At 55.6% G+C, this 230,003-nt stretch carries 219 protein-coding genes, 1 tRNA gene, 3 pseudogenes and 1 other annotated feature (1 of these 224 running past the window's edge); of the genes and pseudogenes, 120 read left to right on the plus strand and 103 right to left on the minus strand.

Translation table 11 applies throughout. From position 1 onward, the window contains the following. The first annotated feature begins 404 nt into the window (after window positions 1-404). Window positions 405-1,106 carry a FadR/GntR family transcriptional regulator gene (locus PGR29_RS16475; RefSeq protein ID WP_087858855.1) on the plus strand — a complete coding sequence of 234 codons (702 nt, stop codon included), beginning with the start codon at window positions 405-407 and terminating at the stop codon, window positions 1,104-1,106. 13 nt (window positions 1,107-1,119) lie between these two features. After that, on the plus strand, window positions 1,120-2,517 hold the full coding sequence (gene mdtD / locus PGR29_RS16480; protein WP_087858856.1) for a multidrug transporter subunit MdtD: 1,398 nt from the start codon (window positions 1,120-1,122) through the stop codon (window positions 2,515-2,517). Here the strand turns inward: mdtD and rbsR are convergent. The 7 genes from rbsR to kup all read right to left on the minus strand — a co-directional run bounded on the left by rbsR (window position 2,514) and on the right by kup (window position 10,420). Further along, window positions 2,514-3,506 (minus strand): ribose operon transcriptional repressor RbsR, encoded by a 993-nt coding sequence (rbsR, locus tag PGR29_RS16485; RefSeq protein ID WP_087858857.1) that lies wholly within the window; start codon window positions 3,504-3,506, stop codon window positions 2,514-2,516. The genes mdtD and rbsR overlap by 4 nt on opposite strands. Window positions 3,507-3,509: 3 nt before the next feature. Beyond that, entirely contained in the window at window positions 3,510-4,442 is a 933-nt protein-coding gene (gene rbsK, locus PGR29_RS16490; protein WP_183269082.1) for a ribokinase, read from the minus strand. A 98-nt stretch (window positions 4,443-4,540) separates the two neighbouring features. Beyond that, the gene (gene rbsB, locus PGR29_RS16495; RefSeq protein ID WP_015368990.1) at window positions 4,541-5,431 is read right to left on the minus strand and encodes a ribose ABC transporter substrate-binding protein RbsB; all 891 of its coding nucleotides are present in this window, start codon (window positions 5,429-5,431) and stop codon (window positions 4,541-4,543) included. A 27-nt stretch (window positions 5,432-5,458) separates the two neighbouring features. Then, window positions 5,459-6,424, minus strand: coding sequence for a ribose ABC transporter permease (gene rbsC / locus PGR29_RS16500; protein WP_316424925.1), 966 nt, complete (start codon window positions 6,422-6,424; stop codon window positions 5,459-5,461). 5 nt (window positions 6,425-6,429) lie between these two features. After that, window positions 6,430-7,935, minus strand: a complete 1,506-nt coding sequence (gene rbsA / locus PGR29_RS16505; protein ID WP_015368992.1) for a ribose ABC transporter ATP-binding protein RbsA — start codon at window positions 7,933-7,935, stop codon at window positions 6,430-6,432. A 10-nt stretch (window positions 7,936-7,945) separates the two neighbouring features. Then, entirely contained in the window at window positions 7,946-8,365 is a 420-nt protein-coding gene (rbsD, locus tag PGR29_RS16510) for a D-ribose pyranase (RefSeq protein ID WP_087858858.1), read from the minus strand. A 186-nt stretch (window positions 8,366-8,551) separates the two neighbouring features. Then, complete coding sequence (kup, locus tag PGR29_RS16515; RefSeq protein WP_015368994.1) at window positions 8,552-10,420, minus strand: low affinity potassium transporter Kup; 1,869 nt, start codon at window positions 10,418-10,420, stop codon at window positions 8,552-8,554. Between the two features lie 217 nt (window positions 10,421-10,637). Here kup and ravA point away from each other — a divergent pair, with 217 nt between their 5' ends. Next, window positions 10,638-12,137 (plus strand): ATPase RavA, encoded by a 1,500-nt coding sequence (gene ravA / locus PGR29_RS16520; RefSeq protein WP_087858859.1) that lies wholly within the window; start codon window positions 10,638-10,640, stop codon window positions 12,135-12,137. Further along, complete coding sequence (gene viaA / locus PGR29_RS16525; RefSeq protein ID WP_015368996.1) at window positions 12,134-13,582, plus strand: ATPase RavA stimulator ViaA; 1,449 nt, start codon at window positions 12,134-12,136, stop codon at window positions 13,580-13,582. The genes ravA and viaA overlap by 4 nt, the downstream gene beginning before the upstream one ends. Before the next feature lie 3 nt (window positions 13,583-13,585). Here viaA and asnA read toward each other — a convergent pair whose 3' ends face one another. Beyond that, complete coding sequence (asnA, locus tag PGR29_RS16530) at window positions 13,586-14,578, minus strand: aspartate--ammonia ligase (RefSeq protein ID WP_047044566.1); 993 nt, start codon at window positions 14,576-14,578, stop codon at window positions 13,586-13,588. Between the two features lie 152 nt (window positions 14,579-14,730). Here asnA and asnC point away from each other — a divergent pair, with 152 nt between their 5' ends. The 26 genes from asnC (at window position 14,731) to PGR29_RS16660 (ending at window position 42,209) form a co-directional block, all read left to right on the plus strand. Next, the gene (gene asnC, locus PGR29_RS16535) at window positions 14,731-15,189 is read left to right on the plus strand and encodes a transcriptional regulator AsnC (protein ID WP_015368998.1); all 459 of its coding nucleotides are present in this window, start codon (window positions 14,731-14,733) and stop codon (window positions 15,187-15,189) included. Between the two features lie 98 nt (window positions 15,190-15,287). Beyond that, window positions 15,288-15,728: an FMN-binding protein MioC gene (mioC, locus tag PGR29_RS16540; RefSeq protein WP_087858860.1), complete on the plus strand. Its 441-nt coding sequence runs from the start codon at window positions 15,288-15,290 to the stop codon at window positions 15,726-15,728. Between the two features lie 383 nt (window positions 15,729-16,111). Continuing rightward, the gene (gene mnmG / locus PGR29_RS16545) at window positions 16,112-18,001 is read left to right on the plus strand and encodes a tRNA uridine-5-carboxymethylaminomethyl(34) synthesis enzyme MnmG (RefSeq protein ID WP_015369000.1); all 1,890 of its coding nucleotides are present in this window, start codon (window positions 16,112-16,114) and stop codon (window positions 17,999-18,001) included. Between the two features lie 112 nt (window positions 18,002-18,113). After that, a complete protein-coding gene (rsmG, locus tag PGR29_RS16550) occupies window positions 18,114-18,737 on the plus strand; it encodes a 16S rRNA (guanine(527)-N(7))-methyltransferase RsmG (RefSeq protein WP_087858861.1) in 624 nt (207 codons plus the stop codon). Between the two features lie 616 nt (window positions 18,738-19,353). Continuing rightward, window positions 19,354-19,734 (plus strand): F0F1 ATP synthase subunit I, encoded by a 381-nt coding sequence (gene atpI, locus PGR29_RS16555; RefSeq protein ID WP_015703918.1) that lies wholly within the window; start codon window positions 19,354-19,356, stop codon window positions 19,732-19,734. 8 nt (window positions 19,735-19,742) lie between these two features. Continuing rightward, window positions 19,743-20,558: a F0F1 ATP synthase subunit A gene (gene atpB / locus PGR29_RS16560; protein WP_015369004.1), complete on the plus strand. Its 816-nt coding sequence runs from the start codon at window positions 19,743-19,745 to the stop codon at window positions 20,556-20,558. 48 nt (window positions 20,559-20,606) lie between these two features. Continuing rightward, window positions 20,607-20,846 carry a F0F1 ATP synthase subunit C gene (gene atpE / locus PGR29_RS16565; RefSeq protein WP_000429386.1) on the plus strand — a complete coding sequence of 80 codons (240 nt, stop codon included), beginning with the start codon at window positions 20,607-20,609 and terminating at the stop codon, window positions 20,844-20,846. Window positions 20,847-20,900: 54 nt separating this feature from the next. Continuing rightward, window positions 20,901-21,371 carry a F0F1 ATP synthase subunit B gene (gene atpF / locus PGR29_RS16570; protein WP_004107293.1) on the plus strand — a complete coding sequence of 157 codons (471 nt, stop codon included), beginning with the start codon at window positions 20,901-20,903 and terminating at the stop codon, window positions 21,369-21,371. 14 nt (window positions 21,372-21,385) lie between these two features. Further along, entirely contained in the window at window positions 21,386-21,919 is a 534-nt protein-coding gene (gene atpH / locus PGR29_RS16575; RefSeq protein ID WP_015369005.1) for a F0F1 ATP synthase subunit delta, read from the plus strand. A 12-nt stretch (window positions 21,920-21,931) separates the two neighbouring features. Further along, window positions 21,932-23,473: a F0F1 ATP synthase subunit alpha gene (gene atpA, locus PGR29_RS16580; protein WP_015369006.1), complete on the plus strand. Its 1,542-nt coding sequence runs from the start codon at window positions 21,932-21,934 to the stop codon at window positions 23,471-23,473. A gap of 50 nt (window positions 23,474-23,523) precedes the next feature. Next, on the plus strand, window positions 23,524-24,387 hold the full coding sequence (gene atpG / locus PGR29_RS16585; protein ID WP_015369007.1) for a F0F1 ATP synthase subunit gamma: 864 nt from the start codon (window positions 23,524-23,526) through the stop codon (window positions 24,385-24,387). Window positions 24,388-24,413: 26 nt separating this feature from the next. After that, window positions 24,414-25,796, plus strand: coding sequence for a F0F1 ATP synthase subunit beta (gene atpD / locus PGR29_RS16590; protein WP_015369008.1), 1,383 nt, complete (start codon window positions 24,414-24,416; stop codon window positions 25,794-25,796). Window positions 25,797-25,816: 20 nt separating this feature from the next. Then, a complete protein-coding gene (locus PGR29_RS16595; RefSeq protein WP_015703917.1) occupies window positions 25,817-26,236 on the plus strand; it encodes a F0F1 ATP synthase subunit epsilon in 420 nt (139 codons plus the stop codon). Between the two features lie 705 nt (window positions 26,237-26,941). Then, window positions 26,942-28,312, plus strand: a complete 1,371-nt coding sequence (gene glmU / locus PGR29_RS16600) for a bifunctional UDP-N-acetylglucosamine diphosphorylase/glucosamine-1-phosphate N-acetyltransferase GlmU (RefSeq protein ID WP_015369010.1) — start codon at window positions 26,942-26,944, stop codon at window positions 28,310-28,312. 185 nt (window positions 28,313-28,497) lie between these two features. Next, the gene (gene glmS, locus PGR29_RS16605) at window positions 28,498-30,327 is read left to right on the plus strand and encodes a glutamine--fructose-6-phosphate transaminase (isomerizing) (protein ID WP_087858862.1); all 1,830 of its coding nucleotides are present in this window, start codon (window positions 28,498-28,500) and stop codon (window positions 30,325-30,327) included. 166 nt (window positions 30,328-30,493) lie between these two features. Further along, window positions 30,494-31,393 carry an AraC family transcriptional regulator gene (locus tag PGR29_RS16610; RefSeq protein WP_087858863.1) on the plus strand — a complete coding sequence of 300 codons (900 nt, stop codon included), beginning with the start codon at window positions 30,494-30,496 and terminating at the stop codon, window positions 31,391-31,393. Window positions 31,394-31,445: 52 nt separating this feature from the next. Next, window positions 31,446-33,203, plus strand: a complete 1,758-nt coding sequence (locus PGR29_RS16615) for an amidohydrolase (protein WP_316424928.1) — start codon at window positions 31,446-31,448, stop codon at window positions 33,201-33,203. 305 nt (window positions 33,204-33,508) lie between these two features. Further along, a complete protein-coding gene (gene pstS / locus PGR29_RS16620; RefSeq protein ID WP_015369012.1) occupies window positions 33,509-34,549 on the plus strand; it encodes a phosphate ABC transporter substrate-binding protein PstS in 1,041 nt (346 codons plus the stop codon). Between the two features lie 125 nt (window positions 34,550-34,674). Further along, window positions 34,675-35,634 (plus strand): phosphate ABC transporter permease PstC, encoded by a 960-nt coding sequence (gene pstC / locus PGR29_RS16625; protein ID WP_015703914.1) that lies wholly within the window; start codon window positions 34,675-34,677, stop codon window positions 35,632-35,634. Further along, window positions 35,634-36,524: a phosphate ABC transporter permease PstA gene (gene pstA, locus PGR29_RS16630; RefSeq protein WP_015369014.1), complete on the plus strand. Its 891-nt coding sequence runs from the start codon at window positions 35,634-35,636 to the stop codon at window positions 36,522-36,524. The genes pstC and pstA overlap by 1 nt, the downstream gene beginning before the upstream one ends. 46 nt (window positions 36,525-36,570) lie before the next feature. Beyond that, window positions 36,571-37,344 carry a phosphate ABC transporter ATP-binding protein PstB gene (gene pstB, locus PGR29_RS16635; RefSeq protein ID WP_015369015.1) on the plus strand — a complete coding sequence of 258 codons (774 nt, stop codon included), beginning with the start codon at window positions 36,571-36,573 and terminating at the stop codon, window positions 37,342-37,344. 49 nt (window positions 37,345-37,393) lie between these two features. Continuing rightward, window positions 37,394-38,119 carry a phosphate signaling complex protein PhoU gene (gene phoU, locus PGR29_RS16640; protein WP_004145007.1) on the plus strand — a complete coding sequence of 242 codons (726 nt, stop codon included), beginning with the start codon at window positions 37,394-37,396 and terminating at the stop codon, window positions 38,117-38,119. A 166-nt stretch (window positions 38,120-38,285) separates the two neighbouring features. Beyond that, complete coding sequence (locus PGR29_RS16645) at window positions 38,286-38,486, plus strand: hypothetical protein (protein ID WP_316424932.1); 201 nt, start codon at window positions 38,286-38,288, stop codon at window positions 38,484-38,486. A 110-nt stretch (window positions 38,487-38,596) separates the two neighbouring features. Further along, complete coding sequence (locus tag PGR29_RS16650; RefSeq protein WP_113374102.1) at window positions 38,597-40,231, plus strand: carbohydrate porin; 1,635 nt, start codon at window positions 38,597-38,599, stop codon at window positions 40,229-40,231. Between the two features lie 42 nt (window positions 40,232-40,273). Continuing rightward, complete coding sequence (locus tag PGR29_RS16655) at window positions 40,274-41,440, plus strand: alpha/beta hydrolase-fold protein (RefSeq protein ID WP_087858867.1); 1,167 nt, start codon at window positions 40,274-40,276, stop codon at window positions 41,438-41,440. Window positions 41,441-41,489: 49 nt separating this feature from the next. Next, a complete protein-coding gene (locus PGR29_RS16660) occupies window positions 41,490-42,209 on the plus strand; it encodes a glucosamine-6-phosphate deaminase (RefSeq protein ID WP_316424936.1) in 720 nt (239 codons plus the stop codon). A 69-nt stretch (window positions 42,210-42,278) separates the two neighbouring features. Here PGR29_RS16660 and yieH read toward each other — a convergent pair whose 3' ends face one another. Then, window positions 42,279-42,944 (minus strand): 6-phosphogluconate phosphatase, encoded by a 666-nt coding sequence (gene yieH / locus PGR29_RS16665; RefSeq protein WP_015369020.1) that lies wholly within the window; start codon window positions 42,942-42,944, stop codon window positions 42,279-42,281. 170 nt (window positions 42,945-43,114) lie between these two features. Between yieH and PGR29_RS16670 the strand changes: the two genes are divergently transcribed. After that, window positions 43,115-44,452, plus strand: a complete 1,338-nt coding sequence (locus tag PGR29_RS16670; RefSeq protein ID WP_015369021.1) for an NCS2 family permease — start codon at window positions 43,115-43,117, stop codon at window positions 44,450-44,452. 45 nt (window positions 44,453-44,497) lie between these two features. Here PGR29_RS16670 and PGR29_RS16675 read toward each other — a convergent pair whose 3' ends face one another. From PGR29_RS16675 to PGR29_RS24995, 10 genes and pseudogenes are all read right to left on the minus strand, one after another. Then, window positions 44,498-45,064, minus strand: a complete 567-nt coding sequence (locus tag PGR29_RS16675) for an NADPH-dependent FMN reductase (RefSeq protein WP_045378124.1) — start codon at window positions 45,062-45,064, stop codon at window positions 44,498-44,500. A gap of 37 nt (window positions 45,065-45,101) precedes the next feature. Next, window positions 45,102-45,686 (minus strand): 4'-phosphopantetheinyl transferase family protein, encoded by a 585-nt coding sequence (locus tag PGR29_RS16680; protein WP_183269086.1) that lies wholly within the window; start codon window positions 45,684-45,686, stop codon window positions 45,102-45,104. Window positions 45,687-45,995: 309 nt separating this feature from the next. Further along, window positions 45,996-46,955, minus strand: coding sequence for an HTH-type transcriptional regulator YidZ (yidZ, locus tag PGR29_RS16685; protein WP_063414963.1), 960 nt, complete (start codon window positions 46,953-46,955; stop codon window positions 45,996-45,998). Beyond that, entirely contained in the window at window positions 46,924-48,108 is a 1,185-nt protein-coding gene (locus PGR29_RS16690; RefSeq protein WP_047065769.1) for an MFS transporter, read from the minus strand. The genes yidZ and PGR29_RS16690 overlap by 32 nt, the downstream gene beginning before the upstream one ends. Before the next feature lie 196 nt (window positions 48,109-48,304). After that, entirely contained in the window at window positions 48,305-49,669 is a 1,365-nt protein-coding gene (gene mnmE, locus PGR29_RS16695) for a tRNA uridine-5-carboxymethylaminomethyl(34) synthesis GTPase MnmE (protein WP_087858872.1), read from the minus strand. 140 nt (window positions 49,670-49,809) lie between these two features. Continuing rightward, entirely contained in the window at window positions 49,810-51,456 is a 1,647-nt protein-coding gene (yidC, locus tag PGR29_RS16700; protein ID WP_015369027.1) for a membrane protein insertase YidC, read from the minus strand. A 2-nt stretch (window positions 51,457-51,458) separates the two neighbouring features. Next, window positions 51,459-51,716: a membrane protein insertion efficiency factor YidD gene (yidD, locus tag PGR29_RS16705; protein WP_015703903.1), complete on the minus strand. Its 258-nt coding sequence runs from the start codon at window positions 51,714-51,716 to the stop codon at window positions 51,459-51,461. After that, on the minus strand, window positions 51,680-52,039 hold the full coding sequence (gene rnpA, locus PGR29_RS16710) for a ribonuclease P protein component (RefSeq protein WP_015703902.1): 360 nt from the start codon (window positions 52,037-52,039) through the stop codon (window positions 51,680-51,682). The genes yidD and rnpA overlap by 37 nt, the downstream gene beginning before the upstream one ends. A gap of 15 nt (window positions 52,040-52,054) precedes the next feature. Continuing rightward, window positions 52,055-52,195 carry a 50S ribosomal protein L34 gene (gene rpmH / locus PGR29_RS16715; RefSeq protein WP_015369029.1) on the minus strand — a complete coding sequence of 47 codons (141 nt, stop codon included), beginning with the start codon at window positions 52,193-52,195 and terminating at the stop codon, window positions 52,055-52,057. Window positions 52,196-52,412: 217 nt separating this feature from the next. Further along, window positions 52,413-52,463 (minus strand): annotated as a pseudogene (locus tag PGR29_RS24995) (hypothetical protein); the annotation flags it as partial. Between the two features lie 351 nt (window positions 52,464-52,814). Between PGR29_RS24995 and dnaA the strand changes: the two are divergent. The 13 genes from dnaA to PGR29_RS16780 all read left to right on the plus strand — a co-directional run bounded on the left by dnaA (window position 52,815) and on the right by PGR29_RS16780 (window position 68,642). Continuing rightward, window positions 52,815-54,215 (plus strand): chromosomal replication initiator protein DnaA, encoded by a 1,401-nt coding sequence (gene dnaA / locus PGR29_RS16720; protein ID WP_015703901.1) that lies wholly within the window; start codon window positions 52,815-52,817, stop codon window positions 54,213-54,215. A gap of 4 nt (window positions 54,216-54,219) precedes the next feature. Beyond that, window positions 54,220-55,320: a DNA polymerase III subunit beta gene (gene dnaN / locus PGR29_RS16725; RefSeq protein ID WP_045378110.1), complete on the plus strand. Its 1,101-nt coding sequence runs from the start codon at window positions 54,220-54,222 to the stop codon at window positions 55,318-55,320. 138 nt (window positions 55,321-55,458) lie between these two features. Next, on the plus strand, window positions 55,459-56,532 hold the full coding sequence (gene recF / locus PGR29_RS16730) for a DNA replication/repair protein RecF (RefSeq protein ID WP_045378107.1): 1,074 nt from the start codon (window positions 55,459-55,461) through the stop codon (window positions 56,530-56,532). 28 nt (window positions 56,533-56,560) lie between these two features. Beyond that, a complete protein-coding gene (gyrB, locus tag PGR29_RS16735; RefSeq protein ID WP_087858873.1) occupies window positions 56,561-58,975 on the plus strand; it encodes a DNA topoisomerase (ATP-hydrolyzing) subunit B in 2,415 nt (804 codons plus the stop codon). 202 nt (window positions 58,976-59,177) lie between these two features. Further along, window positions 59,178-59,990 carry a sugar-phosphatase gene (yidA, locus tag PGR29_RS16740; protein WP_015369035.1) on the plus strand — a complete coding sequence of 271 codons (813 nt, stop codon included), beginning with the start codon at window positions 59,178-59,180 and terminating at the stop codon, window positions 59,988-59,990. A 156-nt stretch (window positions 59,991-60,146) separates the two neighbouring features. Further along, on the plus strand, window positions 60,147-61,160 hold the full coding sequence (locus tag PGR29_RS16745) for a hypothetical protein (RefSeq protein WP_316424945.1): 1,014 nt from the start codon (window positions 60,147-60,149) through the stop codon (window positions 61,158-61,160). Continuing rightward, window positions 61,157-62,305, plus strand: coding sequence for a BamA/TamA family outer membrane protein (locus tag PGR29_RS16750; RefSeq protein ID WP_410477036.1), 1,149 nt, complete (start codon window positions 61,157-61,159; stop codon window positions 62,303-62,305). The genes PGR29_RS16745 and PGR29_RS16750 overlap by 4 nt, the downstream gene beginning before the upstream one ends. A 233-nt stretch (window positions 62,306-62,538) precedes the next feature. Beyond that, window positions 62,539-63,228 (plus strand): D-galactonate utilization transcriptional regulator DgoR, encoded by a 690-nt coding sequence (gene dgoR / locus PGR29_RS16755; protein WP_015369039.1) that lies wholly within the window; start codon window positions 62,539-62,541, stop codon window positions 63,226-63,228. Further along, on the plus strand, window positions 63,225-64,103 hold the full coding sequence (locus PGR29_RS16760; protein WP_316424947.1) for a 2-dehydro-3-deoxygalactonokinase: 879 nt from the start codon (window positions 63,225-63,227) through the stop codon (window positions 64,101-64,103). Before dgoR ends, PGR29_RS16760 begins: the two co-directional genes overlap by 4 nt. Next, complete coding sequence (locus tag PGR29_RS16765; protein ID WP_316424949.1) at window positions 64,087-64,704, plus strand: 2-dehydro-3-deoxy-6-phosphogalactonate aldolase; 618 nt, start codon at window positions 64,087-64,089, stop codon at window positions 64,702-64,704. The genes PGR29_RS16760 and PGR29_RS16765 overlap by 17 nt, the downstream gene beginning before the upstream one ends. Next, entirely contained in the window at window positions 64,701-65,849 is a 1,149-nt protein-coding gene (gene dgoD / locus PGR29_RS16770) for a galactonate dehydratase (protein ID WP_016946147.1), read from the plus strand. The genes PGR29_RS16765 and dgoD overlap by 4 nt, the downstream gene beginning before the upstream one ends. Window positions 65,850-66,026: 177 nt before the next feature. After that, window positions 66,027-67,364: an MFS transporter gene (locus PGR29_RS16775; protein WP_045395955.1), complete on the plus strand. Its 1,338-nt coding sequence runs from the start codon at window positions 66,027-66,029 to the stop codon at window positions 67,362-67,364. Between the two features lie 51 nt (window positions 67,365-67,415). Then, the gene (locus PGR29_RS16780; RefSeq protein ID WP_316424952.1) at window positions 67,416-68,642 is read left to right on the plus strand and encodes a DUF3748 domain-containing protein; all 1,227 of its coding nucleotides are present in this window, start codon (window positions 67,416-67,418) and stop codon (window positions 68,640-68,642) included. Between the two features lies 1 nt (window position 68,643). On the opposite strand, the gene PGR29_RS16785 is transcribed toward PGR29_RS16780, so the two are convergent. Continuing rightward, window positions 68,644-68,973 (minus strand): YceK/YidQ family lipoprotein, encoded by a 330-nt coding sequence (locus PGR29_RS16785; protein WP_162750188.1) that lies wholly within the window; start codon window positions 68,971-68,973, stop codon window positions 68,644-68,646. Between the two features lie 233 nt (window positions 68,974-69,206). Continuing rightward, window positions 69,207-69,281, plus strand: a sequence feature (ROSE (Repression Of Heat Shock gene Expression) occurs in the 5'-region of heat shock genes and acts as an RNA thermometer to modulate expression.). Between PGR29_RS16785 and ibpA the strand changes: the two genes are divergently transcribed. From ibpA to PGR29_RS16815, 6 genes are all read left to right on the plus strand, one after another. Continuing rightward, window positions 69,275-69,688: a small heat shock chaperone IbpA gene (gene ibpA, locus PGR29_RS16790; RefSeq protein ID WP_015703892.1), complete on the plus strand. Its 414-nt coding sequence runs from the start codon at window positions 69,275-69,277 to the stop codon at window positions 69,686-69,688. Its footprint overlaps the feature before it by 7 nt. A gap of 116 nt (window positions 69,689-69,804) precedes the next feature. Beyond that, a complete protein-coding gene (ibpB, locus tag PGR29_RS16795; protein ID WP_015369047.1) occupies window positions 69,805-70,233 on the plus strand; it encodes a small heat shock chaperone IbpB in 429 nt (142 codons plus the stop codon). A 123-nt stretch (window positions 70,234-70,356) separates the two neighbouring features. After that, a complete protein-coding gene (locus tag PGR29_RS16800) occupies window positions 70,357-72,018 on the plus strand; it encodes a putative transporter (protein WP_316424955.1) in 1,662 nt (553 codons plus the stop codon). Window positions 72,019-72,118: 100 nt separating this feature from the next. Next, window positions 72,119-72,466 carry a YidH family protein gene (locus PGR29_RS16805; protein WP_015369053.1) on the plus strand — a complete coding sequence of 116 codons (348 nt, stop codon included), beginning with the start codon at window positions 72,119-72,121 and terminating at the stop codon, window positions 72,464-72,466. After that, window positions 72,456-72,818 (plus strand): DUF202 domain-containing protein, encoded by a 363-nt coding sequence (locus PGR29_RS16810; RefSeq protein ID WP_271032432.1) that lies wholly within the window; start codon window positions 72,456-72,458, stop codon window positions 72,816-72,818. Before PGR29_RS16805 ends, PGR29_RS16810 begins: the two co-directional genes overlap by 11 nt. Then, window positions 72,815-73,303: a regulator gene (locus tag PGR29_RS16815; RefSeq protein WP_316424957.1), complete on the plus strand. Its 489-nt coding sequence runs from the start codon at window positions 72,815-72,817 to the stop codon at window positions 73,301-73,303. The genes PGR29_RS16810 and PGR29_RS16815 overlap by 4 nt, the downstream gene beginning before the upstream one ends. Here the strand turns inward: PGR29_RS16815 and dsdA are convergent. Both dsdA and dsdX read right to left on the minus strand, forming a co-directional pair. Further along, window positions 73,300-74,628, minus strand: a complete 1,329-nt coding sequence (dsdA, locus tag PGR29_RS16820) for a D-serine ammonia-lyase (RefSeq protein ID WP_316424959.1) — start codon at window positions 74,626-74,628, stop codon at window positions 73,300-73,302. The genes PGR29_RS16815 and dsdA overlap by 4 nt on opposite strands. A 16-nt stretch (window positions 74,629-74,644) precedes the next feature. After that, window positions 74,645-75,982: a D-serine transporter DsdX gene (gene dsdX / locus PGR29_RS16825; protein WP_045389052.1), complete on the minus strand. Its 1,338-nt coding sequence runs from the start codon at window positions 75,980-75,982 to the stop codon at window positions 74,645-74,647. Window positions 75,983-76,205: 223 nt separating this feature from the next. Here dsdX and dsdC point away from each other — a divergent pair, with 223 nt between their 5' ends. Then, window positions 76,206-77,129, plus strand: a complete 924-nt coding sequence (gene dsdC, locus PGR29_RS16830) for a DNA-binding transcriptional regulator DsdC (protein ID WP_213794868.1) — start codon at window positions 76,206-76,208, stop codon at window positions 77,127-77,129. A gap of 35 nt (window positions 77,130-77,164) precedes the next feature. On the opposite strand, the gene emrD is transcribed toward dsdC, so the two are convergent. From emrD to PGR29_RS16855, 5 genes and pseudogenes are all read right to left on the minus strand, one after another. Then, window positions 77,165-78,349, minus strand: coding sequence for a multidrug efflux MFS transporter EmrD (gene emrD / locus PGR29_RS16835; RefSeq protein WP_047044642.1), 1,185 nt, complete (start codon window positions 78,347-78,349; stop codon window positions 77,165-77,167). 175 nt (window positions 78,350-78,524) lie between these two features. Further along, a complete protein-coding gene (locus PGR29_RS16840; protein ID WP_047046121.1) occupies window positions 78,525-79,358 on the minus strand; it encodes a DMT family transporter in 834 nt (277 codons plus the stop codon). 67 nt (window positions 79,359-79,425) lie between these two features. After that, complete coding sequence (locus PGR29_RS16845) at window positions 79,426-79,872, minus strand: GNAT family N-acetyltransferase (protein ID WP_087858886.1); 447 nt, start codon at window positions 79,870-79,872, stop codon at window positions 79,426-79,428. An 89-nt stretch (window positions 79,873-79,961) separates the two neighbouring features. After that, complete coding sequence (gene tisB / locus PGR29_RS16850; protein ID WP_004145059.1) at window positions 79,962-80,081, minus strand: type I toxin-antitoxin system toxin TisB; 120 nt, start codon at window positions 80,079-80,081, stop codon at window positions 79,962-79,964. Between the two features lie 370 nt (window positions 80,082-80,451). Beyond that, window positions 80,452-80,620, minus strand: a pseudogene (locus PGR29_RS16855) (hypothetical protein). 12 nt (window positions 80,621-80,632) lie between these two features. Between PGR29_RS16855 and ivbL the strand changes: the two are divergent. The 9 genes from ivbL (at window position 80,633) to nepI (ending at window position 89,920) form a co-directional block, all read left to right on the plus strand. Beyond that, on the plus strand, window positions 80,633-80,728 hold the full coding sequence (gene ivbL / locus PGR29_RS16860) for an ilvB operon leader peptide IvbL (RefSeq protein WP_016162016.1): 96 nt from the start codon (window positions 80,633-80,635) through the stop codon (window positions 80,726-80,728). 104 nt (window positions 80,729-80,832) lie between these two features. After that, window positions 80,833-82,521: an acetolactate synthase large subunit gene (gene ilvB / locus PGR29_RS16865; protein WP_316424964.1), complete on the plus strand. Its 1,689-nt coding sequence runs from the start codon at window positions 80,833-80,835 to the stop codon at window positions 82,519-82,521. Between the two features lie 3 nt (window positions 82,522-82,524). Then, complete coding sequence (gene ilvN / locus PGR29_RS16870) at window positions 82,525-82,812, plus strand: acetolactate synthase small subunit (protein ID WP_016162014.1); 288 nt, start codon at window positions 82,525-82,527, stop codon at window positions 82,810-82,812. A gap of 150 nt (window positions 82,813-82,962) precedes the next feature. Next, entirely contained in the window at window positions 82,963-83,556 is a 594-nt protein-coding gene (uhpA, locus tag PGR29_RS16875; RefSeq protein ID WP_015369064.1) for a transcriptional regulator UhpA, read from the plus strand. Between the two features lie 17 nt (window positions 83,557-83,573). After that, window positions 83,574-85,058 (plus strand): signal transduction histidine-protein kinase/phosphatase UhpB, encoded by a 1,485-nt coding sequence (gene uhpB / locus PGR29_RS16880; protein WP_213317703.1) that lies wholly within the window; start codon window positions 83,574-83,576, stop codon window positions 85,056-85,058. A gap of 11 nt (window positions 85,059-85,069) precedes the next feature. After that, window positions 85,070-86,398, plus strand: a complete 1,329-nt coding sequence (locus tag PGR29_RS16885) for an MFS transporter (RefSeq protein ID WP_015369066.1) — start codon at window positions 85,070-85,072, stop codon at window positions 86,396-86,398. Between the two features lie 145 nt (window positions 86,399-86,543). Then, window positions 86,544-87,935 carry a hexose-6-phosphate:phosphate antiporter gene (gene uhpT, locus PGR29_RS16890; RefSeq protein ID WP_316424967.1) on the plus strand — a complete coding sequence of 464 codons (1,392 nt, stop codon included), beginning with the start codon at window positions 86,544-86,546 and terminating at the stop codon, window positions 87,933-87,935. A gap of 136 nt (window positions 87,936-88,071) precedes the next feature. Next, window positions 88,072-88,524, plus strand: a complete 453-nt coding sequence (locus PGR29_RS16895) for a DUF1198 family protein (protein WP_004901545.1) — start codon at window positions 88,072-88,074, stop codon at window positions 88,522-88,524. A 211-nt stretch (window positions 88,525-88,735) separates the two neighbouring features. Then, on the plus strand, window positions 88,736-89,920 hold the full coding sequence (gene nepI, locus PGR29_RS16900; protein ID WP_316424969.1) for a purine ribonucleoside efflux pump NepI: 1,185 nt from the start codon (window positions 88,736-88,738) through the stop codon (window positions 89,918-89,920). A 5-nt stretch (window positions 89,921-89,925) separates the two neighbouring features. Here nepI and phnX read toward each other — a convergent pair whose 3' ends face one another. Together phnX and phnW are read right to left on the minus strand one after the other, a co-directional pair. Further along, window positions 89,926-90,735: a phosphonoacetaldehyde hydrolase gene (gene phnX, locus PGR29_RS16905; protein WP_032715343.1), complete on the minus strand. Its 810-nt coding sequence runs from the start codon at window positions 90,733-90,735 to the stop codon at window positions 89,926-89,928. 9 nt (window positions 90,736-90,744) lie between these two features. Next, window positions 90,745-91,848: a 2-aminoethylphosphonate--pyruvate transaminase gene (gene phnW, locus PGR29_RS16910; RefSeq protein WP_213317683.1), complete on the minus strand. Its 1,104-nt coding sequence runs from the start codon at window positions 91,846-91,848 to the stop codon at window positions 90,745-90,747. Between the two features lie 141 nt (window positions 91,849-91,989). Here phnW and phnR point away from each other — a divergent pair, with 141 nt between their 5' ends. The 5 genes from phnR (at window position 91,990) to phnV (ending at window position 96,679) form a co-directional block, all read left to right on the plus strand. After that, window positions 91,990-92,709, plus strand: a complete 720-nt coding sequence (gene phnR / locus PGR29_RS16915) for a phosphonate utilization transcriptional regulator PhnR (protein WP_213794865.1) — start codon at window positions 91,990-91,992, stop codon at window positions 92,707-92,709. Window positions 92,710-92,887: 178 nt separating this feature from the next. Then, window positions 92,888-93,901: a 2-aminoethylphosphonate ABC transporter substrate-binding protein gene (phnS, locus tag PGR29_RS16920; RefSeq protein WP_315711936.1), complete on the plus strand. Its 1,014-nt coding sequence runs from the start codon at window positions 92,888-92,890 to the stop codon at window positions 93,899-93,901. 5 nt (window positions 93,902-93,906) lie between these two features. Further along, complete coding sequence (phnT, locus tag PGR29_RS16925) at window positions 93,907-95,019, plus strand: 2-aminoethylphosphonate ABC transport system ATP-binding subunit PhnT (protein ID WP_316424974.1); 1,113 nt, start codon at window positions 93,907-93,909, stop codon at window positions 95,017-95,019. After that, a complete protein-coding gene (phnU, locus tag PGR29_RS16930) occupies window positions 95,019-95,879 on the plus strand; it encodes a 2-aminoethylphosphonate ABC transporter permease subunit (RefSeq protein WP_087858896.1) in 861 nt (286 codons plus the stop codon). Before phnT ends, phnU begins: the two co-directional genes overlap by 1 nt. Before the next feature lie 2 nt (window positions 95,880-95,881). Further along, the gene (phnV, locus tag PGR29_RS16935; RefSeq protein ID WP_316424976.1) at window positions 95,882-96,679 is read left to right on the plus strand and encodes a 2-aminoethylphosphonate ABC transport system, membrane component PhnV; all 798 of its coding nucleotides are present in this window, start codon (window positions 95,882-95,884) and stop codon (window positions 96,677-96,679) included. 57 nt (window positions 96,680-96,736) lie between these two features. On the opposite strand, the gene PGR29_RS16940 is transcribed toward phnV, so the two are convergent. The 3 genes from PGR29_RS16940 to PGR29_RS16950 form a co-directional block, all read right to left on the minus strand. Further along, window positions 96,737-98,116 carry a carbohydrate porin gene (locus PGR29_RS16940; RefSeq protein ID WP_316424978.1) on the minus strand — a complete coding sequence of 460 codons (1,380 nt, stop codon included), beginning with the start codon at window positions 98,114-98,116 and terminating at the stop codon, window positions 96,737-96,739. A 279-nt stretch (window positions 98,117-98,395) separates the two neighbouring features. Beyond that, window positions 98,396-99,721 carry a PTS cellobiose transporter subunit IIC gene (locus PGR29_RS16945; protein WP_015703869.1) on the minus strand — a complete coding sequence of 442 codons (1,326 nt, stop codon included), beginning with the start codon at window positions 99,719-99,721 and terminating at the stop codon, window positions 98,396-98,398. 11 nt (window positions 99,722-99,732) lie between these two features. Beyond that, entirely contained in the window at window positions 99,733-100,047 is a 315-nt protein-coding gene (locus tag PGR29_RS16950) for a PTS sugar transporter subunit IIB (protein WP_015369080.1), read from the minus strand. A 293-nt stretch (window positions 100,048-100,340) separates the two neighbouring features. Between PGR29_RS16950 and PGR29_RS16955 the strand changes: the two genes are divergently transcribed. After that, window positions 100,341-101,291 carry a LacI family DNA-binding transcriptional regulator gene (locus PGR29_RS16955; protein ID WP_020077647.1) on the plus strand — a complete coding sequence of 317 codons (951 nt, stop codon included), beginning with the start codon at window positions 100,341-100,343 and terminating at the stop codon, window positions 101,289-101,291. A gap of 45 nt (window positions 101,292-101,336) precedes the next feature. Here PGR29_RS16955 and PGR29_RS16960 read toward each other — a convergent pair whose 3' ends face one another. The 3 genes from PGR29_RS16960 to tnpA form a co-directional block, all read right to left on the minus strand. Next, the gene (locus PGR29_RS16960) at window positions 101,337-101,627 is read right to left on the minus strand and encodes a YicS family protein (protein ID WP_015369086.1); all 291 of its coding nucleotides are present in this window, start codon (window positions 101,625-101,627) and stop codon (window positions 101,337-101,339) included. 101 nt (window positions 101,628-101,728) lie between these two features. Then, the gene (locus tag PGR29_RS16965) at window positions 101,729-102,631 is read right to left on the minus strand and encodes an EamA family transporter (protein ID WP_045375196.1); all 903 of its coding nucleotides are present in this window, start codon (window positions 102,629-102,631) and stop codon (window positions 101,729-101,731) included. Between the two features lie 133 nt (window positions 102,632-102,764). Beyond that, the gene (gene tnpA / locus PGR29_RS16970; RefSeq protein WP_316424980.1) at window positions 102,765-103,175 is read right to left on the minus strand and encodes an IS200/IS605 family transposase; all 411 of its coding nucleotides are present in this window, start codon (window positions 103,173-103,175) and stop codon (window positions 102,765-102,767) included. Window positions 103,176-103,221: 46 nt separating this feature from the next. Between tnpA and PGR29_RS16975 the strand changes: the two genes are divergently transcribed. After that, window positions 103,222-104,313 carry an RNA-guided endonuclease InsQ/TnpB family protein gene (locus tag PGR29_RS16975; protein ID WP_316424982.1) on the plus strand — a complete coding sequence of 364 codons (1,092 nt, stop codon included), beginning with the start codon at window positions 103,222-103,224 and terminating at the stop codon, window positions 104,311-104,313. A 13-nt stretch (window positions 104,314-104,326) separates the two neighbouring features. On the opposite strand, the gene PGR29_RS16980 is transcribed toward PGR29_RS16975, so the two are convergent. Further along, window positions 104,327-105,232, minus strand: a complete 906-nt coding sequence (locus PGR29_RS16980) for an AraC family transcriptional regulator (RefSeq protein WP_316424985.1) — start codon at window positions 105,230-105,232, stop codon at window positions 104,327-104,329. Between the two features lie 116 nt (window positions 105,233-105,348). Between PGR29_RS16980 and PGR29_RS16985 the strand changes: the two genes are divergently transcribed. Continuing rightward, window positions 105,349-105,885, plus strand: coding sequence for a carboxymuconolactone decarboxylase family protein (locus PGR29_RS16985; RefSeq protein WP_316424986.1), 537 nt, complete (start codon window positions 105,349-105,351; stop codon window positions 105,883-105,885). 19 nt (window positions 105,886-105,904) lie between these two features. On the opposite strand, the gene PGR29_RS16990 is transcribed toward PGR29_RS16985, so the two are convergent. Next, window positions 105,905-106,375 (minus strand): nuclear transport factor 2 family protein, encoded by a 471-nt coding sequence (locus PGR29_RS16990; protein WP_316424987.1) that lies wholly within the window; start codon window positions 106,373-106,375, stop codon window positions 105,905-105,907. Then, entirely contained in the window at window positions 106,375-107,004 is a 630-nt protein-coding gene (locus PGR29_RS16995) for a pyridoxamine 5'-phosphate oxidase family protein (RefSeq protein WP_316424988.1), read from the minus strand. The genes PGR29_RS16990 and PGR29_RS16995 overlap by 1 nt, the downstream gene beginning before the upstream one ends. A 39-nt stretch (window positions 107,005-107,043) precedes the next feature. Between PGR29_RS16995 and PGR29_RS17000 the strand changes: the two genes are divergently transcribed. Further along, complete coding sequence (locus PGR29_RS17000) at window positions 107,044-108,015, plus strand: LysR substrate-binding domain-containing protein (RefSeq protein ID WP_316424989.1); 972 nt, start codon at window positions 107,044-107,046, stop codon at window positions 108,013-108,015. On the opposite strand, the gene PGR29_RS17005 is transcribed toward PGR29_RS17000, so the two are convergent. Continuing rightward, window positions 108,012-109,505 (minus strand): MDR family MFS transporter, encoded by a 1,494-nt coding sequence (locus PGR29_RS17005; protein ID WP_015369093.1) that lies wholly within the window; start codon window positions 109,503-109,505, stop codon window positions 108,012-108,014. The genes PGR29_RS17000 and PGR29_RS17005 overlap by 4 nt on opposite strands. Before the next feature lie 80 nt (window positions 109,506-109,585). Here PGR29_RS17005 and PGR29_RS17010 point away from each other — a divergent pair, with 80 nt between their 5' ends. Next, window positions 109,586-110,233: a TetR/AcrR family transcriptional regulator gene (locus tag PGR29_RS17010; protein WP_316424990.1), complete on the plus strand. Its 648-nt coding sequence runs from the start codon at window positions 109,586-109,588 to the stop codon at window positions 110,231-110,233. 158 nt (window positions 110,234-110,391) lie between these two features. Here the strand turns inward: PGR29_RS17010 and PGR29_RS17015 are convergent, their stop codons facing one another. Next, the gene (locus PGR29_RS17015; RefSeq protein ID WP_316424992.1) at window positions 110,392-110,808 is read right to left on the minus strand and encodes a GNAT family N-acetyltransferase; all 417 of its coding nucleotides are present in this window, start codon (window positions 110,806-110,808) and stop codon (window positions 110,392-110,394) included. A gap of 288 nt (window positions 110,809-111,096) precedes the next feature. Between PGR29_RS17015 and eefA the strand changes: the two genes are divergently transcribed. The 6 genes from eefA (at window position 111,097) to nlpA (ending at window position 120,271) form a co-directional block, all read left to right on the plus strand. Then, entirely contained in the window at window positions 111,097-112,221 is a 1,125-nt protein-coding gene (eefA, locus tag PGR29_RS17020; protein WP_316424994.1) for a multidrug efflux RND transporter periplasmic adaptor subunit EefA, read from the plus strand. Then, entirely contained in the window at window positions 112,221-115,328 is a 3,108-nt protein-coding gene (eefB, locus tag PGR29_RS17025; RefSeq protein ID WP_316424996.1) for a multidrug efflux RND transporter permease subunit EefB, read from the plus strand. The genes eefA and eefB overlap by 1 nt, the downstream gene beginning before the upstream one ends. 3 nt (window positions 115,329-115,331) lie before the next feature. After that, the gene (gene eefC / locus PGR29_RS17030; RefSeq protein ID WP_113374072.1) at window positions 115,332-116,696 is read left to right on the plus strand and encodes a multidrug efflux RND transporter outer membrane subunit EefC; all 1,365 of its coding nucleotides are present in this window, start codon (window positions 115,332-115,334) and stop codon (window positions 116,694-116,696) included. Window positions 116,697-116,912: 216 nt separating this feature from the next. After that, window positions 116,913-117,815 carry an N-acetylmuramic acid 6-phosphate etherase gene (murQ, locus tag PGR29_RS17035; RefSeq protein ID WP_015369100.1) on the plus strand — a complete coding sequence of 301 codons (903 nt, stop codon included), beginning with the start codon at window positions 116,913-116,915 and terminating at the stop codon, window positions 117,813-117,815. 24 nt (window positions 117,816-117,839) lie between these two features. Next, the gene (murP, locus tag PGR29_RS17040; RefSeq protein ID WP_213794226.1) at window positions 117,840-119,273 is read left to right on the plus strand and encodes a PTS N-acetylmuramic acid transporter subunit IIBC; all 1,434 of its coding nucleotides are present in this window, start codon (window positions 117,840-117,842) and stop codon (window positions 119,271-119,273) included. Between the two features lie 188 nt (window positions 119,274-119,461). Then, window positions 119,462-120,271, plus strand: coding sequence for a lipoprotein NlpA (gene nlpA / locus PGR29_RS17045; RefSeq protein WP_316424997.1), 810 nt, complete (start codon window positions 119,462-119,464; stop codon window positions 120,269-120,271). Here nlpA and PGR29_RS17050 read toward each other — a convergent pair whose 3' ends face one another. Continuing rightward, window positions 120,272-120,814, minus strand: coding sequence for an NUDIX domain-containing protein (locus tag PGR29_RS17050; RefSeq protein WP_020077657.1), 543 nt, complete (start codon window positions 120,812-120,814; stop codon window positions 120,272-120,274). A gap of 167 nt (window positions 120,815-120,981) precedes the next feature. Between PGR29_RS17050 and PGR29_RS17055 the strand changes: the two genes are divergently transcribed. Together PGR29_RS17055 and PGR29_RS17060 are read left to right on the plus strand one after the other, a co-directional pair. Then, window positions 120,982-121,761: an MBL fold metallo-hydrolase gene (locus tag PGR29_RS17055; RefSeq protein ID WP_045375223.1), complete on the plus strand. Its 780-nt coding sequence runs from the start codon at window positions 120,982-120,984 to the stop codon at window positions 121,759-121,761. 21 nt (window positions 121,762-121,782) lie between these two features. Beyond that, entirely contained in the window at window positions 121,783-122,736 is a 954-nt protein-coding gene (locus PGR29_RS17060; RefSeq protein ID WP_113374112.1) for a GlxA family transcriptional regulator, read from the plus strand. On the opposite strand, the gene PGR29_RS17065 is transcribed toward PGR29_RS17060, so the two are convergent. The 3 genes from PGR29_RS17065 to PGR29_RS17075 all read right to left on the minus strand — a co-directional run bounded on the left by PGR29_RS17065 (window position 122,733) and on the right by PGR29_RS17075 (window position 125,250). Beyond that, window positions 122,733-123,782: an NAD(P)-dependent alcohol dehydrogenase gene (locus PGR29_RS17065; RefSeq protein WP_015703849.1), complete on the minus strand. Its 1,050-nt coding sequence runs from the start codon at window positions 123,780-123,782 to the stop codon at window positions 122,733-122,735. The two genes, PGR29_RS17060 and PGR29_RS17065, sit on opposite strands and share 4 nt — an antisense overlap. A 157-nt stretch (window positions 123,783-123,939) precedes the next feature. Continuing rightward, window positions 123,940-124,242 carry a putative quinol monooxygenase gene (locus PGR29_RS17070; protein WP_015369108.1) on the minus strand — a complete coding sequence of 101 codons (303 nt, stop codon included), beginning with the start codon at window positions 124,240-124,242 and terminating at the stop codon, window positions 123,940-123,942. Beyond that, on the minus strand, window positions 124,243-125,250 hold the full coding sequence (locus PGR29_RS17075) for a zinc-binding alcohol dehydrogenase family protein (RefSeq protein WP_316425000.1): 1,008 nt from the start codon (window positions 125,248-125,250) through the stop codon (window positions 124,243-124,245). It lies immediately after the preceding gene. 498 nt (window positions 125,251-125,748) lie between these two features. Here PGR29_RS17075 and PGR29_RS17080 point away from each other — a divergent pair, with 498 nt between their 5' ends. Further along, window positions 125,749-126,945: a hypothetical protein gene (locus PGR29_RS17080; protein WP_316425001.1), complete on the plus strand. Its 1,197-nt coding sequence runs from the start codon at window positions 125,749-125,751 to the stop codon at window positions 126,943-126,945. Between the two features lie 282 nt (window positions 126,946-127,227). Here PGR29_RS17080 and PGR29_RS17085 read toward each other — a convergent pair whose 3' ends face one another. Both PGR29_RS17085 and PGR29_RS17090 read right to left on the minus strand, forming a co-directional pair. After that, window positions 127,228-128,265, minus strand: coding sequence for a virulence RhuM family protein (locus PGR29_RS17085; RefSeq protein ID WP_316425002.1), 1,038 nt, complete (start codon window positions 128,263-128,265; stop codon window positions 127,228-127,230). A gap of 234 nt (window positions 128,266-128,499) precedes the next feature. Further along, on the minus strand, window positions 128,500-128,787 hold the full coding sequence (locus tag PGR29_RS17090) for a SymE family type I addiction module toxin (RefSeq protein WP_316425003.1): 288 nt from the start codon (window positions 128,785-128,787) through the stop codon (window positions 128,500-128,502). 127 nt (window positions 128,788-128,914) lie between these two features. Here PGR29_RS17090 and PGR29_RS17095 point away from each other — a divergent pair, with 127 nt between their 5' ends. Genes PGR29_RS17095 through PGR29_RS17105 form a run of 3 tightly spaced genes read left to right on the plus strand, consistent with a single transcriptional unit; the run spans window position 128,915 to window position 131,250 of the window. Continuing rightward, window positions 128,915-129,085: a YlcI/YnfO family protein gene (locus PGR29_RS17095; RefSeq protein WP_200782394.1), complete on the plus strand. Its 171-nt coding sequence runs from the start codon at window positions 128,915-128,917 to the stop codon at window positions 129,083-129,085. Between the two features lie 21 nt (window positions 129,086-129,106). Continuing rightward, entirely contained in the window at window positions 129,107-130,618 is a 1,512-nt protein-coding gene (gene dgt / locus PGR29_RS17100) for a dGTPase (RefSeq protein WP_200782395.1), read from the plus strand. After that, complete coding sequence (locus PGR29_RS17105) at window positions 130,618-131,250, plus strand: hypothetical protein (protein ID WP_200782396.1); 633 nt, start codon at window positions 130,618-130,620, stop codon at window positions 131,248-131,250. Before dgt ends, PGR29_RS17105 begins: the two co-directional genes overlap by 1 nt. Window positions 131,251-131,378: 128 nt before the next feature. Here the strand turns inward: PGR29_RS17105 and PGR29_RS17110 are convergent, their stop codons facing one another. The 4 genes and pseudogenes from PGR29_RS17110 to PGR29_RS17125 all read right to left on the minus strand — a co-directional run bounded on the left by PGR29_RS17110 (window position 131,379) and on the right by PGR29_RS17125 (window position 133,959). Beyond that, entirely contained in the window at window positions 131,379-132,290 is a 912-nt protein-coding gene (locus PGR29_RS17110) for a sce7725 family protein (protein WP_200782398.1), read from the minus strand. Beyond that, the gene (locus PGR29_RS17115; RefSeq protein ID WP_316425004.1) at window positions 132,242-133,138 is read right to left on the minus strand and encodes a sce7726 family protein; all 897 of its coding nucleotides are present in this window, start codon (window positions 133,136-133,138) and stop codon (window positions 132,242-132,244) included. The genes PGR29_RS17110 and PGR29_RS17115 overlap by 49 nt, the downstream gene beginning before the upstream one ends. Before the next feature lie 426 nt (window positions 133,139-133,564). Next, a pseudogene (locus PGR29_RS17120) lies at window positions 133,565-133,711 on the minus strand (hypothetical protein); the annotation flags it as partial. 153 nt (window positions 133,712-133,864) lie between these two features. Beyond that, window positions 133,865-133,959 (minus strand) — tRNA-Sec (locus PGR29_RS17125). 291 nt (window positions 133,960-134,250) lie between these two features. Here PGR29_RS17125 and PGR29_RS17130 point away from each other — a divergent pair. From PGR29_RS17130 to PGR29_RS17140, 3 genes are all read left to right on the plus strand, one after another. Next, window positions 134,251-135,645 (plus strand): glycoside-pentoside-hexuronide family transporter, encoded by a 1,395-nt coding sequence (locus PGR29_RS17130; protein WP_271032701.1) that lies wholly within the window; start codon window positions 134,251-134,253, stop codon window positions 135,643-135,645. 12 nt (window positions 135,646-135,657) lie between these two features. Further along, window positions 135,658-137,976 carry an alpha-xylosidase gene (gene yicI / locus PGR29_RS17135; protein WP_316425006.1) on the plus strand — a complete coding sequence of 773 codons (2,319 nt, stop codon included), beginning with the start codon at window positions 135,658-135,660 and terminating at the stop codon, window positions 137,974-137,976. Window positions 137,977-138,123: 147 nt separating this feature from the next. Further along, the gene (locus tag PGR29_RS17140) at window positions 138,124-138,846 is read left to right on the plus strand and encodes a MurR/RpiR family transcriptional regulator (protein ID WP_316425007.1); all 723 of its coding nucleotides are present in this window, start codon (window positions 138,124-138,126) and stop codon (window positions 138,844-138,846) included. A 256-nt stretch (window positions 138,847-139,102) separates the two neighbouring features. Here the strand turns inward: PGR29_RS17140 and PGR29_RS17145 are convergent, their stop codons facing one another. The 4 genes from PGR29_RS17145 to PGR29_RS17160 all read right to left on the minus strand — a co-directional run bounded on the left by PGR29_RS17145 (window position 139,103) and on the right by PGR29_RS17160 (window position 145,534). Beyond that, on the minus strand, window positions 139,103-140,482 hold the full coding sequence (locus PGR29_RS17145) for a glycoside hydrolase (RefSeq protein ID WP_316425008.1): 1,380 nt from the start codon (window positions 140,480-140,482) through the stop codon (window positions 139,103-139,105). A gap of 13 nt (window positions 140,483-140,495) precedes the next feature. Continuing rightward, window positions 140,496-142,055 carry a PTS transporter subunit EIIC gene (locus PGR29_RS17150; RefSeq protein ID WP_316425009.1) on the minus strand — a complete coding sequence of 520 codons (1,560 nt, stop codon included), beginning with the start codon at window positions 142,053-142,055 and terminating at the stop codon, window positions 140,496-140,498. A 228-nt stretch (window positions 142,056-142,283) separates the two neighbouring features. Next, entirely contained in the window at window positions 142,284-143,981 is a 1,698-nt protein-coding gene (locus tag PGR29_RS17155) for an AsmA family protein (protein WP_316425010.1), read from the minus strand. A 161-nt stretch (window positions 143,982-144,142) separates the two neighbouring features. Further along, the gene (locus PGR29_RS17160) at window positions 144,143-145,534 is read right to left on the minus strand and encodes a nucleobase:cation symporter-2 family protein (RefSeq protein WP_015369129.1); all 1,392 of its coding nucleotides are present in this window, start codon (window positions 145,532-145,534) and stop codon (window positions 144,143-144,145) included. Window positions 145,535-145,820: 286 nt separating this feature from the next. On the opposite strand from PGR29_RS17160, the gene gltS reads away from it, so the two are divergent. Then, on the plus strand, window positions 145,821-147,023 hold the full coding sequence (gene gltS / locus PGR29_RS17165; RefSeq protein ID WP_015703819.1) for a sodium/glutamate symporter: 1,203 nt from the start codon (window positions 145,821-145,823) through the stop codon (window positions 147,021-147,023). Between the two features lie 114 nt (window positions 147,024-147,137). Here the strand turns inward: gltS and glpK are convergent, their stop codons facing one another. Both glpK and PGR29_RS17175 read right to left on the minus strand, forming a co-directional pair. Then, window positions 147,138-148,649 carry a glycerol kinase GlpK gene (glpK, locus tag PGR29_RS17170; RefSeq protein ID WP_015369131.1) on the minus strand — a complete coding sequence of 504 codons (1,512 nt, stop codon included), beginning with the start codon at window positions 148,647-148,649 and terminating at the stop codon, window positions 147,138-147,140. Window positions 148,650-148,670: 21 nt separating this feature from the next. Then, the gene (locus PGR29_RS17175) at window positions 148,671-149,519 is read right to left on the minus strand and encodes an MIP/aquaporin family protein (protein ID WP_015369132.1); all 849 of its coding nucleotides are present in this window, start codon (window positions 149,517-149,519) and stop codon (window positions 148,671-148,673) included. Between the two features lie 438 nt (window positions 149,520-149,957). Here PGR29_RS17175 and zapB point away from each other — a divergent pair, with 438 nt between their 5' ends. From zapB to PGR29_RS17195, 4 genes are all read left to right on the plus strand, one after another. After that, a complete protein-coding gene (gene zapB, locus PGR29_RS17180; protein ID WP_020077673.1) occupies window positions 149,958-150,203 on the plus strand; it encodes a septal ring assembly protein ZapB in 246 nt (81 codons plus the stop codon). Between the two features lie 152 nt (window positions 150,204-150,355). After that, on the plus strand, window positions 150,356-151,345 hold the full coding sequence (locus PGR29_RS17185; RefSeq protein ID WP_316425011.1) for a sulfate ABC transporter substrate-binding protein: 990 nt from the start codon (window positions 150,356-150,358) through the stop codon (window positions 151,343-151,345). A gap of 169 nt (window positions 151,346-151,514) precedes the next feature. Then, window positions 151,515-152,279: a CDP-diacylglycerol diphosphatase gene (locus PGR29_RS17190; protein ID WP_316425012.1), complete on the plus strand. Its 765-nt coding sequence runs from the start codon at window positions 151,515-151,517 to the stop codon at window positions 152,277-152,279. Window positions 152,280-152,343: 64 nt separating this feature from the next. After that, the gene (locus tag PGR29_RS17195; RefSeq protein ID WP_087858923.1) at window positions 152,344-153,648 is read left to right on the plus strand and encodes an SLC13 family permease; all 1,305 of its coding nucleotides are present in this window, start codon (window positions 152,344-152,346) and stop codon (window positions 153,646-153,648) included. A gap of 98 nt (window positions 153,649-153,746) precedes the next feature. Here the strand turns inward: PGR29_RS17195 and tpiA are convergent, their stop codons facing one another. Together tpiA and PGR29_RS17205 are read right to left on the minus strand one after the other, a co-directional pair. Continuing rightward, window positions 153,747-154,514 (minus strand): triose-phosphate isomerase, encoded by a 768-nt coding sequence (tpiA, locus tag PGR29_RS17200; RefSeq protein WP_002922909.1) that lies wholly within the window; start codon window positions 154,512-154,514, stop codon window positions 153,747-153,749. Window positions 154,515-154,622: 108 nt separating this feature from the next. Continuing rightward, window positions 154,623-155,222: a DUF1454 family protein gene (locus PGR29_RS17205; RefSeq protein WP_015369137.1), complete on the minus strand. Its 600-nt coding sequence runs from the start codon at window positions 155,220-155,222 to the stop codon at window positions 154,623-154,625. Window positions 155,223-155,334: 112 nt separating this feature from the next. Here PGR29_RS17205 and PGR29_RS17210 point away from each other — a divergent pair, with 112 nt between their 5' ends. Next, complete coding sequence (locus PGR29_RS17210) at window positions 155,335-155,763, plus strand: DUF805 domain-containing protein (protein WP_015369138.1); 429 nt, start codon at window positions 155,335-155,337, stop codon at window positions 155,761-155,763. Here PGR29_RS17210 and fpr read toward each other — a convergent pair whose 3' ends face one another. The 7 genes from fpr to gmk all read right to left on the minus strand — a co-directional run bounded on the left by fpr (window position 155,764) and on the right by gmk (window position 163,633). Beyond that, complete coding sequence (fpr, locus tag PGR29_RS17215; RefSeq protein ID WP_032709404.1) at window positions 155,764-156,510, minus strand: ferredoxin--NADP(+) reductase; 747 nt, start codon at window positions 156,508-156,510, stop codon at window positions 155,764-155,766. A 95-nt stretch (window positions 156,511-156,605) separates the two neighbouring features. Continuing rightward, window positions 156,606-157,616 (minus strand): class II fructose-bisphosphatase, encoded by a 1,011-nt coding sequence (gene glpX, locus PGR29_RS17220; protein WP_271032707.1) that lies wholly within the window; start codon window positions 157,614-157,616, stop codon window positions 156,606-156,608. A gap of 51 nt (window positions 157,617-157,667) precedes the next feature. Further along, on the minus strand, window positions 157,668-159,749 hold the full coding sequence (recG, locus tag PGR29_RS17225) for an ATP-dependent DNA helicase RecG (RefSeq protein WP_020077678.1): 2,082 nt from the start codon (window positions 159,747-159,749) through the stop codon (window positions 157,668-157,670). A 5-nt stretch (window positions 159,750-159,754) separates the two neighbouring features. Next, a complete protein-coding gene (trmH, locus tag PGR29_RS17230) occupies window positions 159,755-160,444 on the minus strand; it encodes a tRNA (guanosine(18)-2'-O)-methyltransferase TrmH (RefSeq protein WP_015369142.1) in 690 nt (229 codons plus the stop codon). Between the two features lie 96 nt (window positions 160,445-160,540). Beyond that, window positions 160,541-162,661, minus strand: a complete 2,121-nt coding sequence (gene spoT, locus PGR29_RS17235; RefSeq protein ID WP_087858926.1) for a bifunctional GTP diphosphokinase/guanosine-3',5'-bis pyrophosphate 3'-pyrophosphohydrolase — start codon at window positions 162,659-162,661, stop codon at window positions 160,541-160,543. A gap of 18 nt (window positions 162,662-162,679) precedes the next feature. Then, on the minus strand, window positions 162,680-162,955 hold the full coding sequence (gene rpoZ, locus PGR29_RS17240; protein WP_000135058.1) for a DNA-directed RNA polymerase subunit omega: 276 nt from the start codon (window positions 162,953-162,955) through the stop codon (window positions 162,680-162,682). Window positions 162,956-163,009: 54 nt separating this feature from the next. After that, window positions 163,010-163,633, minus strand: a complete 624-nt coding sequence (gene gmk / locus PGR29_RS17245; RefSeq protein ID WP_045375273.1) for a guanylate kinase — start codon at window positions 163,631-163,633, stop codon at window positions 163,010-163,012. Between the two features lie 258 nt (window positions 163,634-163,891). Here gmk and ligB point away from each other — a divergent pair, with 258 nt between their 5' ends. After that, on the plus strand, window positions 163,892-165,568 hold the full coding sequence (gene ligB, locus PGR29_RS17250) for an NAD-dependent DNA ligase LigB (RefSeq protein ID WP_316425013.1): 1,677 nt from the start codon (window positions 163,892-163,894) through the stop codon (window positions 165,566-165,568). A 4-nt stretch (window positions 165,569-165,572) separates the two neighbouring features. Here ligB and PGR29_RS17255 read toward each other — a convergent pair whose 3' ends face one another. Then, window positions 165,573-166,190: a trimeric intracellular cation channel family protein gene (locus PGR29_RS17255; protein ID WP_316425014.1), complete on the minus strand. Its 618-nt coding sequence runs from the start codon at window positions 166,188-166,190 to the stop codon at window positions 165,573-165,575. Window positions 166,191-166,395: 205 nt separating this feature from the next. Further along, window positions 166,396-167,259, minus strand: a complete 864-nt coding sequence (locus PGR29_RS17260) for a YicC/YloC family endoribonuclease (protein WP_045390591.1) — start codon at window positions 167,257-167,259, stop codon at window positions 166,396-166,398. A gap of 170 nt (window positions 167,260-167,429) precedes the next feature. Here PGR29_RS17260 and rph point away from each other — a divergent pair, with 170 nt between their 5' ends. After that, window positions 167,430-168,146 (plus strand): ribonuclease PH, encoded by a 717-nt coding sequence (gene rph, locus PGR29_RS17265; protein ID WP_015369149.1) that lies wholly within the window; start codon window positions 167,430-167,432, stop codon window positions 168,144-168,146. Window positions 168,147-168,258: 112 nt separating this feature from the next. Beyond that, entirely contained in the window at window positions 168,259-168,900 is a 642-nt protein-coding gene (gene pyrE, locus PGR29_RS17270; protein WP_015703811.1) for an orotate phosphoribosyltransferase, read from the plus strand. A 94-nt stretch (window positions 168,901-168,994) separates the two neighbouring features. Here pyrE and slmA read toward each other — a convergent pair whose 3' ends face one another. The 3 genes from slmA to coaBC all read right to left on the minus strand — a co-directional run bounded on the left by slmA (window position 168,995) and on the right by coaBC (window position 171,363). Then, entirely contained in the window at window positions 168,995-169,591 is a 597-nt protein-coding gene (gene slmA, locus PGR29_RS17275; RefSeq protein ID WP_316425015.1) for a nucleoid occlusion factor SlmA, read from the minus strand. A gap of 124 nt (window positions 169,592-169,715) precedes the next feature. Further along, on the minus strand, window positions 169,716-170,174 hold the full coding sequence (gene dut, locus PGR29_RS17280; RefSeq protein ID WP_020077682.1) for a dUTP diphosphatase: 459 nt from the start codon (window positions 170,172-170,174) through the stop codon (window positions 169,716-169,718). Continuing rightward, on the minus strand, window positions 170,152-171,363 hold the full coding sequence (gene coaBC / locus PGR29_RS17285) for a bifunctional phosphopantothenoylcysteine decarboxylase/phosphopantothenate--cysteine ligase CoaBC (protein WP_308957704.1): 1,212 nt from the start codon (window positions 171,361-171,363) through the stop codon (window positions 170,152-170,154). Before coaBC ends, dut begins: the two co-directional genes overlap by 23 nt. 177 nt (window positions 171,364-171,540) lie before the next feature. Between coaBC and radC the strand changes: the two genes are divergently transcribed. From radC to mutM, 4 genes are all read left to right on the plus strand, one after another. Beyond that, on the plus strand, window positions 171,541-172,206 hold the full coding sequence (gene radC / locus PGR29_RS17290) for a RadC family protein (protein WP_045390599.1): 666 nt from the start codon (window positions 171,541-171,543) through the stop codon (window positions 172,204-172,206). Between the two features lie 217 nt (window positions 172,207-172,423). Then, the gene (gene rpmB / locus PGR29_RS17295) at window positions 172,424-172,660 is read left to right on the plus strand and encodes a 50S ribosomal protein L28 (protein WP_002436699.1); all 237 of its coding nucleotides are present in this window, start codon (window positions 172,424-172,426) and stop codon (window positions 172,658-172,660) included. Between the two features lie 20 nt (window positions 172,661-172,680). Beyond that, entirely contained in the window at window positions 172,681-172,848 is a 168-nt protein-coding gene (gene rpmG / locus PGR29_RS17300; protein WP_002922510.1) for a 50S ribosomal protein L33, read from the plus strand. A 180-nt stretch (window positions 172,849-173,028) separates the two neighbouring features. Continuing rightward, window positions 173,029-173,838, plus strand: a complete 810-nt coding sequence (gene mutM / locus PGR29_RS17305) for a bifunctional DNA-formamidopyrimidine glycosylase/DNA-(apurinic or apyrimidinic site) lyase (protein ID WP_316425016.1) — start codon at window positions 173,029-173,031, stop codon at window positions 173,836-173,838. 78 nt (window positions 173,839-173,916) lie between these two features. Here the strand turns inward: mutM and coaD are convergent, their stop codons facing one another. From coaD to rfaQ, 7 genes are all read right to left on the minus strand, one after another. Then, the gene (gene coaD / locus PGR29_RS17310) at window positions 173,917-174,396 is read right to left on the minus strand and encodes a pantetheine-phosphate adenylyltransferase (protein ID WP_015703808.1); all 480 of its coding nucleotides are present in this window, start codon (window positions 174,394-174,396) and stop codon (window positions 173,917-173,919) included. 2 nt (window positions 174,397-174,398) lie between these two features. Further along, entirely contained in the window at window positions 174,399-175,169 is a 771-nt protein-coding gene (locus PGR29_RS17315) for a glycosyltransferase family 2 protein (protein WP_213317606.1), read from the minus strand. Further along, complete coding sequence (waaA, locus tag PGR29_RS17320; protein ID WP_087858931.1) at window positions 175,169-176,443, minus strand: lipid IV(A) 3-deoxy-D-manno-octulosonic acid transferase; 1,275 nt, start codon at window positions 176,441-176,443, stop codon at window positions 175,169-175,171. Before waaA ends, PGR29_RS17315 begins: the two co-directional genes overlap by 1 nt. Window positions 176,444-176,535: 92 nt before the next feature. Next, window positions 176,536-177,525 (minus strand): glycosyltransferase, encoded by a 990-nt coding sequence (locus tag PGR29_RS17325; protein ID WP_087858932.1) that lies wholly within the window; start codon window positions 177,523-177,525, stop codon window positions 176,536-176,538. Between the two features lie 30 nt (window positions 177,526-177,555). Next, window positions 177,556-178,650 carry a glycosyltransferase gene (locus PGR29_RS17330; RefSeq protein ID WP_316425017.1) on the minus strand — a complete coding sequence of 365 codons (1,095 nt, stop codon included), beginning with the start codon at window positions 178,648-178,650 and terminating at the stop codon, window positions 177,556-177,558. A 2-nt stretch (window positions 178,651-178,652) separates the two neighbouring features. Then, window positions 178,653-179,780, minus strand: coding sequence for a glycosyltransferase family 4 protein (locus tag PGR29_RS17335; RefSeq protein WP_308957646.1), 1,128 nt, complete (start codon window positions 179,778-179,780; stop codon window positions 178,653-178,655). After that, the gene (rfaQ, locus tag PGR29_RS17340) at window positions 179,777-180,853 is read right to left on the minus strand and encodes a putative lipopolysaccharide heptosyltransferase III (protein ID WP_113374044.1); all 1,077 of its coding nucleotides are present in this window, start codon (window positions 180,851-180,853) and stop codon (window positions 179,777-179,779) included. Before rfaQ ends, PGR29_RS17335 begins: the two co-directional genes overlap by 4 nt. Before the next feature lie 111 nt (window positions 180,854-180,964). Between rfaQ and PGR29_RS17345 the strand changes: the two genes are divergently transcribed. The 3 genes from PGR29_RS17345 to PGR29_RS17355 all read left to right on the plus strand — a co-directional run bounded on the left by PGR29_RS17345 (window position 180,965) and on the right by PGR29_RS17355 (window position 183,901). Further along, the gene (locus PGR29_RS17345; RefSeq protein WP_045390617.1) at window positions 180,965-181,927 is read left to right on the plus strand and encodes a polysaccharide deacetylase family protein; all 963 of its coding nucleotides are present in this window, start codon (window positions 180,965-180,967) and stop codon (window positions 181,925-181,927) included. Window positions 181,928-182,023: 96 nt separating this feature from the next. Beyond that, complete coding sequence (locus PGR29_RS17350) at window positions 182,024-182,665, plus strand: hypothetical protein (protein WP_045386549.1); 642 nt, start codon at window positions 182,024-182,026, stop codon at window positions 182,663-182,665. 6 nt (window positions 182,666-182,671) lie between these two features. Beyond that, window positions 182,672-183,901 (plus strand): O-antigen ligase family protein, encoded by a 1,230-nt coding sequence (locus PGR29_RS17355; protein ID WP_213794208.1) that lies wholly within the window; start codon window positions 182,672-182,674, stop codon window positions 183,899-183,901. A 20-nt stretch (window positions 183,902-183,921) separates the two neighbouring features. On the opposite strand, the gene PGR29_RS17360 is transcribed toward PGR29_RS17355, so the two are convergent. From PGR29_RS17360 to rfaD, 4 genes are read right to left on the minus strand one after another with little or no spacing between them, the layout of a single operon-like run. Next, window positions 183,922-184,836 carry a sugar glycosyltransferase gene (locus PGR29_RS17360; protein WP_316425018.1) on the minus strand — a complete coding sequence of 305 codons (915 nt, stop codon included), beginning with the start codon at window positions 184,834-184,836 and terminating at the stop codon, window positions 183,922-183,924. Further along, on the minus strand, window positions 184,836-185,807 hold the full coding sequence (gene rfaC / locus PGR29_RS17365) for a lipopolysaccharide heptosyltransferase RfaC (protein WP_316425019.1): 972 nt from the start codon (window positions 185,805-185,807) through the stop codon (window positions 184,836-184,838). The genes PGR29_RS17360 and rfaC overlap by 1 nt, the downstream gene beginning before the upstream one ends. Window positions 185,808-185,810: 3 nt before the next feature. Continuing rightward, entirely contained in the window at window positions 185,811-186,869 is a 1,059-nt protein-coding gene (gene rfaF / locus PGR29_RS17370) for an ADP-heptose--LPS heptosyltransferase RfaF (protein ID WP_308957648.1), read from the minus strand. A gap of 9 nt (window positions 186,870-186,878) precedes the next feature. After that, entirely contained in the window at window positions 186,879-187,811 is a 933-nt protein-coding gene (gene rfaD, locus PGR29_RS17375) for an ADP-glyceromanno-heptose 6-epimerase (RefSeq protein WP_045390625.1), read from the minus strand. 212 nt (window positions 187,812-188,023) lie between these two features. On the opposite strand from rfaD, the gene kbl reads away from it, so the two are divergent. From kbl to PGR29_RS17395, 4 genes are all read left to right on the plus strand, one after another. Then, window positions 188,024-189,217: a glycine C-acetyltransferase gene (kbl, locus tag PGR29_RS17380; protein WP_113374040.1), complete on the plus strand. Its 1,194-nt coding sequence runs from the start codon at window positions 188,024-188,026 to the stop codon at window positions 189,215-189,217. A 12-nt stretch (window positions 189,218-189,229) separates the two neighbouring features. Then, window positions 189,230-190,255 carry an L-threonine 3-dehydrogenase gene (tdh, locus tag PGR29_RS17385; RefSeq protein ID WP_015369171.1) on the plus strand — a complete coding sequence of 342 codons (1,026 nt, stop codon included), beginning with the start codon at window positions 189,230-189,232 and terminating at the stop codon, window positions 190,253-190,255. A gap of 175 nt (window positions 190,256-190,430) precedes the next feature. Then, complete coding sequence (locus tag PGR29_RS17390; RefSeq protein ID WP_213317601.1) at window positions 190,431-191,159, plus strand: hypothetical protein; 729 nt, start codon at window positions 190,431-190,433, stop codon at window positions 191,157-191,159. A 166-nt stretch (window positions 191,160-191,325) separates the two neighbouring features. Then, entirely contained in the window at window positions 191,326-192,117 is a 792-nt protein-coding gene (locus PGR29_RS17395; RefSeq protein WP_087858941.1) for a glycosyltransferase family 2 protein, read from the plus strand. Window positions 192,118-192,123: 6 nt separating this feature from the next. Here the strand turns inward: PGR29_RS17395 and PGR29_RS17400 are convergent, their stop codons facing one another. Genes PGR29_RS17400 through gpmM form a run of 3 tightly spaced genes read right to left on the minus strand, consistent with a single transcriptional unit; the run spans window position 192,124 to window position 195,900 of the window. Next, window positions 192,124-193,071, minus strand: coding sequence for a divergent polysaccharide deacetylase family protein (locus tag PGR29_RS17400; protein ID WP_045390634.1), 948 nt, complete (start codon window positions 193,069-193,071; stop codon window positions 192,124-192,126). A gap of 3 nt (window positions 193,072-193,074) precedes the next feature. Continuing rightward, a complete protein-coding gene (envC, locus tag PGR29_RS17405; protein WP_045390637.1) occupies window positions 193,075-194,346 on the minus strand; it encodes a murein hydrolase activator EnvC in 1,272 nt (423 codons plus the stop codon). A gap of 9 nt (window positions 194,347-194,355) precedes the next feature. Continuing rightward, the gene (gene gpmM / locus PGR29_RS17410; protein ID WP_020077692.1) at window positions 194,356-195,900 is read right to left on the minus strand and encodes a 2,3-bisphosphoglycerate-independent phosphoglycerate mutase; all 1,545 of its coding nucleotides are present in this window, start codon (window positions 195,898-195,900) and stop codon (window positions 194,356-194,358) included. 246 nt (window positions 195,901-196,146) lie between these two features. Between gpmM and PGR29_RS17415 the strand changes: the two genes are divergently transcribed. The 5 genes from PGR29_RS17415 to cysE all read left to right on the plus strand — a co-directional run bounded on the left by PGR29_RS17415 (window position 196,147) and on the right by cysE (window position 199,383). After that, a complete protein-coding gene (locus PGR29_RS17415) occupies window positions 196,147-196,578 on the plus strand; it encodes a rhodanese-like domain-containing protein (RefSeq protein WP_015369178.1) in 432 nt (143 codons plus the stop codon). A 105-nt stretch (window positions 196,579-196,683) separates the two neighbouring features. Then, on the plus strand, window positions 196,684-196,935 hold the full coding sequence (gene grxC, locus PGR29_RS17420; RefSeq protein ID WP_015369179.1) for a glutaredoxin 3: 252 nt from the start codon (window positions 196,684-196,686) through the stop codon (window positions 196,933-196,935). Between the two features lie 59 nt (window positions 196,936-196,994). Next, a complete protein-coding gene (gene secB / locus PGR29_RS17425; RefSeq protein WP_015369180.1) occupies window positions 196,995-197,462 on the plus strand; it encodes a protein-export chaperone SecB in 468 nt (155 codons plus the stop codon). After that, window positions 197,462-198,481, plus strand: a complete 1,020-nt coding sequence (gene gpsA / locus PGR29_RS17430; protein ID WP_015369181.1) for an NAD(P)H-dependent glycerol-3-phosphate dehydrogenase — start codon at window positions 197,462-197,464, stop codon at window positions 198,479-198,481. Before secB ends, gpsA begins: the two co-directional genes overlap by 1 nt. 80 nt (window positions 198,482-198,561) lie before the next feature. After that, window positions 198,562-199,383: a serine O-acetyltransferase gene (gene cysE, locus PGR29_RS17435; protein ID WP_004106845.1), complete on the plus strand. Its 822-nt coding sequence runs from the start codon at window positions 198,562-198,564 to the stop codon at window positions 199,381-199,383. Window positions 199,384-199,464: 81 nt separating this feature from the next. On the opposite strand, the gene trmL is transcribed toward cysE, so the two are convergent. The 5 genes from trmL to PGR29_RS17460 form a co-directional block, all read right to left on the minus strand. Next, the gene (trmL, locus tag PGR29_RS17440; protein ID WP_113374037.1) at window positions 199,465-199,938 is read right to left on the minus strand and encodes a tRNA (uridine(34)/cytosine(34)/5-carboxymethylaminomethyluridine(34)-2'-O)-methyltransferase TrmL; all 474 of its coding nucleotides are present in this window, start codon (window positions 199,936-199,938) and stop codon (window positions 199,465-199,467) included. 119 nt (window positions 199,939-200,057) lie between these two features. Beyond that, on the minus strand, window positions 200,058-201,242 hold the full coding sequence (lldD, locus tag PGR29_RS17445; protein ID WP_113374036.1) for an FMN-dependent L-lactate dehydrogenase LldD: 1,185 nt from the start codon (window positions 201,240-201,242) through the stop codon (window positions 200,058-200,060). Then, on the minus strand, window positions 201,242-202,015 hold the full coding sequence (gene lldR, locus PGR29_RS17450) for a transcriptional regulator LldR (RefSeq protein ID WP_015369184.1): 774 nt from the start codon (window positions 202,013-202,015) through the stop codon (window positions 201,242-201,244). The genes lldD and lldR overlap by 1 nt, the downstream gene beginning before the upstream one ends. Further along, window positions 202,012-203,667, minus strand: a complete 1,656-nt coding sequence (lldP, locus tag PGR29_RS17455; RefSeq protein WP_047053583.1) for an L-lactate permease — start codon at window positions 203,665-203,667, stop codon at window positions 202,012-202,014. Before lldP ends, lldR begins: the two co-directional genes overlap by 4 nt. Before the next feature lie 300 nt (window positions 203,668-203,967). Next, the gene (locus PGR29_RS17460) at window positions 203,968-204,330 is read right to left on the minus strand and encodes a YibL family ribosome-associated protein (protein ID WP_015369186.1); all 363 of its coding nucleotides are present in this window, start codon (window positions 204,328-204,330) and stop codon (window positions 203,968-203,970) included. Window positions 204,331-204,604: 274 nt separating this feature from the next. Here PGR29_RS17460 and PGR29_RS17465 point away from each other — a divergent pair, with 274 nt between their 5' ends. Next, window positions 204,605-204,829: a hypothetical protein gene (locus PGR29_RS17465; RefSeq protein ID WP_087858945.1), complete on the plus strand. Its 225-nt coding sequence runs from the start codon at window positions 204,605-204,607 to the stop codon at window positions 204,827-204,829. Here PGR29_RS17465 and mtlR read toward each other — a convergent pair. The 3 genes from mtlR to mtlA form a co-directional block, all read right to left on the minus strand. Next, on the minus strand, window positions 204,818-205,414 hold the full coding sequence (gene mtlR, locus PGR29_RS17470) for a mannitol operon repressor MtlR (protein ID WP_020077694.1): 597 nt from the start codon (window positions 205,412-205,414) through the stop codon (window positions 204,818-204,820). The two genes, PGR29_RS17465 and mtlR, sit on opposite strands and share 12 nt — an antisense overlap. After that, entirely contained in the window at window positions 205,414-206,562 is a 1,149-nt protein-coding gene (gene mtlD / locus PGR29_RS17475; RefSeq protein ID WP_316425022.1) for a mannitol-1-phosphate 5-dehydrogenase, read from the minus strand. Before mtlD ends, mtlR begins: the two co-directional genes overlap by 1 nt. Window positions 206,563-206,663: 101 nt before the next feature. After that, window positions 206,664-208,574: a PTS mannitol transporter subunit IICBA gene (gene mtlA, locus PGR29_RS17480; protein WP_047047680.1), complete on the minus strand. Its 1,911-nt coding sequence runs from the start codon at window positions 208,572-208,574 to the stop codon at window positions 206,664-206,666. A gap of 538 nt (window positions 208,575-209,112) precedes the next feature. Here mtlA and PGR29_RS17485 point away from each other — a divergent pair. The 6 genes from PGR29_RS17485 to yiaY all read left to right on the plus strand — a co-directional run bounded on the left by PGR29_RS17485 (window position 209,113) and on the right by yiaY (window position 215,988). Further along, entirely contained in the window at window positions 209,113-209,478 is a 366-nt protein-coding gene (locus PGR29_RS17485; protein WP_087858947.1) for a DUF3302 domain-containing protein, read from the plus strand. Between the two features lie 2 nt (window positions 209,479-209,480). Then, on the plus strand, window positions 209,481-210,617 hold the full coding sequence (locus PGR29_RS17490) for an HlyD family secretion protein (RefSeq protein ID WP_087858948.1): 1,137 nt from the start codon (window positions 209,481-209,483) through the stop codon (window positions 210,615-210,617). Window positions 210,618-210,708: 91 nt separating this feature from the next. Then, window positions 210,709-211,317: a glutathione S-transferase gene (locus PGR29_RS17495; protein WP_316425023.1), complete on the plus strand. Its 609-nt coding sequence runs from the start codon at window positions 210,709-210,711 to the stop codon at window positions 211,315-211,317. A 105-nt stretch (window positions 211,318-211,422) separates the two neighbouring features. Next, entirely contained in the window at window positions 211,423-212,811 is a 1,389-nt protein-coding gene (selA, locus tag PGR29_RS17500) for an L-seryl-tRNA(Sec) selenium transferase (RefSeq protein WP_308957652.1), read from the plus strand. Beyond that, window positions 212,808-214,667, plus strand: coding sequence for a selenocysteine-specific translation elongation factor (selB, locus tag PGR29_RS17505; protein WP_316425024.1), 1,860 nt, complete (start codon window positions 212,808-212,810; stop codon window positions 214,665-214,667). Before selA ends, selB begins: the two co-directional genes overlap by 4 nt. A gap of 169 nt (window positions 214,668-214,836) precedes the next feature. Then, window positions 214,837-215,988, plus strand: coding sequence for an L-threonine dehydrogenase (gene yiaY, locus PGR29_RS17510; RefSeq protein ID WP_113374030.1), 1,152 nt, complete (start codon window positions 214,837-214,839; stop codon window positions 215,986-215,988). Window positions 215,989-216,028: 40 nt separating this feature from the next. Here the strand turns inward: yiaY and araD are convergent, their stop codons facing one another. Genes araD through yiaK form a run of 8 tightly spaced genes read right to left on the minus strand, consistent with a single transcriptional unit; the run spans window position 216,029 to window position 223,592 of the window. Further along, the gene (gene araD, locus PGR29_RS17515; RefSeq protein ID WP_213317596.1) at window positions 216,029-216,727 is read right to left on the minus strand and encodes an L-ribulose-5-phosphate 4-epimerase; all 699 of its coding nucleotides are present in this window, start codon (window positions 216,725-216,727) and stop codon (window positions 216,029-216,031) included. After that, on the minus strand, window positions 216,721-217,581 hold the full coding sequence (locus PGR29_RS17520) for an L-ribulose-5-phosphate 3-epimerase (protein WP_271032715.1): 861 nt from the start codon (window positions 217,579-217,581) through the stop codon (window positions 216,721-216,723). Before PGR29_RS17520 ends, araD begins: the two co-directional genes overlap by 7 nt. Then, window positions 217,574-218,236, minus strand: a complete 663-nt coding sequence (gene ulaD / locus PGR29_RS17525) for a 3-keto-L-gulonate-6-phosphate decarboxylase UlaD (protein ID WP_047047705.1) — start codon at window positions 218,234-218,236, stop codon at window positions 217,574-217,576. Before ulaD ends, PGR29_RS17520 begins: the two co-directional genes overlap by 8 nt. After that, window positions 218,233-219,738, minus strand: coding sequence for an FGGY-family carbohydrate kinase (locus PGR29_RS17530; RefSeq protein ID WP_316425025.1), 1,506 nt, complete (start codon window positions 219,736-219,738; stop codon window positions 218,233-218,235). Before PGR29_RS17530 ends, ulaD begins: the two co-directional genes overlap by 4 nt. A 47-nt stretch (window positions 219,739-219,785) precedes the next feature. Next, window positions 219,786-221,105, minus strand: coding sequence for an MFS transporter (locus PGR29_RS17535; protein WP_316425026.1), 1,320 nt, complete (start codon window positions 221,103-221,105; stop codon window positions 219,786-219,788). Between the two features lie 50 nt (window positions 221,106-221,155). Continuing rightward, window positions 221,156-222,079 (minus strand): DUF4862 family protein, encoded by a 924-nt coding sequence (locus tag PGR29_RS17540; protein WP_308957657.1) that lies wholly within the window; start codon window positions 222,077-222,079, stop codon window positions 221,156-221,158. Between the two features lie 38 nt (window positions 222,080-222,117). Then, window positions 222,118-222,582, minus strand: coding sequence for a YhcH/YjgK/YiaL family protein (locus PGR29_RS17545; protein WP_213794194.1), 465 nt, complete (start codon window positions 222,580-222,582; stop codon window positions 222,118-222,120). A gap of 11 nt (window positions 222,583-222,593) precedes the next feature. After that, window positions 222,594-223,592 (minus strand): 3-dehydro-L-gulonate 2-dehydrogenase, encoded by a 999-nt coding sequence (yiaK, locus tag PGR29_RS17550; protein WP_045390698.1) that lies wholly within the window; start codon window positions 223,590-223,592, stop codon window positions 222,594-222,596. A gap of 217 nt (window positions 223,593-223,809) precedes the next feature. On the opposite strand from yiaK, the gene yiaJ reads away from it, so the two are divergent. Beyond that, window positions 223,810-224,628, plus strand: coding sequence for an IclR family transcriptional regulator YiaJ (gene yiaJ / locus PGR29_RS17555; protein WP_045390824.1), 819 nt, complete (start codon window positions 223,810-223,812; stop codon window positions 224,626-224,628). Window positions 224,629-224,746: 118 nt separating this feature from the next. Further along, window positions 224,747-225,235, plus strand: coding sequence for a 4Fe-4S binding protein (locus tag PGR29_RS17560; RefSeq protein ID WP_045390701.1), 489 nt, complete (start codon window positions 224,747-224,749; stop codon window positions 225,233-225,235). A 37-nt stretch (window positions 225,236-225,272) separates the two neighbouring features. On the opposite strand, the gene avtA is transcribed toward PGR29_RS17560, so the two are convergent. Next, complete coding sequence (gene avtA / locus PGR29_RS17565; RefSeq protein WP_015369199.1) at window positions 225,273-226,529, minus strand: valine--pyruvate transaminase; 1,257 nt, start codon at window positions 226,527-226,529, stop codon at window positions 225,273-225,275. 172 nt (window positions 226,530-226,701) lie between these two features. After that, window positions 226,702-228,732 (minus strand): alpha-amylase, encoded by a 2,031-nt coding sequence (locus tag PGR29_RS17570; RefSeq protein WP_316425027.1) that lies wholly within the window; start codon window positions 228,730-228,732, stop codon window positions 226,702-226,704. A gap of 315 nt (window positions 228,733-229,047) precedes the next feature. Here PGR29_RS17570 and PGR29_RS17575 point away from each other — a divergent pair, with 315 nt between their 5' ends. Continuing rightward, complete coding sequence (locus PGR29_RS17575) at window positions 229,048-229,875, plus strand: protein bax (RefSeq protein WP_087858963.1); 828 nt, start codon at window positions 229,048-229,050, stop codon at window positions 229,873-229,875. 43 nt (window positions 229,876-229,918) lie between these two features. On the opposite strand, the gene xylR is transcribed toward PGR29_RS17575, so the two are convergent. Next, window positions 229,919-230,003, minus strand: partial view of a D-xylose utilization transcriptional activator XylR gene (gene xylR, locus PGR29_RS17580; RefSeq protein ID WP_087858964.1) — the 3' end only. It continues 1,094 nt past the right edge of the window; only the last 85 of its 1,179 coding nucleotides appear in the window; its start codon lies off the right edge, out of view; its stop codon occupies window positions 229,919-229,921.

Below are 230,003 nucleotides of genomic sequence, written 5' to 3' on the forward strand. Positions count from 1 at the left end.
CCATGTCACTTTGAGTGCCCACACAGATTGTCTGATAAATTGTTAAAGAGCAGTTGCAACGCGGCTTTCAGCTCACCGTTGCGAGGTCCCGTATATTACGTTTTCCTCATTCAGAGTCAAGCGTTTATTTTCACTTTTCTCTGTCGGTTTTCAGCGTTGTTATTTACCGCTAAAACCCTGCTGGCCCGGCGGCTTGCTTGCCGTTGTTCCGTGTCAGTGGAGGCGCATTATAGGGAGTTCTGAGACGTTGACAAGCCCTGTTTTCAAAAAACTTTTCAACCGTCTCTTTTTTCGCCAAAGGCGGTGTTAAAACCGTAAAAAAACGCCCTTTTGCTGTTTTAACCACCGAAACAAGCCGCCAGATGGCATACTGATGAAGTAGAAAAGAGAAAGGAACGGCATTCATGTCTATAAGCGCACAGCAGCTGGCGGCACAAAAAAACATCTCCTGGGTCATCGCGGAGAAGATCGCCCAAAAAATCCTCACCGGCGAATATCCGCCAGAGAGCATCCTTCCTGGTGAAATGGAACTGGGTGAACAGTTTGGCGTGAGCCGGACGGCAGTGCGAGAAGCGGTAAAAACGCTGGCAGCTAAAGGCATGCTGCTTCCGCGTCCGCGTATCGGTACTCGCGTTCTGGCGCGCAGCAGCTGGAACTTTCTGGATAAAGAGCTGCTCGCCTGGTGGCTGACGGAAGATAATTTTGCCGAGGTGGTTAGCCATTTCCTGGTGATGCGCAGCAGCCTGGAGCCTCAGGCCTGTTTTCTGGCGGCGATAACCGGCACCTCCGAGCAGAAAGCGCAGCTCAATACGCTAATGGAAGAAATGATCGAACTAAAAAGGCATTTTATCCGCGAACGCTGGATTGAAGTTGATATGGCCTGGCATGAACATATCTATGCGATGAGCGGCAATCCGTTTCTCACCTCTTTCGCGTCATTATTCCATTCGGTATACCAGACCTATTTCACCTCGATTACGCAAAATGAAGTCGTTAAACTCGATCTGCACCAGGCTATTGTTGACGCCATTCAGGAAAGCGACGGCCCGCGCGCGCAGCTTGCCTGCCAGACATTATTGAATACCCCAAACCATACAGGTAAATAAAGAAGGAAATGGCATGACCGGGAAGAAAGGGCTGAGTATGGCCGGACTGCCGTGGATTGCGGCCATGGCTTTCTTTATGCAGGCGCTGGACGCCACTATTCTTAATACCGCGCTTCCCGCGATTGCGCATAGCCTCGGTCACTCCCCGCTGGCGATGCAATCCGCCATTATCAGCTACACCCTGACGGTAGCGATGCTGATTCCGGTGAGCGGCTGGTTAGCTGACCGCTTTGGCACCCGCAAAGTCTTTATCGTTGCCGTTAGCCTGTTTACCCTGGGCTCCCTCGCCTGCGCGCTTTCCACTTCGCTTCCCGAATTGGTTGTCTTCCGCGTTATCCAGGGGATCGGCGGCGCGATGATGATGCCGGTTGCGCGTCTGGCGCTGTTACGCGCCTATCCGCGTAGCGAACTGCTGCCGGTACTCAACTTCGTTACCATGCCCGGACTGGTCGGCCCCATCCTCGGTCCTGTACTTGGCGGCGTGTTAGTTACCTGGGCCAGTTGGCACTGGATTTTCTTGATTAATATCCCGATTGGCATCATCGGCATTCTCTACGCCCGCAAATATATGCCGGACTTCACCACGCCCCGCCGTCGTTTCGACACCAGCGGTTTTGTGCTTTTCGGTTTAAGCCTGGTGCTGTTCTCCAGCGGTATTGAGCTCTTTGGCGAGAAAATTGTCGCCAGCTGGCTGGCGCTGGCCGTCATCGCCCTGAGCGTCGTGCTCATGCTGGCCTATATTCGACATGCTCGTCGCCATCCCACTCCGCTGATTTCGCTCTCTCTATTTAAGACCCATACCTTCTCTGTCGGAATCGCCGGTAACCTGGCGACACGGTTAGGTACCGGCTGCGTGCCGTTCCTGATGCCGCTGATGCTACAAGTCGGTTTCGGCTACCCGGCCATTATCGCCGGCTGCATGATTGCGCCGACGGCCATCGGCTCAATTATCGCCAAGTCGACCGTCACGCAGATCCTGCGCTGGTTTGGTTATCGCAAAACATTGGTGGGAGTCACCATCTTTATTGGTCTGATGATCGCGCAGTTTGCGCTGCAGTCGCCGGGAATGCCGCTTTGGCTGCTACTACTGCCGCTATTTGTACTGGGGATGGCGATGTCCACGCAGTTCACCTCGATGAACACCATTACGCTTGCCGACTTAACCGATGACAATGCCAGCAGCGGCAACAGCCTGCTCGCGGTAACCCAGCAGCTGTCGATTAGCCTGGGCGTGGCCATCAGCGCGGCGGTCCTGCGCTTTTATGAAGGGTTTGACAACGCCAGCACCATCGAACAATTCCACTATACCTTTATCACAATGGGTGCGATCACCGTGGTATCAGCGTTGATGTTTATGCTGCTCAGAGCCAAAGATGGCCGCAACCTGATAACGGAGCGGCACAAGCATTAAGCTGAACCGCGAATCACCAGCTCGGGGGTAAGCTGCACGCGCTGTTGTTTTTGCCCGGGTTCCGCCATGCGGTGAATCAGCACATCGATAGCCAACTCCCCCAGTTCATCTTTGGGTTGATGAATGGTGGTAAGCGGCGGGGTCATATAGCGCGCCAGTTCAATATCGTCATACCCCACCAGCGCCATATCCTGTGGAATACGCAACCCGGCCTGATACAGCGCCTGATAAGCGCCGACCGCCATCGCATCATTACCGACAAATACCGCCTGCGGCCGTGGCGTTAACGCCAGCAGTTGCTGCATCGCAGTAAAACCGCCGCCAAATTCAAAATCGCTGGTAATGACATAACCTTCGGCGACATCCAGCCCGGCGCGCGCCATCGCCGCATGATAACCTTCCAGGCGCAGTCGCGACGGCGTCTTATCCAGCGGCCCGGCAATGCAGGCAATACGGGTATGACCGCGATCGATCAGATACTGGGTCGCCATATCGCCACCGAGCAATGAATTATCCTGAATCAGATCGCTGTCGCCGTCGAAAGGCGCCCAATCCATCATCACCGTCGGCACCGACGGATAACGCTGCATGATCTCCTGGGAAGGTTGATGCGTTTCGGTGCACAGCAGCAGCAGACCATCGACGCGTTTTTGCATCAACGTTTCCAGATTGCGGTTCATCCGCTGCTCATCGCCTTCGGTATTACATAGCACCAGGCTGTAACCGCGCTCGAAACAGCTACGCTCCACGCCGCGCACCAGCTCCGAATAAAACGGGTTGGTACTGGCGGTGATCAGCATGCCGATGGTTCGCGTCTGATTTAACTTGAGGCTACGCGCCAGCGCCGAAGGCGCGTAGTTAAGACTTTTGATCGCCGCATCAACTTTGGCGGTAATCGCCTCGCTGACAAAGCGGTCTTTATTAATGACGTGAGAAACGGTCGAGGTGGAAACGCCCGCGACGCGGGCCACATCCTTCATGGTAGCCAAGCATTACCCCTGTTGACGCAAGAATTCGTCGATCTCTTTGCGCCACGGCACAGACGGTTGCGCCCCCTTACGGGTGACGGCAATCGCGGCGGCGGCATGGGCAAAACGGATGGCGTCTGACACTTCGCGGCCTTCCAGCAGCGCGGTGACAAATGCGCCATTAAAAGTGTCGCCAGCGGCAATCGTATCGATGGCCTGAACTTTAAATCCTGGAACCCGGCGGCTTTCGCCCTCGCAGCTTAACCATACGCCGCGGCTGCCGAGAGTAATCATCACCGTACCAATTCCCTTCGCATGAAGCGCGCTGGCGGCTTTCGCGGCATCGTCGTCGCTCTCAACGCGAATACCGGTCAGCTTTTCCGCTTCGGTTTCATTGGGCGTAATGACATCCACCAGCGCCAATAGCTCATCCGAAAGTTCACGCGCCGGTGCGGGGTTGAGTACCACCGTCGTCTGATGCTGATGGGCGATTTTCGCGGCGGCCATCACGCTCTCCAGCGGCGACTCCAGCTGCATTAACAATGCCTGCGCGCTGGCGATACGTTCTTTCTCCGCCTCAACCTGAGAAACCGATAGCGCCGCATTAGCGCCGGCATGAATACCGATGACATTCTCACCTTCCGCGTTAACGAAAATTAACGCGACGCCAGTAGATTCACCAGCAACGGCGCGCACCGGCGCCACGTCGATATTATCGCTCGCTAGCTGGCGGCGGACGCGTTCGCCAATGTCGTCATCGCCGGTACAGGCAATGAAGGCAATATCCGCGCCGCTACGCCCGGCAGCCACCGCCTGGTTAGCGCCTTTACCGCCGAATGCGACCTGATAGTGGTTTCCGGTGACGGTCTCACCTGGAGTAGGGAAGGATTCAAGGTTAAGAATGTGATCGGCATTGATGCTGCCAAGGACGACAAGTTTGCCTGCGGTTTTCATCATCTTTATTCCCGGGAAAGCGCGCCACCGGACTCCGGTGGCGCATGCCCTGCTTTTCTTTTTATGTTGTCCCTCGGGCCGTTGCCGACCCGAATCGCATTTTACTGCTTAATGACCAGTTTCAGCTCAACCGGATAGCTGGCATCCACTTTTTCGCCCTTCAGCACTTTATCAGCGGTTTCGACGCCTTTAACGCCGATCTGCTCCGGCAACTGGGCGATAGTCGCTGCCAGTTTGCCACTATTTACTGCTTTTTCGCCATCCGGAGTGCCGTCAAATCCAACCACCATCACATCAGATTTTCCTGCAGTCTGCAGCGCACGCAGCGCGCCCAGCGCCATTTCGTCGTTCTGCGCAAACACCGCCTGCACGTCCGGATGCGCCGTCAGCAGGTTCTGCATCACGTTCAGACCTTTAGTACGGTCGAAGTCAGCAGGCTGGCTGGCCAGTACGTTGAACTTATGCGCCGCCACGGCCTGTTTGAAACCTTCGCCGCGCTCGCGCGCCGCAGAGGTACCTGCAATGCCTTGCAGCTCAATCACTTTCGCGCTTTCGCCGACTTTCTTCGCAATATAGTCGCCGGCCATTTTACCGCCCAGCACGTTATCGGAAGCAATATGGCTTACCACATCGCCTTTAGAAGCCTGGCGGTCAAGGGTAATGACCGGGATTTTAGCCTGGTTCGCCATCTTCACCGCATTGCCGACAGCATCGGAGTCGGTTGGGTTAATCAGCAGCAGCTTAGCGCCGCGCACCGTTAAGTCCTGTACGTTCGCCAGCTCTTTTGCCGGGTTATTTTGGGAATCCAGCACCACCAGGTTGTAACCCAGCTTATCGGCTTCTTTCTGCGCGCCGTCTTTCAGAGAAACGAAGAACGGGTTATTCAGGGTAGAGATAACCAGTGCGATGGTATCTTTCGCCATCGCGTTTGCGCTAACGGTCGCGCTTAGAGCAACAGCAGAGACCAGGGTCGCCAGTTTTTTCATATTCATAGTTAAGATGTCCTGTAGAGTTCTCAGTTACTGCTTTTTGTTATCTACCAGTACCGCCAGCAAAATCACCACCGCTTTGACGATCATCTGGTAATAGGAAGAAACGCCTAAAAGGTTCAGACCATTGTTCAGGAAGCCAAGGATCAACGCGCCAATCAGCGTGCCGACGATGCGCCCCTTACCACCGGCCAGGCTGGTGCCGCCAAGTACGACCGCTGCAATCGCGTCTAATTCATAGCCTGTCCCCGCCGTTGGCTGCGCAGAGGAAAGACGCGCCACTTCGATGATACCGGCCAGTGAAGCCAACATCCCGCACAGCGCATAGACGATGATTTTCACTCTATTCACGCTGATGCCGGAAAGCCGCGTCGCCGCTTCGTTACCGCCCAGCGCGTAAATATAACGGCCCAGGCGAGTATGGTGCAGCATGTACCAGGCCGCCAGGAAGACAATCGCCATAATCCATACCGGCGTCGGGATCCCCAGCGGGCGTCCGATACCAAACCAGCCAAATAGATCGGCGTTATCGCTAAAGCCGGTGTTGATCGGGCTGCCGTTGGTATAAACCATCGTCACGCCGCGCAGCAGCAGCATCATCACCAGGGTGGCGATAAACGCCTGCACGCGACCTTTCGCGACAATTACCCCGGTCACCGCGCCAATAGCCGCACCGAGCGCCAGCACTGCGGCAACGGCCACCAGCGCATTCACTTCGATACCGACGATAGACGCCGCGACGGCGCCGGTCAATGCCAGCAGAGAACCGACGGACAGGTCGATTCCCGATGTCAGAATGACCAGCGTCATCCCGACCGCCATGATGGCGTTAACGGAAGTCTGCTGCAGAATATTGAACAGGTTATTGACGGTAAAAAAGTTGGGGCTCATGGTCGAAACGATCGCGATCAGCACCAGCAGGGCGATCAGCGACTTTTGCTCCATCAGCCACGCTTTCGTGAAATAGCGGCGACCAGTAACAGCCTGGGTAGTCATCTTTTTTACTCCTGATTCACACGGTTAAGCTTGCCCACAGCGGCAGCCATCAATACTTCCTGGGTGGCCTGCTCGCGTGTGAATTCACCGCCGAGATGCCCTTCATGCATCACAATGATGCGATCGCTCATGCCCAGCACTTCCGGCATCTCCGAAGAGACGAGAATGATGCTCAGGCCATCGGCTTTAAACTGGTTAATCAGCTGGTAGATTTCTTTCTTCGCCCCGACGTCGACGCCACGGGTTGGTTCATCAAGGATCAGCACTTTTGGCCGGGTCATCAGCCCGCGAGCGATAGCGACTTTTTGCTGGTTACCGCCGGAAAGCAGACCTATTGCCTGCTCCATTGAAGGCGTCTTCACATTAAACAGCCGAATGAAATCACTGACCGCCTGCTGTTCATCTTTATGCTTAAGGCTGCCGCCCGCCCGGCTGAAGTAGCGCAGCGCGGTCAATGACATGTTCTCTTTGACCGACATTCCGAGCACCAGGCCATCACGCTTACGGTCTTCGGAGATATAGACAATGCCGTTAGCCAGACCATCCTGCGGTGAACGGGTGACAACTTCATGGCCATCCAGCGTCACGGAACCGCTACTACGCGGCAGCGCGCCGTACAGCACTTTCATCAGTTCAGTACGTCCGGCCCCCATCAACCCGGCGACGCCAAGGATTTCGCCCTGACGCAGGGTAAACGTCACGTTTTCCACACCGGAGCCGCAGAGATTATCGACCTTCAGACGGACCGCGCCCGGCGCCTTATCGAGATGCGGATATTGATCTTCCAGCTTACGGCCAACCATCATCTCGATCAGTCGATCCTCATCCAGCGAAGCCACTTCGCGCTCGGCAATAAATTGCCCGTCGCGGAATACGGTGACGTCATCGCAGATTTCGAAGATCTCTTTCATGCGGTGAGAGATATAGACAATGCCACGCCCCTGCGATTTCAATTCGCGAATGACGCGGAACAGCGATTCGGTCTCGGTATCGGTCAGGGCATCGGTGGGCTCATCCATAATGATGACCTTCGATTCGAAGCTCAGCACTTTGGCGATTTCCACCATTTGCTGATCGCCAATCGACAGATCGCCCACCAGCTTCTGGCTGTTAAAGCGTAAATTCAGCTTCGCCAGCAGCTTGTCCGCTTCGGCATACATCTTTTTCCAGTCGATTTTGCCAAAGCGGTTAACGAACTCGCGGCCGAGGAAGATGTTTTCTGCAATCGTTAATTGCGGGATCAGGTTGAGTTCCTGGTGAATGATGCCGATACCGGCTTCCTGTGAGGATTTTGGGCCGTTAAAGGTCGTTTCTTTACCTAACCACAGCAAAGAACCGGCATCACGGGTATAGATGCCGGTCAGTACCTTCATCATCGTAGATTTACCGGCGCCATTTTCCCCTACCAGCGCCATTACCCGGCCGGCATAGACATTCAGCGCCGCGCCCGAGAGCGCTTTGACGCCAGGGAACGCTTTATCGATCCCTTTCAGCTGTAATAAAGCTTCCATGACGGCGACCTCAGAAAGTGACGCCAGCACAGAGAATAATATTCGCAAACGGGGAACACTCCCCGCTGCGAATTACCGCCTGACTATCTGCGGTTTGTTTTTTGAACTGCTCATGACTGGTGTAACGAATTTCAATCGTATTTCCCTGGTGCTGCTGCAGCTGCTCAAGATGATTGAGCAACGTCGCGTGGAGTTGCGGATTATGGGTTTTAATCTCTTCCGCGATGACCGCCGCCTCAACCTGCATTTCCGTCGTTACGACTTCCAGTACCTGCATAAAAGAAGGTACGCCCTGAGTAAGCGCCATATCAATGCGCGCGCTGCTGCGGGGAACCGGCAACCCGGCATCGCAAACAACCAGCGTATCGGTATGACCGAGGCGGGAGATAACGGAAGAAATATCAGCGTTAAGTACGGTGCCTTTTTTCATTTTTTCTCTTTTGCTCCACTAGCGAAACGTTTCGCTGGACTAAGTATTGTCAATCAGCGAACAGAAAACCACCGGCAGAAGAGAGAAATGTGATCGCCATCGAAACGTTTCGCAAGACGTGGACAAGAAGTTACATCAAGATGTGAGAGACAAAAAAGCCCTTCGTTATTGAAGGGCTTTTTAACATCAGATTTCCACCTGCGTACCGAGTTCGATAACCCGGTTCGGCGGGATTTCAAACTGATCCGGCGCGCGCAGAGCGTTACGCTGCAGCAACAGATACAGTTTGCCGCGCAGGCGCAGATACCATGGCCGTTTGCCGATAATCAGCGACTCGTGGGACATAAAGAATGACGTTTCCATCATTCGACAGCTCAACCCTTCCAGGCCGCAGCGATGGAACACCTCTTCGACGTTCGGCGTTTCACGCCAGCCATAGCTTGCCACGACGCGCCAGAACGACGGCGACAGTTGCTCAATCTGCACGCGGCGAACGTTATGCACATACGGGGCATCTTCGGTGCGCAGAGTCAGCAGGATCACGCGTTCATGCAACACCTTGTTGTGTTTCAGGTTATGCAGTAGGGCAAAAGGGATCACGTTCAGGGCGCGAGACATATAGACCGCGGTACCCGGCACGCGCACCGGCGGCGATTTTTCCAGCGAGGAGATCATCGCTTCCAGCGAGTTGCCATGCTCATGCATTCGGCGCAGCAGACGGAAACGCTCGCTCTTCCAGGTAGTCATCACCGTAAACATCACCAGGCCCAGTGATAACGGCAACCAACCGCCGGAGACGATTTTATCGAGGTTCGCCGAGAACAGCGGAATATCGATACACAGGAAGGCCACCAGCATCAGGCCGACAAACAGCTTATTCCAGTGCCAGTTTTTGCGCGCCACGGTCGCCGACAGAATGGAGGTCAACACCATGGTGCCCGTTACCGCAATACCGTATGCCGCCGCAAGATTAGAAGAGTGCTCGAAGCTGACAATGACGATGACCACAGAAACGTACAGCAGCCAGTTAATGAACGGGATGTAAATCTGCCCGGACTCCATTTCCGAAGTATGGATAATGCGCATTGGCGACAGATAGCCCAGACGCACGGCCTGGCGAGTCAGCGAGAAGACCCCGGAAATCACCGCCTGCGAGGCGATAACCGTCGCCAGGGTCGCGATAATCAGCATCGGGATTAGCGCCCATTCCGGCGCCAGCAGGAAGAACGGGTTTTTAATGGCTTCCGGGTGCTTCAGCAGCAGCGCGCCCTGGCCAAAATAGTTAAGCACCAGTGATGGCAGCACCACCGAGAACCACGCCACGCGAATCGGTAGTTTGCCGAAGTGGCCCATATCGGCATACAGCGCTTCCACACCGGTAATCGACAGCACCACCGCGCCAAGCGCAATAAAGGAGACCGTTTTGTACTGCAGGAAGAAATGTACCGCCCAGTAAGGGTTAAGCGCCTGCAGAACTTCCGGGTTATCGAGGATACTGCGCGCGCCAAGCACCGCCAGCAACAGGAACCAGATCAGCATAATTGGCGCGAACAGCTTGCCGACCATCCCGGTACCGTGTTTTTGAATAGCAAATAGCAGGGTTAGTACAATAATGGAAATGGGGACAATCCAGGTATCCAGCTGTGGGGCGATAATTTCCAACCCCTCTATCGCCGACATCACCGATATTGCCGGGGTTATCACTACTTCACCATAGAAGAAGCTACCGCCAATCAGGCCGAGTATCACCAATACGGAGGTCATCTTTGCCGAGGTGTTGCGCCCCGCCAGCGACATCAGCGTTAAGATCCCGCCCTCGCCGGCGTTATCCGCCCGCATCACGAAGGTGATGTATTTAATTGATACGGTGAAGATCAACAGCCAGAAAATCAGCGACAGAAAGCCAAACACCGCATCGCGTTCAACGCCAAAGCCAAACTGGCCTGACAGACATTCGCGAAGAGTATACAGTGGACTGGTACCGATATCGCCGTAAACCACGCCGATTGCCGCCAGCGTTATTGCCGGCAACGATTGTTTATTATCAGTGCTCATAGACTAGTCTTTTCGTTTATAAAACAAATGTGTGCCTAGTCCCTTGGCCCACAAAAAGCGCACAGTATGCACGATTATTTGCTGAATCGTACCCCTAACTGACACCATATTAACTTAGCTCAAAGAAAATAAATCGATTCTTCAGGCTATTACCACCCCTAATCAAACATCTATACTCGACGCAATAACGACACACGACAAAGCACGCAACTCTATTATGGCTCAATCACATTTACTGGCAGAAAGAATTTCCCGACTTAGCGCCGCTCTGGAAAAAGGACTCTTTGAACGCAGCCACGCAATACGTCTGTGCCTGCTGGCTGCGCTCAGCGGCGAGAGCGTATTCCTGCTGGGGCCGCCCGGCATCGCTAAAAGCCTGATCGCCCGTCGCCTTAAGTTCGCTTTCAAGCAGGCGCGCGCTTTTGAATATCTGATGACCCGCTTCTCCACCCCGGAAGAAGTCTTCGGCCCGCTGTCGATTCAGGCCCTCAAAGATGAAGGCCGCTATGAGCGTTTAACGGCAGGCTATCTGCCAGAAGCGGAAATTGTCTTCCTGGATGAAATCTGGAAAGCCGGCCCGGCTATCCTTAATACCCTGCTGACGGCCATCAACGAACGCCACTTCCGCAACGGCGCCCATGAAGAGAAAATCCCGATGCGCCTGCTGGTTGCGGCGTCGAACGAACTTCCCGAAGCGGACAACAGCCTTGAAGCCTTATATGACCGCATGCTGATCCGCCTGTGGCTGGATAAAGTGCAGGATAAAACTAACTTCCGCTCTATGCTGGTGAGCCAACAGGATGAAAACAGCAATCCGGTTCCCGAAAACCTGCAAATCAGCACCGAAGAGTTCACCCAGTGGCAGCATGATATTGGTACCGTGAAGTTGCCGGACAATGTCTTCGAGCTGGTTTTCCAGCTGCGCCAACAATTAGATGCCTTGCCGAATGCGCCTTACGTTTCCGATCGCCGCTGGAAAAAAGCCATCCGTCTGCTGCAGGCCAGCGCCTTCTTTAGCGGCCGAGACGCCATCGCGCCTATCGACTTGATCCTGCTGAAAGATTGCCTGTGGCATAACATCGAAAGTATGAATCTGATGTCACAGCAGTTGGAATCCCTGATGACCAGCCATGCCTGGGGCCAGCAGGCGATGCTGACTAAACTGGGCGCCATCATCCAACGCCGCATTCAAATCCAGCAGCAGCACAGCGATAAAACCGCGCTTAAAGTCACGCGCGTTGGCGGCATGTTCAGCCGTAAGCCGCATTACGAACTGCCGGACGGAATTGAAGGCGAGACGTTGACGCTGCTTCTCCAGCAACCGCTGAAATTGCACGATCTCGAAGTCATTCATATCGCCTTCGAACGCGATGCGCTGGTCAACTGGCTGGAGAAAGGCGGCGAGATCCGCGGCAAGCTCAACGGTATCGGTTTTGCCCAGCCATTGACGATGGATGTCGATGCCAGCCAGCACCTGGTGGTGCGTGACGTCAGCCTGCAAGGCTCGCGCCTGTCGCTGCCCGGCAGCGAATCTCAGGAAAATATGCCTGCCGAGATCCGCCAGCAACTGGAAGCGCTGGATGACGAATGGCACCAACAACATAACCGCTTTAGCGAACAGCAAAAATGCCTGTTTATTCCCGGCGACTGGCTGGGGCGTATCGAAGCCAGCTTGCAGGACGTCGGCGCGCAAATTAAACAGGCGCGCCAGCCATGACGCTCGACATGCTGAATGTCATGCTGGCGGTCAGCGAAGAAGGGATGATCGAGGAGATGCTGTTGGCGCTGCTGGCCTCTCCTCAACTGGCGGTGTTCTTTGAAAAATTTCCGCGGCTGAAAAATATCATCGCCGCCGATATTCCGCGCTGGCGAGAAGCGGTTCGCGCGCGGCTCAAAGAGACGCAGATCCCTCCCGAACTGGACGCCGAAGTACAGATCTATCAGCAGGCTCAGCTGCTTTCAACGTCGCAATTTATCGTGCAACTGCCGCAGATCCTCGGCAAGCTGCATAAGCTCCAGTCTCCCTTTGCCGCTCAGGCGCAGCAGCTGGTGGACGATAACGCGACCTTCACCCCAGCGCTACATACTCTGTTCTTACAACGCTGGCGCTTAAGCCTCGTGGTACAGACCACCACCCTCAACCAGCACCTATTAGACGATGAGCGCGATCAGTTGCTCAGCGAGGTGCAGGAACGAATGACGCTCAGCGGGCAGCTAGAGCCGGTGCTGGTGGAAAACGACAACGCCGCTGGCCGCCTGTGGGATATGAGCGCCGGCGAACTTAAACGTGGCGATTATCAGCTGATCGTGCGCTATGGTGATTTTCTCAGCCAACAGCCGGAACTGATGCAACTGGCTGAGCAGTTGGGCAGATCGCGGGAAGCCAAACTGGTGCCGAAGAAGGATGCGCCGATGGAGGCCTTCCGCGCAATGGTTCGTGAACCGGCAACGGTTCCAGAGCAGGTCGATGGCCTGCAGCAAAGCGACGATATTCTGCGCCTGTTGCCACCAGAGCTGGCAACGCTCGGCATCACCGAACTGGAGTTCGAGTTTTACCGTAAGCTGGTGGAAAAACAGTTGCTAACCTATCGCCTGCACGGCGACGCATGGCGGGAGAAAATAACCGAACGCCCGGTAACCCGGCAGGATTTTGATGAGCAGCCGCGCGGGCCATTTATTGTCTGCGTAGATACCTCAGGTTCGATGGGCGGCTTTAACGAGCAATGCGCTAAAGCCTTTTGTCTGGCGCTGATGCGCGTCGCGCTAGCGGATAACCGCCGCTGCTATATCATGCTGTTCTCCAGCGAAGTGGTGCACTACGAGCTAACCGGCCCGCAGGGGCTGGAGCAGGCGATCCGTTTTTTAAGCCAGCGTTTTCGCGGCGGCACCGATCTGGCCAGCTGTTTTCGCGCGATCGTTGAGCGTTTGCAAAGCCCGCAATGGGTCGATGCCGATGCGGTGGTGATTTCCGATTTTATCGCCCAGCGGTTGCCGGATGAGGTGGTCAATAAGGTGGGGGAGCTGCAGCACAAACATCAGCACCGTTTTCACGCGGTGGCGATGTCGGTACACGGCAAACCCGGCATCATGCGCATCTTCGATCATATCTGGCGCTTTGATACCGGATTGCGTAGCCGTCTGCTGCGTCGCTGGCGGCGTTAATCTTTACAGCAGAGCGGCGACGCTTTCACGCACCTGCGCGGGCCATACGCCGCACTGTACCTGGCCGATATGGTCAAGCTGTAGCAACAGCATGGTTAAACGCGACTGGCCAATACCGCCGCCAATGGTCTGCGGCATTTCGCCGCGCAGCAGCGCCTGGTGCCATTCAAGTTGCAGACGGTCTTCATCGCCGGTCACCGCCAACTGGCGCTTCAGCGCCTCGGCGTCAACACGGATCCCCATAGAGGAAAGCTCAAAAGCGTCTTCCAGCACCGGGTTCCACACCAGGATATCGCCGTTCAGCCCGGCAAAACCTTCCGCTGATGGCGAGCTCCAGTCATCATAATCCGGCGCGCGAACATCGTGGCGCTTGCCGTCAGACAGTTTACCGCCGATACCGATTAAGAAGACGGCGCCAAGCTCTTTAGCGATCGCTCGCTCGCGACCTTTGGCGTCCAGATCCGGATAACGGCTCAACAGTTCCTGACTGTGAATAAAGTGGATCTGTTCCGGCAGGAATGGCGTCAGACCAAATTCCTGACTTACCGCCAGCTCGGTGGCTTTGATCCCGGCGTAGATCGCCTCAACCGTCGCTTTCAGCGTGCCGGTATGACGTTCGCCGTCGCCCATGACGCGTTCCCAGTCCCACTGGTCAACATAAACGGAGTGAATTGGGGTGAGGCGGTCTTCATCGGGGCGAAGGGCCTTCATGTGCGTGTACAGCCCTTCGCCCGCGCTGAAGTCGTGTTGTCCCAGGGTTTGACGCTTCCACTTCGCCAGTGAATGAACCACTTCGAATTGGGCGTCTGGCAGTGTTTTCACTTTTACCTGAACCGCTTTCTCGCAGCCGGATAAGTTGTCCTGCGTCCCATCACCGACGCGGCTTAAGATCGGCGCCTGCACTTCAATCAGGCCAAGCTTCTCTTCCAGCTGACGGGAAAAATGGGATTTAACGAAACTAATCTGGCGTTGTTTTGCGATGTATGCGGTTTTCATTTTTTATCACTCCTGCGTCCTGTTGATATTGATTAAGCAACAGAAATGGCACTGAATTCAATAATCAATCAATAAAAAGACGCCTTGAGTTTTGATTCATTAAATTAACAGGCTAAAATAGTAAGAATCATCAAACATCACAAGAAAAAACAATGGAAAATTATCAGATCGACAATCTGGACCGCGGCATTCTTGATGCCTTAATGGCGAATGCGCGCACTGCCTACGCCGAACTGGCCAAACAATTCGGCGTTAGCCCAGGTACGATTCACGTACGCGTAGAGAAAATGAAACAGGCGGGCATTATTACGGGGGCAAGAATCGACGTCAGCCCGAAACAGCTCGGGTATGACGTCGGCTGTTTCATCGGCATTATTCTTAAGAGCGCCAAAGACTATCCTTCCGCTCTCGCCCGGCTGGAGAGCCTGGAAGAGGTGACAGAGGCTTACTACACCACCGGCCACTACAGCATCTTTATTAAGGTAATGTGCAAATCCATCGATGCCCTACAACAGGTACTTATCAACAAGATCCAAACAATCGATGAAATTCAGTCCACTGAAACCCTGATCGTGCTGCAGAACCCGATCATGCGTACCATCAAGCCCTGATCGCTTTTTTTAATCCCACATTTTTCCACAGGTAGATCCCAGCTCGCTCACAGCGTACAATACGCCACTCAGAATAGTTGAGCGAGCGATCGGCGATCATGGCAGACATTACACTTATCAGCGGCAGCACCCTGGGCAGTGCGGAATATGTAGCAGAACATCTGGCGGAAAAGCTGGAAGAAGCGGGCTACAGCACTGATATCCAGCACGGTCCGCTGATTGACGATCTGCAGGCTGAAGGGATCTGGTTAGTTATCTCTTCTACCCACGGCGCCGGCGATATTCCGGACAACCTGGTCCCCTTCTATGAAGCATTGCTGGAGAAGCAGGCCGATCTGTCCGCCGTTCGCTTTGGCGCGGTGGGCATCGGTAGCCGCGAATATGACACTTTTTGCGGCGCAATCGACAAATTAGAAGCGGCATTGAAAGCCAGCGGGGCAAAACAGATCGGCGAAACGCTGAAAATTAATGTCCTCGAACACGAGATTCCTGAAGATCCGGCCGAGGTTTGGGTGGGATCCTGGAAAGATTTACTCTGAGTTTTGTAAAGATCCACACTTTCTTCTGTGGATAAACCTGCTCAAAAGCTTGGATCAACCGGTAGTTATCCAAAGAATAACCGAAGTATGCTTTTTGAGCTGTGTATAACCCTTCATTCTGATCCCAGCTTATACGGAACAGGATCACCGATCATTCACAGATTGTGATCCTTCTTAAGCGTTTGATCTTAAATCGTGGATCCGACTTATCCACAAAGAGAGTCGATCCTAATAAGAGATCACAATAGAACAGATCTCTAAATAAAAGATCTTCTTTTTAATACTCAGGATCCCGGAGTCTTTCTCGAAAGAGCAAAGTTGAGTAGAATCCACGGCCCGGGCTTCAATCCATTTTCAAACCGCGTTATGCGAGGCAGATCACCATGTTTTATCAGGATCCTTTTGACGTCATCATCATTGGCGGGGGTCATGCAGGCACTGAGGCCGCGATGGCAGCAGCGCGAATGGGCCAACAAACCCTGCTTTTGACACACAATATCGACACGCTGGGGCAGATGAGCTGCAACCCGGCGATTGGCGGCATTGGGAAGGGACACCTGGTAAAAGAAGTGGATGCGCTCGGTGGTCTGATGGCGAAAGCGATCGATCAGGCAGGCATTCAGTTTAGGATACTAAACGGCAGCAAAGGCCCAGCAGTCCGTGCGACCCGCGCCCAGGCCGACCGGGTGTTGTATCGCCAGGCGGTACGCACCGCGCTGGAGAACCAGCCGAACCTGATGATCTTCCAACAGGCGGTGGAAGATCTGATTGTCGAAAACGATCGCGTCGTTGGTGCGGTAACCCAAATGGGTCTCAAGTTCCGTGCTAAGTCGGTGGTATTGACCGTCGGCACCTTCCTGGACGGTAAAATTCACATCGGCCTGGACAACTACAGCGGCGGTCGTGCCGGCGATCCGCCGTCGATCCCGCTGTCTCGCCGTCTGCGTGAACTGCCGCTGCGCGTAAGCCGCCTGAAAACCGGTACTCCCCCGCGTATCGACGCGCGCACCATCGATTTTAGCGTGCTGGCGCAACAGCACGGCGATAACCCGATGCCGGTCTTCTCGTTTATGGGATCCGCGGATCAACACCCGCGTCAGGTACCGTGCTATATCACGCATACCAATGAGAAAACCCATGACGTGATCCGTAGTAACCTCGATCGCAGCCCAATGTACGCCGGGGTGATTGAAGGTATCGGCCCGCGTTACTGCCCGTCGATCGAAGACAAAGTCATGCGCTTTGCCGATCGCAATCAACATCAGATCTTCCTTGAACCGGAAGGGCTGACTTCAAACGAAATTTATCCAAACGGTATCTCCACCAGCCTGCCGTTTGATGTGCAAATGCAAATCGTCCGTTCAATGCAGGGAATGGAAAACGCGAAGATCGTTCGTCCTGGCTACGCCATTGAGTACGATTTCTTTGACCCGCGCGACCTGAAGCCGACGCTGGAGAGCAAATACATTCAGGGTCTGTTCTTCGCCGGCCAGATCAATGGTACTACCGGGTATGAAGAAGCCGCCGCGCAGGGTCTGCTTGCCGGTCTTAATGCCGCCCGCTTCTCAGCGGAAAAAGAAGGCTGGGCGCCGCGTCGCGATCAGGCCTACCTTGGCGTGCTGGTGGACGATCTGTGCACACTTGGTACTAAAGAACCGTACCGCATGTTTACCTCCCGTGCGGAATATCGCCTGATGCTGCGTGAAGACAACGCCGATCTGCGCCTGACTGAACAGGGGCGTGAGCTGGGGCTGGTGGATGATGAGCGCTGGGCGCGTTTCAACGAGAAACTGGAAAGCATTGAGCGTGAACGCCAACGCCTGAAAACCAGCTGGGTTAACCCGCTGGCGGAAAGCGCAGCCGAAGTGAACGCTCACCTGACCGCGCCGCTATCGCGTGAAGCCAGCGGCGAAGATCTGCTGCGTCGTCCAGAAATGACCTACGAACAGCTGGTACAGCTTTCTCCGTTCGCACCGGGCCTGCAGGATCAACAGGCGGCCGAGCAGGTTGAGATTCAGGTTAAGTACGAAGGCTATATCGCTCGTCAGCAGGACGAGATCGAAAAACAGCAGCGCAACGAGAATACTTTGCTGCCGGCAACGCTCGATTACCGTCAGGTATCCGGCCTGTCCAACGAGGTTATTGCCAAGCTGAACGACCATAAACCGTCATCGATCGGCCAGGCATCGCGTATTTCCGGAATTACTCCGGCGGCAATCTCTATTTTGCTGGTGTGGCTGAAAAAGCAGGGGATGCTGCGCCGCAGCGCCTGATAGCCGTCAGAGCGCGCAAATTTGGCGGATGCAAAATCAGCGATCGCCTTTATAATTCACAGCCCGGTAGCGTTAGCGCCTCCGGGCTCATTATTTTTAGAAGGTACTCACCGTGCTCAACAAACTTTCTCGTCTGCTGGACGAAGCGGGTATTTCGCTCACCGATCACCAGAAAAATCAGCTGGTGGCTTATGTCGGGCTGCTGGATAAGTGGAACAAAGCCTATAACCTGACCTCTGTTCGCGATCCTAACGAGATGCTGGTTCGCCATATCCTCGATAGCATTATCGTTGCGCCGTATCTACAGGGCTCACGTTTTATCGATGTGGGAACAGGTCCTGGCCTGCCGGGGATTCCGCTGGCTATCGTGCGCCCGGAATCTCATTTCACATTACTGGATAGTCTCGGCAAGCGTGTGCGCTTCCTGCGCCAGGTCCAGCATGAGCTAAAACTCGATAACATCGCGCCTGTGCAGAGCCGTGTGGAAGCGTTTCCCGCAGAGCCGCCGTTTGATGGCGTCATTAGCCGCGCTTTTGCCTCGCTGAACGACATGGTGAGCTGGTGCCACCACCTGCCGGCGGCTGATGGGCATTTCTACGCGTTGAAAGGGCAGGCGCAGGAAAGTGAAATGGCAGACCTGCCAGAAGGTTATCAGGTTTGCGACGTGATTAAACTCCATGTACCCCAGCTGGAAGGGGAGAGACATTTGGTGGTCATTAAGCCAAACGCCTTATAATTTTTATCAAAAAATGTGGAAAAAATGTGGCCTGCGCATGTTACAAAAATCAAAGTTACCTGCGGGTATTATCTGGCCACTTTTAACCTTGTTTTTACTATGGCTTTTCTAGCGTTTAACTTTAGCGTGGTGGTTTACTGGCAGAATAGTCAACTTTGAAAATATCAGGGTGCTAAAAATCGATGAACTGTCAGTTCATATTGATGTTAAATTTTTATTATAAATGTCAATAAAAGGTTTTTATTGTATGTGGGGTTGTTTTACAAAAAGACCTCACTTTTTATCTTGAATATCAAAAAGATGAAAACTTACTGATTCTGTACAGATTTAATTCGATTGCGCCGAAAATGTTTATTATGTGATCTAATGCACGCTTTAATGGCCGCCTTTTCTCATTATTTGCACTTCTGGTTGATCCCTCACTGATTGACGAAATGCATGAAAAATTGCCGCTCAGAAAATAATTAAACATTTATTCACTATTTTGCTACTTAATGTTTGAAATCACGTGTTGTCACCGTATAATTTGTCCGCTTTTTGACGCTTGACTCTTGGTCTTAAAGAACGTTTTATACGACACGCGGCATACCTCGAAGGGAGCAGGAGTAAAAACGTGATGTCTATGTCGCTCGTGAGTCGAAACGTTGCTCGAAAGCTTCTGTTTATTCAGTTACTGGCAGTAATAGCAAGTGGACTGCTGTTCAGCCTCAAAGACCCCTTCTGGGGCATCTCCGCCATATGCGGAGGTTTGGCAGTCGTTTTGCCAAACGCGTTGTTTATGATTTTTGCCTGGCGCCATCAGGCGCATACACCAGCACAAGGCCGAGTGGCCTGGACCTTCGCCTTCGGTGAAGCATTCAAGGTGTTGCTGACCTTCGCCCTACTGGCGATGGCGCTGGCGGTTTTTGAAGTGGTATTTTTGCCGCTGATAGTGACGTGGGTTTTGGTGCTGGTGGTACAAATTCTGGCTCCAGCTGTAATTAACAACAAAGGGTAAAAGGCATCATGGCTTCAGAAAATATGACGCCGCAGGATTACATAGGACACCATCTGAACAACCTTCAGTTGGACCTACGTACATTCTCGCTGGTGGATCCGCACAACCCCCCAGCCACCTTCTGGACGCTCAATATTGACTCCATGTTTTTCTCGGTGGTTCTCGGTCTGCTGTTCCTTGCCATGTTCCGTAGCGTTGCTAAGAGAGCGACCAGCGGCGTACCAGGGAAATTCCAAACCTTCATCGAAATGATCATCGGCTTCGTCCATGGCAGCGTCAAAGACATGTACCATGGCAAGAGCAAGGTCATCGCGCCGCTGGCGCTTACCGTGTTCGTCTGGGTATTCCTGATGAACCTGATGGACCTGCTGCCAATCGACCTGATTCCTTATATCGGCGAACACATTTTCGGCCTGCCTGCACTGCGCGTGGTTCCGTCTGCTGACGTGAACATCACCCTGTCGATGGCGCTTGGCGTGTTCATCCTGATTATTTTCTACAGCATCAAAATGAAAGGCGTTGGTGGGTTCGTTAAAGAACTGACCATGCAGCCGTTCAATCACTGGGCGTTCATTCCTGTCAACTTAATCCTTGAAGGGGTAAGCCTGCTGTCCAAACCGGTTTCTCTCGGTCTGCGACTGTTCGGCAACATGTATGCCGGTGAGCTGATTTTCATTCTGATTGCTGGTCTGTTGCCGTGGTGGTCACAGTGGATTCTGAATGTGCCTTGGGCCATTTTCCACATCCTGATTATTACGCTGCAAGCCTTCATCTTCATGGTTCTGACGATTGTCTATCTGTCGATGGCATCCGAAGAGCATTGATTTTTACCAACACTACTACGTTTTAACTGAAACAAACTGGAGACTGTCATGGAAAACCTGAATATGGATCTGCTGTACATGGCTGCCGCTGTGATGATGGGTCTGGCGGCAATCGGTGCTGCGATCGGTATCGGCATCCTCGGGGGTAAATTCCTGGAAGGCGCAGCGCGTCAACCGGATCTGATTCCTCTGCTGCGTACTCAGTTCTTTATCGTTATGGGTCTGGTGGATGCTATCCCGATGATCGCTGTAGGTCTGGGTCTGTACGTGATGTTTGCTGTCGCGTAGTAAGTTGTTCGAAAGAAACCTAAGCCACAGAGTTAATTTAAGAGGTATTGTGCTGTGAACATGAACGCAACAATCCTCGGCCAGGCCATCGCGTTTGTTATCTTCGTATGGTTCTGCATGAAGTACGTATGGCCGCCGTTAATGGCTGCCATCGAAAAGCGCCAGAAAGAAATTTCTGACGGTTTAGCTTCTGCAGAACGCGCTAAGAAAGATTTGGACCTTGCACAGGCCAACGCGACCGACCAGCTGAAAAAAGCGAAAGCGGAAGCCCAGGTAATCATCGAGCAAGCGAACAAGCGTCGCTCTCAGATTCTGGACGAAGCTAAAGCTGAAGCAGAACAGGAACGCACCAAAATCGTCGCACAGGCGCAGGCTGAAATCGATGCCGAACGTAAACGTGCTCGCGAAGAACTGCGTAAGCAGGTTGCTATCCTGGCTGTTGCTGGCGCCGAGAAGATCATCGAACGTTCCGTGGATGAAGCTGCTAACAGCGACATCGTGGATAAACTTGTCGCTGAACTGTAAGGAGGGAGGGGCTGATGTCTGAATTTGTAACGGTAGCTCGCCCCTACGCCAAAGCAGCTTTTGACTTTGCCGTCGAACACAAAAGTGTTGAGCGCTGGCAGGATATGCTGGCGTTTGCCGCTGAAGTGACTAAAAACGAACAAATGGCAGAGCTTCTCTCCGGTGCCCTGGCGCCGGAAACGCTCTCAGATGCGTTTATCGCTATCTGCGGCGAGCAACTCGACGAAAATGGTCAGAACCTGATTCGGGTGATGGCTGAAAATGGTCGTTTGAAGGTGCTCCCGGATGTTCTTGAGCAGTTCATTCACCTGCGTGCGGCCAGCGAGGCCATCGCAGAGGTAGATGTTATTTCTGCCAACCAACTGAGTGAAGAACAGCTTGCGAAGATCTCCGGCGCGATGGAAAAGCGTCTGTCACGCAAAGTTAAGCTGAATTGCAAAATCGATAAGTCTGTTATGGCAGGAGTTATCATCCGTTCGGGTGATATGGTCATTGATGGTAGCGTACGCGGCCGTCTTGATCGCCTGGCAGACGTCTTGCAGTCTTAAGGGGACTGGAGCATGCAACTGAATTCCACCGAAATCAGCGAACTGATCAAGCAGCGCATTGCTCAGTTCAATGTTGTGAGTGAAGCTCACAACGAAGGTACTATTGTTTCTGTAAGTGACGGTGTTATCCGCATCCACGGCCTGGCCGATTGTATGCAGGGTGAAATGATCTCCCTGCCGGGTAACCGTTACGCTATCGCACTGAACCTGGAGCGCGACTCCGTTGGTGCGGTTGTGATGGGTCCGTATGCTGACCTCGCCGAAGGCATGAAGGTTAAGTGTACTGGCCGTATTCTGGAAGTTCCGGTCGGTCGTGGTCTGTTAGGCCGCGTGGTGAACACCCTGGGTGCGCCAATTGACGGTAAAGGTCCTGTTGAGCACGATGGTTTCTCGCCAATCGAAGTTATCGCTCCGGGCGTTATCGATCGTCAATCCGTAGACCAGCCGGTACAGACCGGTTACAAATCTGTTGATGCCATGATTCCAATCGGCCGTGGCCAGCGTGAGCTGATCATCGGTGACCGTCAGACCGGTAAAACCGCGATGGCAATCGATGCGATCATCAACCAGCGTGATTCCGGCATCAAATGCGTATACGTAGCTATCGGCCAGAAAGCGTCCACCATCTCTAACGTGGTGCGTAAACTGGAAGAGCACGGCGCGCTGTCCAACACTATCGTTGTTGTGGCTACCGCTTCTGAATCTGCTGCACTGCAATACCTGGCGCCGTATGCCGGTTGCGCAATGGGCGAATACTTCCGCGACCGCGGTGAAGATGCGCTGATCGTTTACGATGACCTGTCTAAACAGGCTGTTGCTTACCGTCAGGTTTCCCTGCTGCTCCGTCGTCCGCCAGGACGTGAAGCATTCCCGGGCGACGTGTTCTACCTCCACTCCCGTCTGCTGGAGCGCGCATCCCGCGTTAACGCGGAATACGTTGAGAAGTTCACCAATGGTGAAGTTAAAGGTAAAACCGGCTCCCTGACTGCGCTGCCGATTATCGAGACGCAAGCTGGTGACGTTTCCGCATTCGTTCCGACCAACGTAATTTCCATTACCGATGGTCAGATCTTCCTGGAAACCAACCTGTTCAACTCCGGTATTCGTCCGGCGGTAAACCCGGGTATCTCCGTATCCCGTGTTGGTGGTGCTGCTCAGACCAAGATCATCAAGAAACTGTCCGGTGGTATCCGTACCGCGCTGGCGCAGTATCGTGAACTGGCTGCGTTCTCTCAGTTCGCATCCGATCTGGACGAAGCGACTCGTAAGCAGCTGAGCCACGGTCAGAAAGTGACCGAACTGCTGAAACAGAAACAGTATGCACCTATGTCTGTAGCACAGCAGGGCCTGGTACTGTTCGCTGCTGAACGCGGTTACCTCGAAGATGTGGAACTGGCGAAAATCGGTAGTTTCGAAGCCGCTCTGCTGGCTTACGTTGACCGTGACCACGCTCCGCTGATGCAAGAGATTAACCAGACCGGTGGCTATAACGACGAGATCGAAGGCAAGCTGAAAGGCATCCTCGACTCCTTCAAAGCAACCCAGTCCTGGTAAAGTCTGGCGGCTTGCCTTAGGGCAGGCCGCAAGGCATTGAGGAGAAGCTCATGGCCGGCGCAAAAGAGATACGTAGTAAGATCGCAAGCGTCCAGAACACGCAAAAGATCACCAAAGCGATGGAGATGGTCGCCGCCTCCAAAATGCGTAAAACGCAGGATCGCATGGCGGCCAGCCGTCCATATGCAGATACTATGCGCAAAGTGATTGGTCACCTTGCGAACGGTAATCTGGAATATAAGCACCCGTACCTGGAAGAACGCGACGTTAAACGCGTGGGCTACCTGGTGGTGTCGACCGACCGTGGTCTGTGCGGTGGCTTGAACATTAACCTGTTCAAAAAACTGCTGGCGGATATGAAAGCATGGTCCGATAAAGGCGTTCAGTGCGACCTCGCAATGATCGGCTCTAAAGGCGTGTCTTTCTTTAACTCCGTGGGCGGCAATATTGTGGCCCAGGTGACCGGTATGGGTGATAACCCGTCCCTGTCCGAACTGATCGGCCCGGTAAAAGTGATGTTGCAGGCCTACGATGAAGGCCGTCTGGACAAGCTTTACGTTGTCAGCAACAAATTTATTAACACCATGTCTCAGGCTCCGACCATCACTCAACTGCTGCCGTTACCGGCTTCAGAAGATGATGATCTGAAACGTAAGTCCTGGGATTACCTGTATGAGCCCGATCCGAAAGCGCTGCTGGATACCCTCCTGCGTCGTTATGTGGAATCTCAGGTTTATCAGGGCGTGGTAGAAAACCTGGCCAGCGAGCAGGCCGCCCGTATGGTGGCGATGAAAGCCGCGACCGATAATGGCGGCAGCCTGATTAAAGAGCTGCAGTTGGTATACAACAAAGCTCGTCAGGCCAGCATTACTCAGGAACTCACCGAGATCGTCTCGGGGGCCGCCGCGGTTTAACCAGGTTATTTCGTAGAGGATTTAAGATGGCTACTGGAAAGATTGTCCAGGTAATCGGCGCCGTGGTCGACGTCGAGTTCCCTCAGGATGCCGTACCACGCGTGTACGATGCCCTTGAGGTACAGAATGGTAATGAGAGCCTGGTGCTGGAAGTTCAGCAGCAGCTCGGCGGTGGCGTAGTTCGTGCTATCGCCATGGGTTCTTCCGACGGTCTGCGTCGTGGTCTGGAAGTTAAAGACCTCGAGCACCCGATCGAAGTCCCGGTAGGTAAAGCGACTCTGGGCCGTATCATGAACGTCCTGGGTCAGCCGATCGACATGAAAGGCGACATCGGCGAAGAAGAACGTTGGGCTATCCACCGCGCGGCGCCTTCCTATGAAGAGCTGTCCAGCTCTCAGGAACTGCTGGAAACCGGTATCAAAGTTATCGACCTGATGTGTCCGTTCGCTAAGGGCGGTAAAGTTGGTCTGTTCGGTGGTGCGGGTGTAGGTAAAACCGTAAACATGATGGAGCTGATCCGTAACATCGCGATCGAGCACTCCGGTTACTCCGTGTTTGCGGGCGTAGGTGAGCGTACTCGTGAGGGTAACGACTTCTACCACGAAATGACCGACTCCAACGTTCTGGATAAAGTATCCCTGGTTTACGGCCAGATGAACGAGCCGCCGGGAAACCGTCTGCGCGTTGCGCTGACCGGCCTGACCATGGCTGAGAAATTCCGTGACGAAGGTCGTGACGTTCTGCTGTTCGTCGATAACATCTATCGTTACACCCTGGCCGGTACCGAAGTATCTGCACTGCTGGGCCGTATGCCTTCAGCGGTAGGTTATCAGCCGACTCTGGCGGAAGAGATGGGCGTTCTGCAGGAACGTATCACCTCCACCAAAACCGGTTCTATCACCTCCGTTCAGGCGGTATACGTTCCTGCGGATGACTTGACTGACCCGTCCCCAGCAACCACCTTTGCGCACCTTGACGCAACCGTGGTACTGAGCCGTCAGATCGCGTCTCTGGGTATCTACCCGGCCGTTGACCCGCTGGATTCCACCAGCCGTCAGCTGGATCCGCTGGTTGTTGGTCAGGAACACTACGACACCGCGCGTGGCGTACAGTCCCTGCTGCAGCGTTATCAGGAACTGAAAGACATCATCGCCATCCTGGGTATGGATGAACTGTCTGAAGAAGATAAACTGGTGGTAGCTCGCGCTCGTAAGATCCAGCGCTTCCTGTCCCAGCCGTTCTTCGTAGCAGAAGTATTTACCGGTTCCCCGGGCAAATACGTTTCGCTGAAAGACACCATCCGTGGCTTTAAAGGCATCATGGAAGGCGAATACGATCACCTGCCGGAGCAGGCGTTCTACATGGTCGGTTCCATCGAAGAAGCCGTGGAAAAAGCCAAAAAACTTTAACGCCTTAATCGGAGGGTGATATGGCAATGACTTACCACCTGGATGTCGTCAGCGCAGAGAAACAGATGTTCTCTGGCCTGGTCGAGAAAATCCAGGTAACGGGTAGCGAAGGTGAGCTGGGTATTTTCCCGGGTCACGCGCCGCTGCTCACCGCCATTAAGCCTGGTATGATTCGCATCGTTAAACAGTTCGGTCACGAAGAGTTTATCTATCTGTCCGGCGGCATTCTTGAAGTGCAACCGGGCAACGTGATCGTTCTGGCCGATACGGCAATTCGTGGTCAGGATCTCGACGAAGCGCGAGCCCTGGAAGCGAAACGTAAAGCGGAAGAGCACATCAAGAGCTCTCACGGCGACGTGGATTACGCTCAGGCGTCCGCGGAACTGGCCAAAGCGATCGCTAAACTGCGCGTTATCGAATTGACCAAAAAAGCGATGTAACACCGGCTTGAAAGCTAAAAGCCAGTCTGGAAACAGACTGGCTTTTTTTATGCTTAATACGACAGCGGTGACGTCGGACAAAACACACTCCCCCTTAATTGTTATTGATTAGTTAAATGATGAAGCGTAGACTGATTTTTGTGATGCAAATCACAAAAAAAACACTGTCAAACCGCACCTGCAATCTGGAAATCATCATGAAACTGTTCCACAAAATCATCGCCAAATTTAGCGCCCTGAGCTTCTGATCGCCGCGCTACCGTCCTGCTTTCACGCACTATCGCTCATCAAAACGACAACACATGCGATGTGAAACAACGGAAAAGAGGTCACCCGAGGGTGGCCTCTTTGCTTTTTATGCCTCTCTTTAACCACTTTCCAGCCCAAACTCATTGACCTTTCCCGCCCGGGACAGGCTAAAATTCTGTCAGGTTATAAACTTACGGTTTATCAGCGACAACGGTAAACACTGCTTTATTCAGGTAACAAAAAAACAGCAAAAGCAGTGAGATAGAAGGCCATTCTCCTCACTATCATCGTTTTTCAGCGTTAAACTGATTTGCGATGGTGAAAAATAGCGCCCTAAAATGGTGTATAGCATTGAGCCTGGACGTTTTCTCCGCGTCTCGTTTCATGATGAAAAATATGTAGCAATTTCAACGTGAAAGGCTTTTACTTTTCGTTCTAACAGCTGTCAGGATGCGTATGTCAAACAGTGCGATGAGCGTGGTTATCCTTGCCGCAGGCAAAGGGACCCGCATGTATTCCGATCTTCCTAAGGTGCTGCATACTCTGGCCGGGAAGCCAATGGTTCAGCACGTCATTGATGCGGCTAAAGATTTAGGCGCTGCCGCGGTACACCTGGTGTACGGCCACGGCGGCGATCTGCTGCGTCAAACGCTGCATGAAGATAACCTCAACTGGGTGCTGCAAGCAGAGCAGCTCGGTACCGGCCATGCGATGCAGCAGGCGGCGCCGTTCTTCAATGATGATGAAGATATCTTGATGCTCTATGGCGATGTGCCGCTGATTTCGGTTGAAACGTTACAGCGCCTGCGCGCCGCAAAACCGCAGGGCGGTATTGGCCTGTTAACGGTGAAGCTGGATGATCCAACCGGTTATGGGCGCATCACGCGTGAAAATGGCCAGGTAACAGGCATCGTTGAGCATAAAGACGCCAGCGAAGCACAGCGCCAGATTCAGGAGATCAATACCGGGATTCTGGTTGCTAACGGCGCGGACCTGAAACGCTGGTTGGCGAAGCTCACTAACAATAACGCCCAGGGCGAATACTACATCACCGATATTATCGCGATGGCCCATCAGGAAGGTCATGAGATCGTTGCGGTGCATCCTCAGCGTCTGAGCGAAGTTGAAGGGGTGAACAACCGCCTGCAACTCGCGCGTCTGGAACGAGTATATCAGTCAGAGCAGGCGGAAAAGCTGCTGCTGGCGGGCGTGATGCTGCGCGACCCGGCGCGTTTCGATCTACGCGGCGTGCTGAAACACGGGCGCGATGTCGAAATTGATACTAACGTTATTCTGCAAGGTCATGTCGTGCTGGGCGATCGCGTGAAGATCGGCGCCGGCTGCGTCATCAAAGACAGCGTCATCGGTGATGACTGCGAAATCAGCCCGTATAGCGTGGTTGAAGATGCGCAGTTGCAGGCCGCCTGCACCATCGGCCCGTTTGCGCGTCTGCGTCCGGGGGCTGAGCTGCTGGAAGGCGCTCACGTCGGCAACTTTGTCGAAATGAAGAAAGCGCGTCTGGGCAAAGGTTCGAAGGCAGGTCATCTCTCCTACCTCGGCGATGCTGAAATTGGCGACAACGTTAATATCGGCGCGGGTACTATCACCTGTAACTATGATGGCGCAAATAAGCATAAAACGATCATCGGCGATGATGTGTTTGTCGGTTCTGATACGCAACTGGTCGCGCCGGTCAGCGTTGGTAATGGCGTGACGATTGCCGCGGGCACCACCGTCACGCGTAATATTGCTGACAACGAACTGGTGTTAAGTCGCGTGCCGCAGGTCCACAAACAGGGCTGGCAGCGTCCGGTGAAGAAAAAGTAGTGATTAGATTGTCGCCGGGTGAGAGATCGCCCGGCGAACCAGGATGAGAGGATCAATATAGGTCCCCGTCCGCAAGCAGTACCATAAAAATAACCCCACTCTCTACAAGGCTCGGGGCGCCCGTAAAGGGCAAATACAGGTCAGCGACAACGCATGGCATATCGCCATTATCAGGAAATTTAACTATGTGTGGAATTGTTGGCGCAGTCGCGCAGCGTGATATTGCTGAAATCCTTCTCGAAGGTTTACGTCGTCTGGAATACCGTGGCTATGACTCTGCCGGTCTGGCTGTGGTCGATAACGAAGGTCATATGACCCGCGTTCGTCGTCTCGGTAAAGTTCAGATGCTGGCGCAGGCGGTAGAAGAGCAACCGTTACACGGCGGTACCGGGATTGCCCATACCCGCTGGGCGACGCACGGCGAGCCGTCTGAGAGCAATGCGCATCCGCATGTTTCTGAACACATTGCGGTGGTCCATAACGGGATCATCGAGAACCATGAGCCGCTGCGCGTCCTGCTGCAGTCCCGCGGCTATGTCTTCGTCTCTGAGACCGATACCGAAGTTATCGCGCATCTGGTGCACTGGGAGCTGGAACAGGGCGGCACTTTGCGTGAAGCCGTGCTGCGCGCAATCCCGCAGCTGCGCGGCGCCTATGGTACGGTGATCATGGATACCCGCGATCCGGGGACGCTGCTAGCGGCACGTTCAGGCAGCCCGCTGGTCATTGGCCTGGGCATGGGCGAAAACTTTATCGCTTCTGACCAACTGGCGCTGCTGCCGGTGACCCGCCGCTTTATCTTCCTCGAAGAGGGCGATATTGCCGAAGTTACCCGTCGTACGGTGGTGATTTTCGATAAATCCGGCGCGGAAGTGAATCGCCAGGAGATCGAATCTAATCTGCAGTATGACGCCGGTGATAAGGGGATTTATCGCCACTATATGCAGAAAGAGATTTACGAGCAGCCGAACGCGATTAAGAACACCCTGACCGGGCGCATCAGCCATGGCGAGGTCGATCTCAGCGAGCTGGGGCCGAATGCCAACGCGCTGCTGTCGCAGGTTGAGCATATCCAGATTGTTGCCTGCGGAACCTCGTATAACTCCGGGATGGTCTCCCGTTACTGGTTCGAAGCGTTAGCCGGTGTGCCGTGCGATGTCGAAATTGCTTCGGAATTCCGCTACCGCAAATCCGCGGTGCGCCGTAACAGCCTGATGATCACCCTCTCCCAGTCCGGTGAGACGGCGGATACCCTGGCGGCGCTGCGCCTCTCTAAAGAGCTTGGCTATCTGGGTTCGTTGGCTATCTGCAACGTTCCGGGCTCCTCGCTGGTGCGCGAGTCCGACCTGGCGTTGATGACCAAAGCCGGTACCGAAATCGGCGTGGCATCGACCAAGGCCTTTACCACTCAGCTGACCGTGCTGTTGATGCTGGTGGCGAAACTGGCGCGTCTCAAGGGCCAGGATGCGGCTATCGAGCAGGATATCGTGCATGGCCTGCAGGCGCTGCCGAACCGTATCGAGCAGATGCTGTCGCAGGATAAGCGCATCGAACAGCTGGCGGAACGTTTCTCCGATAAGCAGCACGCGCTGTTCCTTGGCCGCGGCGATCAGTACCCGATCGCGCTGGAAGGGGCGCTGAAGCTGAAAGAGATCTCCTACATTCATGCTGAAGCTTATGCGGCGGGCGAGCTGAAACACGGTCCGCTGGCGCTGATTGATGCCGAAATGCCGGTCATCGTTGTGGCGCCGAACAACGAATTGTTGGAAAAACTGAAATCCAATATTGAAGAAGTTCGCGCCCGCGGCGGTGAACTGTACGTCTTCGCCGATGGAGACGCCGGTTTCAGCGGCAGCGACAACATGCACATCATCGAGATGCCGCATGTCGAAGAGGTGATTGCGCCGATCTTCTTTACCGTGCCGCTGCAGCTACTGGCTTATCATGTTGCGCTGATCAAAGGCACCGACGTTGACCAGCCGCGTAACCTGGCGAAATCGGTGACCGTAGAGTAACGGTCTATACGACTGAATCAGGCAGTGAAATCTGTAAATCCGGTAGTGTTAATGAAACACTATCGGATTTTTTATATCCAGCTCACACTATGTTTATTTATTTTTTCCAGAATTGAATTTCTCTTCGTAAATTATAAAGATGGTTCACATGTAAAGATAATTAGCGATGCCGCAGGATTACAGAAAGAAAGTTTTTAAAGCAATAGACTATATCAACGATCATCTTTGTGTTAATCCAACGCTGGATGAAATAGCGAGTGAAGTAGCGGTATCAAGTTTTCATTTTCACCGAATCTTTAAAGCTCAGGTTGGGGAAACGGTGGCTGCTTTTACTCGCCGTCTGCGAATGGAAAAGGCGGCCATGCATTTGATTGAATCTCCATATGGCGATATCACCGGTCTTGCTTTGCAGATCGGATTTTCCAGTTCGCAAAATTTTGCTAAAGCTTTTCGTCAGCATTTTTCACTCACCCCCGGTGAGTTTCGTCGTCGTTTTGCGAGACAAGAGAAAAGCAAACCTGGAAACGTCAGTATTGTAGAAAGCGACTATTCTCAATCCGACGCGATGTTGAGCACATGGAATGATGCTGGTTTTATCGCGGCTGGCGTGGAATATTTACCGGCAGTGCGCCTGGCATATATGCGGCGATTCGGCCTGTATGGGAAAGAGACGTGCCAACAAACGCACGCAGACCTGTTAGCACTGTTTCCTGATACGCCATTGCAGCCCGGAGGAATGATTTGCCTCTATTGGGATTCGCCAGAAGTTACACCGGAGTTACGTTGCCGCACCGATGTGTGCGTAGAACTCGCTGGCAGTGTAAAAACCGGGCGAGAAATTGCCGTACAGACGCGAGCGAGTGGGCGGTATGCCATTTGTAAGTTTGCTGTTTATGGGGAAGATTTGGATACCGCCTGGGATATCGCATTTGCTTGGGTTAATACTCAGGGTTATTTAAAAGGCGATAGCCCGTGCTATGAAAAATATTATCCAGAAACGGATGTCTCTCGCGATTATTATGTTTTCGATATTGGTATTCCTTTGAAAAACACACCAGCTGAATAACATTTTATAACTATTGATTTGGTCTTTATTGGCAAACGCAACGGAGTTATTAATGAAACGCTCAATGCTTTATCTGGTGTGTGCACTGGCGATGTCTCCTTTTTCAGTTTATTCTCAGCAAGATAATAAAATAATTATATATGGTGGGGACATTTATAGCGCTGATGCGTCAAATCCGCATCCTGAAGCTATTGGTATTGAAGGGGAAAAAATCGTTGCCGTTGGTAAATACCAGGACGTCCTTAAACTAGTTGGTGAGCATGCCCGGCAAATCGATCTAAAAGGTCGGTATCTGATGCCTGGATTGGTTGATACCCATGCCCACGTCGCTAATGCTGGTTTTCAGACGCTAACGCTGGAATTCCCCGGCGGCTTGCAGGATGCCGCAGCAGTGCGTGCTTTCGTCGCTAAAAATAAAGATAATCCGCAGCGCGATCTGCATGGTGTGCAGTACTACAGTAATGTGCCGTTGGATTACTGGGATCGAATTAGTCTGCTAGATAGCGTATTCAATGCGCCGGAATATAAAAATACGCCGGTGGTGTTGGGTGGCGCTGACGCCCATACCGGCTGGGCTAATCAGGCAATGCTACGTAAAGCGGGTTTAACAACGGAAAAATTCCGACATGCGGATAGCGCTTTTAAAGCGGGAACGGGATTGACAGCTGACGGTAAAATCAGCGGTTTTGTCACTGAAGGCGCGTGGGATTTCGTGATGAATGCCATCCCTGCCGTTGATGACGAGACATTATCCCGCGCCATTATTGCGGGAGCGGATGCCATGAACCAGTTCGGCATTACTGCCTGGATGGATCCGCTAAGCAATATTCGCCCATTGTCACCGATGTTTGACGCCAGCCCTAATCGCAACGATGTAGGCTTGCTTCCAGCATACTCGGCGTTGGCTAAGGCCGATAGGCTAACCGCCCATGTTAGCGGCCTGGCGTTGGTGAATATTAATGCCGGGCCTTCAATTATTGACGATGTGTTAGCGCTGCGCGATAAATTCTCTCAAAGCCCTGATTTCAGGCTGGCGGGGATTAAGATCTTTCAGGACGGTGTCATTGAATACCCTTCACAAACGGCGAAACTGAGCCTGCCTTATTTGAATCGTCCAGGCTATCGCGGCAGCGAATCGTTAAATAAAACCAGGTTCTGTCAGCTGATTACCCGTACGGATGCCGAGCATCTGATCGCGCATTTTCATGCGATCGGCGATCGCGCTGTTGAAGAATCGCTGGATGCCGTAGCTTGTGCCCGAAAAGCCAACGGTAATAGCGAGACGCTACATAGCATCACCCATCTGGAAGTGGTCAGCCCGCAGAGCTACCCTCGTTTTCAGCAGCTTAATGTTGCGGCCTCGATGCAGCTATTATGGGCCGGTAAGGATGGTGATGGCGCCACGACAACCTTACTGGAGGGCAAGGTACCTGCACCTCTGTTAACTCATCTTTATCCGGCAGGCGATCTGTACCGTCACCATGCATTGATTGCCGGCGCCAGTGATTTACCGGTGTCCAGCGCGAACCCGCTATTGGCTATTTACACGGCCGTCACGCGCAGGGGGGAGTTGGGCGAGCTACCGCCGGATAGTGAGAAAATTAGTCGGGAGGCGATGCTTCAGGCCTATACTTTGAATGCGGCGAAGGTGATTGGCCGGGGAGATGAAATAGGTTCGCTGGCCGTAGGCAAAAGCGCCGATTTTGCACTTTTCGATCGCAATCTTGAAAAAGTGAGTATTGAGGAGTTGCGTGACGCGAAGGTCGTCTGGACGATGTTTGAGGGCCGTCAGGTTTATCAAGCGGAGTGACGTCATTTCAGGGCTGCCTCCCGGCAGCCTTTTAAGAGATGAAGTAAAATCCGCTTCCCTGCTTTATGACAGACTGTCATTTTCGAACCTTATTTTCATTGTCATACAGGTAAAATCTTGCCGTAAACCTGATGTCACAATTAAATCCAATTCATTGAAAATATTGATTTTAATTTCCTTTCGTCGAACGCATTTTTGCGTGTCATAAAACTGTCATAATTCGTACATTTTACTGTCACCTGTTTGTCCTATTTTGCTCACCATAGCTTCGAAACAACGGTTTACGAATCCCAGCAGGAGACATTATGAACGTTATGCGTACCACCGTCGCAACAGTTGTCGCCGCGACCTTATCGATGAGCGCTTTCTCTGCTTTCGCAGCAGCAAGCCTGACTGGCGCAGGTGCAACTTTCCCTGCTCCGGTGTATGCCAAATGGGCTGATACCTATCAGAAAGAAACGGGCAATAAAGTTAACTACCAGGGGATCGGTTCCTCTGGCGGCGTTAAACAGATTATTGCCAACACCGTGGATTTTGGTGCTTCTGATGCTCCTCTGGCTGATGACAAACTGGCGCAGGAAGGCCTGTTCCAGTTCCCGACCGTTATCGGCGGCGTGGTGCTGGCGGTTAACCTGCCGGGCGTTAAATCCGGCGAGCTGGTGCTCGATGGTAAAACCCTTGGCGACATCTATCTGGGTAAAATCAAAAAATGGGATGACGAAGCGATCGCTAAACTCAACCCTGGCCTGAAGCTGCCGGCTCAGAACATCGCCGTGGTTCGCCGCGCGGATGGTTCCGGTACTTCTTTCGTCTTCACCAGCTATCTGGCGAAAGTGAACGAAGAGTGGAAATCTAAAATTGGCGCAGGTTCTACCGTAAACTGGCCAACCGGCCTGGGCGGTAAAGGCAACGACGGTATCGCGGCCTTCGTTCAGCGTCTGCCGGGCGCTATCGGCTACGTCGAGTATGCTTACGCTAAGCAGAATAACCTGGCCTACACCAAACTGCTGTCCGCTGACGGCAAGCCGGTCAGCCCGACGGAAGATAACTTCGCTAATGCGGCGAAAGGTATCGACTGGAGCAAGTCCTTCGCTCAGGACCTGACTAACCAGAAAGGTGAAAATGCATGGCCGATCACCTCAACCACTTTCATCCTCGTCCACAAGGCTTCCAATAAGCCGGAGAATACCGCGGAAGTGCTGAAGTTCTTCGACTGGGCATACAAAAACGGCGGCAAAGAAGCGAATGCGCTGGATTACGCCAGCCTGCCGGATAGCGTGGTTGAGCAGGTACGCGCCGCATGGAAAACCAACGTGAAAGACAGCAGCGGTAAAGCGCTGTACTAATACCCGCGGAATGTCGAGCTGCCGGCGAGCTTCCTGCAGCTCGAATTATTTCGGGTATAGCATTACCTTTGCCCGTAAGCTCAGTAAAATGCTGGGTTTTTGGGCCCGAACTTAAAGAGTAACCTATGGCTGCAACCAAGCCGGCATTCAACCCTCCGGGGAAAAAGGGTGACATGATCTTCAGCGCACTGGTAAAACTGGCTGCGCTGATTGTGCTATTGATGCTGGGTGGCATCATCGTCTCCCTCATCATCTCTTCATGGCCAAGTATTCAGAAATTTGGCTTTTCCTTTTTGTGGACCAAAGAGTGGGATGCGCCGAATGAGATCTTCGGTGCGCTGGTACCGATTTACGGGACCCTGGTTACCTCAATTATCGCGTTGTTGATCGCCGTTCCGGTGAGCTTCGGCATCGCGCTGTTCCTGACTGAACTCTCCCCAGCCTGGCTAAAACGCCCGCTGGGTATTGCTATTGAGCTGCTGGCGGCGATCCCGAGTATCGTATACGGCATGTGGGGCCTGTTTATTTTCGCCCCGCTGTTTGCGACTTACTTCCAGGAACCCGTCGGCAACGTCCTTTCGACGATCCCCTTTGTCGGCGCGCTGTTTGCCGGCCCGGCATTCGGTATTGGCATCCTGGCGGCCGGCGTCATTCTGGCCATCATGATCATTCCTTATATCGCCGCCGTAATGCGCGATGTCTTCGAGCAGACTCCGGTGATGATGAAAGAGTCCGCATATGGGATTGGCTGCACCACGTGGGAGGTGATTTGGCGCATCGTGCTGCCGTTCACCAAAAACGGGGTGATCGGCGGCGTCATGCTCGGCCTGGGGCGCGCGCTGGGTGAAACCATGGCCGTCACCTTTATCATCGGTAACACCTATCAGCTAGACAGCGCTTCGTTGTATATGCCGGGCAACAGTATTACCTCGGCGCTGGCCAATGAATTCGCGGAAGCGGAAAGCGGCCTGCACGTAGCGGCGCTGATGGAACTGGGCCTGATCCTGTTCGTTATCACCTTTATCGTTCTGGCCGCGTCGAAGTTCATGATTATGCGTCTCGCTAAGAACGAGGGGGCACGCTAATGGCAACGATCGAATTGCAAACCACCGCCGCGCTGGCGGAATCCCGTCGCAAGATGCAGGCTAAACGCCGTCTGAAGAACCGCATTGCCCTGACCCTGTCGATGGCGACTATGGCGTTTGGTCTCTTCTGGCTTATCTGGATCCTGATGTCGACCATCACGCGTGGCATCGACGGTATGAGTCTGGCGCTGTTTACCGAAATGACGCCGCCGCCGAATACCGCGGGCGGCGGTCTGGCGAATGCCCTGGCGGGCAGCGGCCTGCTGATCCTGTGGGCGACCGTCTTTGGTACGCCGCTGGGTATCATGGCCGGTATCTATCTGGCGGAATATGGCCGTAAGTCGGTACTGGCGGAAATCATCCGCTTTATCAACGATATTCTGCTTTCCGCGCCGTCTATCGTCGTGGGTCTGTTTGTCTACACCATCGTGGTGGCGCAGATGCAGCACTTCTCCGGCTGGGCGGGCGTTATCGCGCTGGCGCTGCTGCAGGTGCCTATCGTGATTCGTACCACTGAAAACATGCTGAAGCTGGTGCCGGATAGCCTACGTGAAGCAGCCTATGCGCTGGGGACGCCGAAGTGGAAGATGATTTCCGCGATCACCCTTAAGGCGTCGGTATCCGGCATTATGACCGGTATCCTGCTGGCCATTGCCCGTATCGCCGGGGAGACGGCGCCGCTGCTGTTCACCGCGCTCTCCAACCAGTTCTGGAGCACCGATATGATGCAGCCGATCGCCAACCTGCCGGTGACCATTTTTAAATTTGCCATGAGTCCGTTCGCGGAATGGCAGCAACTGGCATGGGCCGGGGTATTGATTATCACCCTGTGCGTCTTGCTGCTGAATATTCTGGCGCGCGTTGTCTTCGCGAAGAAGAAACACGGTTAATTTTTGCGGCGCGGCCTAAGCGGCGCCGAATGAGGAAGAGATTGAGATGAGTATGGTGAACGCGAATCCGGGTAAAATTTCAGTTCGTGACCTGAACTTCTACTACGGCAAATTCCATGCCCTGAAGAACATCAACCTGGATATCGCTAAGAACCAGGTGACGGCGTTTATCGGCCCGTCAGGCTGCGGTAAATCCACTCTGCTGCGTACGTTCAACAAGATGTTTGAGCTGTACCCGGAGCAGCGTGCGGAAGGCGAAATTCTGCTGGATGGCGACAATATTCTCACCAATACCCAGGATATCGCGCTGCTGCGCGCGAAAGTAGGGATGGTATTCCAGAAGCCGACGCCGTTCCCGATGTCCATCTACGACAACATCGCCTTCGGCGTGCGCCTGTTTGAGAAGCTGTCGCGCGCCGATATGGACGAGCGCGTGCAGTGGGCGTTGACCAAAGCCGCATTATGGAATGAAACCAAAGATAAACTGCACCAGAGCGGGTATTCTCTCTCCGGTGGTCAGCAGCAGCGTCTGTGTATTGCCCGCGGTATCGCGATTCGCCCGGAAGTGCTGTTGCTCGATGAACCTTGCTCAGCGCTGGACCCCATCTCCACCGGGCGCATCGAGGAGCTTATCACCGAGCTGAAGCAGGATTACACCGTCGTTATCGTTACCCACAACATGCAGCAGGCTGCGCGTTGTTCCGACCATACGGCATTTATGTATCTTGGCGAGCTGATTGAATTCAGCAACACGGACGATCTGTTTACCAAGCCCGCGAAGAAACAAACTGAAGATTATATTACTGGCCGCTACGGTTGATTGCCCTTCTGCTTTCAGGTGCTAACCCGATGGGCAATCAGGAGACATCATGGATAACTTAAATCTTAATAAACATATTTCCGGCCAGTTCAACGCAGAACTGGAGTATATACGCACCCAGGTGATGACCATGGGTGGGCTGGTGGAGCAGCAGCTTTCTGATGCGATCACCGCGATGCACAATCAGGACAGCGATCTGGCGAAGCGCGTAATCGACGGCGACAAGCAGGTCAATATGATGGAAGTGGCGATCGACGAGGCCTGCGTGCGCATCATCGCTAAACGTCAGCCGACCGCCAGCGACCTGCGGCTGGTAATGGCGATCATCAAGACTATCGCCGAGCTGGAACGTATTGGCGACGTGGCGGATAAAATCTGCCGCACCGCGCTGGAGAAGTTTTCCCAGCAGCACCAGCCGCTGCTGGTGAGCCTGGAGTCGCTGGGCCGCCATACCGTGCAGATGCTGCATGATGTGCTGGATGCCTTTGCGCGGATGGATCTTGATGAAGCGGTACGTATCTATCGCGAAGACAAGAAAGTCGACCAGGAGTATGAAGGCATCGTGCGTCAACTGATGACCTATATGATGGAAGATTCACGTACCATTCCGAGCGTCCTGACCGCGCTGTTCTGCGCGCGCTCCATCGAACGTATCGGCGATCGCTGCCAGAATATCTGCGAATATATTTTCTACTTCGTTAAAGGCCAGGATTTCCGTCACGTAGGCGGCGACGAACTGGATAAGCTGCTCGCGGGTAAAGATCCGAAAGAGTAAAGATCACGATGGTTGATTCTGGTAAAGGAAATTATCAGAATCAACTATGATTTTGCGCATAGCAGACATATTGCTGCGATTATCGTCACAATTAATACTCTGACTATTTGAGTTTTAAATTTTCTCGCGTAACAATCCCTCTCACTGACTGAGCGCTGAAGCTCAGATGGTTAAAATGGATTGTTACTGCGACAGCAGGCAAAACCTGATATTGCCCCAGGCGGCGATGTCAGGTTTTTTTGTTTTAGACGCTGAATGGTTTGCTGATACGGGTTGTTACCGCAATGAGCGGGCAAAACCTGAAGAGGATTATCTGTTAATGCAGATGGTCTCCTTCAGGTTTTTTTTTGCTACTTATTCGGCATGAAAATAAAAGCTGCAGTTACGTGGAATGGTATTAGTGCAGTTTATTAAAAACATAACGCCATTTATTAATTACGTGTTTCATTTACGCCAATGCTTATATAAGGGATTATTATGATTAGAAGAAATATGATCGCTTCGGCGATGGTTTTGCTGGCGCCGCTTTCTTATTCAACAAATCTTATTGCCGGGCAACTTACGGTTGAACAACGGCTGGAGCTTCTGGAAAAAGCGCTTCAGGACACACAAAAAGAACTCAAGAAATATCAGGATCAGGAGAAAAAAAGGAACCAGGTCTGGGCCGCCTGGTCGCAACCGGTAAATAGCCAGAAGAGCCGGAGCGCGGAAGCGCCCACGGCGACCAAAGCGGACGCTAAGCCGGATGCGGTGCTGGTCAAAAATGAACAATCCGAGCAGGGCGGTGAGCCAGCCTATAGCGCCATGACGCTGAAAGATTTTAGCAAATTCGTGAAAGATGAAATTGGCTTTAGCTATAACGGCTATTACCGTTCTGGCTGGGGAACTGCCTCGCACGGCTCGCCAAAATCGTGGGCCATCGGCTCGCTTGGCCGTTTGGGTAACGAGTATTCCGGCTGGTTTGATTTACAGCTTAAACAGCGCGTTTTTCAGGAAGGCGATAAACGTGTGGACGCCATCGTGATGCTCGATGGCAACGTGGGTCAGCAATATTCTACCGGCTGGTTTGGTGACAATGCCGGCGGCGAAAACTACCTTCAGTTCTCGGATATGTACGTCAACACCAAAGGCTTTCTGCCGTTTGCCCCGGAAGCGGATTTCTGGGTCGGTAAGCACGGCGCGCCGAAAATCGAGATCCAGATGCTGGACTGGAAAACGCAAAGAACCGATGCGGCAGCTGGCGTAGGGCTTGAAAACTGGAAGGTGGGCGCCGGTAAATTTGATATCGCGGTGGTGCGCGAAGACATCGATGACTACGACCGCTCTTTGACCAATAAGCAGCAAATTAATACCAATACCCTGGATGTACGTTACAAAGATATTCCGCTGTGGGATAAAGCCTCGCTGATGGTGAGCGGGCGCTATGTCGCTGCGAATCAGAGTTCATCAGAGAAATATAAAGAGGGGAATGAAGGTTACTATCAATGGAAAGATACCTGGATGGTGGGAACTTCGTTAACGCAGAAATTTGATAACGGCGGCTTTAACGAATTCTCATTATTACTGGCGAACAACTCCATCGCCAGCAGCTTCTCGCGCTATGCCGGATCGAGCCCGTATACCACCAATAATGGGCGTTATTATGGCGATCATACCAACGGCACCGCCGTACGCTTAACCTCACAGGGGGAAACCTATCTGCGCGATGATGTCATTATGGCTAATGCGATCGTTTATTCATTTGGTAATGACGTTTATAGCTATGAAACCGGCGCCCATTCAGATTTTGAATCTATTCGCGCCGTGGTTCGTCCGGCATATATCTGGAATAAATATAATCAGACCGGCGTTGAGTTGGGATACTTCAAACAGCAGAACAAAGATGTAACGGGTAAGAAATATAACGAATCCGGTTATAAGACCACCTTATTCCATACCTTCAAAGTAAATACCAGTATGCTGACCTCGCGCCCGGAAATCCGTTTTTATGCGACTTATATTAAAGCCGAAGATATCGATCTGGATAAGGCTGCTAACAATACCACCGCGGTTTTTGAAGATGGCAAGAACGACCAATTCGCCCTCGGCGCGCAGGCCGAAATTTGGTGGTAAGGCCGCAAGCGCCTGCTAATAAAAACGTAAAAAGGAATCAAAATGAAACGACATGCAATTTACTTCGCCCTGGCGCTGGCTGGCGCCACATTTACGGCGCACGCCGCACCGCTGCCGACGATGCCTGATGCCGCTATTCCTGTCAGCCAGTATATTACTCAGGTGAATACGGATAACAGCGTGACTTTCCGGTTATTTGCCCCCGATGCCAGGCGCGTTTCCGTCGTCACGGGGTCGACGCCGGATACCTTTGTCTCTCATGACATGACCAAAGACACCCAGGGCGTATGGACGTGGAAAAGCGATCGCCTGGCCGCCAATCTTTATGAGTACTACTTCGATGTGGATGGTTTTCGTTCCGTCGATACCGGCAGCCGCTACCAGAAACCGCAGCGCCAGGTGAATACCAGCCTGATCCTGGTGCCCGGCAGCATTCTTGACGATCGGGCAGTCCCGCACGGCGATCTGCGTACCGTCACCTACCATTCGACGGCGCTTAAGTCAGAGCGCCGCATCTATGTCTGGACGCCGCCGGGCTATAACGGCAGCGGCGAACCGTTGCCGGTGCTCTATTTCTACCACGGTTTTGGCGATAGCGGCCTGTCGGCCATCGACCAGGGGCGCATCCCGCAAATGATGGATAACCTGCTGGCGGAGGGCAAAATCAAGCCGATGCTGGTGGTGGTGCCGGATACCGAAACCGATATTCCACAAGCGATCGCGGAAAACTTCCCGCCGCAGGAGCGGCGTAAAAACTTCTATCCACTCAATGCGAAAGCCGCAGACAACGAATTGATGCACGACATCATTCCGCTGATCGATTCCCGATTTAACGTGCGTAAAGATGCCGACGGCCGGGCGCTGGCAGGGCTGTCACAGGGCGGTTACCAGGCGCTGCTGTCCGGGATGAACCATCTTGAGAGCTTCGGGTGGCTTGCCACCTTTAGCGGGGTTACGACAACCACGGTTCCCGATGCTGGCGTGGAGGCGCAGTTGAATAATCCTGACGCCATCAATAAGCAACTGCGTAACTTTACGCTGGTGGTTGGCGAAAAAGACGCCGTCACTGGCAAAGATATTGCCGGCCTGAAAAGCGAACTGGAAAAGCAGAAGATCAAATTTGATTACCACTCTTATCCCGGTCTGAATCATGAAATGGACGTCTGGCGTCCGGCCTATGCCGAGTTTGTGCAAAAGCTCTTTAAATAACCGTCAGGGGGCATGGTGCCCCCTGTCTCAACCAGTAAAGGAAGATGAGATGAAATTGATTGTGACGGAAGATTATGAAGAGATGAGCCTGGTCGCCTGCCATCATCTTTTAGGCTATATCACGGTGCCGCGACGGATGAATCTGGCGGTGACGGCGGGGAGTACGCCGAAGCGTATGTATGAGCATTTGACCGCCGCCATCAAAGGGAAATCATTCTATGATCGGGTTCACTATTACAACTTTGATGAGATTCCTTTTCGCGGCCAGCAGCGTGAAGGGGTGACGATTTCCAACCTGCGCAAGCTGTTTTTTACTCCAGCGCAAATCAAAGAAGACAACATCCATAAATTGACGCTGGAGAACGCGGCTCAACACGATCGCCGCCTCGAAGAGGCCGGCGGTCTTGACCTGGTCGTGCTGGGGCTGGGCGCCGACGGCCATTTTTGCGGCAACCTGCCGAACACCACGCGCTTTCATGATGAGACGGTTGAAGTACCGATTCAGGGGGAGCTGATTGGCATTGTCGCGAATGGTGAGATGGGGGGCGATTTCAACGTGGTGCCGGATAGCTATGTCACCATGGGGCCGAAAAGCGTGATGGCGGCAAAAAACCTGCTGCTGATTGTCAGCGGCGCGGCAAAGGCGCAAGCGCTAAAGCAGGTGGTGGAAGGCCCGGTCAGCGAACTGGTGCCGGCCTCTGTACTCAAGTTGCACCCTTCGTTGGTGATTATTGCGGATAAAGCGGCTGCGGCGGAATTGCAGCACTAAAAAGCCGCTGGCCAGCGGGGCTACCGTTGTGACCAACCGTAGCCCGACCGAGCGTAGTGACGTCGGGTCTTAACGAGTAATATCCCAGCCACGCGCTCTCCACAATGCCGGCAGCTCAGCTAAATCGGTAAAGGTCGTTACTTTCGGATGATCGATCGGTTGGTTGTGCGGGTCGGCGCAGAAGTAAAAGACTTCCATACCCGCGGCAATTCCTGATTGGGCTCCCGCGCTGGAATCATCGACCAGAATACAGTTTTCGACTTGTACCTGCATGGCCTCTGCCGCATGGAACATCAGCGCCGGGTCGGGTTTCCAGCGCTGAATGTCGTAACCGCTGTACAGCCGGTCTGGGAAGTGGTGCAGCATCTGCGTTCTACCGAGCGAATGCTGCATTTTACTGACCGGGCCATTCGACACCACGCACATGGGGATCTTCACCGCGTCCAGCAACGCAGCGGCGCCGGGGATGATCTCCAGCTCGCTATCGAACAGACGGGCGACTTCGGCGCGATACACCGGCTCCAGAGTCTCTTTCTGCAGGTTAACGCCATATTCAGCGTTGATGGTGTCGATAATCTCGTACAGCTTAACGCCCTTGAAGCGCTTAAAAATTTCGGCTAAATCCAGCGTAATACCGAATTCCTGAAACATGTGAACATAGGCGCGTGAGCAAATCACCTCGCTATCGACCAGCGTGCCGTCACAATCGAAAAATACTGCTTGTGGTTGGGTCATACTTTTTCCAGTTTAACAAGTTTAACGTTTTCGTAATGCTCAATGCCGCGACGCAATCGTTGCCGTATAAGCAAAATAAATGAAAAAAATTACCATACAACCGCGCCTGGTGCCGTAATTTGGTATAGGATAGCCTCGAATTTTCCCTCCTTTACGTTCGGAAACCGATAATGAGTCAACAACCAACCAGCCAGTCTTCTGGCCAGGGTCTGCTGGAGCGCGTATTTAAACTGCGCGAGCACGGCACCACGGTGCGCACTGAAGCGATCGCCGGTTTCACCACGTTCCTGACGATGGTCTACATCGTCTTCGTGAACCCACAAATTCTTGGCGTGGCGGGTATGGATACCAGCGCTGTCTTTGTGACCACCTGTCTGATCGCGGCCTTCGGCAGCATCCTGATGGGGCTGTTCGCGAATCTGCCGGTGGCGCTGGCGCCAGCGATGGGTCTGAATGCCTTCTTTGCCTTCGTGGTGGTTCAGGCGATGGGCCTGCCGTGGCAGGTGGGAATGGGCGCGATTTTCTGGGGCGCCGTCGGCCTGCTGCTGCTGACCCTCTTCCGCGTACGCTACTGGATGATTGCCAATATCCCGGTGAGCCTGCGCGTCGGGATCACCAGCGGTATCGGGCTGTTTATCGGCATGATGGGCCTGAAGAACGCTGGCGTTATCGTGGCGAACCAGGACACGTTGGTCAGCATTGGCAACCTGACTTCCCATAGCGTGCTGCTGGGCGTTCTCGGGTTCTTTATTATCGCTATCCTGGCATCGCGTAATATTCATGCCGCCGTTCTGGTCTCTATCGTCGTTACCACCCTGTTGGGCTGGATGCTCGGCGATGTGCACTACACCGGCATCGTCTCCGCGCCGCCGAGCGTAACCTCGGTTGTGGGTCAGGTCGATCTGGCCGGTTCGCTGAACCTTGGCCTGGCGGGCGTGATCTTCTCGTTCATGCTGGTTAACCTGTTCGACTCCTCCGGCACCCTGATTGGCGTCACCGATAAAGCCGGGCTGGCGGATGCGCAGGGTAAATTCCCGCGCATGAAGCAGGCGCTGTTTGTCGATAGCGTGTCGTCCGTCGCCGGCTCCTTTATTGGCACCTCTTCGGTTACGGCCTATATCGAATCCTCCTCCGGCGTTTCCGTTGGCGGGCGTACCGGCCTGACCGCCGTTGTCGTGGGTATCCTGTTCCTGCTGGTCATCTTCCTGTCGCCGCTGGCGGGGATGGTTCCGGCCTATGCTGCCGCCGGGGCGCTGATTTACGTTGGCGTGCTGATGACCTCAAGTCTGGCGCGCGTGAAGTGGGATGACCTGACGGAAGCGGTACCGGCGTTTATCACCGCGGTGATGATGCCGTTCAGCTTCTCGATTACCGAAGGTATCGCCCTGGGCTTTATTTCCTACTGCGTGATGAAGATTGGTACCGGCCGTCTGCGTGAACTCAGCCCGTGCGTGATTATCGTTTCGCTGCTGTTCGTGCTGAAAATTGTCTTTATCGATGCGCATTGATCCGCACACATGATGAGAAAGCCCGGCATCGCTGCCGGGCTTTTTTTATGCTTTAACCCGCTGAATATAATCGCCAAAGGCGGTCAATTGGCCGCGCAGATGGTCCAGCGTGCTCTGATCGACCACTTCCCCTGCCTGCGGATCGACTTTGTTCTGAATCACGCCGCCCATAAACTCCGGCTTGTTCATCACCATCGCATCGAGGAAGACCAGAATCTGGCGCAGATGATACTGACAACGCGCCCCGCCGATAGCGCCCATTGAGCTGGTCTGGATCAGCACCGGCTTACCGGCCAGCGGCTGTTCCGGCAGACGTGAGAGCCAGTCGATGGCGTTCTTCAGGCCGCCGGGTACCGAGTAGTTATATTCCGGGGTAACGATCACCACGCCGTCCGCTTCGCGGATTTGTTTCGCGATCTCCTGCACGCTCTGCGGGAACCCCTCTTCCTGTTGGATATCGGCATCGTACAGCGGAATATCGCCGATCGACGGCAGCGCGGAGATTTCCATGCCCGCAGGCGCAATGCCTGGCAGCGTGCGCGCAACCATGGCATTAAAAGAACCTTTGCGCAGACTTCCGAGTAACGTAACAACTTTCAACGTATCAGACATGAGTGCTCCTTTGCATCATGATGGCCGGCTAAACCGGTCAGTTGAGGGAGAATACTTTTTCTACCGGTAAGCTGGTAAAGCGCATCAGGCGCGCGTCAGTCTCTTTGGCGCGCGTTTGCGCATCAGGCAGGCAGCGCCAGCCCTCTTTACTATCAAATTCCCAGACCTTCAGCGGCCCGATATTCGGGGTGACGGCGATTGACCACACCAGCAGCGTCTCAGCATCGCAGATGGCTTCAATCGATTGGGTGCCAGCGGTACGCAGGCGACCAGACCCCGGCAGCAGTTGTACTCGCACGGGGGCTTCACCGGTGAGCTTCAGCACGCTTCGGCGCAGCGCCACCAGTTGAGCGCGGGCTTCATCCGGATCGTGCTGGATGTTAATCCATAAATTCTCATTGCTATTGAAGACATAGCGATCCGCGGCATGCAGAGGATGGACGCCACGCGAGGCGTGCTGCAGTTCCATATCGAGACCGCAGTCACCTTCGGTCGTCAGCGCTACGCCGACGATATTCCCGGCATAAGAGATGGAAAAGCGGGGAAGGTGGGGATCGCGAAATACGGGCCGTCCACTGGGTTCGCTGATGATTTCCGGCAGCTCGCCGATACCATAAAGCATGAAAAGCAGTTCAGCGAGCAGCGAACGCGAGGCGCGATAGCGGCTCTGTCGGTATTCGGGTAGGTTACGTGCGGATTGATGACATGCCGCCGACAAACGCGTCGATAGCGGCTCCCTGGTGTTGAGTATCCCTCTTGCAAAATGCGTTGCCATTCGTCGCTCCGTGATTAATGGTCAGAGATAAAAATTGTGAATGATATTATCGCTCACAATGAGCAGGTTTTAATGCGGAAATTCTTCCTTGAGAAGGGATAATGTCTGACTTTTACAATTTCTTGCGCAACAACGTGAGGATGATGGGCAATTTCCCTACAGCGTATTGGAATAGAGCTGTTTAAGGGTCTCTCTGAGCCATACGATCTTTGGATTATAGCTATTACGCTTATGCCACAGCAGGGTGAACGGCACGCGCATTTTTTCCAGCAGCTGCGGCTCCAGCGGCAGCGGGCGCGATACCAGCGGCAGATGGTGTTGCTGATTATAGTGCTGACAATAGCGTGGCGCGGTGGCTATCATGGTGTGATTCGGCTGCGCCGCCATAAACAATGACTGTTCAAAGCCGGGTAAGGTTAGCGCGACGGTGCGCTTGTAGCCCAGATCATGTAATACATCATCCAGCGCCCAGGTATCGCTCTGTTCCCAGCAGATATTGATGTGCGGATAGCGCAGGAAAGCCGCCAGGTTCCACTCTTCATTAAGCGCCGGATGATCGGCGCGCAGCCACACCTGCGGCAGGTCGCTAAACAGGATATCAAAATCGATATACCACGGCAGCAGGCTCAGCTGTTCGCGCGAACGGGGATGGGTTTCCCGGCCGCAAAAACCGATATCAACCTCGCCGCGAATAATGGCATCCAGCGAGTCGTAATCCCAGTTGCGTAAACGGATCAGCGCCTGTGGATAACGTTGATAAATTTGCTGGGAGAGGGTGTTGAACAGGATCATCAGCAGCGGCGATTCCGCCGCCAGCTCGAACTTCAGGCCGCTTGGCATGGTGTGGTGCGGTTTATCGAGGATCTGATTGCCCATCTGCATCCAGTCGGCGAGATCCTGCTCCATGCTGCTCATTAACGGCGTTGGCGCCAGCCCTAGTGGGGTTTTAACAAATAGCGGATCGTCAAACCAGGCGCGTAGCTTGGCCAATGATTTACTCACCGCCGACGGCGAAACGTTCATCCGTTTCGCCGTGCGGGTGACGCTGCGCTCCTGGGTCAGAAGCTGCAGGCACAGCAGGAGATTAAGATCGAGACTCGACAGGGATTTCTTCATTATCTTGCGTCGCGCGCGCCGGCGAGACGACCAGTATCAGAACAATACTGACTATGCTACAGGCAATGAGTATCCCGATCAGCATATTCATGGCGCTCAGCCCGATGATAGCAGCCAGCCAAATCCACAGCGAAGAACCACAGACCTGAGCGATACCGAGGGCGGAACTGGCGACGCCCGCGCGCAGCGTGAAAGGCCCTAGCGCCTGGCTCATCGCGACGCCAAAGCCGACCGAGAAACCCGCGCAGATCATGCCTAATCCCAGCATGGTGATGGGCTGGCTGGCGGCGAGGCTCAATACCACGCCAGCGACAAGGAACAACGTCTGCGAGGTCAGCATCAGGGTGCGTGGTTTAAACAGCGTCAGGGCGAACGGCGTGGAGAACGACACGGCCATGCTGACCATCGCCATCAGCGCCATCGCCATTGAATAAGTTCCGCGGTCGAAACCCATCTCTTCCATCATCAGCACCGGAGAGACGTTCACGTAGGTCAGAATTGCGGTGACGCTGAGAGTCGTAATGACTATGCGGCTAAGGAAAAACCGGTTTAGCAGCGATTCAGCAGTGGCATTATGCTGTGCGCCTGCCTGCGGATGCGTTGTCGGGCGCGTCTCGCGCAGCATAAACACCGACAATAACCCTACCATCACCCCCATGCCTGTCATGGTGTAGAACAGGCTCTGCCACGGATATTTCAACATGATCAGATGGCCAAGTACCGGCGCGAGAACGGGAATGATGCAGGTAATGCCATTAAGCAGCGACAGTACCTTGGCGCGGCGGCGCTCGTCCAGCGTATCGCGCAGAACGGCAAAAGCGACGACGTAGCAGCTTCCCGCGCCGATCCCCTGGATAAAGCGGCCGATCAGGAAATGCGTGCTGTTATGCGCCTGCGAGCACAGTAGCGAGGCCAGTATGAAGGTGATGGCGCCGAAAATCGCGACCGGTTTACGCCCGGATTTATCCGCCGCCCGCCCGGCAAAAAGCATCGCGGTAGCCATACCGGCTAAATAGACCGAGAAGGCGATATGCAGCTGCGCCTCGCTGGCGCCAAGATCCTGGGCGATGCGCGGTAGGCCGACCAGATACATATCAATGCCGGATGGATAGAGCAGTACCAAAGCGAAACTGCAGATAAGAAAGCGTGCCATAGGACCCTCGCAATAAGAATGGCGTACAGCATAGTGGCTAGCGCCAGGGAGTACGAGTTGCCATTTGGACAACACTCTTTTCCTGAAAGGAAAAACAGGTGATTGCTTCACAGAGTTGATGTGATTAGGGACATTAAATAAAAAAACCGCCATAACAGAACGTTATGGCGGGTTAGTAGATGCTTACCAGTAACGCTTACTTACCGATACAGAAACTGGAGAAGATGCGGCCCAGCAGGTCGTCAGAGGTAAATTCGCCGGTGATTTCGCTTAATGCCTGTTGCGACAGACGCAGCTCCTCCGCCAGCAGCTCCCCGGCCCACGCGCCCAGCAGCTGGGCCTTGCCCTGCTGCAGATGGTTCGCCGCCGCTTCCAGCGCCTGCAGGTGGCGACGACGGGCGAGGAAACCGCCTTCCATGTTGGTATCGAAGCCCATGCTCTGCTTAAGGTGGTTGCGTAGCACCTCGACCCCTTCACCGGTACGCGCCGACAGGCGGATCAGTGAGTGGCCATTTACTTCGCTGAGCCCCAGCGCTTCGCCGGTGACGTCGGCTTTATTACGCACCACGGTAATCGGCAGCTTAGCGGGCAGGCGCTCGATAAAGTCCGGCCAGATCTCCGCCGGGTCAACGGCGCTGGTGGTGGTGCCGTCGACCATAAACAGCACCCGATCCGCCTGTTCAATTTCCTGCCAGGCGCGTTCAATGCCGATTCGCTCCACTTCATCACTGGCGTCACGCAGGCCTGCGGTATCGATGATATGCAGCGGCATACCGTCGATGTGAATATGTTCGCGCAGTACGTCGCGGGTGGTGCCGGCGATATCGGTGACGATCGCCGCTTCTCGTCCGGCCAGCGCGTTGAGCAGGCTGGATTTACCGGCGTTTGGCCGCCCGGCGATCACCACTTTCATCCCTTCACGCAGCAGGCTGCCCTGACGGGCTTCGGCCCGGACGGCATCGAGATCGGCGATCACGTCGTTCAGTTGGGCTTCAATTTTACCGTCGGAGAGGAAATCAATTTCTTCATCCGGGAAATCAATCGCCGCTTCCACGTAGATGCGCAGGTGAGTGAGTGCTTCCACTAGATGGTTCACACGCGCGGAGAAGGCCCCTTGCAAGGAGTTCAACGCCGAACGGGCCGCCTGCTCTGAGCTGGCGTCGATAAGATCGGCGATGGCCTCTGCCTGCGCCAGGTCGAGCTTGTCGTTGAGGAACGCGCGCTCGGAAAACTCGCCCGGATTGGCGATGCGAACGCCGGGCAACGTCAGAATACGTTTGAGCAGCAGATCCAGAATGACCGGGCCGCCGTGGCCCTGCAGTTCGAGGACATCTTCGCCGGTAAAGGAGTTCGGCCCCGGAAACCACAGCGCAATCCCCTGATCCAGCGGCGTACCGTCGGCGTCTTTGAACGGCAGATAGTCGGCATAGCGCGGCTTCGGCAGCTTGCCGAGTACCGCCTGCGCGACGTCGCGCGCCTTAAGGCCGGAGATACGCAGGATGCCCACACCCCCGCGTCCCGGTGGGGTTGCCTGGGCGACGATAGTGTCGTTATGGCTCATGATATGTCTCTTCAAATCGCAATAAAAAAAGGCGGTCATTCGACCGCCTTTTGATTGTAGGCCTGATAAGCGTTAGCGCCATCAGGCAACCCGGCGCGCATTGCCGGATGGCGGCTTCGCCTTATCCGGCCTACACCGAATCAGGATTTTTTCTTCTCGCGGCTATGCAGGCCACGCTTCTCCAGACCACGGTAAATCAGCTGCTGCTGAATAATGGTTACCAGGTTGCTGACGATGTAGTACACCACCAGACCAGACGGGAACCACAGGAAGAACACCGTGAAGATGACCGGCATAAAGGTCATGATCTTCTGCTGCATCGGGTCGGTCACGGTGGTCGGCGACATCTTCTGGATGAAGAACATGGTCGCGCCCATGATGATCGGCAGGATGTAGTACGGGTCTTGCGCGGACAGGTCGTGGATCCACAGGATAAACGGCGCATGACGCAGTTCAACCGAGGCGCTCAGCATGTAGTACAGCGCAAGGAAGATTGGCATCTGAATAATCAGCGGGAAGCAGCCACCCAGCGGGTTAACTTTTTCTGCTTTATACAGCGCCATCATTTCCTGGCTTTGACGTTGTTTATCGTCGCCCAGACGCTCGCGCATTGCCTGAATCTTCGGCTGCAGCATACGCATCTTCGCCATGGAGGTGTACTGCGCTTTAGTCAGCGGGTACATGATGCCACGAACGATAAAGGTGATGACGATAATCGAGAAGCCCCAGTTGCCGAGGAAGCCGTGGATGAATTTCAGCAGCTTAAACAGCGGTTGGGAGATGAACCACAACCAGCCGTAGTCGACGGTCAGATCCAGGTGCGGCGCGACGGCAGCCATTTTATCCTGCAGAGCCGGGCCGACCCACAGCACGCTTTCCAGCTTGTCGGTTTGACCTGGCTGCACCAGTACCGGCTGCGATTTGTAGCCGATAGCGACAACGCCATTACCGAGGTTAGCGGTATAGAAGTTGTTGGTGCCGTTGTTATGCGGAACCCACGCGGTGGTGAAGTACTGCTGCAACATCGCCACCCAACCGTCTTTGGTGCTGACGTTCAGGTTTTCGTTGTCGACGATAGTATCGAATTTATATTTTTCGTATTTCGAATCAGCAGTGGAGTACGCCGCGCCACGGAAGGTGTGCATGGTAGACAGACCGCCGGTTTGCGTATCGCGGCTCGATGGCAGCGCTGCTGTTTGCTTCAGCTGACCGAAGGAGGAGATCTCCAGCGGTTTTTCGCCGACGTTTTTCACGTTGTAGCCAACGTTCACCGCATAATCACCGCGTTTCAGGGTGAAGGTTTTGGTGAAGACGTTGCCCGCTTTGTCGGTGTAGGTCAGCGGAATAACGATTTCGTTCTGGCCGTCTGCCAGTACATACGCATCTTTATCAGCGTTATACAGCGGACGCGGGCCGTTAGCCGGGTTATCCGGGCCGTCACGACCGGTTAAGCCGCTCTGTGCCTGATAGATAAACTGTGGCGTGGTTTCCAGTAACTGGAACGGTTCAGTAGATTTCAGCGCTTTCGGGTAAGCCGGAAGCAGCGCTTGCTCAACATCACCACCGCTGGTGTTGATGGTCAGATCAAGCACATCAGTTTTAACCGTAATCAGTTTCCCCTGGCCACTGGCCGGTACGCCCTGGTCTGCGGCGCTACCCGCTGCTGTGGTCGTAGTCTGCGTGGTCTGCTGCTGGGTTTGCGGATTTTTGTCCTGCTCCCAGGCTTGCCAGATCATGAAAGACACGAACAACAAAGCGATGATAAGAAGATTGCGTTGCGAATCCATCGTTAGTGTTCTCTGGTATCAAATGGTCCAGGCGGGACGGGGTCGTCACCACCAGGGTGTAAAGGGTGGCATTTTAATACGCGTTTCACCGTCAACCAACTGCCTTTTATCACTCCAAACCTGCGCAATGCCTCAATTCCGTATTGAGAACAGGTTGGCGTGAAACGACAGTGCGGCCCGAGTAGCGGACTAATCAGGCGCTGATAGACCCTGATAAGGCCTATCAGGACCCGCGAGCCAGGCGACAATGGCGGCGCCATAATTTTTCCAACGCTTCCGAGAGAGCACGGTTATCGAGGTCGGCAACCCCTTTCTTTGCCACCACCACGAAATCCATTGGCGGGAGTTCATGTTGACGTAAACGGAAGCTTTCACGCGTCAGACGTTTAATCCGATTGCGTTCATGCGCGCGCTTAACGTTTTTCTTGGCGACGGTAAGACCGATGCGGGGATGCCCCAGCGAATTCAGGCGGCCGAGGATGGTGATTTGCGGCGTGCCAGCCCGTTGTGGCTGCTGGAAGACGAAAGTGAAATGACTGGGAGTTAACAAACGTAACTCCCTGGGAAATGCTAGCTTAACCACGCAGGGTTAGCTTTATTACTTGGAAACGGTCAGACGAGCGCGGCCTTTAGCACGACGACGTGCCAGAACCTGACGACCATTTTTATTAGCCATACGAGCACGGAAGCCGTGAGAACGGTTGCGCTTCAGTACAGACGGTTGAAAAGTGCGTTTCATGGCGATTTCTACCTAAACTTGAATAAATTCACTGACTTTTGCGTAGACCCGAACGAACTTCGAACGACTTACGCCTCAGCGTGGGTGATTAAAGAGGCCGGATTGTAATAATTGTACACTCCGGAGTCAATTCTCTTTCCTTATTTCTCGCACCTTGCCGCACAAAAAATAAGCTGAGACGAGTTGCGAAAACGGGCGTTACGCGCCGGGTGGGGGATTATACGGCCTGGCGGGTAAAGCGCAAGGATCGTAAAGGATCTTTGTTAGATCAATTCTATCCAAAACCGGCATAGCTCATTAATTTTTCCAATATGCGGGCGAAATCGTGCCGCACTCTCGCCAGGATCGATTACACTTACCCGGTTTCGATCCTCCTGTGGATAAATCGGGAAGAATCTGTTGAGAAACACAAGATCTCTTTCTCAGTTTAGGCTATGATCCCCGGTCCCGATCGCGATCCACGGATCCGTCCCGGGTAAAACCGCAAATAGCGGTTCGCACGTCACCCCTTTTGCGCAGGGGCTTTTTCGGCTTATGCAGGGTCTTGCGACGTGTGCCAACAATCACGATTGTTTCAGTTTTTCTTTTATATCGATTTTATGTTCGAGTGGAGTCCGCCGTGTCACTTTCGCTTTGGCAGCAGTGTCTTGCCCGATTGCAGGATGAGTTACCAGCCACAGAATTCAGCATGTGGATCCGCCCATTGCAGGCGGAACTGAGCGATAACACGCTGGCACTGTATGCGCCAAACCGTTTTGTGCTCGATTGGGTAAGGGACAAATACCTTAATAATATCAATGGGCTCCTCAATGACTTTTGTGGCGCGGACGCCCCACAACTGCGCTTTGAAGTGGGCGCGAAGCCTGCGGCGCCGTCCCACCAGGGGACGGCCAACGTCGCCACGGCGATCCCGGCCGCTCAGGTGCAAACCGCGCGCGTCGCGCCGGCTGTCGCCCGTCAGGGCTGGGATAACGTTCCGGCGCCGGCAGAGCCAACCTACCGTTCCAACGTCAACGTCAAGCATACGTTTGATAACTTCGTCGAAGGTAAATCTAACCAGCTGGCACGCGCGGCGGCGCGTCAGGTGGCCGATAACCCTGGCGGCGCGTATAACCCGCTGTTCCTTTATGGCGGCACCGGTCTGGGGAAAACCCACCTGTTACACGCCGTCGGCAACGGCATTGTGGCGCGTAAGCCAAATGCTAAAGTGGTTTATATGCACTCCGAGCGTTTCGTGCAGGACATGGTTAAAGCCCTGCAGAACAACGCCATCGAAGAATTTAAACGCTATTACCGCTCCGTTGACGCCCTGCTGATCGATGATATTCAGTTCTTCGCCAATAAAGAGCGTTCACAGGAAGAGTTCTTCCACACCTTCAACGCCTTGCTGGAAGGTAATCAGCAGATCATCCTCACTTCGGATCGTTATCCAAAAGAGATCAACGGCGTAGAGGATCGTCTGAAATCGCGCTTTGGCTGGGGCCTGACGGTGGCGATCGAGCCGCCTGAACTGGAAACCCGTGTTGCGATCCTGATGAAAAAAGCCGATGAAAACGACATCCGCCTGCCGGGCGAAGTCGCGTTCTTTATCGCCAAGCGTCTGCGTTCGAATGTGCGTGAGCTGGAAGGGGCGCTGAACCGCGTCATTGCTAACGCCAACTTTACCGGCCGGGCTATCACTATTGATTTCGTGCGCGAAGCGCTGCGCGATTTACTGGCGCTGCAGGAAAAATTAGTCACCATCGACAATATTCAAAAGACGGTGGCGGAGTATTACAAGATTAAGGTAGCGGACCTGCTGTCCAAACGCCGCTCCCGTTCGGTGGCGCGCCCACGCCAGATGGCGATGGCGCTGGCCAAAGAGCTGACCAACCACAGCCTGCCGGAAATCGGCGATGCGTTTGGCGGCCGCGACCATACCACCGTGCTGCACGCCTGCCGTAAGATTGAGCAGTTGCGTGAAGAAAGCCACGATATTAAAGAAGATTTTTCCAATTTAATCAGAACATTATCCTCGTGACGCTATGAAATTTACCGTAGAACGTGAACATTTATTAAAACCGCTGCAACAGGTGAGCGGTCCGTTAGGTGGTCGTCCGACGCTGCCGATTCTCGGTAACCTGCTGCTTCAGGTCGCGGACGGCACGCTGTCGCTAACCGGTACCGATCTGGAAATGGAAATGGTCGCGCGCGTGTCGCTGATTCAGCCGCACGAAGCGGGCGCCACCACCGTTCCGGCGCGTAAATTCTTTGATATCTGCCGCGGCCTGCCTGAAGGCGCGGAGATCGCCGTGCAGCTTGAAGGCGACCGTATGCTGGTGCGCTCCGGCCGCAGCCGCTTCTCGCTGTCGACCCTGCCTGCCGCCGATTTCCCGAATCTCGACGACTGGCAGAGCGAAGTGGAATTTACCCTGCCGCAGGCGACGATGAAGCGCCTGATTGAAGCCACCCAGTTTTCGATGGCGCACCAGGACGTTCGTTACTACTTAAACGGCATGCTGTTTGAAACCGAAGGTAGCGAACTGCGCACCGTCGCCACCGACGGCCACCGTCTGGCGGTTTGTTCAATGCCGCTGGAAGAGTCGCTGCCAAACCATTCGGTGATCGTGCCGCGTAAAGGGGTGATTGAGCTGATGCGTATGCTCGACGGCGGCGATACGCCGCTGCGCGTGCAGATCGGCAGCAACAATATCCGCGCTCACGTCGGCGATTTTATCTTCACCTCGAAGCTGGTTGATGGCCGTTTCCCGGACTATCGCCGCGTATTGCCGAAAAACCCGGATAAACACCTTGATGCCGGCTGCGACATTCTCAAGCAGGCTTTCGCCCGCGCGGCAATCCTCTCGAATGAGAAATTCCGCGGCGTGCGGCTGTACGTCAGCGAGAACCAGTTGAAAATCACCGCTAACAACCCGGAACAGGAAGAGGCGGAAGAGATCCTTGACGTGACCTACGCCGGAACGGAGATGGAGATTGGCTTCAACGTTAGCTATGTGCTGGATGTGCTCAATGCGCTGAAATGCGAGAATGTGCGCATACTGCTGACGGATTCCGTATCGAGCGTGCAGATTGAGGATGCGGCTTCACAATCCGCCGCCTATGTTGTCATGCCTATGCGGCTGTAGAAAATATCGGGCTATCTTGCTTGTTATTCTGGCTCCGGGCAGTGCTCGCAATCCTCACGTACTTTAGTACGCTCCGGTTGCTGCGCGCTGGCCGAAACCAGACTAACTGCGCCGATAACGCCCTGGTTATGAGCTGATATGTCGCTATCCCGACTCTTAATCAAAGATTTCCGCAATATTGAAAATGCGGATCTCGCTTTATCCCCCAGCTTTAACTTCCTGGTTGGCGCAAACGGCAGCGGCAAAACCAGCGTGCTGGAAGCTATCTATACGCTCGGCCACGGCCGGGCGTTTCGCAGTTTGCAAATTGGCCGGGTGATTCGTCACGAGCAGGATTCGTTTGTCCTTCACGGGCGTTTACAGGGCGAAGAGCGCGAAACCGCCATTGGCCTGACCAAAGACAAACAGGGCGACAGCAAGGTGCGTATCGACGGCACCGACGGCCACAAGGTGGCGGAACTGGCGCACCTGATGCCGATGCAGCTAATCACGCCGGAGGGGTTTACTTTACTCAACGGCGGCCCCAAATACAGAAGAGCGTTCATTGATTGGGGATGCTTTCATAACGAAGCCGGATTCTTCACCGCCTGGAGCAACCTGAAGCGCCTGCTGAAACAGCGCAACGCCGCGCTGCGCCAGGTGAGCCGTTATGCGCAACTGCGGCCGTGGGATCTGGAATTAATTCCGCTGGCGGAACAAATCAGCCGCTGGCGTGCCGAATACAGCGCCGCTATTGTCGAAGACATGGCGGATACCTGTCAGCAATTTTTACCGGAATTCACCCTCACCTTCTCTTTCCAGCGCGGCTGGGAAAAAGAAACGGACTACGCCGAGGTGCTGGAGCGGAATTTCGAACGCGACAGAATGTTAACCTACACCGCCCACGGCCCGCATAAAGCGGATTTTCGCATTCGCGCCGATGGGGCGCCGGTGGAAGACACCTTGTCGCGCGGGCAGCTTAAGCTGCTGATGTGCGCCCTACGACTGGCGCAGGGCGAGTTCCTGACCCGCGAAAGCGGGCGGCGCTGCCTGTACCTGATAGATGATTTTGCCTCGGAGCTTGACGATGCCCGGCGCGGGCTGCTTGCCAGCCGCTTAAAAGCCACGCAATCGCAGGTTTTCGTCAGCGCCATCAGCGCTGAACACGTAATGGACATGTCGGACAAAAATTCGAAGATGTTCACCGTGGAAAAGGGTAAAATAACGGATTAACCCAAGATTAAATGAGCGAGAAACGTTGATGTCGAATTCTTATGACTCCTCCAGTATCAAAGTCCTGAAAGGGCTGGATGCGGTGCGTAAGCGCCCGGGTATGTATATCGGCGACACGGATGACGGCACCGGTCTGCACCACATGGTATTCGAGGTTGTGGATAACGCTATCGACGAAGCGCTCGCAGGTTACTGTAAAGACATCGTTGTTACTATCCACAGCGATAACTCCGTCTCCGTACAGGATGACGGTCGCGGCATCCCAACCGGCATTCACCCGGAAGAGGGCGTCTCCGCGGCGGAAGTTATCATGACCGTCCTGCACGCCGGCGGTAAATTCGATGATAATTCCTATAAAGTGTCCGGCGGTCTACACGGCGTAGGCGTCTCGGTGGTTAACGCCCTGTCGCAGAAGCTGGAGCTGGTTATCCAACGCGATAACAAAGTCCACAAACAAATTTATGAGCACGGCGTGCCGCAGGCGCCGCTGGCGGTAACCGGCGAAACAGAAAGCACCGGTACCATGGTGCGTTTCTGGCCAAGCCTGGAAACCTTCACCAACGTCACTGAATTCGAATACGAAATCCTGGCGAAACGTCTGCGCGAGCTGTCGTTCCTGAACTCCGGGGTCTCTATCCGCCTGCGCGATAAGCGCGACGGCAAAGAAGACCATTTCCACTACGAAGGCGGCATCAAGGCGTTTGTTGAGTATCTCAACAAGAACAAAACGCCGATCCACCCGAATATCTTCTATTTCTCCACCGAAAAAGACGGTATCGGCGTTGAAGTGGCGCTGCAGTGGAACGACGGTTTCCAGGAAAACATCTACTGCTTTACCAACAACATTCCGCAGCGTGACGGCGGTACTCACCTGGCGGGCTTCCGCGCGGCGATGACCCGTACCCTGAACGCCTACATGGATAAAGAAGGCTACAGCAAAAAAGCGAAAGTCAGCGCCACCGGCGACGATGCGCGTGAAGGCCTGATTGCCGTGGTTTCCGTGAAGGTGCCGGATCCGAAGTTCTCCTCTCAGACCAAAGACAAGCTGGTCTCCTCTGAGGTGAAATCGGCGGTTGAGCAGCAGATGAACGAACTGCTGAGCGAATACCTGCTGGAAAACCCGTCCGATGCGAAGATCGTGGTCGGCAAAATTATCGACGCCGCGCGTGCGCGTGAAGCCGCGCGTCGCGCCCGTGAAATGACCCGTCGTAAAGGCGCGCTTGACCTGGCAGGCCTGCCGGGCAAACTGGCGGATTGCCAGGAACGCGACCCGGCGCTGTCTGAACTGTACCTCGTGGAAGGGGACTCCGCGGGCGGCTCTGCTAAACAGGGCCGTAACCGTAAGAACCAGGCTATCCTGCCGCTGAAGGGTAAAATCCTTAACGTCGAGAAAGCCCGCTTCGATAAAATGCTCTCTTCTCAGGAAGTGGCCACGCTTATCACCGCGCTGGGCTGCGGCATCGGCCGCGATGAGTACAACCCGGATAAACTGCGTTATCACAGCATCATCATCATGACCGATGCGGACGTCGACGGCTCGCACATTCGTACCCTGCTGTTGACCTTCTTCTATCGTCAGATGCCGGAAATCGTGGAACGCGGCCACGTTTACATTGCTCAGCCGCCGCTGTACAAAGTGAAGAAAGGCAAGCAGGAACAGTACATTAAAGACGACGAAGCGATGGATCAGTACCAGATCTCCATCGCGCTCGACGGCGCGACCCTGCACACCAACGCCAGCGCACCGGCCTTAGCCGGCGAGTCACTGGAAAAACTGGTGGCCGAGTACAACGCGACGCAGAAAATGATTGGCCGCATGGAGCGCCGTTTCCCGAAAGCGATGCTCAAAGAGCTTATCTATCAGCCGACGCTGGCCGAAGCCGATCTGAGCAACGAGCAGACCGTCACCCGCTGGATTAACCAGCTGATCAGCGAGCTGAACGAAAAAGAGCAGCACGGCAGCCAGTGGAAGTTTGATGTTCGTGAAAACAGCGAGCTGCAGCAGTTCGAGCCGATCGTGCGCGTGCGTACCCACGGCGTCGATACCGACTACCCGCTGGATAACGAGTTCATCACCGGCGCGGAATACCGCCGTATCTGCACCCTCGGCGAGAAGCTGCGCGGGCTTATCGAAGACGACGCGTTTATCGAACGCGGCGAGCGCCGCCAGCCGGTAGCCAGCTTCGAACAGGCGCTCGACTGGCTGGTTAAAGAGTCGCGTCGCGGCCTCTCTATCCAGCGTTATAAAGGACTGGGCGAGATGAACCCGGATCAGCTGTGGGAAACCACCATGGATCCGGACAGCCGCCGCATGCTGCGCGTCACCGTGAAGGATGCGATTGCCGCCGACCAGCTGTTCACCACCCTGATGGGCGATGCCGTTGAACCGCGTCGCGCCTTTATCGAAGAGAACGCCCTGAAAGCGGCGAACATCGATATCTAAGCCTGTATTTCCCCGGTGACATGATGTCTATCGGGGCTACGGTTTTGCTAAACCCGGTACGCGTTGCGCTGCCGGGTTTTTCTTTTGCGGCAAAAGGGGAATCCGCCTGCGCAATCCATCCTCGTTTTCTCCCGCTGCGAGAGCTGTTTTTTGAGCGGAATCGCGTTAGCATGAGTGAAGACTCATCTTACCCGGGGATCCCATGGCTATTAAACTGATTGCAATTGATATGGACGGCACGCTGTTGCTGCCTGACCATACCATTTCTCCGGCGGTGAAAACCGCCATCGCGGCAGCGCGCGCCCGCGGCGTTAACGTGGTGCTGACGACCGGCCGCCCCTACGCTGGTGTCCATAGCTACCTGAAAGAGCTGCACATGGAACAGCCGGGCGACTACTGCATCACCTATAACGGCGCGCTGGTTCAGAAAGCCAGCGACGGCAGCACCGTGGCGCAAACGGCGTTAAGCTACGATGATTATCGCTTCCTTGAGCAACTCTCTCGCGACGTTGGCTCGCACTTCCACGCGCTCGATCGTAATACGCTTTATACCGCGAACCGCGATATCAGCTACTACACGGTGCATGAATCCTACGTGGCGACCATTCCGCTGGTATTCTGCGAAGCAGAAAAGATGGACCGTAATATTCAGCTGCTGAAGGTGATGATGATCGATGAGCCTGCCGTTCTCGATCGGGCCATCGCCCGTATTCCGGCGGAAGTGAAAGAGAAGTATACCGTGCTGAAAAGTGCGCCGTACTTCCTCGAAATCCTCGATAAACGCGTCAATAAAGGCACCGGCGTGAAGTCGCTGGCCGATACGCTGGGCATCAAGCCGGAAGAAATTATGGCGATTGGCGATCAGGAAAATGATATCGCGATGATTGAATTCGCCGGCGTCGGCGTGGCGATGGATAACGCCATCCCGACGGTGAAAGAAGCGGCGAATTTCGTCACTAAATCGAACCTTGAAGATGGCGTTGCCTTCGCCATTGAAAAATACGTTTTAGCCTAAGTGCATTCCAGGCCCGGAATTCTCCGGACCTGTCTTCTCTTTTTTCATGAATAGATGTTAATCCGCATTTAAATCCCTTAATCAGCGCAGGGGATTCTATAAGCTACCCGCCCCATTTTATGAATTCTGTTCTTAAGAACTAACATCATATTTCCTATGAATAAAAATCACTTTTTGATGTTGGTTGCGCTGCCTTTTCTCTCTTTTCAGGCCTGCGCGGCCGCAGAACCAACGACTCAACTTGAACCCGTATACGCCTGGCACGGTAGCGAACCGGCGGATCTGCCCGCGCCTGACAATAGCCAGGTCGCGGCGCCGGAATCGACGTCGGTCTTGCCTTTTTTAGGCGATGAAGCCAGAAAGCACGGCTACGTCCTGCCGCTGCCGTTTGGCGTCAGCGTTAACTATATGGATATGCGGCAAAATATTAATGTCGATAGCATTAATTTTACCGGTTTATCGTTAGGTAATTTTTCACTGGATAACGCCTTCCAGATTGGCGTCGGTAATACGCGGGAAAGCAGTAAAACCGAGACCCTTAAGCTGGATGCCTGGCTGCTGCCGTTTATGAACGTCTATGGCCTGGTTGGACATACTAAAGGCCATTCAATCTCGCAAATCGCCGTCGGTCTGAAAGGGCCGAATGGTAAAGTAGTGCCCATGCCAGGTATGCAGGATCTTGATTTTCGCCTTGATTTTAAAGGCACGACTTACGGCGTTGGCACCACGCTGGTGGGCGGCGTCGGCAACTGGTTCACGGTATTAGACGCCAACTATACGCAGACGCGTTTTGATATTCTCGACGGCAGCATTGATGCTTTTACCTTTTCGCCGCGTTTGGGCTATCGTTTCAATACGCCGTCGGTAGATGCGCTGCATCTGCCCAACGGGAAGCTGAATATCTGGGTTGGCAGCATGTATCAGGATGTGCAGCAGGAATTTAAGGGCAGCCTGAACGATCTGTCGATGCCGTCGACGATGCTGCAAAACATGGTCAATCTGGCTAACAAGAACGGTAACGGTCGCTTTGATGTGAAACAGCATCTACAGTCGCCGTGGAACGTGCTGGTGGGCGCGCAGTATGAGATGACCCGGAACTTTAATATCACTACGGAGTTTGGTTTTGCCGAACGTAACAGTTTCTTTATCGCCGGCGAGTATCGCTTTTGAGACGACTGTTTAGCGCCATCCTGCTGCTAACATGCCTTGTTATTGGGCAGGCGCAGGCGCAGGCGCAGGCACGGGCGCTCAGCCGCGAAAAAATCGACGGCTGGTTGCAAAACCTTGGCGCCAGCGACAAGTTCGACGCCAGCAAAGGCATCGACTGGGGCGTCATGCCAGGGCCATTTTATACGCCGGAGCTGGGGCTTGGATTGGGTACGGCCGTTGTGGGCATGTATCGCCCGGACCCAAATGACACCATCAGCCAGAATTCCACGCTGACGCTTAGCGGCTACGTTAGCTCCACCGGCGCGTTTGGCCTCAGCGTTAAAAACTATGCTTTTTTCGACAACGATTTGTGGCGGGTATTTGTTGAAGGCTCGATGGCCAACACGCCGACTTACTACTGGGGACAGGGTTTTCACGCCGGCGACAAAGACAATGAGAAAGAAAAATATACCGCCCAGGTGCTGACTCTGCGCCCGATGGTCTACCGGCAGCTCGTCGATAATGTCTACCTGGGGGCGGGGTGGTCGCTGGCGGCGCAAAATGCCGATGAGATGGACCATGACGATCTGCCGAAAATAGAAAACACCCCACAGGGGCCGTCGGTATTCAGCTCCGGCGCCAGTATTGATATCAACTGGGACGATCGCGATTTTGTTCCCAACCCACGCAAGGGCCAGTACGCCGATTTTCGCTATACCCATTATGCGCCGGGACTCGGCAGCGATACGCGTTTTGATGAGTTTCGCCTGCACTATAGCCGCTATCAGGCCCTGAGCGATAAAAGCGTGCTGGCCTGGGAAGCGGATGGCACCTTCACCCAGGGCGATGTGCCGTGGAGCATGATGCCGCTGCTCGGCAGCGATGAACGTATGCGCGGCTACTACCAGGGGCGCTACCGCGATAAAAACGTGGTCAGCTCTCAGCTGGAATACCGTCGTCAGTTGACGTGGCGACACGGCGTTGTTGCCTGGGTCGGCGCGGGCACCATGGGGCCATCCATTGATTCTCTGAATGATGGGCGCTGGCTACCTTCGGCGGGCGTCGGCTACCGCTTTGAATTCAAACCTCGCGTTAATATTCGCCTCGACTACGGTATCGGTAAGGGCAGCAGCGGCTTTTACTTCCAGGTCGGCGAAGCGTTCTAACTCTTATTTACCCTCCTTTCCTGCTTTGACGGCGCCATCTGCCGTGGCCACAGGCATTTTTATTTTTATGGGTTGTTCTTTTTGTGATCTAAATTGTAGTACAACACAATCATGTTGTACTACATTGTGCTCATGGCGACGACGACTGACATCACGCTAGTAGTACAAAAGTGAGGCGAAATTCGACAGCGACGGTAAAGTAGAGCAGTACACATAGAGCATAAGGACTCTCCATGACTCTCAATAAGACCGATCGCATCGTGATCACGCTGGGCAAACAGATTGTCAGCGGTAAGTACGTACCGGGTTCAGCGCTACCGGCCGAAGCGGAACTGTGTGAAGAGTTTGAAACTTCGCGCAACATCATCCGCGAAGTATTTCGCTCGCTAATGGCGAAGCGGCTGATCGAAATGAAGCGTTATCGCGGCGCGTTTGTCGCTCCGAGAAACCAGTGGAACTACCTCGATACTGAGGTTCTGCAGTGGGTACTGGAAAATGATTATGACCCGCGTCTTATCAGCGCGATGAGTGAAGTGCGCAACCTGGTCGAGCCCGCTATTGCCCGCTGGGCGGCAGAGCGCGCCACCTCGAGCGATCTGGCGGAAATCGAGTCGGCGCTCAATGACATGATCGCCAACAACCAAAACCGGGATGCCTTTAACGAGGCCGATATTCGTTACCACGAAGCGGTGCTGCAGTCAGTACATAACCCGGTTTTGCAGCAGCTTAGCGTGGCGATCAGTTCGCTGCAGCGGGCGGTATTTGAACGGACCTGGATGGGTGATGAAGGCAACATGCCGAAAACCCTCCAGGAACATAAAGCGCTATTTGACGCCATTCGGCATCAGGATAGCGACGCGGCGGAGCAGGCGGCGTTGACGATGATCGCCAGCTCGACACGAAGGCTCAAGGAAATCACATGACGGCTCGCTACATCGTAATAGATTGGGGATCGACGAATTTACGCGCCTGGCTTTATCAGGGCGAAGAATGCCTGGAAAGCAGGCAATCTGAAGCAGGCGTAACGCGCCTGAACGGTCGCTCTCCCGCTGCGGTGTTAGCGGAAATTACTCAAAACTGGCGCGATGGCGCCACACCGGTGGTGATGGCAGGTATGGTTGGCAGCAACGTGGGCTGGAAAATCGCCCCCTATTTGCCGCTTCCTGCCGCTTTCTCGGACATTGGCCAGCAGTTAACTGCCGTTGGCGACAATATCTGGATAATTCCCGGTCTTTGCGTTTCCCGTGACGATAACCATAACGTCATGCGTGGGGAAGAAACGCAGCTGCTGGGCGCTCGCGCCTTAGCCCCTTCGTCTGTCTACGTGATGCCGGGAACCCACTGCAAGTGGGTACTGGCCGATCGCCTGCAAATTCACGATTTTCGTACCGTTTTGACCGGTGAGTTGCATCATCTGTTGCTTCAGCACTCGCTGGTGGGCGCCGGCTTACCGCCGCAGGAGACGTCCACCGACGCATTCGCGGCCGGTCTGCAGCGCGGTATCAACAACCCCGCCGTCCTGCCGCAGCTGTTTGAAGTGCGCGCTTCGCACGTGCTGGGCGCGCTGCCTCGCGAGCAGGTTAGCGAATTTCTTTCCGGCCTGCTGATTGGCGCTGAAGTTGCCACCCTCAGCGACACGTTCGCCGGACAGCAGGCTATTAGCCTCGTCGCCGGGTCATCGTTAACGTCCCGCTATCAGCAGGCATTCGCCGCCATTGGCCGCGAAGTCACCGCGGTTGCGGGCGATACGGCATTTCAGACAGGAATAAGGAGCATCGCTTATGCAGTGGCAAACTAACCTTCCGCTTATCGCTATCCTGCGCGGTATTACGCCAGACGAGGCGCTGGCTCACGTTGGCGCCGTTATCGACGCCGGTTTCGACGCGGTCGAAATCCCGCTGAACTCGCCGCAGTGGGAGAAAAGTATTCCGCAGGTCGTCGACGCTTACGGCGAGCAGGCGCTTATCGGCGCGGGCACCGTGCTGCAACCGGAGCAGGTCGACAGGCTGGCGGCCATGGGCTGTCGGCTGATCGTGACGCCAAACATTCAGCCGGAAGTGATCCGGCGGGCGGTGGGTTACGGCATGACCGTGTGTCCAGGCTGCGCCACCGCCAGCGAAGCCTTCAACGCGCTGGATGCCGGCGCGCAGGCGCTGAAAATTTTCCCGTCATCGGCTTTTGGACCGGATTACATCAAAGCGTTGAAAGCCGTGCTGCCGCCGGAGGTTCCGGTCTTTGCCGTTGGCGGCGTGACGCCGGAAAACCTGGCGCAGTGGATTAATGCCGGTTGTGTGGGGGCTGGGCTGGGTAGCGATCTCTATCGCGCCGGCCAGCCGGTTGAACGTACCGCGCAACAGGCAGCCGCATTCGTAAAAGCGTATCGAGAGGCAGTGAAATGAAAATAACCAATATCACCACGTACCGTTTACCTCCGCGTTGGATGTTCCTGAAGATTGAAACCGATGAAGGCATTGTCGGCTGGGGCGAACCGGTGATTGAAGGGCGCGCCCGCACGGTGGAGGCGGCCGTTCATGAATTTGGCGACTACCTGATTGGCCAGGATCCGGCGCGGATTAACGACCTGTGGCAGGTGATGTACCGCGGCGGCTTTTATCGCGGCGGCCCGATTATGATGAGCGCCATCGCCGGTATTGACCAGGCGCTATGGGATATTAAAGGTAAGGTCCTGAATGCCCCGGTCTGGCAACTGATGGGCGGGCTGGTGCGCGACAAAATTAAAGCCTACAGCTGGGTGGGCGGCGACCGCCCCGCCGAAGTAATTGACGGGATTAAGAAGCTGCGCGGTATTGGTTTCGACACCTTTAAATTAAACGGCTGCGAAGAGATGGGGCTCATCGATAATTCCCGTGCGGTTGATGCGGCGGTGAATACCGTAGCGCAAATCCGCGAAGCGTTTGGCAATGAAATTGAGTTTGGTCTCGATTTTCATGGCCGCGTTAGCGCGCCGATGGCTAAGGTATTAATTAAAGAGCTGGAGCCATATCGCCCATTATTTATTGAGGAGCCGGTATTAGCCGAGCAGGCGGAATATTATCCGCGGCTGGCGGCGCAAACGCATATTCCAATTGCCGCCGGCGAACGTATGTTCTCGCGCTTTGAATTTAAACGGGTACTGGAAGCGGGCGGGGTGGCTATTTTACAGCCCGATTTGTCGCACGCAGGCGGTATTACCGAATGCTATAAAATTGCCGGAATGGCGGAAGCCTATGACGTTGGGCTGGCGCCGCACTGCCCGCTGGGGCCGATCGCGCTGGCCGCTTGTCTGCACGTCGATTTCGTTTCACATAACGCGGTTTTCCAGGAACAGAGCATGGGGATCCACTACAACAAAGGCGCAGAACTTCTTGATTTTGTGAAAAATAAAGAAGATTTCAATATGGAAGGCGGCTTCTTTAAACCTCTGATGAAGCCGGGGCTGGGCGTGGAAATTGATGAGGCCCGCGTGATTGAGTTAAGTAAAAATGCGCCGGACTGGCGAAATCCGTTGTGGCGGTATGAGGATGGCTCTGTCGCCGAATGGTAAATGCGCGTCATACTTCGCACTGGTGATGCGTTGGCTGCATTTTCTTACCCTGGTCACATACTATTGTATGCTCCCAGGGATGCGAAAATTTGCCGCCTTTCCCCAGCACGAATTATTTAGCGCATCGCAACATAGTTATTAATAAAAAACAAAAACACCCTCTGTAAATTACCGGGCATGGTGAGCGGCTTCGCTATGCCCAAAATCTGGAGACAGATTGCGATGGATATTTCAGTTACCGCTGTAAAACCCGGGCGTCGCCGTTATCTGACGCTCATCATGATCTTTATTACCGTGGTTATTTGTTATGTTGACCGCGCCAACCTCGCTGTCGCCTCGGCGCATATTCAGGAGGAGTTTGGTATTAGCAAAGCGGAAATGGGCTATGTATTTTCCGCCTTTGCCTGGCTGTATACCCTCTGCCAGATCCCTGGCGGTTGGTTTCTTGACCGCGTAGGATCCAGGCTTACCTACTTTATCGCTATATTTGGCTGGTCCGTCGCGACGTTGCTACAAGGCTTCGCCACCGGCTTAATGTCGCTGATTGGTTTACGCGCCATTACCGGCATCTTCGAAGCGCCAGCTTTCCCGACCAACAACCGCATGGTGACCAGCTGGTTCCCCGAACACGAACGCGCCTCTGCCGTTGGGTTTTATACCTCGGGGCAATTTGTGGGTCTGGCCTTCCTCACGCCGCTACTGATCTGGATCCAGGAGCTATTAAGCTGGCACTGGGTATTTATCGTTACCGGCGGTATCGGCATTATCTGGTCGTTAATCTGGTTTAAGGTTTATCAACCGCCGCGCCTGACTAAAAGCATCAGTAAAGCCGAACTCGACTATATCCGCGACGGAGGCGGCCTGGTGGATGGCGATGCGCCGCTGAAGAAAGAGGCGCGTCAACCGTTATCAAAAGCGGACTGGAAGCTGGTCTTTCACCGTAAGCTGGTTGGCGTTTACCTTGGGCAGTTCGCGGTTACCTCGACGCTGTGGTTCTTCCTGACCTGGTTCCCGAATTACTTAACCCAGGAAAAAGGCATCACCGCGCTGAAGGCCGGCTTTATGACCACGGTACCCTTCCTCGCCGCGTTTTTTGGCGTCCTGCTCTCCGGCTGGCTGGCGGATAAGCTGGTGAAAAAAGGCTACTCGCTGGGCGTGGCGCGCAAAACGCCGATTATCTGCGGGCTGCTGATCTCCACCTGCATCATGGGGGCGAACTATACCAACGACCCCGTTTGGATCATGGCGTTGATGGCGCTGGCATTCTTCGGCAACGGCTTTGCGTCTATCACTTGGTCGCTGGTCTCCTCCCTGGCGCCGATGCGCCTGATCGGCCTGACCGGCGGGGTCTTTAACTTCGTTGGCGGACTGGGTGGCATCACCGTCCCGCTGGTGATTGGCTATCTGGCGCAGGATTACGGCTTTGGCCCGGCGCTGGTTTATATCTCCGTAGTGGCGCTGATAGGCGCGCTGTCTTATATCCTGCTGGTCGGCGATGTGAAACGTGTAGGCTAAATTTTGGCGATACGCTACCCTGATGCGTAAGTCTCGCATCAGGGTATCGTCATGAAACAAGTCACTTTTGCTCCCCGTCACCATCAGCTTACCAATATCAATACCTGGACCCCGGACAGCCAGTGGCTGGTTTTCGACGTCCGTCCGTCGGGGGCCTCTTTCACCGGCGAGACCATTGAGCGGGTGAATATCCATAGCGGCGCCGTTGAGACGCTCAATCGCGCCGCTGACGGTGCCTGCGTTGGTGTGGTCACCGTACACCCGACGCAAGATAAATACGTTTTTATTCACGGCCCGGAACACCCGGACGCCAACTGGCATTACGATTTTCATCACCGTCGCGGGGTGGTGAACTGGCAGGGTGAAACCCGCAATCTTGATGCGCTGGATATTACCGCGCCTTATACCCCCGGCGCGCTGCGCGGCGGCAGCCACGTTCATGTCTTCAGCCCAGACGGCCAGTTCGTTAGCTTCACGTATAACGACCACGTACTTCACGAATACGATCCGGCGCTGGATCTGCGCAACGTTGGCGTAGCCGCGCCCTATGGCCCGGTGAGCCCGCAGGGCGCCCATCCCCGCGAATATGCCGGCAGCCACTGGTGCGTGCTGGTGAGCCGTACCACGGCGAACCCATTGCCGGGCAGCGATGAGATCAATCGCGCTTATGAAGAGGGGTGGGTCGGCAATCATGCACTAGCCTTTATCGGCGATACGCTGGCGGAAAACGGCGACAAAGTGCCTGAACTGTTTATTGTGACGCTGCCGCGGGATGAGGCAGGGTGGAAGCGGCAGGGCGATGCGCCGCTGGCCGGAAGTGCAACGACGATGCCCGCGCCGCCGGCAGGCGTCAGCCAGCGTCGTTTGACCTATACCCACCAGCGCCGCTATCCGGGGCTGGTGAATGTACCGCGCCATTGGGTACGCGCCAATCCGCAGGCCACCGAGATCGCCTTTCTGATGCGTGATGACGCAGGCGTTGTACAGCTGTGGCTTATCGCGCCTGCGGGCGGCGAGCCGCGTCAGTTAACGCATACTGCAAAGGGGATTCAGTCGGCGTTTAACTGGCATCCATCGGGCGAGTGGCTGGGATGCGTGGTGGAAAACAAAATCGCGCTCTGCGATGCCTGCAGCGGCGCGGTAAGTTATTTGACGACCGATCGCGAAAATCCGCCGTCCGCGGATGCCGTTGTATTTTCACCGGATGGAAAATACCTGGCGTGGATGGAAGACGTCGACGGTTATCGCCAGTTGTGGATAACCGAAACGCAGCGCTAGCTTAGCGCGAAGGCATTGGCGCTGGCGGGATGACGGAGTTAGTCGCCAGCGTCTCCTGTTCGCTTTTCTCGACGCGCGATTTTACCGAGCTGTCGGTGCGGAACATATCCCACGGCAGAAGTAGCGTGTCCATGACCGCGGTGAACGGCATATCGAGGGCCACCAGCGATTTCACGCCCCAGTTGGTGTCGTCGTCGCCCAGCGTATGGGCGCTGGAGCGCGTGCCTGGGTAGGTTCCTTCCTTGCCGCCGGTATGCGACATCACGCTGGAGCAACCGCCCATACTAATCATCCCGCTGAACAGGACCAGCTTTAACAATCCGCTTTTCATCACTCTTCCGTCATTTTATCGGGGTTACTTCGGTTATAACGAGCCGTCCCGTGAATGCCTAGCGTTATTGCACTGCACTGTGGCGAGTATCGCACTTTGCCTTTTGTGCTTTGCAACCAGTCTAAGCATTCGCCAGCAAACTGCAAAAAAATTTGGCTGAAAAGGGCTTGAAAAGCGTCGGGGCACACCCATTTTAGTAGTGTCACCCAATGAGGATACGCCTGAGGGGTATTCCGGGTCATAACGGCTTGTCCATGATGGAAAGCCATTGAATTCTCGCTGATTTCAGGAGCTATTTACTATGCGTAATTTCGATCTCTCCCCGCTTTATCGTTCTGCTATTGGTTTCGACCGCCTGTTCAACCTGTTAGAAAATAATCAAAGCCAGGGCAACGGCGGCTACCCTCCGTATAACGTTGAATTAGTGGATGAAAACAATTACCGCATCGCGATTGCCGTCGCCGGTTTTGCGGAAAGCGAATTAGAGATAACCGCGCAAGACAATCTTCTGGTGGTGAAAGGCTCCCATGCCGCCGAGCAGAAAGAGCGCACCTACCTGTACCAGGGGATCGCGGAACGCAACTTCGAGCGTAAATTCCAGCTCGCCGATAACATTCATATTCGCGGCGCTAACCTTGTCAACGGCCTGCTGTATATCGATCTGGAACGCGTGATTCCGGAAGCGAACAAACCGCGCCGTATCGAAATTAACTAATTTTCCGCTTCAGGCCGCGCGGCGGCCTGAATAAACAACTTGCTTGCCGTCAGGGAGCAAATGCGAATTCGCTGAATTCGCAGGTACTTACTCGCTTCTCAGAAGGAGAAAACACTATGCGTAACTACGATTTATCCCCACTGCTGCGTCAATGGATCGGTTTTGACAAACTGGCTAATGCCCTGCAAACCGCCGGTGAAAGCCAAACCTTCCCGCCCTATAACATCGAAAAAAGCGACGATAACCATTACCGCATTACCCTCGCGGTAGCCGGGTTCCGTCAGGAAGATTTGGATATTCAGCTGGAAGGTACGCGTCTGACTGTTAAAGGCACGCCGCAGGCCGCTGAAAAAGAGACTAAATGGCTGCACCAGGGGCTGGTGAATCAGGCCTTCAGCTTGAGTTTCACCCTCGCGGATAATATGGAAGTCTCCGGTGCCACCTTTACCAATGGCTTATTGCATATCGACTTAACCCGCCACGAGCCGGAAGTCGCCGCCCCGCAGCGTATCGCTATTAGCGAGCGCCCGGCGCTGAATAGTTAATTCAGCCACATCGCTTTCAAGCCCCGATAACTCGGGGCTTTTTTGTGCGCGGGACTACATACAGTATTCCCGCCTTCAGTCATAATCCCTGTTAATAATAATGTTATTCACAGGGAAAATAGTATGAGTGATATAGCATTGACCGTCAGCGTGTTGGCGCTGGTTGCGGTGGTGGGATTGTGGATCGGCAATGTCAAAATCCGCGGCGTTGGCTTTGGTATCGGCGGCGTGCTGTTTGGCGGCATTATCGTGGGCCACTTCGTGGATCAGGCAGGGATTACGCTGAGCAGCCCGATGCTGCATTTCATCCAGGAATTTGGCCTTATTCTCTTCGTTTATACCATCGGTATTCAGGTCGGTCCGGGCTTTTTTGCCTCGTTACGCGTCTCCGGGCTTAAGCTCAATCTGTTCGCGATCCTTATCGTCGTACTTGGCGGACTGGTGACGGCGATCCTGCATAAGCTGTTCAATATTCCGCTTCCGGTCGTTCTCGGCATCTTCTCTGGGGCGGTCACTAATACGCCCGCGCTTGGCGCCGGGCAGCAAATCCTGCGCGATCTTGGCCTGCCGTTTGATGTCGTCGATCAGATGGGGATGAGTTACGCGATGGCCTACCCGTTTGGTATCTGCGGCATTTTGCTGACCATGTGGCTGGTGCGGCTGTTCTTTCGCATTAATGTGGAAAAAGAGGCGCAGCAGTTTGATGAGAGCAGCGGTAACGGGCACGCTCATCTGCATACCATTAACGTGCGGGTGGAAAACCCGAATCTAAATAATATGGCGATTCAGGATGTGCCAATGCTCAACAGCGACAAAATTATCTGCTCGCGGTTGAAGCGCGATGAGCTATTGATGGTGCCGGCGCCGGGTACGCTTATCCAGCATGGCGATCTGCTGCACCTGGTCGGGCGGCCGGAAGATTTACACAACGCGCAGTTGGTGATTGGTAAAGAAGTGGCGACTTCGCTCTCAACGCGCGGTACCGATCTCAAAGTGGAACGCGTGGTGGTCACTAACGAGAAGGTATTAGGGAGGAAAATCCGCGATCTGCACTTTAAACAACGCTATGACGTAGTGATCTCGCGGCTTAATCGCGCCGGGGTGGAGCTGGTGGCCAGCAGCCATGCCAGCCTGCAGTTTGGCGATATTCTTAACCTGGTTGGACGTCCACAGGCCATTGACGCGGTGGCCAATGAACTCGGCAACGCGCAGCAAAAGCTGCAGCAGGTTCAAATGCTACCGGTGTTTATCGGCATTGGTCTCGGGGTCCTGCTGGGGTCTATTCCGCTGTTTATTCCCGGTTTCCCGGCGGCGTTGAAACTGGGGCTAGCCGGCGGGCCGCTGATTATGGCGCTGATCCTCGGGCGTATCGGCAGCATCGGCAAGCTGTACTGGTTTATGCCGCCGAGCGCCAACCTGGCGCTGCGCGAACTCGGTATCGTGCTGTTTCTGGCGGTGGTGGGGCTGAAGTCCGGCGGCGATTTTGTCGACACCCTGCTCCACGGCGAGGGGCTTAGCTGGATAGCCTACGGTATTTTCATCACCGCTATCCCGCTACTGACGGTGGGTATACTGGCGCGGATACTGGCGAAGATGAACTATCTGACCCTCTGCGGCATGCTGGCCGGCTCAATGACCGACCCGCCGGCGCTGGCCTTCGCCAACAATCTTCACGCCACCAGCGGCGCGGCGGCGCTCTCCTACGCCACGGTTTATCCGCTGGTGATGTTCCTGCGGATAATCACTCCTCAGCTACTGGCCGTGCTGTTCTGGGGGCTGAGTTAGCGAATTCCGAATACCGGTATCCATCGGGTGCCGGTTCTTCTCTCCTGTTCGTGATTTAGGCTATGCTGTGGCCTGTTTGCGTGACGAACAAGGACTGCTGATGAAAATTTCCCGCATTGGCGAAGCGCCGGATTACCGCTTTTCGCTGGCCAATGAACGCACCTTTCTGGCGTGGATCCGTACGGCGCTCGGCTTTCTCGCCGCGGGCGTCGGGCTCGATCAGCTGGCGCCGGATTTTGCCACTCCGCTTATTCGCGAAGTGCTTGCGTTGCTACTATGCCTGTTTGCCGGCGGGCTGGCGGTGTACGGCTATCTGCGCTGGCTGAGCAACGAAAAGGCGATGCGCCTGAAGCAGGATCTCCCCTATACCCGTACGCTACTGGTGATTAGCGTCCTGCTGCTGGCGGTCGTGGCGGCGGTGATGCTGCTGGTGCTGTATGGCGGATAGACGCCGGGCGCGGCGGGAGAGCGATCCCGGTCTGCAGCCGGAGCGCACCTCGCTGGCGTGGTTTCGTACTCTGCTGGGCTACGGGGCGCTGATGGCGCTGGCGATTAAACATAACTGGCATAGCGCCGGGCTGGCGTTCTGGATATCGATTGGCGTACTGGCAGTGGTGGCGATCATTCTCTGGCGCTACACCCGTAGCCGCCATTTGATGGATGTCGGCGAGAGCGATTTTTTGCAGCCGGGAGCAGTTCGTGACAAATTTTTGATCTCCCTCGCAGTGCTTTCGCTGTCATTATTGTTTGCTGTAACGCATCTACGGCAGATCATTTTATTTCTTAAGGATGTGACATGACAGGATGTCGGACAGAATGCCACTCCCTCGCTCACAACGAACCGGCAGTGCAGGAGGTGAAAGTTTATCGCCACCATTGCCAGCAACCGCAGCAGCTATATCGGGAGCTACGCGCGCAGGGCGTGCGCGCCGTTCGTTTTATTCCGCAGCTCAGAGCGGAAGATGCCAATGCGTGGGGAAACTTCCTTTGCGCCATTTTCCATATCTGGGCGCGGGAAGATATTGGCCGCATAACGATTACGTTGTTTGAGGAAACTCTGCGTATCTGGTGCGGCGAACCGCTGCGCGAACAACGGCAGGTGGCCGCCAATAGCGCCTGTTTTGTCTGTGCGTGGCGGCGATTATGCGCAGACGACGACGATCCGCTCTGTGAAGGCTACCGCCAGTTCTATGTCGCCAGCGCTCCCTGTATGCGGGTTATGCGCGATCTGCGTAAACAGCAGCGGTCACCGGGCGAACTGATGCCGCTGCTGCGGGCGATTTAACGCCCCTTCGCCAGATACTGCGCCATCTCTTCTTCCGGCACCATACCGCCGCCGGTCGCCCATACCAGGTGGGTGGCGTGGCGTAGCTGTTCGTCGCTCAGTCCTTGTAGCTGATGATACGCTTTACTGGCGCAGACGCGCTGCGGTCCGGCCATCCCGGCCAGTGCGGACGGCTCAAGGCGAATGTTTTCCGCCGTTGCCAGCCAGCCCAGCATGTCGTACATCGTTTGATCGTCGAGGGTATACAGGCCGTCGAGCAGGCGTTCCATCGCCCGGCCAACGAAGCCGGAAGCGCGGCCGACCGCCAAACCATCGGCGGCGGTCAGGTTATCTATCCCCAAATCCTGCACCGCAATCTGGTCATGGAGCCCGGTGTAAATGCCGAGCAGCATGCATGGGGAATGGGTCGGTTCGGCGAACAGACAGTGAACGTGGTCGCCAAACGCCAGTTTCAGGCCGAATGCGACGCCGCCGGGGCCGCCGCCAACGCCGCATGGCAGATAGACAAACAGCGGGTGATCGGCATCGACCACGCGTCCTGACCGGGCAAACTGCGCTTTCAGGCGTTCGCCGGCCACGGCATAGCCGAGGAACAGCGTGCGCGAGTTTTCATCGTCGATGAAAAAGCAGTTCGGGTCGGATTCCGCCGCCTTGCGCCCCTGTTCGACCGCCACGCCGTAATCTTCTTCATACTCAACGACCGTTACGCCGTGGCTGCGCAGTTTGGCTTTTTTCCATGCGCGGGCATCGGCAGACATATGTACCGTGACCTTAAAACCAATGCGCGCGCTCATGATGCCGATCGACATACCGAGGTTGCCGGTAGAACCAACGGCGATGCTGTACTGGCTGAAGAACTGCTTGAATTCTGGTGTCAGCAATTTGCGATAATCATCTGAGGTGGTGAGCAGCCCGGCTTCCAGCGCCAGCTTTTCCGCATGGGTCAGCACTTCATAAATGCCGCCGCGCGCCTTAATGGAGCCCGAAATCGGCAGGTGGCTATCTTTTTTCAGTAACAGTTCGCCGTGAATCGGCTGGTTGAATTGTTGCTCGAGGAGGCGTTTCATTGCCGGAATGGCAACCACTTCTGATTCGATAATCCCGCCGGTGGCGGCCGTTTCCGGGAAGGCTTCCGCCAGATACGGCGCGAAGCGCTGAAGGCGTTCGTGAGCGTCTTTTACATCTTCGGCGGTCAGGCCGACATAGGGCAACCCTTGCGCCAGCGTCGTGGTCGCCGGGTTAAACCAGGTGGTTTCTTTCAGAGCGATCAGCTCCTGCACAAGCGGGAAAGTCGCGGTTAATTGGGTCAGTTCAGCGTTTTTCATATTACGTCTCGTTCGCTTAGATGATGAAAGAAAGCAGGAAGGTGGCGGCGAGTGCAAGTAAAGAAGCGATAAATGTCGCCGTCGTATAATACTTGAACGTTTCGCTGAGGCTTGCGCCACAGTATTGTTTCACCAGCCAGAACAGGGAATCCGTTACGATCGTGCAGCCAATCGCGCCGGAACCGATGGCAATAGCGATGATCTCCGGACTTACACCGGGATATAGCGGCAGCATCGGCGCGACGATAGCGGTGGCGCCCATCATGGCCACGGTAGCGGAGCCGACGGCGGCGTGAAGGATCAGGGCCACCAGCCAGGCCAGCAGAATCGGATGCATATGCAGATTCGAGAGGATCACCGCCAGGCTATCGGCCAGGCCGCTGGATTTCAAAATCGCGTTGAACGCGCCGCCCGCGCCAATAATCAGCAGAATATTAGCAATCGATCCGAAACCATTTTCAGTATGGGTCAGCAGGACGCCCATCCCCATCTGCCGACGAATACCAAGAATGTAATAAGCGACAAAGACGGCAATAAACATCGCGGTGATGGGGTTGCCGATAAACTCCAGCAGCATATACAGCGTGCCGCCTTTAGCCATATTCAATTCAGCGACGGTTTTCACCAGCATCAGCCCAATCGGCAGCAGCACGGTAAATAGCGTAGCGCCGAGCGAGGGCAGCGTCGATTCTTCGCGTACTTCAAGGTTAGAAAACTCGGTCGGCACCGGTTTAAACGGCAGGCGGTTGCCGAGCAGCTTGAGGAACAATGGGCCGCCTACCAGCGAGGCAATCAGGCCAACCAGCAGGCCGTAGACGATGACCGTGCCGATATCCGCGCCGAGTTTATTCGCCACGAACAGCGCGGCCGGATGCGGCGGCACCACGCAATGCACCGCCATCAGCGCGGTACACAGGGGGATGGCCAGCTTCAGCAGCGAGGTATTGGTTTTTTTGGCAATGGAGAAGGCTAGCGGGATCAGCAGCACCACGCCAACCTCAACAAACAGCGTAATGCCGCAGATCAGGCCAACCAGCACCATGATCACGTCTGCCGACAACCAGCGACAGCGCTGCAGCGCCAGGCCGATGCGCTCCGCCGCGCCGGAGACTTCCATCATCTTCCCGAGGATGGTACCGAGACCGATCACCGCCGCCAGGAAGCCAAGCGTACCGCCAATACCGCTCTCAATGGCGTTGACCATATCAAGCGGCCCCATGCCCATCATCGCGCCGACGAAAAAGCTTGCCAGCAGGAGCGCCAGAAACGGATGAAACTTCAGTTTGACGATCGTTAAAACGATTAGCACGATACTGATAAACAGCGTGCCTACCACCCAGATTTGAGATTCCATATCCCACCTCGCCGTAAATAACGTGTGGTTATTGAACAGAAAAGCGACATAGGCTGACAAACGATATAAATCGCTTTTCAGATGAGCCAAATTGATGCAAATACGTGATTTGGTTCTTAAATAGCCCGTTAAATGTGTGTTGAGTCACTTTTATTCATCTTTCAGGCGCGCTCCGGCTGCGTTTTTTTTACACTTACCGGCAAAGAAAAGGCGGGGAATCGTGATGGATGTAATGAAAGAGATAGGTAATCGCCTGCTGAACGGCTGGCAGTTGTCAAAGCTGTATACCTTTGAAGTTGCGGCTCGCCATGAGTCCTTTGCACTGGCGGCGGAAGAGCTGTCGCTGACCCCGAGCGCCGTTAGCCATCGCATCAACCAGTTGGAAGAAGAGCTGGGTATTCAGCTATTTATACGTTCGCACCGCAAGGTGGAGTTGACGCGCGAGGGGCGGCGGGTATTCTGGGCGTTGAAATCCTCGCTGGATAGCCTTAATCAGGAGATTCTGGATATTAAAAATCAGGAGCTCTCCGGCACGCTGACGGTGTACTCGCGCCCGTCGATCGCCCAATGCTGGCTGGTGCCGGCGCTGGGCGATTTCACCCGCCGCTACCCATCCATCTCGCTGACTGTGCTCACCGGCAACGATAACGTCAATCTACAGCGTGCGGGTATCGATCTGGCGATCTATTTTGATGATGCGCCGTCATCACAGCTAAGCCATCATTTTCTGATGGATGAAGCGATCGTGCCGGTATGTACGCCGAAATACGCGCAGCAGCAGCAGATAATCCGCAATCCAGGCAATCTGCGCTACTGCACGTTACTACATGACCGTCAGGCATGGAGCAATGATTCCGGTACCGATGAGTGGTTCAGTTGGGCGCAGCAATTTGCAATTGAATTGCCGCAATCATCGGGTATCGGCTTCGATCGTTCTGATTTAGCGGTGATTGCGGCGATGAATCACGTCGGAGTAGCGATGGGGCGTAAACGGCTGGTGCAGAAGCGGTTAGAAAGCGGGGAGCTTATCGCGCCGTTCGGCGAGATGACGCTAAAGTGTCACCAGCATTACTATGTGACGACCCTGCCGGGCCGTCAGTGGCCGAAAATCGACGCTTTTATTGAATGGCTGCACAGCCTGACATAAGGCAAAAGCCGCTATCCGGGGAGCGCCAGCGGCGCTTATACCGGCTGCTGGTGGCTGGTAAAGCGCGAGGCCAGAGGCAGCCAGCACAGCAGAATCAACAGCCCCATTAACATCATTAGCAGGCCGAGGCTGCTTTGCCCCGTTTGCGGCATCATAGCCGACAGCCAGGCCAGCACGCCGGAGCCGATATTCTGCAAGCCGCCAACCAGCGCGCCAGCGGTACCGGCGAGGAACGGAAATGGCTCCATCGCGCCGCTTGTAGCCAGAGGGAACAACATACCCGCGCCGAAGAAGAACAGCGCCGCAGGCACCAGCAGTGTCCAGACGGTCATAACGCCGAATAGCCCCGGCAACCACATCATAACTCCCGCCAGCAGGCAGCAGATAACCGACTGCCACATCAGCGTTGAGAAGCGTTTATTCGGACGGCCAGCGAACCACGCGCCGAAGAACGCCGCCGGGATCGGCAGAATAAACAGAATGCTGACCGCCATACTGCTCAGGCCGAGGACCGCGCCCATCAGCACGCCGGAACAGGCTTCGAACACCGCAATCCCGGCCAACCCGCCCACCAGCATCAGCAGGTAACAGTTAAAGGCGCCGGTACCGAACAGCGTTTTGTAGCTGGCCAGTAGTTTCGTCCGCGGCGCGCCTTGCGGGCGCGTTTCCGGCATCCATTTCGCCATGCTGAAGGTTACGCCCGCGCACAGCACTAGCAGGAAGGCGTAACAGGCACGCCAGTTCCACAGGGTATCAAGGATACCGCCGAGCAGCGGCGCAATCAGCGGGCTGACCAATATTCCCATATTTAACAAACTGTTGGCGTGGCGCAGCTGCGCGCCTTCGTAAAGATCGCGCGGCAGGGTTCGCGCCATCACGCCGCCGACGCCGGTGCCCATCCCCTGCATGGCGCTGGCGGCGATCAATACCGGCAGGCTATGGGTGGTGATGGCAACCAGCGTTGCCAGCATAAAAATAGACATCCCGACAAGGATCACCGGGCGGCGGCCCACGCGGTCGGAGAGCGGGCCGTAGAACAGCTGGGAAATGCCGTACGTCAGGAGGTAGGCCGCCATTACGCTTTGTACCGCCCCTTCACGGACGTTAAGCGATACCGCCATGTCGGCGATAGCCGGAATATAAATGGTCTGCGCCATCTGGCCAACGGCCACCAGCAGTACCAGCATCAACAACAAATTGAAGTTCTTATGCCGTTTCATGTCGATGAATACTTCGTGAGCAATGAGAAATGGAGAATATGTGACTGGCACACTCCTTAAACGATGGAGGAATCTACCACAATAAAATGACAGAACAACTACATAGCACCGATTGTTGGGGAAAATTCAGGCAGGTTTTGTAAACAGGATCGGCAACTAATGTTGCCATTTTAATCTATGAGAGACGCAGCAGGATTGCTCCGGCGGCAATACCGCAGGCGGCAACGATGCGCAGCGCTACCACTTGTTCCTTCAGGACGATAAATGCGATCAGCGCGCCGAACAGAATGGAGGTTTCGCGCAGCGCGGCGACCACCGCCAGCGGCGCCTGAGTCATCGCCCATAGCGCCAGGCCGTAGGATCCCATGGTGCCGACGCCGCCGAGGATGCCCTTTTTCCAGTGCTGGCGTAAATAACGGCTGGCTTCGCGCCGCCGTGCCGCCATGGCCCAGCACAGCAGGCAGCAACCGTTCATAAAAAAGGTCCACAGGGTATAGCCGAGCGCCGATCCCGCCAGCCGTACCCCGGTGCCGTCTACCAGCGTATAGCCCGCGATAAAACAGGCGTTGATCAGCGCCAGCATGATGCCTTTACGGGAACTGACGCGGCCGTTAAAGGCCATCGCCAGAATCGCCAGGCAGATGACGCCAATACCCAACCAGGCCAACGGCGATAAGCGATCGCCGAGAAATATCACGCTGATAGCCGCGACCAGCAGCGGCGCGGTGCCGCGCATTAGCGGATAGGTCTGGCTCATATCCGACACCTGATAGGTCTTCGCCACCAGTACCGTATACACCACCTGCAACGCACATGACGCCACCAGATAGGGGGCGCTGGCCAGCGTCGGCTGCGGCGCGAAGGGGAGCATCACCAGGGCGATCAGCGAGGCCGACCCGCTGACGCTTATCGCCGCGTACATTTTATCGCCGCTGGCTTTGACGATAGCGTTCCAGCTGGCGTGCAGCAGTGCGGCGAAAAGCAAAATGCAGAATACGGTGATGGTCATCGCAGGCAGATTCAGCAGTTAAGGTCAGCGGACTGTAACATGCGCCCGCTGCGCCAACCAGCCGCGCTTACAGCGAGCAGAACAGGCGATGCGTAACCCGAGGCTCATCGTATACCGGGCGGAAACCAAAGCGTTCATAAAAGGGCCAGGCCTGCGCCGGGGCATGAGTGTTAAGGAAATCGAACCAGGCGCCGGAATGCGTGATGACTGAGAGCAGCAGCTGCTGGCCAATTCCCTGGCGGCGATGGCTATCGCGAATATAGAGATGGCGAATGCGCCCGGCCCGCGGCTGCTGGCTGAAGGGGTCGACGTTCAGACCGCAGACCCCAACCAACTGGCCACGGACAAACGCGCCCAGCAGCTTTTCACCAGGGGCGTTAAAGCGGTTTTTGCCGCTTTGCCAGTTTTCCGCCAGACGGCGCAGCATATTGAAATGCTGTTCAAGGCTTTCGGTGCGCAGCGCGACGAACCCCGGATCCTCCGGCGTCGTTGCGGCAATTAATAGCGGTGGCATGGTTCCTCCATCAAGTCTTCCCGGAACGCCCGAAGGACGCCTGTAGGGGGGCGGTTTCCCGCCCCCCTCAGGTGCGACTTGAACCTGAATCAGCGGAACTGTTTCAGGACTGCATCAAGTAGTTGCAACACAGCAACCATGAGTTTCAGGATTAAAATAATAATATCCATTCCGCCCATACGCGCGTCTCCTGTGGTTAAGGAGCACAATAAGCTGACGTACCTTTCCGCTGCCTGTTGCCAGCTTATCCCTGTTCTCACAGGGGTTGCGCAGTGGTGGCCGCACGGGCCGGACACGACGCATTGTTGACGTAACACAGTGTGCTCTCTCGGGGTTAAGGCACTGACGGCACCACCCGTTTCAGCCAGGACTTCGTTGCGCCGGTCAAACTTGCGGCCCCCGAATGGCACAAAGTGAACACATCCAGTATAGATAAATACTGTATGTATGAACAGTATTTTTTGGACAAATTCGCACCCGTCGTACATACTCTATGACAGAGAAATTTCGACCTTAAATTGCGCGAATTGCAGCGATCGCGTATACTTTTGTCGTTGACGTAATACAGTGTGCTTACGGCTACCACCCGTAAAAATGCTGATAAAAACCTCGCTCCGGCGGGGTTTTTTGTTTTCTGCCGCTGATGTCGCAAATTGTGATCTTTCGCGCAAATTCTCGTGGATGAAAATAAATCCATTGTGAAAACGCAAAACCTGTGTTTGTATAAATTCAGCTTATTTTTCGACACAACAGGTCCCTAATGAACGCTGCCATGATGACTTCGACCCTACTAAAAACCGCGCCTGCCGCGGTGGTCGTCGTGTCTGTGGTGGTCGTCGTCGGCAATGCGCCGTAGGGTCCGGAACAACACGAATTCCAAACCCCGCCGGCGCAAACCGAGCGGGGTTTTTTGTTGGCGAGCCCCCCGGTAAAGTCGGCCCAGAATAAAAGGACTGGAGCATGGCAAGTTCGGGCACCACATCAAACACAATGCGCTTTACCGGCGCGCAGCTGGTTGTTCATTTACTGGAACGCCAGGGTATTACTATGGTCAGCGGTATTCCGGGCGGCTCCATCCTGCCCATCTACGATGCCTTGAGCCAAAGCACGCAGATCCGCCACATCCTGGCGCGCCACGAGCAGGGGGCGGGTTTTATCGCTCAGGGGATGGCGCGTACCGAAGGTAAACCGGCGGTCTGCATGGCCTGTAGCGGCCCTGGCGCCACCAACCTGATTACCGCCATCGCCGATGCCCGCCTCGATTCTATTCCGCTGGTCTGCATCACCGGCCAGGTTCCGGCCTCAATGATCGGCACCGATGCCTTCCAGGAAGTCGATACCTACGGCATTTCTATCCCCATCACCAAGCATAACTACCTGGTGCGCGATATCGCCGAGCTGCCGCAGGTGATGAGCGACGCCTTCCGTATTGCCCAGTCCGGGCGTCCCGGGCCGGTGTGGATAGATATTCCTAAGGATGTGCAGTCGGCAACCATTGAACTGGAAACGCTCCCAGAGCCCGGCGAGCGCGCCCCGGCACCGGCATTCGCGCCTGAAAGCGTGCGTGAAGCGGCGGCAATGATCAATGCGGCGAAACGCCCGGTACTGTATCTGGGGGGCGGCGTAATTAACGCGCCGCAGCCGATTCGTGAACTGGCGGAAAAAGCCAACCTGCCGACCACTATGACCTTAATGGCGCTGGGTATGCTGCCGAAGGCGCATCCTTTGTCGCTGGGCATGCTGGGGATGCACGGCGCGCGCAGCACTAACTTTATTCTGCAAGAGGCTGATTTACTGATTGTTTTAGGCGCGCGTTTTGATGACCGGGCGATTGGCAAGACCGAGCAGTTCTGCCCGAACGCGAAGATTATTCACGTCGATATCGACCGCTCTGAGCTTGGCAAAATTAAGCAACCGCACGTAGCGATTCAGGGCGATGTGGCGGAGGTCTTAGCCCAGCTTATTCCGCAGATTGAGGCGCAGCCGCGTGATGAGTGGCGCCAACTGGTGGCTGATTTACAAAAAGAATTCCCCTGCGCCATCCCGCAGGAAAGCGATCCGCTCTCCCATTACGGCCTGATTAACGCCGTGGCCGCCTGCGTTGATGATGAGGCGATCATCACCACCGATGTGGGTCAGCATCAGATGTGGACGGCGCAGGCCTATCCGCTCAACCGTCCGCGCCAGTGGCTGACTTCCGGCGGTCTCGGCACCATGGGCTTCGGCCTGCCGGCGGCCATCGGCGCGGCGCTGGCCAATCCGCAACGTAAGGTTATTTGTTTCTCCGGTGACGGCAGCCTGATGATGAATATTCAGGAGATGGCCACCGCCGCCGAAAATCAGCTGGATGTAAAAATTATCCTGATGAACAACGAAGCGCTGGGGCTGGTGCATCAGCAGCAGAGCCTGTTCTATCAGCAGGGCGTCTTCGCCGCGACCTATCCGGGGATGATTAACTTTATGCAGATAGCTGCCGGTTTTGGTCTGCAAACCTGTGATTTAAATAACGAATCCGATCCGCAGGCGGCGCTGCAGGCGATTATCGACCGCCCAGGTCCGGCGTTGATCCACGTGCGTATCGACGCGCAGCAAAAAGTGTATCCGATGGTACCGCCGGGTGCGGCCAATACTGAGATGGTGGGGGAATAAGCCATGCAAAAGCAACACGATAACGTCATTCTGGAACTCACCGTCCGCAACCACCCAGGTGTGATGACCCACGTCTGCGGGCTATTTGCCCGCCGCGCGTTTAACGTTGAAGGTATTCTCTGCTTGCCGATTCAGGGCAGCGAGCACAGCCGCATCTGGCTGCTGGTAAATGATGACCAGCGACTGGGGCAGATGATTAGTCAGATTGAAAAGTTGGAAGATGTCACCAATGTGGCGCGTAACCAGTCCGATCCCACCATGTTTAACAAAATTGCGGTGTTCTTCGAATAGTGCTCAAGGCTTGAACGGTAAGGTGCTTATGGTTAAGGTAAGCGCCTTTGCCGGATGGCGCTGCGCTTATCCGGCCTACAGGAAGTGAATCCGTAGGCCGAATAAGGCGTTTACGCCGCCATCCGGCGCTTTCAGGCACCAGGAAACACCATGACTACCATCGCCCTTATTGACGATCATTTGATTGTCCGCTCCGGTTTTGCTCAGCTACTGGGGCTGGAAGCTGATTTTCAGGTTGTCGCTGAATTCGGCTGTGGACGCGAGGCGCTGGCGGGGCTACCGGGGCGCGGTGTACAGGTTTGTATCTGCGATATCTCAATGCCGGATATTTCCGGGCTGGAGCTGTTAAGCCAGCTGCCTAAGGGGATGGCGACCATCATGCTGTCGGTGCACGATAGCCCGGCGCTGATCGAGCAGGCGCTGAACGCCGGCGCGCGCGGCTTCCTGTCGAAACGCTGCAGTCCGGATGAACTGATCGCCGCGGTCCGCACCGTGGCGGCGGGCGGTTGCTATCTCACGCCGGATATCGCCATGAAGCTGGCCGCCGGGCGCCAGGATCCGCTCACCAAACGCGAGCGCCAGGTGGCGGAAAAACTGGCGCAGGGTATGGCGGTGAAAGAGATCGCCGCTGAGCTCGGTCTGTCGCCGAAAACCGTTCACGTTCATCGCGCCAACCTGCTGGAAAAACTGGGCGTCAGCAACGACGTCGAGCTGGCGCGCCGCATGTTCGATAGCTGGCAATGAACACCGTCGTTTCACGATTGCTGTCGGTGATCGGCTGCGCCTTTATCTTCTCAGCCGCCTGGTTCTGCCTGTGGAGTATCAGTCTGCATCTGGTGGAACGCGCGGATTTAGCGGTGTTGCTGTTTCCCTTTGGCCTGCGTTTAGGGCTGATGCTGCAATGCCCGCGTGGCTACTGGCCGGTGCTGCTGGGAGCCGAGTGGCTGCTTATCTTCTGGCTGGCTCAGGAAGTGGCGCTGGCGCACCCGATAATATTGATGACCGGAAGTCTGCTGACCCTGCTGCCGGTGGCATTGATTTCACGCTATCGCCAGCAGCGAGACTGGTTGACATTGTTGCGCCAGGGCGGGGCGCTGATCGCCGCCTCGCTGCTGCAATCGCTGCCGTGGCTGGCGCAAGAAGGCAGTGAGGGACTGACCGCGCTGTTGTTGACGCTGACCGGCGGCCTGACGCTGGCGCCGACCTGCCTGGTTATCTGGCATTATCTGACCAGTACCGTCTGGCGGCCGCTGGGGCCGTCGCTGGTGTCGCAGCCGGTTAACTGGCGTGGCCGGCATCTGATCTGGTACCTGCTGCTGTTTACCGTCAGCCTGTGGCTACAGCTCGGGTTGCCCGCCGAACTCTCCCGCTTTACCCCTTTTTGTCTGGCGCTGCCGATTATCGCTCTCGCCTGGCACTACGGCTGGCAGGGGGCGCTGATCGCCACCCTGATGAACGCCATTGCGCTGATTGCCAGCCAGACCTGGCACGATCACCCGGTTGATTTATTGCTTTCACTGCTGGCGCAGAGCCTGACCGGACTGCTGCTGGGCGCGGGGATCCAGCGATTGCGCGAGCTTAACCTGTCGCTACAGAACGAGCTGGCGCGTAATCGGCGGCTGGCGGAACGCCTGCTGGAAACGGAAGAGAGCGTGCGGCGTGACGTGGCGCGCGAGCTCCACGATGATATTGGCCAGACTATCACGGCAATTCGCACCCAGGCAGGGATCGTGCAGCGTCTGGCGCCAAACAACGCCAGCGTACGGCAGAGCGGCCAGTTGATAGAACAGCTGTCGCTGGGGGTTTACGACTCTGTGCGAAGACTGCTTGGTCGTCTGCGTCCGCGCCAGCTTGACGATCTGCCGCTTGAACAGGCGGTACGTTCGTTGATGCGTGAAATGGAACTGGAAGACCGCGGTATCGTCAGTCATCTCGAATGGCGGATTAACGAGGCGGGGCTGAGCGAAAACCAGCGCGTGACGCTGTTTCGCGTTTGCCAGGAGGGACTGAATAATATCGTCAAGCACGCCAGCGCCAGCGCCGTCACCCTCCAGGGCTGGCAGCAGGATGGGCGATTGATGCTGGTGCTGGAAGATGACGGCTGCGGCCTGCCGCCGGGGTCGAATCTGCAGGGGTTCGGCCTGACCGGCATGCGTGAGCGCGTGACAGCGCTGGGCGGTACGTTAACTATCTCCTGCACACACGGTACCCGCGTGTGCGTCAATTTACCGCTGCGTTACGTCTGAGAGGAGCGCCGATGTTTGCCTTTTTAAAAGCGCCGCCGGACGCCGCGCCGATTAGCGATAAACGCGAGCTGGACGAGCGTTATCGTTACTGGCGTCGCCATATCCTGCTTACCATCTGGCTTGGTTACGCGCTGTTTTATTTCACCCGCAAAAGCTTTAATGCCGCGGTGCCTGAAATTCTGGCCAGCAATGTACTGACTCGTAGCGATATTGGCCTACTGGCCACGCTGTTTTACATCACTTACGGGCTGTCGAAATTTTTCTCCGGTATCGTCAGCGACCGCTCCGACGCCCGCTATTTTATGGGGCTGGGGCTGATTGCCACCGGGGTGGTTAATATCCTGTTCGGTTTTTCTACTTCGCTATGGGCCTTCGCGCTGCTGTGGGCGCTGAATGCCTTCTTCCAGGGCTGGGGCTCGCCGGTGTGCGCCCGGCTGCTGACGGCCTGGTATTCGCGGACCGAACGCGGCGGCTGGTGGGCGCTGTGGAATACCGCGCATAACGTCGGCGGCGCGCTGATCCCAATGGTCGTGGGGGCGGCGGCGCTGCATTACGGCTGGCGAATGGGGATGACGATTGCCGGCTGTCTGGCGATCCTCGCCGGACTGTATCTGTGCTGGCGGCTGCGCGATCGCCCGCAGGCGGTGGGGTTACCCGCCGTAGGCGACTGGCGTCACGATGCGCTGGAAATCGCCCAGCAGCAGGAAGGCGCAGGGCTGACGCGTAAAGAGATACTGACCCGCTACGTGCTGGCCAATCCCTATATCTGGCTGTTATCGCTGTGCTATGTGCTGGTGTACGTGGTGCGGGCGGCGATTAACGACTGGGGCAATCTGTATATGTCGGAGACGCTTGGCGTCGATCTGGTGACCGCTAACTCGGCGGTGACCATGTTTGAGCTGGGCGGTTTTATCGGCGCGCTGGTGGCGGGGTGGGGCTCGGATAAGCTGTTTAACGGCAATCGCGGGCCGATGAACCTGATCTTCGCCGCCGGAATTTTGCTGTCGGTTGGCGGGCTGTGGCTGATGCCGTTCGCCAGCTACGTCATGCAGGCGGCCTGCTTCTTCACCACCGGGTTCTTCGTTTTCGGCCCGCAGATGCTGATCGGTATGGCGGCGGCGGAATGTTCGCATAAAGAAGCCGCCGGGGCGGCAACCGGGTTTGTCGGCCTGTTCGCTTATCTTGGCGCCTCGCTTTCCGGCTGGCCGCTGGCGCAGGTGATGGATATCTGGCACTGGACCGGATTCTTCGTGGTGATTGCGATTGCCGCCGGCATTTCCGCGCTGCTGCTGCTGCCGTTTTTAAACGCGCAGGCGCCGCGTACCGCCAGCGAAGCGTGATGTAGCTCACCCTTTCGCTGCGAACGGGGCAAAACTAAGAAATTTTCCCGGTTTTACCTGGAAGCCGTCTCAGGCCAGACGGCGCGCTGGTTTTTACAATGCCTGGTTATTACGCAGGCATAAAAAATCAGCTCAGGAGATACCCATGCTGGCCTTTCTGAATCAGGTGCGCAAGCCGACCCTGGATCTGCCGCTCGACGTGCGGCGCAAAATGTGGTTCAAACCTTTCATGCAGTCCTATCTGGTGGTCTTCATCGGCTACCTGACCATGTACCTGATCCGCAAAAACTTTAACATCGCGCAGAACGACATGATCTCCACTTACGGGTTGAGCATGACGCAACTGGGGATGATTGGCCTGGGCTTTTCCATTACCTACGGTGTGGGCAAGACGCTGGTCTCTTATTATGCCGACGGTAAAAATACCAAGCAGTTCCTGCCGTTTATGCTGATCCTCTCCGCCATCTGTATGCTGGGCTTTAGCGCCAGCATGGGGGCGGGTTCAACCAGCCTGTTCCTGATGATCGCCTTCTATGCGCTGAGCGGCTTCTTCCAGAGCACCGGCGGCTCGTGCAGCTATTCCACCATCACCAAGTGGACGCCCAGACGCAAACGCGGCACCTTCCTCGGCTTCTGGAATATCTCCCACAACCTCGGCGGCGCGGGCGCGGCGGGCGTGGCGCTGTTTGGCGCCAACTATCTGTTCGACGGCCACGTGATCGGCATGTTTATCTTCCCGTCGATTATTGCGCTGATCGTCGGCTTTATTGGCCTGCGTTACGGTAGCGACTCTCCGGAATCCTACGGCCTTGGCACGGCGGAAGAGCTGTTTGGCGAAGCGATTAGCGAAGAGGACAAAGAAACCGAAGAAAATGCGATGACCAAGTGGCAGATCTTTGTTGAGTACGTGCTGAAAAACAAAGTGATCTGGCTGCTGTGCTTCTCCAACATCTTCCTCTACGTGGTGCGTATCGGTATCGATCAGTGGTCCACCGTGTATGCTTTCCAGGCGCTGAAGCTGTCTAAAGAGGTGGCGATTCAGGGCTTTACCCTGTTTGAAGTCGGCGCGCTGGTTGGCACGCTACTGTGGGGCTGGTTGTCGGACTTGGCCAACGGCCGCCGCGCGCTGGTGGCCTGCGTCGCGTTGGCGCTGATTATCGCCACCCTCGGGGTTTACCAACATGCCAGCAACCAGTACGTCTATCTGGCCTCGTTGTTTGCGCTGGGCTTCCTGGTGTTTGGTCCGCAGCTGTTGATCGGCGTCGCTGCCGTCGGCTTTGTGCCGAAAAAAGCGATCGGCGCTGCCGATGGAATCAAGGGCACCTTCGCCTATCTGATCGGCGATAGCTTCGCCAAACTGGGTCTCGGGATGATCGCCGACGGCACGCCGGTCTTCGGCCTGACCGGCTGGGCCGGCACCTTTGCGGCGCTGGACGCCGCCGCCATCGGCTGTATCTGCCTGATGGCCATCGTGGCTATCTTCGAAGAGCGTAAAATTCGCCGCGAGAAAAAGAATCGAGTTTTGCAGACTGCCTGATTCACCAGGTATTTGGTAACCTTGCCCGGCCATTGCGCCGGGCTTTTTTATTTCTTGCGTAATATGCCAGGTCCGACAGTCGACAGCAGGCAAATTCCCATTATGATAGTGAGGCCGCGATTGGATGAGAGGATGCATGATCTGGATAGGACTGGCCACCCTGGTAGTGGTATTTGTTGTGGGATTTCGGGTGCTTACCTCTGATTCACGCCGCGCGATTCGCCGCCTGAGCGAACGCCTTGGCATTACGCCTGTTCCGTTGGAATCGATGATCGATCAGCTGGGAAAAACCGCCGGTAATGAGTATTTGCGTTACCTGGAGCGGCCCAATGAAGCACATCTGCAGAACGCCGCGCAGGTGCTGCTTATCTGGCAGGTCGCGATTGTCGACGCCAGCGAGAAAAACCTGCACTACTGGTATCGCCTGATGCAAAAAGCGCGATTAGCGGCGCCGATTACCGACGCGCAGATCCGCCTGGCGCAAGGTTTTCTGCGCGAACTGGACCCGGATGTGAGCGATTTACATAACCTACAGCAGCGCTATAACGATCTGTTTCTCCCGGAAGACGGCGTGCACTGGTTGCACTGATCTCATTGTTATCCGGCCTGTGGTTTACGCACTCGTCACTTGTAGGCCGGATAAGCGTAAGCGCCATCCGGCAGAATGACGAGGTCTGTATTCTCAGGCTACGCTTTTGTATTACGTTATGAAAAGCGAGAAGAGTTGCGAAAACGTTAAGTACGTCACATACAAAATGTTACACTGCGCAGCTTTCCGCCACTTTCTTCGCAGGTAACTCATGAGTCATTCAAATGAAGCCAAACCCCATGCAAGCGATCTCGCGCGGCCAAACTGGTCGGCGGTCTTCGCGGTTGCTTTCTGCGTCGCCTGCCTGATTACCGTCGAGTTTTTGCCGGTTAGTCTGCTGACGCCGATGGCGCTGGATTTAGGCATCTCCGAAGGGATGGCCGGGCAATCGGTGACGACGACGGCATTCGTCGCGATGTTTTCCAGCCTGTTTATCACCACGGTTATCGGCAAAACCGATCGCCGCTACGTGGTTATCCTGTTTTCGCTGCTGCTGACCCTTTCTTGCCTGCTGGTCTCGTTTGCCGATAGTTTCACCCTGCTGCTGCTGGGACGCGCCTGTTTGGGTCTGGCGCTCGGCGGTTTCTGGGCGATGTCGGCATCGCTGACCATGCGTCTGGTGCCGATGCGCGTGGTACCGAAAGCGCTATCGATTATCTTCGGCGCGGTATCAATCGCGCTGGTGATCGCCGCCCCATTGGGCAGTTTCCTTGGCGGGCTTATCGGCTGGCGCAACGTCTTTAACGGCGCGGCGGTGATGGGCGTGCTGTGTACGCTCTGGGTGCTGAAAGCGCTGCCGTCGCTGCCGGGTGAATCGGCGGCTCAGCAGCAAAATATGTTTGGTCTGCTGAAGCGTCCGGGGGTGATGGCCGGGATGTGCGCCATTTTCATGGCCTTTGCCGGACAGTTCGCCTTCTTTACCTATATTCGCCCGGTTTACATGACCCTCGCCGGTTTTGACGTCGACGGCCTGACGCTGGTGCTGCTGAGCTTTGGTATCGCCAGCTTTATCGGCACCTCGCTCTCCTCGGTGGTGCTGAAGCGCTCGGTCAAAGCGGCGCTGGCGATTTCGCCGCTGGTGCTGACCGCCTGCGCGGCGGCGTTGGTACTGTGGGGAGAAAGCAAAATTGTCGCCTCGACGGTGGCGATTATCTGGGGCTTCGCGTTTGCGCTAATCCCGGTGGGGTGGTCAACGTGGATCACCCGTTCTCTCTCCGATCAGGCGGAAAAAGCCGGGTCGATTCAGGTGGCGGTGATCCAGCTTGCCAACACCTGCGGCGCCGCGGTCGGCGGCGTTGCGCTCGACCACTTAGGGCTGTTGTCGCCGCTGGTGTTGTCAGGAATGTTAATGCTGTTTACCGGCCTGCTGGTGACGACCAAAGTGAAGGTGAATTAACCCGCTTACGGCCGCTCGCCTTTTGCCAGCCGGGCGTTGATGTCGGCAATCACTTCCGGCAGATCCGCCAGGGTATCAACCACATAGTGAGCCCCGGCGGCATACAGTTTGCCTGCCGCCCGCTCGCGACGGGTGGCGATTTCCTCTTTCGACATCGCCTGGTACTCCTCCCAGGTAGCGCCGAATTCGTTACCGGACACCGCGAGGCCGACGCTCCACATCCCGGCATGTAACCCTTCGCTGATGCCCGGTGCGGCGTCATCGACCTTCACGCAGTGGGCCACATCGTCTATGCCCAGGGTAATCACGTTCTGCAGCGCCATCCACGGGCCCGGTCGACCGCCGACGGCAAGGTCATCGGTAGCGACCCAGTGGTCCGGGGCGTAGCCATGGGCGGCGGCGGCCGGTACCAGCTTTTCCATCACCGGCCGCGGATAACCCGAGCAGGAGCCGATCTTCAGGCCCTCGGCGCGCAGCGCGGCGAGGGTGTCGACAACGCCGGCAATCGGTGCGGAAAAATCGACAACCTTAGCGATTTGCAGCGGCATAAACGCGGCGTAGATCGCATCGATATCGGCGGCAGTCATCGCGCGGCCGAATTTGGCCTGCCAGCGGCTATCGACAGCAGGGAGTTTGCCCAGCGCTTCAATGTGCTGCCACTTGCCAAGCCCCATCGGCACGCGGGCCTCTTCAAGGGTGATCTCAATATCGAAAGCCTGGCGGAAGGCCTCGACGAAAATTTGCGTCGGGGCGAAAGAGCCGAAGTCTACGGTGGTGCCTGCCCAGTCAAGGATCAGTGCGCTAATACGGTTCATGGCGGTTCCTCATTGTTTCCAGTACATGGCGTTGTCGATAGCCGCCAGCAGGGCGGTGATATCGGCGTCGTAGACTTCGCCAATGTTGCCGATGCGGAAGCAATCGCTTTGCGATACTTTGCCCGGATAGATAACGAAGCCCTGATCTTTCAGCTTCTGGTAGAAGGTGTGAAAGCGATACTGCGGCGCATCCGGTGAATAAAAGGCGGTAATGATCGGCGAGTGCAGGCTATCGTCGAGCAGCGGCCGGAAGCCGAGCGCGCGCATCCCTGCCACCAGACGGCGTTGATTGTTGCGGTAGCGCTGATGGCGGGCGCTAACGCCGCCCTCCTGCGCCAGCTCTTTCAGCGCCTGGGCAAAGGCCAGCACGGTATGGGTCGGCGAGGTGAAGCGCCACTTACCGTGGTTATCTTCCATGCAGCGCCACTGGGCGTACAGATCCAGTGATAGCGAGCGCGAACGGCCTTTGCAAGCGGCCAGTTCCGCTTCGCGAGCAATCACGAAGGCAAAGCCCGGTACGCCCTGAATGCATTTGTTGGCGGAGCTTATCAGGTAATCAATATTCAGCGCGGCGATATCCAACGGAATGCCGCCAAAGCTGCTCATCGCATCGACGATATAGCGTTTATCGTACCGTTTCGCCAGTTCGGCCACCTCTTCGATCGGATTCAGCATGCCGGTGGTGGTTTCGCTATGTACCATCGCGATATGGGTGATCGCCGGGTCGTTCTGCAGGATCTGTTCGATCGCCGCCGCATCAGGGCGTGCGACTTCGCCGCAGTCGTAAGGGTGGCAGGCGATGCCCATCAGCTGCGCCATCTCAATCATACGCGCGCCATAGGCGCCATTGCTGACGATCAGCACTTTGCCCTGTCCGCCGATGACGCTGCCGAGCACCGCTTCGACCGCGTAGCTGCCGCTGCCCTGCAGCAGTACCGCTGTATAACCGTCGGCTGGGGTAGCCAGTTGCACCAGCTGCTGGCGAATGGTCTGTACCACGCCGAGATTGTAATCATCATCCCAGGTGCAGCTATCGAACAACATCGCCTCTTTTACCGTACGAGAGGTGGTTAGTGGGCCGGGGGTCAGCAGCAGGTAGTTCCGTGAAGTCATTTGTCTCACCATTTGGTCTATACCAGATTTATATTTATCATGGAGACAAAGCCGGGGCAGGGTCAAAGGAAATGTGGCGCTGCAACAAAAAATTCATCTGGCTATGTATAATGAGCGCACGAAAAGTGGCAGTGAGTAAACATGAAATCACCCTCTGGCGAGATGCCGCAATACCTGATGATTAAAGCGCAGCTGCAGGCGCGTATTCAAAACGGCGCCCTCAAAAGCGGCGACAAGCTGCCTTCCGAGCGCGAGCTGTGCGCGCTGTTCAACACGACCCGGATTACGGTGCGTGAGAGCCTGGCGCAGCTGGAGGCCAGCGGCGTGATTTACCGCGCCGACCGCCGCGGCTGGTTTGTGACGCCGGAGCGTCTATGGCTGGATCCGACGCAAAATACCAACTTCCACAAGCTGTGTCTCGAGCAGGGGCGCGAACCGAAAACGGTGCTGCTTGATGGCCGCCTGGCTGCCGTGCCGCTGGATGTGATGGCGCCGTTGGCGCTGCAGCCCTTCGATCAGGTCTATTTGCTGACCCGGCTGCGCTATGCCGACGGCCGGCCGGTGTGCTACTGCGAAAACCACTGTCTGCCCGCACGGGTGCCTGAACTGCTGCGCCACGATCTTAACGGCAGTCTGACCGAGATTTATCAAACTCAGTACGGCCTGATCTATACCAGTATGCATCTGTCGTTTTATCCCACTTCAATGCCGCCGCAGGCTGCCGAAGCATTGGGGGTGATGGAAGGGCGCCCGGCGCTGCTGCTGCGCCGGCTGAATTACGATCAGCATGGGCGTATTCTCGATTACGATATTGAATACTGGCGGCATGACAGCCTGCGGATCGAAGTCGATACCCATTGATTTTATTGGTTAAATTTTTTGATCTCCCCGGGGCGCTTGCGCGTGCCGGGGCTACGCACCTCCCCTCGTTTTAACTCTTTCGACACACTTCTTTCATCGTTTTGTCATAAACCCCCGGTAGCGTGAAGCCAAATCTGGTCTACACCAGAATAACTGACTATCCGATGAGGCTTATACGATGAAACTCTCCCGACTTGCTCTGCTGTCCCTGTTCGCGCTGACCAGCTCTCCGGTTTGGGCGGACGGCGTCGTCACGGTTTATTCCGCCGACGGCCTGCATGACGGCGATAACAGCTGGTATCAGAGCCAGTTCGCTGCCTTCACCAAAGCGACGGGCATCAAAGTGCAGTATGTGGAAGGCGGCTCCGGCGCGATTGTTGAACGTCTGGCCAAGGAGCGTACCAATCCGCAGGCTGACGTGCTGGTCACGGTGCCGCCGTTTATCCAGCGCGCCGCGAAAGAGCAATTGCTGGCAACCTTTACCCCGCAGGGTAGCGCGCAGATCCCCGGCGCTAACGACCGCTACGCGCCGCTGGTGAATAACTATCTGACCTTCATCTATAACGGCCAGTTGCTGAAAAGCGCGCCGGCCAGCTGGCAGGATCTGCTGGATAGCCGCTACAAGAACAAGTTGCAGTACTCCACGCCAGGGCAGGCGGGCGACGGTACCGCGGTGATGCTGCAGGCGTTCCATAGCCTCGGCGGTAAAGACGCCGGTTTTGCGTATCTGGGTAAGCTGCAGGCCAATAACGTTGGCCCATCGGCCTCGACCGGCAAGCTGACGGCGCTGGTCAATAAAGGCGAGCTGTACGTCGCCAACGGCGATTTGCAGATGAACCTGTCGCAGATGGCGCGTAACCCGAACGTTAAAATTTTCTGGCCGGCGGATGACAAAGGCGAGCGCAGCGCGCTGGCGCTGCCCTATACCATCGGGCTGGTGCAGAACGGACCGAACAGCGAAAACGGCAAGAAGCTGATTAATTTCCTGCTGGATAAACCAGCGCAATCCAGCGTTAGCGCGCTCTCCTGGGGCTTACCGGTACGCAGCGACGTGGCGCCGGATGACGCTAACTTTAAGGCGGCGAAAGCGGCGCTCGACGGCGTGAAGAGCTGGGAGCCGAACTGGGACGACGTTGCAGTATCGCTGTCGGCGGATATCGCCCGCTGGCATAAAGTGACCGATAGCGAGTAAGCCTGATGTTGATGAGAACCACCGTCACTCCTTCCCCGTCGCTGGCGGGGACTTCCGGGATCACCCTGGACTCGCTGCGCGTTTCATACCACGGCAACGTGGTCTTAAAACCGCTGTCATTGACCATTGAACCCGGAGAAGTATTGGCGCTGATAGGCCCTTCCGGTTCCGGGAAAACCACGGTGCTGCGGGCGATTGCCGGTTTTGTGCAACCGGCTGGCGGTCGGATCCTGATTGGCGACACGGACGTCACCCAGCTGCCGCCGTACAAACGCGGGCTGGCGATGGTGGTGCAGAACTACGCGCTGTTCCCGCATATGAAGGTGGAAGATAACGTTGCTTTCGGCCTGCGGGCGCAAAAGCAGCCCAGGGGGCTTATCACCGAGCGGGTGACTGAAGCCTTAAAAATTGTCGGTATGGCGGATTATGCCACCCGCTACCCGCATCAGCTTTCTGGCGGCCAGCAGCAGCGCGTCGCGATAGCCCGTGCGATTGCCGTGCGTCCTCGGGTGCTGTTGCTTGATGAACCGCTGTCGGCGCTGGATGCGCAAATTCGTCATAACATGGTGGAAGAGATTGCCCGCCTGCATCGCGAACTGCCGGAGCTCACCATCCTCTACGTCACCCACGATCAAACCGAAGCGCTGACCCTGGCGGACAAAATCGGCATCATGAAAGACGGTTCGCTGATCGCCCACGGTGGAACGCACGAGCTGTACCACTATCCGCCGAACCGCTTTAGCGCCGAATTCCTCGGCCGCGCCAATATCCTGCAGGCAACGGCGCTGAAAGACAGTACCGAGCCGGGGCTGGTTAGCGTGAGCTGCGGCGGCGGCCTGATTAACGCCTTCAGCCGGGGCGGCCTGCATGGCAACAACAAGCTGTTATGCATTCGCCCGCAGCACATGAGCCTGGCGCCGCGATCGGCAACCAGTAATCGCCTCAACGCCACCCTGACCTCGGTACACTGGCAGGGCGATCTGACGCATCTGCTGTGCGACGTCGCCGGCGAAGCGGTGCGGATTGTGATGACCCACGTAAACCCACTGCCGCGCCCGGGGGACAAGCTGGCGCTCTACTTTGAACCTGGCGATGCGGTTCTGATCGAGGTGCAATAATGGCGCAAACCCTCACGCTTGCGCGTCCGGCGCGAAACCTACGCCCTTACCTGTGGCTGGCGTTGCCGCTGCTGGTGCTAGCGACGCTATTTTTCTATCCGCTACTGCTGATCGCCGAACAGGCGTTACGCGACGCCAGCGGCAATCTAAGCCTCGAGACTTTCTGGCAGGTGATCGACTCTAAGCGCTTTATCAGCGCATTGTTTAATACCTTGCAGATCGCCGTTTTCGCGACGCTCGGCTGCCTGGTGCTCGGCAGCGTGCTGGCGCTGATTCTGGTGTTTATTCCGTTCCCCGGCAGCCAACTGGTGAGCCGGGTCATCGATACGTTTATCGCGCTGCCGACCTTCCTGATTACCCTCGCGTTCACCTTTATTTACGGCTCGGCGGGGCTGCTCAACGGCACCCTGATGGCGTTGTTTGCTTTTGAACTGCCGCCGGTAGACTTTCTCTATTCGATTAACGGCGTGATCCTGGCGGAGATCACCGTCTTTACGCCGCTGGTGATGCGCCCGCTAATGGCCGGACTGCGGCAGATAGATAAGAGCCAGCTGGAAGCGGCGAGTATTCTCGGCGCTCACCCGTTACGGGTGATTACCCAGGTTATCTTCCCGGCGGCGCTACCGGCGCTGATGGCAGGCGGCAGCCTTTGCCTGCTGTTGACCACTAACGAGTTCGGTATCGTGCTGTTTATTGGCGCCAAAGGGGTTAATACCCTGCCGATGATGGTCTACAGCAAGGCGATTCTGGAGTCGGATTACAGCGTGGCCTGCATGATTGCGCTGATTAATATTCTGCTGTCGCTGGGGCTGTTTATGCTCTATCGGCTGGCTGCGGCGCGCACTGGCGTAAGGAGTTAACGATGTTGATTTGGTCGCGTAAAGGCCGCGCGGCGGCGGGCGCGCTGGCGGTGACGCTTTTTGCCGGCGTTTTCCTGCTGCCGCTGGCGGTGATTTTACTCTCCAGCCTGAGTAAACAATGGAACGGCCTGCTGCCCACCGGCTTTACCTTTACCCACTTTGTTAACGCCTTTCGCGGCGCGGCGTGGGATTCGCTGTTTTCGAGCCTGATGGTGGGCTTCTGCGCCAGCCTTCTGGCGCTGCTGTGCGGGATGTGGGCGGCGCTGGCGCTGCGCCAGTATGGCGCGAAGTTACAGAAATATCTTGGCCTGGCGTTTTATCTGCCCAGCGCCATCCCCTCGGTTTCCGTCGGGCTGGGCATTCTGGTGGCGTTCAGCCAGGGGCCGCTGCAGATGAACGGCACCTTCTTTATCGTCCTGGCGGCGCACTTTGTGCTGATCTCCGCCTTTACCTTCAGCAACGTAACGACCGGGCTGGCGCGGATTTCCGCCGATATTGAAAACGTCGCCTCCAGTCTTGGCGCCTCGCCGTGGTATCGCCTGCGCCATGTTACGCTACCGCTGATGACGCCGTGGATGATTTCAGCGCTGGCGCTGAGTTTATCGCTGTCGATGGGAGAGTTAGGGGCGACGGTGATGATTTATCCGCCGGGTTGGACGACGCTGCCGGTGACCATTTTCAGCCTCACCGATCGCGGCAATATCGCTGATGGCTCGGCGCTGACCATTGTGTTGGTGGGCGTCACGCTGCTGTTGATGATGAAGCTTGAGCGCATCGCCCGCCGATTAAGCCAGAGATAGGTTGTATCCGGAGTTGTAGCCCGGCTCAGCGTAGCGCCAGCCGGGAATCGGATTGCCTCAGAACCAGGCCTCAAACATACCGCCGATGTTCAGCGAATCCAGTCGCTCGTCGCTGGTGCCGTCTACTTTCGCGGTGTGCTCGTTATTCACCTGGCCGCCGGTAACATAGAAGCGCAGCATCGGGCGGAACTCCGGCCCCATGCCGATGGCGATGTTCTGCGACAGCGTCAGCTTCCAGCCGTGGTTATCCCCGCCCTGGTCGTAGTCAACGCGCTGGTAGCCCGCTTCCAGCCAGGTCGAGTGCACATCGTTCCAGAAGTACATCGGCCGGACGATTGCACCGTAGTTTTTACGGTTGTCGGTATTGTCCTTGCCGTTGTCGTAGTCGTGGAAGGCCAGCAGATATTCGATCTGCGCCTGCTGGGTGAATTTATGGCTGCCCTCGAAGCTGGCGTAGACCGTGGTCAGGTCGTCGGTTTTGTTGTAGACGCTGTTATCCGAGTTGTCGGAGTAGCGCAGGATCACCTTATTCACCCCGCTGTCGTTGGTATGGCTCAGCACCAGCCCGCCCTGCCAGGCATCGAGGCGCGCGTCGCTGTCCACCGCTTTTGAATCAAAGCCGTAGTTGGCGTACACCTCGACGTCGATCGGCCCGGCCTTGATGTTGTGGGTTTTGGTGGTCAACGCGTAGTGGCCGTTGTCGCCGGTATCGGAGCTGCCGGTACAGGTGATGCGCGACGGGTTGGTCTCGTCGGCCATCACTTCCGGGCTACAGGATTTCACCTGCGACACCGTCGCCACGTCGAACTGCACGCCGCCGATATCGAAGTTCTTCACCCCGGCGCCCTGGCCGTCGTGGTTCATCCAGAAGTAGTCGTTGATCCCCTGTTGCGGGCGCTGGTGGAAGTCGCGGCCGGCCCAGATATAGGCGTTGGGGTTAGATTCGAGGACGTTGGTGACGCCGACGTAGGCTTTTTTCAGGTTAACCTCGTCGCTCCAGTGGTCAAACATGACGTTAATATCCCAGATAGCGCCTCTGGCGCTTTTAAACGCTTTGCTGATCTGGAATTCGCCACCGTTGCTTTCGTTACCGAGACGGCCAATAGCCGAGGCGCCGTTATAGGAGCCATCGACGCCGACATATTTCTGGTCGCCGGTCTGGAAGTGGGCGCCATAGCGGGCGTAACCGCTAAATTTCAGGCCGAATGGAATCGCCATATCCGGCGAAGCGGCGGTGGTTTGCGGGTTGGTAATAACATCGACTTTTTTATTGGCGGCGGCGTCGATTTTCGCCTGGCGGTCGGCCAGCGCTTTATCGACGGCTTTCGCGACGATGGCGTCGATCTGCTCCTGGGTAAACTCCTGCGCCAGTACGGAAATTGGGCACAGCGCGGCGATAACCGCCATGGCCAATGGCAGCTTTTTAACTGTATTCATGGTTATCTCACTTTAATAATTAATATATGCAGACAATAACCGCCCCATTCTGGTTAAAATAATAATAACCAAAATAAGCTGATTTGTTTTTTTAGGGTACAGCTACGCCGGAGAATAAATATCTTATTCCCAGTGGCGAAATTTAACGACTAATACAGATGGATTAATTTATTTGAATAAAGTAGGTCATAATATTTCCTGAGGTTATTGAGTTTATAATCAGGTCAGTTGGCGAAAATCCCTTTTCCGCATAAATTCATATTTCAGGTAAGACAATAATTACTGGCTAACGGCTCCGGCGACTGGTGCCACGCTTTTCGCCTTTTCGACTTCATTCTTTATTAATGAACGCTCATAGGCGCGCAGGAATGGCAGATAAATCACCGCCGACATCACCATGCAGATAACGCACATCACCACCGGGCTTAAGGTCCAGTTAGCCGCCCACGAGGCGCCAATCGGCGCGGGCGTCGTCCACGGCGTCAGCGACACTACCTGACTCAGCCAGCCAAGGCGGGTTGCGCCGTAAGCCAGCACCGCGTTGACCATCGGCACGCAGACGAAGGGAATAAACATCATTGGGTTCATGATGATCGGCGCGCCGAACAGAATCGGTTCGTTGATATTAAAGAAGCTCGGCACGATGCCCATTTTGCCGATAGTCCGCAGATGCGTGACCCGGCTACGCAGCAGCAGGAAGGCCAGCGGCAGGGTCGAACCGACGCCGCCAATCAGCAAATAGTGATCCCAGAAGCCCTGCAGGTAGACGTGCGGCAGCGCCGCGCCGGCCGCCAGCGCCGCCTGGTTTGCCGACAGGTTGGCCATCCAGAACGGGTTCATAATCCCGGTGACGATAAGCGAGCCGTGAATACCGGCGAACCAGAAAATCTGGCACATCAGCACCGACAGCAGAATCGCCGGCAGCGAATCGGAGGCGGAGACCAGCGGTTCCAGCAGATGCATAATCGCCTGCGGCAGGATCATGCCGGTTTGCGCTTCAATGAACAGGTTGAGCGGATGCAGAGTACCGATGACCACCAGTACCGGAATGAGGATCTCAAATGAACGGGCGACGCCGGTCGGCACCTCTTTAGGCAGGCGGATGGTCACATTGTTTTGCTTAAGCCAGGCGTAAACGCGGGTGGAGTAAATGGCAGTGATCAGCGCGGTGAAAATGCCCTGGCCGGATAAATACTGAGTAGAAATTTTGCCATCGGCATAGGGCGCGGCGACCAGCAGGAAGGCCATAAACGCCAGCAGGCCTGACATGACCGGATCGAGCTGGAACTGGCGTCCGAGGCTGGCGCCGATGCCGACTGAGATAAAAAAGGTCATCACGCCCATGCTGAGGTTAAACGGCAGCATCAGCTGTTCACGGTACTGCTGGGAAAAATCCAGCCAGCCGCGGGCAAAGCCGTTAGTGGTCTCCGGCGAGAAAGGCGGAAAGATAAATACCAGCATGAAAGAGCCGATGATCATGAACGGCAATGCGGCGGTAAAGCCATCGCGGATGGCGATTACATATTTCTGTTGCCCAAGGCGTCCTGCCAGCGGAGTAATAGACTGCTCGATCACGGCAATCATCGACTGATACAGAGAACTCATTTGAACACCTCTTAGTGCGCCGCGGCGATCAGCGACAGGGCATAATTCAGAACGTTATCTCCCCGCTGCATTCCGTAATCCATCGTATCGATAGGCTGGACGGGAATATTCAGGGGAGCGGCTTTCTCGCTAAGCATTTTCAGCATGTATTTGACCTGGGGGCCAAGCAGCACCACCTGGTATTGCGGAAACTGCATATCAAATTCGGCAACGCCATAGGCGTCAATCTGCACCGGCAGGTCGCGTTCCTTTGCGGCATCCACCATTTTCCTCACCAGCAGGCTGGTGGACATCCCGGCGGAGCAACACAGCATAATCTTGTACATCGACGGCTTTCCTCATATGTAAAAAGTTATTGCGAGGATGATTTGATATCAGACGGAAACCGGTTTCCATTTATAAAAAACAGAACTGTGAGCGCGGTCAATAACTCACCGTTAGCGGCCTTACTAATTAGATTTCGCTCACAAAATAATGTCGATTTGGCGTGGTTTTTTGCCGAAATGGAAAATCGGTTTCCAAATAAAAAAGGAAACGGCTATACTGCCGCTGGTTATAATTGAAGCGATTCAGGACACAGCGTTACAGGGGCTAAGCCGCACCTGCCAGGGGAAAAAAGATGTCGACAATCAATGATGTATCACGGTTAGCCGGGGTATCGAAAGCCACGGTTTCGCGCGTGCTGAGCGGTTCGCGCGGGGTAAAAGAGGCCAGCCGCCAGGCGGTGCTTCAGGCGGCGGAAACGCTGAACTACCGGCCCAATATGATTGCCCAATCCTTACTGAGCCAGTCGACGGGCTGTATCGGCGTGATTTGCGCGCAGGACAACATCAATCAGACCACCAGCTATCTCTACGCCCTGGAAAAACAGCTCAGCCAGCATCAGAAGCATCTACTGCTGCGCTTCGCCAATAACCGCGGCGATGTATTAAGCGCGCTGGATGAACTCACCTGTGGACTGTGCGATGACGTGCTGATCATCGGCGCGCGCTTTCCGCTGCAGATCGAGCGCCCCGATGTGGTGCTGATTGATTGTCTGGAAAGCGATGGCGAGAATAGTATTCAGTTTGATCACGCCTTCGCCGCGGAAACCGCCTGTCATTATCTGATTAATCAGGGGCGGCGGCAGATTGCGCTGATCCATCCGCAGGGGAGCGGTTTTGCCGACCAGGTGCTGCTGGGCTATAAGCATGCGCTGGAGAAGAACTTCCTGCCGTTTAATCGCAACCTGGTCTTCCTGGACTGCGCCTCGTCGTCGGTGGCGGTGCAGGAGCTGATGAATAACGCCACTACCCTGAACTTTAATGCGCTGTTGGTGAGCGATGAACTGCAGGCGCAGCGGGTAGTGCCGCAGCTGCAGGCGTTTAACCGCGCGGTGCCGGAAAAGGTGATGGTCTTCAGTCTCGCGGGTTCGCTGCAGATGCCGGGTATTCCAACCATCCCGGCGATTGAGTATTCGATGGATGCGATGGCTTCGCGGATCGTCAACTGGCTGATCGGGAAAAGCCCGCAGCCCGGCGGCAGCCTGCTGCGCGGCGACTTAATTATTCCCGAGCGATGGGGGAAATAAAAAAACCGTCGCGGCAGGCAACAATTTTCCTGATAATTCAGCCCGTTATTTCTCCGGGCAGCGAATTTTATCAATGGCGGCCAGATAGCCTTTTTGATTATTGCGCTCTTTCGCCAGCGTCGCTTCGCGAACGTAACTCTGGTTGTCTTTCGAGGCGAGGATTTTATTGGCGAAATCGGTATCGCTGAGGGTGCTCGCCGGGGCGCATTTTTCCTTCACCGCTTTCAACACCTGCTGTTTTTGCTGCTCAAACTGCAGGCTTTGCAGCGGCGATTCGGCCCACGCCGCGCTGGCGCTAAGGGCAGTAACCAGACACAACATCCAACACGCTTTCATGGCGCTTCTCCTTCACTTTTCGCTTCAGTCAACTATATGCGCAGCAGGTGAATTGCGCAAATGTTAGACATTTTTTGTTGTTTAAAATCAGACGATTGCTATTACGCCGCGCGTACCCGCCGCCGGGAATCCACCGCGATAAGAATGACCGAAGAGAGAATCAACAGCGTCCCAAGCCAGTCCGGCAGGGTAAAGGTAATACCCAACAGCAAGAGAGAGAGCAGGGCGCTGCTCAGCGGCTCGGCGCAGCTGAGGATCCCGGCTTTCGCGCCGCCAATCTGCTGGGCGCCGTTGAGATACAGGCTGAAGGTCAGCGAGGTACCGATCACCACGAGATAGAAAAACGCCAGCAGCAGACGGCCGTTCACCACAAAGTTCGCGCTTTGGCTGCCATAAAACGGCAACAGCATCGCCCCGCCAATCAGCATGCTCCAGCCGACGATCGGCAGCGTGCCGTAGCGGGCGATAAGCGTTGAGGGATAGGTGGTATAAAACGCCGCCGCGAAGGCTGAGGCGATCCCCCAGAACAGCGCCGCCGGCGAGATGGAGAGCGAGGTCGGGTTGCCGTGGGTGACCAGCAGGAAGGTGCCGGCAAGCGAGGTGCCAATCGCCAGCAGCACAAAGGGACTGGGCCGGGCCTTACGCGCCAGCGCGAACCAGGCGACGATAATCGTCGGCGATAAAAACTGTAGCACCGTGGCGGTGGCGGCGTTCGACTTCTCGATGGTCATCAGGAAGGTGTACTGCACGGTTAACGCGCCGACCAGCGAGAAAAACAGCAGGCTAAGGGCATCTTTGCGGTTTTGCATGACGCGGAAAATTTTGTCGCCGTGAACGAAGGCGAGCATCAGCAAAATCAGCCCGGCGAACAGCAGGCGGATCATGGTCAGATAAGGCGATGACATCTGACTTTGCTGCATAATGTACTGCGCGCAGACCCCGGAACTGCCCCACAGGACGGCGGCGATCAATACGTTCAACATCCCTCTTTTGCTGGAACCCATTTTTCCCTCGCGTGAAATAGCGCAAAGCAGGAATCATAGCACGGCGGCGACGCGGCGCGTGTTTTACCAGGGGTTTCGCGGAAAGCCCCTTCCTTTGAGGTCGGGGATGTAGAGCGAAGCGCCCGCCAGGGCGCTAATGAGGCCGGTTCTGATCCTCAATGTATTTCTTAATCACTTCAAGGGGCGCACCGCCCACGCTGCCAGCGAAATAAGACGGCGACCATAGAGCGTCTGACTTCCAGGCGGGTTTATGCAGGTCTGGATGATGCAATTTCATCTTGCGGCTGCTAACCCCTTTTAGGCTGTTAACTAGCTTGCTGATTGACACCTTCGGCGGGAAGTTAAGCAGCATGTGAACGTGATCCGACTCACCGTTAAACTCCACCAGTTCGCATTCAAACAGCTCGCAAACGTTGCGACAAATCCCCTCAAGCGTTTCCAGGTGCGCTTCATTAAAGACACGCCCGCGATACTTCGTTATGAAGATTAAATGACAGTGCAGCATGAAAATGCAATGTCGCCCCGTTCGATATGTTAAGTCCATAGACCAACCTTGCAAAAGTGATTTTATACGAGTAGTGTAGCTCGTTATGAGCATTCAGACCAAAACTTTATCAGTCAGAGTTAAAGACCGCCACGCCGCCGTTTTGCGGCAGATGGCCTTTGAGGTCAATCAGGTCTTTAATCTGGCAAACGAGATAACCAGCGAGGCATACAGCAACGCTGGCGTTTTTGGTGCGCAGGTTCCAAAGTGGTTAACCGCGTTTGATGTTCAGAAGATGACAACCGGCATACAGCGTGAGCGCGGCTATTCCATCGGCAGCGCTACAGTGCAGGAAGTGATCGCTCACCACGGCAAGGCGCGGAAACAGTTCAAGCGTTCCCGCCTGCGCTGGCGCGTCAGTGGCGGCGCTCGCCGTTCACTGGGCTGGGTGCCGTTCAAATCAAAGCAGGCGCAGTGGCAAAATGGCTGCGTTAAGTTCGCCGGGCACTACTTTAAAGTTTGGGATAGCTACGGTCTTGCGGGCTACAAATTCCGCGCAGGCAGTTTTTCCGAAGATAGCCGGGGGCGATGGTACTTCAATATCTGCGTAGAGGTTGCGACCGTCCATACCACGGGCGCGACCGCTGTCGGCATAGACCTCGGGTTAAAGGATACCGCCACGGTATCCGATGGCAGCAAACTGATCGCCGGTCGTTTTTATCGCGACCTGCAACCAGCATTAGGCAAGGCGCAACAGGCAGGCAAAAAAGCCCGTGTACGCGCCATCCACGCCAAAATTAAGAATCGCCGCAAAGATGCCCTGCACAAGTTCAGCACGGCGCTGGTAAACAGCCATGCGGCGATATTCGTAGGCGATGTGAGCAGCAGCAAGTTAGCCAAAACCAAAATGGCTAAAAGCGTCCTGGACGCTGGCTGGGCGATGCTCAAAACACAACTGGAATATAAAGCGATTGCGCGCTCAGTGGTGTTCGAAGTGGTCAACGAAAGGTATTCCACCCAGGCTTGTTCGTGTTGCGGGGCTATCTCCAACAACAGTCCGAAAGGTAGAGCAGGTTTGCGAATAAGAGAATGGACTTGTTGTGAGTGCGGAACCGCTCATGATCGCGACGTTAACGCCGCAAAGAACATTCTCGCGGCAGGACATTGCCGTCTAGCTGTAGGAATCCCCGTCCTTTAGGGCGGGGAGGATGTCAATGCCGACGCCACTCGCCCGGCGTCATGCCGTAGTGTTTTTTAAAGGTTTTCGCAAACGAAGCCTGTGATTGAAAACCGCAGCGTTCGGCAATCACTTCCAGCCGCGTCTGGCGATCGAGATGCAGCAGGCGAGCGGCCATCGCCATCCGCAGCTGCGACAGCCACGCCTGCGGCGTCAGATGATAGACGCGGGCAAAATGGCGGGCGAAGGTGGCGCGCGATAAAAACGCCCGCGCCGCCATGCTCTCGATAGTCCACGGCTGTTCCGGCGCGGCCAGTACCGCGAGAACGGCCGGCATCAGCCGCGCATCGCTCATCAGGCGCAGCAGGCCGCCCGGCGGCTCCTGTGCGCCGAGCAGGGTACGTAACAGCAGTACCAGCAGCGTATCGCCAAGGCTGCGCACGATAGCGCTGCCGCCGGGATGTTCCGCCAGGCTTTCGCGCACCAGCACGTTAAGCAAAATATCCAGTTCCGGGCAATCTTCGCGCTCATCGGTATGTAAATGGATCAGCGCCGACTCTTCGGCGAACAGCCAGTTGACGTGCGGGCCGAAGTAAAACTCGCCGCAGAGCATCTCCAGCGCGTCGCTTTCCACGGCGGTACGCACTTCCGTTAGCGTGCCGTTAAAGCGATGGGCGACGGGCAGTACCTGGCCCCACTCCACCAGGCTCTCCATCAGATGCGGCGAACCGTGCGGCAGCAGGATCACGTCGCCGGCGCGCATGTGGCGGGTTTGATGACCAACGGTTAGACGCCCTTCGCCGCGCAACACAAAGTGCCACGGCACCACGCCTGCGCGCATTTGATCGTGTCCGGCCTGCCAGCGGCCGCCGAAACGGCAATGCAGATTCACCTCGCAACGCGGGGCCAGCAGCGTCAACAGATGGCTCAAACTATCCATGCGACTCCTGAGACGATAAGACAAAAAAATGAGACGAAGAGCGCCAGTCTAGCACATCGCCGACCACTAAGATGTCTCCATTGCCACAGCATACCCTCAAATAACAGGAGTACACCATGAGCCGTTTAGCCGATATCCGTGAACAAGATGCCACCGGTAAAGCCGCCGATATTTTCGCCGGAATTAAAAAAGCGATGGGTAAAGTACCGAATGCCTATCTGACCATCGGCGGCCACTCGCCGGCGGCGCTGCAGCAGGCGCTGGCGCACAACGCGATGCTGCATAAAAGCAGCCTTAGCGCGCAGGAGCTGGAAGCGATTAATTTATCGGTCAGCGAAGCGACCGGCTGTGATTACTGCCTGGCCGCCCATACCCTGATGGCCAAAAAAGCGGGCTTCAGCGGCGAGCAAATCCACGCCCTGCGCCGCGGAGAGTATACGGAAGATGCGCGCCTGGACGCGCTGGTGAAATTCGCCCAAACGCTGGTGAGCACCACCGGTACACTGCCGGAAGCGGACGTCGCCGCGCTGCGTCACGCCGGTTTTAGCGACCAGCAGGTGATTGAGATCATCAGCGCCGTCAGCGCTATCCTGTTCACCAACATGGTGAACCGGGTTAACGACACGGTAGTGGACTTCCCGAAAGCCGATTAACCCGTCGTCGCGCGCCTGTTTACAGTCCCAGTTCGCTTAGCCCCGGATGATCGTCAGGGCGGCGACCCTGGGGCCAGTGGAACAGGCGCTCGCTTTCCGCGATCGGCAAATCGTTAATGCAGGCGTAGCGCGTGGCCATTAGGCCGTGCTCATCAAACTGCCAGTTTTCATTGCCGTATGAACGAAACCAGTTGCCGCTGTCGTCGCACCACTCGTAGGCGAAGCGTACGGCGATGCGATTATCCTGCCACGCCCAAAGCTCCTTAATCAGCCGGTATTGCAGCTCTTTACGCCATTTTCGCTGCAGAAACTCCACGATTTGCCCCCGTCCGTGGACAAATTCGCTGCGGTTGCGCCATTCGCTATCCACGGTATAAGCCAGCGCGACTTTTTGCGCATCGCGGCTGTTCCAGCCATCTTCGGCGGCGCGCACCTTCTGCGCGGCGCTGTCGCGGGTAAACGGCGGTAGCGGGGGACGTTGTTCGCTCATCAGGACTCTCCTTTTAGGGATAATTGTTGCTGCAGGCGCTGATTCTCCTGCTCCAGTTCATGAATACGCTCTTGCAGGCTCTGGCTGTATTCCGCGACCTGCTGTGCGCTGTAGCGCGGCGTAATGTGCTGCGGGCAGTTCCAGTCAAAAGCCTGCAGATGAAAACGAAACAGGCGTTCGATGCGGGCGCGATAGTTTGCCGGCGTCACTAACGCCAGCAGCTCAGGCTGCTCTTCCGCCGCCAGCACCTCGACGGTGGCGTAGATTTTCAGCCTGGCACGGCGCGGGTAATCCATCAAAAACAGGCAGGCCCGGTCGCTGCCGCGCAGGTTGCCGGTGGTAATGTACTGGCGATTACCGCCGAAATCGGCCATGGCCAGCGTGGTGTCATCCAGCAGGCGCAGAAAACCCGGCGGGCCGCCGCGATGCTGAATGTAGGGCCAGCCGCTTTGCGACACCGTCGCCAGATAAAAACTGTCGCGGGTAGCGATCATCCCCTCTTCGCTAGCGCCGAAGCGATCCGCCTGACGGCGGCTGTGCGGCGTTTGCCACAGCTGGTCGCTGCCCATTTCATGTTGCACATCCATGACATCCGGGGTGATAGCGATATCGAGAAAGGTTGCTGCCATAACGCCTCCTGAAGGTAGGGGGCTATCATGGACTGTGCTGTGAAAAATGATAATACTGCTTATCTGGTAATCATCTTTCCAGATAACGGGAGAATAATGGACCGATTAAGCGCTATGGCGCTGCTGGTGAAAGTCACTGAACTGGGCAGTATGTCGGCGGCGGCGCGGGCGATGAATATACCGCTAACGACCGTGAGCCGTAATATCGGCGAGCTGGAGAGCGCGCTGGGAGTCCGTTTATTGACGCGCACTACCCGTAAACTCACCCTCACCGATGCCGGCGTCGATTATGTTGCCGCCGCGCGGCGGATCCTCGAAGAGGTGGAAAACGCCGAACGCCGGGCAACGGGTGAATACCAGGAGCCGAAGGGCGAGCTGGTGATCTCCGCGCCGACGATGTTTGGTCGCCAGCACGTTCTGCCAGTCATTAGTGAATTTATCGCCCGTTATCCGCAAATTCGCGTACGTTTGTTACTTAGCGATAGTAATGCCGATCTGGTCGGCGACCATATCGATTTGGCGGTACGGATTGGCGAACTGGCTGATAGCAGCATGGTGGCGACCCGGCTCGGCGCGATGCGCATTGTCGCCTGCGCCCATCCCGCGCTGTTGGCGAAATACGGCGAACCGCAGCGGCCGCGCGATCTGGCGGCGCTGCCGATCATCCGTATTGAATCGCCGATGCCCTATCGCGGCTGGCGCTTTCGCGCCGTTGAGCGCGAGGACCAGCTCATTCATCTGCCGCCGGTGTTAGCCGTCACCACGCCGGAGAGCGCCGCCGATGCCGCGCGGCTAGGCGTTGGCGTGGCCCGCTTGCTGCACTACCAGGCGCTGGATGGCCTGCGCTGCGGGGAACTGCGTCTGCTGCTGGAAAGCGTCGAGCCGGAGCCCGCGCCGGTTCATTTGTTATATACCGCGCGGGAGCTGGCTCCGCTTAAGCTGCGGAAATTTATCGATTTTGCCGCGCCGGCGCTGCGCCAGTCCTTGCTACGCATTGCCGGGGCCGTTTAATGCGCCGCGGTTTTCAGCGGCGCCTCCTTCAATAGCCAGGAAAGGACAAACGCGACGGCCATAATGCACGCCGCCATCAGGAATGCCGCATGGATCGCCGCGCCGAAGGCGTCGAGATAATCGAGACGGATCGCCGCTGGCAAATGCTGTACCGCCACCGGATTCATGGCTGGCGGCAGCACCGCGCCCTCAGGCAGCAGTTTCTGCAGGTTATTTTGCAGCACATGGGTAAAGACCGCGCCGAACAATGCCACGCCGATGGAGCCGCCAATCGAGCGGAACAGGGTCACGCCGGAAGTGGCAACACCGTACATCTGCGCCGGCATCGCGTTCTGTACCGCCAGCACCAGTACCTGCATCACCAGCCCCAGGCCAGCGCCGAGCACGCCGGTAAACAGGTATAACTGCCACATTGGCGAATGAATGGTGATGCGTGTCAGCAGCACCATGCCGGTCACGCCGAGTAGGGTACCGATAATCGGGAAAATCCGGTATTTCCCGGTGTGGCTAATCACCCGGCCGCTGATGATGGAGGTCAGCAGCAGGCCGCCCATCAGCGGGATTAACTGTAACCCGGCCTCGGTTGGCGTCGCCTCTTTCACCACCTGCAGATAGAGCGGCAGGAAAGTGACCGAACCGAACAGCGACATGCCGATAACAAAGCCAATCAGGCTGCACAGCAGGAAGCTACGGTTGCGGAACAGCGACAGCGGAATAATCGGCTCGGCGGCAATCCGTTCTTCGTAAATAAAACCGATGATCCCCACGATGCCGAAGGCCAGAATGCACCACAGCTGCGGGTCATTCCACGCATGGACGCTGCCGCCTTCCGAGGTAAACAGGATGATGCACAACAGCGCCATGCTGAGGTAAATCGCCCCCAGCCAGTCAATCTGATGCTGGCTGCGTTTGTTGCTGCTGTGGAATACCGCGCCGATAACCAGCAGCGCGAACAGACCCAGCGGCAGGTTGATATAGAAAATCCAGCGCCACGAGGCGTGCTGTACCAGGAAACCGCCGATCAGCGGGCCGATAACCGTCGCCAGGCCGAAGACGCCGCCGAACAGCCCCTGATAGCGTCCACGGTTGGCGGGTGGGATAACGTCGGCGACCGCCGCCATGCTGATCACCATCAGGCCGCCGCCGCCGAGCCCCTGCAGCGCGCGCATCAGTACTAATTGCGTCATGTTTTGCGCAAGCCCGCAGAGCGCGGAACCGGCAAGAAACAGCACGATCGCCACCTGCAGCACGATTTTACGCCCGAAAAGATCGCCGAATTTACCGTACAGCGGCACTACGATGGTCGAGCTGAGGATATAGGCGGTGACCACCCACGAAAGTTTATCCAGCCCGCCGAGCTCGCCAACGATAGTAGGCAAGGCGGTGGAGACAATGGTCTGGTCCAGCGCCGACAGTAGCATCACCAGCAGCAGGGCGCTGAACAGCAGGCGGATTGAGGGCGCCGGTTGGTTTGCGACTTCAGATGTCATTGCATCACTCGCTTGAAATTAATTAAATGCATAATTAATATTTAGGGAAATGATGAATCGGGTCAAGGGATCGCCAGCATATGCCAGCACTAAAAGCTAATGAAGCGCCGCGCCGCCCCGGTCGGCCACGCGGTAAAAAGCCGGGAACCGCTAACCGCGAGCAGTTGATCGATATTGCCCTGGCGCTGTTTGCTCGTCACGGTGCGGCCCGCGTGTCGCTAAATGCCATTGCCAAAGAGGCCGGGGTGACGCCGGCGATGCTGAATTACTATTTTACGTCGCGGGAAGCGCTGATTGAGAATTTGCTGGAAGAGCGCTTTATGCCGCTGCGTAACGATATCAGCCGCATTTTTGTCGACCATCCGCAGGATCCGGTGACGGCGTTGACGATGATGGTTGAGACGCTGGCGGACATGGCGGAGCAAAATGCCTGGTTCGCGCCGCTGTGGATGCAGGAGATCATCGGCGAGATGCCGCTGCTGCGCCAGCACATGGATGCGCGCTTCGGCGAGGAGCGTTTTCAGGTGATGCTGGAGACGGTTCGCCGCTGGCAGCAAGAGGGGAAAATTAACCCGGCGCTGGCGCCGGAACTGCTGTTTACCACGGTGATTAGCCTGGTGCTGGTGCCGTTCTCGCGCATCCATAGCGACCCGCGTTTACAGGCGGTAACCCGGCAGACCATTGTTAGCCACGCGCTGGCGCTAATGGGCCACGGGGTCGGCGGTTAAGGCGTGATTTTGTGTTAATTCAGATGCTGATACTGCTTCTGCCTTATGGCTCTCCTGGCACAGGGATTTTCCCGGAGGCGGCGCGTTGCGCCTTGTCCGGGCTACCAAATCGCACAGTCGGGTAGCCCGGATAAGCGCAGCGCAATCCGGGGTTATCGTTACAGCGTCTTCGATAAATAGTGGCGTTGCATACCCGCGTGCGGGAAATCGGGCAGCGACATCTGCAACTGATAGCCTAATTTCTGATAAAACGGCAGCGCCTGGAAGCTAAAGGTATCGACCAGCAAATGACTGCAGCCCAACGCCTGCGCCTGCTGTTCCGCTTCCTGCATAAGCTCGCGGCCCAGGCCGTTGCCGCGTATCTCTTCGCTCACCCACAAGTATTCGATACACAGCCAGTTGCCTTTGCGTTTGGCGATAAGCCCGCCACGCATCACCGCTTGCTCATCGCGGGAGTAAATGCCCAAATCGCCAAACTGCGTCGGGTCGAGGTAGCGTGAATTGTATTCACGCAGGCCTGCCAGCAATTCTTGTTGATCGTCGGGATTAATGCTTTTTGTAATTATTAGAGCCATTAAGTTTCTCCAGTTGCACAGGCAATCGTTATATTTTCCTCTCCTGACTTTCACAAAATATTCTTATTTTCTCCATTATTTTTTGTCTTAATTTTGTCGTTCAAAGTAAGCGAAATAACCTTTCCATGACTTTCGAAAGGGCGGGCTGAGAATCCCCACAATAATAATAGTGTTAAGGAACATCTACGCTCCATTTCGATATTTTCATTGAGACGAAAATGTCGCAGCGCCCATCTTTTCCTCGCGATTTAATTCACGGGGGGACGTCTTACATCTTGAGAAAATAAAATGAAACACATCATAGCCCCCATCGCGACAGCATTATTTCTCCTGAGCGGATGCGATAATGCGCAGACAACTGCGCCGCAACAACCCACGCCGGAGGTGGGAATTGTTACGCTGCAAGCCCAGCCGGTGCCGGTGGTCAGTCAACTGACTGGCCGCACGACCGCCTCGCTCAGCGCCGAAGTGCGTCCGCAGGTCGGCGGTATCATTCAGAAGCGCCTGTTTACCGAAGGCGATATGGTGAAGGCCGGGCAGGCCCTTTACCAGATCGATCCCTCCAGTTATCGCGCCGCCTGGAACGAAGCGGCGGCCGCGTTGAAGCAGGCACAGGCGCTGGTGGTCTCTGATTGCCAGAAAGCTCAGCGCTACGCGTCGTTGGTCAGAGATAACGGCGTCTCTCGCCAGGATGCCGACGACGCTGCCTCCGCCTGCGCCCAGGACAAGGCCAGTGTGGAGTCGAAAAAAGCGGCGCTCGAGAGCGCGCGCATCAACCTGAACTGGACCACCGTCACCGCGCCGATCGCCGGGCGCATCGGCATCTCCTCGGTCACGCCGGGAGCGCTGGTCTCTGCAGACCAGGATACCGCGCTGGCGACGATCCGCGGCCTTGACACCATGTATGTCGATCTGACGCGATCCAGTGTCGATCTCCTGCGTTTACGCAGGCAGAGCCTGGCCAGCAACAGCGATACCCTCAGCGTGACGTTAACCCTTGAAGATGGCAGTACCTATCCCGAAAAAGGGCGTCTGGCGCTCACCGAAGTCGCCGTCGATGAATCCACTGGCTCGGTGACCCTGCGCGCCATCTTCCCCAACCCGCAGCACGTCCTGCTGCCGGGAATGTTTGTCCGCGCGCATATCGATGAAGGCATCATGAACGACGCGATCCTCGCGCCGCAGCAGGGTATCACCCGCGATGCCAAAGGCGACGCCACGGCGTTGGTTGTCGATGCCGACAACAACGTTGAGCAGCGTACCGTGCAAACCGGCGATACCTACGGCGATAAATGGCTGGTGCTGAGCGGTCTGAAAGCGGGCGACAAGCTGATTGTCGAAGGCACCGGTAAAGTGTCCCCCGGACAAGCGGTGAAGGCCGTTGCCGTCAAAAATAACGGAGGCAATGCCTGATGTTCTCCCGTTTCTTCGTGCGTCGCCCGGTCTTTGCCTGGGTGATCGCTATCCTTATCATGCTTGCCGGGGCGCTGGCGATCCGCACGCTGCCGGTGGGACAATATCCGGACGTCGCCCCGCCAGCGGTAAAAATATCCGCGACCTATACTGGAGCTTCCGCAGAAACCCTCGAAAACAGCGTCACCCAGGTTATCGAGCAGCAACTCACCGGGCTGGATAACTTACTTTATTTCACCTCCACCAGCAGTTCGGATGGTACGGTAAGTATTACCGTCACCTTTGAGCAGGGAACCGATCCGGATACCGCTCAGGTACAGGTGCAAAACAAAGTGCAGCAGGCGGAATCGCGTCTGCCGAGTGAAGTACAGCAATCTGGCGTAACGGTAGAAAAATCGCAAAGCAGCTTCCTGTTAATCCTCGCGGTGTATGACAAAACCAACCGCGCCACCAGTTCTGATATCTCCGACTGGCTGGTCAGCAATATGCAGGACCCGCTGGCGCGCGTGGAGGGCGTCGGCAGCCTGCAGGTATTCGGCGCCGAATACGCGATGCGCATCTGGATGGATCCGACCAAACTCGCCTCTTACTCGTTGATGCCTTCCGACGTACAGTCGGCGATTGAGGCGCAGAACGTGCAGGTCTCCGCGGGTAAAATCGGCGCGCTACCGTCGTCCAATGCCCAGCAATTGACTGCTACCGTGCGCGCGCAGTCGCGGCTGCAAACACCTGACCAGTTCAAAGCGATCATTGTAAAGAGCCAGTCAGACGGTTCAGTGGTGCGCCTGAGCGATGTCGCGCGGGTGGAGATGGGCAGCGAGGATTACACCGCCACCGCTAATCTGAACGGCCACCCCGCCGCCGGGATTGCGGTAATGATGGCGCCCGGCGCCAACGCGCTGGATACCGCGACGCTGGTGAAAAGCAAAATCGCCGAATTCCAGCGTCAGATGCCTCAGGGCTACGATATCGCCTACCCGAAAGACAGCACCGAGTTCATCAAAATCTCGGTCGAGGACGTGATCCAGACGCTGTTTGAAGCGATTATTCTCGTGGTCTGCGTAATGTATCTGTTCCTGCAGAATTTCCGCGCGACGCTCATTCCGGCGGTAGCGGTACCGGTCGTGTTACTTGGCACCTTCGGGGTGCTGGCGCTGTTCGGCTACTCCATTAATACCCTGACGCTGTTCGCCATGGTGCTGGCGATCGGCCTGCTGGTGGATGATGCCATTGTGGTGGTGGAAAACGTCGAACGTATTATGCGCGACGAAGGGCTGCCCGCCCGCGAAGCCACCGAAAAATCGATGGGCGAAATCTCCGGCGCGCTGGTGGCGATCGCCCTGGTGCTGTCGGCGGTGTTCCTGCCAATGGCCTTTTTCGGCGGTTCGACCGGGGTAATCTATCGCCAGTTCTCGGTGACGATCATCTCGGCGATGATGCTGTCGGTGGTGGTAGCGCTAACCCTCACTCCGGCGCTGTGCGGTGCGCTGCTAAGCCACTCCAAACCTCATGACAAAGGCTTCTTCGGCGCCTTTAATCGCCTGTGGGGGCGTACGGAAGATGGCTACCAGCGTCGCGTACTCGGCGGCCTACGCCGCGGCGCGGTGATGATGGGCGCTTACGCCTTGATTTGCGGGGCGATGGCGCTGGCGATGTGGAAACTGCCGGGCAGCTTCCTGCCGGTGGAGGATCAGGGCGAAATCATGGTCCAGTACACCTTGCCTGCCGGGGCGACGGCGGTGCGTACCGCCGAGGTGCGCCGTCAGGTGACCGACTGGTTCCTCACCAAAGAGAAAGCCAATACCGAGGTTATCTTCACCGTCGACGGCTTCAGTTTCAGCGGCAGCGGTCAGAATGCCGGTATGGCCTTCGTCTCATTGAAAAACTGGTCGCAGCGCAAAGGCGACGAAAATACCGCGCAAGCAATTGCGCTGCGCGCCAATAAAGAGCTGGGCGCGATCCGCGACGCCACCCTGTTCGCCATGACGCCGCCATCGGTGGACGGCCTTGGGCAAAGTAATGGCTTCACTTTCGAGCTGATGGCCAGCGGGGGTACCGATCGCGATAGCCTGATGAAGCTGCGCAGCCAACTGCTGACCGCAGCCAATCAGAGCGGCGAACTGCAATCGGTTCGCGCCAACGATTTGCCACAAATGCCACAGCTGCAGGTGGATATCGATAACAACAAAGCCGTCTCGCTGGGGCTGTCGCTCAGCGACGTGACCGATACGCTCTCCAGCGCCTGGGGCGGCACGTACGTCAACGACTTTATCGATCGCGGCCGGGTGAAAAAGGTCTACATCCAGGGCGAGAGCGACGCGCGCGCTGTGCCCTCCGATCTTGGTAAATGGTTTGTCCGCGGCAGCGATAACAGCATGACGCCGTTCACCGCGTTCGCCACCACCCATTGGGAATACGGCCCGGAAAGCCTGGTACGCTACAACGGCTCAGCCGCCTTTGAGATCCAGGGGGAAAACGCCGCGGGCTTCAGCTCAGGGGCGGCAATGGACAAAATGGAAAAACTGGCCGATAGCCTGCCGGCGGGTTCCACCTGGGCATGGAGCGGTATTTCGCTGCAGGAAAAACTGGCCAGCGGCCAGGCGATGAGCCTGTACGCCATTTCGATTCTGGTGGTGTTCCTGTGCCTGGCGGCGCTGTATGAAAGCTGGTCGGTGCCGTTCTCGGTGATCATGGTCATCCCGTTAGGCCTGCTTGGCGCGGCGCTGGCGGCCACGCTGCGCGGCTTAAGTAACGACGTCTATTTCCAGGTGGCGCTGTTGACGACCATTGGCCTGTCGTCGAAGAACGCCATTCTTATCGTTGAATTTGCTGAATCCGCGGTGGATGAGGGCTATTCGCTCTCGCGGGCGGCGATCCGCGCCGCGCAGACCCGTCTGCGCCCGATTGTCATGACCTCGCTGGCATTTATCGCCGGAGTACTGCCGCTGGCCATTGCTACCGGCGCCGGGGCCAACAGCCGCGTGGCGATCGGTACCGGGATTATCGGCGGCACCCTGACGGCGACGCTGCTGGCGGTGTTCTTCGTCCCGCTGTTCTTTGTGCTGGTGAAGCGTCTCTTTACCCGCCCACGTCCTTCTCAGGAGTAAGTTATGTTTCGTTTGAGTTTAATGTTTATCGCGCTCCTGACCGCGGGCTGCGTTTCTCTTGACCCGCACTACGAGCGCCCGGCCGCGCCGGTGCCGGCGACCCTTCCCGGCGCGCACGGCGAATCGACGGCGGTGGTCGGCGACTGGCAAAAAGTGGTCAATGATGCGCGGCTAAAAAAAGTGGTCAGCATCGCGCTTAATAGCAACCGTGATGTGCAAAAGGCATTGGCCGATATTGAAGCCGCTCGCGCCCAGTATGGCGAAACGCGCGCATCGTTGTTTCCCACCGTCGATGCCGAGCTGAGCCATACCCGCAGCAAAACGATCGCCAGCGGCTTAAGTTCTACCTCGCAGGCTGACGGCGCGGTCTCGAGCTTCGAACTGGACTTGTTCGGCAAGAACCAGAGCCTGTCGCGCGCGGCGCGAGAAAGCTGGCTTGCCAGCGAATTCACCGCGCAAAATACCCGACTGACGATGATTGCCGATTTGACCACCGCCTGGGTGACGCTGGCGACGGATAATAGCAATCTGGCGCTGGCGCAGCAGACGATGGATAGCGCGGAGAACTCGCGCAAAATCGTCGCTCGCCAGATGGCGGTGGGCACCGCCTCCGCCGGTGATTTAAGTTCGGCGGAAAGCGTCTATCAGCAGGCGCGAGCCAGCGTCGCCAGCTATCGTACGCTGGTGGCGCAGGATAAAAACGCCATTAACCTACTGGCGGGGGAAACCGTGCCGGAGAGCCTGCTGCCCGGCACGCTGGAAAGTCTGGGCGCCAACAGCATTGCACTGGTGCCGGCGGGCGTGTCTTCATCGGTACTGTTGCGCCGGCCGGATATTCAGGAGGCGGAACATAATCTCAAGAGCGCTAATGCCGATATCGGTGCGGCGCGAGCGAACTTTTTCCCGTCCATTTCGCTGACCGCCAGCGCCGGGGTCGGCAGCGACTCGCTATCGTCGCTGTTTAGCCATGGCATGCAGGTGTGGTCGTTCGCCCCGTCCATCAGCCTGCCGCTGTTCACCGGCGGCAGTAATCTGGCGCAGCTACGCTATGCGCAGGCTGAGAAAAAGGGGCTGATTGCCACCTACGAGAAATCCATTCAGAGCGCCTTTAAGGACGTTGCCGATGCGCTGGCGCGCCGGGAAACGCTGAGTGAACAGCTCGATGCCCAGCAGCAGTATGTTGCCGCCGAGCAGAAGTCGCTGGATATCGCGATGAAGAGTTACCAGGCCGGGGTTGGCGATTATCTGTCGGTGCTGACCGCCCAGCGGACGCTGTGGTCGGCGAAGGCGACGCTGCTGTCGCTGCAGCAGACCGACCTCAATAACCGCATTACGCTCTGGCAATCGCTGGGCGGCGGCGCCAGTTAATGTTCCTCTTCGGACGCGTTATAGCACCTTAATCACTCCTGGCACATGCGTTAACTCCAGGTTGCGGTAATAAAATATTCCACCTTTATTACCGCAATATCTCTGGCTATACCTACAATTCTCCTATTATCCCAAGCGTATTAATCGTGATACTCTTCACATGAATGGAATAAAAAATTCCTTATACTGCGCGCAACTGAGAATAACGAGGTTTTTATGAGTATCGACCTGAGCAAACTGCTGACCGAGCGACGCAACGCCAACAGCGCCAACATTGACACCCTCTCCACTGTCGACATGCTGACGGTGATAAACCAGGAAGATCAGCAAGTGGCGCAGGCGATAACGCCTTACTTGCCGCAGATAGCGGAAGTCGTGGATAAAGTGGCGGCGGCGCTGCGGGCCGGGGGACGGCTGATTTACATCGGCGCCGGTACGTCGGGGCGTTTGGGTATTCTGGACGCCAGCGAATGCCCGCCGACCTTTGGCACCCGTCCGGAGCAGGTGGTGGGGATTATCGCCGGCGGACATAAAGCGATTCTGAGCGCCGTGGAAAACGTGGAAGACAATAAAGCGCAAGGGGCGATGGACCTGCAGAACCTTAACTTCAGCAACCGTGATGTGCTGGTGGGGCTGGCGGCCAGCGGACGTACGCCGTACGTCATTGGTGCGATGGAATACGCCCATAGCCAGAATGCGTTTGTCGCTATCGTCAGCTGTAACCCGCACGGTGAAATGGCGCAGCTGGCGGACGTGGCGATTACCCCGGTGGTCGGCCCGGAAGTGGTTACCGGATCGACCCGCCTGAAAGCCGGCACCGCGCAGAAGCTGGTGCTAAACATGATCTCCACCGGGGCGATGATCCGCATCGGCAAGGTCTACAGCAACCTGATGGTGGATGTCGAAGCGACCAATGCCAAGCTGATTGAGCGCCAGGTGTCTATCGTGATGGAAGCGACCGACTGCGATCGCGCCACCGCGCAGAATGCGCTGGATGCCTGTGGCCGCCACTGTAAGACGGCGATTGTGATGGTGTTGGCTGACTTAAGCGCCGCAGAAGCGCAGTCGCTGCTGGCGAAAAACAACGGTTATATCCGCAAGGCGCTAAGCAACACCTGAGCGCCGACAGACAGGTAACAGGCAATGGCAAAAATAACTAAAGAGATGATAGCGCGGATCCTGGCCCACGTCGGCGGGGCCGCAAACGTGGCGCAGGCGGGTAACTGCATGACGCGCCTGCGCTTGACCCTGCGCGATGAAAGCCTGGCCGATAGCGCCGCCATTCGCCAGATTGATGGCGTGATGGGGGTTATCGTCAGCGATGAACAGTTCCAGGTGGTATTAGGCCCCGGCAAGGCGCAGACCGCCGCGGAAATGATGAACGGCCTGATGGAAGCGGCGCCGCAGGCAGCCGCCTCGCTGGCGGATGTGGCAGCGGAGAAAAAGCAGGCGCTGAAGAGCAAGCAGACCAGCGGGGTACAGAAATTTCTTGCGAAGTTCGCCACTATCTTTACGCCGTTGATCCCCGGCTTCATCGCCGTCGGGCTGCTGCTGGGCTTTGCTACGCTGGCGGAACAAATCTTCGTGCTGGAGAACGCGCACCCTAACGCCAGCCTGGTGGCGCTGATTGGCTACATGAAGGTATTCAGCAAAGGGATGTTTACCTTCCTGAGTATCCTGATTGGCTATAACGCTCAGAAAGCCTTCGGCGGTTCTGGCGTGAACGGCGCGATTATCGCCTCGCTGTTCGTGCTGGGCTACAACCCGGAAGCGACCAGCGGATTCTACGCCGGAATTTCGACCTTCTTCGGCCACGGTATCGACCCGCGCGGCAATATTATCGGCGTGCTAATCGCCTCGATTATTGGCGCGTGGGTAGAACGTCAGGTGCGGCGGATAATGCCTGCTAACCTCGATATGATCCTTACCTCGGCGGTGACGCTGCTGATTATGGGCGCGGTGACCTTTACGGTGATTATGCCGATTGGCGGCTGGCTGTTTACCGGTATGTCGTGGCTGTTCCTGCATCTTAACGGCAATCCGTTTGGCTCGGCGGTGCTGGCAGGGCTGTTCCTGCTGGCGGTGATGTTCGGCGTGCATCAGGGGTTTGTACCGGTCTATTTTGCGCTGGTGGATGCGCAGGGCTTTAACTCGCTGTTCCCGATCCTGGCGATGGCCGGGGCCGGGCAGGTGGGCGCGGCGCTGGCGCTGTTCTGGCGCGCAAAGCGCGATTCGCTGCTGCGAACCCAGATCAAAGGGGCGATTATTCCGGGTTTCCTCGGCATTGGCGAACCGCTGATTTACGGCGTGACCCTGCCGCGTATGAAACCATTTATCACCGCCTGTATCGGCGGCGCCTGCGGCGGTTTCTTCGTGGGCCTGATCGCCTGGCTGGGGCTGCCGGTCGGCCTGAACACGGTGTTCGGCCCCTCGGGGCTGGTGGCGCTGCCGCTGATGACCTCCGGTAGCGGAATTTATGCCGGGATGGCGGTGTACGCTGGCGGTCTGGCGGTTTCGTATCTATGCGGTTTTGTCCTCACCTGGCTGTTCGCCAGTAAAAACGTTGACCTGAGTTAAGCGTATTTCCCCGGCCACGGTTGGGTATTCGGTCAGTAGCCCCGGTAAGCGTAAGCGCCACCGGGGAAGGCGCTTAGACGATTTTCATCTTATTGATACCTTTTCGTGTTTAAAAATCGAACACAAAATCGTTATAGTTTTGCTCGAAAAATAATAATGATTTTCCATGGACTGATGGGGTACTAACGATGAAATTGCGTTTACGCACGGCGGCGGCATTGATGCTGGCTGGCCTGCTGTTAGCGGGCTGTGACCAGAAGAATGACAATGCCAAACACATAAAAGTCGGCGTGATTAACGGCGCGGAACAGGATGTGGCGGAAGTGGCGAAGAAGGTGGCGAAAGAAAAGTATGGCCTCGACGTCGAGCTGGTGGGCTTTAGCGGTTCGCTGCTGCCGAACGATGCCACCAACGCCGGGGAGCTGGATGCCAACGTCTTCCAGCATCGTCCCTATCTGGAACAAGACAACAAAGCGCACGGCTACCACCTGGTGGCCATCGGCAATACTTTCGTCTTTCCCATGGCCGGCTATTCGCGCAAGATTAAATCCGTTGCCGATATTAAAGATGGCGCGACTATCGCCATTCCCAACGACCCGACCAACCTCGGCCGCGCGCTATTGTTATTGCAAAAAGAGCAGCTGATTACCCTCAAAGCGGGTACCGGCCTGCTGCCGACGGCGGTGGATATCACCAGTAACCCGCGTAATCTGAAAATTATGGAGCTGGAAGGGGCGCAACTGCCGCGGGTGCTGGACGATCCGAAGGTCGATGTCGCTATTATCAGTACCACCTACCTGCAGCAAACCGGGTTATCGCCGGTGCGCGACGGCATCTTTATTGAAGACAAAAACTCGCCGTACGTGAACATCATTGTGGCGCGTGAAGACAATAAAGATGCCGAAAACGTGAAAGAGTTTATGCAGTCGTACCAGTCGCCGGAAGTGGCGAAGGCGGCAGAAACCATCTTCAACGGCGGCGCGGTACCGGGCTGGTAATCATCTACGCTGCGCCATCAGGTGCAGCAGCGGCACCAGAGACAGCCCGTCCGGCATTTCGCCGCGGGCGATCAGCTGGTTTATCTCCTCGAAGGTAAACCAGCCGGTTTCCATCACTTCATCCTGATCTGCGTCCATGCCAACCCAGCTTAAATCGGTGGCGAGCCAGGTGATAAACAGCTGGTCGCTGCTGCCGTATGACGGGTTGTAGCGGATGATTTCCTCTGCGTGTTGCGCCTGCCAGCCGGTCTCTTCGCGCAGTTCGCGCAGCGCGGCGACGGCGGGCTCTTCCCCTTCATCGACGCCGCCAGAGGGAATGGCCCACACCACCTTATCGATCAGATAACGGTAGTGGCGAATCAGCAGCACTTTGTCGTCCTGGAGCGCCACAATCCCGACCGCCGGGCGTGGGTAGTGAATGGAATAAAAGTCGCGCCGCTCGCCGGGGGCGACATCAATACCTACCTTGCGCATGCTGAACCACGGCGTCTCGGCGATGACCTGCGGATTATGCATATCGGCGGCGGTTAGTTTCTTTTTCATCCTGCCATTCCTGTAGAAAGTCTAACCTTCAGAACAACATAGCCGGCTGTGATTGGCAACCGTCGCAGGTTGGCCCGATTCCATCGATCATTGCCCAAACGCCCATATTGCGCCAGGCTGGTACTCAGTACGATGTTCGTCAGATTACCCCACAGAGGAACGCTAACATGAACATCACTCATATCCGTAATGCTACGCAGGTTATTGAATACGCAGGTAAAAAATTCCTGATTGACCCGATGCTGGCGGACAAAGGCGCCTGGCCGGGATTCCCTGGAACCGCGCGCAGCGAGCTGCGCAATCCGCTGGTGGCGCTGCCGTTTTCTCGTGAAAAAATTATCGACGTCGATGCGGTAATCGTCACCCATACCCATGACGATCATTGGGACGAAGCGGCGATCGCGGCGATCCCAAAAACCCTACCGGTATTCGTCCAGCATGAAGCCGACGCCGCGCTGCTGCGCAGCCAGGGATTTCAGGATATCCGCCTGCTGTCGGCAGATAGCGAATTTGCCGGTGTTAGTCTGCAGAAAACCACTTCCGGGCAACATGGCAGCGACCGTACCTACGCGGTACCGGCGATGGCTGAACGTCTGGGCGAGGCCTGCGGCGTGGTGTTCCGTCATCCGCAGGAGAAGACGCTGTGGCTGGTTGGCGATACCATCTGGCGCGATGAGATTGAAGCCGACATGCTGAAGCTGCGCCCGGATGTGGTGGTGTTGAACGCCGGCTACGCTCACGTTATCGGCTTTGGCCCGATCATCATGGGCAAAGAGGACCTGTTGAAGGCGCATTTCGCCCTGCCGGAAGCGAAAATCATGGCCATCCACCTGGAGGCAGTCAACCATTGTCTGGTGAGCCGCGAAGAGATGCGCCAGTACGTCGCGGATAATCAGATTGCCGGGGTAGTCAGTATTCCGCAGGATGGGGAAACCGTTGTTTATTAATCTGCTCAAGGGGAAGGGATGATGAAATTAACCGACGTGGCGATTGTCGCCGTAGAGGGCTTTAGCCCGTTTCATTATGCCGTCCCCTGTATGCTGTTTGGCGATACGGTCTCGGAAACCAAACGTTTTAATCTGCAGATTTGCGCCGAACAGCCGGGATTACTCAGCGCCCGCGACGGCTTTGCGCTGTACGCCAGCGGTGATTTTACCGCGATGGAACAGGCGGATATCGTGGTGGTGCCCTACTGGGGCGAGGTCAATCAGTGCCCGCCGCAGGCGTTGATCGCGAGCCTGATTCGGGCGCGCGATAACGGCGCGGAAATCGTCGGCCTGTGCCTCGGCGCGTTTGTCCTTGGCTACGCCGGGCTGCTCGACGGTAAGCGGGCGGCGACCCACTGGGAGTTCGAGCAGGATTTCCAGCGCCTGTTTCCGCAGGTGCAGCTCGATATCAACGCCCTGTACGTCGATGACCAGAAGGTAATTACCTCGGCGGGTACCGCGGCGGCGCTAGATTGCTGCCTGTATATCATTCGCCAGCGTTTTGGCAGCCTCGCCGCCAACCAGATCGCCCGGCGGATGATCGTGCCGCCGCACCGCGAGGGCGGCCAGGCGCAGTTTATCGCCCAGCCGGTGCCGCGCAACACCCGCGATGCGCGGATTAATTGTCTGCTGGATTATCTGCAGCAGCACATTGCCGAGCCGCATAACCTTGATTCGCTGGCCGAGGTGGTGGCGATGAGCCGCCGTACCCTGACCCGCCACTTCGCCAGGGCGACCGGGATGAGCATTGCCGACTGGTTGACCGCCGAGCGCCTGCGCCGTAGCCAGAGCCTGCTCGAAGCGGGGGATTTGCCGGTCGAGCAGGTGGCGGAAGCGGTGGGCTATCTTTCCGCCGTGACCTGGCGCCAGCAGTTTAAAGCGCGTTTTGGCGTTAGCCCGACGGAGTGGCGGCGGACTTTCCGCCGCGGCGTTTAGCCGGCGAGAGTCGAACTGTCGATCACGAAGCGATATTTCACGTCGCCCTTGACCATTCTTTCCCATGCTTCGTTGATCTGATCGGCGCGAATCAGCTCGATATCGGCGACGATGCCGTGTTCGGCGCAGAAGTCGAGCATCTCCTGGGTTTCCGGGATACCGCCGATCATCGAGCCGGCAATCGAGCGGCGGCGGAAGATCAGATTGAACACTTCCGGCGATGGATGCGGCGTGGCCGGGGCGCCAACCAACGTCATGGTGCCATCACGTTTCAGCAGCGTGGTGAAGGCATCGAGATTGTGCGGCGCCGCCACGGTGTTGAGGATGAAATCGAAACTTTTGACGTGGGCCGCCATTTCGTCTTCGTTGCGCGACACCACGACCTCATCCGCGCCCAACGCTCTGGCCGCGTCACGCTTGGATTCCGAGGTGGTAAAGGCCACCACGTGGGCCCCCATGGCGTGGGCCAACTTGATCCCCATATGCCCCAACCCGCCGATGCCGACGACGCCGACTTTTTTGCCCGGCCCGGCGTGCCAGTGGCGCAGCGGAGAATAGGTAGTGATCCCGGCGCACAATAGCGGCGCGACGGCGGCGAGCTGGGCTTCGGGATGATTTATCCGCAGTACGTAGCGTTCATTGACCACGATCTGCTGTGAATAACCGCCCAGCGTATGCCCTGGCGCGTCCTGGGTCGGCCCGTTATAGGTCAGCACCATATGGTCACAGTAGTTCTCCAGCCCTTCAGCGCACTCCTCGCACTGTTTACAGCTATCCACCATACAGCCGACGCCAACCAGATCGCCAACGGCGTAACCTGAGACGGCATCGCCGACCGCCGTCACCCGGCCAACGATTTCATGGCCCGGCACGCAGGGATACAGCGTCCCGGCCCATTCCGCTCGCGCCTGATGGAGATCGGAATGGCAGACGCCGCAGTATGCAATGGCGATCTGCACATCTTGTGGGCCGGGTTCGCGGCGGGTGATAGACATCGATTCGAGCGGCTGGCTGGCGGAGTACGTACCTATAGCGTTGATCTGCATAGCATTACCTCTTGTGCAATAGCGTGATAAATCAAGCGGAAGGGGGTGAGTGTTTTTTGCGCGGCAAGGGTAAGCTTAGCCTGGTTAGGGCAGGATGAGAAAAGCGCAGCTCGAAGGGTTAAAGAAGGCGCCTCACCGAGGTGAGGCGCTCGTGATATCAAGGCGCGATGGGTGTCAGATAATCCAGCCGCAGCGGCTCGGCGAGCAGGCTCTCCATCTGGCCGATAAAGGCCTGGAAGTAGGGCTGGGCGATATGCTCATCCAGCGCCTGCTGGTCGCGCCAGGACTCACGCATGTAGAAGGTATCCGGCGCGTCGCGCAGCTGAAACAGCGCGTAGTCGAGATTGCCCGGCTCCTCGCGGGTTGGCAGCAGCAGCGCCTGCAGCGCGTCGCGCAGGGCCTCGGTTTGCCCGGCTTTCGCCTTCAGAACCGCGATAAGCGCAATGGTGTCGTCGCGCATTTAGAAACCCTCCAGCACGATTTTGCCGACCGAGCGCCCGGTTTCCAGCTTAGCGTGGGCTTTTTGCAGATTGGCGGCGTTGATGGTTCCGTAGTGCTCGCCAAGGGTGGTGCGCAGCGTGTTATCGTCAATCAACGCGGCGACGCGGGTCAGTAGCTGATGTTGGGCGATCATATCATCCGTCTCAAACATTGAGCGGGTGAACATAAATTCCCAGTGCAGCGAAATGCTTTTCGCTTTCAGCGGCACCACGTCCAGGCTCTCCGGGTCATCAATCAGCGCCAGCTTACCCTGCGGGGCGAGCGCGGCGATCAGTTCGTTAAAATGCTGATCGGTATTGGTCAGGCTGGCGACGTGGGTCACGGCATGAATGCCGATTTTCGCCAGTTCTTCACCGAGCGGCTTGCTGTGGTCAATGACGTGATGCGCCCCGGCCTCGCGTACCCACTTCTGGCTTTCCGGGCGCGATGCGGTACCAATTACCGTCATGTTGGTGAGTTTGCTGGCCAACTGGGTGAGGATAGAGCCAACGCCGCCCGCCGCGCCGACAATCAGCAGCGTATCTCCGTCGTTACCGCCTTCCTGCACGCCAAGGCGGTGGAACAGCAATTCCCAGGCGGTGATAGCGGTCAGAGGCAGCGCGGCGGCGGCGGCATTCTCCAGCGAGCGCGGCTTCAGCGCCACGATGCGTTCATCAACCAGTTGCAGTTCGCTGTTACTGCCGGGACGGCCCAGCGCGCCGGCGTACCACACTTCATCGCCCGGCGTGAATAGGGTCACCGCATCGCCAACGGCTTTCACCACGCCAACCGCATCCCAGCCCAGCACCCGCGGGGTATCGGCATTAAACCCGGCGCGCACTTTGGTGTCGACCGGGTTCACCGAAATGGCTTTGACCTCGACCAGCAGATCGTGCCCCTGCGCCTGCGGATCCGGCAGATCGATATCGCGTAAAAAGGGAATGTTGTTGCCGTCGGCGGCGGCCTGGGTAATGGCAATGGCTTTCATAGGTTCTCCGGTCTACAAAGAGGATTCATGGTGCGAATGCGTCGAGGATAGACCGGTCTAGCGTCGGGAAAAACGGCCCGGCGGCGATAACAGTTATATAAAAAAAGTGAAAATCGGCGACACCACCCATCCTGCGCCCGCCTGTCACTACAGATAAACAGTGCGATGGCCAGGTACCAGGACCATGATGGTTCAACAATATAAATTATCACAAGCATAGCGTTTCATATTTGAGAAAGTTTCCTCCTCCATGTCGCAAATATTAATATCACTCCGGAAGAATAATAATATTGCGTTATGGCTCAAGGTTTATACCTTGACGCCCGACATCCTGCGTGCGATTTTTCTTCTATCAAATAATAAACAGAGTTTCATATTTGGAACAAAAATAAAATCATCGTGCTATTTAATTAAGAGTTTCACCGCTGAGACAAAATAATAAGTCGATATTAATCGACGGTCTTTTATCGCTTATAAAAATAAAGTGAGGGATGTGCTATGCGTAAAATACTCCTTTCGCTGCTGCTGGCAGCCGCGACCAGCGGGCTGGCGCTGGCGGACGACGGCAAGCCGTTCCCGCATATCGGCTGGCGCAGCGCGGATAATCTCGCCGGGCTGGATTTCGGCGGCGCGCTGCGGGCGAACTATCGCTATGAGGACTGGAAAGGCAGTAATTATCGCAACCCGCCGTATCTGCGTTTTGATACCTTCCGTATCGACAGCAGCGGCTTCTATGATAATTATTTCTTTGATGCCGGGTTCTGGTTCCAGGATCACCGTAAATACGCCATCGACCGCGCTTACGTAGGGTATCGCTTCGACAATAATAATAATATCCAGCTGGGGATCCCCGGCAAACCATTTGGCCTTGAACCTTATCCGCAATTTGGCTGGTCCTATGGTATTCCGTTTTATTTAGGCTTTGGCGTTAGCGCCGGTAGCGGCGTGAACTATCAATATCATGATAATAACTGGTCACTGGATGTGGCCTATTTCCCATGGATGGAACCGGAGAATTTGCGCTATGCGCCGGACGTTGGCGATTACGATCGGCTGAAAAACACTATCTATCCGACTCAGCATCAACAGCATAATGAAAAGCGCGACCAGGTGAACGTGCGTATTGCGCGGGATTTTCACGGCGGCGGCTGGAATAACGAGCTGGGCGGCTCGCTGGCGCTGGCGCGGTTGCACAACCGCGAGACCGACGACGACGGCACCTTCTGGGCGGCAGGCGTGCACGGCATGTTACATAACGGGCCGTGGCAGCTGACCTCGCAGCTGATTCGCTACCAATACGATCCGAAGAACCCGGCGGGCGTCAGTGACGATACGATACTGATGGGCGGCAACGGCCTGACGCCGGCCTACCTGATCCCGGCAAAAGCGACGACCGCGTCGCTGAACGTCGCCCGCGATGTTGATGTTAAGTGGGGCGGCGTGTCGAAGCTGCGTTTTTACAACGACTACAGCGTGCTGTGGAAAGATAAAAGCGGCTGGAGCGATTCGCAGATGAACACCCTTGGCGTACAGGTCTTTGCGCTGCCGGTGATGTTCTGGGTCGATCTCAGCTGGGCGAAGAATGTTAATCCGTGGGGCGGCGCGCTGAACGCCACCGGCTGGACCAGCACCCAGTCCGAGGGCAGCGGCAAATGGTACTTCCGCACTAACGTTAATATTGGCTATTACTTCTGAGGCGGGAATTTTCCCTGCTCGCGCTGCGCTCAGCAAGGCTACCGTTCTGCGCCGTCTGGTAGCCCGGGCAAGGCGCTAGCCGCCACCCGGGGGTTAGCTCGCGTTATCAGACCGTAGGCCGGATAAGGCACAGCCGCCATCCGGCGTAAAAGCGGCTCTTTACCTGCGGTTATTGCCCGGCGGCGCTACGCTTGCGCGGGCCTACAGATCACATGCCGGGCGTAGCCGGGTAAGGCGTCAGCCGCCACCCGGGGACTTGCTCGCGCTATCAGGCATCCTGAGCTACTTTTTAGGCCCTGTTTTCCACTGTAGCAAACCGGCGATATCCTTTTCACCTTCGGCTTCCTTTAAGCGCCGCTGTTGCTCAGCAAACTGACTATATTCCTCCTGCGCTTTTTCATCGGCCATTTTCTTACTGACTTTACCTGCGCCTTGCAAAACCTCACGGTCGTTAAATTGCAGGAACTGATCCAGCTTATCCTGCCAGTCGCGTAAAAAGACCTGCTGACGACGACGGGCCTGATCCTCGGCAAAATCCAGCCACATGTTAACTACGCGGTTAAGCTCATTGACTTCATCCTGAGTGAGATAATTTTTTGCTACCGTCACGTCACCCTTATGCACCTCTTCGCCTCTATAGCTGGTCAGCCCCATATGCGGCAGACTTGCGTCAGCACGTTGATGAATGAGCTCAGCGGCGGTATGTCCGGTACAGGCAAAATGTAACTTGTTCTGGATAGTTTGAAAAAACTGCGTGGTTTCTTTTAATGACGGTTGATAGTCAGCTGCTAATGCAAAAATCTCTCGCACTCGCAAATAAACGCGGCGTTCGCTGGCGCGAATATCGCGAATACGCTCCAGCATCTCATCGAAATAGTCGGGTACAGCCGATGAACCCACAGGCGGATTCTTCAACCGCTCATCGTCCATCACAAACCCTTTGATCAGGTATTCCTGGAGCGTCTGGGTTGCCCACTGGCGGAACTGCGTGCCGCGAGAGGAGCGAACGCGATAGCCAACAGCGAGTATGGCTTCAAGATTGTAATGGTCTATCTCCCTGGAAACCTGGCGTTTTCCTTCCTGGCGAACTATCCGGAATTTCCGGATAGTTGAATTTTGAGCAAGTTCACCTTCAGAGAAGATATTGATTAAATGCTCATTAATAGTCCGAACGTCTTTATCGTACAGTTCAGCCATTGTCGCCTGGGATAACCAGATTGTGTCTGACTCAAAGCGGCATTCAACGCGCACTTTCCCATCACCGCTGGCAAACATTATGAACTCACCTGCTGGGGACGACGTTATAGTTTCCTTTGCCATATGGTCTCCGGGTCAACCTGTTCACAACGGTAGAGTATGTCAGAAGCGGCGCATAAATTTCATTAGACGAACGATTAATCTGGCGCGTTTGCGAGCGGTTATCCGGAAAGTGAAGGTATTAAGACGCGGGGATTTCCCTGCTCGCGCTGCGCTCAGCAGGGCTACGGTTCTGCGCCGTCTGGTAACCCGGGTAAGGCGTTAGCCGCCACCCGGGGATTTTTCTTGCTCGCGCTATCAGGTATGTTGCAGCGTGCCGTTGACGCTTTTCAGCGATTGTTGAATATGCCGTAATTCGGCTGTTAATTTCTCTTCTTTATCGCTGAGCGGCAGCAACACAATGCAGCCATCCATCACCTTAACCGTGACCGGCTTCCCGGTATCGAATCCCGCTTCACGCAGCCACTTGCCGGAAAGGGTAAGACTTGGTGTACTGGTATCCCGGCCATTGGGTCGATAGCTAACCAGCAGCCGACGCTCGGTTCCGCTAGCGGTGATATCTGGGGTAGAATGCAAATCAGCCATAATCAACTCCTTGATAGTTGGTGAGGTTAGACGCTCATAAGTGTTGCCGCACTTTTGGGCGCGATTACTTTAAGCTTTCATGTGGTAGGTACCGCGTGAAGATAATTTAACCATAGTGGTACCTACCATGCAAGATAAAAAGAAACCAAATTTCGATCGCAGCAAAAGCACGATGAAGAACATCCGTTTTGAAGATGAGCTTTTGGAACAGATTGAGAAAGCTGCCGGAAAGGGCAATTTCAGTAAGTGGGTGAAAGAAGCGTGCAGAACACGTTTACTTTTAGGTAAAACTCAATAAAAATTTCGTGAAGAGTTTATAATGAATCTTTTGATAAAAAATGATAGACATCGAAAATCAAGCGCGGATCATAATTCTTTATTGGCTGCAACGCAAAGTGATCGTGCAAGACTTATTTATTCAGCTGCATTTCGGCGATTACAGCAAAAGGCACAAGTTTTTTCTTTAGAAAGCAATTCATCAGTACGTTCAAGACTAACTCACTCGATTGAGGTTTCTCATATCGGTAGATATTTAGTTGGGGCCATATTCGAAAAAATAACAGAAAGCAAACATTTTCACTCAGATATAAAAGACTATTGGATTAAAAATAATTTATCCATTTCTAATATTGTTGAAACAGCTTGCTTAATGCATGATATTGGAAATCCTCCTTTCGGCCATTTTGGAGAAGCTGCAATAATTAACTGGGGGAAATCTAACGAAATTATAAAAGCTATTAAAGAGGCATTGGGTTCAGAAATATCTGAGGGGGATGTTAAGGATTTATTATGCGATATTCAAAATTTTGATGGTAATCCGCAAGGGTTTAGGGTTATTACTAGGCTACAAGGAGATGATGGTTTTTATGGATTAAATCTGACCTATACGCAGTTATCTGTGTTTCTTAAATATACATGTAGCCCAGAGGATAAGAGAAATGACAAAGCTTTCTGCAAAAAAATTGGATATTTTTGTAGCGAGAAGGAAATAATAAAATCTGCTTGGGACAATTTGGGGATGCCTGAACATTCTCGCCATCCTTTAGGATTTTTAATGGAAGCATCTGATGATATATCCTATTGTATTAGTGATATTGAGGATGGATTAGAAAAGCAAATAATAGTTTTTGAGAATTTCAAGCAATTTACAATCGATGGTTTAGAGCATCTCAAAATTGATTTTAAGAAAAATAAAACAATCTGCGATGAACTTATATATAGCTTGAGTAAAGACAACTCGTCACCGATAGGTAACTTTCTAGCTTTTAAAACACGACTATCAAACTTTCTGGTTGAAAGCGTCTCAAATCGTTTTGTTTATAACTATGAGCGCTTTGTTAATTTTGAGTATAATAATGAACTGATTGCCGAAGGTGATTTTGAATTCCAACTATTAAAAATACTAAAAGACTATACATCAAAAAATCTTTTTACCTCTGATGAAGCTGAAAGGATGGAGTTATCTGGTTTTTATATAATTAAAGGGATCTTAGATGAATATATTAAGTTATTATGTTTGACAAAAGATGATTTTTCCCTGTTAATTAACAAAGATAATAAAAATATAAGAAAGAAAGATTTAGATATACAAAGACGGCTTTTTAATAGATTACCATCAAAGCACTTAAATGCATATAAAACATCTGTAATCAATCTGCCTATAAATCATCCTGACTTTTCTGAAACCGCAGTCTCTGATAAACTAAAAAGTATTGATGAAAAAAGAGAGTGGCTTCTTCGGGTGCATCTCATTGTAGATTTTGTGTCGGGAATGACAGATCAATTTGCAATGGATATGTATCAGATGTTAAAGGGCATAAAGGTGATGTGATGAATTATCTGAGAGCTGCGCATCAATTATCTCATAGGCATCCTGTTTCATGGGTCAGACGGGTTTTATCTGAACATGTTAATGAGGGTTATATATCTAATAGTTCTTCCTTTACATTCAGCAAATATACATACTTGCCGCAGAGTTTCATAGACGAAAGAAATGTCTTTACTGTGAATAGTTGGTATTTGAATGATGAAAATTTGATGAATATAATAAATAGCTTAGGTCAAGGGGAAGAGCTTGCTTTTCATTCACAGATTTTTGATTTCGGGAAACAATATCATCTCCCTTTGATAGATTTCGGTAATGTCGATCGAGGTATTATTGATAGCAGTGTCTTGCGTGATTTGGCATCTCATTGGAATTTATCATTTAATATTTATAATAGCGGGAGATCTTACCATGCATATGGCAATAGGCTGGTCAGTAATGATGAATGGTTAAAGTTCATGGGTAGTCTGCTTCTTTTAAACAAACCTAGTGGATTCAAGCTAATTGATGAGAGATGGGTAGGCCATCGTATTATGGCTGGTTATTCGGCATTACGATGGTCGTTAAATACTTCACAATATAAGAAAATTCCAGAACTCGTAGGTTATCTAAATCCATATGGCCTGTTTATGGAATAGTTAGTCATATATATAAAAGTATTTACGGAAGAATACAGGAACCGATATTGGCGGGTATCCAACTAATATATATGGTTTTATCAGGGGGTAACCGCCATATTATACACTTCTATATACATATGGAAAAACTAGATTGCGATGAAATTGCAGATTGTTTCAATATGGTGTTCCATCGAAAATTGCTTGACTTGGCCAAGCCCAGGGTAATGTCTACGTGAATGAAGTGCTTTAAACTCACGTAGGCCTAATGTGTTATCAAAGAAACCGGGATAAGTTTGATCATGCACGATAAGCTTTTCTAAAGCTTGCTGGAATTTTCCTGATGGATTCGAGGGTGTGCCATCATCGATTGATGAAAAATGTTTAACGGACATTGCATCAAATTCATCACTATCCAAATAGCTAGCATGAATTGTCACCACGTATGCAGGGCCGCCAGATTCTGCATAATCTGAACCCGCAATATTGAAATCTCCAAAACCAATTACTGAATTGTGGACACCTTTATAACGGACATGCAAATCTGAGAAATATGAATTTGATGGATAATCAGCATTCCTTTTTTTCTTTTTAAACGGGTCATCCATCAAGACAATGTTTGATAATTGCTGTAGCACAATGTTAGGTGATCCTTCAGGAATAATATTAATTGTAAATGTTTTTAAGCGAGATACCAAATCTCGGGTGACACCACTTTCAACATATGATGCTTTTTCTCCCTTTATAAGACCATTTAATCTATCAAACTCTCGAATGTTATCTATATATTTAATACAAGGGGTGAATGATATGCCTTTGATTTTATATAGTTCATTAATGAATTGATCAGTCTTTCCTTTGAGTTCTCCTATCTCCGAATTGACAATAATAAGTGGCGTAATATTGTTTTTGTTCAATGAGTTAATCGTAGTTTCGAGCTGCTTTGTGTTTTCTCTTACGGGCTCAATAACTGGTTTAAAAAGGCTATTGGGCACAATAGCCGATAGTTCTCTTAACGCTGTAAACTCGAACTGTTTACCTCTGAGCAAAGGGAAGTACATATATCATCCTTTTCAATGTAGCTTGATAGTATTTTGGTCAGTGATCTCTGACGAGACTGATTAATACTAAAACTAATTGCTGATGATTTTAGTGATCTAGGTAACGTATTAATAAAGCTAATGTTGTTTGCTCTATGTATCTTGAGTGAGTCACGGAAGTGCTTTCTTAGAGTTTGAGAGTCTATGTTCTCGAATATTTCTAGGCAAAAAGAATATACATCCATGTTTGGGAGGTCGATTCTCACCCCAGATATTTTTTCGGCCATATGTTTATACTCTGCAATTCGCATAGAACTAATCATTAATTTCGGATTAATTTCCGAATCGATGATTGATGCAGGTTTTATTTCATCCAACTTATTTTTTTCTGTTAGTTCAATGATGCCAACAGTTTCTGGAATTATAAGCTTGATTTTTTCTATATGAGTCTTAGCCGCTACGACATATACCTTATCAAATAAATTAGTATAGGAATCTAATTGTTCTGGTAATCTTTTTAAATTATCTAGCTCTGTTTTTATCTCATAGCAAGTCGATAATCCATTTAATATTACACAATCTGCTTTGTTTGTACCAACTCTAAATTCAGAGAGCATTACCGCTTCATTTTTTTTATGTTTTTTCAAAAACACTTCGTTTACTATAATATTTTTGAAAAAATACTCTGATTTATATTCGTGAGACAGTTTTTTAAAAGCTATCTCGAATATTTCGGAAACCTTAATAGGGAAAAATTTAGGGGTTAGAGCAGTCGACGCCAATTCGTGAAGTAACGAAAAATCACCATCTGCAACGGCATTGATAGCTTGGCTTGTAAATAATTGTCCAATATTTTTATTATTCATCATTTTAACATCAATCTCATTCTGCACCTTTAGCCAAAAATCAGCATTAGTAAACGTTAAGATTAGCTTGATTTCCCTGATCCTCTCAACATTATTAGAGAATTTTAAATTTTTGATGAGTAATGATAGGTCGGCTAATATGAATTAATACTATATATATCAATGTGATATTTAGATTTTTCATTGAATGCGCAATCATCTTAGACTGACTTCTGCTCGCTTCAGTCGCACAGGAGTCACTCTGAACGTTTTTTGTTTTTAACTGTTTAGATTACTATTTTATGTAAAATTTTCAAAATGTTAAGATTTTTTTAGACAGTCAGTGGTGAATAGTCGATTGTTAGCATCGCGGGACTAGTCAGGCAGAAAAGGCCGGCGGTCGTCGGTCTGAGTGGGTTATGTCGCTGTTGATTCATCATATGCCAGAAGTCAATCGCCGATGCTGTCCTCCCTGAGCATCAGGTTGGTCTGTTCCCTATTGATGTACCGCTTCACGTAGTTCATCCCATACTTTTTCAGCATCATCGGCAGCACCAGCCCCAACATTTTCAGGCTCAGCATATGCTTGTAACCATTGTGCGATGTGAATAAATCAAGAATGTATATTCGTTCTATACATTTTTCCATGTATTCACGGAGATTTTGTCAGACTGTTACGAATGAACAATCCACTGTATTTATTGAAAAGAAGTTTTTTAGAAGTTTTCGGATGAGCTTGGAGAGAAACTTTGGCGGAAGATCACAGGAGTTGAACCTGCCCGGGACCGCTGGCGGCCCCAACTGGATTTGAAGTCCAGCCACCTCACCGGAGATGACGATCTTCCGCGCCTCGATTGCTACATGGAGGCGGGCGCATTATAGCTACTTTCAGGCATTTACCACATACCTAAACGCACTTTTTTACTGTTAAAACTGGACTTTGCAGAACAGTCTGAGACAAATCCGTTCAAAATCCATGGGTTACACTTTTTCACACTCTTTCGGGCTACCGCGATCACAGAAAACAAGAAACGTAATTTGATAACGAGATATCGCAATTCATCTTACTGCGCCAAAGGGTTACAAAAACCGTAACCGGTACCAATCCGCGGTGCCGCTAAGGGAATAGTGCGCAAATGAAAGATCATATTCTGTCCGTCAAAGAGAAAATTGGCTACGGTATGGGTGACGCCGCCAGCCACATCATTTTTGATAACGTCATGTTATACATGATGTTTTTCTACACCGATATTTTCGGTATCCCCGCCGGCTTTGTCGGCACCATGTTCCTGCTGGCGCGGGCGCTGGATGCGATTTCCGACCCGTGCATGGGCCTGCTTGCCGACCGTACCCGCAGCCGCTGGGGTAAGTTCCGCCCGTGGATCCTCTTCGGCGCTATCCCGTTCGGCCTCGTCTGCGTGCTGGCTTACAGCTCGCCGGATTTAAGCCACAACGGCAAGCTGATCTACGCCGCCGTGACCTACACGCTGCTGACCCTGCTCTACACCGTAGTGAATATCCCCTACTGCGCGCTCGGCGGCGTGATAACCGACAACCCGACGCAGCGCATCTCGCTGCAGTCCTGGCGCTTCGTGCTGGCGACGGCGGGGGGCATGCTCTCCACCGTGCTGATGATGCCGCTGGTCAACGTTATCGGCGGCGAAGATAAAGCGCTCGGCTTCCAGGGCGGCATTGCTGTGCTCTCGGTGGTCGCCTTCCTGATGCTGGCCTTCTGTTTTTTCACCACCAAAGAGCGTGTCGAAGCGCCGCCGAGCAGTACCTCGATGCGTGAAGACCTGCGCGATATCTGGCGTAATGACCAGTGGCGGGTGGTCGGCGTACTCACCATCCTCAATATCCTCGCGGTCTGCGTTCGTGGCGGCGCGATGATGTACTACACCACCTGGATCATGGGCTCGGCGGCGTTGTTCACCGTCTTCCTCACCACCTACTGCGTCGGCAACCTGATTGGCTCGGCGCTGGCGAAGCCGCTGACCGACTGGAAATGCAAAGTCAGCGTCTTCTGGTGGACCAACGCCCTCCTGGCGGTGCTCAGCGTGGCGATGTTCTTCGTGCCGATGGACGCCGAAATCACCATGTTCGTCTTTATCTTCATCATTGGCGTACTGCACCAGCTGGTGACGCCAATCCAGTGGGTGATGATGTCCGACACCGTCGACTACGGCGAATGGTGCAACGGCAAACGCCTGACCGGCATCAGCTTCGCCGGCACCCTGTTTGTGCTTAAGTTGGGGCTGGCGCTGGGCGGCGCGCTGATCGGCTGGATGCTGGCCGGCGGCGGCTATGACGCCGCCGCTAAAACCCAGAACAGCGCCACCCTCACCATCATTATCGCCTTGTTCACCCTCGTTCCGGCGGTGTGCTACCTGCTGAGCGCGGTAATCGCCAAACGCTACTACACGCTAAAAACGCCGTTCCTGAAAAAAATGATGGCCGAGCTGGCCCAGGGCGCGCGTCGCAACGAACAAGAATTCACGGCAGCCCCGATCGACAAAGAATGGCAAAACTAAGAGGACGTTTTAATGAAAATCAGTGATGGAAACTGGCTCATTCAACCAGGGCTCAACCTGATCCAACCCGTACAGGTTTACGAGGTGGAGCAGCAGGGGAATGAAATGGTGGTTTATGCCGCGCCGCGCGATGTCCGCGAACGCGCCTGGCAGCTGGATACGCCATTGTTCACCCTGCGCTTTTTCTCGCCTCAGGAAGGGATAATCGGCGTGCGCATGGAGCACTTTCAGGGCGCGCTGGATAACGGTCCGCACTATCCGCTGAGCGTGCAGAAAGACGTCCATGTCGAAATAGAAAATACGGCAGAGTTCGCCGAGCTGAAAAGCGGCAGCCTCAGCGTGCGGGTGACTAAAGGCGAATTCTGGTCGCTGGATTTTCTGCGCGACGGCGTGCGTATCACCGGTAGCCAGCTGAAAAACAACGGCTACGTGCAGGATAGCAAGACCCAACGCAACTACATGTTCGAGCGCCTCGACCTCGGCGTCGGCGAAACCGTCTATGGCCTCGGCGAGCGTTTTACCGCGCTGGTGCGCAACGGCCAGACGGTAGAAACCTGGAACGAAGACGGCGGTACCAGTACCGAGCAATCCTACAAAAACATTCCGTTCTACCTGACCAACCGCGGCTACGGCGTGCTGGTGAATCATCCGCAGCGCGTCTCCTTCGAGGTGGGCTCGGAGAAAGTCTCTAAAGTCCAGTTCAGCGTTGAAGGCGAATACCTCGAGTACTTCGTGATCGACGGCCCGACGCCGAAAGCGGTGCTTAACCGCTATACCCAGTTCACCGGCCGCCCGGCGCTGCCGCCGGCATGGTCGTTCGGCCTGTGGCTGACGACCTCGTTCACCACCAACTATGACGAAGCGACGGTGAATAGCTTTATCGACGGCATGGCCGAGCGCCATCTACCGCTGCACGTCTTCCACTTCGACTGCTTCTGGATGAAGGCCTTCCAGTGGTGCGATTTTGAATGGGATCCGCTAACTTTCCCGGACCCGGAAGGGATGATTAAGCGCCTGAAGGCGAAAGGGCTGAAGGTCTGCGTGTGGATCAACCCGTACATCGGCCAGCGCTCGCCGGTGTTCAAGGAGCTCAAAGAGAAGGGCTACCTGCTGAAGCGTCCGGACGGTTCGCTGTGGCAGTGGGATAAGTGGCAGCCGGGGCTGGCGATTTATGACTTCACCAACCCGGAAGCCTGCCAGTGGTACGCCGACAAGTTAAAAGGTCTGGTAGCGATGGGGGTCGATTGCTTCAAGACCGACTTCGGCGAGCGTATCCCGACCGACGTGCAGTGGTTTGACGGTTCCGATCCGCAGAAAATGCACAACCACTACGCATTCATCTATAACGAGCTGGTGTGGAAGGTGCTGAAAGAGACCGTCGGCGAGCAGGAGGCGGTGCTGTTCGCCCGTTCCGCCTCGGTGGGTGCGCAGCAGTTCCCGGTGCACTGGGGCGGCGACTGCTATGCCAACTACGAATCGATGGCGGAAAGCCTGCGCGGCGGGCTGTCGATCGGCATGTCCGGCTTCGGTTTCTGGAGCCACGATATCGGCGGTTTCGAAAACACCGCGCCGGCCCACGTTTATAAACGCTGGTGCGCCTTTGGCCTGCTCTCCAGCCACAGCCGCCTGCACGGCAGTAAATCCTACCGTGTGCCGTGGGCCTACGACGATGAGTCCTGTGACGTGGTGCGTCATTTTACGCAGCTGAAATGCCGCATGATGCCGTATCTCTATCGCCAGGCGGCGCTGGCCCACGAGTTCGGCACTCCGATGCTGCGCTCGATGATGCTCGAATTCCCGGACGATCCGGCCTGCGACTATCTCGACCGTCAGTATATGCTCGGCGATTCGGTCCTGGTGGCGCCGGTGTTCTCTGAGGCGGGCGAGGTGCAGTTTTATCTGCCGGAAGGGCGCTGGACGCATCTGTGGCATAACGATGAATTGCCGGGTAGCCGCTGGCATAAGCAGCATCACGATGCGCTGAGCCTGCCGGTCTACGTTCGCGACAACACCCTGCTGGCGCTGGGCAACAACGACCAGAAACCCGATTATGCCTGGCATGAAGGCACCGCCTTCCAGCTGTTCCAGCTCGACGATGGCCGCGAAGCGCTGTGCCAGGTTCCGGCTGCCGACGGTTCCGTGATTTTCACCCTGAAGGCGAAGCGCCAAGGGAACACCATCACCGTGAGCGGCGAAGGCGAAGCCCGCGGCTGGACGCTGTGTCTGCGCAATATCCCGCAGATAGCGGGCGTGCAGGGTGGGACTCAGGCCGGCAGCGAACGGGGCGTGGTAGTGAGCGCCGAGGGTAATGCGCTGACGATTACGCTGTAAGTTAATACCACCCTCTCCGCCAGCGGAGAGGGTTTTTTTATTCCATTTATTGCACAATTCGTAACGTTCATTTCATTCTGGTGACTCATCCCACAGACCGATTTGCCCTCCGGTGGTAGCGTAATCTGCCGCTGAGAGGAGCCCGTAATGGACTTAGAAAATATCTTTCGTGACGTGAAGTTGAGTAAAACCGAAATGACCGTGCTGCGTTTTATTCAAAATGACCCGCAACTGTGTATCCGCGAAGGGATCCGCACCGTTGCGGAGCGCTGCTACAGTAATCCTTCTTCGCTGGTGCGGCTGGCGAAGAAGCTTAAGTTCAGCGGCTGGCTGGAGCTGGTCTATTTCATCAAGTTCAATATCACCATGCCAAAGCTCGATGTCACCAACGATATCGATTATATGAGCATTCAGCCGGCAGAAGCGCTGACGCCGCTGCTGACTGGCCTTGAGCAGCAGCGTATTTTGATCCACGGCAGCGGCTTTTCGCAGCTGATCGCCCAGTATATTTATAATAAGTTTCTCGTCACCGGCGTTAACGCCAGCCTGGCGCTGTGGCCCGATTACGAAATCCTTGAGCAAAAAAACGCTGCCCGTTTTGATTCTATCTGGATCATTTCTAAATCCGGACGCAGCAGTTCGGCGTTAAATTGGGTTAAGGCGCTGGAAGGCAAGGAGATAAACCTGGTTTGCTTTACCGGCGATTATCAAAGCCCGCTGGCGCAGGCCGCGAATACGGCGTTTATTATTCATGACCCGCAGAAGTTCGACGATGATATTTACTGGAGCAACCCGTTTTTTGGCTACTGCATATTGGGCTTTGAGCGGCTGTTAAAAATGTGGTTTACCAGCGAACGTAGCAATAGATAGCCCCGCTCCGCTAAGCGTAGCGCGAGCGGGGGGAGTTCCCGGATAGCGGCTGGCGCCTTATCCGGGCTACTCAATCGAGCGGGCTGTAGCCCCGCTAAGCGTAGCGCGAGCGGGGGAAGTGCCCGGATAGCGGCTGGCGCTTTATCCGGGCTACTCAATCGAGCGGGCTGTAGCCCCGCTAAGCGTAGCGCGAGCGGGGGAGTTCCCGGATAGCGGCTGGCGCCTTATCCGGGCTACTCAATCGAGCGTGGGCTCGTTACCGCCACCCGGCGAACTGTTCATCGTCGAGATAGGCCGCAACCAGCCTCTTCGCCAGCGAATATGAACCGACCAGCGGATGAGCCATCAACGCCTGTACCGCCAGCGATTTGTCCTGCTCCAGAATTGCCGCCACCGCCAATCGTTCATACTCCTTCACGCTGGCAATCATATTTTTCTGCGCCGTCGGCACGTTAACCGGCGTCACCGGCTTAAGACCCTCCTTGCTCAGATCGCAGCTGATTTCAATTACATCGTCGGGGCGTAAAAAATCGAGCGTGCCGTTATTCTGTATCGACACCACGATGCGTTTGGTGGTGGTGCTGTTGACCGCCTCCAGAATATCCAGCGCTACCCCGGCGTAGCCGCCGGTATCCGGCTCTTCGATAAACTGCCGCAACGTTAACGGCTCGCGGGTATGGAATTTTTCCTGCTGCGACTCGTTCTGCATATAGCTGTTTTCGCGGCGCAGGTAGTGTTTCATCCAGATGGTAAAGGCCGCCTGCGGATCCGCTTTAACATCCACGCCGCTGAGCTCCTGACGCATATCGTGGTTGATACGTGCAATCTGCTCGCCGCGGGTCTCCGGCGCCTGTTGAATCGCCCGTAGCGCCACTTCGCGATAGTAGTAGTAATAGAGATACTCGTTGAGCAACTGGTTATCGCACAGTTTGACCAGCTCCGGCGAGAAGTACTGCATCGCCGTTTTACGGTACAAATCCGGGTTGGCGACCAGCTGCGCGGTAACATCTTCCCCGCGCACGGTGAAGTGCGTAAACCAGGAAAAGTGGTTTAAGCCGTAGCATTCCACGCTCAGGTCGTGCGGGTCGCAGCCGAGGATCTCCGGCAGTTCGCGAATCAGCTCCGACGGCGCATCGCAAATCCCGTATACCCGGCGTTTGAAACCGGATTTGATAATCGCCTCGGTGACCAGCCCGGACGGATTGGTAAAGTTAAACAGGATCGCGTCTTTGTCGGCATGTTCCTCGATCAGCCGACAGTAGCGCAGGATCGCCGGGATCGAGCGCATCGCCATGGCAAAACCGCCCGCGCCGGTGGTCTCCTGGCCCAGCGTGTTATGCTCCAGCGCGATTCGCTCGTCGCGGATGCGGCTCTCATCGCCGCCGACGCGCAGCGTGGTAATCACGTAATGGGTACCCTGCAGCGCGGCAACCGGATCGCTGGTGGTCGTAAAATGAATATCCGGGCGAATGGTATTAAATACATAGCGGGCGATTTCACCAAATAGCGATAAATTATCTTCTGAGCTATCCTGAAATACCACTTCCGTTAAACCAATGCGGTGCGCGTTATAAGCCAGCGACTTCGCCAGAAATGCAGAGCGTACGCCGCCCCCGCCTAATACGGTTAATTTCATACATCACTCCCAATTAATTTTCTGCTAGCCAGCTATCAACCCGGGAACGGACTTGCCCGACTTTGACGCCATAAATAACCTGAACTTCATTACGATTGCGTACTACGCCATTTGCGCCAGTGCTTTTTAATATATCATCATCAACTAATGCCATATTATGAACGGCCACCCGCAGGCGTGTGAAACAGTTATCAACGGAGATAATATTGGCTTTACCGCCTAAGCCATTAATAATTTCATCCGTCATCGACTGCGGGCCGCTGACTTTTTTACGGTAGTCCGCCTTACTGTATAACTTGACGTTATCGTCATCCTCGCGGCCCGGCGTTTTCAGATTTAACTTCACGACCAACGTGCGGAATATCGCGTAATAAACGATAAATTGACCAATACCGATCAGCACGTACCCCGGCCAGCGGGTTAACGACACCGGCAGCGGTAGGTTGTAGATCAGAAACTCAATCAGACCGGAGGCGCCCCACGGCCGCACGGTGAAGATGTCGCAAATTGCCTGCGAAGCGGCGGTTAACGTCGCATGGATCACCCATAGCAGCGGCGAGACAAATAAGAAGGTGAACTCAATGGGTTCGGTGATGCCGGTCAGCATCGAGGTAATAATCGCCGGCAGTAGAATCGCCTTCGCCATCGCTTTCTTCTCCGGCTTCGCGGTGTGATAAAACGCCAGCGATGCGCCCGCCAGGCCAAAGATGGTGGTCATCCCCTGTTGCGAGAAACGTAATGCGTCGTTCATCACTGGCGTCAGATCGGGATGGCGCATATAGGCGAGGAAAATCGCCTGGGTGCCGGAGACGACCTGGCCATCGACATTCAGCGTGCCGCCGATTTGTGTGAGCTGGAAAGGCGACCACACGAAATGGTGTAAGCCGGTGGGAATAAGGAATTTTTCAAAGAAGCCGTAGACAAACACTCCCGCAACGCCGGCATTCTTCATAAACCCGGTCAGGGCGCTAATGCCGTGGGTCATAAACGGCCAAATCCAGGTAAAAGCAATGGCGTAGCAGATAATGACCGGCGTCATGGCGACCAGCGTCAGCTTCGCCCCGCCGTACATCGATAGCGCGCCGGGCAGCTCAATATTGGAGACTTTATTATGTACCCAGGCAATGGTGCAGCCAAGAATGATTCCGAGGAATACTCCCATATCGACGACCACAAAGCCTAATAGCTGCGTTTGCCCGGTACCGTAATATTCGCCGTTAATTTTTTTCGCCACCGCATGAGTATGTTCCAGCCATGAATGGTTGGCGCCGAGAAACATGATAAAACACATCACCGAGACAAGTGCGACCTCCGTTTTTTTATCTTTTGCCAGGCCGTAACTTATTCCCACGCAAAACAATAATCCAAGGTTGCCGAATAATGGCCAGAAGGTATCACCAAGCAGTTGCCCTAATTGATGAAGGAAACTGGTTTCAGCAATAAGAGTCGGGTTAGTTAAGACGGAACTGAGAGCCAGAATTAATCCAATGACCGGCAAGAACAATACTGCGCCGATCATGGCCCTGGAGAATTTTTGCATATTCTCCAGAATACGTTGACGTATTACAGACATGGTTGTTCCTTTTATTTTTGTAGGTACAGGGGAGCATTATTTTTATCAACTTCCAGTATTTTGGTTATAGCAACTCTGATATTTGAAAGGAACCTGTTGCGGGAAATAGGTACAAATAGCCGCTAATTGCATACAGGTTTCAGGACCCTCACCCCAACCCTCTCCCTTTTAGGGAGAGAGAGCGGTCAGAGCTGAGTTTTGCGGGGAGAGGGCAGGGAGAGGGGAACTTTACTGCGGCGCGGCGGGCGCGTTGCTAACCTCGCCGTTGCGCATCACCTGCGCCGCCTGCTGCTTATCCATATTGGTGGCGCTGAGCTGAGCATTAACGCTCGGTTTCAGCGGCGCATTGGCCTGCACGCTACCGTTCGCGGTTAGCTGGAAATTGCCGTCGCCGCTAATCGGCAGCGCAGGCCAGCCCCAGGCCTGCAGAATATTCAGCGGCACGCCGCGGCCGTTCAAGCTCAGATTGACCTGGCGCTGCGGCAATTGTGACACCGCGGCGGTCGCCTGCAGAATACCGCGCTCGGTAAAGGCGCTCAGCTCGCTGATGTTGACCGTAGAAGCGTTCGCGCTCAGCTTCAGCGACGGGCGGCGCACGTCGATGCGGTTGAAGGTCGCGGCGGCGGCATTGAGGGTGGCGCTGCCGTTCCACACGCCCCACTGGCCATCTTTCACCAGCTGTAATTCGCCGCCGTAACCGTCCAGCGCGGTGATCTGCCACGGGAAGGCTGGGTCGATATCGATAATCAGATTTCGGCTGGCGCTGAATTTCTTCAGCGTCAGGCTTTGCAGCCAGCCCGGCATCGGCTCCATCCACAGCTGTTTCCAGTTGGACGGTAGCGTATATTCCAGCCCGGCGAAGACGGCATCGTCGAGCACCAGCGCATTACCGGCGCGCAGCCAGTTGCCGGAGGTACGCACCATGCCGCCCTCCCAGCGGGAGCTGAACTGGCGTAGCGCAATGCCCTGCGGCGAGAATTCGGCATTAACGATGGGATCGAGGAAGTTCAGCGAACCGTAGATAAACTCGCTAGCGTTCATCGATAGCGTCCCGTCGTCGCTCTGCCAGCCGTTATGGCTCAAGGTCAGATTGCGCAAGTTGAGGTCGAGGTCGGTCACCGCCCAGCCTGGCCCCTGCAAACGAGCATCGGTCACATCCAGCCGGCCAATCTGCAGCGACGGCACCGAGGTGAGCGGCGTAAGGAACTCATCCAGCGGTTTGGCGCTCTGCAGACGAATTTCATTCAGGCGCAGGTTATCAACCAGCCAGCTACCGTCGGCGCGGCGTTTGGCGTTGCCGGTCAGCGTGCCGCGCGCGATATCGGCGCCAAGGGTGCTCAGGGTCACCTCGCCGTTATCAATCGCACCCTGGATCAGGACGTTGCTGGCTTCGACGCCGTTAAGATTCATCGAGCCCGCGCTCATCTGAATTTGCGCTTTTCTGCCCAGCACGTCGCCCGCTTCCGGCTGCCATGGCATCACGCCGCCGGTCACCCGCTGCGCGCTCAGGTTCCACTCGCTGTCCGGGCTGTTAAAGGCCATATCGCGTAGCTGCAGGCGGTCGGCGGCAAATGGCATTGCCGCGGAAGCCGGAGAGAGATTCAGCGTGCCGTCGCTGAGGACGATTTCATCAGCGTGCAGCGGGTCGCTGAACTGGCGGGTACTAAAACCGACATCCACCGTTCTGGCAACCAGCGTCGGCGGCTTGCCGTCGCGGCCAAAGGTGACATTTTGCAACTGCAGATGTAGCGGAGAAGAGAAGTCATGCGCCATCTTATCGAAGGCGATTTTCCAGCCGGTGCTTTCGCTTAACCAACTGCTCGCCTGGCGCGCCCCCCAGCGGGTCTGCAGCGCAAAGTAAGCGGCGACGATAACGACCAGCAGGGCGATCAGCAGCCAGAGAACCAGCTTTCCAAGAAATTTCATGATCTTCCATCCTGATAAGTACACATCACCGTGTTATGCACGATTTATGCGCAATCCTCAAGGCGGGAATAGTGAAATGAGATGAAGTGAGGTGAAGAGATGTTACAGCCGCCGCGCTCCCAGGTCGCCGTGGCGATACCGGGGAGCGCAACTTCTATGCGTTAGTTCTTCTCAGGCGGGAAGATTAAATTCAGAACAATCGCCGTGATACCGCCAGCGGCAATACCGGAAGAGAGCAGGTTTTTCAGCCAGTCCGGCGCGAATTGCAGGATTAGCGGCTGCTGCGATACGCCGAGGCCCACCGCCAGAGAGAGGGCGATAATCAGGATCGCGCGGCGATTCAGCGGCTCGCGGGAGACGATGCGCACGCCGGATGCGGCAATGGTACCGAACATCACCAGCGTCGCGCCGCCAAGTACCGGCTCAGGAATATGCTGCACAAAGCCGCTTACCGCCGGGAACAGGCCGAGCACAATCAGCATCAGCGCCACCACAAAGCCCACATAGCGGCTGGCGACGCCAGTCAGCTGGATCACGCCGTTGTTCTGGCCGAAGCAGGAGTTCGGGAAGGTATTGAAAACTGCGGAAACAAATGAGTTCAGGCCGTTCGCCAGTACGCCGCCTTTCAGACGTTTCATATACAGCGGGCCGGAGACCGGTTGCTCAGAAACGTCGGAGGTGGCGGTGATATCGCCGATCGTTTCCAGCGAGGTAATCATAAAGACCAGCATCAGCGGCAGCAGCAGGCTCCAGTCGATGCCCAGGCCGTAATAGAGCGGCGTAGGGATAGTGATCAGGCTGCTGTTGGTAGGCGCGGTGTTAGCCGGCAGCATATCGAGGAACCACGCCGCCAGATAACCGGCAGCCATCGCGATCACCAGCGAGGCGATGCGCAGGTACGGGTTGCGCTGGCGGTTGAGGATAATAATCAGCGCCAGCACGATGCCCGCCAACAGCAGGTTTTTCGGCGCGCCGAAGGTATGGTCGGCCATCGCCGCATAGCCGCCGCCGATAGAAGTCAGGCCAACCTGAATCAGCGACAGGCCGATAATCATCACCACCACGCCGGAGACCAGCGGCGTAATAATGCGGCGCGCCAGATGCAGAACCCGCGAGAGGACCATTTCGGTGCAGCTCGCCAGCATCAGGGTGCCGAACAGCGCGGCCATCATCGTCGGCACGTCGGCGCCGCCGGTTTTCAGCGCGGTGCCGCCCATAATCAGCGGGGCGACGAAGTTGAAGCTGGTGCCCTGGATGGAGAGCAGGCCGGAGCCTACAGGCCCCCAGGCTTTAATCTGGATAATGGATGCCACGCCGGAGGCGAACAGCGACATGCTGATGATGTGTTGCGTATCTTCGGCCGGGAGGCCGAGCGCCTGACAGATGAGCAGCGCCGGGGTGATGACCGCGACAAACATCGCCAGCAGGTGCTGGAATGCGGCAAACAGCGTTTGCGGAAGCGGCGGACGGTCTTCGAGGCGATAGATTAATTCGCTGGCTGGTTTATGCGCAACCGGTTGCGCATTTTCTGACTCTGCGGTCGTAACGGACATCACAAACAATCCCAAGGTGGCAAAGCGGGAATTTTATCGGACTGTAGACCAAAAGCAAACGTTTGCCACGATTTGGCGCAAAAAATATCCTCACTGAATAGATGTAACAAATTAATTAACATTTTGTATGCTTGATCGCATCAACGCTAATACAAAATATCTTTTTCTGTCATTTTTTGCGCGCTTCTGCTTAAAATCGCTCTCCAACTCCTCAAGATGAGAAGTAATCGACACCGGGAATACCGTCGCGTGTGAATGAATCATGCGCCCATAAGGAGCTCTTTTTATGTTGCATCTCGATACCTTATCGACGCTCGTTGCCGCAACCATGGTGTTGCTTTTAGGGCGAAAGCTCGTTCAGAACGTCCCATTCCTCAAAAAATATACCATTCCTGAACCCGTCGCCGGCGGCCTGCTGGTGGCGCTGGCGCTGCTGGTTTTGAAAAAAAGCATGGATATCGAAATCGATTTCGATATGAGCCTGAAGGACCCGCTGATGCTGGCATTCTTCGCCACTATCGGCCTTAACGCTAACCTTGCCAGCCTGCGGGCGGGCGGCAAAGTGCTTGGCACTTTCCTGATTGTGGTGGTGGGCCTGCTGCTGCTGCAGAACGCTCTCGGTATCGGCATGGCGAAGCTGCTGGGGCTGGATCCGCTGATGGGTCTGCTGGCCGGTTCTATCACACTTTCCGGCGGTCACGGCACCGGGGCGGCGTGGAGTAAATTGTTCGTTGAGCGCTACGGTTTTGCGAATGCCACCGAGGTCGCCATGGCTTGCGCAACCTTCGGCCTGGTGCTCGGCGGCCTAATCGGCGGGCCGGTGGCGCGTTATCTGGTGAAGCACTCTTCCTCGCCGGACGGTACGCCGGACGACCAGCTGGCGCCGACGGCGTTTGAGAAGCCGGATATGGGCCGTATGATCACCTCGCTGGTGCTGATTGAAAGTATTGCGTTAATCGCTATCTGCCTGACCGTAGGGAAGGTGGTTGCGCAACTGCTGGCGGGTACCGTGTTTGAATTACCGACCTTCGTCTGCGTGCTGTTTATCGGCGTGATCCTCAGCAACGGCCTGGCGCTGGCAGGGCTGTATCGCGTGTTTGATCGCGCGGTATCGGTACTCGGCAACGTCAGTCTGTCGCTGTTCCTCGCGATGGCGCTGATGAGTCTCAAGCTGTGGGAACTGGCGTCGCTGGCGCTGCCGATGATTATTATTCTGGCGGTACAGGCGGTGGCGATGGCGCTGTATGCGGTGTTTGTGACTTACCGGATGATGGGCAAGAACTATGATGCCGCCGTGCTGGCAGCCGGTCATTGCGGGTTCGGGCTTGGCGCGACGCCGACGGCGATTGCCAATATGCAGGCGATAACCGACCGTTTTGGCCCGTCGCATATGGCTTTCCTGGTGGTGCCGATGGTGGGGGCGTTCTTTATCGACATCGTCAACGCGCTGGTGATTAAGCTGTACCTGCTGTTGCCGATATTTGGCTGATAAAAAACCCGGAGGCGGTGCTGCGCACCTGTCCGGGCTACAAGATCGTGCTGTTTGGGGTTTTGTAGCCCGGCTAAGGCGTTTACGCCGCAAGCCGGGAATACCTCCACAATCTTACGCTTCGTCGTGCTCTTCCCACGCTAACGCGCGTTTCACCGCTTTCTTCCAGCCGCTGTAGCGGAAATTACGCTCGGTGGTTTCAATACCCGGGCGGAACTCACGTTCAATCACCGCTTTCTCCTGCAGCTCGTCGAGATTTTGCCAGAAGCCGACCGCCAGACCTGCCAGATAGGCGGCGCCTAGCGCCGTGACTTCACGCACTTCCGGGCGTTCCACGCGGGTGCCGAGAATATCGGACTGGAACTGCATCAGGAAGTTGTTGGCGACCGCGCCGCCGTCCACGCGCAGGGCGTGCAGACGGATACCGGAGTCGGCCTGCATCGCTTCCAGAACGTCACGCGTCTGATAGGCGATAGATTCCAGCGTGGCGCGGATAATATGGTTGGCGTTCACCCCGCGGGTCAGGCCGAAAATCGCGCCGCGCGCATACGGATCCCAGTACGGCGCGCCAAGACCGGTAAAGGCCGGCACCACATACACGCCGTTGGTGTCTTTCACCTTAGTGGCGAAGTATTCAGAATCGAAGGCATCGTTGATGAGTTTCATTTCATCACGCAGCCACTGAATCGACGCTCCGGCCATAAACACCGCGCCTTCCAGCGCGTAGTTCACTTCGCCGGTCGGGCCGCAGGCGATGGTGGTCAGCAGGCCGTGGGTTGAGGTCACCGCCTTTTCACCGGTGTTCATCAACATGAAGCAGCCGGTACCGTAGGTGTTTTTCGCCATCCCTTCTTTCACACACAGCTGGCCAAACAGCGCCGCCTGCTGGTCGCCGGCGATGCCGGAGATAGGAATACGGGTACCGCCTTTACCGCCGATGTTGGTCTGGCCGTACACTTCAGAAGACTTACGTACTTCCGGTAGCATGGCGCGCGGGATATCCAGCGCGTCGAGCATTTTGTCGTCCCAGTCCAGTTCATGGATGTTGAACAACATGGTACGCGAGGCGTTGGTGTAGTCGGTGACGTGCACGCGCCCCTGGGTCATTTTCCAGATAAGCCAGGTATCAACGGTACCGAACAGCAGCTCGCCGCGCTTGGCGCGCTCGCGGGCGCCTTCGACATGGTCAAGGATCCACTTCACTTTGGTACCGGAGAAGTACGGGTCCACCACCAGGCCGGTGGCTTTGCGGATGTACTCTTCCATGCCGTCGCGCTTGAGCTGCTCGCAAATATCCGCGGTGCGTCGGCACTGCCAGACGATAGCGTTGTAAATAGGCTTGCCGGTCTCACGCTCCCATACGATGGCGGTTTCACGCTGGTTGGTGATGCCGATGGCGGCAATTTCGTCGGAGTTGATATCGGCTTTTGCCAACACTTCGACCAGCGTAGAGCTCTGCGAGGCCCAAATCTCCATCGGGTCGTGCTCAACCCAGCCTGGCTTCGGATAAATTTGTTCGAATTCACGCTGTGACACGCTGACGATATTGGCGTCGTGATCCATCACGACGGCGCGGGAGCTGGTAGTGCCCTGGTCGAGCGCAACGATATATTTTTTCTCGGTCATAATTGGTGTCCCGTAGTCAGATTACAGCGAAGCTTTTTGTTGCGACGCGGAAGAAGCGGATTCTTTTTCTTCCTCGACGCAGGTGTCGCAAGGCAGATGGCGGCCAATGAATTTGCGGTAGCTGAATGCGCCCAGCGCCGCGCCGACCACCGGTGCGCACAGCGGCACCAGGAAATAAGGAATATCTTTGCCGCCGGTGAAGGCGACGTTGCCCCAGCCTGCCAGCCAGGCGAAGGCTTTCGGTCCGATATCACGCGCCGGGTTCATCGCGAAGCCGGTCAGCGGGCCCATGGAGGCGCCGATAACGGCAATCAGCAGGCCGATCAGCAGCGGCGCCAGCGGGCCGCGCGGCACGCCGTTGCCGTCGTCGGTCAGCGCTAAAATCACGCCCATCAGGATAGCGGTAATCACCATTTCTACCGCGAAGGCCTGCACAAAATTGATATGCGGGTTAGGGTAGGTCGAGAAGATACCGGCGAGCTCAAGGCTTTCCACGCTGCCGCGTACCATATTGTGGGTGTGTTCGAAATCGAAGAAAAGATTGTAATAAAGCCCGTAAACTAATGCCGCAGCGCAAAAGGCGCCAGCGAATTGCGAAATAATAAAAGGAACAACTTTGCGCCCATCAAAGCAGGCGAATAACCATAAGGCGATGGTGACCGCCGGATTAAGGTGCGCACCGGATACGCCCGCGGTCAGGTAGATAGCCATAGCCACCCCCAGACCCCAGATGATGCTGATTTCCCACTGACCGAAGCTGGCTCCTGCGACTTTGAGCGCAGCTACGCACCCAACGCCGAAAAAGATCAACAACCCGGTACCGAGAAACTCTGCGATGCACTGGCCTTTTAATGTTGATGTCTGGCTCATAATCGGATCCTGAAGCGAAGTGATTATTGTAAGTATGTTGGTCGTGGACGACCACGGTGCCTTGTAGGCATAGTGTTAATTTATCGTTAACGAGCATAAACGAGAAATATCGAAATTTAAATTTGTGTCCCTCGTCAAGAAAATGAGCGTTTTCGCGCCATAAACGCGTGTTGCGGCACATTTACCCACCTTTTTCTGCGTATTTTGTTATCTCATTGATTAACAATCGCCAGAGAAGTTCGGGGCAATTGCCGCGAACGCACCAGGTAAAGACTGAAAAGTGTTGCAAACCGCAATCTGCGCGGGTTGTCGCTGGACAGGTGAGGCGGGGATTCATACAATCGACGACAACACCGCTATTGTGCGCTAATTCGTTAAGGCGGGACCGCGTATACGAAACACGAGTTTCTATCAACGCCTTGCAAGATCAGGAGAGGTATGACGATGTCATTAGAAGTGTTTGAGAAATTAGAATCTAAAGTTCAGCAGGCGATTGATACCATCACTCTGTTGCAGATGGAAATCGAAGAGCTGAAAGAAAAGAACACCACGCTGGCGCAGGAAGTGCAGAGCGCGCAGCACGGTCGTGAAGAGCTGGAGCGTGAAAATAGCCAGCTGAGAGAACAACAGCAGGGCTGGCAGGATCGTCTGCAGGCGCTGCTGGGCCGCATGGAAGAAGTCTAATCGCTTCTCGCCCCTTCCCGTCCGGGAGGGGGTTTTCTTTATCCTCCGCTTTATATCTCCAGGTTATAGCCAATCTTTTTTTATTCTTTAATCATTGATTCGCTTTCTGGCACGCTTAGTTCATCACAACACGACATAAAGAGAGCGGTGCGATGAATAAGTGGGGCGTAGGGTTAACTCTGTTGCTGGCATCCGCCAGCGTGCTGGCAAAAGATTATCAGCTGTTAAACGTATCGTACGATCCGACGCGCGAGCTGTACGAACAGTATAATAAAGCGTTTAGCGCGCACTGGAAGCAGGAAACCGGCGATAACGTGGTGATTCGTCAGTCGCACGGCGGCTCCGGCAAACAGGCGACGTCGGTTATCAACGGGATTGAAGCAGATGTCGTCACCCTGGCGCTGGCCTACGACGTAGACGCCATTGCTGAACGTGGCCGTATCGATAAAAACTGGCTGAAGCGCCTGCCGGATAACTCCGCGCCGTATACCTCAACCATCGTGTTCCTCGTCCGTAAGGGCAACCCAAAACAGATCCATGACTGGAACGACCTGATTAAACCTGGCGTGTCGGTCATCACCCCGAACCCGAAAAGCTCCGGCGGCGCCCGCTGGAACTACCTGGCGGCATGGGGCTACGCCCTGCATCAGAATCACGGCGATCAAGCTAAAGCGCAGGAGTTCGTGAAGGCGCTGTATAAAAACGTGGAAGTGCTGGATTCCGGCGCGCGCGGTTCTACCAACACCTTCGTCGAACGCGGGATCGGCGATGTGCTGATTGCCTGGGAGAACGAAGCGCTGCTGGCGACGAAAGAGCTGGGCAAGGACAAGTTTGAAATCGTGACGCCGAGCGAGTCTATTCTGGCCGAGCCGACGGTTTCCGTCGTCGATAAAGTGGTGGATAAGAAAGGCACTCGTCAGGTGGCGGAAGCGTACCTGAAGTATCTCTACTCGCCGGAAGGCCAGGAGATTGCGGCGAAGAACTTCTATCGTCCGCGCGATCCTGATGTGGCGAAGAAATATGCCAACGAGTTCCCGAAATTGAAGCTGTTTACCATCGATCAGGAGTTCGGCGGCTGGACGAAAGCGCAGAAAGAGCACTTCTCTAACGGCTGCACCTTCGACCAGATTAGCCAGCGTTAATCCTCTTGGCCCTGCTTGCGCTACGCTTAGCAGGGCTACAGTTCTGCGCCATTTGGTATCCCGGGTAAGGCGACAGCCGCCACCCGGGGTAACTCCCCGCCCGCCATCTGTTTTTATTTAGTCATCAAATTACGTTACTCTTCCGGTTCAGGCTTAACAGGGAACAATAATGAGAAGAGTAAGATACCTTTTATGGGCGCTGCTGGTGGTTATTCTGGCGGCGCTGGCTGGCGGCTACTATTGGCTGCATTCCGGCAACCCGAACGCGTTACGTCATATTGTCCTGCAGCAGTGCGTACCCAATCAGCAGCAACATCAAAATCCGTCGCCGTGCGCGGAAGTGAACCTGAAAGGCGGCTACGTGTTGTTTAAAGATCGCAACGGCCCGCTGCAATATCTGCTGATGCCGACCTACCGTATTAACGGTACCGAAAGTCCGCTGCTGTTGGATCCGCTGACGCCGAATTTCTTCTGGCAGGCGTGGCAGGGGCGCGAAATTATGAGCCAGCGCCGCGGCGCGCCAATTGATGATAACGCGGTATCGCTGGCGATTAACTCGCGCAGCGGGCGCACGCAAAACCACTTCCATATTCATATCTCCTGCCTGCGTCCCGATGTCCGCGCGCAGTTAGATAATGATGCGGCGACAATTAGCAGCCGCTGGCTACCCTTGCCGGGCGGTCTGCAGGGCCATCAATATCTGGCGCGTCGGGTAACGGAAACCGAGCTGGCTCAGCGCAGCCCGTTCCTGATGCTGGCGGAAGAGGTACCGGAAGCGCGCGAACATATGGGGCGTTATGCGTTAGCGATGGCGCGTCAAAGCGACGGCTCGCTGGTGCTGTTGGCGACAGAACGTAACCTGCTGACTTTGAACCGTGCTTCGGCGGAAGAAATTCAGGATCATAGCTGCGCAATTCTTAACGCAAACCACTAGTTCTGGCGTTTACCTGTCTTTCCTGTCGTCGTATTCTTGCTGAAAAAAACGACAGGAGACAGGCATGTCGCTCTGGCTAACCCACCCGCTGTTCCTCCCTTCGCTGATCGTCGGCATCACCATTGTGCTCTGGGCGACTTCACTGTTACCGGAATTTATCACCGCGCTGCTGTTCTTCGCGGCGGCGATGATGACCAAAATCGCTCCGCCGGAGGTGATCTTCGGCGGTTTTGCTTCCTCGGCGTTCTGGCTAGTATTCAGCGGCTTTGTGTTGGGGATCGCCATCCGTAAGACCGGACTGGCGGATAGAGCGGCGCAGGCGCTATCGGCGCGGCTCACCGACTCCTGGCCGCGGATGGTCGGCAGCGTCGTATTACTGAGTTATGCGTTGGCGTTCGTGATGCCGTCAAACATGGGGCGCATCGCGCTGTTGATGCCGATCGTGGCGGCGATGGCCCGGCGCGCGGGGATCGCCGACGGCACGCGCGGCTGGTACGGCCTGGCGCTGGCGGTGGGCTTTGGCACCTTCCAGCTTTCTGCGACCATTTTGCCCGCTAACGTGCCGAATCTGGTGATGAGCGGGGCGGCGGAAGGCTCTTACGGGATCCATCTGAATTACGTTCCCTATTTACTGCTGCATACGCCGGTGCTTGGCTGGCTGAAAGGGGCGGTGCTGGTGGCGTTGATCTGCTGGCTGTTTCCCGGCAAGCCGCATCCGCCGCGCGAGCTGGCGTCGCTGGCGCCAATGAGCCGCGATGAAAAGCGTCTGGCGTGGCTACTGGCGGTGGTGTTGACGTTATGGGTGACAGAGAGCTGGCACGGCGTCGGCCCGGCGTGGACCGGCCTGGCGGCAGCGGTGGTCACGCTGCTGCCGCGAGTGGGATTTATCAGCGGCGAGGAGTTCGCCAGCGGGGTGAATATGCGCACCTGCATTTATGTTGCCGGCATTTTGGGACTGGCGATTACCGTGACCCAAACCGGGATTGGCGGCGCGGTGGGTAACGCGCTGCTGCAGGTGATGCCGCTGGATAAAGATAATCCGTTCACCAGCTTCCTGGCGCTGACCGGAATTACCAGCGCGCTGAACTTTATTATGACCGCTAACGGCGTCCCGGCGCTGTATACGACTTTTGCGCAGAGCTTTGCCGACGCGACCGGCTTTCCGCTGCTGAGCGTGATTATGATTCAGGTGCTGGGTTATTCCACGCCGCTGCTGCCGTACCAGGCGTCGCCGATCGTGGTGGCGATGGGATTAGGTAAAGTCCCGGCGAGAGCGGGGATGTTGCTATGTCTGGCGCTGGCGGCGGTGAGCTATTTGATTTTGCTGCCGTTGGATTACGCGTGGTATCAGCTATTGGGGAAATTGTAGCGATAATATAAAACCCGGCTCGCGCTGCGCTAAGCCGGGTTATTACTCGTGCGAATTTGTCAGCAACCCCGGCGGCGTTTCACCACCGGGAAAGCGAATTACGCTTTTTTCGCCGCTTCTGCAGCTTTAACGATCACCGCGAAAGCGTCTGCTTTCAGGGATGCACCGCCAACCAGCGCGCCGTCGATGTCCGGCTGGGTGAACAACTCTGCGGCGTTGCCGGCGTTAACGGAACCGCCGTACTGGATGATGACCTGCTCAGCGATTTTAGCGTCAGCTTTAGCAATGTGGTCACGGATAAATTTGTGCACCGCCTGAGCCTGCGCTGGGGTAGCGGATTTACCGGTACCGATGGCCCATACGGGTTCGTAAGCGATAACCACGCCTTCAAAAGCGGCTGCGCCCTGAGTTTTCAGCACGGCGTCGATCTGACGCGCGCAAACTTCTTCAGTTTTGCCCGCTTCGTTTTCAGCTTCGGTTTCACCGATGCACAGAACCGGCGTCAGACCCTGCTCTTTCAGTACAGCGAATTTCTTCGCGATCAGCTCGTCGGATTCTTTGTGGTAGGTACGGCGTTCGGAGTGGCCGATGATGATGTACTGCGCGCCGATATCTTTCAGCATTTCAGCGGAGGTTTCACCGGTGAATGCGCCGGACAGGTTCACGTCAACGTTCTGCGCGCCCAGGTGGATGTGGCTGCCTTCTGCCGCACGCTTAGCCAGGTCGAGATACATTTCCGGCGGTGCGATTGCCACTGCACAGCCGCTTACGCCGGCCAGTTCAGTACGCAGGTTAGCAACCAGTTCGTTTACCATGTGGCGGCTGCCGTTCAGTTTCCAGTTACCCATCACTAAAGGATGTCGCATTTTAATTCTCCACGCTACTAAGCGAATTAAGGAATATAGCCGCCCCAGAGGGCAGCATGGTCTGTGAAACAGTATAGAGACTCGTCACTGGAAAGGCTTTGCTTTTTGTCATTTATTGTTGTCTTCCAGCGTTTCAGATAGCGCCAGCTTAATCGGTTCAATGGCGAAAGTTAGCCCCTTTTCCCCGTGATCTGCCACCACATAGCGCACCGCGCCTTCGGTTTCGGTGTAGTAGCGTTTGCCTTTGCCGGCGGTCAGCAGTTTTTGCAGCTTTTGCTGGCTCTGCAGTGGGCTTAGGGTCGGCACAAAGGCGCGAAGAATGGCGCTCATATACTCCTGCGCTTTCGCTTTCGCCGCCTTTTGTTCCGGCCCCTGAATCGGCAGCCAGGTTATCTGCATTGATTTAATCTTCAGCGTGCCGCGCTCCAGCGCGGTAGAGGCATACAGATTCTCGTTAATCTTGGTGGCGGCGCGGGTCAGGTTGGCTTTATCGCGGCTGGAGGCGATAGAACGGAACTCGTTTAGCGGCAGTTTCGGATTATCGGCATTAAATTTCTCGCGGAACTCGCTGATGCTGACATCAAAAATCGGCGCGCTGGGTAGTAAATAGGGGGCGGTGGCGGCGGATTCCGTTTCTGCGGACAACGCCATCGGGCCGACAGATAACGCTGTCAGCCCAATTAAACTTAAGATTGCCCACTTCTTCATGCCCATCTTTCCTTTTTTTGCCTGCCGACGATTAAAACGGGAACCGTCACGCTTGTCAAAAAGTGACGCCTTCAGGGTAAACTACGCGAATGATGATGATAAGGAATAAAACATGACCCTACAGCAGTGGTTATTCTCAATTAAAGGCCGTATTGGCCGCCGGGATTTCTGGATTTGGATCGTTATCTGGGTGTTGACCATGAGCGCGCTGTTTACCCTCGCGGGCAGCAATTTACTGAGTTTGCAGACCGCGGCGTTTATTCTCGTCTGCCTGCTCTGGCCGACGGCGGCAGTCGTGGTGAAGCGTCTGCACGATCGCGGGAGATCCGGCCTCTGGGCGCTGCTGATGATTCTGGCGTGGATGCTGCTGGCGGGCAACTGGGCGATGTTGCCGCAGGTCTGGCAGTGGGGCGTTGGGCGCTTTGTACCGACGCTGATTATCGTCATGATGTTGATCGACCTGGGCGCGTTCGTCGGCACCCAGGGCGAAAATAAGTTTGGCAAAGAGACGCAGGATGTCCGCTGGAAAGCGGACGCCTGATTACCAGTAGTGCTCTGCCGTCATATGGCCCGGTCGGCGACGCAGATGTTTGGTCATCTGCCGGGTCTCTTTCAGCAACTGCTGGGTATCACGCACCATCTGCGGGTTACCGCACAGCATCACGTGGCTGGTATCGGCGGTCATCGGCAGGCCGACCGCCTCTTCCAGCGCGCCGGTTTCAATCAGGAACGGCACCCGGCCCGTCAGCGAACCTTCCGCTGTCTCTCGGCTGACCACGGTCTGGATACGCAATTTGCCGGCGTAGCGCTGCTCCAGCTCGCGCATTTGCGGTAAATAGCTGAGGTCGGCGGCATAGCGCGCCGCATGCACCAGCACCAGATTCTTGAAGCGATCCAGGTCTTTCCCTTCTTCCAGAATCGACAGATAGGGGCCGATCGCCGTACCGGTGGCGAGCATCCACAACGTGTCGCAGTCCGGCACCTCTTCCAGCACGAAGAAACCGGCGGCTTCGCTGACAATCTGAACGTCGTCGCCGGGTTTCAGCGCGGCCAGTCGCGGGCTGAGTTTACCCTCCGGAACGGTGACCAGGTAGAACTCGAGATCGGGATTGCTGGGGGCGTTGACGTAGGAGTAGGCGCGCTGCACGCGCTCGCCGTCAACATCCAGGCCCAGTTTAGCAAACTGCCCTGCGGTGAACGGCTCAACGGGCGCGTGAATGGTGAGGCTAAACAGTGCATCGGTCCAGTTTTGCACTTTTACAACTTTACCTGTAACCCAGTTTGCCATTGCGTCTCTCCTTTCAATCTCGTCAGTCTATCTTCACCGCGACGGGAGAAGATTTCCAGCCCGAAAAGGCTGGAAAGCTCGATTGATCAAATGTTTTACAGGATGTGTTGCTGGACGTCCGGGTCTTTTCGGTCGAGGTAATGAATCGACTGAATACGGCGGATAGTCCGCGATTTACCGCGGATCAGCAGCGTTTCAGTAGTCGCCATATTGCCCTTGCGGGTAATGCCGTCCAGTAGATCGCCTTTGGTAATCCCGGTGGCGGAGAAGATGACGTTATCGCTGCGCGCCATTTCATCAAGACGCAGCACTTTGCCCGCTTCGATGCCCATGGTTTTGCAGCGCGCCAGTTCGTTTTCACCGATACGGCGGTTCTCTTCGCTGTCGCCCTTCACGTGGTGACGAGCCAGCAGGCGGCCCTGCATATCGCCGTCCAGCGCGCGGATCACCGCCGCCGAAACCACGCCTTCCGGCGCGCCGCCGATGCCGTACAGCACGTCGACTTCGCTATCCGGCATACAGGTCAGGATAGAGGCCGCCACGTCGCCATCGGGGATCGCGAACACGCGCACGCCCAACTGCTGCAGTTGCGCAATGACCGCGTCGTGGCGGGGTTTTGCCAGCACGGTGACGGTCAGCTCGTCGAGCGGTTTATTCAACGCGCGGGCGATGTTGCGCAGGTTCTCTTCCAGCGGCAGATTGAGATCGATGGCGCCTTGAGCGCCGGGGCCGACAATCAGCTTTTCCATATACATATCCGGCGCGTTGAGGAAGCAGCCTTTATCGCCAACCGCCATCACCGCCAGCGCGTTGGCCTGGCCCATGGCCGTCATGCGGGTACCTTCAATCGGATCGACGGCGATATCTACCGCGTCGCCTTTGCCGGTACCCACTTTTTCGCCGATATAGAGCATCGGCGCTTCATCGATTTCGCCCTCGCCGATGACGATGGTGCCGTCGATATTGACGAGGTTAAGCATAATGCGCATGGCGTTAACCGCTGCGCCGTCGGCGGTATTTTTATCGCCGCGGCCCAGCCATTTATAGCCCGCCAGCGCGGCGGCTTCGGTGACACGCGAAAATTCGATGGCCAGTTCTCGTTTCATAATCCACTCATTGTGTAGAAAAGTTGCCCGTAGCGCGGCAAGAAGGACGCGCTACGCGTTGGAATAGCGTTCGGTTTCCGGCATCCAGCGCTCAATCAGCGCCTGTGCCTGCAGCGGATAGCGTTCGTGAATATGGCGAGCAATGCGCTGAACCTCGGGGATCATGGCCTGATCGCGCAGCAAGTCCGCTACTTTAAATTCGGCGTTGCCGGTCTGGCGGGTGCCGAGAAGCTCGCCGGGGCCGCGGATTTCAAGGTCTTTCTGGGCGATGACGAAACCGTCGTTGCTGTCGCGCAGCACCTGCAGGCGCTTCTGCGCCGTTTTGGAGAGCGGCGATTTATAGAGTAGCACGCAGTGGGAGGCGACGGCGCCGCGCCCGACGCGCCCGCGTAGCTGGTGCAGCTGCGCCAGACCCAGACGCTCCGGGTTTTCGATAATCATCAGGCTTGAGTTAGGGACGTCAACGCCGACTTCAATCACCGTGGTGGCGACCAGCAGGTGCATCTCGCCCTGCTTGAAGGCCTGCATCACTGCCTGCTTTTCCGCTGGTTTCATCCGCCCGTGGACGAGGCCGATATTAAGTTCCGGCAGCGCCAGTTTGAGCTCTTCCCAGGTGGCTTCCGCCGCCTGGGCTTCCAGCAGATCGGACTCTTCAATCAGCGTACAGACCCAATAGGCCTGACGACCTTCCTGGGTGCAGGCGTTGCGCACGCGGTCGATAATGTCGCTGCGGCGGGTATCCGGGATAGCGACGGTCGTTACCGGGGTACGGCCCGGCGGCAGCTCGTCGATAACCGAGGTATCGAGATCGGCATAGGCGGTCATCGCCAGGGTGCGTGGAATCGGCGTAGCGGTCATGATCAGCTGATGCGGGTGGAAGCCCTGCTGCTGGCCCTTTTCCCACAGCGCCAGGCGTTGATGAACGCCAAAACGGTGCTGTTCGTCGATAATCACTAGCGCCAGGCCGTTAAACTGCACCTGCTCCTGGAAAATGGCGTGGGTGCCGACAATCATCTGCACTTCGCCGTTGGCGATGGCCTCCTGCTGCGCCTGGCGCGCTTTGCCTTTCTGCTTGCCCGCCAGCCAGCCGACTTCAATGCCCAGCGGCGCGAACCAGCTGCGGAAATTATTGGCGTGCTGCTCGGCGAGCAGTTCGGTCGGCGCCATCAGCGCCACCTGTTTGCCATGGGCGATAGCGCGCAGGGCGGCCAGCGCGGCGACCAGCGTTTTGCCGGATCCGACGTCGCCCTGCACCAGGCGCATCATCGGCACGTCCAGCGCCATATCGCGCTCGATCTCAGCGGTGACGCGCGCCTGCGCGCCCGTTGGTTTAAAGGGCAGGGAAGCCAGAAGCTGGGTTTTCAGCGTGTCGTTGGCGCTGAGCGGCAGAGCATGATAGCGCTGGGCGCCGGCGCGGAGCGCCAGCATGCTGAGATTATGCGCTAACAACTCTTCCAGGATAAGACGCTGCTGTGCCGGATGTTTACCGCTCTCCAGCTCGCTGAGCTGTAGCGACGGCGGCGGGCGGTGCAGCGTACGCAGCGCCTCCGGCAGGCTCATCATCCCCTGCGCCAGCTCCGGCGGCAGCAGTTCGCTAATCGCGCAGGTTTCCAGCAGCTCAAGCGCCTGATCGGTGAGTTTGCGCAGCGTCGCCTGCTTAATGCCTTCAGTGGTCGGGTAGACCGGAGTCAGGGTTTCCTGCAGCTCCGGGGTACTCATATCGCCCTGCACGCGATATTCCGGGTGGATCATCTCGGCGCCAAACTTGCCGCGTTTAGCTTCGCCGTAGGCCAGCACCCGACGACCGGTCGCCAGGCTGTTTTTCATCGCCGCGTTGAAGTTGAAAAAACGCATGGTCAGGATGCCGGAACCGTCACTTATCTGACAGGTCATCATCCGGCGGCCGCCGAAGGTGATATTGCTGTTGAGCACTTCTCCCTCTACGGTTGCGTAGACGCCCGGCAGCAGTTCGCCGATTTGGTACAGGTGAGTCCGGTCTTCATAGCGCAGTGGCAGATGAAGTAGCAGGTCCTGAACCGTATGCAGACCGATTTTCGCCAGTTTGCTGCTCTGTGCGGCGCCAACGCCGGTCAGCGAGTTGAGCGGGACGGCATCTAACAGGCGGCCTGACATCGGATTTACCTCGCCGCCTGCATCGTTGCCCACCACGAGGCATCGGCTTCTACTTCGCCCTGCTCGTTGACGTGGGGATAAGGCAGCCCTTTTTGTTTGGCGACGCGCGCCAGCACCGGGTAACCGCCTTCAAATAGCAGCCGCTGCTGCTCTTCAGGCGGCAGCATGCTATTAGCGCGTTGGTACATTCCAGCGTTCTGCCGCTGACGCTGCGCTTCGTAAAGGATCAGCGCGGAGGCGACGGAGACGTTCAGCGACTGCACCATACCGACCATAGGGATAATGATGTCCTGGTCTGCCAGCGCCAGCGCTTCCTGGGTGATGCCGGTTTTCTCCTGGCCCATCAGGATGCAGGTCGGGCGCGTATAGTCGATTTCGCGAAAATCGATGGCTTTGTCGGAAAGGTGCGTCGCGAGGATTTGCATGCCCCGGCCTTTTAAGTGGCTGACGGCATCGCCGATCGTGCGGTGCGTTTTTACCTGCACCCAGCTATTGCTGCCGGCGGCGGCAGAGGCCATGGTGCGCATGCGGCTGCCAGGCCAGATGGCGTGTACTTCATGTACGCCGATGGCGTCTGCGGTGCGGATGACCGCAGAGACGTTATGGGGTTTATGGACCTGCTCCATGCAGACCGTCAGATCAGGCTGACGCCTGGCGAGCATCTCGCAGATACGCGCATAACGCTGTGAATTCATTCTACTTAATCCTTCGAACTGCCTCGGCGTTAGCTGCACTCACTCACCCCAGTCACGTACTTCAGTACCTTCCTGGGGATTCGATTTTTGTAAAAGCTAATTTCGGTTACGAGTGACTTTAATCACGTCCGGCATGACGCGAATTTTGCGCATGATATTCGCCAGATGCACGCGGTCGCGCGCGGTCAGGCGGATAAAGGCGCTGTAAACGCGGCCATCTTTTTCTTCCGTATTCAGGCTCTGAATATTGGAAGACGCGGTGTTGATTGCGGCCGTCAGGTTAGCCAGCGCGCCCTGGTGGTTGAACATATCCACCTTAATTTCGGCGATAAATTCCTGCGCAGTTTCTTTATCCCATTCGACCGCCATAAACTTCTCAGGCTCTTTCTGGTAGCCGCGGATGTTACGACAGGATTCATGGTGGATAACCAACCCTTTGCCTGGGCTGACGTGGGCGATGATCGGATCGCCTGGAATCGGACGACAGCACTTGGCGAAAGTAATCAGCACGCCATCGGCGCCCTTGATCGGCAGATGGCCGTGATTCGACGCGTTGGCCGGCACCGGTGCGGCAGAGGCTTCGCCCTGCTGCAGGTTTTTCGCCACCACCACGCTCATTGCGTTACCGAGACCGATTTCCGCCAGCAGATCGTCAAGCGTGGCCAGCTTCATGCGGTCAAGTTCGCGCTGGATGTTCTCCTGCGGGATCTCTGCCAGCTTGCGGCTGCCGCCTAACGCGTGGTTGAGCAATCGGCGGCCAAGGCTGACCGAATCGTCGCGCTTAAGGTTCTTCAGCAGTTGGCGGATTTTGGCGCGCGCTTTCGAGCTAACGACAAAGTTCAGCCATGCGGCATTCGGGCGTGCGCCCGGCGCGGTAATGATTTCGACAGTCTGACCGCTGGAGAGCGGCTGCGACAGCGGATAGGGCTGGCGGTCGACGCGCGCGCCGACGCAGGCATGGCCGATATCGGTATGCACCGCGTAGGCGAAGTCCACCGGCGTGGCGCCGGCAGGCAGTTCGACAATGCGCCCTTCCGGGGTGAAAACGTAAATCTCATCCGGGAACAGATCGGATTTAACGCTCTCGATAAATTCAAACGAACTACCGGCGCTCTGCTGCAGTTCCAGCAGGCTTTGCATCCAGCGCTGGGCGCGGATTTGCGCGGTCGTGCTGCTTTCGCCGCCGTGCTCTTTATAAGCCCAGTGCGCCGCTACCCCCATCTCCGCCATCTGGTCCATATCTTCGGTACGGATTTGCACCTCGACTGGGACGCCGTGGGGACCAATCATCGAGGTGTGCAAAGATTGATAGCCGTTCGCTTTTGGAATGGCGATGTAATCTTTGAAACGACCTGGACGCGGCTTGTAGAGGCTGTGCATTTGGCCCAGCACGCGATAGCAGATATCAGGATCGTGAACGATAACGCGGAAGGCGTAGATGTCCATGATCGAGTGAAAACGCTGCTCTTTGAGCACCATTTTGCAATAAATGGAGTACAGATGCTTTTCGCGACCGCTAACGCGGCAGGGGATCCCCGCTTCCTGTAAACGCCCTTCGATCTCAGAGAGGATCTTCTGAATCATCTCTTTTCGGTTGCCGCGCGCCGCTTTGACCACTTCTTTAATGACGCGGTAGCGGTTAGGGTACAGCGCTTCAAAGCCCAGCTCTTCGAGCTCGGTTTTGATGTGATGGATACCTAAACGGTGCGCCAGAGGGCTATAAATTTCCAGCGTTTCGCGGGCGATGCGGCGGCGTTTATCCGGGCGTAGTGAGCCCAGGGTGCGCATGTTGTGGGTGCGGTCGGCAAGCTTGATGAGGATGACGCGGATATCCTGCACCATCGCCATGATCATTTTGCGGAAGTTTTCGGCTTGCGCCTCTTTCTTATCGCGGAACTTGAGCTTATCAAGTTTCGACACCCCCTCTACCAGTTCGGCGACGCTTTTACCAAAAAGCTGTTCCATGTCCTGGTAGGTGGCAGGGGTATCTTCAATCACATCATGCAGCAGCGCGGCCATCAGCGTTTCGTAGTCGAGTTTCATCTCGGCCAGAATGCAGGCCACCGCTACCGGGTGCGTGATATAGGGTTCACCGCTTGAACGTGTCTGACCCTCGTGAGCGTCACGTGCAACGAGATACGCCTGCCGAAGGCGCTTGATTTGCTCTTCCGGCAGGTAGTTTTGAATCAGCTGATTCAGGCTTTCAAACAGATACAAGGGCGACCCGCTGTGTGATTAACGACGACCTTCAGCAATCGCGGTAACGGCTTGTAATTCAGCGGCTTCCTGCTCTTGCTGTTCCTGGCGCTCACGTACGTCGAGGATCTGGTTGTTGATCAGACCTTCTTCGATTTCGCGCAGTGCGATAACGGTGGTTTTATCGTTTTCTTCCGGTACCAGCGGATCCTTTCCGCCTACCTGCATCTGACGAGCGCGACGCGCGGCGACCAGTACCAGGTCAAAACGGTTACCAATTTTCTCTACAGCGTCCTGAACAGTTACGCGTGCCATACTTAAAATGCTCCACAGGTGAAGAAATGACTGGGCATGATACTGAATGTGGGTTCAGTCTGCCAATAGTTTGGTGATTAAAGCGCCATGTCGCTGCTTTTGGCGGCTCATGCGCAGACGTTCAGCGCGGATAATGTTTTTCAGATCGCCTAAAGCGGTATCAAAATCATCATTCACAATAAGGTAATCATATTCCGCGTAATGGCTCATTTCTGCAACTGCCTGCGCCATACGTTTTGCGATGACTTCTTCGCTGTCCTGACCGCGGCCGCGCAGGCGGCGGTCAAGCTCGTCTTTTGACGGCGGCAGAATAAAGATACTGCGCGCGCCGGGCATTTTATTACGAATTTGCTGGGCGCCCTGCCAGTCGATATCGAGGAAAACATCGACGCCGGTCGCCAGAACCTGCTCGATAGCTTCACGAGAGGTGCCGTAATAGTTGCCGAAAACCTCTGCATGCTCAAGGAAAGCGTCTTCGCTAATCATCGATCTGAATTTATCGTGATCCACAAAGAAATAGTGTTCACCGTGAACTTCACCCGGGCGCGGATCGCGCGTGGTATGCGAAACAGAAACCTGGGAATCGTACAACGGTTGGGTTTTCAATAAAGCCTGAATCAGGCTGGATTTACCCGCGCCGCTAGGGGCGGAAACAATATAAAGCGTGCCTTGAGCCATGAGTGTCTTTTGTATGTGATTGTCGAAAGAGATGCTACATACGAGCCTATTATACACGCCGCCGCTGCGTGACGCAGTCATTGTCACACTTTTTGCCGCTGTTTCTTTCATTTTGCCTGCCGCTTTCCTGATTTCTTAAGCAGTTGCAGCAACGATGCGTAAATCCTGGAAAGCCGCTCGCAGCGTAATGATTTGCCTGTCGCCGCGGCTTCGGTCTTTAGCGCACGATGCCGCAAGGTAAAACAAGGAGGTAAAGGCATGTGCAAATGGCTGATAGCGGCAGCGTTATGGATGGCGGCGGCACTGGCAACGGCGGCCTGCCCGGCGTGGTCTTCGCAACGAGCCGGGCAGGAGATAGACCGCCTGAGCCTGCAGATTGCCGACTGGAAAGCGGCCTACTGGCAGCAGGGCAGTAGCGGAGTCAGCGACGAAGTCTACGACATGCTTTCGGCCCGGTTGGCGCAGTGGCGGCGCTGCTTCGGTGAGGAGACGCCGACTGAAGACGATCTGCCGCCGCCGCGCGGCGAAGTCAAGCACCCCATCGCGCATACCGGCGTGCGCAAGCTGCCTGACGCCATGAGCGTCGGGCGCTGGATGCGCGATAAAACAGACCTGTGGCTACAACCAAAAGTCGACGGTGTAGCGGTGACGCTGGTATATCGCGGCGGCAGGTTAATACGGGCGATTAGCCGCGGTGACGGTCTGGCAGGGGAAGACTGGACGGCAAAAGTGCGCCAGATCCCCGGCGTACCGCAAACTACCGCAGGAGCGCTGGCAAACAGTGTGTTACAGGGAGAAATTTTTCAGCTGCAAGAGGGGCATATACAAAAACAGGCGGGCGGTATGAATTCACGGGCGAAAGTGGCCGGGATACTGATGCGCAAAGCGTCGTCGGCTGAGCTGAAAACGCTGGGGCTGTTTATCTGGGCCTGGCCTGATGGCCCGGCCCAGATGCCTTCTCGTCTGGCGCTGCTTGCCGCTGGCGGGTTTCCTCTGGCGCAGCGCTATTCCCATCCGGTTAAAGATTGGCAGCAGGCTGCCGCCTGGCGGGAGCGCTGGTTTAGCTCGCCGCTGCCCTTTGTCACCGACGGCATTGTGATCCGTGCGGAAAAAGAACCCGCCGGGGGCAGTTGGCTTCCAGGACAGGGGTTCTGGGTGGCGGCCTGGAAATATCTACCGTTTTCGCAGGTGGCGGAAGTGACCACTATCCAGTTTGCCATCGGGCGTAGCGGTAAAATAGCCGTTGTGGCGCATCTCGAACCGGTAAAACTGGACGACAAGCTGGTGCGGCGGGTCAATATTGGTTCGGTGTCCCGCTGGCGGCAGTTAGACATCGTCGCCGGAGACCAGGTGTTAATAAGCCTGGCCGGACAGGGGATCCCGCGTCTGGATAGCGTGGTCTGGCGGGCCAGCCAACGCGATGCGCCACAACCGCCTTCGCCTCGCTTTCATTCCTTAACTTGTTATTTTGCGACGCCCGAGTGCGCCGGGCAGTTTCTCTCCCGCCTTGTTTGGCTATCGTCTAAGCCAGTTCTGGATATTGCAGGCGCAGGAGAGGCGCTTTGGCGCACATTAATGGAAGATCGCCACATGATACATCTTTTCTCATGGTTGGCTTTGACGCCTGAACAACTACAGAGCGTGCCAGGAATTAGCGGCGAGCGCGGCCTGCGTCTGTGGCATCAGTTCAATTTGACCCGTGAGCAGCCGTTTATTCGTTGGGTGTTGGCGCTGGGGGTACCAATACCTCAGGCCGCGCAGGCAAGCGTTGCGGCAGAAAACTGGCGGCAGCTGCGGGAGCGCAATGAGTCTCAGTGGCGACGATTACCGGGAGTGGGGCAGGAAAGGGCACGCCAGCTGGTCGTCTTTTTGCAAAACCCGGATATTGCCGTGCTGGCGCAGTGGCTCAGCGGGCAACGTATCCCGGGTTTCTGAGGAATTAATGAGCGTCGTGCTTGTAGTAGAAGACCGGCAGGCCGAGCTTCCAGCGCAGGGCGAGCATACGCGCGGTAAAGCCGAAGAGCAGCGTGGCGATGACCACTACGTCGTGGCTGCTGACGTAGTGCTGTAATGCGATATAGAGCACCGCGGCGGCAAAAGAGATACCAGCGTACAGTTCTTTCTGAAACACCAGCGGGATACGCTTACAGAACATATCGCGTAGCACGCCGCCAAAGACGCCAGTGATCACAGCGGCAATAGACGCGATTATTGGCCCTTCGCCCATATCCAGCGCGATTTGCGCGCCGATAATCGAGAACACGATCAGGCCCAGGGCATCCAGCACCAGGAACAGGCGGCGCAGGTGCGGCATCACCGGCGCGGCGATGGTAGTGAGAACGGCGGCAACCGCCACAATGATGACGTATTCCGGATGCTTCACCCAACCGAGCGGAAAATGGCCGAGCAGGATGTCCCGCACGGAGCCCCCGCCGAGCGCGGTGGCGGTAGCGATAATAATTACCCCAAAAGTGTCCATCCGGCGACGCCCGGCCGCTAAGGCGCCGGTCATCGCTTCCGCCGTAATACCAATCAGATAAAGAACATGAAGCAGCATAAATCCCCCACAATGATGGGCAAAGGGTAGCGATTTGTGCGGCAGATCACGATTGAGTTTTTCTAAAGTGAGCTGATTTTCATGAAAAAAGCTAATGATGAATGATTGATATGGTCAATCACTATGGGGAGCTTGGCTTTTGCTCTTCAAAAATGAATAAGAAAAAGTAATGCTGGCCCGCGGAGCAGGCCAGCCGGGGAAGAGATTACTCGATATTCTGGATCTGCTCGCGCATCTGCTCGATCAGCACCTTCAGCTCAATCGCTGAATTGGTCACTTCGGCATTGATGGATTTGGAGGCCAGAGTGTTCGACTCGCGGTTGAATTCCTGCATCATGAAGTCGAGGCGGCGACCGACGGCTTCTTTCTTCTTCAGAATGTTGTAGGTCTCTTTAACATGCGCTTCCAGGCGATCGAGCTCTTCGGCGACGTCAATACGCTGCGCCATCAACACCAGCTCTTGCTCGAGGCGGTTGTTTTCCAGCTGCACTTCGGCGTCTTCAAGCTTGGCGACCAGGCGCTCGCGCTGCCACTGCAGGATTTCCGGCATATGGGCGCGGACTTTGCTGACTTCGGCGCTGACGCCTTCCAGACGCTGTTCGATCAGCGTTTTCAATGCCTGGCCTTCGGTCTCGCGAGCGACAATAAAATCATCCAGCGCGCCATTCAGGGCGTTGAGGATTTCAGCGGCGATGGCATCAAGGTCTTGCTCCTGAGCGGCCATCACGCCAGGCCAGCGCAGGATATCAACCGGGTTGATTTCGCCTTCATCGCTCTGCATTTTTACCCAGTTAGCGGCGTTAACCAGCTGCTTGGCCAGGTTTTCGTTAAGAATCAGCTCACCCTGGGCGCTGGGATCCTGCTCAAAACGCAGGGTACATTCGATTTTGCCGCGAGTCAGGCGAGAGCGGATGCGCTCGCGAACCACGGGTTCCAGGCTCCGGAACTGTTCCGGCAGGCGGAAGTAGGTTTCCAGATAGCGTTGGTTTACCGAGCGCAGTTCCCACGCGGCGCTACCCCAGTCACCCTTGATTTCACGCCGGGCATAGGCGGTCATACTGCGGATCATAGACGTTCCTGTTTTTTAAGGAGAGTGGGGAGGATTATAGCTTTCGAGGCCCTTTCAGGATAGGAATAAGCGCGCATTATCCACATTGGCTGGCGCGTGTCGTCGCGATGCAACTTGGCCGAATTTGTGTATAATGCGCAGCCACATTCGTTTCAAGCCGGAGAGTAATCATGCGTCCAGCAGGCCGTAGCGCTAATCAGGTGCGTCCAGTAACCCTGACCCGTAACTATACAAAACACGCTGAAGGCTCCGTGCTGGTCGAATTTGGCGACACCAAAGTGCTGTGCACCGCCTCCATCGACGAAGGCGTGCCGCGCTTCCTGAAAGGTCAGGGCCAGGGCTGGATCACCGCCGAATATGGCATGCTGCCGCGTTCCACCCATACCCGTAACGCTCGCGAAGCCGCAAAAGGCAAGCAGGGCGGCCGCACTATGGAAATCCAGCGTCTGATCGCTCGCGCGTTGCGCGCCGCGGTAGATCTGAAAGCGCTGGGCGAGTTCACCATTACGCTCGATTGCGACGTGCTGCAGGCCGATGGCGGTACCCGTACCGCATCCATTACCGGTGCCTGCGTTGCGCTGGCCGATGCGCTGAACAAGCTGGTGGCTGCCGGTAAACTGAAAACCAACCCGATGAAGGGCATGGTAGCTGCCGTTTCCGTTGGTATCGTTAATGGCGAAGCCATTTGCGATCTGGAGTACGTGGAAGATTCTGCCGCGGAAACCGATATGAATGTGGTCATGACCGAAGACGGCCGCATTATTGAGGTGCAGGGCACGGCGGAAGGCGAGCCGTTCACCCATGAAGAGCTCCTCACTCTCCTGGCGCTAGCGCGAGGGGGAATCGAATCCATTATTGCGACGCAGAAAGCGGCGTTAGAAAATTAATGATTAAGGCGACTGAGAAGTCGCCTTTTTTTTGCGCTTTATCCCTCATGACACCTGCGAAGGATAGGGCGCGTAGTCCGACAATGATGACAGTACTAAAAGGAGCGAATCCATGAAGCCGTATCAGCGCCAGTTTATTGAGTTTGCGCTTAGCAAGCAGGTTCTTAAATTTGGCGAATTTACGCTGAAATCCGGGCGTAAGAGCCCTTATTTCTTCAACGCCGGCCTGTTTAATACCGGGCGCGATCTGGCTCTGCTGGGCCGTTTCTACGCCGAGGCGCTGGTGGATTCCGGGATCGAGTTCGACCTGCTGTTCGGCCCGGCTTATAAAGGTATCCCTATCGCCACCACCACCGCCGTCGCGCTGGCTGAACATCATGACCGTGACCTGCCGTACTGCTTCAACCGTAAAGAAGCGAAGACCCACGGTGAAGGCGGCAACCTGGTCGGTAGCCCGCTACAGGGCCGCGTGATGCTGGTGGACGACGTGATTACCGCCGGTACCGCAATTCGTGAATCAATGGAAATTATTCAGGCTAATGGCGCGGAGCTGGCTGGCGTACTCATTTCGCTTGATCGCCAGGAACGCGGCCGCGGCGAGATCTCTGCGATTCAGGAAGTGGAACGTGATTATGGCTGCAAAGTGATTTCTATTGTCACTCTGAAAGATCTTATCGCCTATCTGGAAGAAAAGCCTGAGATGGCTGAGCATTTGGCATCGGTACGCGCTTACCGCGAAGCCTACGGCGTCTGATGATGAGCCCGGCAGCCAGCGGCTGCCGGTATAGCCAGAGCACGCTGAGAATGTGAATGATGAGTCATGCAGCCTTGCGGCTGCATATAAAGCTTTACTGCAGTTGCGCCGCGACCAGCGGCCAGCGGGCATCGAAATCATCCGTTGGGCGGTACTTGAACTCGCTACGCACAAAACGCGACAGCATGCCTTCGCAAAATGCCAGCAGCTGGCTTGCCAGTAGCGTCTCGTCGAGGGTGTAGCCGTCTCCCTCACGCATTTTCTTTTCACGCATCACCTGACGTAATTGAACTTCGATGCGTTCAAATAGCTGGTTGATACGGCCCTGCAGACGGTCCTGTTCGAACATTAAGGCGTGGCCGGTGAGGATACGCGTCAGCCCAGGATTACGCTCGCCAAACCCAAGAATCAGCAGAACAATCAGGCGCAGACGAGCCGTGGTGTCCTTTTCATCTTTCAAAATCAAATTGATGCGCGTAATCAGACTGTCTTCAATGAACTCGATCAGGCTGTCAAACATGCGGGTTTTACTGGGAAAATGACGGTATAACGCCGCTTCGGAAACACCGACGGAGGCCGCCAGCTTCGCCGTGGTAATACGTTGGCTACCATCGCTGGATTCAAGCATCAGCGCCAGAGACTGAAGTATTTCTTCGCGACGATTCCTTTTCGCAGTTTGTTTTTCTGCCATGTTTTAAAATACCCCTGAAAATAAGCACTTGTCAGGCAGGCATCCACAAAGCGACCGCAAACCTTAGTTTGCGGTGATGTTATTGCATTATGCGCTTTGGGATGCGGGTTCCGTATAGCCGGGCTTATTTGCGCCCTGAGTGGCCGAAGCCGCCTTCGCCGCGGTCGGTGGCGTCAAACTCTTCCACCAGATTAAATTCCGCCTGTACCACCGGCACAAAGACCATCTGCGCGATGCGCTCGCCTGGTTCGATAGTAAAGCTCTGTTGGCCGCGGTTCCACACGGAAACCATCAGCTGCCCCTGGTAGTCGGAGTCGATAAGGCCGACCAGGTTGCCCAGCACCACGCCATGTTTATGGCCCAGACCAGAACGCGGCAGAATCACCGCCGCCAGAGACGGATCGGCGATATGAATCGCAAGGCCTGTTGGCAACAGGGTAGTTGCGCCCGGCGCCAGCTCTACGGCGTCGTCAAGACAGGCGCGCAGGTCAAGTCCGGCCGAGCCGGAGGTGGCATAAGTCGGCAATGGGAACTGCTTGCCAACACGCGGGTCCAGAATCTTAACGTCGATTTTTTTCATCATAACGGGTAACGATCTCGTCGAGTAATAATTGGCCCAGGAATTCCTTGCGCTCAAGTGGTAAGCGCTTATCCCCATCCTGCCAGAAAAGGTGTAATGCGTTGTTATCGCTATTAAAACCTTGATTTGGCTGAGAAACATCATTGGCGCAAATCAGGTCGAGATTTTTGCGGGCACGTTTTTGCCGGGCGTATTCTTCCACATTATTCGTTTCGGCGGCAAATCCAACAACGTACGGGCGGTGATTTTTTAGTGCGGCCACCCCGGCGACGATATCCGGATTTTTGACCATTTTTATTGTTAATTCATCACCTTGTTTTTTGATTTTCTCGTCGGCGATAATCGCTGCGCGGTAGTCGGCAACGGCGGCGCAGCCGATGAAAATATGCTGCTGTTGCACGCCATTCTGCACTGCAGCTTCCATTTCCAGCGCGGTACCCACATCTATACGTTGCACAAACGGCGGCGTCGGCAGCGACACCGGGCCGCTAACCAGCGTGACGTTCGCACCGCGTTGTGCGGCGGCGGCGGCAATCGCGAAGCCCATTTTGCCGGAGCTATGGTTGGTGATGTAGCGCACTGGGTCCAGCGGCTCGCGGGTTGGGCCCGCGGTAATCATGATGTTGAGATGTTGCAAATCTTTGACAGGCGAGAAATGCTGCGCCGCCATCTCCACGATAGTCAGCGGATCGAGCATGCGGCCCGGGCCAACGTCACCGCAGGCCTGGCTGCCGCTATCCGGGCCCCATACCAATAGGCCGCGTGAGGCAATAGTGGCAAGGTTGTGCTGGGTGGCGGCGGCGCGATACATCTGTTGGTTCATCGCCGGGACGACGGCCACCGGCGAGGGCGTAGCCAGGCAAATCGTGGAGACCAGATCGTTCGCCATACCGGCGGCGACGCGGGCGATTAAATCGGCGGTTGCCGGGGCAAGGATAACCAGATCGGCCCACTTGCCCAGTTCAATATGGCCCATTGCCGCTTCGGCAGCCGGATCCAGCAGGCTATCGGAGACCGGATAACCGGAAACCGCCTGCAGGCTCAACGGGGTAATAAAGGCCTTGGCGGCTTCCGTCATGGCGACGCGAACATCCGCGCCGCGTTCTCGCAGTCGGCGCACCAGTTCCGGCGTTTTATAGGCGGCGATGCCGCCGCTCACGCCAAGAACGATTTTTTTACCAGCCAGACTCATCATGATTTTGTCCTGTTGAAATACACCAGAATCCGCGCATCTTATCACAATCCCTGTGGCATCGTGCGTATGCCGGGCACTCACTTTGCGAACGGCTACGCAGGCCCTGAAATCACCGGTCGGCAGCGCGGAAAGGGTATGCCAGGATGGGCGAGGAACGGATAAGGAGACAGGGTAATGGATATACAGGAATCATTGATGCCGCGGGAAAAAATGCTGCGCGACGGCATTGAAACGTTGAGTGACGTTGAGCTGCTGGCGTTGTTTCTGCGTACCGGTACACGTACCCAGGATGTGCTGGCTTTTTCACACAGCTTGCTACAGCGCTTCGGTTCGCTGTACGGACTGTTATCGGCTGAGATAGAACAATTTGCAGATATCGACGGTATCGGTATAGCAAAATATGCGCAACTTAAAGGTATTGCCGAGCTGGCGCGGCGCTATTTTAGCCTGCGGATGAGAGAAGAACCGTCGCTGGTGACGCCGCTCATGACGCGAGAATTTTTACAAAGCCAGCTCGCCGATGAAGAGCGGGAGATCTTTATGGCGATCTTTTTAGATAATCAGAACCGGGTATTGAAACATAGCCGCCTTTTTTCTGGTACTCTTAGCCACGTAGAGGTGCATCCGCGAGAAATTGTACGCGAAGCAATCAAAGTGAACGCCGCCGCGGTGATCCTTGCCCATAATCATCCTTCAGGTAGTCCTGAACCGAGTAAGTCGGATAAGTTGATGACCGACAGGGTGGTTAAGTGTTGTAGATTCATGGAGATACGCGTGCTTGATCATCTGATTATTGGCCGCGGCGCGTACGTCTCTTTTGCCGAACGTGGCTGGATTTAGCCCCGATCATGCGATCTATCGGGATCTTTGTCTGTTCGGGACTTGAGCACACCGCCGAGTCAGCGTATACTACGCCACCTTTGAGAATCTCGGGTTTGGCATTTGGGCCTGGCAATCGAGAGTTCAATAGAACTATGCGATGACCGGGCTGTAAAGCCTGACGAGGCGCCAATACCCCATACGAAGCTCGAGCTAATTTGATTTTTGGAGAATAGACATGTCCCGAGTCTGCCAAGTTACTGGCAAGCGTCCGGTGACCGGTAACAACCGTTCCCACGCACTGAACGCGACTAAACGCCGTTTCCTGCCGAACCTGCACTCTCACCGTTTCTGGGTTGAGAGCGAGAAGCGTTTTGTCACCCTGCGCGTATCTGCTAAAGGTATGCGTGTAATCGATAAGAAAGGCATCGATACAGTTCTGTCTGAACTGCGTGCCCGTGGCGAAAAGTACTAAGTACTTAGAGGAAATAAATCATGGCTAAAGGTATTCGTGAGAAAATCAAGCTGGTTTCTTCCGCTGGTACTGGTCACTTCTATACCACCACGAAGAACAAGCGTACCAAACCGGAAAAAATGGAACTGAAAAAGTACGATCCGGTTGTACGTCAGCACGTTATCTACAAAGAAGCTAAAATCAAATAATTTTAGTCTCCTTGTACTAAAACCCCGCCCCGGCGGGGTTTTTTGTTTTATGCTTCATCCTTCGAGCTACAGGTGCGTTGGCTGCATGCGTACAGCCTGGCCGCTTGCTTCGTTAAGCCTCCCGGCCACTCTTCCCGTCGCCTCCCTGTCACCCGAAACTGTGTGGTTAAGAGGAAAAAAATGCCTGAATTACCTGAAGTCGAAACCAGCCGTCGCGGCATTGAGCCACATCTGGTAGGCGCTAACATCCTGCATGCCGTGGTACGCAACGGGCGTCTGCGTTGGCCGGTATCCGAAGAGATTTACCGCCTGAGCGACGAACCGGTGCTGAGCGTGCGCCGACGCGCCAAATACCTGCTGCTGGAGCTGCGCCACGGCTGGATCATTATTCATCTTGGCATGTCCGGTAGCCTGCGCATCCTCAGTGAAGAGCAGCCGGCTGAAAAACACGACCACGTCGACCTGGTGCTGAGTAACGGTAAAGTGCTGCGCTATACCGATCCCCGCCGCTTTGGCGCCTGGCTATGGACCAAAGAGTTGGATGGTCATCCGGTGCTGGTGCATCTCGGCCCGGAGCCGCTAAGCGATGAATTCAACGCCGACTATCTTCAGCAGCGTTGCGCGAAGAAGAAAACCGCCATCAAACCCTGGCTGATGGATAACAAGCTGGTGGTGGGCGTGGGGAATATCTACGCCAGCGAATCGCTGTTTTCCGCCGGGATCCATCCCGATCGGCTGGCCTCGTCGCTCTCGTATCAAGAATGCGAGTGGTTAGTGAAGATGATTAAGCTGGTGCTGCTACGCTCAATTGAGCAAGGTGGAACGACGCTGAAGGATTTCCTGCAAAGCGACGGCAAACCGGGATATTTCGCCCAGGAGCTACAGGTTTATGGCCGCAAAGGCGAGCCGTGCCGGATCTGCGGTACGCCGATTATCGCCAGCAAACACGCTCAGCGAGCGACCTTTTATTGCCGCCAGTGTCAGAAGTAGTGGAGAGGGTTGGGGATTATACCAGGCCGGGTAAGCTGGTAGCCCCGCTACGTGCAGCGCGAGCGGGGCAGGAAATGCCTACTTCAGCTTATTTAACAACGCCTGATGTACGTTAGGCGGCAGGAAGTGGGAGACGTCGCCCTGGTGGCGCGCCACTTCCTTAACCAGCGATGAAGAGATAAACGACCACTCTTTGCACGGCATCAGGAACACGCTTTCCAACGTGGGCATCAGATGGCGGTTCATGTGCGCCAGCTGCATTTCATATTCGAAATCCGCCACTGCCCGCAGGCCGCGGATTAAAATATTCGCCTGCTGCGCGCGGGCGAAATTGGCCATCAAATCGCTAAAGCCAATCACCTCAACGTTGACCAGATGCGCCGTTGCCTGCTCCGCCAGCGCAATTCGTTCATCGAGGCTGAACATCGGTTTTTTGCTCGGGCTGGCGGCGATGGCCAGCAAAACCTTATCAAACATACCCGCCGCGCGGGTGACGATATCGATATGGCCGTTGGTGATAGGGTCAAAGGTGCCCGGATAGATCGCTTTTGTGCCCATAATTACACTTTCTCCGAGTAGCCGCGGCTGAGTGCCCACAGCTCGGTGTATTTATTAAACGTGTATTGCGCATTGACTACCGCCAGCAGCCAACCCTGTTTTCCATCCAGCACGCCGCCGCGCAGCAGCAGCGTTTTGACGAAGGCGCCCAGCGTATGGCTGAAAATCCCCGCCATCGAGGTCTTCTTGCCCTTCTGATGGCGCTCAAGCGCCCAGGCCGCGGCATAAGCGAGCTGTTTCTGCTGGAAGCCGGAGAAATCGCGGCAGGTCAGGTGCAGCAGATCGCCGCTGAGCGGCACCACTTCGGCCCCAAGGCTATCCAAAGATTCATGCACCAGATTATCGTTATAGCGGTAACGCGCGCGTTCGTACAGGCGCATCACCCGATCGGGATACCAGCCGCTGTGGCGCATAAAGCGTCCGAGGAAGTAGTTACGCCGGGCGATACTGTAGATAACGCCGCGCTGCGGCGCGTCCAGTACCTTGAGGATAGCCTCTTTTAGTTCCGGCGTAACGCGCTCGTCGGTATCAATCATCAGCACCCAGTCGTGGGTGGCGTAGTCTTGCGCGCGCTGGCGCTGAATGCCGTAGCCTTGCCAGTCGGTATTGCTATAGACCTGGGCGCCGAGGCTACGGGCCAGTTCGACGGTATTGTCGGTACTGCCGGAGTCCAGTACCACCACTTCATCCGCCCAGCTTACCGATGCCAGGCAATCGGCGAGCAGGTCGGCGGCGTTTTTGGCGATCATCACGACGGAAAGTCGGGTCGACATTAGTGGCTCCGCTGCGGCAGGTAGGGTTGCAGTAACTGTAGCAGACGCGACAGCGCGCCCTGGTTTTGATGCAGCACTTCCACCGCGTGGCGGCCGTACCACAGTCGATAATCTTCGTCGGTCAGCAGGGTAGAAACCTCTCTGACCAGCGAGTCGGCGTCCGTGACGGTGATCAGGCCATCGTCCTGCTGCAGCTTGGCGCAGATATCTTTAAAGTTGAAGGTGTGCGGGCCCATCAGCACCGGAATAGCATGGGCGGCGGGTTCGAGCGGATTATGCCCGCCGCGTTCTACCAGGCTGCCGCCGACGAATGCCAGGTCGGCAATGCCGTAGAGCAGCATCAGTTCGCCCATGGTATCGCCAATCACCACCTGGGTGCTGTTAGACGGAATTTCACCGGTGCTGCGCATGGTGAAGCTCATACCGGCCTTTTGCACCATATCGCGAGCGTCGCCGAAGCGTTCCGGATGGCGCGGTACGAGGATTAATAGCAGGTCGGGGAAGGTTTCCAGCAGTTTTTTATGCGCCTGCAGGATGATTTGTTCTTCGCCATCGTGGGTACTGGTGGCTATCCACACTTTACGGTGCGGCGCCCACTGGCGACGCAGGGTAACGGCGCGGGCCGCCAGTTCAGGGGTGACGGAGATATCGAATTTCAAGCTGCCGGTGACCGCCAGTTGGTTACGTTTAAGGCCGAGTGCGAGGAAGCGGTTGCCGTCTTCTTCATTCTGCGCGGCGATAAGCGTGATACGGCTGAGCAGGCGGCGCATGAAGCCGCCGAGTTTGGCATAGCCTTTCGCGGAACGTTCTGACAGGCGCGCGTTGGCGATCACCAGCGGAATTTTACGCTTATGTAGCGCGCTGACCATATTCGGCCACAGCTCGGTTTCCATCACGATGACCAGTTTCGGCTGCACGCTGTTGAGGAAACGGTTCATGGCGCAGGGGAGGTCATACGGCAGATAGACGTGGTGAACATCTTTGCCAAAAGCGGACATGGCGCGTTCAGAACCGGTCGGCGTCATGGTCGTGACGGTGATCGGCAGTGACGGATAACGATGGCGTAGCGCGCGCACCAGCGGGATAGCCGCCAGCGTTTCACCGACGGAAACGGAGTGCAGCAGAATGCCATCCGGCACTACCTTGTTTTGACAGAAGCCATAACGTTCAGCCCAGCGTTTACGGTAGGCCGGCGCCTTACGGCTGCGCAGCAGCAGTCGCAGCCATACCAGCGGCTGAATGAGGTAGAGTAGGGTGGTATAAAGCAATTCCAAACTATTTATCCGTTTTAGGTTTTTTGCGGGCAAATTCTAAGCATTTAACCCGCGTAAAGCTATCTCTTTGGCGGAAACCGAGGGATTTCGGCCTATGCGGCGTTGAGATAGCGCTTAATGCGCAAATAGCGGCGTCCCAGACGCCAGCGTAAACGGAACGTGCAGGCGTTAGTCCAGATCAGGCGCCAGATGCCGCGTTCGAAGAATTCTTTGATGATAATATGCTTTTTCGACTCATCTTTCATGCAGTCGAAGGTATGAATAATCCCCAACCCCTCTTTGGCTATCTGCCAGCGGCAGGCGGAAATGTGCCGTACCTTGTCCGGATAGCGTTGGTTGATGGCACTGAGCATCTCGAGGATCTTCATATAATGGCGCGCTGAGCGCATCAGCGTATCGTCGTTGTCTGGCTTATGCGACACCGATTCCGAGTGAATGTAATAGTCGTAAAATTGCTCGCTGGTGTACTGCACGCGTTCGGCGGCCAGCAATGCTTCCGTCGTCCAGGGAATATCCTGATGGCGCAGGCCCGGCTCAAAGTGGAAATGGTGCTGGTTAATAAAATCACGGCGATAGATGTTCAGCCAGGTGACGTGCAGGAACTTACGCGAGTCGAGCGCCTGCTTTAGCCAGACGTAACCCGGCAGGACGCCAGTGGACTGCAGGCGTTCCGGCGGGAAAATTGGGTGGATATCGTCGCGGCTTTCGTACACATAGCGGCCATTACAGGTCGCGACATCGAGATTGCCCTTCTCGGCCATTTCCAGCAGCGTGCGGTACATGCCGGGATAGAACTTATCGTCAATATCCGGGAAGGCGAGGTATTTACCCCTTGCCGCCGCCATACCGGTATTACGCGCTACCGAGACGCCCTGATTCTCCTGCTCCAGCACGGTCACGTTCTGCAGCCTGTCCTTCCATTGGTCGATAACCGCCAGGCTACCGTCGGTAGAACCGTCGTTCACCAGGATCAGCTCATAGCTTGCCAACTGCTGTTGTTCGAGGCATTCAAAGAATTGCGCAAGGAATTTTTCACCGTTATACACGGCGGCCACGATGCTCAATAAAGGCGTTTGACTCATAACTCATTCGATCCTGGTTAAAAAACGACGTCAGGCGCTGCGCAGCTGACGGTACTGTTGGCAAATCGACTCTACGCTGAATTTTTCCAGCGCGGCGGAATCAATGGCCGGCGGGCTATGGTAAATGCTTTGCATCGTCTGGGCTAGCGCAGAACTGTTGAGATCGGCCAGACCGCGGGACAGCTCGCCGCTGAGGATCTCGCTGACCCCGCCAGGACAGCGGGTGCTGGCAACCGGCGTATTCAGCAGTAGCGCTTCAACAATGACGTTGCCAAACCCTTCGCTGTCGGAGCTGAGCGTTAGCATTCTCGCATGTTTAATCCACGGCAGCGGGTTGGGCTGAAAGCCTTTAAACAGCACCCGATCGCCGACCTGCAGCTGCTGGGCCAGTTGACGAAGCCGCTGTTCCTGCTCCGGTTTTCCCTGACCGAGCAGGACCAGCGGCGCGTCGATACCGCTTTGGGCGTAGGCTTCAATCAGCCGGTCATGGCGTTTACCCAGATGGAAGCGGCCGACGTGGATAATATAGTCCCCTTGAGGAATATCGGCCGGCGCCTCTGCCGCCGCGCGAATGGCGGCGATATCGAACGGGTTATAGATGGTTTTAAGCTGTGCCGGGCGAAGCGCGAACTGCTCAACTAAATCCTTTCCAACCGCATCGGAAACGGCCACCACGTTGCGTCCCTGGTATACCCGCTTGATTTTCTGCTGCTTCATCCAGCGATCAAAACCGCTGCGATGGCCAAGATAAGAGGTAGAGAAAACGCCGTGCAGACAGAACCAGACGTTTCGCCCCTGCAATGCCCGGCTGCGGGCGACGATGCGATCGGTTTTGTGCAGATTTGACAGTACCAGATCGAAGCGACCATGCTGTTCTGCTTGTTCAATCGCGCGATCAAGCTGGCGCGCGCGGCGGGAGAGTTCCGTTAGCTTGCGCCACGGTTTGCGGCAGCGGTCGGCGATAATCTGATAATCGAGCCCTTCCGGCAGCGGATAATCGCAGACGTCGCGCAGCGAAAACAGCGATACCTGTTCGCCCTGGCTAAGAAAATGTTCCGCCAGCGTGAGCACGACTTTTTCCGCGCCGCCCCCCGGCAGACCGTCGATAACAAACAATATACGCATCGTTATTTCACCAGATCCTGATAGAGGGAAAGCAGCTGCGTCGACAGTCGCTCGCTAGTGCAATCCGTAATACGTTCGCGGGCGCGTGCGCCTTCAGCGGAGCCCAGCGCGCGCGCGGGCAGCGCCATAACAGCCTGCTGTAACGCGGCAATATCCAGCGCGTCGCAAACGTAGCCGTTATCGCCCTCGGTGATGAACTCCGCACCGCCGCAGCCGGTGGTGGTGATAACCGGCAGACCGCAGGCCATCGCCTCAAGGATCACATTCGGGAACGGGTCGTATAGCGTTGGCAGCAGTAGACCATCGGCCATCTGATAGAACGGTAGCGTTTCGGACTGCATGCCGAAGAAGCGCACGCGATCTTCGCAGTTCAGCGATTTTGCTAGCTGTTGATAGCGGTTCTGTTCTTTATCTTTGCCGACCACCAACAGATAACGGTCGGTGGGGGCGATGGCGCGGATTGCCGCATCCAGCCCTTTTCGTTCAAATCCGGAACCGACATAAATCAGGCAGCTTGCCTGCAGCGGTAGCTGCCATTTGGCGCGTAAAGCGGCAAAGGTTTCTTCGCCTGGCGGCAGAAACCGCTGGTTATCAATAGCGTTGTAGATGACGTGGATTTTGTCAGCCGGCAGGCCGAAGTCTTCAATGATTTCCTGCTTAATCATCTCCGCATTGCAAATCACCCCGCGCAGGTGCGCGTCCTGATACATCTCGCGTTCCGCCTGCATCACATAACGGTGGTAGCGGTCGGCGAACAGCAGGCGGCTTTTCCAGGCCGGTAAAATGCGCGAGCGCTGCTGCAGCCAGCGGCGATGGACGCCGTCGCCGGCGCGGTAGAGATCGCAACCCGGAATACGCTCATGGCTTTGCACCAGGTCGAATGATTCACTCTGCCAGAGCGCGCGCGCGGCGTTGGCGAAACCGCGTTCCCGGCTGATGCGCCCCCATTTGCGCGGGTTGCAGATGTGAATATGCCAGTCCGGTTTGACAGGCCCTTGCCACTCGCGGGTGATGACGTTCAGTTCCAGATTACTGCTGTCGAGGGCTTCCAGCGCGCGGGAGACAAAGCGCTCCGCGCCGCCGTCAGGGCGATACTTTTGCCGTACCAGAGCCAGCCGGAATTTACTCATGCCAGTACCTTTTTCGCCGCCGCGATGACCGCGTCGGTAGGGATTAAATCAAGATAGCGTTCTTCGGTGTTGGTGTTGATGTCGTCAGGGTCGGGCAGCGGGCCGAAGTCGCCTGCCCAAATAACCTCGCCTTTCGCCTGCCACGGCCGCCAGAAGGTCAGCTTTGATGGGCCAAATAACGCGACGAGCGGCGTACCCAGGGCTGCCGCCATATGCATCGGCACCGAATCTACGCCGATAAACAGGCGGGCGTGATCGATAACCGCGGCCAGCTGGCGGAGCGTCAACTGGCCGGCTAACGAGTGCAGTCGCGCCTGCGGGCAGCCGCTGATGATGTTCTCTACCATCTGCTTTTCTTTGGCGTCAGGGCCAGAGGTAAGCACCACCGCGTAGCCTTCTGCTGACAGCGCATTAATCAGCGCGCTCATGCGCTCTTCGCGCCAGCATTTAAAGAACCAGCGCGAAGTCGGCTGAATCACGATGTAATTTTCCTGGAAGCCATCCGGCAGCAGCGCGCGGCTGGAGGCCCAGTCAGATTCGCTGTAGCCCATCCGCGCCGGCGCATCGTTTATCTCAAGCCCCAGCGGCGCCAGAATAGAGAGGTTTTGCTGCACCGTATGCAGCTGATTGTGCTGCTGGGTAGAAGCAAGCGCGGTGTGGCAGTATCGCCAGAACGGATGACGGCGCTTAGGGAAATCGAAACCGATGCGCGTCGGCGCGCCGGTTAATTTGCTAATGATCGCGCTGGGCCATTGATCGGCAAGGTTGAGCACCATATCGTAGCGCTGCTGGCGCAGGCTGCGAATGAGCTGCCATTCCATCTTAAGCTGATGCCGCTTGCCCTGCTTTTTCCAGCTGCGATCGATCGCGTAAATCTGGTTAATCTCCGGGTTTGCCGCCAGCATATCCCTGGTCTCAGCATACAGCAGTACATCGACGCGAGCGGCGGGATACTGCTGTTTTAACGCGTTTACAAGCGGGGTGATCAGCAACATGTCGCCGTGGTGGCGCAGCTTAATGACCAGGATCCGCGCCGGGTTCTGCTGGCCGGGGGAGAGGGTTTCAGGCGTCATACTCTGTTCTTCATCCAGGATAAGGGTTCCGATTCTAGGGGATCGCGTAGATTGAGAGAAGCGTTGTATTGCTCTACCATGGACCGATACGTATGGCCTGAGGACGTTTTCGTGCACAATCCCGCATTTCTCATCACGATTGATACAGAGGGTGATAACCTCTGGCAAAAACATGACAGCATCACCACGGAGAATGCGCGCTATCTTCCGCGTTTTCAGCAGCTTTGCGAAAAGTATGGCTTCAAACCGGTCTATTTGACCAATTATGAAATGGCCATCGACCCTTTTTATATCGAATTTGCTAAAGATGTGATTGCGCGCGGCACCGCGGAAATCGGTATGCATCTGCACGCCTGGAACAGCCCGCCAACCGAGCCGCTGACCGCGGATGACTGGCGTCATAAGCCTTATCTCATCGAGTACAGCGATGCCGCCATGCGTGAAAAGGTCGACTATATGACTCATCTACTGGAAGATACCTTCCAGACCAAAATGGTGAGCCATCGCGCCGGGCGCTGGGCGTTTGACGAGCGCTACGCGCGCCTGCTGGTGGAGTACGGTTATCAGGTGGATTGCTCGGTGACGCCGCGGGTGAACTGGAAAACCGCTAAGGGCGCGCCGCAGGGCGATGGCGGTACGGATTATCGCCGCTTCCCGCAACATGCTTATTTTCTCGATGAAAATGATATCAGCCGCGAAGGTCATTCCCCGCTGCTGGAAGTGCCGATGAGCATTCAGTATAAGCACTCGGCGTGGATGAATAGCGTGAAGCAGGGTTACGATAGACTACGCGGTAAAGTTCGTTCACCGTCCGTGCACTGGCTGCGTCCAATGGGCGGCAACGTCGAAACCATGAAAAAAGTAGTTCAGCAGACGCTGGCGCAGGGTAATGATTATGTTGAGTATATGCTGCATTCATCGGAGTATATGCCAGGCGGTAGCCCGACCTTTAAGAATGAACAAGATATTGAACGTTTATATGCCGATCTGGAAGCGTTCTTTAGCTGGCTTGCGCCGCAGGTCCGCGGAATGTCTTTAGCAGAATATTATAATTTCAAGAGAAATCTTACATAAAACAATCATTACTGATAGAGGTGCGGCGTTAATCTGGTGTAATATCATCAGTCTAATGAATAATTAACGCCTGAATTATTAAGATACTGAGGTTTTATGAAGATAGCAACCGTACTACGCTCTGGCGGTGATTATAACCAAAGCCATGTGCAGTGGTTATACAAACAATTGCCAGCAGACATCGAGAAAGTGTGCTTTACCGATTTAACTATTCCTGGCGTTAACACCATTAAACTAACTGAAGATTTGCCAGGTTGGTGGTCAAAAATCGAGATGTTTAATCCGGATTCGGTTGCCGAAGATATTTTTTATCTTGATTTAGATGTCGTCGTTGTCGGTGATATTAGCGATATTCTGGCAAATAAACAGCTGACCATGCTGAGTGATTTTTTCTTTCCTCAGAAAACGAAAAACTCCGCCATCATGCGCGTTCCGCATGAGGAAAAGTACAAGGTCTGGGAAGCGTTTAAGCGCTATCCTGAGCTATTCATGACGCGCTATCAGAGCGGTGGCGACCAGGAGTTTATCAGCAAAATCTATCCACACGCCGCTATCTGGCAGGACATTTTACCCGGACAGATCGTTAGCTATAAAAAGCATGTCATTCATAAGAAGAAGAATGAACATGCCACCGGTGATGGCACCGTGCCTGCGGGGACGCGAATTGTCTGTTTCCATGGAAAACCACGTCCTTGGGACTGCGGTGAAGCCTGGGTGCCACCATTTGAGAAAGCTTAATTATTTATGAGTAAAGTGATGTCGCCTGTGACAATATTGCTTCTGGCAATATTGTCATGTGTTTTTGTGATGCCGGAGAAAATCATGGGTAGGAATCTTTTTTACCTGTCTTCGGTGATTACCTTAATTTATGCCGTAATTAACAGAAAGCGTCTTACTTTTAAAAAAGAGGAGATATTTCTGTCTCTGACGTTATTGATGTTAGGGGCCTCACAGCTTATTTGGTCATATCGCTTTCCGGGTAATCCGTCTGAAATTTATATGGCTGATGTTAGCTATCCTCGCTCAGGCGCTTATTTGATGATCGGCTCGGTGATGATGCTACTCTTGCCAGCGGTATTACGGACAACAGTAATACAATATGGCAAAAGCTTGAGTTACACATTAGTCGCGGGCTTTTCAGTATTGACGTTGTACGCTTTACATTATCATTTTTTTGTTTCCGGCGATCGTCTGAGAATCGATAACTCCGCAACTCTAAGCGCCTATCTTTATACGATATACTCGTTATTGACGCTGTATGCTTTAGCTTGCGTCAATATCCGCTATCGCAACTATATTGCCAGCGGTGTGATATTTTTCTCGCTGTGGATTATTTTCCTGACCGAAACTCGCTCGGCGCTGCTTATTTATCCGGCGGTACTGCTCTATGCCCTACTGACCGGTAACGTGATGTCGAAGAAAAAATCAGCGTTGGCGTGCCTGATGCTGTTAGTTGCTGGCCTGGCAGTGATTGAGTTGGCGTTTCCCTCGCTGAAAGATCGGGCGAGTGAAGCGGTCACCGAGATCTCGGATTATCAAAGCGATAACAATACTTCGATGGGTTCCCGGCTCAGTATGTGGCATACCGGGATCTATGAAATTATTGCTCATCCCGGTGGCGTAAGCTCGCAGCAGCGTTTCCAGATCCTCTCGCAATTGATGTATGAGAAAGAGCAGGGGAATCCCGAGGGGTTACGCAACATTGTTTATCATCTTCATAATGATTTGATCGAAACCATGTCGCTACAGGGCGTTATTGGCGGCCTCTTCCTGCTGGCGTTGTATGGCGCGATGCTGCTCTATGTTTACAGAAAGGCGACGCTGAAATGTGCAGTGGCGTTTATTGGCGCGCCGGTGATTCTTTTTGGCTGCGTCGATACTCTGTTTATCCACGACAGATTTATCATTATGTTTATTGTGGCGTTAGCCGTTTTCACGGCGTTATCGCCGGAAAAGTCTGCGGAAGAATCGTGATGGAATGATGAAGTGGCCGTTCAGGCCACTTCATGTAGCGCTTGAGATAACGGCATTTTAGGAAATACCTGTTCAGGAATTGCGCTATTAAGGGAAAGATTAATTACCGTAATACCCTTTGCCTGTAAATGACGGCTGGCGAGTTCAAAGGCGGGGAAAACCATATCATCTACTTTATCTGCGAGATAGGATGGGAGCTTATTGTCGCCGTTTTCATAAAATCGCGGTTGCTCAAAATTATTCATATCCAGACCGGCAATAATAATTCTGTTGAATCCCAGCCAGGCGATAATCTGCAGCGCCCAGTAAGCCACCGTTCCTGCATCAAATATCCCTTTGCGAATATCGGTTGAGAAACCAATATGGCTTAAGTGCTGGTGCAAAAGCGCACTTGGGGAGCGGCTAAAGGCCGTTGCGATATCGTTTCCGGGGATCTTCGGCTGGTAAATCTTATAACAGGCATCTTCAATCAGGGCGAGTCGACACTGAATATTGTTGAGCCCGATGCGCTCAATGATTTTGGCAATACCGTGGGTAGTGGTAAAAAAGAGGATTCGCGGATTACTGACAATACCGGCGATAACCTCGGGTTTACGATCAAAAAACTCCATATCAACGATCAGATACAGAGAAAACCCTAGCTTTCCTTCGAGAAAGTAAGCGCCGTTGACGCCCATTACCGGCAACGATGACGGGATAATCGAAAAATCGACATCGTTGATCGATGGGCCGGTCGCGGTGAGCAGCATTGGCCCGGAGAAAGCGTTTTTTAATTCACTTAGGCTACACAGCGGTACCGATTCGCCCTTGTATTGTAAGGCACAAATTTCACCGCTTTCCGCCCGGCGGATCTTTACCCACGGCCACAGGTTTTCATTGTGGCGATAGGCGCGCGGGCGGGTATAGCGATAAATTTGCTTGAATAGCGATCCCATTAAACCAATCCCTGTGCTTGCAACAGTTGCTGAACATGCTCAGCGGTAATATCGCCGGTGCTGCTACCGTGCGGCGGGCGGACAATATGCTGGTTTTTACCATATCCGCCAATCAGTCCCGGATCGGTTGGGCCGTAGAGCGTGAAATTGGGTTTATCGAGCGCCGCGGTCAGATGGCTCAACCCGGTGTCGACGGAAACCACGCCGCGTGCGCCAGCCAGAATCTGCGCAACCTGCTCAAGGCTCATGCGCGGCAGTACATCGACGTTATCGCGTCCTTCCGCCAGCCGTTTTGCCCGCGCCTCTTCGTGCGGCGCGCCCCACGGCAGCTTAATACGTACGCCGCTACCTGCCAGTAGATCGAGAAGCGCTTGCCAGCATGCTTCCGGCCAGTGTTTATCATCGCGGGTGGTGGCATGCAGGAAGACCAGATACGGCTCTGTTGCCGGTGCGTCAGGGCGAATAAAGTGGCGCGCGATGGCGTAATCACCCTGCGTTTGCGGCCTGGCATAGCCCAGGCTTTTGGCGAACAGTTCGCGCGTACGCTCTACTGCGTGCTGCTCGACAGCAATATGGTGGCGACGGTTATAAAACAGGCTTGCCAGCGGCTCGCGGGCGGACTGCCAGTCCATGCCATGTTTGACGCCGTGCGCCAGACGCGTTACCAGCGCGGCGCTTTTCACCAGCCCCTGCGCATCAATAATGGCATCGTAGTTGACGGCCTGTACGGCATCGCGAAAAGCCTTTCTTTCCGCTTTGATAGGCGCGGAAAACCAGGCTTTGCGCCAGCGGCGAATCGCCACCGGAATCACCCGCTCGACGGCGGCATGCCATGAAGGGATCTGCGCGAAGCCTTCTTCAACCACCCAGTCAAAGCGGATACCGGGGATGGCCTGCGCGGCGTCGGTTAGCGCGGGCAGCGTGTGTAGCACGTCGCCCATGGACGAGGTTTTTACGATCAATACCCGCATCCGCTACGCTTCCTCGTGCTCGGTTTTTTCCGCTAACAGTTCGTTCAGCTCTTGCAGGACGCGTTCTGGAGTGATGTCGATCAGGCTTTGATGATAGCCCTCAGCGGCATCGCCTTTGCGCACCTTGTGGTAGCCGCTAATCAGGCGAATAACCCGCGCTTTATGCGACAGGGGCGGGGTAAAGTCCGGGCTGCTTGGGCCGTAAAGCGCCACCAACGGGCGGTCCAGCGCGGCGGCGACGTGCATCAACCCCGAATCGTTGCTGACCACGGCCTGACAGGCGGCAATCAGAATCACGGCCTGTTCCAGCTGGGTTTCGCCAGCCAGGTTACGACACCAGGCCTGCTGCTCGCTGCTAAGCGCGGCGATGATCTCTTTGCCGGCATCGTTATCTTTCGCCGAGCCGAAGAGCGCAATCTGATAACCATCGTCAATGAGCTTTTTCGCCAGCGCGGCGTAGTGGTAATGCGGCCAGCGTTTGGCAGGGCCGAACTCTGCGCCGGGGCAGAAGCCGATAATGAGCCGATCGTTTGAAAGATTAAAGGCGTTGCAGGCCTGTGATTTTTCGCCGTCGTTGACCTGCAGCTGCGGCCATAGCAGCGGCTGCGGAAGGTCTTTAGCGCAGCGCATGACGCCGTTGTCGTAGGCCAGCGCCACGTAGCGCTCCACCATCAGCGGCCAGGCGTCTTTATCCAGCACGCGGGCGTCGTTAAGCAGGCCATAGCGCATCTCGCCGCGCCAGCCGGTGCGCAGCGGGATGTTGGCAAAGAATGGCACCAATGCCGATTTAAACGAGTTCGGCAGCACGTAAGCGCGATCGTAGCGACGATCGCGCAGACTGTGGCCGAGTTTGCGGCGTTCGCCGATAGCCAGCGCGCCGTGGCCGAGCGGCATGGCGATCGCTTCGTTGACTTCCGGCATGCGCGATAACAACGGACGGCACCATGCCGGCGCCATCACGTCGATAATCGCCTGGGGATAGCGCGCCCTGAGCGTACGATAAAGACTTTGCGACATCATCATGTCGCCCACCCAAGACGGGCCTATCACCAATATTTTCATGCTTGTTTCTTACGCGTCGCGGTTGAGCCAGGCCATATATTCCGTTACGCCTTCGGCAACGGTTTTGAACGGTTTGTCATAGCCCGCTTTACGCAGGTTAGTCAGGTCGGCCTGCGTGAATGCCTGATAGCGGCCTTTCAGTTTGTCCGGGAACGGGATGTATTCAATGCTGCCTTTCTTATGGTACGCCAGGGTCGCATCGGCGACGGCCTGGAAAGATTCCGCGCGGCCGGTACCGAGGTTGAAGATACCGGAAACGCCATTTTCCCAGAACCACAGGTTCACCGCGGCGACGTCGCCGACATAGACGAAGTCGCGTTTGAAGCCGTCGCTGCCTTCGAACAGTTTCGGACTTTCGCCATTATTCAGCTGGGTATTGAGGTGGAAGGCCACGCTCGCCATGCTGCCTTTGTGCCCTTCGCGCGGCCCGTAGACGTTGAAATAACGGAACCCGACGATCTGCGAATCCGCTTCCGGCAGGATCTGACGGACGTATTCGTCGAACAGGAATTTAGAGTAGCCGTAGACGTTCAGCGGTTTTTCAAATTCGCGGGACTCGATAAAGTCGCTGGTGCGCCCGCCGTAGGTGGCGGCGGAAGAGGCGTACAGGAACGGGATTTCGCGCTCCAGGCAGTAGTGCAGCACCTCTTTGGAGTATTGATAGTTGTTATCCATCACATACTTGCCGTCCCACTCGGTAGTGGAAGAGCAGGCGCCTTCGTGAAATACCGCTTCAATCTCGCCAAACTCTTCGCCGGCCATAATCTGGATCAGAAAATCTTCTTTATCCATGTAGTCAGCGATGTCCAGATCCACCAGGTTTACGAATTTGGTGCCGTCTTTCAGATTGTCTACAACCAGAATATCGGTGATGCCTTTGTCATTCAGGGCTTTAACGATGTTGCTGCCGATAAAGCCTGCGCCGCCGGTTACGATGATCATAACTGTACCTTTGAAGTAGAAAGCCCGGAAACAATCCGGACATGAATACTCCTATCATATCACTACATCCGAAAGGCTTCAGCCATTCGCCGAAAAGGTGCTGGCCGTGCGTGATTTATGCTGCAAATTATTCATTCAGGCATGCATCATCTCGTATCAACGTATAGCTTTGGGTAATATGTGCCAAATTTTGCCGAATCTGGAGAGTTGCAATGCGTGGTGATTTCTACAAACAGTTAACCAATGACCTGGATACCGCGCGCGCGGAAGGGTTGTTTAAAGAAGAGCGTATCATTACTTCGGCTCAGCAGGCGGACATCACCGTCGGCGACAGCCACGTCATTAACTTCTGCGCCAACAACTATCTGGGCCTGGCGAACCACCCGGAACTGATTGCCGCGGCGAAATCCGGCATGGACAGCCACGGCTTCGGGATGGCCTCGGTGCGCTTCATCTGCGGTACCCAGGACACACATAAGCAGCTCGAGAAGAAGCTGGCGGATTTCCTCGGTATGGAAGACGCGATTCTCTACTCCTCTTGCTTTGATGCCAACGGCGGCCTGTTTGAAACGCTGCTGGGGCCGGAAGATGCCATTATCTCTGATGCCCTGAACCACGCGTCGATCATCGACGGCGTGCGCCTGTGTAAAGCTAAGCGTTTCCGCTATGCCAACAACGATATGCAGGAGCTGGAAGCGCGTCTGAAAGAAGCGCGCGAAGCCGGCGCTCGCCACGTGCTGATCGCTACCGATGGCGTTTTCTCGATGGACGGCGTGATCGCCAACCTGAAAGGCGTCTGCGACCTGGCGGATAAATATGATGCGCTGGTGATGGTCGATGATTCTCACGCCGTGGGCTTTGTCGGCGAAAACGGCCGCGGTTCCCATGAATATTGCGACGTGATGGGCCGCGTCGACATCATCACCGGCACGTTGGGTAAAGCGCTGGGCGGCGCGTCAGGCGGTTACACCGCCGCGCGCAAAGAAGTCGTTGAGTGGCTGCGCCAGCGTTCTCGTCCCTATCTGTTCTCCAACTCCCTGGCGCCGGCCATTGTCGCCGCTTCCATCAAGGTGCTGGAGATGGTGGAAGCGGGCAGCGAACTGCGCGATCGCCTGTGGGCTAACGCGCGCCTGTTCCGCGAAAAAATGACCGCAGCAGGCTTTACCCTGGCAGGCGCCGACCACGCGATTATCCCGGTGATGCTCGGTGAAGCTACCGTCGCCCAGGAGTTCGCGCGCGAATTGCAAAAAGAAGGTATTTACGTCACCGGTTTCTTCTATCCGGTGGTTCCAAAAGGCCAGGCGCGTATTCGCACCCAGATGTCGGCGGCGCATACCCCTGAACAAATTGAACGTGCGGTGGAAGCCTTTACCCGCATCGGCAAACAACTGGGCGTCATCGCCTAATAAGGGTGTGAGATGAAAGCGTTATCCAAACTGAAAGCGGAAGAAGGCATCTGGATGACCGACGTACCGGAACCGGAAGTCGGCCATAACGATCTGCTGATTAAAATCCGTAAGACCGCGATTTGCGGTACCGACGTACACATCTATAACTGGGACGAATGGTCGCAGAAAACCATCCCGGTACCAATGGTGGTGGGGCATGAGTATGTCGGCGAAGTCGTGGGTATCGGTCAGGAAGTTCGCGGCTTTAAGCTTGGCGATCGCGTTTCCGGCGAAGGGCATATCACCTGCGGACACTGCCGTAACTGTCGCGGCGGTCGCACGCATCTGTGCCGTAATACCATCGGCGTGGGGGTAAACCGCCCGGGCTGTTTCGCTGAATATCTGGTGATCCCGGCCTTCAACGCTTTCAAAATCCCGGACAATATCTCTGACGATCTGGCATCCATCTTCGACCCGTTCGGCAACGCTGTGCATACCGCGCTCTCCTTCGACCTGGTCGGTGAAGATGTTCTGGTTTCCGGCGCTGGCCCGATTGGCGTGATGGCCGCGGCGGTGGCGAAACATGTCGGCGCGCGTAACGTGGTGATTACCGATGTTAACGAATATCGCCTGGAGCTGGCGCGTAAAATGGGCGTCACCCGTGCGGTTAACGTCGCCAAAGAGAATCTGAACGATGTGATGGCGGAGCTGGGGATGACCGAAGGCTTCGACGTGGGTCTGGAGATGTCCGGCGCGCCGCCGGCGTTCCGCACCATGCTTGATACCATGAACCACGGCGGACGTATTGCGATGCTGGGTATTCCTCCGTCGGATATGTCTATCGACTGGACCAAGGTCATCTTCAAGGGGCTGTTTATCAAAGGGATTTACGGCCGCGAAATGTTTGAAACCTGGTATAAGATGGCGGCGCTGATCCAGTCTGGCCTCGATCTTTCGCCAATTATCACCCACCGTTTCGGTATTGATGACTTCCAGAAAGGCTTTGACGCGATGCGCTCCGGCCAGTCTGGCAAAGTGGTACTGAGCTGGGATTAAACTTATTATCGTCAGGATGACGCTAATAAGCATTCTTGCTGCCCATAGTTTATGGGCAGCATATTCTTCACATATATATTGATAATAAAGTTTTTGTTATTACCACAGCCACTATTGAACTGAACCCAGTTTTATTTATATTCTGCCATATCTTCATTTAACAAGGATGGTATATATGGCGCACCCTATTTTTATCAACCGTCTTTGGCAATTGAAGAGTATTGTTTTACCGGCATTACTGTTTTTTATGAGTTTCAGCATCCTGGCTGAGCAAAGGCTTGAACATGGCGTGCTGCAAGCCTACTGGAAGGCGCAATGGAGCGATAATGCGACCATTAATGTTCCGGCCCTCGGATTTCGCTATTATTGGCTGGATGATCAGGGGAAATTTAAAAAAGTCATCAATATATATGTTAAGGGAACGCTGAAAGAACAGTTGCTGTTTATTCGGCAGAACTTTAGTGATATCCCGGAAAATTTTATCAGATTTCGCGAGTGGTACGTTAACCAGCAGGGCAGTCTGCTGGTTAACAATATCGCGCAGTATACTGAATGCAGCAGTGAGAATTATAGCGCCGTATTGCTTTCTTTTGTTCCTGCGCAAAATAAACCTGTATCCAATATCGACGATATGCATGCTCAGGTCCCCTGCGGCGGGGACGGACGCTATCCCTGGTTAACGACATATCATTTACAGCATGAATGGAATCAGCATTCATTCAAAGAATGGCCAGATGATAATGCGAATAATACATATTCCGTTATGGCTGATGACGTGGTGGTTAAAATACGCACTATTAACAAATACTGGATCTATGCCGCTCTTTACGATGACAGCAAAGCGGACCGTATGAGTGATAAACGGGGGTACATCAGGAGGGAGCATCTCAAACCCGATAACTGACACCTGGCGGTATCGGGCAAGGTGATGAAATTTATCTCAAGGTAGATTTATTTAGATTTGGATAACATTTCTAAAATAATACGTATCTACCGCACTATTTCCGCATCGATCTTTTGCCTATTCGTTTATACAGTTGGTTTACTCTTCGTTTAATCGCATAAACCCTATGTTTAAGCTCTCAGTATGCTTGCTTACCTGTAATTCGGCCCGCTTATTACGGGAAGTCTTGCCGCCGCTGTTGCGGGTGGCGGATGAGTTTATTGTCGTTGATTCAGGCAGTACGGATGAAACGCTGCAGATATGTCAGCAGTTTGGCATAACGGTTCATCACCACCCCTATGCCGCCCACGGCCTGCAGATGAACTATGCGACCTCGCTGGCGACCCATGACTGGGTGCTATGTATGGATAGCGATGAAATTCTGGATGAACAAGTGGTTGCGGCGATTCTGGCGCTTAAGGCGGGAGAGGAGCCGGACCCCAGTTGTGCATGGCGCCTGCCGCGCTACTGGTTCGTGCTTGGCGAACAGGTGCGGACTATTTATCCCATCTCATCGCCGGATTACCCGGTACGCCTGTTCAACCGCCAGCGGGCCAGTTTTAACCAGCGGCCGGTAGACGATCAGGTGGTCGGCCATCTGACCTCGATAAGGCTTCCGGGCTTTGTCCGCCACGACACCTTCTATTCACTGCATGAGGTGTTTAACAAGCTCAACAGCTATACCACCCGGCTGGTGAAGGCGCAGAAGGTCAGGCCGTCGCTCAGTCGCGGGATCATCAGCGCTATCGGCGCATTTTTTAAGTGGTATCTGTTCAGCGGCGCGTGGCGCAGCGGCAAAGTGGGGGCAGTAACCGGCTTGTACGCCACCTTGTACAGCTTCATGAAGTATTTTAAAGCCTGGTATGCTCACGACGGTAAGCGGCAGGGAACCGTGACGGAGAAGCGCACGGATCCCTGATGAAGATTAGTTGGTGGGGCTATCCCAGCCCTGCCATTTAAGCTGGTAATACTGGACCAGTGCGCTCTGGCTGATGCTTTCGCTCAGAATGCTAAAGAAGCGGCTGGCGTTCACCGGCTCCAGCGGACGCTTCGGTTTGCAGTACTTCACGCCGTGGAACGGGTTACGCGGCTTCTGCTGCTGCGGCACGTTTGGCTGGGCAGGCGTGTTCGGCGTCGAGTTGTCGACCTGCGGTTCGTTTAGCAGGCTGCTCGGGCGCACCAGCGTGATATCTGGCGGCAGGTTATAAACCATTTGCTGTAGTACCCGCACCGTTGAAGGATGGGGATGACCAATGGCGATAGCCGAACCGTTACGCCGCGCCAGCGCGATGGCGCGATTGAACTGAGTGCGGATGTCCGCCTCGTTCTGGGTGTCGTCGAGAAACACTTTGCGTTTAATTACCTTAACGCCGGTTCCCTGAGCGGCACGCATGGCCTGGGTGTTGCCGATAGTCACACTATCGAGAAAATAGAGATTGTAGCGTTCCAGCGCCTGCATCACCTTCTGCATGCCGAACAGGTTAGAAGTCATGGCGCTACCCATGTGGTTGTTCAACCCGACCGCGTAAGGCACTTTACCGTAAGCCTCACGAATAATACGTTCGATCTCATCGCTGCTCATATCCGGGCGCAGGGTGTCTTTTTCCAGCGGTTGCTTGCTGAGCGGCGCCATCGGCAGGTGGATCAATACTTCATGGCCCAGATTATGTGCTTTGGTGGCCATTTCCCGGGCGTGGGGGGCATTCGGCAGCACGGCAACGGAGATGGTGGGCGGCAGCGCCAGCACCTTATTTTCCGTCTGCGGACGGTAGCCGAAATCATCGATAACGATAGAGAGTTTACCGGCGAAAACCGGCGCAGCAATAGCCAGTGAACCGGCTACAGCAAGTGCAATCATGCGAAATTGAAGCAAAACTTATCTTCCCAACCACGGCTGTGGATTGACCGCCTGACCCTGGCGGCGAATTTCGAAATAGAGCGACGGACGACCCTGACCGCCGCTACTGCCTACCAGCGCGATAGCCTGGCCCGCGCGGACCTGGGTACCGACGCTGACCAGCGCGCTTTGGTTATAGCCGTAAAGACTCATGTCGCCTTTGCCGTGTTCAACGACGACCACCAGGCCGTAGCCCTGTAGCCAGTCGGCGAGGATCACCCGACCGTCGGCAATGGCTTTGACTTCGGTGCCCTCAGACGCAGCGATAACCATCCCTTTCCAACGTAGTTCACCTTGCAGCTGTTCGCCATAACGATGAAGAATTGTTCCGCGAACCGGCCAGAAGGCCTGACCGCGCGGCGCGCCGAGGCCGCCGGTTCGCGACATCAATGAACGTTCGCTTTCGGTTGGTTTATAGGTGGTGCCTTTGCGCGAGGCTTCCTGCTGACGGTCGCGTACCGCCTGGGCATCACGAGCCTCGCGATCGGCGCGGGCTTTGGCTGCCGCTTCCGCCTGGGCGATGCGGCCGCGCAGGCGCGATTCGTTAGCGCGCAGTTCGCTGAGCTGCTGTTGGCCTTTCTGAATGGAGGATTCGAGGCTGGAGAGCGTCTTTTTACGCTCGTTGCGCGCCTGCTCAAGCTTGGCCTGCTGCGCTTTTTGCTCGTAAACCAGCGTTTGCTGCTGGCTTTGTTTTTCTTCCAGCATCGATTTCTGTACCGCGACTTCTTCGCGCGTCTGCTTGAGCTGGGCGATGGTCTCCTGACGGGCCTGGTTAAAGTAACCAAAATAGGCCTGCAGGCGCTGGTTGCGCTGCCCCTCTTCGCCGCTGAGGATCATCTGCATGCCGGTATGCGGCCCCTGGCGGAAGGCGGCGTCAAGCTGCGCGGCGAGGTTACGTTCCTGGGAGGCACGCTGGCGCTCCAGCTTAGCGATAGACGCGTTCATCTCGTCGATCTGCTTATTGAGCTGGTTGAGGGTATCCTGAGTTTCACGCAGCTTACGCGCGGCGGCGGAGATCGCCTCTTCCTGCGCTTTTAGCTGGGCGAGCAGAGAGGAACGTTGCTGCTGCTGTTGCTGAATCGCGCGCTGTTTGGCGGCGATATCGGCCTGAATGGATTTCAGCTGGTCGCGGTCATCGGCGTGAGCGGATGCGGCGCACAGCAATACGCCAGCGCTAAGCGCGCTGGCGTAAAGAACGGATCGAACAGCCGTTGCGATCCATGTATTTGAATAAGTCGCCTTTCCCCTCATGGGGAAGGATTATTCCACGATGAACAGCGGCTTGCCAGTCATCTCTTGCGGGATTTCCATTCCCATCAGCGATAGCATGGTTGGCGCGATGTCGGAAAGCTTGCCGCCTTCGGCTACTTTCACGGTTTTGTCGCCAACGTAGATGAGCGGAACCGGCAGGTTAGTATGCGCGGTGTGCGCCTGTCCGGTCGCCGGATCGCGCATTTGCTCGGCGTTGCCGTGGTCGGCGGTGATCAGCAGCTGACCGCCGACGGATTCAACGGCCGCGGCCACTTGTTCGATACAGTGATCCAGCGCTTCAACCGCTTTCACCGCCGCTTCCATCACCCCGGTATGGCCAACCATATCGCCATTCGGGTAGTTACAGATGATGGTGTCATACTGGCCGCCTTTGATGGCCGCAACCAGTTTTTCGGTCAGCTCGGCAGAGCTCATTTCCGGCTGCAGGTCGTAAGTGGCAACCTTCGGCGAGTTAATCAGAATACGGTCTTCGCCTTTGAACGGATCTTCTACGCCGCCGTTAAAGAAGAAGGTCACGTGCGCATATTTCTCGGTTTCGGAGATGCGCAGCTGGGTTTTGTCGTGCTTCGCCATCCACTCGCCGAAAGTGTTAACCAGTGAAGCTGGCGGATAAGCGCAAGCGACTTTGATGTCGGCGGCGTATTCGGTCAGCATCACGAAATCGAGGTTAACCACTTTCTTACGCGCGAAGCCGTCGAAGTCGGCGTTAACGAAGGCGCGGGTGATTTCGCGCGCGCGGTCAGCGCGGAAGTTCATGAAGATCAGCGCGTCGCCGTCTTCCATCGCGGCATCGGCCTGGCCCGCGGCGCGGATAACGGTCGCTTTGACGAACTCGTCGTTTTCATCACGGGCGTAGGCTGCCTGCAGGCCCGCCACCGCGGTGTCGGCCTGGAATTCGCCTTTGGCCAGCGTCATCAGGTCATAGGCTTGTTCTACGCGATCCCAGCGGTTGTCGCGATCCATGGCGTAGTAGCGGCCGATGATAGAGGCGATACGGCCTTTGCCCAGCGCGGTGAATTTAGCTTCGAATTTAGCCAGCGTGGCTTCAGCGCTGCGCGGCGGCGTGTCGCGGCCATCGAGGAAAGCGTGCAGATAGATTTTCTCTGCGCCGCGTTCGGCGGCCAGTTCTACCATCGCCATGATGTGGTCTTCGTGGCTGTGAACGCCGCCTGGCGACATCAGGCCCATGATGTGTACCGCTTTACCGGCGGCGACGGCTTTGTCGACCGCGCCGGTCAGCACCGGATTGGCGAAGAAGGTGCGTTCTTTGATTTCAACGTCCAGACGGGTCAGATCCTGATACACGATACGACCCGCGCCGAGGTTTACGTGGCCCACTTCGGAGTTACCCATCTGGCGGTCAGGCAGGCCGACTTCCAGACCGGATGCGTCAATCAGGGTGTGCGGACGTTTTGCCCACAGCGCGTCCATTACCGGCGTTTTAGCGCTATAAATGGCGTTATCCTGTTGGTCTTCACGGTAGCCGTAGCCATCCAGAATCACCAGTACCATAGGTTTTTTAGTAACCGACATTGCGACAACCTCATGCTCAAAGACAGAAAATTTGCGTAATTTTACTACAGCTGAATCGATCAAATCACCGTAAAAGATCAAAGAAAGGGAAGGGGCGACGCCAGAGCTGATGGCGAAGTCGGCTTTTTTTTCGTGACGGGCCGCAGAAAATACATTACATCGCGCTCACTGGCTGTATTTGCCGCAATGCACAGGTATACTCCTTCCCTGGTTTTTTTATCACTTAGTCGGGAGTTGTAACCCCCCATGCAAGAAATTATGCAATTCATCGGCCGTCACCCGGTCCTGAGCATCGCGTGGATCGCGCTGCTGGGTGCGGTACTGTTCACCACCTTTAAGGGCTTGATGTCGAAAGTTAAAGTCATCACCCGTGGTGAAGCGACGCGTCTTATCAACAAAGAAGAAGCCGTTGTTGTCGACCTGCGTCAGCGTGACGACTTCCGTAAAGGCCATATCGCCGGCGCTATCAACCTGCTGCCTGCCGATATCAAAGCAAATAACGTCGGCGAGTTGGAAAAACACAAAGCACAACCCATTATTGTTGTGGATGGGTCCGGCATGCAGGCGCAAGAACCTGCCAGCCTGCTGAATAAAGCCGGATTCGAAAAAGTCTTTGTACTGAAAGAAGGCATCGCAGGCTGGAGCGGCGAGAACCTTCCGCTGGTACGCGGCAAATAATTTACCCCCGCGTCGTTATGGCGCAGCGGTTCCCCCGATAACCCCTCAGGCGGCGGGGGAGCATCTGCGGCGTAAAATCCCTCGGGGTAAAAACAGGAGTGTGTCATGGCCAATATTGAGATCTATACCAAAGCGACCTGCCCGTTCTGCATCCGCGCCAAAGCGCTGCTGAACAGCAAGGGCGTGACGTTCAACGAACTGCCTATCGATGGCGATGCCGCGAAGCGCGAAGAGATGATCCAGCGCAGCGGCCGGACGACGGTTCCGCAGATTTTTATTGATGCGCAGCACATTGGCGGCTGTGACGACTTGTATGCGCTTGATTCACGTGGTGGACTTGATCCCCTCTTGCGCTAATTTTTACGCTTTCCCCATTCAGGGGCGCGTATTTAAGGACAACACGAAAGGGTTTTACTATGTCAGAACAAAACAGCACCGAAATGACTTTCCAGATTCAGCGCATCTACACCAAAGACGTTTCCTTCGAAGCGCCAAATGCGCCGCAAGTTTTCCAGAAAGATTGGCAGCCTGAAGTTAAACTTGATCTGGATACCGCTTCCAGCCAGCTGGCTGAAGGCGTTTATGAAGTGGTGCTGCGTGTCACCGTAACTGCTTCGCTGGGCGAAGAAACCGCATTCCTGTGCGAAGTACAGCAGGGCGGCATCTTCTCCATCGACGGCATCGATGGCAACCAGATGGCGCACTGCCTCGGCGCGTACTGCCCGAACATTCTGTTCCCGTACGCTCGCGAGACCGTTACCAGCCTGGTTTCCCGCGGCACCTTCCCGCAACTGAACCTTGCGCCGGTGAACTTTGACGCGCTGTTTATGAACTATCTGCAACAGCAGGCTGGCGAAGGTGCTGAACAACATCAGGATGCCTGATGAACGCGCTTAATGCTGCAATGACTGTGATCGGTGCCGGCTCTTACGGCACCGCTCTTGCCATCACCCTGGCAAGAAATGGCCACGAGGTCGTCCTCTGGGGTCATGACCCGAAACATATCGCGACGCTGCAACACGATCGCTGCAACGCCGCGTTCCTTCCCGATGTGCCCTTCCCGGACACGCTGCGCCTTGAGAGCGATTTAGCGACGGCGCTGGCCGCCAGCCGCGATATCCTCGTGGTGGTGCCGAGCCATGTCTTCGGCCAGGTTCTGCGCCAGATTAAACCGCTGATGCGTTCCGATGCGCGGCTGGTGTGGGCGACGAAAGGTCTGGAGGCCGAAACCGGCCGTCTGCTGCAGGACGTGGCGCGTGAAGCGCTGGGCGATGACATCCCATTAGCGGTCATCTCCGGTCCGACTTTCGCCAAAGAGCTGGCCGCCGGCCTGCCGACGGCGATTTCGCTGGCGGCGACGGATCCGCAGTTTGCGGAAGACCTTCAGCGCCTGTTGCACTGTGGTAAAAGCTTCCGCGTCTACATCAACCCGGACTTTATCGGCGTACAGCTGGGCGGCGCGGTGAAAAACGTTATCGCCATCGGCGCCGGAATGTCTGACGGTATCGGCTTTGGCGCGAATGCCCGTACGGCGTTGATCACCCGTGGGCTGGTGGAAATGTCCCGTCTCGGCGCGGCGCTGGGCGCCGATCCGGAAACCTTCATGGGCATGGCCGGGTTGGGCGACCTGGTACTGACCTGTACCGATAACCAATCGCGAAACCGCCGTTTTGGCATGATGCTCGGACAGGGCATGGACGTGCAAAGCGCGCAGGACAAGATTGGCCAGGTGGTTGAAGGCTATCGCAATACCAAAGAGGTTCGCGTTCTGGCGCAGCGTTTAGGCGTCGAAATGCCAATAACCGAGGAAATTTATCAGGTATTGTATTGCGGAAAAATTGCGCGCGAGGCAGCATTGACCTTATTAGGTCGCGCACGCAAGGACGAACGCAGCGCCAACTAGCCGCAGGGAAAGTCTGTTACCTGTATGACCCGGTCAGCGAAGAACTGACCGGTCATAATTCTTACCGTCTGGAGTATGCAATGCCGTGTGAAGAACTGGATATCGTCTGGAACAATATTAAAGCCGAAGCCCGGGCTTTGGCCGACTGTGAGCCGATGCTCGCCAGTTTTTACCACGCAACGCTACTCAAGCACGAAAATCTGGGCAGCGCCCTGAGCTATATGCTGGCGAATAAGCTGGCCTCGCCGATTATGCCCGCTATCGCCATTCGCGAAGTGGTGGAAGAGGCCTATGCCGCTGACCCGGAGATGATCGCTTCCGCCGCCTGCGATATCCAGGCGGTACGTACCCGTGACCCTGCGGTCGATAAATACTCAACGCCGTTGCTCTACCTGAAAGGCTTCCATGCGCTGCAGGCCTACCGCATTGGCCACTGGCTGTGGAATCAGGGGCGTCGCGCGCTGGCTATTTTCCTGCAAAACCAGGTCTCCGTCTCTTTCCAGGTCGATATCCATCCGGCGGCGAAGATTGGCCGTGGGATCATGCTCGACCACGCCACCGGTATCGTGGTCGGTGAAACGGCGGTGATTGAAGACGACGTATCCATTCTGCAGTCCGTGACCCTCGGCGGTACCGGCAAAACTAGCGGCGACCGTCACCCGAAAATTCGCGAAGGCGTGATGATTGGCGCCGGGGCGAAGATCCTCGGCAATATCGAAGTCGGGCGCGGGGCGAAGATTGGCGCCGGTTCCGTGGTGCTGCAACCTGTGCCGCCGCATACCACCGCCGCAGGCGTACCGGCGCGCATCGTCGGCAAGCCGGAGAGCGACAAGCCGGCGATGGATATGGATCAGCATTTTAATGGCATCCACCATACCTTCGAGTACGGCGACGGGATTTGATTTATTGCCATTTGCCGCTGTTAAGCTCAGAGAGGTAGCCCGGATAAGGCGCAACGCGCCGCAATCCGGGAACCGCTCAGGTTAGCTGCGCAACACGGCTCCAGGGTATCCCAACTGACGCCAGGCTTCATACACCACCACCGACACCGCGTTTGACAGGTTCATGCTGCGGCTGTCCGGCATCATCGGAATACGGATTTTTTGCTCCGCCGGTAGGGCATCGAGAATGCTGGCCGGTAGGCCGCGCGTTTCCGGACCAAACATCAAGAAATCACCATCCTGATAGCTTACCGCGCTGTGGGCGGGCGTGCCTTTGGTGGTGAGGGCGAACAGCCGCTGCGGCTTCGCGCTGGCGACAAATTCTGCGTAATCCGCGTGGCGCTGTACGGCGGTGAACTCGTGATAATCCAACCCGGCGCGTCTCAGGCGTTTATCGTCCCAGGTAAAGCCCATCGGCTCAATGATATGTAAATTGAAGCCGGTGTTGGCGCACAGGCGGATGATATTGCCGGTGTTCGGCGGGATTTCTGGTTCGAATAACACGATGTTCAGCATACTGCCCCCTTAATTGCGGGGGGCAGAATAGCAGATATTTGTTGAACCCTCACCCCGACCCTCTCCCAGAGGGAGAAAACCGATTCCAGCAGGGGCGGTGTAAGGGAAAACGCGGGGAATTACGCGGCGTTGCCCTGCTTGAGCGCATCAAAGGTCTGCAGCGCTTCGGCATTTTGCACCAGCGAATCACGGCTGATTTCGCTGATGGATTTCGCCCCGGTCAGCGTCATCGCCACTTTCATCTCTTTCTCGATAAGAGTGAGCAGATTCGCCACCCCTTGCTTGCCGTGGGTCGCCAGCGCGTACAGATACGCGCGGCCCAGCAGCACGCTGTCAGCGCCCAGGGCGATCATCCGCACCACGTCGAGACCGTTGCGGATGCCGCTGTCGGCGAGAATAGTGATGTCGCCTTTAACCGCATCGGCAATGGCGGGCAGGGCGCGGGCGGAAGAGAGCACGCCGTCAAGCTGACGGCCGCCGTGGTTAGAGACGACAATACCGTCAGCGCCGAAGCGCACCGCATCGCGGGCGTCCTCCGGGTCGAGGATCCCTTTGATCACCATCGGGCCGTCCCAGAAGTCGCGGATCCACTCCAGGTCTTTCCATGAAATCGACGGATCGAAATTATTCGCCAGCCAGCCAATGTAATCCTCAAGCCCGGTCGGTTTGCCGAGGTAGGCGGAGATATTGCCCAGATCGTGCGGGCGACCGTTGAGACCGACGTCCCATGCCCACTGCGGATGAGTGACGGCCTGCCAGTAGCGGCGCATGGCGGCGTTCGGACCGCTCATGCCAGAATGGGCGTCGCGATAGCGCGCGCCGGGGGTCGGCATATCCACGGTAAAGACCAGCGTGGAGCAGCCCGCAGCTTTGGCGCGCTCCAGCGCATTGCGCATAAATCCGCGATCGCGCAGGACATACAGCTGGAACCACATCGGGCGCTTGATGGTCGGGGCGACCTCTTCAATCGGGCAAACGGAAACGGTAGAGAGGGTAAACGGGATGCCTTTGTCGTCCGCCGCGCCCGCCGCCTGCACTTCGCCGCGGCGCGCGTACATGCCGCACAGTCCGACCGGCGCCAGCGCCGTCGGCATCGCTAGCTTCTCGTTGAATAACGTGGTCTCCAGGCTCAGATCCGACATATTGCGCAGAATGCGCTGACGGAGCGCCACGTCGGAGAGGTCTTCAACGTTGCGGCGCAGGGTATGTTCGGCGTAGGCGCCGCCGTCGATATAGTGGAACAGAAACGGTGGCAGGATACGCTGTGCGGCGGCGCGATAGTCGCTGGCGGCGGAAATAATCATCACGAGTTCTCCCTGGAATTTTCATTGTGGTCACCGGGCAGGCGGGTAATGCGCGCCTGGCGGGCCTGGTCTTCATCAAAACGTTTAATGGTGGCGTGGACAAAACCGAGGTGAGCCATCATCGCCTGGCGGGCGCCTTCCGCGTCGCCGGCGAAGATCGCTTCCATTACCGCCTGATGTTGTTCGGTCAGACGCGCGAACACCGGCGGCACCAGATACATGCGCTGGCGGCTCTGCTTCACCGAGGATTGCAGAAGCTCGAAGAAACCGCGCATGGTTTGCAGCAGCACCACATTATGTGAGGCTTCAGCGATCGCCAGGTGGAAGCGAACATCCGCCTGTGAGGCGAGATCCGGGTCATCGCTGAGGGTGGCTTCAAAACAGAGGCGGATTTTTTCTTTTTCGGCGTCGGTGGCCCGCATCGCCGCGTGCCAGGCGGTGCTGGCTTCAATAGCGTGGCGGGCTTCGAGAATATCAAAACTGTAGTCGGGGTCGTCGGCGAGCAGCGTTTTCAGCGGCTGGACGATGTTTTGCTCCGACCAGGGTTCATGCTGCCAACGCACGAAGGTGCCGCCGCCGCGACGGCTAAGCAGCACCCCTTCGTTGACCAGCATCGCCAGCGCTTCACGCAGCGAATTGCGTGAAACACCGAGCTGGACGGCAAGCTGGCGCTCGGCGGGCAAACGCATGCCCGCCTCCAGCTGTTGTTCTTCTATCAGCGCCCGGACGCGGTTTGCGACGTCGTCAGCCAGGCGTTTTGGCATCACTTTCACGGAATCATCCAGGTTAAGACATAAGCCTGCAGGGTGGTAATCAGGCCCACCATGCAGGTGAATATCAGGCTGTGCTTGACGGTAAAGCGGAACAGGTCCGACTCTTTACCCACCAGGCCTACCGCGGCGCAGGCAATGGCGATCGACTGCGGCGAAATCATCTTGCCCGTCACCCCACCGGTGGTATTCGCGGCGACCAGCAGAATATCGGAGACGCCGATTTGCTGGGCTGCCGTCGCCTGCAGCGCGGCGAATAGCGCGTTAGACGAGGTATCCGAACCGGTCAGGAAGACCCCCAGCCAGCCGAGGAACGGCGAGAAGAAGGTAAACGCATGGCCGGTATGCGCCAGCGCCAACGCCAGCGTCGATGACAGCCCGGAGTAGTTCGAGATAAAGGCGAACGCCAGCACCATACCGATGGAGTAAATCGGCAGCGCCAGCTCTTTCAACGTCCCGGCGAAGGTGGTCAGCGCATCCTTTGGCTTCATACGCAGCCAGACGATAGACAGTATAGCGGCGAACAGAATGGCGGTGCCGGTCGCCGACAGCCAGTCGAATTTATACACCGCGGCGTACGGTGTCGCGGCGCTCACCACCGGCGGCATACGGGCGACCATTTTGTCGAGGAACGGTACCGGGATGTTAACCACGAAGTCATACATCGCCCCGCCCGGCGCAAACAGCGCTTTAAACGGCGGTACGCTCCACAGGGTGACGGTGGCGGTGAGGAACAGGAACGGTGACCAGGCGCGAATGACCTGACCGGCGGTGTAATGCGTGCGCGCCAGCGTTTGATCAACCTGCGCGGCGCCCATATCGCCAAAGCGGAAGATACGTACCGGCTGCCAGCGCTTGAGGAACAGCGTCAGGCATACCAGCGACACCAGCGAAGAGATGATGTCCGGCAGTTCCGGGCCGAGGAAGTTAGAGCTGAGGTACTGTGCGATAGCGAACGAGCCGCCCGCGACCATCACCGCAGGCCACGTCTCTTTCACCCCGCGCCAGCCGTCCATAATCGCCATGATCCAGAACAGCACGATAATGGTCAGGAACGGCAGTTGGCGGCCAACCATCTGGCCGATGGCGAAACTATCGATGCCGGTCACTTGACCGGCGACCAGAATCGGGATCCCCATGGCGCCGAAGGCCACCGGCGCGGTGTTAACAATCAGGCACAGCCCGGCGGCGTACAGCGGATTGAAACCAAGCCCGACCAGCAGCGCGGCGGTGATCGCCACCGGCGCGCCGAAACCGGCGGCCCCTTCGAGGAAGGCGCCAAAGGAGAAGCCCACAATCAGCATCTGCAGGCGCTGGTCCGGCGTAATTGAAAGAATCGACGAGCGGATAATGTCGAACTGCCCGGTCTTCACCGAGATTTTATAGACGAAGACCGCGGCGATAATAATCCACGCGATAGGCCACAGGCCGTAGAAGAAGCCGTATACCACCGACGATAAGGCGCGATCGACCGGCATTTTGTAGAACAGCAGGGCGACAAGCAGCGCGATGGCTACGGTCCAGGTGGCGGCGACATAGCCTTTAAGCTTGAGCTTAATCAGGGCGAAAAAGAAAAACAGAATCGGTAGTGAGGCGATAAGGCTCGATAGCCAGATATTACCAGCCGGATCGTAATTTTGTTGCCAGAGGTTCATGCAGGTCTCCATCGGGCCACATCCAATGCGTCAGGTTGGGTCTGCGCCCATTGCCGATCACACTGTTTGTAAAATTGGCCCAGCCAAATTGCGATTGTAGGGTTAACGACAATTGATGGTTAACCAAATGTTATGGCATGGCAACGCGTTTGTGATGCAAGGTGATGGATATGTGAACCGATTGACGGTTTAAGAAATAATTGGTTGGGCCAATTTGGCGAGAAAGGGGAAATTGGCTGTGAGTTCACGGCCCGGTAGGGCTACCGGGTAATAGACGACGAACTCACAGCGGGCAAAAGATTAAAACTCGCTCTTCGCGAAGCCGGTCATCTCTTTAAGGCCCATTTCACGGCCCAGCGCGGTCATCGGGTGGACGACAACCAGTCCGCGCACGCTTTTCTTCAGCTTGCCCATATCGGCCTGCTCTTTCTTGGTAATGGCGCGACGATGCGGCATGCTCATCAGCTTCTGCGCTTCTTTGCTCAGCTTCTGCGACTGAACGGAACGCAGACGTTCGATTTCCGTTTCCAGGGTCGCTTTTTCTTTTTCCAGCTCCGCGTATTTATCGGCGGCTTCGACCAGCGACAGGTCGGCCTGCTGGTGGCGGATGGCGTCGAGACGGTCGCTCAAACGCTTGATTTCATTCTTTTCGACTTCTTTCATGGTAATTTTATCTGTGAATAAAAGGGCTTCGACGTTACATAGTATGGGCCGGGCGGGCCTTTGTTGATAGTTTTTTATCGAAATACTCGCGGCGACACGGCCATAAGCATAAGAATCAATATATTATAATTGACTGAATAATAATGATATTGTCGTTTTAACTCAGCTGTTTGTCATTTTTGTGAAGCCTGACGGCCATTCCGCACGTTTTCCTCAACTTGCTCCTTTTTTTCGCCAATCCTTAATCAGATCCCCCTGAACAGAGGAGAGCGTGATGGCGAAAATCGGCGACGGCATCCCACGTATCATCGATAAAACGGTAGATTTCATGGCCTCGAGCCAGGCGTTTATGGAATATCTGAAAAAATGCCCGCGTTTACAGCGGATACCGCGCGATATTCCTGAGGATAAAAAAGCGCTATTTCTGAGTCGTCTGGAGTATTACCGGCAGCTGTACCGGCCGACGTGCGACCAGCAAGAAACGGAGTCAGAGCGTTGATTTCTGGAAGGCTTTTTTTAAGCTGATTCGGGAAATCAGCTCAGTCAGAGACAACACCATCGTAGAACGTACCATCTGCTGGTAGCGCAGTTTCTGCATTGCCAGCAGTTCCTTATCGCTCTCATCAAACAGCGGCGTCGGCGGAAGCGCGGCGACGCAGTGCAGCTCGCCTAACGGCCCGAGAATTTCATCGTCGGTGAAAGCGTACTCATTGCCGTCATGATTGAGCTCTTCACGCAGGGCCATCAATAGCTCGGCATCTTCGTATTCGGCGCGGCTTATCACCCCAAGGCCGTAGATAAGCTTCAGGCGTACGGAAAGGTCGCCCAGCGGCCCACTGCCGTCCAGCAATGGCTCCACTGCGTATTTCACCGCGTAATCGTCTTTGCGGAATACCTGAAGTACCAGAATATTGACCGCCTCCGTCAGGAGTTCGACGGCGGCTATCAGGAAACTTCTTACGGTCTTACCAGCATTTAAACGCTCAAGTACGCGGTTTTCAAATGCCTGTGTTTCTTCCATTATTGCCTGCATATCGGACAGGAGTGGTATTGGGCGCGGCATCGGCCGCGCCAGGTTGTACATCATTTTATCGCGTTATAGTCGTTAACGGCTTCCGCCACTACAGCGCTTGCGGCATCCAGACCGGAAATCTGCGCCAGCGCGGCCTGTGGCCCTTTTTCGGCAATCAGCGCCGCCAGTTCCTGCGCCTGCGGATCGTCTTCGCTGCGGAAATGCATGGCCGCGGCAATTCCTTTTACCAGATTCCGGTGCGGCAGGCCGTATTCCAGCGTGCCAAGCAGCGGCTTGATTAAACGATCGCCCGCGCTCAGTTTACGCAGCGGCTGGCGGCCGACGCGCTCCACATCATCTTTCAGATACGGGTTCTCGAAACGACCGAGGATCTTCTGGATATAAGCCGCGTGTTTCTGCGCATCAAAGCTGTAGCGTTTGATCAGCACCGCGCCGCTCTCTTCCATCGCGCCTTTTACGACGGCGCGAATGCTCTCATCGAGAATCGCGTCGCGAATCGTTTGATGGCCCGCCAGTTTCCCGAGGTAGGCGGTTATAGCATGCCCGGTGTTTAAGGTGAATAGCTTACGTTCGACAAATGCCATCAGGTTATCGGTTAATTCCATTCCTGGGATGTTCGGCAGCTCGCCTTTAAACTGGGTTTTATCCACAATCCATTCGCTGAAGGTTTCAACGGTGACTTCCAGCGGATCGTGGGTAGCGGAAGCCGATGGCGGCACGATGCGGTCTACGGCGGAATCGACGAAGCCGATATGCGCTTCAACCCATGCTTTATCTTCTTCCGCCAGCGCGTTAAACACATGGCCTTTCAGCTGGGTGGTGCCGCGCACCATGTTTTCGCAGGCGATGATATTCAGCGGGCGTTCAATACCCTGCGCTTTGCGTTTCACCAGGCCTTTGGCGATGGCCGGAGCGATACGCTCCAGAACGACGGGACCGACGGCGGTGGTCACCAGGTCGACAGTGGCGATCAGATCCACCACTTCATCGCCAATGCTGCTGACGGCATTCACGCCGGAGACGGTGTCAACCTGTTCGTTTTCGCCCACCACGTGAACCTGATAGCTATGACGGGCATTCAGGGCGTCAAGGACCACCTGATTAACATCGGCGAACGTGAGGGTGATACCGGCGTCAGCCAGCAGTTTGCCAATGAAGCCACGTCCAATATTACCTGCGCCAAAATGTAATGCTTTCATAGTATTAACCTTCAATTAATGTTTTTACCTGAGAGGGCTGGGGTGAGGCATTTCCCTCACCCCAACCCTCTCCCAGAGGGAGAGGGAATGGACCTCGCGGGTTATTTATTCAGCAGCGACAGAACTTCTTCGACGCTGGTGGTTTTCGCCAGCCGCTCAATCACGGTTTCGTCATCCAGCGCGTTGGTCAGGCTGGTGATAACGTGAATGTGTTCGTTGTTGCGGGCGGCGATACCAATGACCAGACGTGCGACTTCATCTTCTTCTTCACCGAAGCGCACGCCTTCCGGATACTGGCAGAAGACGACGCCGGTTTTCAGCACCCGGTCTTTCGCTTCGATGGTACCGTGCGGTACCGCGATGGATTCGCCAAGATAGGTCGAGGTCAGCTTCTCGCGGTCGAGCATCGCCTGCACATATTCCGGCTCAACGTATCCACCTTTCACCAGTTGTTCACCGGCGAAGCGAATCGCCTCTTCTTTGGTGGCCGCTTTGCGCCCAAGGAAGATGTTATCCGCGCCCAGCTGGAACAGGTTTTTGTCGTCATTATCAAAACTATCTTTCAGGCTATCGGTGACTTTCACTTCGTTGTCGATGTGGCGCTGCGCCGCCACCAGACGCTCGGTCAGGCTGGTGTACAGGCCGCTGTCGAGGAAGTTGGTCAGCGAAATGTGCTGCGCCTGTGGTACTTGGCGCATGGCGCGCTCGGTCAGATCGCGGTGGGTGATCACCAGGTCGACATCCGGCGGCAGGTTGTTAATTGCGCTGTTGGTAACCGAAATGTTGCTCAGTCCGGCATCCTGCACCTTCTTACGCAGTACCCCGGCGCCCATGGCGCTGGAACCCATACCGGCGTCGCAGGCAACGATGATTTTACGCACGTGGCTCAGGTCGTTAGCCACGTCGCCCGCCGCCAGCGGCGTCGCCGCGCCTTTGGACTCGGCCTTCATGTCGTGCATGCGACGAGTCGCCGCTTCGATATCGTCTTCTTCTTTCACTTTGCTGGTTTTCAGCAGGATGGCAGAGACAATAAAGGAGACCGCCATCGCCGCGATAATGGCCGCGATGTTAGCGAAGTAGGCGCCTTTTGGCGTCATCGCCAGTACCGCCAGAATGGAACCCGGGGAAGCAGGGGAAACCAGGCCGCCGTTGAGGATAGTCAGGGTGAAGACGCCGGTCATACCGCCGAGGATAACGGCCAGAATCAGACGCGGGTTCATCAGCACGTACGGGAAGTAAATTTCGTGAATACCGCCCAGGAAGTGGATGATTGCCGCACCGCCCGCAGACTGCTTCGCGCTGCCGCGGCCAAAGAACATGTACGCCAGCAGAACGCCCATCCCCGGACCCGGGTTAGCTTCAATCAAGAAGAAGATGGATTTGCCAAGCTCATGGGACTGCTGGATACCCAGCGGCGAGAAGATACCGTGGTTAATCGCGTTATTGAGGAACAGGATTTTCGCCGGTTCAACAAAGATAGACGCCAGCGGCAGCATGTCGTGCGCCACCATGAAGTTAACGCCGGCCGCCAGCAGTTTTGACAGCACTTCAACCGCCGGGCCGATGCCGAGGAACGCCAGAATGGCAAGGATCATCCCGATAATGCCGGCGGAGAAGTTATTCACCAGCATTTCGAAACCGGATTTGATCTTACCGTCTACCCAGGCGTCAAATTTCTTAATGCAGTAGCCGCCGAGCGGGCCGGCGATCATCGAGCCGAGGAACATCGGCATATCCGCACCAACGATAACGCCCATGGTGGTGATAGCGCCGACGACGCCGCCTCGTTCGCCGCCAACCAGCTTACCGCCGGTATAACCGATCAGCAGCGGCAGCAGGTAGGTGATCATCGGGCCGACCAGCTTCGCCAGCGTCTCGTTCGGCAACCACCCTGTTGGAATAAATAACGCGGTGATAATCCCCCACGCGATAAACGCGCCGATATTCGGCATCACCATATTGCTGAGGAAACGACCAAAGCTTTGCACTTTGATCTTGATATCGGATGACATAAAACACCCCTTCTTCTGTTTTGCTTATCGCGCAGGCTGAACGCCCGAGGTTTGTTGTTAATGTGGCGGCAGAGGTAGCCGGACCCTGATTGATAGTGCGAAATCTGGCACTGAATCGTTAAGCTGTCCAGTGAGCGGCTTTTTATGTGATTTGCGTCACATGAATATAGGTGTCTGGTACTTATATGTAGTGATCTTCATCACAAAAATGATGTGTAAAAAAACAACAACAGGAGATGAATGGCCATAAATCGCATTTTTATGTGATGTTTATCACATTATAACTTTGTGTTTTTGTTATTTGTTTGTGACGTACATCACAAAATATTTTGCGCTCAATTCCGTCATGTGTGATCTGCGGCAGGTTCTGTCTTCCCCAGCGGCCAACGATGTAACTTTGCAACTCACCTGCATGAAGAACATTTTTTGCCGCTGATGGCGGAAATGAAAGCGGTGAATTATGCTCAAATTGTCAGTCAGGCGTCGCTTCAGCGGCGCTCACAATTCCAATAATCTATTAGCGTGAATCGAGGAAATTATGTTTCTCAATTATTTTGCGCTGGGCGTTCTGATCTTCGTTTTCCTGGTTATTTTTTACGGGATTATTATTTTGCACGATATTCCGTATCTGATCGCGAAGAAACGTAATCACCCGCACTCTGATGCGATTCACGTCGCAGGGTGGGTTAGCCTGTTTACGCTGCACGTAATATGGCCATTTTTATGGATTTGGGCGACCCTTTATCAGCCGGAACGCGGCTGGGGAATGCAGCATAAGCCGAATGACGCAGAGCCTGATGGCACCGACAGCGAGCTGGCGCAGCTCAATCAGCGTATTGCGGAACTTGAACATAAAATCGCGCATTTGCAGCCGACAGCGCCGCCGTCCTCGCCGGAGAAATAATCATGGACCTGTTGATCATTTTGACGTACGTGGCCATTGCGTGGTCGGTATTTAAAATATTCCATATTCCGGTAAATAAATGGACAGTCCCGACAGCGGCCTTAGGCGGTGTATTTATTGTTAGCGCGCTTATTTTATTAATGAACTATAACCACCCTTATACTTTTACTGCGCAGAAAGCGGTTATTTCCATTCCTATTACGCCGCAGGTTACCGGCATTGTTAGCAGCGTGACCGATAAAGCCAACCAGCGGGTGAAAAAGGGCGAAGTACTATTTACTATCGACCCGGCGCGCTACCAGGCGCGTGTCGACAGGCTGCAGGCCGATCTGGTCACCGCGTTGCATAGTATCAATACCCTGAAAGCCCAACTGCAGGAAGCCCAGGCGAACACCGTGCGCGTCTCCGCCGAGCGCGACCGGTTGTATAAAGATTATCAGCGCTATTTGAAAGGCAGCCAGGCGCGGGTCAATCCGTTTTCGGAAAGCGATATCGATAATGCGCGGCAAAACTACCTTGCCCAGGATGCGTTGGTGAAAGCCTCGGTCGCCGAGCAGGCGCAGATTCAGAGCCAACTGGATAGTACGCTGAATGGCGAACAGTCGCAGGTGGTGAGCCTGCGCGCACAGTTGGCGGAAGCGAAATATAACCTTGATCAGACCACCGTCCGCGCGCCGAGCGATGGTTACATTACCCAGGTGCTGATTCGCCCGGGAACCTACGCCGCGTCGCTGCCGCTGCGCCCGGTGATGGTCTTTATTCCGCAACAAAAACGGCTGATTGTCGCTCAGTTCCGCCAGAATTCGTTGCTCAGGCTGGAGGCTGGCGATGATGCCGAAGCGGTGTTTAACGCCCTGCCAGGGCAGGTGTTCCACGGTAAACTGGTCAACGTATTGCCGGTGGTGCCTGGCGGGACTTATCAGGCGCAGGGTTCGCTGCAGTCGCTGAGCGTCACGCCGGGTAGCGATGGCGTGCTGGCGACAATTGAGCTGGATCCGGATGCGCAGGTCGATGCGCTACCCGACGGCATCTATGCCCAGGTGGCGGTCTATTCCGACCATTTCACCCACGTGTCGGTGATGAGAAAAGTGCTGCTGCGCATGACCAGCTGGATGCACTACCTCTATCTCGATCATTAATGCGATCGGCGGCAGGTTGAGACAATGTCGCGCCTGCCATTTGCCTGCGCCTGAACCATACTGATCTTTTCGTTGGCGAAAGGAGCAGGCAATGAAACTTATCGGCAGCTACACCAGTCCTTTTGTACGCAAAATTTCTGTCATCTTGCTGGAAAAGGCGATCCCCTTCGAGTTTGTGAACGAATTCCCCTATAACGACGTCAACGGCGTGGCGCAGTACAACCCGCTGGGTAAAGTTCCGGCGCTGCTGACCGATGACGGCGCATGCTGGTTTGATTCGCCCATTATTGCGCAATATCTTGAACTGCTTTACGTCGCGCCGGCGATGCTGCCTACGGAACCTCTGGCGGCGCTGAAGATGCGGCAGCTTGAAGCCTTGTCTGACGGCATCATGGAGGCGGCGATCGCGCTGGTGAGGGAAAAAGCGCGTCCGGCGGCGCAGCAGTCAGAAACCGAACTGCTCCGCCAGCGGGAAAAAATCGCCCGCGGTCTTGATATGTTGGAAGGGTACGCCGCCGACGGCACCTTGCGTCACGGTGAGCTGAATCTGGCGACCATTACTGCCGCCTGCGCCATTGCTTATCTCAATTTCCGTCGCGTGGCGCCCGGCTGGTGCGCGACGCGGCCAAAACTGGTCAAACTGGTCGAGACGTTATTTCAGCGCGCCAGTTTTGCACGTACCGAACCGCCAGGGAGTTGACCCAGGCAGGTAACAGTTTCCTCGCGCAGGCGTTACAATCGCCACTCATTGTTGACTCCCTCTCCCGTCGGGAGGGGGGAAAATAACTTATCGTCAGGTTCACTCATGTCTACCGATACTCGCGCGCTTTATACCCGGCTTCCGGCCATTGATCGTTTACTTCGCGATCCCGCTTTTGCTTTACTGCTCGATCGCCATGGCCATTCGCAAATCGTGGCGCTGCTGCGCCAGATGTTGGATGAGGCGCGGGAGCATATCCGCCAGGCGCAGGCATTGCCAGAGTGGTGCGACGACTGGCCTCAGGAGACCGCCAGCCGGCTGAACCATAGCCAGCAGAGCGCGCTGCGTCCGGTATTCAACCTGACGGGCACCGTGCTGCACACCAATCTGGGGAGAGCCATTCAGGCGGAAGCCGCGGTGCAGGCGGTGGCGCAGGCGATGCGCGCGCCGGTCACGCTGGAATACGATCTCGACGATGCCGGGCGCGGTCATCGCGACCGGGCGCTGGCCGATCTGCTGTGCCGGATCACCGGCGCGGAAGATGCCTGTATCGTCAATAACAACGCGGCGGCGGTGCTGCTGATGCTGGCGGCGACGGCCAGCGGGAAAGAAGTGGTGGTCTCGCGCGGCGAACTGGTCGAGATCGGCGGCGCATTTCGCATCCCCGATGTCATGCGCCAGGCCGGTTGTCTGCTACATGAAGTGGGCACCACTAACCGCACCCACGCCAAAGATTATCGTCAGGCTATCAATGAGCAGACCGCCCTGCTAATGAAAGTGCATACCAGCAACTACAGCATTGAAGGCTTTACCAAAGCGGTCGATGAGGCGGAGCTGGCGGAAATTGGCCGCGAACATGGCGTGCCGGTGGTGGCCGATCTCGGCAGCGGCTCGCTGGTGGATTTGAGCCAGTACGGCTTGCCGAAAGAACCGATGCCGCAGGAATTGATTGCGGCGGGCGTGAACCTGGTGAGCTTTTCCGGCGATAAGCTGCTTGGCGGGCCGCAGGCGGGGATTATCGTCGGCGATCGGGCGCTGATCGCGAAGTTACAGAGTCATCCGCTTAAGCGCGCGCTGCGGGCGGATAAAATGACGCTGGCGGCGCTGGAGGCGACTCTGCGGCTGTATCTGCATCCGGAAGCGCTGACCAACGATCTGCCGACGCTACGTCTGCTAACCCGCCGCGCCGAGGATATCCGCCAGCAGGGCGAGCGTATTCAGCCTGCGTTAGCGGCGCACTATAGCGATTTTGACGTGCGCGTCGAAGCGTGTTTGTCGCAGATCGGCAGCGGGTCGTTGCCGGTCGACCGACTGCCCAGCGCCGCGTTAACCTTTACGCCGCGCGATGGTCGCGGCAGCCAGCTGGAAGCGCTGGCCGCCCGCTGGCGCGCCTTGCCGATACCGACGATCGGCAGAATTTATGATGGCCGCTTATGGCTGGATCTGCGCTGTCTTGAAGATGAACCCCGGTTTATGGAGATGTTATTGAGATGATTATTGCCACCGCCGGACATGTGGACCACGGCAAAACCACGCTGCTGCAGGCGATTACCGGCGTTAACGCCGATCGCCTGCCGGAAGAGAAATCGCGCGGGATGACTATCGATCTCGGCTACGCCTATTGGCCGCAGCCTGATGGCCGGGTGTTAGGTTTTATCGATGTGCCGGGGCATGAAAAGTTTTTGTCCAACATGTTGGCCGGCGTGGGCGGGATCGATCACGCGCTGCTGGTGGTGGCCTGCGATGACGGCGTGATGGCGCAAACCCGCGAGCATCTGGCGATTCTGCAGCTGACGGGAAAACCGACGTTAACCGTCGCGTTGACCAAAACGGACCGCGTGGAAGCGGCGCGCGTTGCCGAAGTTCGGGCGCAGGTGGAATCCACGCTGAGCGAGCTGGGGTTCGACGCCGCCGCTTTCTTCGCTACCGCGGCAACGGAAAACCTCGGCATTGCCGAACTGCGCAGCCATTTGCTACAGCTGGCCGAGCGCGCGCATCCGCAACAGCAGCGTTTTCGTCTGGCGCTGGATCGCGCCTTTACCGTCAAGGGCGCGGGGCTGGTGGTGACCGGGACGGCGTTATCCGGCGAGGTAAAAATCGGCGATACCCTCTGGCTGACCGGCGCCAATAAACCCATGCGCGTCCGCGGGCTACATGCGCAGAATCAGCCGGTTGAACAGGCGCGGGCCGGGCAGCGCATCGCGCTGAATATCGTTGGCGATGCGCAAAAAGAGGATCTCAGCCGCGGTGACTGGCTGCTCTCGGCTCAGCCCGCAGAACCTTGCGAGCGGGCGATCGTCGAGCTGACCTGTCACGCGCCGCTCAGCCAGTGGCAGTCGCTGCATATCCACCATGCCGCCAGCCATATCACCGGCCGCGTTTCGCTACTGGAAGGCAATCTGGCCGAGCTGGTGCTGGATACGCCGCTGTGGCTGGCGGATAACGATCGCCTGGTATTGCGCGATATTTCCGCCCGCTTGACGCTGGCCGGCGCGCGGGTGGTGACGCTGAATCCGCCGCGCCGCGGTAAACGCAAGCCGGAGTATCTGCAGTGGCTTTACGCGCTGGCCGAAGCGCAGGGCGACGACGCGCAGGCGTTGGATATACATCTGCAGCGCGATGCGGTGCGTCTTGACGAGTTTGCCTGGGCGCGGCAGCTGAGCGCTGACGGCCTCACGGCATTAATTAACCGTCCGGACTATCTGCAGGCCGGGAATAGCCTGCTTAGCGCGCCGCTGGCCGCCCGCTGGCAGAAAAAACTGCTCGACGCGCTGGCCCGTTATCACGACCAGCATCGCGATGAACCGGGGCCGGGGCGCGAACGTCTGCGGCGGATTGCGCTGCCGATGGAAGATGAAGCGCTGGTACTGCTGCTGATTGAGCAGATGCGCAGCAGCGGCGTCATTCAAAGCCATCACGGCTGGCTGCACCTGCCGGAGCATAAAGCCGGGTTTACCGATGAGCAGCAGGCCATCTGGCAGCGTGCGGAGCCGCTCTTCGCCGATGAGCCATGGTGGGTACGCGACCTGGCGCGCGATCTGAACGTCGAAGAGTCGTTGATGCGCGCGGTGCTGCGCCAGGCGGCGCAGCAGGGGATGATTACGGCGATCGTGAAAGATCGTTATTATCGTAACGATCGGATTGTTGAATTTGCGCAATTGATCCGCCGTCTGGATCTGCAGCGCGGTTCCACCTGCGCGGCGGATTTTCGCGATACGTTAAATATTGGCCGTAAACTGGCGATTCAAATACTCGAATATTTTGACCGCATTGGCTTTACCCGCCGCCGGGGCAACGATCATCTACTCCGCGATGCGCTGTTATTCCCTGAAAATAAAAACGGCGAATAATAACGCAAATGAAAAATTAAGCCGGTAATGTTTAACAGTACGTTAAAAAATGGAATATTAACGTACTGTTTTTCATCCAATTTCTTGCCGGAAATGGCGTTCAGGTCATGTTTTTTATTACGACATCCTCGTACCCTTCCATGATATTCACCTAAATGAAGGAATCATCATGGCTGCATCGACTTTTTATATTCCGCCAGTGAACGTCATTGGCACTGGTTCTGTTACTGAAGCGATGAATACTATCCAGCAATACGGATATCGTCGGGCATTAATCGTCACCGACGCGATGCTGAATAAATTAGGTATGGCGGGTGAAGTACAAAAGGCGTTACAGGAACGGGATATTTTCAGCGTGGTGTATGACGGCGTGCACCCGAACCCGACGACCCTGAACGTCGAAAGCGGTCTGGCGCTGCTAAAAGAAAATAACTGCGACTGCGTAATTTCCCTGGGCGGCGGCTCGCCGCACGATTGCGCGAAAGGCATCGCGCTGGTCGCGGCAAACGGCGGCAACATCCGTGACTATGAAGGGGTGGACCGTTCGGCGAAACCGCAATTGCCGATGATCGCTATCAATACCACCGCCGGTACGGCTTCCGAAATGACCCGCTTCTGCATCATTACCGATGTCGATCGCCACATCAAAATGGCGATTGTCGATAAACACGTGACGCCGGTTCTGTCGGTTAACGACTCTTCGCTGATGATGGGTATGCCGAAATCTCTGACCGCCGCTACCGGTATGGACGCGCTGACTCACGCTATCGAAGCCTATGTTTCCATCGCGGCGACGCCGATTACCGATGCCTGCGCGTTGAAAGCCATGACCATGATTTCACAGAATTTAACTCATGCAGTGGAAGATGGCAGTAATGAACAGGCGCGTGAAGCGATGGCCTATGCGCAGTTCCTTGCCGGTATGGCCTTCAACAACGCGTCGCTGGGCTACGTCCACGCGATGGCGCACCAGCTGGGCGGCTTCTACGATCTGCCGCACGGCGTCTGCAACGCCGTCCTGCTGCCGTTTGTGCAGGAGTACAACTGCAGCGTCGCCGCCGCGCGTCTGCGTGACTGCGCGCAGGCGATGGGCGTGAACGTAGCCGGGCTGAATGACAAACAGGGTGCGGAAGCCTGCATCGCGGCCATCCGCGAGCTGGCGCGTAAAGTCGGCATCCCGGCTGGTCTGCGCGATCTGAACGTTAAAGAAGAGGATATCCCGCTGCTGGCCAGCAACGCGCTGAAAGATGCCTGCGGTTTAACCAATCCGATTCAGGCGACCCACGAAGAGATTATGGCGATTTTCCGCGCCGCGATGTAATCCGAAAAACTCCCCGGCGGTGATATGCCGCCGGGTGATGTTAGTTTTGCCCGTAATAAGCATTGGCGCCGTGCTTGCGCAGATAATGTTTATCGAGCAGTTCTTGCTGCATATCGGCCAGTTGCGGCGTGAGCTGACGGGAAAAAAGCCCCATATAGGCGCACTCTTCGAGGACGACGGCGTTATGCACGGCGTCGGCGGCGTTTTTACCCCACGCAAACGGACCGTGTGAATGCACTAGCACTGCCGGGACTTGCATAGGATCGAGATCGCGCGCTTCAAAGGTTTTAACGATCACCTCTCCGGTTTGATATTCATATTCACCATTAATTTCATCGGCGGTCATCAGGCGGGTACAGGGGATCGCGCCATAAAAATAATCCGCGTGCGTGGTGCCCCAGGCCGGTAAATCCAACCCTGCCTGCGACCAGATCGTCGCGTGGCGCGAATGGGTGTGAACGATACCGCCGATTTGCGGGTAGCGGCGGTACAACGCAAGGTGGGTTGGCGTATCGGAGGAGGGCTTTTTAGCGCCTTCAACCACATGGCCGCTGGCGATATCGACGACCACCATGTCGTCAGCCTGCATGACGTCGTACTCCACCCCGGATGGCTTGATAACCATCAGCTTTCCCGTTTCGTCGACGGCGCTCACGTTGCCCCAGGTGAACGTCACCAGCTGATGCGCAGGTAGCGCCAGGTTGGCGGCTAATACCTCAGACTTCAATTGTTCTAACATGTGAAACCTCCTTCTTGCATCCGCGCTTCTATCCAGCGGCGCGCCTGTATAATTTCCAGTACCGGCTCTTTGGCTTTTTCCGTCCACATTTCAATTAAGAATGAACCGCGATAGTTCAGCTCATGCAGCGTTTTGAAGATGCCGACAAAATCGACACAACCCTCGCCGAAGGGGACGTCGCGAAACTGCCCCGGCGATTGTGCGGTTACGGGGAGCGTGTCTTTAAGATGGATAGCGGCGATGCGGTCGATGCCCAGTTTGAGCTCGGCGCTGACGTCGTTGCCCCAGGCGCTCAGGTTGCCGACATCCGGATAGACGCTGAACCACGGCGAGGCGAGCATCTCGTCCCATTTTTTCCACTTGCTGATGGAGTTCATAAATGCGGTATCCATAATTTCGACCGCCAGCATGACCTGCGCCGCGGCCGCCTGTTCGACCGCCCACGCCAGTCCTTCGGCAAAACGCTGCTGTGTGCCGTCATCGTGTTCTTCGTAATAGACGTCATAGCCTGCCAGTTGGATGGTGCGGATCCCTAAATCGCGAGCCAGTTGAATGGCTTTGGTCATGATCTCGCGCGCCCGCAGCCGGGTTGATTCATCGCGGCTGCCAAACGGGAAGCGACGATGGGCAGACAGGCACATTGAGGGGATGGCTACCCCGGTTTCCAGCATCGCCGCGACCAGCGAGGCGCGCTGGGTGGCGCTCCACTCCAGGCGCGCCAGACGCTCATCGGTTTCATCGACCGACATTTCGACAAAATCAAAACCGCAGCTTTTCGCCAGCACCAGCCGTTCCGGCCAGCTAAGGTTTTTCGCCAGCGCTTTCTCATAGATACCTAAGGGATGATTACGCATGCTGTTCTCCCCAGATGGCGTCGATTTGGGCGTGGAAATCACCTGCCACCTGCGCGGGCTGCGCCGCGCCCGCCAGGGCGCGTCCGGCAATAAACGCTTTGACGTCAATATCGCTAAACAGGGGTAAGTCGGCCGGCGTGATGCCGCCGGTAATAGACAGTTGCAGGCCGATATCCGACAGCGCTTTCATACGCGCCAGATCGGCGTCGCCCCACTGCTGGCCGCTGGCCTGCGCATCGCGGCCGCGGTGATAAATCGCCTGGCGGACGCCGATGCGGTACCAGTCGCGCGCGTCGTCCAGCGTCCAGTTACCGAAGAGTTCGATCTGAATGTCGCCGCCGCAGGACTGGGCGACGGCATGGCCTTTCTCAACGGTCGCCAGCGGCGCGGCGCAGATAATGGTCATCCAGTTGGCGCCTGCGGCAAAGGCCTGTTGAGCCAGCGTTTCGCCAGCGTCGGCGACTTTCCAGTCGGCGACGATAATTTTATCCGGACACTGGGCGCGCAGGGCTTTTACCGCGTTGAGTCCTTCGGTCAGACACAGAATTGTGCCCGCTTCCACGATATCAACGTGATGGCGCAGTACGGCGACATCGCGCTGAGCGGCTTCCAGGCTGGTATGGTCGAGCGCCAGTTGTAGTAATGGTCGGCTCATAATGTGTGCTCCTTAATGCGGGCGTGATAGCCCTGTAGTGCGCTAATCAACTGCTGGTATTGGCGGTATTTACGCTGATAAAGACGGTGTGCGGTCATGTCAGGCTGCAGGGTTCGTACCGGATGCTGCAGGCTGCTCAGGGCCTCGCGGAAGTGGCGATAGACGCCGGTGCCGACGCGGGCGGCAAGCGCGGCGCCAAAACAACCGGTCTCTTCAACCTGCGGCAGTTCGATGCGCAGGCCGCTGACGTCCGCCAGCATTTGCATCCATACCTCGGAATGCGCCGGTCCGCCGGTGACGCGCAGAGCCTGGACATGGGTAAAGCGCTCACGCATGCGGTTGAGATGCGTCATATGGCTGAAGACCACGCCTTCATACACCGCCTGTAGCAAATGCGCGCGGGTGTGCATGGCCTGCATGCCGTAAAAACCGCCGGTCATCTCCAGGCCGGCGTTGCTACCGTAAAGGAACGGCAGGAAGAAGAGCTCGCTACCGGCTGTTGGCAGGCTGGCGACGGCCTCATTAATCTCGGTAAATGAGAGCCCTCCCCACTGCGCGGTAAACCATTCAAGGTTGCCGGAAGAGGTGGGGCTCGCTTCGTGCACAATGTATTCGCCGTCATTGACGAACCGGCCATAGACGTAAGGATGAGCCTCATGCTCACGCAGTCCGTGGGTGATCCCGCTGGTGACCGCCCAGGTTCCCATCACCGCATTGAGCACTGATTCATCGTTGAGGCCCGCGCAAAGCGCGGTAGAAACCACATCAAACAGACCGCCGACGACGGGCGTTCCCGCCGCCAGACCGGTAACGGCAGCCGCCTGAGCGGTGATTTCCCCGCATATTTCCGCAGAGCCGACGATCGGCGGCAGCGCCTCGTCAATTTCACTAATGCCTAACCACCGGGTCAGGCGCTGGTCGTATTGCCCGCTGTGCATGTTGTAGAGATTGGACTCAGAAATGTTGCTCTCTTCGCAGCCCTTCATCCCGGTTAAACGCCAGCGAAGATAATCATGGGCCATCATGACGCAGCCGATTTGCCCATAGCGCTGCGGTTCATTTTCTTTCAGCCACCGCAGCAGTGAAGCGGGATGGCCGGTCCACAGCGTCTGGCGAGTGAGGGGGTAAAGCTGCTCAGGGATGCCATCCTGTTGCCAGCGCTGAACGATATCTAACGCCCGGCGATCGGAGGAGAGTATTGCGTTACCTAACGGGCGATCCTGTTTATCAAGCAGAAATAGCCCTTTACCCTGCGCGGAGATAGCGATGCCCTTGATTTGCTTACCATTGACGTTAGCGGCGTTGAGCAGCCTGGCGATGGTTTCATGGCAACGTTGCCAGAGCAGATCCATTTCCCGCTCGGCGTAGCCCGGCTGCGCGCTGAGGGTGCGTAAAGGGCAGCGTTCGATACGCCGCTCTACGCCCTGGCTGTTATATAAACCGGCTTTTAGATAAGTACCGCCACAATCGATACCCAGCCAGAAGGTCTCTTTTTCACTCATCTTAGTCTTCCAGTTTTCCGGACGACGCCTGGCCGTCCGGGGCAGTTTTAAGCTGCGTGGTTACGCGGAGTCATGGTCTTTGCGGGTGCTGCGCCGGCATCGCATTTTGCCGGCAGCAGCAGCGCCATCAGGGCCGCCAGCGCCAGTGAGATAGCCAGGCAATAAACGCCGGCATCTTTGCTGTAGAGGGTGATCAGTACGCCTACGGCGTAAGGGCCGCAGAAGCCGCCGAGGTTACCGAGAGCGTTGATCATCCCGCGGGCGCCGCCGGCCATTTCGGCGCTGAACAGGCGCGCCGGTATGGTCCAGAACACGCCTGCGGCGGATTGCAGGAAGAATCCGCAGCCAACCAGCGCGGCATAGGCCAGCCAGATGTGATTTTTCAACGCCACGGAGAGGAACATGCACAGTGCGAAGCCGATCAGCGGCAGGCAGACGAATAGCTTGCGTTTGCCGGTACGGTCGGAGAGCGAAGAGAAAAGGAACATACCGGCAATCGCGCCAACGTAGGGCAGAATAGCGAGCTCGCCGACTTGCCCCATACTGCTATGGGTCAACTCTTTCAGAATGGTCGGCAGCCACAGGGTGTAACCGTAAATCCCGGTTTGATAGAAAAAGTTAAGGGCGATGAGCTGCCACATGGTTTTGTCAGAGAGCACCGCGCCGAGCGAGGCATTTTTGACTTCAGTACCGGCAATCGCCTTTTGTTCCGCCGCCAGCGTTTCGACCAGATAGTTTTTTTCCGCTGCTGATATCCAGCGCGCTTCCTGCGGGCGGTCGTAAACGGTGTATGCCCACAGCGCCAACACGACCACCGAGAGCAAGCCTTCGATAATAAATAGCCAGCGCCAGTCGAGAACGGTGATGATCCAGCCTGACAGCGGGGCGGTAATAATCCCGGCAATCGGCACAAACATAATCACAATGGCGTTGGCGCGGCCGCGTTCAGCGTCCGGGAACCAGTTGCTGATCATCGTTAGCACCACCGGCAGCATGCCGCCTTCCGCCACCCCTAATAAGAAGCGCAGGATCAGCAGTTGGTATTGATTGGTGATTAAACCGGTCAGTACGGAAATAATGGCCCAGGCGACCAGCGACCAGCCGATAAATTTCTTGCCGCTGCCGTGTACGGCGATTTTTCCGCCAGGGACTTGTAAGAATAAATAACCAATAAAGAAAATACCACCAGCGAGCCCCGCCATGGTAGCAGAAATACCCAGTTCGGCATCCATACCGCCCGGCATCGCAAATGCGATATTAACGCGGTCCATATAGGAAATAATACAGGCAATAAGAATCGGTGGGATAATTCTCAGCCAACGCTGGCGTGGAATATCTTTTGCTGTAGGGCGAGAGGTCATGTTCATATTAATATTCTCGTAGAGTAAATATTATGACAATGAAAACGTAGTTGTTCTTATGCGTTTTTTAATATGCTGATACCGTCACGCAAAATGGCTATGCGGTGGTTAACATCGGCATTTGGGTCTATTTCCAATAATTTAATACCGGCGAACTGCAACGATGCGCCTGCAGCGCAGGCGAAAATATCGCGGGCATGCTGCGCGGTCATCAGGCTTTGCGGGCAGAAGGGCGCAAATGGCGCGTGTAAATCCTGCCATTCGCCATATTCACCCTGGCGGGTGGTGCCGGAAAACATCAGCGCGCCCAGTTTACCGGCCTGTTTAACCTGCCGGGTATGGGCCAACGGCAGCGCGGTATCGCGGCCTTCAATGGCCGAGCGCGCCCAGTTGATGCACACGCTTATCTCATGGTCGGCAATGACTTCCAGTACATTATCCAGTGGCAGAAAGCCTTTACGCGGCGCTGGGCCATTCATCGCGTCACAGTGTTCCAGCACCAGATCGCAGCGCCAGTCCCAACTGGCGATTTCTTTGAGCGAGCGTGAAAAGGCGTCCGTTGCCTGGGCGATGTTTTGATCTCCCGCCAGCGGCGCGGCCTGTAGCTCAAGCGCGGTGACTTTACCGGGTTGAATACCGTTGATTTTATTAATTTTGCGATGAAGGTGGCGGTAGTATTCAACGCAGGCTACACGCTGTTGTTCATCGCTGGAGGCCAGGCCGAAGCCGGCGTTTTCTCCGCGGCGGCGCATGGTTTCCATAATGGCGGTAATCACAATTTGCCAGTTATCCGGCGTATGGCGCAGCAGCCACTCATCGCCTAATGGATGGATATGCTCAAGACAAGGCTGTTCTATGCCACGAATATCTGGAGTATCGGCAAGTTGTCGCCAGAATTCCTTCTCTTCCTCTTCACTCTTTTGGTGAAATGAGGGTGCACAGGGATACGCACCGATAATATAACCGGTAGTAATATTCATTATGTGCTCCTGTAAATTTAATGAGATGATTAGTTCTTTTACAGAATATCGATAGCTACCTTAACGACGATTTTTCTAATAGGGGTGGCGGTGCTTTTAATACACCCAGGTCGATGTACATCTTGTGGGAAGAATATGGCATAGCTACCGGGTATCATTTCAATAAACGATTCGTGTTCACTATCGTGATAAAAAATAATATCGCGCTGTTCTAATAACGATTCGCTGATCTGGTTATTCCCATTATCAATGGCGATACCTATTTTTTCTTCACCGGAAGCGAGAAATTGAATATCTAAATAATGCCGATGTACCTCCGGACGGTTTTCTGTCGCCGTACGGGTAGTCAGATCGATGATCTGCGCAAAAATATTCTTACCATCAATTTCGACGACGCCGGGGGGCTGGTGGCGAAAATCGGTAGTGCGAAGAAAATCGAGCGCCTTTTCAATCGCTGCCGGTAGACGGCAAGGATTCGGTTGTGAAATATGGCCGAAAATCATAGTGGTTTCCCCTACAGAGCCTGAATTTTGGCCCATACGCTGTCGTCGACGGTGATCCCGTTACGGCGGTTTTCTTCCAGTAATCGCGTAAACTCGTGGCCCGGTAGGCGGACCGCTACATTTTCATCGGCGCGTTCGGCGGTGGTGATGAAGTCCATGATCCGCTGTAGTTTGGCGTCACGCGTTTTGCCATCAATGAGCTTGTCGACTTCAATAGCGATGAAAATCTGCGATACGCCATATTCGTCGCTATTGTCCTGGGTGACTTCAGCAACGGAGGAACCGTTGGAAAGTAGGGTGGCTATCATATCCAGCACAATTGATAAACCGGAACCCTTCCAGTAGCCCATCGGCAGGATACGGCGATTTTTCTCAATCACGCCGGGCTCTTTCGTCAAATTACCGTCATCATCAAACCCGCCATCTACCGGCAGCGTGCGACCAGCCAGGCGATTAACCTCCAGCATGCCGTAGGAGAACATCGACATCGACATATCGACCATTGTGATCGGAGTGGATGGAATTGCCACGATCAGCGGATTGGTGCCAATGCGGCACTCTTTAGCGCCCCACGGCGGCATGACGGCGATAGAGTTGGTCCAGCAGATGCCGATATAGCCTTTTTCCGCCGCCTGCCAGCCGTAGCTGCCGCCGCGCATCCAGTGATTGGCGTTGCGTAATGCCACCAGGCCAATGCCATGGTCGGAGGCCAATTCAATGGCGCGATCCATCATCTTTTTCGCCGTCAGATTGCCAATCGAACGCCGGGCATCCCACTGCTCAATAGCGCCAAGGCTGGTGACGCGCTGAGGTTTCGCATCCGGAATGATATCGCCGTTATCCAGTTGCTGAATAAAACGTGGAAAGCGATTCACTCCGTGTGAGTAGACGCCGGATTCCGTGGTGCGGGCGAACATTTCCGCGCAGGCGTCGGCGGTTTCCGCCGCAATACCGCGTGAGAGTAATACCCGATTGAACGCCTCTTTTAGCTGCGCAAAAGTTACTTTCATTCCCGTGTTCCCCTTAGGGTTTGAGTGATTTTTTATCTTCACGTTTCACATATCGAAATCTGATTTCAAATATAACGATCAATTTTTGACAGATCAACGGCAGATGCTATTTTTAAAAATCATTAAAATCAGTTGGTTGTGTTTTTTTGGTTCAGATCGTGAACTGAACCACACTTTGCGCTACCATCAGAGCGCGATTAAAAAGGAAGCCGAAGCGATGGGCACAAAAGAGAGTGAAATGACGCAAGAGAAAGAGAGGCCAGCCGGAAGCCAGAGTCTATTTCGCGGGTTAATGCTGATTGAGATCCTCAGTAACTATCCAAACGGTTGTCCGTTGGCGCATCTGTCTGAACTGGCGGGCCTGAATAAAAGTACCGTGCATCGGTTGTTGCAGGGCCTGCAGTCCTGCGGCTACGTTACTCCGGCGCCTGCCGCCGGAAGTTACCGCCTGACCACCAAATTTATTGCCGTTGGGCAAAAGGCGCTGTCGTCGCTGAATATTATTCATGTCGCTGCGCCGCATCTTGAAGCTTTAAACATCGCCACCGGCGAGACGGTGAACTTCTCCAGCCGTGAGGACGATCACGCGATTCTGATTTACAAGCTGGAGCCGACTACCGGTATGCTGCGTACCCGCGCCTATATTGGCCAGCATATGCCGCTGTACTGTTCGGCGATGGGCAAGATCTACATGGCGTTCGGCCATCCTGACTACGTTGCCAGCTACTGGGACAGTCATCAGGATATTATTCAGCCGTTGACCCGTAACACCATTACCGGCCTGCCGGCGATGAACGACGAGCTGGCGCAGATTCGCGAACGTAATATGGCGATGGATCGCGAAGAGAACGAACTCGGCGTCTCGTGCCTGGCGGTACCGGTATTCGATATTCACGGCCGCGTGCCTTATGCCATTTCGATTTCGCTGTCGACTTCGCGCCTGAAACAGGTTGGTGAGAAAAATCTGCTCAAACCATTGCGTGAAACGGCAGAGGCGATTTCCCGCGAGCTGGGGTTTGTGATTCGCGAAGGCTAAGGCAACTGGCGAGATCTTGCTGGGTATTTGCCTAAAACGCAGCTGATTCCATTCAGGATCAAAGCGCACAGCGGGGTTTTTCTGGCACGCTGCGTTTTTATCCCGAATGGAGTTGAGGATGAACCGGTTTATTATCGCCGATGCGCAAAAGTGTATCGGCTGTCGAACCTGCGAGGTGGCCTGCGTGGTGTCGCATCAGCAGGGGCAGGATTGTTCTACCGTTTCTGCAAGACGCTTTGCGCCGCGGATCCGGGTAGTGAAGAGCGATGAGCTATCAACGGCGACGCTGTGCCGTCAGTGCGAGGATGCGCCCTGCGCGAACGTCTGCCCGGAAGGGGCAATACGCCATGAAGGCGACGTCTGGCGTGTCGATCAACGGCTGTGCATTGGTTGTAAAAGCTGTATGGTGGCGTGCCCTTATGGGGCGATGACGGTGATGTTGACCGACGAAGGCGTGCAGGCGCTGAAGTGCGATCTGTGCGCGCACCGGCAAACGGGGCCGGCGTGCGTAGCGGCCTGTCCGACTCAGGCGCTGCGCTGTATTGAGCCCGCCGAGCTGGAAAGATTAAGCGCCGAGCGCCGCCGTTGGGCGGCGCAGGCAATGTAATCGGATGTCCCCGGTCAGTCATGGCCGGGAAACACCATCAGGCGTCTTGCTCCTGCCAGGCGCGCTCAATCTCTTCGGCAAGAATTTTAACCCCCGCCTCGATTTTCTCCGGGTCCGGCACGTAGTTCATGCGCATGCACTGATGCGTATGCGGCCACGGCTTGTCCAGCCCCGGGAAGAAGTAATCGCCCGGCACCATCAGCACGCCGCGTTGTTTCAGGCGCTGATACAGCAGCTCGGTGGAGATCGGCAGATCCTTAAACCACAGCCACAGGAAAATCGCCCCTTCTGGTTTATGAATCAGGCAGCGTTCTTCCGGCAAATAGCGGCGAATGGTAGCGATGGTTTCCTGAACACGCTGATAATAGAACGGTTTAATCACCGTCTCCGACAGCCGTAGCAGGTCCTTACGCTTGATCATTTCGCACATCATCGCCGGCCCAATCCCGCCAGGAGCGAGGCTGATAATGCCGTTCATATTACTGATCGCGGTGATGATTTTCTCGTTGGCGATGATGATTCCGCAGCGGGTGCCCGGCAGCCCGAGCTTGGATAAGCTCATGCATAGCACGATGTTCGGGTTCCACAGCGGGCGCGCTTCGCTAAAAATAATGCCCGGGAAAGGCACGCCATAGGCGTTATCAATAACCAGCGGCACGCCGTGCTGATTGGCGAGGGCATCAAGCTTAATAAGCTCTTCGTCGGTAATGACGTTGCCGGTCGGGTTAGTTGGCCGGGAGACGCAGATCATTCCCGTCTCTTCGGTGATCTGCAGGTGTTCGAAGTCCACGTGATATTTGAACTGGCCTTCCGGCAGCAGCTCAATGTTGGGGCGGGTGGCGACAAACAGATCCTCTTCCAGCCCGGAATCGGCGTAGCCGATATATTCCGGCGTCAGCGGGAACAGCACCTTGCGGGTGGTGCCGTCGGCACGGCGGCCGGCAAACAGGTTAAATAAGTAGAAAAATGCGCTCTGACTGCCATTCGTCAGAGCAATATTCTGTGGTTCGATCTCCCAACCTAATTCTTCGCGCAGCATTTGCGCAAGCAAGGTCAGAAGCTCGCTTTTCCCTTGCGGACCATCATAATTGCAAAGCGCATCAAGGGCTTTGCCGTTATCCAGCATATCGGCCAGCAGGCTATTGAAGTATTCATTCATCTCCGGGATTTGCGCGGGGTTGCCGCCGCCCAGCATGATCGCGCCCGGTGTGCGCAGGCCGTCATTGAGGTCTTCCATCAGGCGGGTGATGCCTGAATGACGGGTGAATTTGTCGCCGAAAAGTGAAAATGTCATCGCGGATATTCTGTTGGTCTTCTGGAAAGGGAATTACCATAACGCCAGCGTCAACGCGGTGCAAATCGGCACAGGAGGGAGCGATTTATTTTTTGTTCTGCTAACAGTGTAAGTTTTAGTCATTTGTGCTGAAAAGGCTCCCGCCAGCGGCAAGGAGCCCGGTAAGCGACTGCTATTGCTGTCCGGCCCAGACAACCATCACTTTATCAGCGCTGCTTTCACGTACGAAACCATAGCCCTGCTCTAGCGTCAGCGTCTGTTGTTTTCCCATACCAATGGCCGGATGGCGGGCGCGGAATTGGGCGATTTTTTGCCAGTGCGCGACGTTATCGGATGCGCTACCGGCAACATCCTGCCAGTTCATATCGGAGCGGGTACCCTGCAGCGGGTCGGAACCCGTGGGGCCGAATGGGCGCGAAGACTCATCGCCATAGAAGAGTTGTACGGCGCCTGGGGCGAGTAATAACAGTTCCGCCGCCCGGCTGCCGCCTTCGCGGAACAGGCGGGTATCGTGCGAGGAGAGATAGCTCAGCACGTTGAAATCCTGCAGCTTGTCCGCCATCTGCTGCCAGGTGGCGTCCATGTTTGCCAGACAGTCCACCGCTTTCGCCGCCCGATCCTGATAATCGAAATTGATCATCGCGTCGAAGCCGTGGCGATAGTAGTCGCTTTGCATCACGCCGTGGCCCCAGGCCTCGCCGGTCATCCAGAATGGCGCGTCATCCAGCGCTTTCTGAGGATTCGCTTTTTTCCATTCCGCCAGCGCGGCCGTGGCCTGCGTTTTGAGCTGTTGCCAGGCGTCCGGTTCGACGTGTTTTGCGGTATCGACGCGAAAGCCGTCAATACCGTAATCGCGTACCCATTGGCTGAGCCAGTGGGTCAGATAGTCGCGCGGCGTGAAGCCGGCTATCTCTTTGGCGGCGGAATCCGGCTTGTGACGGTAGAAATTTGGCAAGCCAGAAGGGAGTGTCGATTCGGTTTTCAGGTCCGGTAGGAACGCCAGCGACAGGGTGAAATCGTCGAAACCGGGATTGTCGTAGTCGCCGATATCGGTGCGGATCCATTTTTTTCCCCACCATTGTTCCCAGCCTGCTTTATCGCTGAAGTTGATGTAATCATTGAAGCTGTGCCAGCTTTGCCCTGGCGCTGGTTTCCAGTCGGTCCAGCGCTCGCCAAGCGTTTTTTTCAGTTCATCGCCTTTCAGGTACAGCGAGCCGAAGTGAAATTCCTGCATATCGGCAAGCGTGGCGTAACCAGTATGGTTCATGACGACATCAAACAGGACGCGCATGCCGCGCCGATGGGCCTCATCAACCAGTTGCCGAAGGTCGGCTTCGTCGCCCATGTTGGCGTCAAGACGGGTCCAGTCCTGGGTGTAGTAACCGTGATAGGCGTAGTGGGGAAAGTCGCCTTTGGTGCCGCCGCCGACCCAGCCGTGAATTTGCTCCAGCGGTGAACTTATCCATAGCGCGTTGACGCCAAGCTGTTGAAGATAATCCAGCTTGCTGGTCAGCCCCTGTAAATCGCCGCCGTGGAAGGTGCCTATCTCCTGCATACCGTCTTTATGGCGCCCGTAGCTGTTGTCGTTGGCCGGATTGCCGTTAACGAAGCGATCGGTCAGGACAAAATAGATAGTGGCGTTATGCCAGTTAAACGGCGCGCTGGCGGCGCTATCCGCTTTTTCAAGCAGCACGAGCCCATTACTGCCTGCGGCGGGCTGCAGCGTGATTTTACCTGCTTTCACCGTGGCGAGATTACCGCTGTAAAAATCACGCACCTGGCTTCCCTCGGCAAACGTCTGGCCGACATCGAGCGTTAGCGGTTTACCATCCCATTTCGGACACTGGCGCATCAGCGGCTGCGTGCTGGCCGTGTCCTGTGCCGCCAGCGACAGCATCAGCGTTGGCGTGCCGGAGCGGGTATCGACTTCCAGCGTATAGCGCCCGTCGCGGAACACGCGCCACTGCGGTGGCGTATCCCGACAAGGTTCCAGCGACAGCATCTGATTGAGTTTTATCGCCCCCGCAGGCTGCCAGCACTGTTGGTCAAAACTTATCCGCAAAGGGCGGGTACCCTTCGTCACCTCATTTTGCGTCGTGAAGCGGCCAGTATCCTGTTCAGTGAAGGTGGGAAAGTCAGCGGTTGTCCAGGCGGCAAAGGCCATCCCGGGCAGCAGTAGCGAGGCGAGCGCAGCGAGTTTCATGCCGGAGTCCTGTTAGCGGTTTTTATCACAGTGTGCCTGCGCGCCATAAGGTTGAACTCATCCTGCCGGTAATTTTGCGGGGAGGATGAAAAGGGGTGAGTGATTTAGTTCAAAAAATGAGCTATAAATGAGACGGAGATAGCATTTCTGCACCTTCGCGACGGTGCAGAAACCGATTTCAGATGACAGCGATTCGGAATTGGACTATTTCTCTTGATGCTCTCTCTGGGTATTTTTGATACTATTCGCGATTCAACTATCGATTTTTTGCGAAAAACAAGGTGTTGGAATGAGTAAATCCGACCAGGAGACCTAATGATATCGATTCCCATGCGACGATATGGGGCTGCGATACTTATGTTACTTACCTGTATCTTTTCAGGTAGTGTGTTGGCGACAACGCACACAGCAACAAAGAGTCATAAAGCCTCAGTAGTTAAGAAAGTAAAGAAGCCCAGTAGTATCAAGGTTAGCAGTAAACAAGAGTATTCTCGCAATAGTGTAAAGAGCAGTTCACTTCCTGATTTGCGAAAATACCCTTCCGGGACACCAAGGAAAAAAGCGTTTCTCCGGACGGTTATGCCTTACATTACAAAGCAAAATCAAGCGATCACGGCAGATCGTAACTGGCTTGTCTCTAAGCAATACGACGGCCGTTGGTCGCCGAGCGAGCAGGCGCGTCTGAAAGACATCGCTTCACGTTACAAAGTGAAGTGGTCTGGCAATACTCGCCATATACCGTGGAACTCGCTGCTTGAGCGCGTCGACATTATTCCGAACAGCATGGTGGCAACCATGGCGGCGGCGGAAAGCGGTTGGGGTACCTCGAAGCTGGCGCGTGAGAACAACAACCTGTTTGGTATGAAGTGTGGCGGCGGCAACTGCCGCGGTGCAATGAAAGGCTACTCCCAGTTTGAATCTGTCGAGCAGTCGGTTCAGGCCTATGTTAAAAACCTGAATACGCACCCGGCTTATTCATCCTTCCGTAAGTCTCGCGCACAGCTGCGTAAGACGGACCAGGAAGTAACTGCCAGCACCATGATCCACAAGCTGAAGGGGTACTCGACGAAAGGGTCGAGCTATAACAACTATCTCTTCGCCATGTATCAGGACAATCAGCGCTTAATTGCCGCTCATATGTAATCATCAATGCCCGGTGCGTAAGCCCGGGCATTTTTCTTTCCCGCTACATCATCACTTCGCTGTGCCGATCGCGGTATTCTTTCGGCGTCACATCGTACTCTTTCTTAAACACCGAATAGAAATACTGC

The organism is Klebsiella sp. 141203, from assembly GCF_032601985.1.
Lineage (GTDB): Bacteria > Pseudomonadota > Gammaproteobacteria > Enterobacterales > Enterobacteriaceae > Klebsiella > Klebsiella aerogenes.

Coding starts and splice junctions, on each gene's coding strand:
- PGR29_RS16475 (WP_087858855.1), top strand. CDS start 405: ATGTCTATAAGCGCACAGCAGCTGGCGGCACAAAAAAACATCTCCTGG.
- mdtD (WP_087858856.1), top strand. CDS start 1,120: ATGACCGGGAAGAAAGGGCTGAGTATGGCCGGACTGCCGTGGATTGCG.
- rbsK (WP_183269082.1), bottom strand. CDS start 4,442: ATGATGAAAACCGCAGGCAAACTTGTCGTCCTTGGCAGCATCAATGCC.
- rbsB (WP_015368990.1), bottom strand. CDS start 5,431: ATGAATATGAAAAAACTGGCGACCCTGGTCTCTGCTGTTGCTCTAAGC.
- rbsC (WP_316424925.1), bottom strand. CDS start 6,424: ATGACTACCCAGGCTGTTACTGGTCGCCGCTATTTCACGAAAGCGTGG.
- rbsA (WP_015368992.1), bottom strand. CDS start 7,935: ATGGAAGCTTTATTACAGCTGAAAGGGATCGATAAAGCGTTCCCTGGC.
- rbsD (WP_087858858.1), bottom strand. CDS start 8,365: ATGAAAAAAGGCACCGTACTTAACGCTGATATTTCTTCCGTTATCTCC.
- kup (WP_015368994.1), bottom strand. CDS start 10,420: ATGAGCACTGATAATAAACAATCGTTGCCGGCAATAACGCTGGCGGCA.
- ravA (WP_087858859.1), top strand. CDS start 10,638: ATGGCTCAATCACATTTACTGGCAGAAAGAATTTCCCGACTTAGCGCC.
- viaA (WP_015368996.1), top strand. CDS start 12,134: ATGACGCTCGACATGCTGAATGTCATGCTGGCGGTCAGCGAAGAAGGG.
- asnA (WP_047044566.1), bottom strand. CDS start 14,578: ATGAAAACCGCATACATCGCAAAACAACGCCAGATTAGTTTCGTTAAA.
- asnC (WP_015368998.1), top strand. CDS start 14,731: ATGGAAAATTATCAGATCGACAATCTGGACCGCGGCATTCTTGATGCC.
- mioC (WP_087858860.1), top strand. CDS start 15,288: ATGGCAGACATTACACTTATCAGCGGCAGCACCCTGGGCAGTGCGGAA.
- mnmG (WP_015369000.1), top strand. CDS start 16,112: ATGTTTTATCAGGATCCTTTTGACGTCATCATCATTGGCGGGGGTCAT.
- atpI (WP_015703918.1), top strand. CDS start 19,354: ATGTCTATGTCGCTCGTGAGTCGAAACGTTGCTCGAAAGCTTCTGTTT.
- atpB (WP_015369004.1), top strand. CDS start 19,743: ATGGCTTCAGAAAATATGACGCCGCAGGATTACATAGGACACCATCTG.
- atpE (WP_000429386.1), top strand. CDS start 20,607: ATGGAAAACCTGAATATGGATCTGCTGTACATGGCTGCCGCTGTGATG.
- atpH (WP_015369005.1), top strand. CDS start 21,386: ATGTCTGAATTTGTAACGGTAGCTCGCCCCTACGCCAAAGCAGCTTTT.
- atpA (WP_015369006.1), top strand. CDS start 21,932: ATGCAACTGAATTCCACCGAAATCAGCGAACTGATCAAGCAGCGCATT.
- atpG (WP_015369007.1), top strand. CDS start 23,524: ATGGCCGGCGCAAAAGAGATACGTAGTAAGATCGCAAGCGTCCAGAAC.
- atpD (WP_015369008.1), top strand. CDS start 24,414: ATGGCTACTGGAAAGATTGTCCAGGTAATCGGCGCCGTGGTCGACGTC.
- PGR29_RS16595 (WP_015703917.1), top strand. CDS start 25,817: ATGGCAATGACTTACCACCTGGATGTCGTCAGCGCAGAGAAACAGATG.
- glmU (WP_015369010.1), top strand. CDS start 26,942: ATGTCAAACAGTGCGATGAGCGTGGTTATCCTTGCCGCAGGCAAAGGG.
- glmS (WP_087858862.1), top strand. CDS start 28,498: ATGTGTGGAATTGTTGGCGCAGTCGCGCAGCGTGATATTGCTGAAATC.
- PGR29_RS16610 (WP_087858863.1), top strand. CDS start 30,494: ATGCCGCAGGATTACAGAAAGAAAGTTTTTAAAGCAATAGACTATATC.
- PGR29_RS16615 (WP_316424928.1), top strand. CDS start 31,446: ATGAAACGCTCAATGCTTTATCTGGTGTGTGCACTGGCGATGTCTCCT.
- pstS (WP_015369012.1), top strand. CDS start 33,509: ATGAACGTTATGCGTACCACCGTCGCAACAGTTGTCGCCGCGACCTTA.
- pstC (WP_015703914.1), top strand. CDS start 34,675: ATGGCTGCAACCAAGCCGGCATTCAACCCTCCGGGGAAAAAGGGTGAC.
- pstA (WP_015369014.1), top strand. CDS start 35,634: ATGGCAACGATCGAATTGCAAACCACCGCCGCGCTGGCGGAATCCCGT.
- pstB (WP_015369015.1), top strand. CDS start 36,571: ATGAGTATGGTGAACGCGAATCCGGGTAAAATTTCAGTTCGTGACCTG.
- phoU (WP_004145007.1), top strand. CDS start 37,394: ATGGATAACTTAAATCTTAATAAACATATTTCCGGCCAGTTCAACGCA.
- PGR29_RS16645 (WP_316424932.1), top strand. CDS start 38,286: ATGGTTAAAATGGATTGTTACTGCGACAGCAGGCAAAACCTGATATTG.
- PGR29_RS16650 (WP_113374102.1), top strand. CDS start 38,597: ATGATTAGAAGAAATATGATCGCTTCGGCGATGGTTTTGCTGGCGCCG.
- PGR29_RS16655 (WP_087858867.1), top strand. CDS start 40,274: ATGAAACGACATGCAATTTACTTCGCCCTGGCGCTGGCTGGCGCCACA.
- PGR29_RS16660 (WP_316424936.1), top strand. CDS start 41,490: ATGAAATTGATTGTGACGGAAGATTATGAAGAGATGAGCCTGGTCGCC.
- yieH (WP_015369020.1), bottom strand. CDS start 42,944: ATGACCCAACCACAAGCAGTATTTTTCGATTGTGACGGCACGCTGGTC.
- PGR29_RS16670 (WP_015369021.1), top strand. CDS start 43,115: ATGAGTCAACAACCAACCAGCCAGTCTTCTGGCCAGGGTCTGCTGGAG.
- PGR29_RS16675 (WP_045378124.1), bottom strand. CDS start 45,064: ATGTCTGATACGTTGAAAGTTGTTACGTTACTCGGAAGTCTGCGCAAA.
- PGR29_RS16680 (WP_183269086.1), bottom strand. CDS start 45,686: ATGCTTTATGGTATCGGCGAGCTGCCGGAAATCATCAGCGAACCCAGT.
- yidZ (WP_063414963.1), bottom strand. CDS start 46,955: ATGAAGAAATCCCTGTCGAGTCTCGATCTTAATCTCCTGCTGTGCCTG.
- PGR29_RS16690 (WP_047065769.1), bottom strand. CDS start 48,108: ATGGCACGCTTTCTTATCTGCAGTTTCGCTTTGGTACTGCTCTATCCA.
- mnmE (WP_087858872.1), bottom strand. CDS start 49,669: ATGAGCCATAACGACACTATCGTCGCCCAGGCAACCCCACCGGGACGC.
- yidC (WP_015369027.1), bottom strand. CDS start 51,456: ATGGATTCGCAACGCAATCTTCTTATCATCGCTTTGTTGTTCGTGTCT.
- yidD (WP_015703903.1), bottom strand. CDS start 51,716: ATGGCGCCGCCATTGTCGCCTGGCTCGCGGGTCCTGATAGGCCTTATC.
- rpmH (WP_015369029.1), bottom strand. CDS start 52,195: ATGAAACGCACTTTTCAACCGTCTGTACTGAAGCGCAACCGTTCTCAC.
- dnaN (WP_045378110.1), top strand. CDS start 54,220: ATGAAATTTACCGTAGAACGTGAACATTTATTAAAACCGCTGCAACAG.
- recF (WP_045378107.1), top strand. CDS start 55,459: ATGTCGCTATCCCGACTCTTAATCAAAGATTTCCGCAATATTGAAAAT.
- gyrB (WP_087858873.1), top strand. CDS start 56,561: ATGTCGAATTCTTATGACTCCTCCAGTATCAAAGTCCTGAAAGGGCTG.
- yidA (WP_015369035.1), top strand. CDS start 59,178: ATGGCTATTAAACTGATTGCAATTGATATGGACGGCACGCTGTTGCTG.
- PGR29_RS16745 (WP_316424945.1), top strand. CDS start 60,147: ATGAATAAAAATCACTTTTTGATGTTGGTTGCGCTGCCTTTTCTCTCT.
- dgoR (WP_015369039.1), top strand. CDS start 62,539: ATGACTCTCAATAAGACCGATCGCATCGTGATCACGCTGGGCAAACAG.
- PGR29_RS16760 (WP_316424947.1), top strand. CDS start 63,225: ATGACGGCTCGCTACATCGTAATAGATTGGGGATCGACGAATTTACGC.
- PGR29_RS16765 (WP_316424949.1), top strand. CDS start 64,087: ATGCAGTGGCAAACTAACCTTCCGCTTATCGCTATCCTGCGCGGTATT.
- dgoD (WP_016946147.1), top strand. CDS start 64,701: ATGAAAATAACCAATATCACCACGTACCGTTTACCTCCGCGTTGGATG.
- PGR29_RS16775 (WP_045395955.1), top strand. CDS start 66,027: ATGGTGAGCGGCTTCGCTATGCCCAAAATCTGGAGACAGATTGCGATG.
- PGR29_RS16780 (WP_316424952.1), top strand. CDS start 67,416: ATGAAACAAGTCACTTTTGCTCCCCGTCACCATCAGCTTACCAATATC.
- PGR29_RS16785 (WP_162750188.1), bottom strand. CDS start 68,973: ATGAAAAGCGGATTGTTAAAGCTGGTCCTGTTCAGCGGGATGATTAGT.
- ibpA (WP_015703892.1), top strand. CDS start 69,275: ATGCGTAATTTCGATCTCTCCCCGCTTTATCGTTCTGCTATTGGTTTC.
- ibpB (WP_015369047.1), top strand. CDS start 69,805: ATGCGTAACTACGATTTATCCCCACTGCTGCGTCAATGGATCGGTTTT.
- PGR29_RS16800 (WP_316424955.1), top strand. CDS start 70,357: ATGAGTGATATAGCATTGACCGTCAGCGTGTTGGCGCTGGTTGCGGTG.
- PGR29_RS16805 (WP_015369053.1), top strand. CDS start 72,119: ATGAAAATTTCCCGCATTGGCGAAGCGCCGGATTACCGCTTTTCGCTG.
- PGR29_RS16810 (WP_271032432.1), top strand. CDS start 72,456: ATGGCGGATAGACGCCGGGCGCGGCGGGAGAGCGATCCCGGTCTGCAG.
- PGR29_RS16815 (WP_316424957.1), top strand. CDS start 72,815: ATGACAGGATGTCGGACAGAATGCCACTCCCTCGCTCACAACGAACCG.
- dsdA (WP_316424959.1), bottom strand. CDS start 74,628: ATGAAAAACGCTGAACTGACCCAATTAACCGCGACTTTCCCGCTTGTG.
- dsdX (WP_045389052.1), bottom strand. CDS start 75,982: ATGGAATCTCAAATCTGGGTGGTAGGCACGCTGTTTATCAGTATCGTG.
- dsdC (WP_213794868.1), top strand. CDS start 76,206: ATGGATGTAATGAAAGAGATAGGTAATCGCCTGCTGAACGGCTGGCAG.
- emrD (WP_047044642.1), bottom strand. CDS start 78,349: ATGAAACGGCATAAGAACTTCAATTTGTTGTTGATGCTGGTACTGCTG.
- PGR29_RS16840 (WP_047046121.1), bottom strand. CDS start 79,358: ATGACCATCACCGTATTCTGCATTTTGCTTTTCGCCGCACTGCTGCAC.
- PGR29_RS16845 (WP_087858886.1), bottom strand. CDS start 79,872: ATGCCACCGCTATTAATTGCCGCAACGACGCCGGAGGATCCGGGGTTC.
- ivbL (WP_016162016.1), top strand. CDS start 80,633: ATGAACGCTGCCATGATGACTTCGACCCTACTAAAAACCGCGCCTGCC.
- ilvB (WP_316424964.1), top strand. CDS start 80,833: ATGGCAAGTTCGGGCACCACATCAAACACAATGCGCTTTACCGGCGCG.
- ilvN (WP_016162014.1), top strand. CDS start 82,525: ATGCAAAAGCAACACGATAACGTCATTCTGGAACTCACCGTCCGCAAC.
- uhpA (WP_015369064.1), top strand. CDS start 82,963: ATGACTACCATCGCCCTTATTGACGATCATTTGATTGTCCGCTCCGGT.
- PGR29_RS16885 (WP_015369066.1), top strand. CDS start 85,070: ATGTTTGCCTTTTTAAAAGCGCCGCCGGACGCCGCGCCGATTAGCGAT.
- uhpT (WP_316424967.1), top strand. CDS start 86,544: ATGCTGGCCTTTCTGAATCAGGTGCGCAAGCCGACCCTGGATCTGCCG.
- PGR29_RS16895 (WP_004901545.1), top strand. CDS start 88,072: ATGATCTGGATAGGACTGGCCACCCTGGTAGTGGTATTTGTTGTGGGA.
- nepI (WP_316424969.1), top strand. CDS start 88,736: ATGAGTCATTCAAATGAAGCCAAACCCCATGCAAGCGATCTCGCGCGG.
- phnX (WP_032715343.1), bottom strand. CDS start 90,735: ATGAACCGTATTAGCGCACTGATCCTTGACTGGGCAGGCACCACCGTA.
- phnW (WP_213317683.1), bottom strand. CDS start 91,848: ATGACTTCACGGAACTACCTGCTGCTGACCCCCGGCCCACTAACCACC.
- phnR (WP_213794865.1), top strand. CDS start 91,990: ATGAAATCACCCTCTGGCGAGATGCCGCAATACCTGATGATTAAAGCG.
- phnS (WP_315711936.1), top strand. CDS start 92,888: ATGAAACTCTCCCGACTTGCTCTGCTGTCCCTGTTCGCGCTGACCAGC.
- phnT (WP_316424974.1), top strand. CDS start 93,907: ATGTTGATGAGAACCACCGTCACTCCTTCCCCGTCGCTGGCGGGGACT.
- phnU (WP_087858896.1), top strand. CDS start 95,019: ATGGCGCAAACCCTCACGCTTGCGCGTCCGGCGCGAAACCTACGCCCT.
- phnV (WP_316424976.1), top strand. CDS start 95,882: ATGTTGATTTGGTCGCGTAAAGGCCGCGCGGCGGCGGGCGCGCTGGCG.
- PGR29_RS16940 (WP_316424978.1), bottom strand. CDS start 98,116: ATGAATACAGTTAAAAAGCTGCCATTGGCCATGGCGGTTATCGCCGCG.
- PGR29_RS16945 (WP_015703869.1), bottom strand. CDS start 99,721: ATGAGTTCTCTGTATCAGTCGATGATTGCCGTGATCGAGCAGTCTATT.
- PGR29_RS16950 (WP_015369080.1), bottom strand. CDS start 100,047: ATGTACAAGATTATGCTGTGTTGCTCCGCCGGGATGTCCACCAGCCTG.
- PGR29_RS16955 (WP_020077647.1), top strand. CDS start 100,341: ATGTCGACAATCAATGATGTATCACGGTTAGCCGGGGTATCGAAAGCC.
- PGR29_RS16960 (WP_015369086.1), bottom strand. CDS start 101,627: ATGAAAGCGTGTTGGATGTTGTGTCTGGTTACTGCCCTTAGCGCCAGC.
- PGR29_RS16965 (WP_045375196.1), bottom strand. CDS start 102,631: ATGGGTTCCAGCAAAAGAGGGATGTTGAACGTATTGATCGCCGCCGTC.
- tnpA (WP_316424980.1), bottom strand. CDS start 103,175: ATGGACTTAACATATCGAACGGGGCGACATTGCATTTTCATGCTGCAC.
- PGR29_RS16975 (WP_316424982.1), top strand. CDS start 103,222: ATGAGCATTCAGACCAAAACTTTATCAGTCAGAGTTAAAGACCGCCAC.
- PGR29_RS16980 (WP_316424985.1), bottom strand. CDS start 105,232: ATGGATAGTTTGAGCCATCTGTTGACGCTGCTGGCCCCGCGTTGCGAG.
- PGR29_RS16985 (WP_316424986.1), top strand. CDS start 105,349: ATGAGCCGTTTAGCCGATATCCGTGAACAAGATGCCACCGGTAAAGCC.
- PGR29_RS16990 (WP_316424987.1), bottom strand. CDS start 106,375: ATGAGCGAACAACGTCCCCCGCTACCGCCGTTTACCCGCGACAGCGCC.
- PGR29_RS16995 (WP_316424988.1), bottom strand. CDS start 107,004: ATGGCAGCAACCTTTCTCGATATCGCTATCACCCCGGATGTCATGGAT.
- PGR29_RS17005 (WP_015369093.1), bottom strand. CDS start 109,505: ATGACATCTGAAGTCGCAAACCAACCGGCGCCCTCAATCCGCCTGCTG.
- PGR29_RS17010 (WP_316424990.1), top strand. CDS start 109,586: ATGCCAGCACTAAAAGCTAATGAAGCGCCGCGCCGCCCCGGTCGGCCA.
- PGR29_RS17015 (WP_316424992.1), bottom strand. CDS start 110,808: ATGGCTCTAATAATTACAAAAAGCATTAATCCCGACGATCAACAAGAA.
- eefA (WP_316424994.1), top strand. CDS start 111,097: ATGAAACACATCATAGCCCCCATCGCGACAGCATTATTTCTCCTGAGC.
- eefB (WP_316424996.1), top strand. CDS start 112,221: ATGTTCTCCCGTTTCTTCGTGCGTCGCCCGGTCTTTGCCTGGGTGATC.
- eefC (WP_113374072.1), top strand. CDS start 115,332: ATGTTTCGTTTGAGTTTAATGTTTATCGCGCTCCTGACCGCGGGCTGC.
- murQ (WP_015369100.1), top strand. CDS start 116,913: ATGAGTATCGACCTGAGCAAACTGCTGACCGAGCGACGCAACGCCAAC.
- murP (WP_213794226.1), top strand. CDS start 117,840: ATGGCAAAAATAACTAAAGAGATGATAGCGCGGATCCTGGCCCACGTC.
- nlpA (WP_316424997.1), top strand. CDS start 119,462: ATGAAATTGCGTTTACGCACGGCGGCGGCATTGATGCTGGCTGGCCTG.
- PGR29_RS17050 (WP_020077657.1), bottom strand. CDS start 120,814: ATGAAAAAGAAACTAACCGCCGCCGATATGCATAATCCGCAGGTCATC.
- PGR29_RS17055 (WP_045375223.1), top strand. CDS start 120,982: ATGAACATCACTCATATCCGTAATGCTACGCAGGTTATTGAATACGCA.
- PGR29_RS17060 (WP_113374112.1), top strand. CDS start 121,783: ATGAAATTAACCGACGTGGCGATTGTCGCCGTAGAGGGCTTTAGCCCG.
- PGR29_RS17065 (WP_015703849.1), bottom strand. CDS start 123,782: ATGCAGATCAACGCTATAGGTACGTACTCCGCCAGCCAGCCGCTCGAA.
- PGR29_RS17070 (WP_015369108.1), bottom strand. CDS start 124,242: ATGCGCGACGACACCATTGCGCTTATCGCGGTTCTGAAGGCGAAAGCC.
- PGR29_RS17075 (WP_316425000.1), bottom strand. CDS start 125,250: ATGAAAGCCATTGCCATTACCCAGGCCGCCGCCGACGGCAACAACATT.
- PGR29_RS17080 (WP_316425001.1), top strand. CDS start 125,749: ATGCGTAAAATACTCCTTTCGCTGCTGCTGGCAGCCGCGACCAGCGGG.
- PGR29_RS17085 (WP_316425002.1), bottom strand. CDS start 128,265: ATGGCAAAGGAAACTATAACGTCGTCCCCAGCAGGTGAGTTCATAATG.
- PGR29_RS17090 (WP_316425003.1), bottom strand. CDS start 128,787: ATGGCTGATTTGCATTCTACCCCAGATATCACCGCTAGCGGAACCGAG.
- PGR29_RS17095 (WP_200782394.1), top strand. CDS start 128,915: ATGCAAGATAAAAAGAAACCAAATTTCGATCGCAGCAAAAGCACGATG.
- dgt (WP_200782395.1), top strand. CDS start 129,107: ATGAATCTTTTGATAAAAAATGATAGACATCGAAAATCAAGCGCGGAT.
- PGR29_RS17105 (WP_200782396.1), top strand. CDS start 130,618: ATGAATTATCTGAGAGCTGCGCATCAATTATCTCATAGGCATCCTGTT.
- PGR29_RS17110 (WP_200782398.1), bottom strand. CDS start 132,290: ATGTACTTCCCTTTGCTCAGAGGTAAACAGTTCGAGTTTACAGCGTTA.
- PGR29_RS17115 (WP_316425004.1), bottom strand. CDS start 133,138: ATGATGAATAATAAAAATATTGGACAATTATTTACAAGCCAAGCTATC.
- PGR29_RS17130 (WP_271032701.1), top strand. CDS start 134,251: ATGAAAGATCATATTCTGTCCGTCAAAGAGAAAATTGGCTACGGTATG.
- yicI (WP_316425006.1), top strand. CDS start 135,658: ATGAAAATCAGTGATGGAAACTGGCTCATTCAACCAGGGCTCAACCTG.
- PGR29_RS17140 (WP_316425007.1), top strand. CDS start 138,124: ATGGACTTAGAAAATATCTTTCGTGACGTGAAGTTGAGTAAAACCGAA.
- PGR29_RS17145 (WP_316425008.1), bottom strand. CDS start 140,482: ATGAAATTAACCGTATTAGGCGGGGGCGGCGTACGCTCTGCATTTCTG.
- PGR29_RS17150 (WP_316425009.1), bottom strand. CDS start 142,055: ATGTCTGTAATACGTCAACGTATTCTGGAGAATATGCAAAAATTCTCC.
- PGR29_RS17155 (WP_316425010.1), bottom strand. CDS start 143,981: ATGAAATTTCTTGGAAAGCTGGTTCTCTGGCTGCTGATCGCCCTGCTG.
- PGR29_RS17160 (WP_015369129.1), bottom strand. CDS start 145,534: ATGTCCGTTACGACCGCAGAGTCAGAAAATGCGCAACCGGTTGCGCAT.
- gltS (WP_015703819.1), top strand. CDS start 145,821: ATGTTGCATCTCGATACCTTATCGACGCTCGTTGCCGCAACCATGGTG.
- glpK (WP_015369131.1), bottom strand. CDS start 148,649: ATGACCGAGAAAAAATATATCGTTGCGCTCGACCAGGGCACTACCAGC.
- PGR29_RS17175 (WP_015369132.1), bottom strand. CDS start 149,519: ATGAGCCAGACATCAACATTAAAAGGCCAGTGCATCGCAGAGTTTCTC.
- zapB (WP_020077673.1), top strand. CDS start 149,958: ATGACGATGTCATTAGAAGTGTTTGAGAAATTAGAATCTAAAGTTCAG.
- PGR29_RS17185 (WP_316425011.1), top strand. CDS start 150,356: ATGAATAAGTGGGGCGTAGGGTTAACTCTGTTGCTGGCATCCGCCAGC.
- PGR29_RS17190 (WP_316425012.1), top strand. CDS start 151,515: ATGAGAAGAGTAAGATACCTTTTATGGGCGCTGCTGGTGGTTATTCTG.
- PGR29_RS17195 (WP_087858923.1), top strand. CDS start 152,344: ATGTCGCTCTGGCTAACCCACCCGCTGTTCCTCCCTTCGCTGATCGTC.
- tpiA (WP_002922909.1), bottom strand. CDS start 154,514: ATGCGACATCCTTTAGTGATGGGTAACTGGAAACTGAACGGCAGCCGC.
- PGR29_RS17205 (WP_015369137.1), bottom strand. CDS start 155,222: ATGAAGAAGTGGGCAATCTTAAGTTTAATTGGGCTGACAGCGTTATCT.
- PGR29_RS17210 (WP_015369138.1), top strand. CDS start 155,335: ATGACCCTACAGCAGTGGTTATTCTCAATTAAAGGCCGTATTGGCCGC.
- fpr (WP_032709404.1), bottom strand. CDS start 156,510: ATGGCAAACTGGGTTACAGGTAAAGTTGTAAAAGTGCAAAACTGGACC.
- glpX (WP_271032707.1), bottom strand. CDS start 157,616: ATGAAACGAGAACTGGCCATCGAATTTTCGCGTGTCACCGAAGCCGCC.
- recG (WP_020077678.1), bottom strand. CDS start 159,749: ATGTCAGGCCGCCTGTTAGATGCCGTCCCGCTCAACTCGCTGACCGGC.
- trmH (WP_015369142.1), bottom strand. CDS start 160,444: ATGAATTCACAGCGTTATGCGCGTATCTGCGAGATGCTCGCCAGGCGT.
- rpoZ (WP_000135058.1), bottom strand. CDS start 162,955: ATGGCACGCGTAACTGTTCAGGACGCTGTAGAGAAAATTGGTAACCGT.
- gmk (WP_045375273.1), bottom strand. CDS start 163,633: ATGGCTCAAGGCACGCTTTATATTGTTTCCGCCCCTAGCGGCGCGGGT.
- ligB (WP_316425013.1), top strand. CDS start 163,892: ATGTGCAAATGGCTGATAGCGGCAGCGTTATGGATGGCGGCGGCACTG.
- PGR29_RS17255 (WP_316425014.1), bottom strand. CDS start 166,190: ATGCTGCTTCATGTTCTTTATCTGATTGGTATTACGGCGGAAGCGATG.
- PGR29_RS17260 (WP_045390591.1), bottom strand. CDS start 167,259: ATGATCCGCAGTATGACCGCCTATGCCCGGCGTGAAATCAAGGGTGAC.
- rph (WP_015369149.1), top strand. CDS start 167,430: ATGCGTCCAGCAGGCCGTAGCGCTAATCAGGTGCGTCCAGTAACCCTG.
- pyrE (WP_015703811.1), top strand. CDS start 168,259: ATGAAGCCGTATCAGCGCCAGTTTATTGAGTTTGCGCTTAGCAAGCAG.
- slmA (WP_316425015.1), bottom strand. CDS start 169,591: ATGGCAGAAAAACAAACTGCGAAAAGGAATCGTCGCGAAGAAATACTT.
- dut (WP_020077682.1), bottom strand. CDS start 170,174: ATGATGAAAAAAATCGACGTTAAGATTCTGGACCCGCGTGTTGGCAAG.
- coaBC (WP_308957704.1), bottom strand. CDS start 171,363: ATGAGTCTGGCTGGTAAAAAAATCGTTCTTGGCGTGAGCGGCGGCATC.
- radC (WP_045390599.1), top strand. CDS start 171,541: ATGGATATACAGGAATCATTGATGCCGCGGGAAAAAATGCTGCGCGAC.
- rpmB (WP_002436699.1), top strand. CDS start 172,424: ATGTCCCGAGTCTGCCAAGTTACTGGCAAGCGTCCGGTGACCGGTAAC.
- rpmG (WP_002922510.1), top strand. CDS start 172,681: ATGGCTAAAGGTATTCGTGAGAAAATCAAGCTGGTTTCTTCCGCTGGT.
- mutM (WP_316425016.1), top strand. CDS start 173,029: ATGCCTGAATTACCTGAAGTCGAAACCAGCCGTCGCGGCATTGAGCCA.
- coaD (WP_015703808.1), bottom strand. CDS start 174,396: ATGGGCACAAAAGCGATCTATCCGGGCACCTTTGACCCTATCACCAAC.
- PGR29_RS17315 (WP_213317606.1), bottom strand. CDS start 175,169: ATGTCGACCCGACTTTCCGTCGTGATGATCGCCAAAAACGCCGCCGAC.
- PGR29_RS17325 (WP_087858932.1), bottom strand. CDS start 177,525: ATGAGTCAAACGCCTTTATTGAGCATCGTGGCCGCCGTGTATAACGGT.
- PGR29_RS17330 (WP_316425017.1), bottom strand. CDS start 178,650: ATGCGTATATTGTTTGTTATCGACGGTCTGCCGGGGGGCGGCGCGGAA.
- PGR29_RS17335 (WP_308957646.1), bottom strand. CDS start 179,780: ATGAGTAAATTCCGGCTGGCTCTGGTACGGCAAAAGTATCGCCCTGAC.
- rfaQ (WP_113374044.1), bottom strand. CDS start 180,853: ATGACGCCTGAAACCCTCTCCCCCGGCCAGCAGAACCCGGCGCGGATC.
- PGR29_RS17350 (WP_045386549.1), top strand. CDS start 182,024: ATGAAGATAGCAACCGTACTACGCTCTGGCGGTGATTATAACCAAAGC.
- PGR29_RS17355 (WP_213794208.1), top strand. CDS start 182,672: ATGAGTAAAGTGATGTCGCCTGTGACAATATTGCTTCTGGCAATATTG.
- PGR29_RS17360 (WP_316425018.1), bottom strand. CDS start 184,836: ATGGGATCGCTATTCAAGCAAATTTATCGCTATACCCGCCCGCGCGCC.
- rfaC (WP_316425019.1), bottom strand. CDS start 185,807: ATGCGGGTATTGATCGTAAAAACCTCGTCCATGGGCGACGTGCTACAC.
- rfaF (WP_308957648.1), bottom strand. CDS start 186,869: ATGAAAATATTGGTGATAGGCCCGTCTTGGGTGGGCGACATGATGATG.
- rfaD (WP_045390625.1), bottom strand. CDS start 187,811: ATGATCATCGTAACCGGCGGCGCAGGCTTTATCGGCAGCAACATCGTT.
- kbl (WP_113374040.1), top strand. CDS start 188,024: ATGCGTGGTGATTTCTACAAACAGTTAACCAATGACCTGGATACCGCG.
- tdh (WP_015369171.1), top strand. CDS start 189,230: ATGAAAGCGTTATCCAAACTGAAAGCGGAAGAAGGCATCTGGATGACC.
- PGR29_RS17390 (WP_213317601.1), top strand. CDS start 190,431: ATGGCGCACCCTATTTTTATCAACCGTCTTTGGCAATTGAAGAGTATT.
- PGR29_RS17395 (WP_087858941.1), top strand. CDS start 191,326: ATGTTTAAGCTCTCAGTATGCTTGCTTACCTGTAATTCGGCCCGCTTA.
- envC (WP_045390637.1), bottom strand. CDS start 194,346: ATGAGGGGAAAGGCGACTTATTCAAATACATGGATCGCAACGGCTGTT.
- gpmM (WP_020077692.1), bottom strand. CDS start 195,900: ATGTCGGTTACTAAAAAACCTATGGTACTGGTGATTCTGGATGGCTAC.
- PGR29_RS17415 (WP_015369178.1), top strand. CDS start 196,147: ATGCAAGAAATTATGCAATTCATCGGCCGTCACCCGGTCCTGAGCATC.
- grxC (WP_015369179.1), top strand. CDS start 196,684: ATGGCCAATATTGAGATCTATACCAAAGCGACCTGCCCGTTCTGCATC.
- secB (WP_015369180.1), top strand. CDS start 196,995: ATGTCAGAACAAAACAGCACCGAAATGACTTTCCAGATTCAGCGCATC.
- gpsA (WP_015369181.1), top strand. CDS start 197,462: ATGAACGCGCTTAATGCTGCAATGACTGTGATCGGTGCCGGCTCTTAC.
- cysE (WP_004106845.1), top strand. CDS start 198,562: ATGCCGTGTGAAGAACTGGATATCGTCTGGAACAATATTAAAGCCGAA.
- trmL (WP_113374037.1), bottom strand. CDS start 199,938: ATGCTGAACATCGTGTTATTCGAACCAGAAATCCCGCCGAACACCGGC.
- lldD (WP_113374036.1), bottom strand. CDS start 201,242: ATGATTATTTCCGCCGCCAGCGACTATCGCGCCGCCGCACAGCGTATC.
- lldP (WP_047053583.1), bottom strand. CDS start 203,667: ATGAACCTCTGGCAACAAAATTACGATCCGGCTGGTAATATCTGGCTA.
- PGR29_RS17460 (WP_015369186.1), bottom strand. CDS start 204,330: ATGAAAGAAGTCGAAAAGAATGAAATCAAGCGTTTGAGCGACCGTCTC.
- PGR29_RS17465 (WP_087858945.1), top strand. CDS start 204,605: ATGGCGAAAATCGGCGACGGCATCCCACGTATCATCGATAAAACGGTA.
- mtlR (WP_020077694.1), bottom strand. CDS start 205,414: ATGTACAACCTGGCGCGGCCGATGCCGCGCCCAATACCACTCCTGTCC.
- mtlD (WP_316425022.1), bottom strand. CDS start 206,562: ATGAAAGCATTACATTTTGGCGCAGGTAATATTGGACGTGGCTTCATT.
- mtlA (WP_047047680.1), bottom strand. CDS start 208,574: ATGTCATCCGATATCAAGATCAAAGTGCAAAGCTTTGGTCGTTTCCTC.
- PGR29_RS17485 (WP_087858947.1), top strand. CDS start 209,113: ATGTTTCTCAATTATTTTGCGCTGGGCGTTCTGATCTTCGTTTTCCTG.
- PGR29_RS17490 (WP_087858948.1), top strand. CDS start 209,481: ATGGACCTGTTGATCATTTTGACGTACGTGGCCATTGCGTGGTCGGTA.
- PGR29_RS17495 (WP_316425023.1), top strand. CDS start 210,709: ATGAAACTTATCGGCAGCTACACCAGTCCTTTTGTACGCAAAATTTCT.
- selA (WP_308957652.1), top strand. CDS start 211,423: ATGTCTACCGATACTCGCGCGCTTTATACCCGGCTTCCGGCCATTGAT.
- selB (WP_316425024.1), top strand. CDS start 212,808: ATGATTATTGCCACCGCCGGACATGTGGACCACGGCAAAACCACGCTG.
- yiaY (WP_113374030.1), top strand. CDS start 214,837: ATGGCTGCATCGACTTTTTATATTCCGCCAGTGAACGTCATTGGCACT.
- araD (WP_213317596.1), bottom strand. CDS start 216,727: ATGTTAGAACAATTGAAGTCTGAGGTATTAGCCGCCAACCTGGCGCTA.
- PGR29_RS17520 (WP_271032715.1), bottom strand. CDS start 217,581: ATGCGTAATCATCCCTTAGGTATCTATGAGAAAGCGCTGGCGAAAAAC.
- ulaD (WP_047047705.1), bottom strand. CDS start 218,236: ATGAGCCGACCATTACTACAACTGGCGCTCGACCATACCAGCCTGGAA.
- PGR29_RS17530 (WP_316425025.1), bottom strand. CDS start 219,738: ATGAGTGAAAAAGAGACCTTCTGGCTGGGTATCGATTGTGGCGGTACT.
- PGR29_RS17535 (WP_316425026.1), bottom strand. CDS start 221,105: ATGAACATGACCTCTCGCCCTACAGCAAAAGATATTCCACGCCAGCGT.
- PGR29_RS17540 (WP_308957657.1), bottom strand. CDS start 222,079: ATGAATATTACTACCGGTTATATTATCGGTGCGTATCCCTGTGCACCC.
- PGR29_RS17545 (WP_213794194.1), bottom strand. CDS start 222,582: ATGATTTTCGGCCATATTTCACAACCGAATCCTTGCCGTCTACCGGCA.
- yiaK (WP_045390698.1), bottom strand. CDS start 223,592: ATGAAAGTAACTTTTGCGCAGCTAAAAGAGGCGTTCAATCGGGTATTA.
- yiaJ (WP_045390824.1), top strand. CDS start 223,810: ATGGGCACAAAAGAGAGTGAAATGACGCAAGAGAAAGAGAGGCCAGCC.
- PGR29_RS17560 (WP_045390701.1), top strand. CDS start 224,747: ATGAACCGGTTTATTATCGCCGATGCGCAAAAGTGTATCGGCTGTCGA.
- avtA (WP_015369199.1), bottom strand. CDS start 226,529: ATGACATTTTCACTTTTCGGCGACAAATTCACCCGTCATTCAGGCATC.
- PGR29_RS17570 (WP_316425027.1), bottom strand. CDS start 228,732: ATGAAACTCGCTGCGCTCGCCTCGCTACTGCTGCCCGGGATGGCCTTT.
- PGR29_RS17575 (WP_087858963.1), top strand. CDS start 229,048: ATGATATCGATTCCCATGCGACGATATGGGGCTGCGATACTTATGTTA.